The 230,686-nt window shown below is 58.4% G+C and carries 213 protein-coding genes, 4 tRNA genes, 4 pseudogenes and 1 riboswitch (2 of these 222 running past the window's edge); of the genes and pseudogenes, 100 read left to right on the forward strand and 121 right to left on the reverse strand.

Annotation, left to right across the window (positions count from 1 at the left end):
- Both hisF and TM5383_RS04515 read left to right on the forward strand, forming a co-directional pair.
- Window positions 1-146 carry the end of an imidazole glycerol phosphate synthase subunit HisF gene (gene hisF / locus TM5383_RS04510; protein WP_058317852.1) on the forward strand. Its footprint begins 655 nt before the window's first position, so only the last 146 of its 801 coding nucleotides appear in the window; the start codon falls outside the window, past its left edge; it ends in the stop codon at window positions 144-146.
- Complete coding sequence (locus TM5383_RS04515; RefSeq protein WP_058317853.1) at window positions 143-454, forward strand: phosphoribosyl-ATP diphosphatase; 312 nt, start codon at window positions 143-145, stop codon at window positions 452-454. Before hisF ends, TM5383_RS04515 begins: the two co-directional genes overlap by 4 nt.
- Before the next feature lie 36 nt (window positions 455-490).
- Here the strand turns inward: TM5383_RS04515 and TM5383_RS04520 are convergent, their stop codons facing one another.
- The 3 genes from TM5383_RS04520 to rlmB all read right to left on the reverse strand — a co-directional run bounded on the left by TM5383_RS04520 (window position 491) and on the right by rlmB (window position 2,277).
- Window positions 491-922, reverse strand: a complete 432-nt coding sequence (locus TM5383_RS04520) for a CoA-binding protein (RefSeq protein WP_058317854.1) — start codon at window positions 920-922, stop codon at window positions 491-493.
- A 185-nt stretch (window positions 923-1,107) separates the two neighbouring features.
- On the reverse strand, window positions 1,108-1,446 hold the full coding sequence (locus tag TM5383_RS04525) for a hypothetical protein (RefSeq protein ID WP_058317855.1): 339 nt from the start codon (window positions 1,444-1,446) through the stop codon (window positions 1,108-1,110).
- A 54-nt stretch (window positions 1,447-1,500) separates the two neighbouring features.
- Window positions 1,501-2,277, reverse strand: a complete 777-nt coding sequence (rlmB, locus tag TM5383_RS04530) for a 23S rRNA (guanosine(2251)-2'-O)-methyltransferase RlmB (RefSeq protein ID WP_058317856.1) — start codon at window positions 2,275-2,277, stop codon at window positions 1,501-1,503.
- Between the two features lie 136 nt (window positions 2,278-2,413).
- Here rlmB and TM5383_RS16695 point away from each other — a divergent pair.
- Window positions 2,414-2,497: transfer RNA gene (locus TM5383_RS16695), tRNA-Tyr, on the forward strand.
- Window positions 2,498-2,821: 324 nt separating this feature from the next.
- On the opposite strand, the gene TM5383_RS04535 is transcribed toward TM5383_RS16695, so the two are convergent.
- Window positions 2,822-4,471 (reverse strand): methyl-accepting chemotaxis protein, encoded by a 1,650-nt coding sequence (locus TM5383_RS04535; protein WP_058317857.1) that lies wholly within the window; start codon window positions 4,469-4,471, stop codon window positions 2,822-2,824.
- A gap of 331 nt (window positions 4,472-4,802) precedes the next feature.
- Here TM5383_RS04535 and TM5383_RS04540 point away from each other — a divergent pair, with 331 nt between their 5' ends.
- Window positions 4,803-5,819, forward strand: coding sequence for a GT-B fold glycosyltransferase domain-containing protein (locus TM5383_RS04540; protein WP_058317858.1), 1,017 nt, complete (start codon window positions 4,803-4,805; stop codon window positions 5,817-5,819).
- 212 nt (window positions 5,820-6,031) lie between these two features.
- Window positions 6,032-7,321, forward strand: a complete 1,290-nt coding sequence (locus tag TM5383_RS04545) for an O-acetylhomoserine aminocarboxypropyltransferase/cysteine synthase family protein (protein ID WP_058317859.1) — start codon at window positions 6,032-6,034, stop codon at window positions 7,319-7,321.
- An 88-nt stretch (window positions 7,322-7,409) separates the two neighbouring features.
- On the opposite strand, the gene TM5383_RS04550 is transcribed toward TM5383_RS04545, so the two are convergent.
- Complete coding sequence (locus TM5383_RS04550; protein ID WP_058317860.1) at window positions 7,410-8,099, reverse strand: SIMPL domain-containing protein; 690 nt, start codon at window positions 8,097-8,099, stop codon at window positions 7,410-7,412.
- Between the two features lie 160 nt (window positions 8,100-8,259).
- On the opposite strand from TM5383_RS04550, the gene TM5383_RS04555 reads away from it, so the two are divergent.
- Both TM5383_RS04555 and TM5383_RS04560 read left to right on the forward strand, forming a co-directional pair.
- On the forward strand, window positions 8,260-11,049 hold the full coding sequence (locus TM5383_RS04555) for a hypothetical protein (RefSeq protein WP_058317861.1): 2,790 nt from the start codon (window positions 8,260-8,262) through the stop codon (window positions 11,047-11,049).
- A 218-nt stretch (window positions 11,050-11,267) separates the two neighbouring features.
- Window positions 11,268-13,163 carry a monovalent cation:proton antiporter-2 (CPA2) family protein gene (locus TM5383_RS04560; protein WP_058317862.1) on the forward strand — a complete coding sequence of 632 codons (1,896 nt, stop codon included), beginning with the start codon at window positions 11,268-11,270 and terminating at the stop codon, window positions 13,161-13,163.
- Window positions 13,164-13,225: 62 nt separating this feature from the next.
- Here the strand turns inward: TM5383_RS04560 and cobT are convergent, their stop codons facing one another.
- Entirely contained in the window at window positions 13,226-14,239 is a 1,014-nt protein-coding gene (cobT, locus tag TM5383_RS04565; RefSeq protein ID WP_058317863.1) for a nicotinate-nucleotide--dimethylbenzimidazole phosphoribosyltransferase, read from the reverse strand.
- Window positions 14,240-14,346: 107 nt separating this feature from the next.
- On the opposite strand from cobT, the gene cobS reads away from it, so the two are divergent.
- Window positions 14,347-15,078 (forward strand): adenosylcobinamide-GDP ribazoletransferase, encoded by a 732-nt coding sequence (cobS, locus tag TM5383_RS04570; protein WP_231725033.1) that lies wholly within the window; start codon window positions 14,347-14,349, stop codon window positions 15,076-15,078.
- 86 nt (window positions 15,079-15,164) lie between these two features.
- On the opposite strand, the gene TM5383_RS04575 is transcribed toward cobS, so the two are convergent.
- From TM5383_RS04575 to TM5383_RS04595, 5 genes are all read right to left on the reverse strand, one after another.
- On the reverse strand, window positions 15,165-15,674 hold the full coding sequence (locus tag TM5383_RS04575; RefSeq protein ID WP_058317865.1) for a CarD family transcriptional regulator: 510 nt from the start codon (window positions 15,672-15,674) through the stop codon (window positions 15,165-15,167).
- 297 nt (window positions 15,675-15,971) lie between these two features.
- Window positions 15,972-16,310 (reverse strand): ferredoxin FdxA, encoded by a 339-nt coding sequence (gene fdxA, locus TM5383_RS04580; RefSeq protein WP_058317866.1) that lies wholly within the window; start codon window positions 16,308-16,310, stop codon window positions 15,972-15,974.
- A gap of 39 nt (window positions 16,311-16,349) precedes the next feature.
- Window positions 16,350-16,751 carry an RNA-binding S4 domain-containing protein gene (locus TM5383_RS04585; protein WP_058317867.1) on the reverse strand — a complete coding sequence of 134 codons (402 nt, stop codon included), beginning with the start codon at window positions 16,749-16,751 and terminating at the stop codon, window positions 16,350-16,352.
- A gap of 46 nt (window positions 16,752-16,797) precedes the next feature.
- The gene (locus TM5383_RS04590) at window positions 16,798-19,611 is read right to left on the reverse strand and encodes a helicase-related protein (protein ID WP_058317868.1); all 2,814 of its coding nucleotides are present in this window, start codon (window positions 19,609-19,611) and stop codon (window positions 16,798-16,800) included.
- 30 nt (window positions 19,612-19,641) lie between these two features.
- Entirely contained in the window at window positions 19,642-20,214 is a 573-nt protein-coding gene (locus tag TM5383_RS04595; protein ID WP_231725035.1) for a tetratricopeptide repeat protein, read from the reverse strand.
- Window positions 20,215-20,321: 107 nt separating this feature from the next.
- Between TM5383_RS04595 and TM5383_RS04600 the strand changes: the two genes are divergently transcribed.
- The 5 genes from TM5383_RS04600 (at window position 20,322) to TM5383_RS04620 (ending at window position 25,539) form a co-directional block, all read left to right on the forward strand.
- Complete coding sequence (locus TM5383_RS04600; protein WP_058317869.1) at window positions 20,322-20,612, forward strand: SCP2 sterol-binding domain-containing protein; 291 nt, start codon at window positions 20,322-20,324, stop codon at window positions 20,610-20,612.
- 24 nt (window positions 20,613-20,636) lie between these two features.
- Window positions 20,637-21,632, forward strand: a complete 996-nt coding sequence (locus tag TM5383_RS04605; RefSeq protein ID WP_058317870.1) for an alpha/beta hydrolase — start codon at window positions 20,637-20,639, stop codon at window positions 21,630-21,632.
- A gap of 69 nt (window positions 21,633-21,701) precedes the next feature.
- Window positions 21,702-23,522, forward strand: coding sequence for a M3 family oligoendopeptidase (locus TM5383_RS04610; protein ID WP_058317871.1), 1,821 nt, complete (start codon window positions 21,702-21,704; stop codon window positions 23,520-23,522).
- Window positions 23,523-23,731: 209 nt separating this feature from the next.
- On the forward strand, window positions 23,732-24,199 hold the full coding sequence (locus tag TM5383_RS04615) for a YHS domain-containing (seleno)protein (protein WP_058317872.1): 468 nt from the start codon (window positions 23,732-23,734) through the stop codon (window positions 24,197-24,199).
- 161 nt (window positions 24,200-24,360) lie between these two features.
- Window positions 24,361-25,539, forward strand: a complete 1,179-nt coding sequence (locus TM5383_RS04620; protein WP_058317873.1) for a dipeptidase — start codon at window positions 24,361-24,363, stop codon at window positions 25,537-25,539.
- Between the two features lie 111 nt (window positions 25,540-25,650).
- Here the strand turns inward: TM5383_RS04620 and TM5383_RS04625 are convergent, their stop codons facing one another.
- The 3 genes from TM5383_RS04625 to TM5383_RS04635 form a co-directional block, all read right to left on the reverse strand.
- Window positions 25,651-26,547, reverse strand: a complete 897-nt coding sequence (locus TM5383_RS04625) for a capsular polysaccharide export protein, LipB/KpsS family (RefSeq protein WP_058317874.1) — start codon at window positions 26,545-26,547, stop codon at window positions 25,651-25,653.
- A 389-nt stretch (window positions 26,548-26,936) separates the two neighbouring features.
- Window positions 26,937-27,833 (reverse strand): RNA polymerase sigma factor RpoH, encoded by an 897-nt coding sequence (rpoH, locus tag TM5383_RS04630; RefSeq protein ID WP_058317875.1) that lies wholly within the window; start codon window positions 27,831-27,833, stop codon window positions 26,937-26,939.
- Between the two features lie 227 nt (window positions 27,834-28,060).
- Window positions 28,061-29,098: an RluA family pseudouridine synthase gene (locus TM5383_RS04635; RefSeq protein ID WP_058317876.1), complete on the reverse strand. Its 1,038-nt coding sequence runs from the start codon at window positions 29,096-29,098 to the stop codon at window positions 28,061-28,063.
- On the opposite strand from TM5383_RS04635, the gene TM5383_RS04640 reads away from it, so the two are divergent.
- Window positions 29,097-29,426, forward strand: coding sequence for a DUF6476 family protein (locus tag TM5383_RS04640; protein WP_058317877.1), 330 nt, complete (start codon window positions 29,097-29,099; stop codon window positions 29,424-29,426). The genes TM5383_RS04635 and TM5383_RS04640 overlap by 2 nt on opposite strands.
- Before the next feature lie 248 nt (window positions 29,427-29,674).
- On the opposite strand, the gene TM5383_RS04645 is transcribed toward TM5383_RS04640, so the two are convergent.
- The gene (locus TM5383_RS04645) at window positions 29,675-31,276 is read right to left on the reverse strand and encodes an FMN-binding glutamate synthase family protein (RefSeq protein ID WP_058317878.1); all 1,602 of its coding nucleotides are present in this window, start codon (window positions 31,274-31,276) and stop codon (window positions 29,675-29,677) included.
- A 312-nt stretch (window positions 31,277-31,588) separates the two neighbouring features.
- Window positions 31,589-33,148, reverse strand: coding sequence for an ABC transporter permease (locus tag TM5383_RS04650; protein WP_231725067.1), 1,560 nt, complete (start codon window positions 33,146-33,148; stop codon window positions 31,589-31,591).
- A 220-nt stretch (window positions 33,149-33,368) separates the two neighbouring features.
- Between TM5383_RS04650 and TM5383_RS04655 the strand changes: the two genes are divergently transcribed.
- Window positions 33,369-34,247 carry a hypothetical protein gene (locus TM5383_RS04655; protein WP_058317880.1) on the forward strand — a complete coding sequence of 293 codons (879 nt, stop codon included), beginning with the start codon at window positions 33,369-33,371 and terminating at the stop codon, window positions 34,245-34,247.
- Window positions 34,248-34,271: 24 nt separating this feature from the next.
- Here TM5383_RS04655 and TM5383_RS04660 read toward each other — a convergent pair whose 3' ends face one another.
- From TM5383_RS04660 to TM5383_RS16700, 8 genes and pseudogenes are all read right to left on the reverse strand, one after another.
- A complete protein-coding gene (locus TM5383_RS04660) occupies window positions 34,272-35,093 on the reverse strand; it encodes an IclR family transcriptional regulator (protein WP_058317881.1) in 822 nt (273 codons plus the stop codon).
- Between the two features lie 102 nt (window positions 35,094-35,195).
- Window positions 35,196-36,155 carry a substrate-binding domain-containing protein gene (locus tag TM5383_RS04665; RefSeq protein ID WP_058317882.1) on the reverse strand — a complete coding sequence of 320 codons (960 nt, stop codon included), beginning with the start codon at window positions 36,153-36,155 and terminating at the stop codon, window positions 35,196-35,198.
- A gap of 83 nt (window positions 36,156-36,238) precedes the next feature.
- Complete coding sequence (locus tag TM5383_RS04670; protein ID WP_058317883.1) at window positions 36,239-37,522, reverse strand: ABC transporter permease; 1,284 nt, start codon at window positions 37,520-37,522, stop codon at window positions 36,239-36,241.
- Window positions 37,523-37,534: 12 nt separating this feature from the next.
- Window positions 37,535-39,094, reverse strand: a complete 1,560-nt coding sequence (locus TM5383_RS04675; protein ID WP_076399951.1) for a sugar ABC transporter ATP-binding protein — start codon at window positions 39,092-39,094, stop codon at window positions 37,535-37,537.
- A gap of 141 nt (window positions 39,095-39,235) precedes the next feature.
- On the reverse strand, window positions 39,236-40,183 hold the full coding sequence (locus TM5383_RS04680) for an ABC transporter substrate-binding protein (RefSeq protein WP_058317884.1): 948 nt from the start codon (window positions 40,181-40,183) through the stop codon (window positions 39,236-39,238).
- A gap of 98 nt (window positions 40,184-40,281) precedes the next feature.
- Window positions 40,282-41,289 (reverse strand): ABC transporter permease, encoded by a 1,008-nt coding sequence (locus TM5383_RS04685; RefSeq protein ID WP_058317885.1) that lies wholly within the window; start codon window positions 41,287-41,289, stop codon window positions 40,282-40,284.
- Complete coding sequence (locus TM5383_RS04690; protein WP_058317886.1) at window positions 41,286-42,809, reverse strand: sugar ABC transporter ATP-binding protein; 1,524 nt, start codon at window positions 42,807-42,809, stop codon at window positions 41,286-41,288. Before TM5383_RS04690 ends, TM5383_RS04685 begins: the two co-directional genes overlap by 4 nt.
- A 48-nt stretch (window positions 42,810-42,857) precedes the next feature.
- Window positions 42,858-43,010: pseudogene (locus TM5383_RS16700) on the reverse strand (altronate dehydratase); the annotation flags it as partial.
- A 40-nt stretch (window positions 43,011-43,050) separates the two neighbouring features.
- On the opposite strand from TM5383_RS16700, the gene TM5383_RS04695 reads away from it, so the two are divergent.
- Genes TM5383_RS04695 through TM5383_RS04725 form a run of 7 tightly spaced genes read left to right on the forward strand, consistent with a single transcriptional unit; the run spans window position 43,051 to window position 49,223 of the window.
- Window positions 43,051-43,737: an aldo/keto reductase gene (locus tag TM5383_RS04695; RefSeq protein ID WP_231725068.1), complete on the forward strand. Its 687-nt coding sequence runs from the start codon at window positions 43,051-43,053 to the stop codon at window positions 43,735-43,737.
- Entirely contained in the window at window positions 43,727-44,167 is a 441-nt protein-coding gene (locus TM5383_RS04700) for an RbsD/FucU family protein (RefSeq protein WP_058317887.1), read from the forward strand. The genes TM5383_RS04695 and TM5383_RS04700 overlap by 11 nt, the downstream gene beginning before the upstream one ends.
- The gene (locus TM5383_RS04705) at window positions 44,164-44,994 is read left to right on the forward strand and encodes an amidohydrolase family protein (protein WP_058317888.1); all 831 of its coding nucleotides are present in this window, start codon (window positions 44,164-44,166) and stop codon (window positions 44,992-44,994) included. The genes TM5383_RS04700 and TM5383_RS04705 overlap by 4 nt, the downstream gene beginning before the upstream one ends.
- Window positions 44,995-44,998: 4 nt before the next feature.
- Window positions 44,999-46,105: a fumarylacetoacetate hydrolase family protein gene (locus TM5383_RS04710; RefSeq protein ID WP_058317889.1), complete on the forward strand. Its 1,107-nt coding sequence runs from the start codon at window positions 44,999-45,001 to the stop codon at window positions 46,103-46,105.
- A gap of 12 nt (window positions 46,106-46,117) precedes the next feature.
- Window positions 46,118-47,620: an aldehyde dehydrogenase (NADP(+)) gene (locus tag TM5383_RS04715; RefSeq protein WP_058317890.1), complete on the forward strand. Its 1,503-nt coding sequence runs from the start codon at window positions 46,118-46,120 to the stop codon at window positions 47,618-47,620.
- Window position 47,621: 1 nt separating this feature from the next.
- Window positions 47,622-48,362 carry an SDR family oxidoreductase gene (locus tag TM5383_RS04720; protein ID WP_058317891.1) on the forward strand — a complete coding sequence of 247 codons (741 nt, stop codon included), beginning with the start codon at window positions 47,622-47,624 and terminating at the stop codon, window positions 48,360-48,362.
- Window positions 48,363-48,380: 18 nt separating this feature from the next.
- Entirely contained in the window at window positions 48,381-49,223 is an 843-nt protein-coding gene (locus tag TM5383_RS04725) for a fumarylacetoacetate hydrolase family protein (RefSeq protein ID WP_058317892.1), read from the forward strand.
- A gap of 66 nt (window positions 49,224-49,289) precedes the next feature.
- Here TM5383_RS04725 and TM5383_RS04730 read toward each other — a convergent pair whose 3' ends face one another.
- Entirely contained in the window at window positions 49,290-49,886 is a 597-nt protein-coding gene (locus TM5383_RS04730; protein ID WP_058317893.1) for a 3'-5' exonuclease, read from the reverse strand.
- Window positions 49,887-50,027: 141 nt separating this feature from the next.
- On the opposite strand from TM5383_RS04730, the gene TM5383_RS04735 reads away from it, so the two are divergent.
- Entirely contained in the window at window positions 50,028-50,405 is a 378-nt protein-coding gene (locus tag TM5383_RS04735) for a hypothetical protein (protein WP_058317894.1), read from the forward strand.
- 4 nt (window positions 50,406-50,409) lie between these two features.
- Here TM5383_RS04735 and TM5383_RS04740 read toward each other — a convergent pair whose 3' ends face one another.
- Entirely contained in the window at window positions 50,410-51,009 is a 600-nt protein-coding gene (locus TM5383_RS04740; protein ID WP_058317895.1) for a TetR/AcrR family transcriptional regulator, read from the reverse strand.
- Window positions 51,010-51,132: 123 nt separating this feature from the next.
- Between TM5383_RS04740 and TM5383_RS04745 the strand changes: the two genes are divergently transcribed.
- The gene (locus TM5383_RS04745) at window positions 51,133-52,011 is read left to right on the forward strand and encodes a haloalkane dehalogenase (RefSeq protein WP_058317896.1); all 879 of its coding nucleotides are present in this window, start codon (window positions 51,133-51,135) and stop codon (window positions 52,009-52,011) included.
- Between the two features lie 60 nt (window positions 52,012-52,071).
- Here TM5383_RS04745 and TM5383_RS04750 read toward each other — a convergent pair whose 3' ends face one another.
- Entirely contained in the window at window positions 52,072-52,596 is a 525-nt protein-coding gene (locus tag TM5383_RS04750; RefSeq protein WP_058317897.1) for a TetR/AcrR family transcriptional regulator, read from the reverse strand.
- Window positions 52,597-52,717: 121 nt separating this feature from the next.
- Here TM5383_RS04750 and TM5383_RS04755 point away from each other — a divergent pair, with 121 nt between their 5' ends.
- Window positions 52,718-53,398, forward strand: a complete 681-nt coding sequence (locus TM5383_RS04755) for a methyltransferase family protein (RefSeq protein WP_058317898.1) — start codon at window positions 52,718-52,720, stop codon at window positions 53,396-53,398.
- 77 nt (window positions 53,399-53,475) lie between these two features.
- On the opposite strand, the gene TM5383_RS04760 is transcribed toward TM5383_RS04755, so the two are convergent.
- Window positions 53,476-53,763, reverse strand: a complete 288-nt coding sequence (locus TM5383_RS04760) for a DUF2312 domain-containing protein (protein ID WP_231725037.1) — start codon at window positions 53,761-53,763, stop codon at window positions 53,476-53,478.
- A 151-nt stretch (window positions 53,764-53,914) separates the two neighbouring features.
- Here TM5383_RS04760 and TM5383_RS04765 point away from each other — a divergent pair, with 151 nt between their 5' ends.
- Window positions 53,915-54,130 carry a hypothetical protein gene (locus TM5383_RS04765; RefSeq protein WP_058317899.1) on the forward strand — a complete coding sequence of 72 codons (216 nt, stop codon included), beginning with the start codon at window positions 53,915-53,917 and terminating at the stop codon, window positions 54,128-54,130.
- Window positions 54,131-54,156: 26 nt separating this feature from the next.
- On the opposite strand, the gene TM5383_RS04770 is transcribed toward TM5383_RS04765, so the two are convergent.
- Together TM5383_RS04770 and TM5383_RS04775 are read right to left on the reverse strand one after the other, a co-directional pair.
- Complete coding sequence (locus TM5383_RS04770) at window positions 54,157-54,417, reverse strand: hypothetical protein (RefSeq protein ID WP_058317900.1); 261 nt, start codon at window positions 54,415-54,417, stop codon at window positions 54,157-54,159.
- A 102-nt stretch (window positions 54,418-54,519) separates the two neighbouring features.
- Window positions 54,520-54,843 (reverse strand): TraR/DksA family transcriptional regulator, encoded by a 324-nt coding sequence (locus tag TM5383_RS04775; RefSeq protein WP_058317901.1) that lies wholly within the window; start codon window positions 54,841-54,843, stop codon window positions 54,520-54,522.
- Between the two features lie 222 nt (window positions 54,844-55,065).
- Here TM5383_RS04775 and TM5383_RS04780 point away from each other — a divergent pair, with 222 nt between their 5' ends.
- From TM5383_RS04780 to TM5383_RS04795, 4 genes are all read left to right on the forward strand, one after another.
- Window positions 55,066-55,929, forward strand: a complete 864-nt coding sequence (locus TM5383_RS04780) for an MBL fold metallo-hydrolase (RefSeq protein ID WP_058317902.1) — start codon at window positions 55,066-55,068, stop codon at window positions 55,927-55,929.
- Between the two features lie 140 nt (window positions 55,930-56,069).
- Window positions 56,070-56,495, forward strand: coding sequence for a YeeE/YedE family protein (locus TM5383_RS04785; protein ID WP_143570223.1), 426 nt, complete (start codon window positions 56,070-56,072; stop codon window positions 56,493-56,495).
- On the forward strand, window positions 56,495-56,926 hold the full coding sequence (locus TM5383_RS04790; protein ID WP_058317904.1) for a DUF6691 family protein: 432 nt from the start codon (window positions 56,495-56,497) through the stop codon (window positions 56,924-56,926). The genes TM5383_RS04785 and TM5383_RS04790 overlap by 1 nt, the downstream gene beginning before the upstream one ends.
- Before the next feature lie 10 nt (window positions 56,927-56,936).
- On the forward strand, window positions 56,937-57,353 hold the full coding sequence (locus TM5383_RS04795; RefSeq protein ID WP_058317905.1) for a protein tyrosine phosphatase family protein: 417 nt from the start codon (window positions 56,937-56,939) through the stop codon (window positions 57,351-57,353).
- Window positions 57,354-57,628: 275 nt separating this feature from the next.
- On the opposite strand, the gene TM5383_RS04800 is transcribed toward TM5383_RS04795, so the two are convergent.
- The 5 genes from TM5383_RS04800 to TM5383_RS17160 form a co-directional block, all read right to left on the reverse strand.
- On the reverse strand, window positions 57,629-60,355 hold the full coding sequence (locus TM5383_RS04800; RefSeq protein ID WP_058317906.1) for an ATP-binding protein: 2,727 nt from the start codon (window positions 60,353-60,355) through the stop codon (window positions 57,629-57,631).
- A gap of 1 nt (window position 60,356) precedes the next feature.
- Complete coding sequence (locus TM5383_RS04805) at window positions 60,357-60,683, reverse strand: hypothetical protein (protein WP_076399949.1); 327 nt, start codon at window positions 60,681-60,683, stop codon at window positions 60,357-60,359.
- On the reverse strand, window positions 60,680-61,048 hold the full coding sequence (locus tag TM5383_RS04810; RefSeq protein ID WP_058317907.1) for a response regulator transcription factor: 369 nt from the start codon (window positions 61,046-61,048) through the stop codon (window positions 60,680-60,682). The genes TM5383_RS04805 and TM5383_RS04810 overlap by 4 nt, the downstream gene beginning before the upstream one ends.
- A 106-nt stretch (window positions 61,049-61,154) precedes the next feature.
- On the reverse strand, window positions 61,155-61,712 hold the full coding sequence (locus TM5383_RS17155) for a short-chain fatty acyl-CoA regulator family protein (protein ID WP_370695958.1): 558 nt from the start codon (window positions 61,710-61,712) through the stop codon (window positions 61,155-61,157).
- Complete coding sequence (locus TM5383_RS17160; protein ID WP_370695959.1) at window positions 61,699-62,496, reverse strand: helix-turn-helix domain-containing protein; 798 nt, start codon at window positions 62,494-62,496, stop codon at window positions 61,699-61,701. The genes TM5383_RS17155 and TM5383_RS17160 overlap by 14 nt, the downstream gene beginning before the upstream one ends.
- A 263-nt stretch (window positions 62,497-62,759) precedes the next feature.
- Here TM5383_RS17160 and TM5383_RS04820 point away from each other — a divergent pair, with 263 nt between their 5' ends.
- From TM5383_RS04820 to aat, 11 genes are all read left to right on the forward strand, one after another.
- Window positions 62,760-64,097 carry a substrate-binding protein gene (locus TM5383_RS04820; protein ID WP_058317908.1) on the forward strand — a complete coding sequence of 446 codons (1,338 nt, stop codon included), beginning with the start codon at window positions 62,760-62,762 and terminating at the stop codon, window positions 64,095-64,097.
- A 107-nt stretch (window positions 64,098-64,204) separates the two neighbouring features.
- Window positions 64,205-65,236, forward strand: coding sequence for a branched-chain amino acid ABC transporter permease (locus TM5383_RS04825; protein ID WP_058317909.1), 1,032 nt, complete (start codon window positions 64,205-64,207; stop codon window positions 65,234-65,236).
- Window positions 65,237-65,239: 3 nt separating this feature from the next.
- A complete protein-coding gene (locus TM5383_RS04830; RefSeq protein WP_058317910.1) occupies window positions 65,240-66,460 on the forward strand; it encodes a branched-chain amino acid ABC transporter permease in 1,221 nt (406 codons plus the stop codon).
- Window positions 66,461-66,481: 21 nt separating this feature from the next.
- Window positions 66,482-67,237, forward strand: coding sequence for an ABC transporter ATP-binding protein (locus TM5383_RS04835; protein ID WP_058317911.1), 756 nt, complete (start codon window positions 66,482-66,484; stop codon window positions 67,235-67,237).
- A gap of 12 nt (window positions 67,238-67,249) precedes the next feature.
- Complete coding sequence (locus TM5383_RS04840; RefSeq protein ID WP_058317912.1) at window positions 67,250-68,005, forward strand: ABC transporter ATP-binding protein; 756 nt, start codon at window positions 67,250-67,252, stop codon at window positions 68,003-68,005.
- A gap of 104 nt (window positions 68,006-68,109) precedes the next feature.
- On the forward strand, window positions 68,110-70,056 hold the full coding sequence (acs, locus tag TM5383_RS04845; protein ID WP_058317913.1) for an acetate--CoA ligase: 1,947 nt from the start codon (window positions 68,110-68,112) through the stop codon (window positions 70,054-70,056).
- 162 nt (window positions 70,057-70,218) lie between these two features.
- Window positions 70,219-71,019: a phosphodiesterase gene (locus TM5383_RS04850; protein ID WP_058317914.1), complete on the forward strand. Its 801-nt coding sequence runs from the start codon at window positions 70,219-70,221 to the stop codon at window positions 71,017-71,019.
- Window positions 71,020-71,135: 116 nt separating this feature from the next.
- Window positions 71,136-71,678 (forward strand): LuxR C-terminal-related transcriptional regulator, encoded by a 543-nt coding sequence (locus TM5383_RS04855; RefSeq protein WP_197407363.1) that lies wholly within the window; start codon window positions 71,136-71,138, stop codon window positions 71,676-71,678.
- A gap of 222 nt (window positions 71,679-71,900) precedes the next feature.
- Window positions 71,901-72,401, forward strand: a complete 501-nt coding sequence (accB, locus tag TM5383_RS04860) for an acetyl-CoA carboxylase biotin carboxyl carrier protein (RefSeq protein WP_058318384.1) — start codon at window positions 71,901-71,903, stop codon at window positions 72,399-72,401.
- 9 nt (window positions 72,402-72,410) lie between these two features.
- The gene (accC, locus tag TM5383_RS04865) at window positions 72,411-73,757 is read left to right on the forward strand and encodes an acetyl-CoA carboxylase biotin carboxylase subunit (RefSeq protein ID WP_058317915.1); all 1,347 of its coding nucleotides are present in this window, start codon (window positions 72,411-72,413) and stop codon (window positions 73,755-73,757) included.
- 57 nt (window positions 73,758-73,814) lie between these two features.
- The gene (aat, locus tag TM5383_RS04870) at window positions 73,815-74,462 is read left to right on the forward strand and encodes a leucyl/phenylalanyl-tRNA--protein transferase (RefSeq protein ID WP_058317916.1); all 648 of its coding nucleotides are present in this window, start codon (window positions 73,815-73,817) and stop codon (window positions 74,460-74,462) included.
- Here aat and TM5383_RS04875 read toward each other — a convergent pair.
- The 6 genes from TM5383_RS04875 to TM5383_RS04900 all read right to left on the reverse strand — a co-directional run bounded on the left by TM5383_RS04875 (window position 74,417) and on the right by TM5383_RS04900 (window position 78,471).
- On the reverse strand, window positions 74,417-74,788 hold the full coding sequence (locus TM5383_RS04875) for a DUF2155 domain-containing protein (RefSeq protein ID WP_058317917.1): 372 nt from the start codon (window positions 74,786-74,788) through the stop codon (window positions 74,417-74,419). The genes aat and TM5383_RS04875 overlap by 46 nt on opposite strands.
- Window positions 74,785-75,231, reverse strand: coding sequence for an outer membrane lipid asymmetry maintenance protein MlaD (mlaD, locus tag TM5383_RS04880; RefSeq protein ID WP_058317918.1), 447 nt, complete (start codon window positions 75,229-75,231; stop codon window positions 74,785-74,787). The genes TM5383_RS04875 and mlaD overlap by 4 nt, the downstream gene beginning before the upstream one ends.
- A gap of 71 nt (window positions 75,232-75,302) precedes the next feature.
- On the reverse strand, window positions 75,303-75,686 hold the full coding sequence (locus TM5383_RS04885; RefSeq protein ID WP_058317919.1) for an NADH:ubiquinone oxidoreductase subunit NDUFA12: 384 nt from the start codon (window positions 75,684-75,686) through the stop codon (window positions 75,303-75,305).
- A 114-nt stretch (window positions 75,687-75,800) separates the two neighbouring features.
- On the reverse strand, window positions 75,801-76,160 hold the full coding sequence (locus TM5383_RS04890) for a RidA family protein (RefSeq protein ID WP_058317920.1): 360 nt from the start codon (window positions 76,158-76,160) through the stop codon (window positions 75,801-75,803).
- 241 nt (window positions 76,161-76,401) lie between these two features.
- A complete protein-coding gene (gene clpX, locus TM5383_RS04895; protein WP_058317921.1) occupies window positions 76,402-77,664 on the reverse strand; it encodes an ATP-dependent Clp protease ATP-binding subunit ClpX in 1,263 nt (420 codons plus the stop codon).
- Between the two features lie 171 nt (window positions 77,665-77,835).
- Window positions 77,836-78,471: an ATP-dependent Clp protease proteolytic subunit gene (locus TM5383_RS04900; protein WP_058317922.1), complete on the reverse strand. Its 636-nt coding sequence runs from the start codon at window positions 78,469-78,471 to the stop codon at window positions 77,836-77,838.
- 476 nt (window positions 78,472-78,947) lie between these two features.
- Between TM5383_RS04900 and TM5383_RS04905 the strand changes: the two genes are divergently transcribed.
- Window positions 78,948-79,955, forward strand: a complete 1,008-nt coding sequence (locus TM5383_RS04905) for a GlxA family transcriptional regulator (RefSeq protein WP_058317923.1) — start codon at window positions 78,948-78,950, stop codon at window positions 79,953-79,955.
- Between the two features lie 56 nt (window positions 79,956-80,011).
- On the opposite strand, the gene TM5383_RS04910 is transcribed toward TM5383_RS04905, so the two are convergent.
- The 3 genes from TM5383_RS04910 to TM5383_RS04920 form a co-directional block, all read right to left on the reverse strand.
- Window positions 80,012-81,241 carry an acyl-CoA dehydrogenase family protein gene (locus TM5383_RS04910; RefSeq protein ID WP_058317924.1) on the reverse strand — a complete coding sequence of 410 codons (1,230 nt, stop codon included), beginning with the start codon at window positions 81,239-81,241 and terminating at the stop codon, window positions 80,012-80,014.
- Window positions 81,242-81,425: 184 nt separating this feature from the next.
- Window positions 81,426-84,038, reverse strand: a complete 2,613-nt coding sequence (locus TM5383_RS04915; RefSeq protein ID WP_143570204.1) for a PAS domain-containing hybrid sensor histidine kinase/response regulator — start codon at window positions 84,036-84,038, stop codon at window positions 81,426-81,428.
- 120 nt (window positions 84,039-84,158) lie between these two features.
- The gene (locus tag TM5383_RS04920) at window positions 84,159-84,692 is read right to left on the reverse strand and encodes a putative pterin-binding protein (protein ID WP_231725039.1); all 534 of its coding nucleotides are present in this window, start codon (window positions 84,690-84,692) and stop codon (window positions 84,159-84,161) included.
- Between the two features lie 275 nt (window positions 84,693-84,967).
- Between TM5383_RS04920 and TM5383_RS04925 the strand changes: the two genes are divergently transcribed.
- Window positions 84,968-85,579 carry a response regulator gene (locus TM5383_RS04925; protein WP_058317926.1) on the forward strand — a complete coding sequence of 204 codons (612 nt, stop codon included), beginning with the start codon at window positions 84,968-84,970 and terminating at the stop codon, window positions 85,577-85,579.
- Window positions 85,580-85,667: 88 nt separating this feature from the next.
- Here the strand turns inward: TM5383_RS04925 and TM5383_RS04930 are convergent, their stop codons facing one another.
- The 9 genes from TM5383_RS04930 to TM5383_RS04970 form a co-directional block, all read right to left on the reverse strand.
- Window positions 85,668-88,286 carry a calcium-binding protein gene (locus tag TM5383_RS04930; RefSeq protein ID WP_058317927.1) on the reverse strand — a complete coding sequence of 873 codons (2,619 nt, stop codon included), beginning with the start codon at window positions 88,284-88,286 and terminating at the stop codon, window positions 85,668-85,670.
- An 84-nt stretch (window positions 88,287-88,370) separates the two neighbouring features.
- The gene (locus tag TM5383_RS04935) at window positions 88,371-89,831 is read right to left on the reverse strand and encodes a UDP-glucose dehydrogenase family protein (RefSeq protein ID WP_231725040.1); all 1,461 of its coding nucleotides are present in this window, start codon (window positions 89,829-89,831) and stop codon (window positions 88,371-88,373) included.
- 211 nt (window positions 89,832-90,042) lie between these two features.
- Window positions 90,043-91,470 carry a mannose-1-phosphate guanylyltransferase/mannose-6-phosphate isomerase gene (locus TM5383_RS04940; RefSeq protein WP_058317928.1) on the reverse strand — a complete coding sequence of 476 codons (1,428 nt, stop codon included), beginning with the start codon at window positions 91,468-91,470 and terminating at the stop codon, window positions 90,043-90,045.
- Window positions 91,471-91,611: 141 nt separating this feature from the next.
- Window positions 91,612-93,201: a glycosyltransferase gene (locus TM5383_RS04945; RefSeq protein WP_058317929.1), complete on the reverse strand. Its 1,590-nt coding sequence runs from the start codon at window positions 93,199-93,201 to the stop codon at window positions 91,612-91,614.
- On the reverse strand, window positions 93,194-94,600 hold the full coding sequence (locus tag TM5383_RS04950; RefSeq protein WP_058317930.1) for an HlyD family secretion protein: 1,407 nt from the start codon (window positions 94,598-94,600) through the stop codon (window positions 93,194-93,196). The genes TM5383_RS04945 and TM5383_RS04950 overlap by 8 nt, the downstream gene beginning before the upstream one ends.
- A gap of 281 nt (window positions 94,601-94,881) precedes the next feature.
- Window positions 94,882-95,961, reverse strand: a complete 1,080-nt coding sequence (locus TM5383_RS04955) for an alginate O-acetyltransferase AlgX-related protein (protein ID WP_058317931.1) — start codon at window positions 95,959-95,961, stop codon at window positions 94,882-94,884.
- A gap of 1 nt (window position 95,962) precedes the next feature.
- Window positions 95,963-97,048 carry an alginate O-acetyltransferase AlgX-related protein gene (locus TM5383_RS04960; protein WP_058317932.1) on the reverse strand — a complete coding sequence of 362 codons (1,086 nt, stop codon included), beginning with the start codon at window positions 97,046-97,048 and terminating at the stop codon, window positions 95,963-95,965.
- Window positions 97,049-97,061: 13 nt separating this feature from the next.
- Window positions 97,062-98,495, reverse strand: a complete 1,434-nt coding sequence (locus TM5383_RS04965; RefSeq protein WP_058317933.1) for an MBOAT family O-acyltransferase — start codon at window positions 98,493-98,495, stop codon at window positions 97,062-97,064.
- A 4-nt stretch (window positions 98,496-98,499) separates the two neighbouring features.
- A complete protein-coding gene (locus TM5383_RS04970) occupies window positions 98,500-99,111 on the reverse strand; it encodes a hypothetical protein (RefSeq protein ID WP_058317934.1) in 612 nt (203 codons plus the stop codon).
- A gap of 449 nt (window positions 99,112-99,560) precedes the next feature.
- On the opposite strand from TM5383_RS04970, the gene TM5383_RS04975 reads away from it, so the two are divergent.
- The 4 genes from TM5383_RS04975 to TM5383_RS04990 all read left to right on the forward strand — a co-directional run bounded on the left by TM5383_RS04975 (window position 99,561) and on the right by TM5383_RS04990 (window position 107,605).
- Window positions 99,561-102,614: an Ig-like domain-containing protein gene (locus TM5383_RS04975; protein ID WP_058317935.1), complete on the forward strand. Its 3,054-nt coding sequence runs from the start codon at window positions 99,561-99,563 to the stop codon at window positions 102,612-102,614.
- 67 nt (window positions 102,615-102,681) lie between these two features.
- Complete coding sequence (locus tag TM5383_RS04980) at window positions 102,682-104,034, forward strand: TolC family protein (protein WP_058317936.1); 1,353 nt, start codon at window positions 102,682-102,684, stop codon at window positions 104,032-104,034.
- A gap of 80 nt (window positions 104,035-104,114) precedes the next feature.
- Window positions 104,115-106,421: a type I secretion system permease/ATPase gene (locus TM5383_RS04985; protein ID WP_082645421.1), complete on the forward strand. Its 2,307-nt coding sequence runs from the start codon at window positions 104,115-104,117 to the stop codon at window positions 106,419-106,421.
- Window positions 106,422-106,474: 53 nt separating this feature from the next.
- On the forward strand, window positions 106,475-107,605 hold the full coding sequence (locus TM5383_RS04990; RefSeq protein WP_143570222.1) for an HlyD family type I secretion periplasmic adaptor subunit: 1,131 nt from the start codon (window positions 106,475-106,477) through the stop codon (window positions 107,603-107,605).
- 87 nt (window positions 107,606-107,692) lie between these two features.
- Here TM5383_RS04990 and TM5383_RS04995 read toward each other — a convergent pair whose 3' ends face one another.
- The 6 genes from TM5383_RS04995 to TM5383_RS05020 form a co-directional block, all read right to left on the reverse strand.
- Window positions 107,693-108,418, reverse strand: a complete 726-nt coding sequence (locus tag TM5383_RS04995; RefSeq protein ID WP_058317938.1) for a trypsin-like serine peptidase — start codon at window positions 108,416-108,418, stop codon at window positions 107,693-107,695.
- Between the two features lie 357 nt (window positions 108,419-108,775).
- Entirely contained in the window at window positions 108,776-109,789 is a 1,014-nt protein-coding gene (locus TM5383_RS05000; RefSeq protein ID WP_058317939.1) for an endonuclease/exonuclease/phosphatase family protein, read from the reverse strand.
- Window positions 109,786-110,829: a sn-glycerol-3-phosphate ABC transporter ATP-binding protein UgpC gene (ugpC, locus tag TM5383_RS05005; protein WP_058317940.1), complete on the reverse strand. Its 1,044-nt coding sequence runs from the start codon at window positions 110,827-110,829 to the stop codon at window positions 109,786-109,788. The genes TM5383_RS05000 and ugpC overlap by 4 nt, the downstream gene beginning before the upstream one ends.
- Before the next feature lie 12 nt (window positions 110,830-110,841).
- Window positions 110,842-111,738, reverse strand: coding sequence for an ABC transporter permease subunit (locus TM5383_RS05010; protein ID WP_058317941.1), 897 nt, complete (start codon window positions 111,736-111,738; stop codon window positions 110,842-110,844).
- 12 nt (window positions 111,739-111,750) lie between these two features.
- A complete protein-coding gene (locus tag TM5383_RS05015) occupies window positions 111,751-112,632 on the reverse strand; it encodes an ABC transporter permease subunit (protein ID WP_058317942.1) in 882 nt (293 codons plus the stop codon).
- A 76-nt stretch (window positions 112,633-112,708) separates the two neighbouring features.
- Complete coding sequence (locus TM5383_RS05020) at window positions 112,709-114,013, reverse strand: extracellular solute-binding protein (protein ID WP_058317943.1); 1,305 nt, start codon at window positions 114,011-114,013, stop codon at window positions 112,709-112,711.
- A 238-nt stretch (window positions 114,014-114,251) separates the two neighbouring features.
- On the opposite strand from TM5383_RS05020, the gene TM5383_RS05025 reads away from it, so the two are divergent.
- Complete coding sequence (locus TM5383_RS05025) at window positions 114,252-115,244, forward strand: LacI family DNA-binding transcriptional regulator (RefSeq protein WP_058317944.1); 993 nt, start codon at window positions 114,252-114,254, stop codon at window positions 115,242-115,244.
- A 50-nt stretch (window positions 115,245-115,294) separates the two neighbouring features.
- Here TM5383_RS05025 and TM5383_RS05030 read toward each other — a convergent pair.
- A tRNA-His gene (locus tag TM5383_RS05030) sits at window positions 115,295-115,371 on the reverse strand.
- Between the two features lie 216 nt (window positions 115,372-115,587).
- Here TM5383_RS05030 and TM5383_RS05035 point away from each other — a divergent pair.
- Window positions 115,588-115,773: a DUF6324 family protein gene (locus TM5383_RS05035; RefSeq protein ID WP_058317945.1), complete on the forward strand. Its 186-nt coding sequence runs from the start codon at window positions 115,588-115,590 to the stop codon at window positions 115,771-115,773.
- A gap of 33 nt (window positions 115,774-115,806) precedes the next feature.
- On the opposite strand, the gene TM5383_RS05040 is transcribed toward TM5383_RS05035, so the two are convergent.
- Together TM5383_RS05040 and TM5383_RS05045 are read right to left on the reverse strand one after the other, a co-directional pair.
- Complete coding sequence (locus TM5383_RS05040) at window positions 115,807-116,274, reverse strand: MmcB family DNA repair protein (protein WP_058317946.1); 468 nt, start codon at window positions 116,272-116,274, stop codon at window positions 115,807-115,809.
- 60 nt (window positions 116,275-116,334) lie between these two features.
- Window positions 116,335-117,531: a pyridoxal-phosphate-dependent aminotransferase family protein gene (locus TM5383_RS05045; RefSeq protein ID WP_058317947.1), complete on the reverse strand. Its 1,197-nt coding sequence runs from the start codon at window positions 117,529-117,531 to the stop codon at window positions 116,335-116,337.
- Between the two features lie 177 nt (window positions 117,532-117,708).
- On the opposite strand from TM5383_RS05045, the gene TM5383_RS05050 reads away from it, so the two are divergent.
- Complete coding sequence (locus tag TM5383_RS05050; RefSeq protein ID WP_058317948.1) at window positions 117,709-118,395, forward strand: tyrosine-protein phosphatase; 687 nt, start codon at window positions 117,709-117,711, stop codon at window positions 118,393-118,395.
- Entirely contained in the window at window positions 118,392-120,377 is a 1,986-nt protein-coding gene (locus tag TM5383_RS05055; protein ID WP_076399943.1) for an ABC transporter ATP-binding protein, read from the forward strand. Before TM5383_RS05050 ends, TM5383_RS05055 begins: the two co-directional genes overlap by 4 nt.
- Here the strand turns inward: TM5383_RS05055 and TM5383_RS16500 are convergent.
- A pseudogene (locus TM5383_RS16500) lies at window positions 120,313-120,927 on the reverse strand (TIGR04283 family arsenosugar biosynthesis glycosyltransferase); the annotation flags it as partial. The gene TM5383_RS05055 and the pseudogene TM5383_RS16500 overlap by 65 nt on opposite strands.
- A gap of 73 nt (window positions 120,928-121,000) precedes the next feature.
- On the opposite strand from TM5383_RS16500, the gene ygfZ reads away from it, so the two are divergent.
- Window positions 121,001-121,732 carry a CAF17-like 4Fe-4S cluster assembly/insertion protein YgfZ gene (ygfZ, locus tag TM5383_RS05060; protein WP_058318388.1) on the forward strand — a complete coding sequence of 244 codons (732 nt, stop codon included), beginning with the start codon at window positions 121,001-121,003 and terminating at the stop codon, window positions 121,730-121,732.
- A gap of 78 nt (window positions 121,733-121,810) precedes the next feature.
- Here the strand turns inward: ygfZ and efp are convergent, their stop codons facing one another.
- The gene (gene efp, locus TM5383_RS05065) at window positions 121,811-122,374 is read right to left on the reverse strand and encodes an elongation factor P (RefSeq protein ID WP_058317949.1); all 564 of its coding nucleotides are present in this window, start codon (window positions 122,372-122,374) and stop codon (window positions 121,811-121,813) included.
- Between the two features lie 219 nt (window positions 122,375-122,593).
- Between efp and TM5383_RS05070 the strand changes: the two genes are divergently transcribed.
- Window positions 122,594-122,914: a DUF6280 family protein gene (locus TM5383_RS05070; protein ID WP_058317950.1), complete on the forward strand. Its 321-nt coding sequence runs from the start codon at window positions 122,594-122,596 to the stop codon at window positions 122,912-122,914.
- 172 nt (window positions 122,915-123,086) lie between these two features.
- A complete protein-coding gene (locus TM5383_RS05075) occupies window positions 123,087-124,559 on the forward strand; it encodes a cobyric acid synthase (RefSeq protein ID WP_058317951.1) in 1,473 nt (490 codons plus the stop codon).
- 57 nt (window positions 124,560-124,616) lie between these two features.
- On the opposite strand, the gene TM5383_RS05080 is transcribed toward TM5383_RS05075, so the two are convergent.
- The 3 genes from TM5383_RS05080 to TM5383_RS05090 all read right to left on the reverse strand — a co-directional run bounded on the left by TM5383_RS05080 (window position 124,617) and on the right by TM5383_RS05090 (window position 127,739).
- Entirely contained in the window at window positions 124,617-125,429 is an 813-nt protein-coding gene (locus TM5383_RS05080; protein ID WP_058317952.1) for a hypothetical protein, read from the reverse strand.
- 71 nt (window positions 125,430-125,500) lie between these two features.
- A complete protein-coding gene (locus TM5383_RS05085) occupies window positions 125,501-126,955 on the reverse strand; it encodes a TolC family outer membrane protein (RefSeq protein WP_082645398.1) in 1,455 nt (484 codons plus the stop codon).
- A gap of 130 nt (window positions 126,956-127,085) precedes the next feature.
- The gene (locus TM5383_RS05090) at window positions 127,086-127,739 is read right to left on the reverse strand and encodes a protein-L-isoaspartate O-methyltransferase family protein (protein WP_058317953.1); all 654 of its coding nucleotides are present in this window, start codon (window positions 127,737-127,739) and stop codon (window positions 127,086-127,088) included.
- Between the two features lie 286 nt (window positions 127,740-128,025).
- On the opposite strand from TM5383_RS05090, the gene TM5383_RS05095 reads away from it, so the two are divergent.
- Window positions 128,026-128,099: transfer RNA gene (locus TM5383_RS05095), tRNA-Cys, on the forward strand.
- 136 nt (window positions 128,100-128,235) lie between these two features.
- Here the strand turns inward: TM5383_RS05095 and TM5383_RS16505 are convergent.
- The 7 genes and pseudogenes from TM5383_RS16505 to TM5383_RS05135 all read right to left on the reverse strand — a co-directional run.
- Window positions 128,236-129,232 (reverse strand): annotated as a pseudogene (locus TM5383_RS16505) (DDE-type integrase/transposase/recombinase); the annotation flags it as partial.
- Window positions 129,233-129,250: 18 nt separating this feature from the next.
- Window positions 129,251-129,659 (reverse strand): annotated as a pseudogene (locus TM5383_RS17165) (transposase family protein); the annotation flags it as partial.
- Window positions 129,660-129,762: 103 nt separating this feature from the next.
- Complete coding sequence (locus TM5383_RS05115) at window positions 129,763-131,226, reverse strand: aldehyde dehydrogenase (RefSeq protein ID WP_058318390.1); 1,464 nt, start codon at window positions 131,224-131,226, stop codon at window positions 129,763-129,765.
- A gap of 18 nt (window positions 131,227-131,244) precedes the next feature.
- Entirely contained in the window at window positions 131,245-132,282 is a 1,038-nt protein-coding gene (locus TM5383_RS05120) for an LLM class flavin-dependent oxidoreductase (protein ID WP_058317954.1), read from the reverse strand.
- Between the two features lie 3 nt (window positions 132,283-132,285).
- Window positions 132,286-133,203, reverse strand: coding sequence for a flavin reductase family protein (locus tag TM5383_RS05125; RefSeq protein WP_058317955.1), 918 nt, complete (start codon window positions 133,201-133,203; stop codon window positions 132,286-132,288).
- Window positions 133,196-134,038, reverse strand: a complete 843-nt coding sequence (locus TM5383_RS05130; RefSeq protein WP_058317956.1) for an alpha/beta fold hydrolase — start codon at window positions 134,036-134,038, stop codon at window positions 133,196-133,198. The genes TM5383_RS05125 and TM5383_RS05130 overlap by 8 nt, the downstream gene beginning before the upstream one ends.
- Window positions 134,010-134,612 carry an amino acid synthesis family protein gene (locus TM5383_RS05135; protein ID WP_058317957.1) on the reverse strand — a complete coding sequence of 201 codons (603 nt, stop codon included), beginning with the start codon at window positions 134,610-134,612 and terminating at the stop codon, window positions 134,010-134,012. The genes TM5383_RS05130 and TM5383_RS05135 overlap by 29 nt, the downstream gene beginning before the upstream one ends.
- 107 nt (window positions 134,613-134,719) lie before the next feature.
- Here TM5383_RS05135 and TM5383_RS05140 point away from each other — a divergent pair, with 107 nt between their 5' ends.
- Genes TM5383_RS05140 through TM5383_RS05150 form a run of 3 tightly spaced genes read left to right on the forward strand, consistent with a single transcriptional unit; the run spans window position 134,720 to window position 136,099 of the window.
- Window positions 134,720-135,403, forward strand: coding sequence for a GntR family transcriptional regulator (locus TM5383_RS05140; RefSeq protein ID WP_058317958.1), 684 nt, complete (start codon window positions 134,720-134,722; stop codon window positions 135,401-135,403).
- Window position 135,404: 1 nt separating this feature from the next.
- Window positions 135,405-135,692: a DUF1330 domain-containing protein gene (locus tag TM5383_RS05145; RefSeq protein ID WP_058317959.1), complete on the forward strand. Its 288-nt coding sequence runs from the start codon at window positions 135,405-135,407 to the stop codon at window positions 135,690-135,692.
- 11 nt (window positions 135,693-135,703) lie between these two features.
- Complete coding sequence (locus TM5383_RS05150; protein ID WP_058317960.1) at window positions 135,704-136,099, forward strand: carboxymuconolactone decarboxylase family protein; 396 nt, start codon at window positions 135,704-135,706, stop codon at window positions 136,097-136,099.
- On the opposite strand, the gene TM5383_RS16510 is transcribed toward TM5383_RS05150, so the two are convergent.
- A complete protein-coding gene (locus tag TM5383_RS16510) occupies window positions 136,100-136,237 on the reverse strand; it encodes a DUF2256 domain-containing protein (RefSeq protein WP_197407376.1) in 138 nt (45 codons plus the stop codon).
- A 50-nt stretch (window positions 136,238-136,287) separates the two neighbouring features.
- Window positions 136,288-137,817: a cryptochrome/deoxyribodipyrimidine photo-lyase family protein gene (locus TM5383_RS05155; RefSeq protein WP_058317961.1), complete on the reverse strand. Its 1,530-nt coding sequence runs from the start codon at window positions 137,815-137,817 to the stop codon at window positions 136,288-136,290.
- Window positions 137,818-138,005: 188 nt separating this feature from the next.
- Between TM5383_RS05155 and TM5383_RS05160 the strand changes: the two genes are divergently transcribed.
- From TM5383_RS05160 to TM5383_RS05215, 12 genes are all read left to right on the forward strand, one after another.
- Window positions 138,006-139,292 carry an FAD-binding domain-containing protein gene (locus TM5383_RS05160; protein WP_082645400.1) on the forward strand — a complete coding sequence of 429 codons (1,287 nt, stop codon included), beginning with the start codon at window positions 138,006-138,008 and terminating at the stop codon, window positions 139,290-139,292.
- A 240-nt stretch (window positions 139,293-139,532) separates the two neighbouring features.
- Window positions 139,533-139,997, forward strand: coding sequence for a hypothetical protein (locus TM5383_RS05165; RefSeq protein ID WP_231725042.1), 465 nt, complete (start codon window positions 139,533-139,535; stop codon window positions 139,995-139,997).
- Between the two features lie 77 nt (window positions 139,998-140,074).
- Window positions 140,075-141,385: an FAD-dependent oxidoreductase gene (locus tag TM5383_RS05170; protein ID WP_058317963.1), complete on the forward strand. Its 1,311-nt coding sequence runs from the start codon at window positions 140,075-140,077 to the stop codon at window positions 141,383-141,385.
- An 11-nt stretch (window positions 141,386-141,396) separates the two neighbouring features.
- Window positions 141,397-141,762: a DUF5368 domain-containing protein gene (locus TM5383_RS05175; protein ID WP_058317964.1), complete on the forward strand. Its 366-nt coding sequence runs from the start codon at window positions 141,397-141,399 to the stop codon at window positions 141,760-141,762.
- 123 nt (window positions 141,763-141,885) lie between these two features.
- The gene (locus tag TM5383_RS05180; RefSeq protein WP_058317965.1) at window positions 141,886-143,130 is read left to right on the forward strand and encodes an MHYT domain-containing protein; all 1,245 of its coding nucleotides are present in this window, start codon (window positions 141,886-141,888) and stop codon (window positions 143,128-143,130) included.
- 111 nt (window positions 143,131-143,241) lie between these two features.
- On the forward strand, window positions 143,242-144,096 hold the full coding sequence (locus TM5383_RS05185; protein ID WP_058317966.1) for an FAD binding domain-containing protein: 855 nt from the start codon (window positions 143,242-143,244) through the stop codon (window positions 144,094-144,096).
- A 53-nt stretch (window positions 144,097-144,149) separates the two neighbouring features.
- A complete protein-coding gene (locus TM5383_RS05190; RefSeq protein WP_058317967.1) occupies window positions 144,150-144,644 on the forward strand; it encodes a (2Fe-2S)-binding protein in 495 nt (164 codons plus the stop codon).
- Entirely contained in the window at window positions 144,641-147,076 is a 2,436-nt protein-coding gene (locus TM5383_RS05195) for an aerobic carbon-monoxide dehydrogenase large subunit (protein WP_058317968.1), read from the forward strand. The genes TM5383_RS05190 and TM5383_RS05195 overlap by 4 nt, the downstream gene beginning before the upstream one ends.
- Before the next feature lie 74 nt (window positions 147,077-147,150).
- Window positions 147,151-148,026 carry an AAA family ATPase gene (locus TM5383_RS05200; RefSeq protein ID WP_058317969.1) on the forward strand — a complete coding sequence of 292 codons (876 nt, stop codon included), beginning with the start codon at window positions 147,151-147,153 and terminating at the stop codon, window positions 148,024-148,026.
- A complete protein-coding gene (locus tag TM5383_RS05205) occupies window positions 148,023-149,207 on the forward strand; it encodes a vWA domain-containing protein (protein ID WP_058317970.1) in 1,185 nt (394 codons plus the stop codon). Before TM5383_RS05200 ends, TM5383_RS05205 begins: the two co-directional genes overlap by 4 nt.
- Window positions 149,204-150,007, forward strand: a complete 804-nt coding sequence (locus TM5383_RS05210; protein WP_058317971.1) for an XdhC family protein — start codon at window positions 149,204-149,206, stop codon at window positions 150,005-150,007. Before TM5383_RS05205 ends, TM5383_RS05210 begins: the two co-directional genes overlap by 4 nt.
- A gap of 104 nt (window positions 150,008-150,111) precedes the next feature.
- Window positions 150,112-150,570 (forward strand): SRPBCC family protein, encoded by a 459-nt coding sequence (locus tag TM5383_RS05215; protein ID WP_058317972.1) that lies wholly within the window; start codon window positions 150,112-150,114, stop codon window positions 150,568-150,570.
- Window positions 150,571-150,645: 75 nt separating this feature from the next.
- On the opposite strand, the gene TM5383_RS05220 is transcribed toward TM5383_RS05215, so the two are convergent.
- From TM5383_RS05220 to TM5383_RS05235, 4 genes are all read right to left on the reverse strand, one after another.
- The gene (locus TM5383_RS05220; RefSeq protein WP_058317973.1) at window positions 150,646-154,074 is read right to left on the reverse strand and encodes an error-prone DNA polymerase; all 3,429 of its coding nucleotides are present in this window, start codon (window positions 154,072-154,074) and stop codon (window positions 150,646-150,648) included.
- The gene (locus tag TM5383_RS05225) at window positions 154,071-155,570 is read right to left on the reverse strand and encodes a Y-family DNA polymerase (RefSeq protein ID WP_082645402.1); all 1,500 of its coding nucleotides are present in this window, start codon (window positions 155,568-155,570) and stop codon (window positions 154,071-154,073) included. The genes TM5383_RS05220 and TM5383_RS05225 overlap by 4 nt, the downstream gene beginning before the upstream one ends.
- Window positions 155,512-156,078, reverse strand: a complete 567-nt coding sequence (locus TM5383_RS05230) for an ImuA family protein (RefSeq protein ID WP_058317974.1) — start codon at window positions 156,076-156,078, stop codon at window positions 155,512-155,514. Before TM5383_RS05230 ends, TM5383_RS05225 begins: the two co-directional genes overlap by 59 nt.
- 141 nt (window positions 156,079-156,219) lie before the next feature.
- Window positions 156,220-157,422, reverse strand: a complete 1,203-nt coding sequence (locus tag TM5383_RS05235; RefSeq protein ID WP_058317975.1) for an autotransporter outer membrane beta-barrel domain-containing protein — start codon at window positions 157,420-157,422, stop codon at window positions 156,220-156,222.
- Here TM5383_RS05235 and TM5383_RS05240 point away from each other — a divergent pair.
- A complete protein-coding gene (locus tag TM5383_RS05240; protein ID WP_143570202.1) occupies window positions 157,422-159,113 on the forward strand; it encodes an MFS transporter in 1,692 nt (563 codons plus the stop codon). The genes TM5383_RS05235 and TM5383_RS05240 overlap by 1 nt on opposite strands.
- A 311-nt stretch (window positions 159,114-159,424) precedes the next feature.
- Window positions 159,425-160,789, forward strand: a complete 1,365-nt coding sequence (locus TM5383_RS05245) for a sensor histidine kinase (protein WP_159438555.1) — start codon at window positions 159,425-159,427, stop codon at window positions 160,787-160,789.
- Here TM5383_RS05245 and TM5383_RS05250 read toward each other — a convergent pair.
- Both TM5383_RS05250 and TM5383_RS05255 read right to left on the reverse strand, forming a co-directional pair.
- Window positions 160,759-161,433 (reverse strand): response regulator transcription factor, encoded by a 675-nt coding sequence (locus TM5383_RS05250; protein WP_058317978.1) that lies wholly within the window; start codon window positions 161,431-161,433, stop codon window positions 160,759-160,761. The two genes, TM5383_RS05245 and TM5383_RS05250, sit on opposite strands and share 31 nt — an antisense overlap.
- 258 nt (window positions 161,434-161,691) lie before the next feature.
- Window positions 161,692-161,778, reverse strand: a tRNA-Leu gene (locus TM5383_RS05255).
- Window positions 161,779-162,044: 266 nt separating this feature from the next.
- On the opposite strand from TM5383_RS05255, the gene lipB reads away from it, so the two are divergent.
- Window positions 162,045-162,704: a lipoyl(octanoyl) transferase LipB gene (gene lipB / locus TM5383_RS05260; RefSeq protein WP_058317979.1), complete on the forward strand. Its 660-nt coding sequence runs from the start codon at window positions 162,045-162,047 to the stop codon at window positions 162,702-162,704.
- Here the strand turns inward: lipB and TM5383_RS05265 are convergent.
- Complete coding sequence (locus tag TM5383_RS05265) at window positions 162,668-163,216, reverse strand: DUF2306 domain-containing protein (protein WP_058317980.1); 549 nt, start codon at window positions 163,214-163,216, stop codon at window positions 162,668-162,670. The genes lipB and TM5383_RS05265 overlap by 37 nt on opposite strands.
- A 92-nt stretch (window positions 163,217-163,308) precedes the next feature.
- Between TM5383_RS05265 and TM5383_RS05270 the strand changes: the two genes are divergently transcribed.
- The gene (locus TM5383_RS05270; RefSeq protein ID WP_143570201.1) at window positions 163,309-164,157 is read left to right on the forward strand and encodes a LytTR family DNA-binding domain-containing protein; all 849 of its coding nucleotides are present in this window, start codon (window positions 163,309-163,311) and stop codon (window positions 164,155-164,157) included.
- 20 nt (window positions 164,158-164,177) lie between these two features.
- On the opposite strand, the gene TM5383_RS05275 is transcribed toward TM5383_RS05270, so the two are convergent.
- Window positions 164,178-165,038, reverse strand: coding sequence for a helix-turn-helix transcriptional regulator (locus TM5383_RS05275; RefSeq protein WP_058317982.1), 861 nt, complete (start codon window positions 165,036-165,038; stop codon window positions 164,178-164,180).
- A gap of 157 nt (window positions 165,039-165,195) precedes the next feature.
- On the opposite strand from TM5383_RS05275, the gene TM5383_RS05280 reads away from it, so the two are divergent.
- Window positions 165,196-166,104 (forward strand): DMT family transporter, encoded by a 909-nt coding sequence (locus tag TM5383_RS05280; RefSeq protein WP_058317983.1) that lies wholly within the window; start codon window positions 165,196-165,198, stop codon window positions 166,102-166,104.
- A gap of 76 nt (window positions 166,105-166,180) precedes the next feature.
- On the opposite strand, the gene argC is transcribed toward TM5383_RS05280, so the two are convergent.
- Window positions 166,181-167,089, reverse strand: a complete 909-nt coding sequence (gene argC, locus TM5383_RS05285) for an N-acetyl-gamma-glutamyl-phosphate reductase (RefSeq protein ID WP_058317984.1) — start codon at window positions 167,087-167,089, stop codon at window positions 166,181-166,183.
- Between the two features lie 349 nt (window positions 167,090-167,438).
- On the opposite strand from argC, the gene TM5383_RS05290 reads away from it, so the two are divergent.
- The 4 genes from TM5383_RS05290 (at window position 167,439) to TM5383_RS05305 (ending at window position 171,386) form a co-directional block, all read left to right on the forward strand.
- The gene (locus tag TM5383_RS05290) at window positions 167,439-167,864 is read left to right on the forward strand and encodes a c-type cytochrome (RefSeq protein WP_058317985.1); all 426 of its coding nucleotides are present in this window, start codon (window positions 167,439-167,441) and stop codon (window positions 167,862-167,864) included.
- Window positions 167,865-168,140: 276 nt separating this feature from the next.
- Window positions 168,141-169,799 (forward strand): cytochrome c oxidase subunit I, encoded by a 1,659-nt coding sequence (gene ctaD, locus TM5383_RS05295; protein WP_058317986.1) that lies wholly within the window; start codon window positions 168,141-168,143, stop codon window positions 169,797-169,799.
- Window positions 169,800-169,896: 97 nt separating this feature from the next.
- Complete coding sequence (locus TM5383_RS05300) at window positions 169,897-170,409, forward strand: DUF2244 domain-containing protein (RefSeq protein ID WP_058317987.1); 513 nt, start codon at window positions 169,897-169,899, stop codon at window positions 170,407-170,409.
- An 83-nt stretch (window positions 170,410-170,492) separates the two neighbouring features.
- A complete protein-coding gene (locus tag TM5383_RS05305; protein ID WP_058317988.1) occupies window positions 170,493-171,386 on the forward strand; it encodes a hypothetical protein in 894 nt (297 codons plus the stop codon).
- 76 nt (window positions 171,387-171,462) lie between these two features.
- On the opposite strand, the gene TM5383_RS05310 is transcribed toward TM5383_RS05305, so the two are convergent.
- Window positions 171,463-171,924, reverse strand: a complete 462-nt coding sequence (locus tag TM5383_RS05310; RefSeq protein ID WP_058317989.1) for a GatB/YqeY domain-containing protein — start codon at window positions 171,922-171,924, stop codon at window positions 171,463-171,465.
- Between the two features lie 209 nt (window positions 171,925-172,133).
- Here TM5383_RS05310 and carA point away from each other — a divergent pair, with 209 nt between their 5' ends.
- Both carA and TM5383_RS05320 read left to right on the forward strand, forming a co-directional pair.
- Entirely contained in the window at window positions 172,134-173,288 is a 1,155-nt protein-coding gene (carA, locus tag TM5383_RS05315) for a glutamine-hydrolyzing carbamoyl-phosphate synthase small subunit (protein WP_058317990.1), read from the forward strand.
- Between the two features lie 82 nt (window positions 173,289-173,370).
- Window positions 173,371-175,383, forward strand: a complete 2,013-nt coding sequence (locus TM5383_RS05320) for a glycosyltransferase (protein ID WP_058317991.1) — start codon at window positions 173,371-173,373, stop codon at window positions 175,381-175,383.
- Here the strand turns inward: TM5383_RS05320 and TM5383_RS05325 are convergent.
- The gene (locus tag TM5383_RS05325) at window positions 175,357-176,007 is read right to left on the reverse strand and encodes a GntR family transcriptional regulator (RefSeq protein ID WP_058317992.1); all 651 of its coding nucleotides are present in this window, start codon (window positions 176,005-176,007) and stop codon (window positions 175,357-175,359) included. The two genes, TM5383_RS05320 and TM5383_RS05325, sit on opposite strands and share 27 nt — an antisense overlap.
- A 178-nt stretch (window positions 176,008-176,185) precedes the next feature.
- Between TM5383_RS05325 and TM5383_RS05330 the strand changes: the two genes are divergently transcribed.
- The 3 genes from TM5383_RS05330 (at window position 176,186) to TM5383_RS05340 (ending at window position 178,472) form a co-directional block, all read left to right on the forward strand.
- Window positions 176,186-176,836, forward strand: coding sequence for a pyrimidine 5'-nucleotidase (locus TM5383_RS05330; protein WP_058317993.1), 651 nt, complete (start codon window positions 176,186-176,188; stop codon window positions 176,834-176,836).
- Window positions 176,837-176,993: 157 nt separating this feature from the next.
- Window positions 176,994-177,206 (forward strand): hypothetical protein, encoded by a 213-nt coding sequence (locus TM5383_RS05335; protein ID WP_058317994.1) that lies wholly within the window; start codon window positions 176,994-176,996, stop codon window positions 177,204-177,206.
- A 63-nt stretch (window positions 177,207-177,269) separates the two neighbouring features.
- On the forward strand, window positions 177,270-178,472 hold the full coding sequence (locus tag TM5383_RS05340; protein WP_058317995.1) for a UbiH/UbiF family hydroxylase: 1,203 nt from the start codon (window positions 177,270-177,272) through the stop codon (window positions 178,470-178,472).
- Window positions 178,473-178,589: 117 nt separating this feature from the next.
- Here the strand turns inward: TM5383_RS05340 and TM5383_RS05345 are convergent, their stop codons facing one another.
- From TM5383_RS05345 to TM5383_RS05355, 3 genes are all read right to left on the reverse strand, one after another.
- Window positions 178,590-179,717: an aminotransferase class V-fold PLP-dependent enzyme gene (locus TM5383_RS05345; protein WP_058317996.1), complete on the reverse strand. Its 1,128-nt coding sequence runs from the start codon at window positions 179,715-179,717 to the stop codon at window positions 178,590-178,592.
- Between the two features lie 108 nt (window positions 179,718-179,825).
- Window positions 179,826-180,299: an Lrp/AsnC family transcriptional regulator gene (locus TM5383_RS05350; protein ID WP_058317997.1), complete on the reverse strand. Its 474-nt coding sequence runs from the start codon at window positions 180,297-180,299 to the stop codon at window positions 179,826-179,828.
- On the reverse strand, window positions 180,296-180,751 hold the full coding sequence (locus TM5383_RS05355; RefSeq protein WP_058317998.1) for an Lrp/AsnC family transcriptional regulator: 456 nt from the start codon (window positions 180,749-180,751) through the stop codon (window positions 180,296-180,298). The genes TM5383_RS05350 and TM5383_RS05355 overlap by 4 nt, the downstream gene beginning before the upstream one ends.
- A 145-nt stretch (window positions 180,752-180,896) precedes the next feature.
- Here TM5383_RS05355 and ilvC point away from each other — a divergent pair, with 145 nt between their 5' ends.
- From ilvC to TM5383_RS05380, 5 genes are all read left to right on the forward strand, one after another.
- Entirely contained in the window at window positions 180,897-181,919 is a 1,023-nt protein-coding gene (gene ilvC, locus TM5383_RS05360) for a ketol-acid reductoisomerase (protein WP_058317999.1), read from the forward strand.
- A gap of 91 nt (window positions 181,920-182,010) precedes the next feature.
- Window positions 182,011-182,928: a DMT family transporter gene (locus TM5383_RS05365; RefSeq protein WP_058318000.1), complete on the forward strand. Its 918-nt coding sequence runs from the start codon at window positions 182,011-182,013 to the stop codon at window positions 182,926-182,928.
- 24 nt (window positions 182,929-182,952) lie between these two features.
- A complete protein-coding gene (locus TM5383_RS05370) occupies window positions 182,953-183,405 on the forward strand; it encodes a hypothetical protein (protein WP_058318001.1) in 453 nt (150 codons plus the stop codon).
- 77 nt (window positions 183,406-183,482) lie between these two features.
- Window positions 183,483-184,049 (forward strand): hemerythrin domain-containing protein, encoded by a 567-nt coding sequence (locus tag TM5383_RS05375; RefSeq protein WP_058318002.1) that lies wholly within the window; start codon window positions 183,483-183,485, stop codon window positions 184,047-184,049.
- A gap of 102 nt (window positions 184,050-184,151) precedes the next feature.
- A complete protein-coding gene (locus tag TM5383_RS05380; protein WP_058318003.1) occupies window positions 184,152-185,060 on the forward strand; it encodes a DMT family transporter in 909 nt (302 codons plus the stop codon).
- Here the strand turns inward: TM5383_RS05380 and folP are convergent.
- From folP to TM5383_RS05415, 7 genes are all read right to left on the reverse strand, one after another.
- Window positions 185,050-186,051, reverse strand: coding sequence for a dihydropteroate synthase (folP, locus tag TM5383_RS05385; protein ID WP_058318004.1), 1,002 nt, complete (start codon window positions 186,049-186,051; stop codon window positions 185,050-185,052). The genes TM5383_RS05380 and folP overlap by 11 nt on opposite strands.
- A gap of 11 nt (window positions 186,052-186,062) precedes the next feature.
- Window positions 186,063-186,959, reverse strand: a complete 897-nt coding sequence (locus TM5383_RS05390; protein WP_058318005.1) for a dihydroneopterin aldolase — start codon at window positions 186,957-186,959, stop codon at window positions 186,063-186,065.
- Between the two features lie 86 nt (window positions 186,960-187,045).
- Entirely contained in the window at window positions 187,046-187,702 is a 657-nt protein-coding gene (locus TM5383_RS05395; RefSeq protein WP_082645405.1) for a cell wall hydrolase, read from the reverse strand.
- Window positions 187,703-187,888: 186 nt separating this feature from the next.
- Window positions 187,889-190,438: a pyruvate, phosphate dikinase gene (gene ppdK, locus TM5383_RS05400; RefSeq protein ID WP_058318006.1), complete on the reverse strand. Its 2,550-nt coding sequence runs from the start codon at window positions 190,436-190,438 to the stop codon at window positions 187,889-187,891.
- Between the two features lie 190 nt (window positions 190,439-190,628).
- On the reverse strand, window positions 190,629-192,689 hold the full coding sequence (gene glyS, locus TM5383_RS05405) for a glycine--tRNA ligase subunit beta (protein ID WP_058318007.1): 2,061 nt from the start codon (window positions 192,687-192,689) through the stop codon (window positions 190,629-190,631).
- A 1-nt stretch (window position 192,690) separates the two neighbouring features.
- The gene (locus TM5383_RS05410) at window positions 192,691-193,218 is read right to left on the reverse strand and encodes a DUF6446 family protein (RefSeq protein WP_058318008.1); all 528 of its coding nucleotides are present in this window, start codon (window positions 193,216-193,218) and stop codon (window positions 192,691-192,693) included.
- Window positions 193,218-194,165 (reverse strand): glycine--tRNA ligase subunit alpha, encoded by a 948-nt coding sequence (locus TM5383_RS05415; protein ID WP_058318009.1) that lies wholly within the window; start codon window positions 194,163-194,165, stop codon window positions 193,218-193,220. Before TM5383_RS05415 ends, TM5383_RS05410 begins: the two co-directional genes overlap by 1 nt.
- Before the next feature lie 228 nt (window positions 194,166-194,393).
- On the opposite strand from TM5383_RS05415, the gene TM5383_RS05420 reads away from it, so the two are divergent.
- Window positions 194,394-196,139 carry a trypsin-like peptidase domain-containing protein gene (locus tag TM5383_RS05420; protein WP_306345447.1) on the forward strand — a complete coding sequence of 582 codons (1,746 nt, stop codon included), beginning with the start codon at window positions 194,394-194,396 and terminating at the stop codon, window positions 196,137-196,139.
- A gap of 118 nt (window positions 196,140-196,257) precedes the next feature.
- Here TM5383_RS05420 and betI read toward each other — a convergent pair whose 3' ends face one another.
- On the reverse strand, window positions 196,258-196,845 hold the full coding sequence (gene betI, locus TM5383_RS05425; RefSeq protein ID WP_058318010.1) for a choline-binding transcriptional repressor BetI: 588 nt from the start codon (window positions 196,843-196,845) through the stop codon (window positions 196,258-196,260).
- Between the two features lie 161 nt (window positions 196,846-197,006).
- Between betI and TM5383_RS05430 the strand changes: the two genes are divergently transcribed.
- On the forward strand, window positions 197,007-198,215 hold the full coding sequence (locus TM5383_RS05430) for a BCCT family transporter (RefSeq protein WP_058318395.1): 1,209 nt from the start codon (window positions 197,007-197,009) through the stop codon (window positions 198,213-198,215).
- A gap of 127 nt (window positions 198,216-198,342) precedes the next feature.
- On the opposite strand, the gene TM5383_RS05435 is transcribed toward TM5383_RS05430, so the two are convergent.
- From TM5383_RS05435 to metZ, 4 genes are all read right to left on the reverse strand, one after another.
- Window positions 198,343-199,791 carry a TrkH family potassium uptake protein gene (locus TM5383_RS05435; protein ID WP_058318011.1) on the reverse strand — a complete coding sequence of 483 codons (1,449 nt, stop codon included), beginning with the start codon at window positions 199,789-199,791 and terminating at the stop codon, window positions 198,343-198,345.
- Window positions 199,792-199,949: 158 nt separating this feature from the next.
- Window positions 199,950-200,186: a DUF1127 domain-containing protein gene (locus TM5383_RS05440; protein WP_143570200.1), complete on the reverse strand. Its 237-nt coding sequence runs from the start codon at window positions 200,184-200,186 to the stop codon at window positions 199,950-199,952.
- Window positions 200,187-200,364: 178 nt separating this feature from the next.
- A complete protein-coding gene (folE2, locus tag TM5383_RS05445) occupies window positions 200,365-201,456 on the reverse strand; it encodes a GTP cyclohydrolase FolE2 (RefSeq protein WP_058318012.1) in 1,092 nt (363 codons plus the stop codon).
- Between the two features lie 185 nt (window positions 201,457-201,641).
- Entirely contained in the window at window positions 201,642-202,823 is a 1,182-nt protein-coding gene (metZ, locus tag TM5383_RS05450) for an O-succinylhomoserine sulfhydrylase (RefSeq protein WP_058318013.1), read from the reverse strand.
- A 59-nt stretch (window positions 202,824-202,882) separates the two neighbouring features.
- A riboswitch (SAM riboswitch) is annotated at window positions 202,883-202,960 on the reverse strand.
- A gap of 168 nt (window positions 202,961-203,128) precedes the next feature.
- Here metZ and TM5383_RS05455 point away from each other — a divergent pair.
- Window positions 203,129-203,836, forward strand: coding sequence for a glutathione S-transferase N-terminal domain-containing protein (locus TM5383_RS05455; protein ID WP_058318014.1), 708 nt, complete (start codon window positions 203,129-203,131; stop codon window positions 203,834-203,836).
- Window positions 203,837-203,872: 36 nt separating this feature from the next.
- On the opposite strand, the gene TM5383_RS05460 is transcribed toward TM5383_RS05455, so the two are convergent.
- The 5 genes from TM5383_RS05460 to TM5383_RS05480 form a co-directional block, all read right to left on the reverse strand.
- Window positions 203,873-204,520, reverse strand: coding sequence for an inner membrane-spanning protein YciB (locus TM5383_RS05460; protein ID WP_058318015.1), 648 nt, complete (start codon window positions 204,518-204,520; stop codon window positions 203,873-203,875).
- A 60-nt stretch (window positions 204,521-204,580) separates the two neighbouring features.
- A complete protein-coding gene (locus TM5383_RS05465; RefSeq protein WP_058318016.1) occupies window positions 204,581-205,483 on the reverse strand; it encodes an EamA family transporter in 903 nt (300 codons plus the stop codon).
- Window positions 205,484-205,514: 31 nt separating this feature from the next.
- The gene (locus tag TM5383_RS05470) at window positions 205,515-205,952 is read right to left on the reverse strand and encodes a hypothetical protein (protein ID WP_058318017.1); all 438 of its coding nucleotides are present in this window, start codon (window positions 205,950-205,952) and stop codon (window positions 205,515-205,517) included.
- Window positions 205,945-207,054: a signal recognition particle-docking protein FtsY gene (gene ftsY / locus TM5383_RS05475; RefSeq protein WP_058318018.1), complete on the reverse strand. Its 1,110-nt coding sequence runs from the start codon at window positions 207,052-207,054 to the stop codon at window positions 205,945-205,947. The genes TM5383_RS05470 and ftsY overlap by 8 nt, the downstream gene beginning before the upstream one ends.
- Before the next feature lie 116 nt (window positions 207,055-207,170).
- Window positions 207,171-207,761, reverse strand: a complete 591-nt coding sequence (locus TM5383_RS05480; RefSeq protein ID WP_159438554.1) for a lysoplasmalogenase family protein — start codon at window positions 207,759-207,761, stop codon at window positions 207,171-207,173.
- A 363-nt stretch (window positions 207,762-208,124) separates the two neighbouring features.
- On the opposite strand from TM5383_RS05480, the gene TM5383_RS05485 reads away from it, so the two are divergent.
- Window positions 208,125-209,126: an alkane 1-monooxygenase gene (locus TM5383_RS05485; protein ID WP_058318020.1), complete on the forward strand. Its 1,002-nt coding sequence runs from the start codon at window positions 208,125-208,127 to the stop codon at window positions 209,124-209,126.
- Window positions 209,127-209,207: 81 nt separating this feature from the next.
- On the opposite strand, the gene TM5383_RS05490 is transcribed toward TM5383_RS05485, so the two are convergent.
- From TM5383_RS05490 to xseA, 5 genes are all read right to left on the reverse strand, one after another.
- Window positions 209,208-210,911 carry an ABC transporter ATP-binding protein gene (locus TM5383_RS05490; RefSeq protein ID WP_058318021.1) on the reverse strand — a complete coding sequence of 568 codons (1,704 nt, stop codon included), beginning with the start codon at window positions 210,909-210,911 and terminating at the stop codon, window positions 209,208-209,210.
- Window positions 210,912-210,918: 7 nt separating this feature from the next.
- Window positions 210,919-211,866 (reverse strand): ABC transporter permease, encoded by a 948-nt coding sequence (locus tag TM5383_RS05495; RefSeq protein WP_058318022.1) that lies wholly within the window; start codon window positions 211,864-211,866, stop codon window positions 210,919-210,921.
- Window positions 211,867-211,875: 9 nt separating this feature from the next.
- The gene (locus TM5383_RS05500; protein WP_058318023.1) at window positions 211,876-212,838 is read right to left on the reverse strand and encodes an ABC transporter permease; all 963 of its coding nucleotides are present in this window, start codon (window positions 212,836-212,838) and stop codon (window positions 211,876-211,878) included.
- Window positions 212,839-213,224: 386 nt separating this feature from the next.
- Window positions 213,225-214,802, reverse strand: coding sequence for an ABC transporter substrate-binding protein (locus tag TM5383_RS05505; protein WP_058318024.1), 1,578 nt, complete (start codon window positions 214,800-214,802; stop codon window positions 213,225-213,227).
- 128 nt (window positions 214,803-214,930) lie between these two features.
- Entirely contained in the window at window positions 214,931-216,484 is a 1,554-nt protein-coding gene (gene xseA / locus TM5383_RS05510) for an exodeoxyribonuclease VII large subunit (RefSeq protein ID WP_058318025.1), read from the reverse strand.
- An 83-nt stretch (window positions 216,485-216,567) separates the two neighbouring features.
- Between xseA and purD the strand changes: the two genes are divergently transcribed.
- The 3 genes from purD to TM5383_RS05520 all read left to right on the forward strand — a co-directional run bounded on the left by purD (window position 216,568) and on the right by TM5383_RS05520 (window position 219,061).
- Window positions 216,568-217,830: a phosphoribosylamine--glycine ligase gene (gene purD, locus TM5383_RS05515; RefSeq protein ID WP_058318026.1), complete on the forward strand. Its 1,263-nt coding sequence runs from the start codon at window positions 216,568-216,570 to the stop codon at window positions 217,828-217,830.
- Window positions 217,831-218,248: 418 nt separating this feature from the next.
- A complete protein-coding gene (locus TM5383_RS16515) occupies window positions 218,249-218,506 on the forward strand; it encodes a YjhX family toxin (protein WP_076399937.1) in 258 nt (85 codons plus the stop codon).
- Between the two features lie 15 nt (window positions 218,507-218,521).
- The gene (locus TM5383_RS05520) at window positions 218,522-219,061 is read left to right on the forward strand and encodes a GNAT family N-acetyltransferase (protein WP_058318027.1); all 540 of its coding nucleotides are present in this window, start codon (window positions 218,522-218,524) and stop codon (window positions 219,059-219,061) included.
- Window positions 219,062-219,134: 73 nt separating this feature from the next.
- On the opposite strand, the gene TM5383_RS05525 is transcribed toward TM5383_RS05520, so the two are convergent.
- Window positions 219,135-219,800 carry an FG-GAP repeat domain-containing protein gene (locus TM5383_RS05525; protein ID WP_058318397.1) on the reverse strand — a complete coding sequence of 222 codons (666 nt, stop codon included), beginning with the start codon at window positions 219,798-219,800 and terminating at the stop codon, window positions 219,135-219,137.
- A gap of 47 nt (window positions 219,801-219,847) precedes the next feature.
- Window positions 219,848-220,171: a 2Fe-2S iron-sulfur cluster-binding protein gene (locus TM5383_RS05530; protein WP_058318028.1), complete on the reverse strand. Its 324-nt coding sequence runs from the start codon at window positions 220,169-220,171 to the stop codon at window positions 219,848-219,850.
- A 267-nt stretch (window positions 220,172-220,438) separates the two neighbouring features.
- Here TM5383_RS05530 and TM5383_RS05535 point away from each other — a divergent pair, with 267 nt between their 5' ends.
- Window positions 220,439-220,981 carry a peptidoglycan-binding domain-containing protein gene (locus tag TM5383_RS05535; RefSeq protein WP_058318029.1) on the forward strand — a complete coding sequence of 181 codons (543 nt, stop codon included), beginning with the start codon at window positions 220,439-220,441 and terminating at the stop codon, window positions 220,979-220,981.
- Between the two features lie 92 nt (window positions 220,982-221,073).
- Here the strand turns inward: TM5383_RS05535 and TM5383_RS05540 are convergent, their stop codons facing one another.
- The 5 genes from TM5383_RS05540 to gor form a co-directional block, all read right to left on the reverse strand.
- The gene (locus tag TM5383_RS05540; RefSeq protein ID WP_058318398.1) at window positions 221,074-222,495 is read right to left on the reverse strand and encodes a Do family serine endopeptidase; all 1,422 of its coding nucleotides are present in this window, start codon (window positions 222,493-222,495) and stop codon (window positions 221,074-221,076) included.
- Window positions 222,496-222,726: 231 nt separating this feature from the next.
- Entirely contained in the window at window positions 222,727-222,921 is a 195-nt protein-coding gene (locus TM5383_RS05545; RefSeq protein ID WP_058318030.1) for a DUF2065 domain-containing protein, read from the reverse strand.
- The gene (hflC, locus tag TM5383_RS05550; protein ID WP_058318031.1) at window positions 222,921-223,799 is read right to left on the reverse strand and encodes a protease modulator HflC; all 879 of its coding nucleotides are present in this window, start codon (window positions 223,797-223,799) and stop codon (window positions 222,921-222,923) included. Before hflC ends, TM5383_RS05545 begins: the two co-directional genes overlap by 1 nt.
- A 3-nt stretch (window positions 223,800-223,802) precedes the next feature.
- Window positions 223,803-224,948 (reverse strand): FtsH protease activity modulator HflK, encoded by a 1,146-nt coding sequence (gene hflK / locus TM5383_RS05555; protein WP_058318032.1) that lies wholly within the window; start codon window positions 224,946-224,948, stop codon window positions 223,803-223,805.
- 110 nt (window positions 224,949-225,058) lie between these two features.
- A complete protein-coding gene (gor, locus tag TM5383_RS05560) occupies window positions 225,059-226,423 on the reverse strand; it encodes a glutathione-disulfide reductase (protein WP_058318033.1) in 1,365 nt (454 codons plus the stop codon).
- A 270-nt stretch (window positions 226,424-226,693) separates the two neighbouring features.
- Between gor and TM5383_RS05565 the strand changes: the two genes are divergently transcribed.
- Window positions 226,694-227,299 carry a CatB-related O-acetyltransferase gene (locus tag TM5383_RS05565; protein ID WP_058318034.1) on the forward strand — a complete coding sequence of 202 codons (606 nt, stop codon included), beginning with the start codon at window positions 226,694-226,696 and terminating at the stop codon, window positions 227,297-227,299.
- A gap of 10 nt (window positions 227,300-227,309) precedes the next feature.
- On the opposite strand, the gene rpiA is transcribed toward TM5383_RS05565, so the two are convergent.
- Window positions 227,310-228,098: a ribose-5-phosphate isomerase RpiA gene (gene rpiA / locus TM5383_RS05570; RefSeq protein ID WP_058318035.1), complete on the reverse strand. Its 789-nt coding sequence runs from the start codon at window positions 228,096-228,098 to the stop codon at window positions 227,310-227,312.
- A gap of 168 nt (window positions 228,099-228,266) precedes the next feature.
- On the opposite strand from rpiA, the gene TM5383_RS05575 reads away from it, so the two are divergent.
- Window positions 228,267-228,968 carry a glutathione S-transferase family protein gene (locus tag TM5383_RS05575; protein ID WP_058318036.1) on the forward strand — a complete coding sequence of 234 codons (702 nt, stop codon included), beginning with the start codon at window positions 228,267-228,269 and terminating at the stop codon, window positions 228,966-228,968.
- Window position 228,969: 1 nt separating this feature from the next.
- Complete coding sequence (locus TM5383_RS05580) at window positions 228,970-230,343, forward strand: L-serine ammonia-lyase (RefSeq protein WP_058318037.1); 1,374 nt, start codon at window positions 228,970-228,972, stop codon at window positions 230,341-230,343.
- A gap of 90 nt (window positions 230,344-230,433) precedes the next feature.
- On the opposite strand, the gene TM5383_RS05585 is transcribed toward TM5383_RS05580, so the two are convergent.
- Window positions 230,434-230,686, reverse strand: the end of a protein-coding gene (locus tag TM5383_RS05585; RefSeq protein WP_156415724.1) for a hypothetical protein. 491 nt of this gene lie beyond the right edge of the window; only the last 253 of its 744 coding nucleotides appear in the window; its start codon lies off the right edge, out of view; it ends in the stop codon at window positions 230,434-230,436.

Here is a 230,686-nt window from a genome sequence, read left to right on the forward strand (position 1 = left end):
ATCTAGACCATCTGGTTGAGGGCGTGACCAAAGGCGGCGCAAGCGCGGTGCTGGCGGCGTCCATCTTCCACTTCGGCGATTACACCATCCGCGAGGCCAAGGAACACATGGCTGCAGCTGGCATCGAGATGAGGATTGAAGCATGACCCTCGACGACCTAGCCGCCGTAATCGCAGAGCGCGCCAAAGCCGACCCGGACAGCAGTTGGACCGCGAAACTCCTCGCCAAGGGCCCAGAAAAATGTGCCGAAAAGTTCGGTGAAGAGGCGGTAGAGGCCATCATCGAGGCGGTGAAGGACGATAAGGCTGGCCTGACATCTGAGGCGGCGGATGTGCTGTTTCACCTGCTGGTCATGCTGCAATCGCGCGGCGTGGCGCTGTCTGATGTGATGGCAGAGCTGGCGCGCCGTCAGGGCCAATCCGGCATTGCCGAAAAAGCATCGCGGCCCAAGTGACCTAAACAGCCACCTAACAGGCCTCCCTAGCTGCCCCTACCGCGCCAGCATCAAACGCGGGTGTTCGATCTTGGGGCAGCGGTTCATCACCACATCCACGCCACGGGCGCGCGCAAGTGCCGCGGCTTCGGCATTTTCCACGCCGATTTGCATCCAGACCGTTTGCAGATCCGGCAAACGCTCCAACGCATCTTCTACGATCGGCAAAACGTGTTCGGACCGGCGGAAAATGTCGATCATATCCACCGGCCCTTCGATATCGGCCAGTGATGCGACCACCTCTTGGCCAAACAACACCTTGCCCGCCTGCCCCGGGTTCACCGGGATCACGTCATAGCCCTGTTCGCTTAGATAACGGGCAACATAGTGACTGGGCCGTGCTGGATTGGCCGATACCCCAATGACCGCAACCCGTTTGGTGCGTTGCAGAATCGTTTTCAAAAAATCGTCGCTATAGTCTTCGCTCATGTCAGCAGTCCTAGGTGCAGGACAGATGTGCCTGCAAGAAAAAAGCGCCCAAACCAAGTTGGGCGCCAGTATGGAACGAGGGACAGTAGTTTGAGGCGGGGGGTTCCAGACCGCGCCTCCGTACATAACAGATAGGCGCTACTGAGAAATTTCAAATCCCTGCTCAAGACTATGTGAACACAACGTCAGTCGAAGATGTCCTCGACCACATCAATCACCTCTTTAAACAGACGTACGCCCCAAGGTTTCCGCTTCTTGGTTTTACGGCTGGGGTGAGGTTGGTATTTCGCCGGCCGTGCCTGTGCATAAGGATCGGCGTAAACCACCTTGTCTTTCTTGGGCTTTTTACCCTTTTTGTCCTTCTTACGCCCTTTGATCTGACCGCCCTCTACGGGCAGGCTTTTCATATGCTGCAAGGGCGCGCCGCAAGAAGCGCAGCTGAGAGAAATCGACAACTCCTCGATCAGCAGTTCGGAACGCAGGCCGCAATAGCAGCAAGTGGCGATTTTACGTGAATGACCCATGTGGGCAGATTTATGTCCTCTGCCCACAAACACAAGGTCTTAGCGTCGCTGAAATCAGGGTTTCGCCGCATAAAGCGCCACAGCCGCGGCGTTTGACACGTTCAGCGATCCGAAACCACGGGCAAAGTCGATCTTCACCAGCTTGTCGCAGGTTTCTTTGGTCTTCTGACGCAGACCGGGACCTTCGGCGCCCATGACCAGCGCGATGGGACGATCGCGGTTGCCCTCAACTGCCTGATCAATGGTTTCCTCGGCTTCGCCGTCCAGACCCAGAATCAGGTAGCCCATGTTGCGCAGCTCTTCCATGCCGTCGGCCAGATTGCGGATACGCAGATAGGGCTGACGTTCCAGCGCCCCGCTGGCAGTTTTCGCCAATGCCCCGGTTTCGGGCGCAGAATGGTGACGGGTGCCCACAACGGCACAGGCGCCAAACACCTCGGCGGAACGCAGAATCGCGCCGACGTTATGGGGATCAGTCACACGGTCCAGCATCACCACACGCGGCACCAGATCCGGTTCACCGGCGCAGACATGGTCCAGCTTGCCCCAATCCAGCGGTTTCACCTCCAACGCGGCACCCTGGTGCACGGATTGCGGATCAAGGGGGGCGTTGAATTTGCGTGGATCGACCACCTCTGGGGTGATTCCAGATTCGGCAATCGCATCCGCCAGTTTATCGCTGGCGTTTTTTGTCACCATCAGCCGCAATTTCTGCCGCGCCGGGTTTTGCAGCGCATCACGCACCGCATGCAGACCAAACAGCCAGACCGTTTCTGCCGCTGTTGCTTTCTTGGCCTGTTCTTTGGCGACCACCCATTTTGGCTTTTTCATGCCCCAAAACCTTTCCGTATTGGTTGCCGCGCTTAATGCGATGCAGAAGTGTCGGCTGCAAGATATTTTCTGGTTGACGCCCCCTTCGGACCACCGTAAACACCCCCTCACCGGACGGCAGCGCCGCACGGTAAGTGGGCGACAGGCCGCAAGGTGTGGCAGGGGACTGTAACTCCCTCGCGGAGACGCACGCTTGGTTCGATTCCAAGGTCGCCCACCATCTTCTCTCTTTGAATGATGGTAAGATCACAGCGCAAGGCGCTGTTTTCTTTGCGTTTTATCTTACCTGCATTGTTTGGACTTATTTCGCTTTTGACACGCTGGCGCATTGCCTAGCGGGCGAAAAACATAGCCCTTTGCAAACCACCACCCCACCAAGCAAAACCTGAACGGCAGACTGCGCTGGCCCAAACAGATGTGCTGCGCCGGCGAACTGATTGGTCGCGAATCTCTGCCATGTGATTTCGGCACACACGACAAAGAATCGGCGCACGAATCGAATCGTGCGCCGTCGTTCAAAGCTGGCACAAAAAGCAGATTCGCGTTACGCGGCCTGACGCCCAATGTCGTCAGATGTCAGCTCGGCCAGCGCTTCTTCATCGACCTGCGCAGCCACGGGCGTGGCGTCTACTTTCTGATCCGTTTCATGTGCCGGGGTCGTGGCCCCCTGCCCGTCAGCGGGCGCATCCTCTTCGGTACGGAAGAATGCAGTCGTGGCAAACAGATGTTCGGTTTGGTTTGTGAACTCTGCCGCAGCAACAGCCAGTTGTTCAGCTGCGGATTTATTTTCGTGGGTCACATGATCCAGCCGGTGTACCGCGTCGTTGATCTGGTTTGATCCGATGGTCAACTGGCGGGTGTTTGCGGAAATTTCGGTGATCAACTGCGATGTCTGTTCGATATCAGGCACCAACTGCTCCAATCGTTTACCCGCATCAAAGGCGGCACCGACTGTGTCCGCGGACAACGCGCTGATTTCAGCCGCAGCCTGCTGTGAACTTTCGGCGAGCTTGCGCACCTCTGCAGCAACCACGGCAAACCCCCGCCCGTTTTCACCAGCACGCGCAGCTTCCACCGCAGCGTTCAGCGCCAACAAATCTGTTTGACGGGCGATTTCCTGCAAAATGCCAATACGCTCTCCGATGGTTCTCACCGCTGTTGCTGTTTCAATCACGGCCTTGCTGGAATCGCGCGCATCTTCGGCTGCTTTGCGAGCGATCTGTTCGGTCTTATCCGCGCTGTCTGCATTTGCTTCGATGTTTGCCATCATCTCTTCGACAGCGGCAGACACCTCTTCGCTCGAAGCGGCCTGAATGCTGGCGCCGTTCGACAAGAGATCTGATGTCGTTGCCACCTCCGTCGAACCAGCCTTTAGATTCGCCGCTGCAGAACCGACGCTGCCGATGGTTTCGCGTAACTTCACCACCATATCATATTGGGCGCCCTGTAGCGCCGTGACTTCGCATTTGTCCTTCACCTTGACACACTGACTCAGATCACCGGACGCAATCCGATGCGTCAGATTGACCGCGTTTTTCATACGTAGGGACACGCTACGAGAAATGTAGATTGTGAAGGCCAACGAAATCACCAATGCAACGATTGAGGTCGCGATCAGTTTTTCGCTCGTCGCCTCATACTGCGCCTCGGATGCAACCAGAGAGGCCGACAGACTGGCCGCATAAAGCCCCTGCAGCTTGGTCGCCAGCCCCGCCGCTTCGTCAACGCTGGCTTTGACCTGCCCGTGATACATTGCGTTGGCCGCCGCGGGATCGCTTTCATGCGCCTTCACTGCCTCTTGGCTGTGGGCGGAAAACTGGGCAATCTTTTCTTCCAACTGCACCAGAATTTCAGCCTCGCTTGGCGTGGCAATCCCCTTCAGCTCTCCGGTGACGTAAGACACAAGAAAGGCTTGTTTTTCCAAATCATCTTTCAAGGCGGCGATGCGCTTGGCATCTTCATCCGCCGCGCCCGACCACTCGATCAGAATATCGGCCAGGTTCAGTCGCATCTGCTGCGTCGTGATCACCAGATCCTTGGTGAACAGATATTTGGACGAGTCGCTTTTGCCGATCTGCTGCGTCGTTTCATTGGACGTAAGCAGCGCAGTATTCGCGATGAACAGGCTGCCGCACAGGATTGCCAGCATGGTGGCAAAGGCGAGGTAGAGTTTGGTGACAAGCGTAATTAGCATTTAAGCCTCGGCTTTCTCGATAAAACTCGTGGGTACACACGCGCGAAATGGGATGATCGGGCTGCGGATAGCAGGGGCCCCCGTATGCGGGATACCGAGGCTTTGACGCTGCTGGCCGTCAACTCGACGCAGATGTCTTAAGGTAAACTACGGTATATTCCGTGATCCCTTTAGCAGGGCGGCCATTTTTCAACGCTACGGAGCCCAAGTTTCGCGACCATCGCCGCGCTGGCCGAGGTTGGAAAAAGTGTGAATCCACCCTGTCTTGGCGCGCGACCTGTGCCTATAGTGGCAAAAAACACGATCGGTATTGATTGAGGCAGTAAGAGATATGGCGAAATCCACAGCGCGCGCAGCGGTCGCGGACGACAGGTACAATCTGGTAATCGTCGCGCACGCCGGACGTCTACAATACGAAGCCGTTCTGTTCGCCGCCTCTTTCCATCACACCAATCCTGATTTTGCCGGTCGTTTCTTTGTCGCGGTCCCCGAAAACGGTCCGAAATGGCCACAGGATCCAATGATCGACGACCCGCGCATTATTGACCTGCTGGAAGGGTTCGGTGCGGAAATAGTCAGATTTCCTTCGGTGCATTTTGGGGCGGAATATCCTTACGGCAACAAGATCGAAGCGTTGATGGCCCTGCCCGAAGGCGAACCATTTGTGTTTTTCGACACTGATACGCTGATCACCGCTGATCTAAACCAAGTTCCGTTTGATTTCGACCACCCCGGCGCATCCGAGCGTGTCGAAGGCACATGGCCTGTGATCGAACTATATGGTCCAGGGTACACCGAAATCTGGCAATCGCTGTATGATCGGTTCGATTTAGATTTTGACAGTTCGCTGGATCTGGACCAGCCCGATGAATACTGGCGCCGTTACCTTTATTTCAACGCCGGTTACTTCTTTGGGCGTTGTCCGCATGAGTTTGGCACTCTCTACGCAGAATTTGCGACTTCGATCCGCAATGATCCCCCTGCACCCTTGGTCTGCCAAGCGCTGAACCCGTGGCTGGATCAAATCGTTCTGCCTTTGGTAATCCATGCCCTTGGCGGGGGACGCGGCGCGCTGCCAGAGGGGTTGTTGGATGGGACGGTCAGCTGCCACTACCGCTATATGGCGCTGCTCTATGCGCGTGAAAGCGACGAAGTCATTGATTTCGTGACTGAGATCGCTAGCCCCAATCAGGTCAAGCGGGTTCTGAAAGAGTATGACCCGATGAAACGGTTCATTTTCCAGAACAAGGGTAACAAGGCCCGTGGACTGTTCGATCAGAACAACCTGCCGACCAAAGAGATCAAGATCCGCAAGCGCCTGAAAAATCACAATCTGTGGGTTCGCTGATCCCCAATTGTCTGCAGACCGCCCTAAGGGGCAGTTGGTAATTTATGATGCCATGCAGCGCGAACCGCGGCGACTAGAATTTTGATCCTGAATTCCTTAGGAAAATAGATCATTTTCCGTATTTGCGGCGAATTGCCTCCGTTTTTATTGTCTGTTGTTCTTCCTTGGCCTATCCCAAGGGCAAAGTTGACGATTGTCCCAGGAGGAACCTCATGACCGACGCCCCCAACTACGGCTTCGACACGCTGCAAATTCACGCAGGCGCGCATCCCGATCCTGCCACTGGCGCCCGCCAGACGCCGATCTATCAAACCACCGCCTATGTTTTCCGCGATGCGGATCACGCGGCCAAATTGTTCAACCTGCAAGAGGTTGGCTATATCTATTCCCGCCTGACCAACCCCACCGTGGCCGTTCTGCAGGAACGCATTGCCACCCTTGAGGGCGGTGTTGGCGCGGTTTGCTGCTCTTCCGGTCACGCGGCGCAGATCATGGCGTTGTTCCCGCTGATGCAGCCCGGCAACAACGTGGTTGTATCCACCCGCCTCTACGGTGGGTCGATCACCCAGTTCAGCCAGACCATCAAGCGTTTCGGCTGGTCGGCGAAATTCGTCGATTTCGAAGATCAGGCCGCTGTTGAGGCCGCCGTGGATGAAGACACCCGCGCCATCTTCTGTGAATCGGTTGCCAACCCCGGCGGTTACGTCACCGACCTGCCCGGGATCGCTGCCATTGCTGACAAGGTTGGCCTGCCGCTGATCGTTGATAACACCTCGGCCACGCCGTACCTGTGTAACCCGATTGCCCACGGCGCCACGCTGGTTGTGCATTCGATGACCAAATACCTGACTGGCAACGGCTCCGTCACCGGTGGTGTTGTTGTGGATTCGGGCAAGTTCGACTGGGGTGCCAGCGGCAAGTTCCCGTCGCTGTCCGAGCCAGAGCCCGCATACCACGGCCTGAAGTTCCAAGAGACCTTCGGCCCGCTGGCCTTCACCTTCCACGGCATCGCCATTGGTCTGCGCGATCTGGGCATGACGCTGAACCCGCAGGCGGCTCACTACACGCTGATGGGCATCGAAACCCTGTCGCTGCGCATGGAGCGTCACTGCGAAAACGCATTGAAGATCGCGGGCTGGCTGGAAAGCAACGAACATGTAGAGCGCGTGACCTACGCGGGCCTCGACAGTTCGCCCTACAAAGCGCGCGCAGAACAGATCTGCCCCAAAGGCACCGGTGGCCTGTTCACCGTGGCGCTGAAAGGTGGCTATGACGCCTGCGTCAAGTTCGTGGATAGCCTGGCGCTGTTCAGCCACGTGGCAAACCTGGGCGATGCGCGGTCGCTGGTGATTCACCCGGCATCGACCACCCACCGTCAGCTGACCGAGGAACAACAGATCGCCGCCGGTGCAGGCCCGAACATTGTGCGCATCTCGATTGGGATCGAAACCGCAGACGACCTGATCGCCGATCTGGAACAGGCGCTGAACGCTTCGGCATAATCATCAGCGTCTGAACTGAACAAAAGAAAGGCCGGACAGATGTCCGGCCTTTTTACATTTACACGCTGATAGCAGATAGGTTTGCTGATCATTTCAACTCGATCACCAGCGTTACGGTCTGGGTCAATTCGACCTCACCCGCCTCTACCGGCATATCCGACATCGCGGCCATCTCCATTCGCATCATCGGCACAGGCGCACCCTGTTGTGTGATCGTCGAAATCGACAGCACATCGCCCAGCTCAGCGCCTGCTGCCTCGGCATAAAGGGCGGCTTTTGCCAGCGCATCCTTGACCGCTGCCTGACGCGCAGCATCCTGCGCAGGGCGCGGATTGGCCAAGGCGAACCGCAAACCGCGGAAATGATTGGCCCCGTCAGCGACCACTGCGGTTAGAACCGCCCCGACCTGATCCAGATCGCGGATCCGCACATTCAGGGTGTTGGCTGCTTCATAGCCTTCGACCCGGCGTTGGTTGTTCGACCCGTAGCTTTCCAAAACATTCAACGACAGGTTGGAGGTTTGCAAATCAGCCCCCGAAATCCCCATCTCTTTCAGACGCGCCACAACATTCTGGGCGGCGGCGGCGGTCTGCGCCATCGCATCCGCCGGGGTTTTGGCGCGTTTTTGGACCCCAATCTGTACTGTCGCCAAATCGGGCTCAGCGGCGATAACACCCTGACCCTGAACTGTAATCTGGCGCATCACCTCAGCCGTTACTGGTGTCATCGTCAGTGTGAAAGCCAGCGCTGTCGCACAAAATTTTGGAAGAAATTTCATCTTTTTCTCCTGCATGAAATTGGCTTCACCCTGCGCCTTATTCTCAGCAACGACAAGAGCATGGGCCGGTCCAGCCGCTGCCTCGGCAATAAGCTGCCCTCATGGATAAAATCCGGCAAAAACACTCCCGTCGCAGGCCATGAGGTGTTAAAGCGGGTATATGAAGCCGAATTTTGCATTATCGCTTTCGTTTGAAGGCATTGACCTGTTGCATCGCGCCCCGGATGGCTGGCGCGCAGTTGGCCATGTGTCTTTCGAAGATCCCAACCTAAGCAGCGCAATTACAGAGCTGCGTGAACAGTCTCAGACGCTTGCGCCCGAGGGGGTCACCAGCAAACTGATCCTGCCGCAAAATCAGGTTAAATTTCTCACCCTACCCCTGGGTGGAACACGCCCTGCGGGATACCGCGCGCTGGCCGAAAACGCACTGGAGGGCGCAACGCCTTATCCCCTGCAGGATCTGGCGATTGACTGGCGTGCGGACGGCGCGACGCTGCATGTGGCTGCGGTTGCCAAAGAAACCTTGGCCGAGGCCGAAGGTTTCGCGCAGGAACACGACTTCAATCCGGTGAGTTTCACCGCAGAGCCAACCAGCGATTTCCCCGGTGAGCCGTTTTTTGGCGCCACCGAAACCGCGACCGCACTGTTGTCAGGCCCTGTTACACCCGACGATGACGCCACCGCGGTCATCGGTCCGGCAATTTTTCCAAGCACAACGCCGGAACCGATCAGCGCGCCTGAAATTGCCGTCATGGACGCCCCCGAAGAGGCGGGGCCGGTTGTGGCAACTCCCTCTGCCAACGCAGACACTGCGCAGACTGATTACTCACAACTGGCCCTCGACATTGAGGACGAGTTGAGCCCAGCGATCCCCCTGTCCGAAGAAGAGTTGGAACTCATCAAGGCCGCAGAGGATACGAAAGAGGTAAATGCCAAAGATGGAGGCGATACGCTGGCGCCTTCGATCGATCTTTTCACGCAACAAGCTGCAGCGGGCGACGACACGACTGAGGGTGATGCGCCCCTGCCGGACGCCGCGGATCTGTTGGCAAAGCCCGATCTGACTGTTGAAGCGGCATCGGACGATGTCGCGGCGCAAGACACGATAGACGAGAACGCCCCAGCAGACATCGCACCAGATCAGGCAGACACAGCAGAACAAACCGAACAGCCAACTGGCGGTTTTTCCTTTGCCAGCGTGCGCGCCCGCCCTCTTGCGGCAACGAATGACGAAACACCCGGCGATGCGGCGCCAAAACTGGATGGCGCGCAACGCGGTGCCACCTTTGAAGGTGTGCGCAAGCTGACCTTGCGCCCCGACCGCGACGCAACTACCGGCTCTGCAACGACCCTACCCCCTGCCGCACCACCGACCGCCCCCGCGACCGGTGCGGAGGCCGCGAACGCCACTGCGCTGTTGAAAGTGGCAGACAGTCTTGGCCCGACAGACGAAGGCGCGTCGGACCAAACCGAACAATCCAAACCTGACACAGCTGAAAAGAGCGCGACAGAACAACCGCCTTCGATGGCGGTGTTTGGCACCCGCAGCGAAACGACCAAGGTTGGCGGCAAACCGCGTTACCTGGGCTTGATCCTGACCGCCGCGTTGCTGGTTGGCTTTGTCATTGCCTATGGCTGGGCGTCGTTGGGGGAACGTGGCACCGAGGGATCCTTCACCGACCTGGCGTCGCAACAGGCCGAGGCGCCCGCATCGGCTGAGGTCGCAACCAGCGCCATTCCTGCCCCCACCGAAGAGCGTCCCTTGCCCGCCGTCGAAGGTGCCACCCTACAAGCCGCCCCCGACACGGATGAGGTCGCCGACCTGCCACCAGAACTACAGTACGAACCAGAGGCCCCAGCTGAAGCAGAGACCGTCGAAGCCATCGACGGCGTCGCAGAAGACGACACCGCCGATCTGGCAGAGATCACCGATACCGCCGAACCTGCGCCAGAAGTGGTCGAGATCAGCACCGCTGAACGCTATGCGTCAAGTGGGATTTGGGATGCAGCGCCTACGCGCCCAAATACGCCTGATGCTGCCTCGCTTGAAGATCTGTATATCGCGTCGATTGACCCGGATGTGCCGGCATTTGATGCGGTTGCACTGCCGGATGCTGGCCGCGTGCGTTCAGACATCACACCACCTACCCAATCACTGCCCGCAGCGGCTGGCACGACATTCTCGTTTGATCAACGTGGTCTGGTCACGGCCACCCGCGAAGGTGCCCTCACCCCGGACGGTATCCTGATCTATCTGGGCAAACCGCCCGTCCGTCCTGCCAACTTGCCTGAACGCGCGCCCGCGGCTGACGCAACCGAAGCTGTCCCCGGAGAAATCAGCGCCGAAGAACTGGAGCGGCGGTCTAAGGTACGCCCACAGGCACGGCCTGAAAACCTGATCGAAACCAACGAGCGCAGCCAATTGGGCGGTCGTACCCGTAGCGAACTAGCAGGCCTGCGACCTAAACTGCGCCCCGAGGGGTTGGCCGAAGCGAATGAACAGAACCGCCTTGCCCTTTTGAACAGTGCTTCTGCCCCGCTCGTTGACCTAAGCGGCGAAACCCGTGATGCGATCAACGAAGCGGTGGCGCAGTCTGTCGTATCCACCTCGTTGAAACCCAAGGCACGCCCGCAAAACCTCGATACCTCTGTCTCGGGGTCTGTTCAGGTTGCCTCTGCCGTACGTTCACAGCCGCAACTGCCCTCTTCCGCTTCGGTTGCGCGTCAGGCGACTGTGAAAAACCAGCTGAACCTGCGCAAGGTCAGCCTGATCGGGATTTCTGGCAAGTCGGGCGCGCGAAATGCACTGGTGCGAATGAAAAACGGCCGCATAAAAAAGGTCAGCGTAGGTGATCGCCTTGACGGTGGGCGCGTAACAGCCATCAGTGACAGTGAGCTGCGCTATAAACGGTCGAGCCGCACGGTTGTGCTGAAAATGCCTCGCGGTTAACCGGCGCTTCGGCTGCCTTGGCATCCAAAACTGCACCGCGCAGCAGCATTCCACATCGTTTGTTCGTAAATCCGGCATAAACGCCCCCAGATGGTGCGTTTTTTGCTGAGCGACCTGTGCTATCGTCACATTTGCGAACATATGTGACACTCACAGGCGCGCCGTATCTTTCCGCAGCGCGTCAGGACACCCTTTTAACCGGACGCTGGCCGCACCTGATGCAAGATTTTCTCTTTTCCGCCTCTATCTACCTCATCGCTGCAGTGATTGCTGTGCCGCTGGCCGCGCGGCTCGGACTGGGATCCGTGCTGGGTTACCTCAGCGCTGGGATCATTATCGGGCCCGTTCTGGGACTTGTGGGGTCAGAAACTCAGGACCTCCAGACCTTTGCCGAATTTGGCGTGGTGATGATGCTGTTCATCATCGGTCTGGAACTGGACCCGCGCGCGCTATGGGCCATGCGACATCGTTTGATCGGCTTGGGCGGGTTGCAGATCACCCTGACGATGGCCGCCATGACTGCCCTGTCGATGGCGCTGGGGTTGGCGTGGCAGCCAGCACTGGCGGTTGGGATGATCTTTGCGCTGTCGTCTACAGCGATCGTGCTGCAAACCCTGTCTGAAAAGGGGTTGATGCAAACGGGCGGAGGGCGATCAGCATTTTCGGTGCTGCTAACGCAGGATATCGCCGTTATCCCGATGCTGGCATTGCTACCGCTGCTTGCGCTGTCACCCGGTGGGGATATCCCCGGTGCAGGCGGGGGAGGCCACGCAGGGGCGCCGGGCGGTGTTTCTTTGGTGGATGGTCTACCGGCCTGGGGCGTGACACTGGTGACGTTGGGCGCGGTTGCTTCGGTGGTGCTGGCAGGGATTTTCCTGACGCGCCCCGTGTTTGCATTTATCCACCACGCCCGCCTACGGGAGATGTATACCGCACTGGCATTGCTGATTGTCCTAGGAATTGCCGCGATCATGACGGCTGTAGGCCTGTCGCCTGCATTGGGAACCTTCCTTGCTGGGGTGGTTCTGGCCAACAGCGAGTTCCGTCATGAATTGGAAAGCGACATCGAACCATTCAAAGGTCTGTTGCTTGGGCTGTTCTTCATCACGGTCGGCGCAGGTATCGATTTCAACACCTTCTTTGATGCGCCACTTGATATTTTGGGCCTGACCCTGACCGTCCTGCTAATCAAGGGATCGATCCTCTATCTGCTGAGTCACCTGTTCAAAATTCGTGGTCGCGCGCGCTGGCTATTCACCCTATCGCTGGCCCAGGCCGGGGAATTCGGTTTTGTCCTGTTGTCCTTCTCGCGCCAACAAAACGTTTTGCCGAGCCCACTAGCAGACACACTGTCGTTGGTGGTCGCATTGTCGATGCTGGCGACGCCACTCCTCTTCATCATCTATGATCTTTTGTCGAAATCGATGAAAGAAGGCGAACACCACGAAGCGGATGAGATCAACGAGCAGGGTCCAGTCATTATCGCCGGAATTGGTCGATTTGGACAAATTGTTAACCGATTGGTACAATCAAGCGGCTTCAAAACGGTTGTTTTGGACAACAATATGGAAACCATCCAACTGATGCGCAACTTCGGTTTCAAGGGTTTCTTCGGTGACCCGACGCGTCCAGAACTTCTCCATGCTGCAGGTCTGAAAGAGGCCAGCGTGCTGGCTGTCACATTGGACGATCGCGCAGCGGCCACACGGCTGGTAACCTTTGCCCGCCGTGAACGCCCTGATCTGCACATCATCGCACGGGCCCGCGACCGCACCCACGTGTTCGAACTTTACCAAGCAGGCGCGAACGACATTGTACGTGAGACCTTTGACAGTGCTTTGCGTGCTGGACGCTATGCGTTGGAAAACATCGGTCTCAACGACTACGAAGCGGCAGAAGCCGAGCGCGTGTTTTACCAACACGACCGGATGGCAATCCGAGAACTGGCGCAACTTTGGCGCCCGGATGTTCGATCCGCCGAAAACGCGGCCTATATCAAGCGCGCGCTGGAGTTGGAAAAAGAGCTGGAGACAGCACTGCTCACACAACTGGAAGCGCAGCGCAGCGAAGATGGCGAAGCAGTCGACACCAGCCAAGACGACGGCAAAGCCTGACGCGAAAAACCAAAGGGGGGCCCACAAGCCCCCCTTTTCTATTCTGCAAACTGATAACAGGATCAGCTGTCGGAAACGCCTGCCTCGGCAAAGGTGGCCATGCCCGAATGGCAGGCAATCGCCCCCTGTAGAACACCAATTGCCAGCGCGGCACCGGATCCTTCACCCAGACGCAGCCCCAACGACAACAGCGGCTCTTTACCCAACAGCTCCAACAACTTGGGATGCGCACCTTCGGCACTGACGTGACCGGCCAGCGCGTGATCCAACGCCTTTGGGTTCACAGCCTGCAGGGTGGCAGCGGCAGCACAGCAAATAAAGCCGTCCAGCAACACTGGAATACGTTCGACACGCGCGCGCGCAATGGCACCCGCCATCGCTGCCAGTTCACGCCCACCCAGACGGCGCAGCATTTCCAGACCATCGCCTTGACCTGCATGATTGGCCAGACCTTCGGCAACAACACGGGTTTTATTGGCCAGCCCCGCATCATCGACACCAGTACCACGCCCCGTCCATTCATCCGCACCGCCCGAGAACAGCGCAGCACACAGCGCCGACGCAGGCGTCGTGTTGCCAATGCCCATTTCACCGGTCACCAGCAAATCTGCATTCTTGTTCACTGCATCCCATCCCGTTTGCAGCGCCTCCAGCAGTTCTTCCTCGCTCATGGCGGGGCCTTTGGTGAAATCGGCAGTCGGACGGTCCAACGACAGAGGGTGAACAGCCATCTGTGCGCCAAAGGTTTTGCACAGCTGGTTGATCGCGGCACCCCCGTGCTGGAAGTTCAGCACCATCTGTTCGGTGACTTCGGCCGGAAAGGCGGAAACCCCCTGCTCCATCACACCGTGATTGCCCGCAAAGATCAGAACCTGCGGGAATCGCAGACGCGGCTTGGAATCGCCCTGCCAACCCGCGAACCAGATCGCCACATCTTCCAGTCGCCCCAACGCACCAGGCGGTTTGGTCAGTTGACCATTGCGCGCCGCCGCCCCTGTTTGAGCGGTTTCGTCGGTTTCTGGCAAGGACGTCAAAATATCGCGAAATGCGTCAACAGATTGAAAAATATGACCCATAACTTCCCCAAGTCCTCTGCTAATATATGGTTCCCTGTTTACCTGAATGATAGGCTCCGGCAAGGCGCGGAATGAGACCCAGAATGAATGAAAACGACAAAAACCCCATGAATTTCAGGGATATTGCAGTGTCAATTGCGTTGCTGACAAGGCTGCCTATACGTTTGCATAGTGACAGTTTCGCGCGTGGCGCGCGTGCTGCTTGGGCATATCCTCTTGCGGGTGTCACGGTAGCGCTACTTTCAGCCGCACTGGCTTGGGTGATGCTACTTTGGGGTGCTGGTAGCGCCACCGTTGCCTTGTTGATTCTCGCCTTCGGTGTGGTGGTTACAGGCGCCATGCACGAAGATGGCTTGGCCGATTGTTCAGACGGGTTCTGGGGGGGCTGGACCCGCGAGCGACGGCTGGAGATTATGAAGGACAGCCAGATCGGCAGTTACGGCGTTCTTGCATTGGTGCTGGCGATGGCCGCCCGTTGGTGGGGGCTGTCCCTAATGATCGAAGCACGCGCACTCTTGACGTTGATCGCGATTGCCGCACTCAGCCGTGGCGCAATGGTCGTCGTGATGGCCGCTCTGCCTCATGCGCGCAGCAACGGCTTGAGCCACGCACAGGGCCGCCCAACCGCTTTGACGGCTGCGATGGCCGTTGGGATTGCCGCAATCGTGGCGGCGATCTCTTGTGGGGCGGCAGCTGTTCTGATGTTGGCAGTGTCTGCGCTGACAGCCCTGGGCGTCGCCATGATTGCCCGCGCCAAGATAGGCGGGCAGACGGGGGATGTTTTGGGCGCGACGCAGGTGATGGTCGAGATTGCGCTACTTCTGGTGCTGTTTGGCTGAGCCCAGCCAGAGGCACAAACACCCCCAATAGAAAAAACCGCGCCTGATGACAGGCGCGGTTTTTAATTGCAACGATAACGACCAGATCACGCGGCGCGCGATACCAGAACTTCATCCACCTTTTTGGCGGCCTGCACTTCGTCGCTGCCGGACACGGCGGCAACTTCGCGGGTCAGACGTTCCAGCGCCGCTTCGTACAGCTGACGCTCAGAATAACTCTGCTCGCGCTGATCGTCGGTGCGGTGCAGGTCACGAACCACCTCGGCAATCGCAATCAGATCGCCCGAGTTGATTTTCTGTTCATATTCCTGCGCGCGGCGCGACCACATGGCGCGTTTTACCTTTGCCTTGCCTTTCAGCGTGGTCATCGCTTGCGACACCACATCCGGGCTCGACAGCGAACGCATACCGATTTCGGTCGCTTTGTTGGTGGGAACCCGCAGGGTCATCTTGTCCTTTTCGAACGAGATCACGAACAGTTCCAGCGCGATGCCGGCGATTTCCTGTTCCTCGATCGAGACGATCTGGCCGACCCCATGCGCCGGATAAACGACGTAATCGTTGGGGCTGAATTCAGATTTCTTCGCTTTGCTCATGCAATCCTTCTCCGCAAGGATGCCTGAAATTTAGCGACAAAAAGTCCGCCGAGGTGCAACTGCACGCCCGCCAGTCAAACTGTATCGCAAAAAGTGGCCTCACCCAGCAGACACACGGGGTGATCGCCATCAGGCAGTCTTCGTCATGTAACAACAATATATCATATTTTAGGCCGCCTCGAAAGCGCCCCAAACGACCGGAACAGCGCATATCCCGCGGATATACGCATTGTTTCCAGCAGATTTCAGCAGTTTTACCCGAATCGCGACCAAGTCACGAATCGCGATTCGCTGCTATCAGCTGCCTTCGCCCGGCGCTTCGGAGAAGTATTTCTCCAGCTTGCCAGTTTCGCCATCGCGCTCTTCGTGGCCTGGCAGGGGATCTTTCTTCTCGATGATCACCGGCCACAGTTCCGCGTATTTGCGGTTGAACTCGACCCATTTTTCCATGTCCGGTTCGGTGTCAGGACGGATCGCATCCGCCGGACATTCCGGTTCACAGACACCACAGTCGATACATTCGTCGGGGTGAATCACAAGTGTGTTCTCACCCTCATAGAAACAATCCACCGGGCACACTTCTACGCAGTCGGTGTATTTGCAGGCGATGCAATTGTCGGTGACGACGTAAGTCATGGCTTTCTCTCTGGCTTTTGGCTTGTCGCACTAGCTAATTCACTGCGGCGTATCATTCAAGCCTCGCTGACGATCAAGGTCGATCATTCGCCGGTCACGTTTTGTTGGGCGCCCTTTGCCCTCAAATTTCGGGCTACGCGGAACGCTCTCCTTCGGTTCGGTCAAATCGGCGTACAGTGTTTGCGCTTCTGGGGCGGGTCCACGACGATCGCCGATCCCTTCGATCCGCACAACGCGAATCTGGTTCCCCTGCGGAAAGGTCAAAACATCGCCCGGTTTCACCGAATGGGCGGGTTTCGACACCTTGTCGGAATTCACCCGAACATGGCCAGCGGACACCATTTTCGAGGCCAACCCACGGGTTTTGTAAAACCGCGCGTGCCACAGCCATTTATCAAGGCGCTGCTTGGTGGCCGAAAGGTGAGAGGGGGCATCGCTCATGCGACGCCCCCACCCATGTGTTCGTTCTGGCAGATCGCCAAACCCATCAGCCTTTTTTCAGACCCATCAGGGCTGCGGCGAAGGGGTTATCGGGATCGATGGCCTTTTCTTTCTTCGGCGGGCGCGCCTCAAAGGATTTGGCGCCTTTCGGGGCACCGCGACCTTTGCCGTCGCCACGGGGCTTGCCGCCCTTGCCGCGCGGTTTGCCGCCACCTTTGCGTTCGCCACGGTCTGCGCCGCGATCACCGCCACGTTCGTTGCGGCCACGACCACGGTTGCCACCTTGATTGCGACGACCGCCCCAGGTGAAGGTAAAGAACACTTCGACCTCAGGCTCTGCCGCGTCTGCGGTTTCTGCAGGTGTTTCAACGGCTTCGGCAACCTCAGCTACGGCTTCAACAGACGCTTCTTCGGCGGGGGCTTCGGCTGTTTCCGCCGGTGCTTCCGCACCTTCGGCAACTGCTTCAGCAACCGGCGCAGCCTTAACCTTGGCACGTTCGCCACGTTCAGCGGCGTAGCCCAGACCCTGCATCAGGTCAGCGAACTGTTCCAGCGTCATGCCGGTGATCGACAGCATGTCTGCCTTGGCCTCAAAGCCGCCACGGCTGTCTTCGACGCGCAGCATATCGGCCAGACGTTCCAGCATGTCGATACGGATCGAGCGTTCTCCAGCAACGCGGTAACCCGACATGGTGTCGGCACCTTCGGGCGCACCTTTGTCGGTGGGCACGGTGACCAGACCGGGGGGCGGTGCTTCGGGGAAGACGTCCAGACCTTTGGCCAGCGCCCACAGAACCAGACGCAGACGGGTCGGCGCCGGTTTCAGCATCAGAGGCATAAAGATGGTGAACTGACCAAAACGAATGCCGTGTTTGCGCAGCGCGCCACGGGCGTCCTGATCCAGTGCCTTCACATCATCCGCAACCTGCGCACGCGGGATCACGCCGAGGTTTTCAACCATCTGGAAGGCGAAACCACGGGCCAGACCCGACAGTTCTTCATCACGGCCCAGCGCCAACAGCGGCTCAAACAGTGCGGCGATTTTGCGGTCGATGAAGTGCTGCAGGCGGCGTTCCACCTTCTGCGCCACATCAGCGCCCGCTTCGTCATCCACAAAGGCGGTGACAGTCGGCTTCAGCGGATCGCTACCGGCGACCAGTTTACCAACCGCCTCAGAGCCCCACATCAGGCCACCCTGTTCGGTGAAATCAATCTCGGTATCGGGGGCGTTGTAAAACCGGTCTGCGCGCAGCGAGAAATGCGGCGCAAGCGCCTGCAGGCTGGCCTGACGCAGTGTCTTTGCCTCCTGTCCGCTGGCGTCCTGATCCTGGCGGAAACGGAACCCTTCCAGACGACCGACGAATTCGCCTTCGACGGTCACTTCACCTTTATCGTTTACTTCGGCCAAAAGGGCCTCCTTCTGCTTGAGCCGGCGCAAAAGCACGGATGTGCGCCGGTCCACAAATCTTTGGGTCAGACGCTCGTGCAGCGCATCCGACAATCGGTCTTCTACAGCGCGCGTTTCGCCACGCCAATGACTTTCGTCATCTACCCAGCCGGATCTTTGCGCGACATAGGTCCACGTGCGGATAAATGAGAGACGTTTCGATAATGTGTCAATGTCACCATCAGTGCGATCAATGCGCTGAACCTGACGTGCCATCCAATCGTTGGGCACCCTGCCCTTTTCGTGCAGATAGCCATAAATCGTTTCCAACAGCTGGGCATGTTCGCTGTGACTGATGCCACGGAAATCAGGCACGCGGCATACGTCCCAGAGCAGCTTGACCGACGGGCCATCGCTGGCGCGTGCGGCCACCTCTGCCTCTGCCGATAGGGATTTCAACGCCAAGAGGTCATCGGCATCGCGGGACCGCACCAGCATCTCATGATCAGGTGCCGCCTCTAGTGACCGGATCAGCGCATCGGGGGTACCGAACTGCAAACGAGCGTTACGCCATTGGAGTTTGCGCACCGGCGCAAAGCGGTGATCCCTGATCGCCTGCGCCACACCTTCATCCAGCAACTCCGCCTCACCAGTCACGCCAAAGGTGCCATCAGACATGCCGCGCCCAGCACGACCGGCGATCTGCGCCAGTTCATTCGGCATCAGCATCCGCATCCGGCGGCCATCAAATTTCACCGTGGAGGAGAAGGCGACGTGGTTAATATCCAGGTTCAGCCCCATGCCGATGGCGTCCGTCGCCACCAGAAAATCCACATCGCCGTTTTGATAGAGTTCGACCTGCGCGTTGCGTGTGCGCGGGCTGAGCGCGCCCATAACAACGGCTGCCCCGCCCTTCTGGCGGCGGATCAATTCGGCGAACGCGTAAACATCATCGACCGAAAATCCGACCACAGCAGAACGCGGTTTCATACGCGAAATTTTACGCGAACCGGTGTATTCCAGCTGGCTCATCCGCTCGCGGCGCATGAAATTCACCCCGGGAACCAGCGCCGCAATCGCCGGACGCATCGAATCAGAGCCAAGGAAAACTGTTTCCTGCGTGCCGCGCGCGCGAAGCAGTCGATCGGTGAACACATGCCCACGTTCTGGGTCTGCGCAAAGCTGGATTTCATCCACCGCAAGGAAGTCGCAGCCCATACCCTCGGGCATAGCCTCAACCGTGCAGACCCAATATTGGGCGCGGTCAGGAACGATGCGTTCCTCCCCCGTCACCAGCGCCACAACCGATGGGCCACGGGCGGCAACGATTTTGTCATAGACCTCCCGTGCCAAAAGGCGCAGCGGCAGACCGATGATGCCGGTGCGATAGGCCAGCATGCGTTCGATCGCATAATGGGTCTTGCCGGTGTTGGTGGGGCCAAGGACCGCAGTAATCCGGGAATTTTGGGGCATGATCTGTCCCTGACGTTCTTTGAGGACGCTCTAGAGGCTCTCGCCCTGCACCAGCGGCGTCAGGCGACTAACAGCTTCTGTTGCTTCCTCGTACTGCGGGTGAATGTTCAACACAAGCCGATAGGCCCGCAAAGCCAGCTTGGGACGGTTCAGTTGCTCTAGCGTTACGCCGAGACCAAACAGTGCATGGAAATGATTCGGGTTAAGCGCCAGCACCTGTTGTAGATCAGACAACGCTAAACCAGGTTCGTCCAGATGATGCCAAGCGCGGGCGCGTAGGGCCCAGCCCTCGGCAAAATGGGGCGCATGATCGGTCAGTGCTGTTAGATGATCGACAGCAGCGCGATAATCACTGCGGTTCAATGCCGCTTCGCCTCTGTTTAGCAACAAGTTCATCGACGCAGAACCGGATTTGGACCATTCCAACTCTAGCGCGCGCGCAGCCTGACGCGAGGCCACAGGGTCGCCCTGTTCCAATTCCTGCAACAGTGCGCCTACATCGTCATTCGTCGCGGAATTTGACCCTTTGACGGGTGACGTAAACAGAAATAACGTCATGCTTGCCGCGACGATAACCTTGGGGCTGAAACCAACTATGCTCATAGTGTAGTCAGTTTAGAGCGCTGTGGGGAATAAACCAGCCCCGTACAGCAAAACACCACCCAACGATCCGGAGAGGAGACCGGATCGCAATCAAAGGATAATTCCCCATGAGCGATCAAGTAGAAGCAGCCGTCACAGCCCTGACCGAAAAAATGTCCGGTGCGGACTTCTCTGGTTCGGCCAAATTCGTTGTCGAAGGCGTTATGTCCATCGTCGTGGACGGCGAAGGCGTACGCGCCAGCGAAGAAGACGCAGATGTCACCATGACTGCAGACGCTGACACCTTTGAATCGATGATGAACGGCGACCTGAACCCGACCGCCGCATTCATGAGCGGCAAGCTGACCATCGACGGTGACATGGGTCAGGCAATGGCGCTGGCTTCGGCCTTCGCATAAGCCGCGACAGAAAGCACGATACAGATGCAAAAGGCCCCGTTCTTTGGCTCCATCATTGATGCGTTTCCTGCAGGGGAGGCGTGGTGGATAACTGCCGAAGACGGGGTGCGCATTCGTGTCGGCCTGTGGCGTCCCGATCCCCAGCAGGATCAATCCCCAGATCAACTCACGGGCACGGTCCTACTGTTCCCGGGGCGCACCGAATATATCGAGAAATATGCCCCCACAGCTGCAGATTTTGCTGCGCGAGGACTGACAACACTGGCCGTCGATTGGCGCGGCCAGGGTATTGCCGACCGCCTGCTAGACGATCCGCTGATCGGACACGTCGACCGGTTTTCAGATTTCCAACTAGATGTACAGGCCGCATTGAAAGCGGCGCGTGATCTGGATTTACCTGAACCTTATTTCCTGCACGGCCATTCGATGGGTGGCTGTATCGGGCTACGTGCAATGCACAATGGCCTGCCTGTTGTTGCCGCCAGCTTCAGCGGCCCGATGTGGGGCATCGAACTGGCCCCAGCGCTGCGCCCCTTTGCCTGGGCAACCAGTTGGCTCAGCCGTCATGTTGGTCTCTCTGGGAAAATGGCACCGAATACCTCGGCAACGCCTTATGTTCTGGATGCGCCCTTCGACGACAATACCCTGACGCTGGATCGCACAATGTGGGATCTGATGGGCGATCAGCTACGCGCCGAACCTGCCCTGTCGCTGGGTGGACCTAGCCTGAACTGGCTGTTTGAGGCCCTGCGCGAAATGCGGCAGCTGTCACGTATGCCGTCACCGTCGCAGCCCTGCCTGACCTATCTGGGCAGCAATGAACGCATCGTGTCACCCCAGCGCATCCGGGACCGAATGGCGAATTGGCCAAACGGCGATCTGGTGATCGTACCCAAGGGCGAGCATGAGGTTCTGATGGAGGGCGAAGCGATACGCAGCCCGATCACCCAGGCCATTATCGAACATTACCTGCTTGCCGCTGAAAACACAGCCCAGCGCCGCGATCACGCCGCACAATAATGTGCCCCCCTCTTGAGGCACCGCGTCCTGCGGCATATGTCTGGTGCAACAGACATCAAGAGGTTTCCCATGTTTCAACTTCCCTTCCCCCTACGTGACGTGACCGCCGACACCGGCGCCAAGGAACTGGGGGATCTGCCCGAATGGGATCTGAGCGACCTCTACCCCTCGCCCGACGCGCCAGAACTGCAGGCAGATCTAGACTGGCTCGCCGCAGAATGCGCCGCTTTTGCTGCCGATTATGAAGGCAAGCTGGCTGATCTGGACGCTGCGGGCCTGCTGGAATGCGTGCAGCGCAACGAAATGATCAGCACCAAAGCGGGCCGCGTTATGTCCTATGCGGGCCTGCGCTATTACCAGATGACCGTGGATGCCGACCGGGCCAAGTTCATGTCCGACTGTCAGGAAGCGATCACCAATTTCACCACGCCGCTGGTGTTTTATTCGCTGGAACTCAACCGCCTCGAAGACGATGCGCTGGAAGCGATGCTAGCCGAAAACGCTGATCTGGCCCGCTACCGCCCGGTCTTTGAACGCACCCGCGCGATGAAGCCCTATCAGCTGTCGGATGAGCTGGAAAAGTTCCTGCACGATCTGTCCGTCACGGGTGACGCCTGGGAAAAGCTGTTTGACGAAACCATCGCTGGCCTTGGCTTTGAGGTAGATGGCGAGCCGCACAATATCGAAGGCGCCTTGAACTATCTGACCGAACAGGACCGCAGCAAACGCGAAGCCGCCGCGCGCGAACTGGCCACTGTGTTCGGCGCCAACATCAAAACCTTTGCCCGTGTGCACAACACGCTGGCCAAAGAGAAAGAGATCGTCGACCGCTGGCGCAACATGCCCACGGCACAAACAGGCCGCCACCTGTCCAACCATGTGGAGCCCGAGGTGGTCGAAGCGCTGCGCAACGCCGTTGTCGAGGCCTACCCGAAACTCAGCCACCGTTACTATGAGCTGAAGCGCAAATGGCTGGGCCTTGATCGCATGCAGGTCTGGGACCGCAATGCACCGCTGCCGATGGAAAGCACCAAAGTGGTGGATTGGACCGCCGCCACCAACACGGTGATGGAGGCATACAATGCCTTTGATCCCCGCATGGGTGAGATTGCAGAACCGTTTTTCACCAAAGGCTGGATCGATGCAGGCGTGAAACCGGGCAAAGCGCCCGGCGCCTTTGCCCACCCCACCGTGACCGAGGTGCACCCGTATGTGATGCTGAACTACCTCGGCAAACCGCGTGACGTGATGACGCTGGCGCACGAACTGGGCCACGGCGTGCATCAGGTGCTGGCGGCGGAACAGGGTGAAATGCTGTCCTCCACCCCGCTGACGCTGGCAGAAACCGCGTCGGTGTTTGGGGAAATGCTGACCTTCCGCAAGATGCTGGACAAGGCAGAAACCAAAGAAGAGCGCAAGATCCTCTTGGCCGGCAAGGTCGAGGATATGATCAACACCGTGGTGCGCCAGATCGCATTTTATGACTTTGAATGCAAACTGCACGCCGCCCGTCGCGAAGGTGAATTGACCCCAGATGACATCAACGATCTGTGGATGTCGGTGCAGGCCGAAAGCCTTGGCGATGCGTTTGATTTCATGGAAGGCTATGAAACCTTCTGGGCCTACATCCCGCACTTCGTGCATTCGCCCTTCTACGTCTATGCCTATGCCTTTGGCGACGGTCTGGTGAACGCGCTGTATGCCGTTTACGAAGAAAACCCAGAAGGCTTCCAAGACAAGTATTTCGACATGCTGAAAGCAGGCGGATCGAAACACCACAAGGAACTGCTTGCACCTTTCGGCCTTGATGCCAGCGACCCGACCTTCTGGGACAAGGGGCTTAGCATGATTTCCGGCATGATTGATGAACTGGAGGCGATGGAGGACTAAGCGCCGACATCTGAAACAAAACAGGCCGCTGCGGGACACCGTGGCGGCCTTTTTCATATCTTGGCGGATGTAGCGCACACAAATGTGGGCGATTTCTGTAACACTGCACCCGATGCTCTGACGCTGTTTCACAGGCCCGTGAGGGCGCTAGCGCCAAGGCCTGCGGTCCTCCACATTGATGTCATAACACAGACCGGAGACCTGACATCATGACCCTGCCCCGCCGCGCTTTCCTCTTTGCCTTGCCCGCCGCCGCCGCTGTTGCCAGCTTTGGCCTGCCCACCGCAGCATTGGCCCGCACCCCTGAAATCTATACCGAAGACGGCATCGCCGTAGATGGTTCTGACGTGGTTGCCTATTTCACCGAAGGCAAACCCGTCATGGGCAGCAAAGACATTACCCACGACTGGAAAGGCGCCACTTGGCTGTTCTCCAGCGAGGCAAACCGTGATGCGTTCGCCGCCGATCCCGAAGCCTACGCACCGCAATTCGGCGGCTACTGCGCACTGGCGGTTGCTAATGGCGCCACCGCCCCCACCGTGCCCGAAGCCTGGCATATCGTTGATGGCAAACTGTACCTAAACTTCTCCACCTCGGTACGCCGCCGCTGGCTGAAAGATATCCCCGGCAACATCGCCAAGGCGCGCGCCAACTGGCCTGCAGTTCTGGATCGCTAAGGTTCCCCCCCAACCAGTCCCTGAATGGCGGCGCTGCTCCCTCCAGCGTCGCCATTTTTGTTGTCTGAGGACCTGCCTCACTCCACCCGTTCAATCACCCGACGTTAACCTTGGGGAAATGGCACGGCGCGCATAGGCTTCGCCTCAAACGGGAGGGACCAATGCTAAAATGGATCAAACGACTTTTTGCCGCCACTCTGGTGCTGGCAGTTGCAGGGGCGGCTGCGTTTTTCACCTTTGCGCCCAGCATCGTAGAAAAAAGCCGCAACACTGTTGAACCCCATGCCCCCTATCCGGTTTCGGATCAGGCCGCGGCACTACATGCGGATTTGCTGGTGGGCGATCTTCATGCCGACCCGCTGCTTTGGGATCGGGATCTGACGGAACGCGCGGACTATGGACATGTTGACCTGCCCCGCCTGCGCGAAGGCAATGTTGCGCTACAGGTCTTTACTGCTGTGACCAAATCACCGTCTGGTCAAAACTACCACGAAAACTCTGCCGACAGCTTTGACAACATTACCTTACTGGCAATCGGTCAGCTGTGGCCGGTCCGCACCTGGGACAGCCTGTTGCAACGCGCCCTGTACCAAGCCGAACGCCTACGCGGTTTCGAAGAAAAAGCCCCCGATCATCTGAAAATCATCCGCACCCGCGCAGATCTGGACACCCTGATGCAGATGCGCGCATCTGGCTCGAAAATCACTGGTGGCCTTTTGGGTATCGAAGGCGCCCACGCGCTGGAAGGTGACATCGCCAACATGGACGCGATTGAAGCGGCAGGCATCCGGCTGATTGGCCTGCACCACTTCTTTGACAACGAACTGGGCGGATCACTGCACGGGATCAGCAACGAAGGTTTGAACGATTTCGGAAAAGAGGTAGTCAGACAGGCCGCCGCACGGGGCATGGTGATTGATCTGGCCCACTCCAGCCCAGCGGTGGCGCGGGATGTATTGGCATTGGTCGACCAACCAGTTGTGGTTAGCCATTCCGGCCTGCATGGCCATTGTCCGGTCAAACGCAACTATCACGACGATCTAATGCAGATGATCGCCAAACGCGGCGGTGTGATCGGCATGGGTTATTGGGAAGGTGCTGCCTGTGACGACATCACGCCAGCAGGAATCGCCCGGATGATTGTCAAAGCGGTCGACACTCTTGGCGCCAACCACGTCGCACTGGGTTCGGATTTCGACGGGTCCGTCGGCACCGCCTTTGACACTTCGGAACTGGCTGCCCTGACGCATGCCCTGATCAACGAGGGCATGAGTGAAGCCGACATTCGCAAAGTCATGGGGGAAAACATGCTGCGTATCCTGCGCGCCAGCCTGCACTAAACGGCCAGTCACACGACATACATCGCCTAAAACAAAGAGGGTGGCCCACCGGGCCACCCTCCTACGGCGTCTGGACTGCGGACTGAACCGTACACAGGCCCTGGACGGGATTTAACAGCCCACCAGCACACCGCAGCCTTCCAGCACTGCTTCGATTTGCTTCTGTGCCTTATCCTTCCAACCCTTGCCGGAAATATCCAAACAGTTCTGTCGAAGGAGCCAGAACAGGTATTCCGCATCCGGGCGATCCTGCGTTGCGGCCTCTTCCAGTGCGGGGCGCAACGCTGCCACGTCAGACAGCGTGATTGCGTTATGGTGAAACAGCGTTCGCGCAAACACCACTGCGGGCACCCGGTACATCATCGCGTCGACGCTCACGGCGGCGGCGACGCTGATACAGGCCCGTACACCACGCAACATGTCGTGGACATTAGCGTCAACGATGTGTAGCTGCGCATCCTCGGCGGCCATAGCGGTCAGGGCCTGCACAGTTGTGTCATCACTGCCCGCCGGATGGGGTTTTACCAACACTTTGACATCCGGATATTGTCGGCGCAGTTCCTGAACAATTTCCGTCTCGGTCACCGTGCAGCCGGGATAATCACGTCCTGCCCCTTTCAAGAACACAGCAAAATGGCCGGTTCCAAAATCCTGCCGCACCTGCGGCTGAGGCAACTTGGACACCCCATCGCGCACGAAACGACGCTGGAGGCGCTCAAAGAAGGTTTGCACGCGTTCCCTTGGCAGCGCTTTCGGATCAAATTCCGCAGCCGCGATCGAACTGAACGCAGAAACCCCCATCGGATCCAGATACCAGAACTGGCGCAATGGCGCGGCCGCAGCATAGATTGCGTTCGGGTAGACACGCGGCATCGTTTTAACGCAGTTACGGGCGTGCAGGACGTGTAGCACATCAGGCTCCAGGTCTACGCCAGCCGCGACATCCAAGTTTGTATCAAACTCAGGCTCCAGACCGCAGCGGTGCAACACCTGACAAAGATCACCCACAACCCCCGGCGCTCTCGGATGCGCAAGGGCTGCCTTGTGTGGGGGCAGATGTACGATCGCCCGCCTCATAACACACCAACATGCGGCAGCATGCCCTCCCCTTTGTGGATGGTAAGGGCAAATTTCGACGTCGTAATCGCCTGCTGCTCTTGTTTTGGCGCGCTGGTTCTATTCGCATACAGCAAAATAATTCTCCAACTTATAACAACTAAAAATAGAGTAAGTGGGGAACACTAAAGCGCAAGATTTCAAAAGAATAGATAGGCGAAAGAGAAAAAGCACCTCGCCTTTGGGGGTAGAGGCCAAAATTTATTCAGCAAAAACAAAAAGAAAACTCCCACCCAACAGCGTGGGAGGGAGTCGATTTTGTTCGTTTATTCGTGAATATGTTAACGAATAGCGAGCATTCCGCGCTCAGACGCAAGATCACGCATACGTTTCTGCAGCTTCTCAAACGCGCGCACTTCGATCTGGCGGATACGTTCACGGCTGACGTCGTATTGCGTCGACAGATCCTCTAGCGTGACGGTTTCATCGGCCAGACGGCGCTGCACCAGAATGTCACGTTCACGCTCGTTAAGAACGTCCATCGCCTCTGACAGCAGTTCGCGGCGCGCTTCCAACTCGTCACGTTCAGCGTAGTCACCGGCCTGATCGGCGTCTTCGTCTTCCAGCCAGTCCTGCCACTGCATGCTGCCTTCGCCTTCGGCACCCACTTGGGCGTTCAGCGACGCATCGCCACCAGACATCCGGCGGTTCATCGACACAACTTCGTCCTCGCTCACCCCCAGATCATGGGCGATCTGAGCGACGTTTTCAGGACGCAGGTCGCCCTCTTCCAGCGCGCCAATACGTGCCTTGGCCTTGCGCAGGTTAAAGAACAGCTTCTTCTGTGCCGAGGTGGTGCCAAGTTTCACCAGCGACCAAGACCGCAGGATATATTCCTGGATCGAGGCACGGATCCACCACATGGCATAGGTCGCCAGACGGAAACCTTTTTCAGGGTCAAAACGTTTCACCGCCTGCATCAGACCGACATTCGCCTCAGAAATCACTTCGCCCTGCGGCAGGCCGTAGCCACGATAGCCCATCGCAATCTTCGCCGCGAGGCGCAGGTGCGACGTCACCATCTTGTGGGCCGAGGCGCTGTCCTGCTCCTCCACCCAGCGTTTTGCCAGCATGTACTCTTCCTCCGGCTCCAGCATGGGAAATTTGCGGATTTCCTGCATGTAGCGGTTCAGTCCACCTTCGGGGGACGGCGCCGGGAGGTTTGCGTAGTTGCTCATGATCCCTGTATCCAACTCGTTTATCGTTTGCGGGTTCGCTTAATGTTTATCAGCTTAACATCCAGTTATGTACGATGTTAGCGCCTTTCAAGACGCCTGCTGAAGGAATTCCAACTTGAATCCTGTATGAACGCACGATTCCCCAAAGGAAACCCCTACAAAAGTGCGTTCACGCGCATGTGCTGTTTGTGACAGCCGCTAACATAACCTGCAAAACTGACGAGGACTTAGCCCTTGGGCCCAGCGCGCATCGCCTCGATCAGTTTGGTCATGTCACTGGGCAGTGGTGCCTCAAAGCGCATTTCCTCACCCGTGACAGGATGCACAAAACCCAAAACAGCGGCATGCAGCGCCTGACGGGGGAAGTCCTTGGCCGCAGTGACACCGCGAATGCCCAGCGTCTTCTCAGACAGCTTGCGCCGCCCGCCATAAGTCTGATCGCCGATCAGCGAATGGCCTGCATGGGCCAGATGCACGCGAATTTGGTGGGTACGGCCAGTTTCCAGCCAACATTCGACCAATGCCGCGACCTCGGGATTGCCAAACGCCTCGACAATACGCACACGGGTCACGGCATGACGCCCGCCTTCAAAAAGCACTGCCTGACGCTGACGGTCGGTTTTATGCCGTGCCAGCTGCGTGGTGATTTTCATGATGTTGCCGGTTTCAAAGTTCACCCCTTTGACCCCGCGCACCCGTGGGTCATTGGCATCCGGCACGCCGTAGCAGACTGCCTGATAATAGCGTTCGACCGTGTGTTTTTCGAACTGTGTCGCCAGCCCGTGGTGGGCCTTGTCCGACTTTGCCACCACCAACAGACCGCTGGTATCCTTGTCGATGCGATGCACAATACCGGGGCGTTTCGATCCCCCCACACCGGACAGAGTGTCGCCGCAGTGATGCAGCAGCGCGTTGACCAGCGTGCCCGACGGCGTGCCGGGCGCGGGATGCACCACCATGCCGACGGGTTTGTTGATGACGATCAGATCGGCGTCCTCATAGATCACCTCCAGCGGGATGTCTTCGGGGCCGATGTGGCTATCCTCGGCCTGCGGGATCTGGATGTCGATCACGTCGCCTTCAGCCACGCGGCCTTTGGGATCGGTCAGCGCTTCACCGGCGCGGGTGACCATGCCGTCGGCCATCAGTTTCGCCAGACGGGTGCGCGACAGCGAAGCTTCGGCTGGCACATCACGCGAAAGCGCCTTATCAAGGCGTTTGGGCGGGTCCGCCTGAATGGTGACGGAAAGCTGCGTGAGCGACATGGAAAACTCCCAAGAGCCAGAAACGAATGAGACACCCGCAGCAGAGCTGCCCGCGGACCTGAAGTACCTGCGCCTGTTGGTGACAGGGTTAACAGGCACGATGATTGTCGGGCTTTTAGTGCTGATCGCGGTGATTGTCATCCGCTTCAACGATAAATCGCTGGATTTCCCCGAAACGCTGGTCCTGCCCGACGGTGTGCGGGCCGAGGCCTACACCCAGACCAAGCGTTGGCAGGCGGTGGTGACGACGGATGATCGCGTGCTGATCTATAGCCGGGATACCGGCAAGCTGAGCCAGGTGATCGAGCTACAACAGGGTAAAGACTAGCGCAGATCTCGCCGCAAGTGCTGCAAAAGAAGGTTGGTAGAGGCCCCGGATCAAGTCCGGGGCGGGTTGCACTCGGTCGCAGTCTGCGGATCAGACCGAGGCAGGCGGCATGGTGCGCGGTCGGGTGGGTGGCAACATCATCGCGCCCCGGACTTGATCCGGGGCCCCTTGCGCCCAAATAGCACTTACGCCAAATAAAAACGCCCACCAAGCGGCGGGCGTTCTAATCTCTGAACCTTGCAATATCCTTAGGGGATATAATCCACCGGCGCAAAGCTTTCGGCGCGGGCGCGTTCCCAGCGTTTCATGTAGCCGCCGCCCACATCTTCGTTGCGCAGCAGGAAACCTTCGGGCAGGTAGGGATAAACCTCATCCCCTGTTTTCATATCCGCATCCTTTTCGCGGATCAGCAGGTGGTGCGGTAGGAACTGGCTGGGGTGTTCCAGCCCCGCCGCACCGGTCATTTCCGCCAGCGCGTGCATAGTGTTCTTGTGGAAGCGATACACCCGTTCCGATTTCGTCGGCACGTTCAGCGCACGGGCACGCAGGGGATCCTGTGTCGCCACGCCCACCGGACAGTGGTTCGTGTGACAGGCCTGTGCCTGAATGCATCCGATAGAGAACATGTACCCACGGGCCGAGTTCGCCCAATCCGCCCCCAGCGCAATAATGCGGGCCAGATCAAAGGCCGACACAATCTTACCCGAAGCACCGATTTTCAACCGATCCCGCAGGCCAACCCCACGCAGGGTGTTGTGGGCAAACGTCAGACCCTCGGTCAGTGGCATGCCAAGGTGATCAGCAAATTCCACCGGCGCGGCACCAGTACCGCCCTCTTTGCCGTCGATCACAATGAAATCCGGCACGATGTCAGTTTCCAGCATTGCCTTGACCAGACACATGAATTCGCGACGGTGGCCAATGCACATCTTGAACCCGATCGGTTTGCCACCGGACAATTCACGCAGGCGGGCAATGAACTGGCACAGTTCAATCGGGGTTTCAAACTCTGGGTGGCGGGCGGGTGACACACAATCCTTGCCCATCGGCACATCGCGTGCCTCGGCAATTTCTGGGGTGATCTTGGCCGCCGGTAGAACGCCGCCGTGACCGGGTTTTGCGCCTTGGCTCAGCTTGATCTCAATCATCTTCACCTGCGGGTTGGCGGCAACCTTGGCGAATTTATCGGGGTCGAAACGCCCCTCTTCGGTGCGGCAGCCGAAATAGCCCGATCCGATCTGATAGATCAAATCGCCGCCACCCTCTTTGTGATAACGGCTGATACCGCCTTCACCAGTGGTATGGGCAAAACCGCCCTTCTTGGCACCAGTGTTCAACGCCAAAATGGCGTTCGGCGACAGTGCGCCAAAGCTCATACCGGAAATGTTATAGATCGACGCCTGATAGGGCTGCTTGCAGTCTGGACCGCCAACTGTGATGCGGAAATCCTCATCTTCGATCTCTTTGGGCGCGACCGAATGGGTGATCCACTGATAGCCTGAATCATAGACCCGCTGACGGGTGCCAAAGGCGCGCTTGTCCTCGACACCTTTGGCCCGTTGGTAAATCAGCGAACGGGCATCGCGGGAAAACGGTTCTTCGTCCTGATCGCTTTCGATCAGGTACTGGCGGATCTCAGGGCGGATACCTTCGAACAGGAACCGCATGTGACCAATCACCGGATAGTTGCGCAAAACCGCGTGACGCGCCTGCACCAAGTCATGCACACCAAGAATACTCAGGAAGCCAAAAAATAGGAACGGCAGCAAGAACCATACATTAAAGATCGCCGCCAAAAGCGACAGCGCAGTCAGCGCCACGACGATTGAAAAAACGAGAAAACGTCCCATTACGTTGTCCTTTGCTAGAGGCCCTGCACAAACACGCTTGCGGGGCACATTGCTGGGGAACTGCAACTAACGGGCCATGCAGCGCGACAAAGCGAGACAGGGCAGCGCCATTGCGCCGTTCCAAGCGACCATGAGTCGTAGAAATACGACCCTTAAGTGACGCAACGTAGCGCGACGGTCCGCGACAGGAAAGGCGCTAAACGCGGACCTTGCCTCTTTTCTGGGCACAAATTCGTGAGAGCATTCAACGGGGTTATCCCCCGATAAAGCCGCGCTATGGTCGCTAAGGTTTGCTAGCGCGAAACCGGCAGATTAGCGGTTGGCACGCGCCAGCATTGCCACTGCTGCCAGCCCGACCAGCACCACCAAAATGGCCGCCGGCGAGGCATCGCCAAGATTTTCCAGCGACGCCTGTTCATGCACCCGCGTCGCCAAGGTATCGAAGTTGAACGGGCGCAGCAGCAGAGTGGCAGGCAGTTCCTTCACCGCATCCACGAACACCAAAAGCAAGGCCGAGCCGACAGATCCGCGGATCAGCGGCGCATAGATCTGGCGCAGCACCTGCCCTTTGGTGCGACCCAGCGACCGCGCCGCCATCGGCAGGCTGGGGGACACCCGCCCCATCGCTGCATCCGCCGCCCCCTGCGCAATGGCAAAGAAGCGCACGCCATAGGCAAAGATCAGCGCCACCGCAGATCCTGTCAAAACCAGACCGATATCAACACCTGTCGCGGCCTCGATCATATCGGCCATCCAGTTGTCAAAGGTGGCCAGCGGGATCAGAATCCCAACGCCCAGCACCGCACCAGGGGCCGCATAGCCGATGGTGGTGATCGGCAACAGCAGACGCGGCAGGCTACGGCCCGACAGGCGCACGCCGTAAACCATGAACACCGCTGCCAGCACCGTCAGCACCGCCGCGATGCCCCCAACGTAAAGCGTATTCCACAGAGCGGTATACAGCGCGGGATCCTGCCAAACTTCGGCATTGCGCAGCGCATGGTGCAGGATCACACCGGCAGGCATCACAAATCCGATCAGGAACGGCAGCGCACAAATTACCATCGCACCCCATGCCCCGGCCCCATTGAGCGGCACGCGGGTCACAGCACGATGGCGGCCGGACATGGCAAAGAAACGGGTCTTGCGACGACTGACCTTTTCCATCGTGACGAGGAAGATCACCAGAACCAGAACCACCGACGCCAACTGCGCCGCGCCGCCTGCGTTGTTGCTTTCCAGCCAGACGGTGAAAATGCCGGTGGTCAGGGTCTGCACCGCAAAATAGTCAACGGTGCCAAAATCATTCACCGTCTCCATCATCGCAATCGCCATGCCAGCGGCAATGGCCGGACGCGCCAGCGGCAGGCCCACACGGAAAAACCGTCCCCACGCGTTCGAGCCGAGCGAGCGCGCAACCTCTTCGGTCGCGGCAGATTGCTCGCGGAACGCTTGCCGTGCCAACAGATAGACATAGGGGTAAAGCGCCGCGCCTAACACAATCACCGCCGCGCCAAAGCTGCGGATTTCAGGGAACCAGTAGTCGCGCGACGTCTTCCACCCCATCACCCCGCGCAGCCATGTCTGCACCGGACCTGCGTATTCCAACAGATCAACCAGCGCATAAGCCCCCACATAGGCCGGGATCGCCAATGGCAGCAGCAGCAGCCATTCCAGCCAGCCTGACAGCGGGAAACGATAGCGCGACACCAACCATGCTGTCACAGTTCCCATCACCCCGGCCAGCGTGCCAACACAAACCATCAGCAACAGTGTGGTGCGCATATAACGCGGCAGCGTGGTGGAAATCAGATGCGGCCAGATATTATCGGTCGGGTTAAATGCAATCCAAACCACCGCCACAATCGGCATCAACACCAATGCCGCAATCAACGCCGCGCCAATCGACCACGGGCTAAACGACCGCCAGAACGGTTTGCTTTTCGCGACCTGACGGGCGGAGGTGCTGGAAGAAGGGGCAGTGCTGTGGGTCATGCGCGCTTCCTTGCCTGAAACCAGTTTATCTGTCCAGAAAAGACCGTATAGTGCGGCAACTCACCGTCATTGCCTCTCAACACTTCTGAGGAAACCAATGCAAGTCATCCTGCACGCTGGTGCCCACAACACGGACGATGAACGACTTGTCCGCTGTCTTTTGAAAAACCGTGACGATTTCCTCAAAAGAGGCATCAGTGTTCCCCGCCCTACTGCCTATCGCCGTTTGATCCGTGACGTCTTGCACGCAATGGAACAAGGGCCGTTGGCGATGGATGCGCGCGAAACCATTCTAGAAGAGGTGCTGGATGGCGCTGATCATCCTGATCGGGTGCTCTTGTCCAACGAAAATTTCTTTTCGGTCCCCAAAGTGGCGATCAACAAAGGTGTGTTCTATCCCGGTGCCGAAGTGAAACTCGCACGGTTTTGTCAGCTTTTTGATCAGGACAATGTTGAACTGTATCTGGCCATCCGCAATCCAGCCACGTTCCTGCCAGCGGTATTCGATCAGGCGCCGACACCCGACTTTCTTGATTTCATGGGCGGGGCAGATCCGCGCCACCTCCGCTGGAGCGAATTGTTCACCCGCCTGCGGCAAGCGGTGCCCAACGTGCCAATCCATGTCTGGTGCAACGAAGACAGTCCGCTTCTCTGGGCCAATCTGGTGCGCGAGATGGCAGGCCTGGAACACAACGAAAAGATCACTGGCGGCTTTGACCTGCTGTCAGAAATCATGAGCAAAGACGGCATGCAGCGGTTCAGGGGGTATTTGAAGAAGCACCCCAACATGAACGAGATGCAGAAACGACGTGTCATCGCTGCGTTCCTCGATAAATTTGCGCTGGATGAAGAGCTGGAGCAAGAGGTTGACCTGCCCGGTTGGGACGATGCGATGATCGACTCGCTCAGTGATATCTACGACGAAGATGTATATGACATCTCACGCATCCCGGGCGTCACGTTAATCGAACCCTGAAGGTAACGCCCCCAGCGGGTGCACTTAGAATGTTGGTCCCGTCACCGGCGTCAGCAACGACAGACGCAGCCCCAGAGACTGCACCGCATGTCGCAGGGCGTCGCAGACGCGGGCGACATCGTTGTCTTGGGCGGATACCCCCAGCATTGGCACGGTAACTGCGGCAAGCACGCTACCACTGCTATTGGTACCGTCTGGCGCGCCCGTATCAATCCGAACAGGTGCCGAAACTTCCATCACACCGCGCGCTTGCAGGCTGGGCTGAACGCTGATCTGTTGCTTGGCACATGTCTCGACCTCTGGATCGAAAGCGCCATAAGCGTCGGCATCTACAAACTCGCCCAGATCATGCAGCATTTGCAGTCGCTGGGCAGGGTCAGGCTGACCGGACAGGAAGCAAGCCCCTGCAGAGGACTGGAACAGCGCGCCCTCTTCACCTTCCTTCAGAGACAGGCTGTAAGGCGCGGCACTGCCTGTGGAGAGCGCAACGCGCATCTTGCCGTCGGCAATAACCCACATGTGGTTGGAGTGTCCGGTTTCCTCGCTCAGCCGGGATAAAAACGGCTGGGCCACTTCGCGCAGACGCGCTTCGCTCCGCGGGGCGGTGAGGTTGGCGATTTTCGGCGTTAAGCAGAACAGGTCCTCTGCCCCGCGCTCGATATAGCCGCGCTCTTCGAGCACGACCATCATACGGAAAATTTCGTTCTTGGACCGCCCCAACCCTTTGGCGATATCTGCATGGCTCAGCGGGGTTTGCGCCTGCAAGGCCAGCAGTTCAAGGATATCCAACCCCTTTTCCAGCGCAGGCGCTGCATACTTCTGCAATCGGGTTGGTTTATCGGTCACGTCACGAGCCACCGTGGTTAAGATATGTAAACTGCGCAGGAGACTTAGGCCCCTGCGCAGCCATTGTCGACCCCACCGGGAGGTCGCAGGGCCGAACCCTGATTATTTCAGGCCGTTACGCTTCAAAATGTCGTCAGCGTTGTCAGCGGTCACCGCTTCGGTGCCCATCACAACCGACTTCTCCACTTCGGCGCCGCCCAGATAGGCCAGTGCCTGACGCAGACCTTCGGCACCCGGGGTCGGGTAGAGGAAGGTTGCAGCCAACTCACCATTGGCGACCCAGGTCACACCTTCGCCCGGCAGCGCGTCCACACCGATGAACATGATGTCATCCGCACGACCCGCATCCTTGGCCGCCAGGTAGGCGCCATAGGCCATCGGATCGTTGTGACCATAGACCATGGTGATGTCTTCGTAGTTGCGCAGGGCGGTGGACATGATGTCGTAGGCCTGATCCTGCTTCCAGTCGCCGGACTGCTGGTCCAAGAGGAAGCTCACGCCGGCCTCATTCTCAAACGCTTCGTGGAAGCCGTTGGCGCGGTCATGTGCCGCCTGCGTGCCAAGACCACCCCAGATTTCGACGATGGTGCCTTTGGCAGCGCCCATGCCACCCAGTTTTTCCAGCGCGAACTTACCTGCGGCGCGACCGATCAACTCGTTGTCACCACCAACCCACTGAACGTATTTGTCGGTGTCAACGTTACGGTCCAGCACAAAGACGGGAATGCCCGCGTCCGTTGCCTGTTCAACCACACCGGTCAGACCAGCGGATTCTTTCGGCGAAATCAGGATCGCGTCCACCTCTTGGCGGATGAAGTTTTCCACGTCCGCAACCTGCTTTTCGGTACGGTCGTTGGCGTCTGCCATCAGCAGCTCTACGTTTTCGTGCAGAGCAGCCTCAGCGCGCAGATCTTTATTGAACTGGACGCGCCAGGGTTCAACGGTGGTCACCTGCGAAAACCCGATCACGTAGTTCTTGTCTGCCGCCATCAGAGCGGATGCGCTGGTGGTCAGTGCCAGTGCCGCGACAAAAACACCCTTGCTGAAAGTACGTCGTTGCATATTCTTCTCCCTTGTCATGGATCAGCCTGTTGGCTGAGTGGCAAAACCCTGATCTCCGGTCCTCCAAAACTGTGAGGTCAGGGTTATTTCTCTCCGCGCATTTTCCGTTTTGCGGCAGAGAGGAATTCTTCGATGCGGCCTTCTTGCAGCAGCACCGCGGCGATGATGATCACACCTTTGAGGATCAGCTGCGTGTTGCTGTCGATATTGTTGAGCTGCAGAATGTTGCTGAGGAAACCAAAGATCAGCACCCCGACAAATGTTCCCAGGATCGCGCCACGTCCGCCCATCAGGCTGGTGCCGCCGATAACCACCGCTGCGATCGCGTCCAGTTCCAGACCCAGACCCGCATCCGGTTTACCCTGACGGAACTGCGCCACGTAAAGGATGCCGGCCAGCGCAGACAGACCGCCTGCAATCGCATAGGTGACGATGGTGTTGCGTTTGACGTTGATGCCCGCCAGACGCGCCGCCTCGGCATTGCCGCCAATGGCCAGCAGGTAGCTGCCAAAGGTGGTAAAGCGCGTCAGCACAAAGAACACCGCCAGCACCGCCAGAAAGAACAGACCGGGCACAGGCACCACGCCCCACAGCAGGCTGCGCAGAATGTCAAATTCCTGCACCGCGTTGCTGCCAGTGTAGACCGGATAGACCGCGGTATCCTGCCCCGCGATCACCCGCGCCAGACCCAGCGCACCCACCATCATCGCCAGTGTCACGATGAACGGCTGCAGGCGGCCATAGACGATCAGCGCACCGTTAAGGCTGCCCATCACAATGCCAACACAAGGCACAGCGATCAGTACGGCCATCACGCCAAACTTGCCCTCAACCTGGCCCATCATCCAGACCATCACCGCCAGTGACAGCCCTGCCGCCACCAATGCAGCAGGCAGTTTGGAAACGCTGGGCTTTTCATCGCCTTTGGATTTGCGCATTTGCACCTGCACAAAGTAGATCAGCGCGATCACTGCAATGAACAGCACCACACCCGTGGCTGGGATGGAAAAGACGCTGGCCGCCGTCCAACCCGCCTGTGTCAGCAGCATCGCGCAGATCACAGTGCCCAGTGCCATCACAGATCCCACCGATAGGTCGATGCCTGCGATAAAGATCACCAGCGTCATGCCGACAGCCACGATCCCCGTAACAGAAACCTGTCGCAGAATGTCTGTCAGGTTGCCCAGCGACAGAAAGATATTGTTGCCCTTCGAGGACAGCGGTGAGGTCAGTGCGCCAAAGACAATCAGCGTCACAAGGCCCCAGTAAAGCTTGGTTTTTCCCAGTGCCTGCAGAAACACGCTGCGGGCGGAGCGGGCCTCGCTCGTCTGCGGCGCGGCGGTGGTCGATGTTCTGGCGTCAGTCATGATCTGGCCCACTTAGAGTTGTTCAAATTGCATAGAGAGGTCTTTGATCGCATCCAGCGACATCTCCTCTCGGTTCAAGGTGCCGGCGACGCGGCCTTCGCATAGGACGACCATCCGGTCGCACACCGCCAGAAATTCAGGAATTTCCGAGCTGGCAAACAGCACCGACAGCCCCTGATCTGCCAGACGGCCAATCAGATCGTAGATCTCATCCTTGGCACCGATGTCGATGCCGCGGGTCGGCTCATCCAGCAGCAGCACGCTAGGTCCTGTAGCCAGCCATTTGCCCAGCACGACCTTTTGTTGATTGCCCCCACTCAGGCGGCCAACGGTGTGATCGACCCCTGTGGCTGCAACCCGCAGGCGTTCGATGACGCGCTGCGCCTCGTCGTCACGGGTTTGATTGGACAACACGCCGAAACGGGATTTGCGCGGTAACAGCGGCAGCACCACATTGTCCGCGATCGAGCGTTCCAGCAGCAGGCCGTTGCCTTTGCGATCCTCGGTGATCAGCGCCAGACCGTGATCCACCCCATCTGCGGGTGTGCGCAGATCAACCACCTGCCCTTCCAGCGTGATCTGGCCGGCATGACCGCCACCCCGGGCGCCGAAAATCGTTTCCAGCAGTTCGGTACGACCGGCCCCCAACAGACCGCCGATCCCCAGCACCTCACCCCGGCGCAGTTCGAACGAAACATCATCCAGAACCTTACGCCCCTGATGCTGTGCAGTCAGGCCTTCGACCTTTAGCACAACGTCTGGTGCGGCTGGGACGGTGCGCTGCACGGGTTTGATTTCGACCGCGCGTCCCACCATCATCTGAACCAATTCGCCCGGCGTTGTTTCGCTGGCCAAGGTGGTGCCGATCAGGTCGCCATCGCGCAGAACCGTCACCCGATCCGAGATTTCGAAAACCTCATCCATACGGTGAGAGATATAGACGATCGCTACACCCTGACGGGCCAGATCGCGTACCACCTCCATCAGGATATCCGCTTCGCTCTGCGACAGCGCAGAGGTGGGTTCATCCATGATCAGCAGTTTGGCATCCATAATCAGCGCGCGGGCGATTTCGACCAGCTGCTGTTCGCCAACGCGCAGATCGCGCACCAGGGTGTCTACATCCAGCGAAAATCCGAACTTGCGCAGCGCCTCACGGGCGGTTTCGCGCAGAGCTTTGTTGTCGACCCACAGGCCAGCAATCATCGGTTCCTGCCCCAACATCACGTTCTGCGCGACAGTCATGTCGGGCATCAGGCTAAGTTCCTGATGCATAATCACGATGCCTGAGTCATTCGCCGCTGCGGGGGTGTCGAACTGTACCGCTTGGCCGTCGATTTCGATGGTGCCTGTGCTGGGGGGCTGAACGCCACTGATGATCTTCACCAGGGTACTTTTGCCCGCGCCATTTTCACCCATCAGAGTGTGAATTTCGCCGCCCGAGATTTCTACGTCGACGCCGCGCAGTACATTCACACCAGAAAAGGATTTGCCAATCCCTGACAGCTGCATGGTAATTTTGCTATTCTGGGCACGATGATCTTCGCGCGCCAGGCTAGAAGCTGAAATCATCTTCCCCCTCCCAAGGTCGATGTCATTTCATATATAAAACCACTTCATATTTAAAACGTCAACGATTCTAGCGTTAAAAAATAGGCATTTTAGAAAAAAATGGCCCGCCAGGGGCGGGCCAGTTAGGGAAGTAAGTGGCTCTTAGTCGTAGAGAACCGCAGCAACCTTCGGATCGTCGATGTTGCTAGCGTCATAGTAGTAGAAACCAGTGTCGATCAGCGCTGGGACGGCCTCGCCCTTTTGCGCCATCACAGCCGCTTTCACGGTTTCATAACCAATGCCGACAGGGTTCTGAGTGATCGCGCCCGCCATCAGACCGCTGCGGATCGCATCTTTTTGCGCTTTGCCGCTGTCATAACCAATGATGACCAGTCCTTCGGTGCCCAGTTCCTGCACACCGTTAACAACACCAATGGCAGAACCTTCGTTGGTGCCGAAAATACCATTCAGATCAGGGTTCGCAGTGAGGATCGCTTTGGTCACCTCGGTGGATTTCAGGTGGTCACCCTGACCATACTGAACAGTCACAACTTCGATGCCGGGGTAGTTCGCCTCGATGCGGTTCACAAAACCATCGCGGCGGTCGATGCCGGTGCGGCTGGTCTGGTCGTGCGCGACAACGGCAACTTTACCTTTGCCACCGATCAGCTCGGCCATTTTGTCAGCAGCCATACCGGCAGCCAGTGCGTTATCGGTGGTGGCAGTGGCCAGTGGGATGTCGCTATCGACGCCGCTGTCAAACGCGATTACCGGAATGCCTTTTTCATTGGCCTGACGCAGCAGCGGAATTGCCGCCTGGCTATCCAGCGCAGCGAAACCGATGGCGGCCGGGTTGTTCGCCAGAGCGGCGGCCAACATGTCGATTTGACGGTCAACCATGGTTTCGTTGTCCGGACCTTCAAAGGTGATGCGCACACCAAATTCGTCAGCTGCCTGTTCGGCGCCGGATTTAACCGCCTGCCAGAACTGGTGCTGGAAACCTTTGGACACCAGCGGGATGTAAAGCTCGTCTGCGGCGGTAGCGACCGATGCAGGAACAGACAGGGCGGCGGCGCTCAGGGCCCCCAGAATGAAACGACGTGTAAACATGTTACTCCTCCTTAATGTTCGTTGTCGTAGGTTTGGTCTTGGTCGTTTTGGATCCCGGGCACTGCGACGCGCCCGGGGTCAGAACTTCGTTGCGGGGATCAGCCCGACTTCTTGCGGCGGACCATATCGGCGTAAACCGCAAGGATGATGATCGCGCCGGTCACGACGGTCTGCCATTCCTGTGCAACCGACAGAACCCGCAGGCCATTGGTCAACACAGCCATGATCAGCGCGCCGATGATGGTGCCAAGGATGGTGCCGCGACCGCCCGACAGCGAGGTGCCGCCAATCACAACCGCAGCAATCGCTTCCAGTTCATAGCCCAGACCCAGTGCAGGCTGTGCCGAGTTCAAACGCGAGGCGATCAGGATGCCACCGATGCCACAGATGCCGCCGGCCAGTGCATAGATACGCATTTTCCACACATCGGTGTTCACACCGGACAGGCGCACGGCTTCTTCGTTCGAACCCAGTGCAAAGGTGTAGCGGCCCAGCACGGTACGGCTCAGGATATAGGCGGCGGCGATAGCCACGATGAACAGGATCAGCACGCCATTGGGGATCGGCAGCGACGGGATCACCTTGCCAATCAGCGACCCACGCGAGATTTGGTCAAAGCCCGGCGTGTCGTTGAAATAGATCGGACGGGTACCCGAAATCACCAGCGACAGACCTTTCAGGATCAACATCATACCAAGGGTAGCGATGAACGGCGGGATCTTCATCTTGGCCACAAAAGTGCCAGATACCAGACCGCAGAGTGCGCCCGCGCCAATCGCTGCGGCAACACCCAGCAAGAGGGGCATGCCCATGTAGGTCAGAACCACACCGGCGATCACCGCACAGAAGGTCATCAGCGTTCCGACCGACAGATCGATACCGCCGGTGATGATAACCAATGTTGCCGCAACGGCCAGAACGCCGTTTACCGATGTCGCCTGCAAGATGGCGATCATGTTCGAGGTTTGCATAAAGTTCGGCGATGCGATGGAGAAACCAATCAGCAGCGCAATCAAGCTGGCGAAGGCCAATAGCTTTTGATAGGCGCCGGAGGACCCCATATTGGCCAGCGGCGATTTTTCGTTCACGTCTGTTACTGAGGTCATTGAACCGTCTCCACTACGCGCATGGCTGCCTCTCGTTGGGTTGCCAGCTGCATGATGTCTTCTTGGGTGGTGTCTTTGCCGCCGGGCAGAATGCCCGTCAGCCTGCCTTCGCACATGACCGCGATGCGGTGGCTCAGGCGCATGATTTCCGGCAGCTCCGAGGAAATGACGATGATCGTCTTGCCCTCGGCTGCCAGCTCTTCGAGCAATTTGTAGATCTCGGATTTTGCACCGATGTCGATCCCGCGGGTCGGCTCGTCAAAGATCAGGATATCGCAATCGCGCAGCAGCCATTTTGCGATGACCACCTTTTGCTGATTACCCCCTGACAACAGGCGCACTTCCTGCGTATCCGACGGCGTGCGGATGCCCAGACGGCGGATAAACTCCTGCGTCGTCGAGGCCATCGCCGCTTCGTCCAGCTGTCCGCCCTTGGAAAACAGATCCAACGAAGACAAAGCGATATTGTCACGCACGTTCATTCCGGTTGCGAGGCCAAAATGCTTGCGGTCCTCGGACAGATATCCAATGCCCGCCTTCACCGCATCGCTGGGGGTGCGAATGTTGACGCTTTGGCCATGCACTTCGATCACGCCGCCATCGCGCGCGTCCGCCCCGAAGATTGCGCGCGCCACTTCGGTGCGCCCTGCCCCCATAAGACCTGCAAATCCCAATATCTCACCGCGCTGCACCGAGAAGCTGACATTTTGAATGTCGCGCCCGCGATTTAGCCCCGTCACCTTGAGCGACACTTCGGCGTCACCCAGATCGGGCACTTCCAGCGGCTCTTCGTTGACTTCGCGCCCCACCATCATGGCAATGATCTGGCTGATCGGGGTTTCTGCCGCGCCAACGGTTCCGACATATTCGCCATCGCGCATTACAGTCACACGATCCGCGATCTGCTTGAGTTCGTCCATTTTGTGGCTGATGTAGACAATGCCGACACCTTCGGCCTTCAAGCCACGGATAATGACAAACAGTTCGGCGATTTCGGCATCATTCAATGCCGCGGTCGGTTCGTCCATGATCAGAACCTTGGACCGGAAAGACAGAGCTTTGGCGATCTCAACCATTTGCTGTTTGGCAATTGTCAGGCTGCCCACAGGCACGGTCGGATCCATATCCAGATTCATGGATTCAAAAATCTCGGCCGTTTGAGCGTTCAGCGCCGCTTCGTCCAGACGGCCGAAGCTTTTGCGCGGCTCACGCCCAATAAAGATGTTCTGCGCGGCGGTCAGATCATTCATCAGACTAAGCTCCTGATGGATGATGCCAATACCCAGATCCTGCGCCTCACCGGGGGTGGTCGGGCTGACCGATTGGCCATTGATCACCAGATCGCCGCCATCGCGTTGATAGATCCCCGAAAGGATTTTCATCAGCGTGGACTTGCCCGCACCATTTTCCCCCATGAGAGCATGCACCTCGCCCGGTGCAATATCGAACTGTACGTTTTTCAGCGCGTGAACGCCGGGGAAATATTTTTCAATTCCCGTCATTTCGACTAGCTTTGACATATCCCCTCCCTTGAATTGTCGTGTTTCTTGATAGTGCTGGTATCGGCGTTACATCACCGCGCCGATCTGCCAGGGGACAAACTCCACCCCGCCAAATCCCAGCTCTTCGCTTTTGGTTTGCTCGCCAGAGGCCACTCGGATGATCAGCTCCAGCAATTCCTCGCCTTTTTCCTCGATGCTGACGCCCTCGCTGACGATGTCGCAGAAACGCATCGTTTTTGACTACACCTATGACGGTGTCATGCGATCATATGAGGCCAGCCTGAAACGGCTGGGCGTAGATAATGTTGATGTGCTGTTGGTGCATGACGTCTGTGTTTTCAGCCAAGGCAGTCAGGAAGCATCCGACGCCAAGGTGCGCGAACTGTTCGACGGCGGCGGTTACCGTGCGCTGACGGATCTGCGCGACAGCGGTGACATTGCCGCAATTGGCGCAGGCGTCAATGAATGGCAGGTCTGTGAAAAACTGCTGGGACTGGGCGATTTTGACGGTTTCCTGCTGGCGGGCCGTTATACCCTGCTGGAGCAAGAGGCGCTAGATAGCTTCCTGCCGCTGTGTGAAAAACGGGATGTCGGCATCATTCTGGGCGGGCCTTACAATTCCGGCATTCTGGCAACCGGCGCGATTGAGGGCGCGAAATACAACTACGCTGATGCGCCGCCTGAAATCATGGACCGCGTGCGCCAGATCGAAGCGGTCTGCGCCGCCCATGACACCCCGCTGATCGCTGCCGCACTACAGTTTGTGCTGGGGCATCCTTGCGTCAAAACCGTTGTGCCCGGCGCTGTTTCGGCCAAAGAGGTAGAAGCAAACGCCGCGCTTATGGATCGGCAGATCCCCGCAGGTCTGTGGAGCGATCTGCGCAGCGAAGGATTGATCCGCCCCGATGCCCCCCTGCCTGGGGAGGACACAAACGATGCTGCGTAATATCGATCCCGTCCTGTCGCCAGAATTGCTGAAGATCCTGCGTGCCATGGGGCACGGGGATGAAATTGTCATCGCTGATGCGAATTTCCCCGCAGAAAGCACCGCCCGCGCCTCCGGCGCGGCCTGTGTGCGGGCGGATGGGTCTGATGCCAGTGAAATGCTGCGCGCGATCCTATCAGTGCTGCCGCTGGACAATTTCGTGCCGGATCCGGCGTTGAGCATGCAGGTGGTTGGCAACCCTGATGAGGTGCCCGCGGCAGTCGCTGATTATCAAACCATCATCAATGACGTGGCCGATCATCCCGCCCAGATCCAGAGCTTGGAACGCTTTGCCTTCTACGACCGTGCGGCGCAGGCCTATGCGGTGGTGCAAACAGGTGAACGGCGCCTTTACGGCAATATCATCCTGAAAAAAGGGGTGATCGGATGAGAATCGACGCACACCAACACTTCTGGGCGGTTGAACGGGGTGACTATGGCTGGCTGACGCCAGAACTGGCGCCGATTTACCGCGATTTCCTACCCGAAGATCTGGCCCCGATTTTGGAACGCCACGGTATCACTGGCACCGTTCTGGTACAGGCAGCTCCTACGGTTGCCGAAACCGAATTTATGCTGTCACTGGCGGCCAAATCGGCCTTCATCAAAGGTGTCGTCGGTTGGGTCGATTTCGAAAGCGACACGGCGGTGGACATGATCGCATCGCTGGCACAATCGGGCAAACTGGTCGGCATCCGCCCGATGATTCAGGATATCGAAGACACCGATTGGATGCTGCAGGATCGCTTCACGCCCGTGTTCGAAGCAATCATCGAAAACGATCTGGTCTTTGACGCCTTGACCCTGCCCCGCCATCTGCCCGCCCTGCGCAAACTTCTGGATCGTCACCCAGAGATGCGGGTGGTGATTGATCACGGGTCCAAGCCGTTGATCGCCGACGGCATCATGGCTGGCTGGGCCGAAGACATGGCCGCCCTCGCGGCGCGCGAAAACACCTGCTGCAAACTGTCAGGTCTGGTGACCGAAGCGGGCGAAGACTGGTCCGCAGTAGATCTGAAACCCTATGTTGATCACCTGCTGAACACCTTTGGGCCCGCACGCCTGATCTGGGGCAGCGACTGGCCGGTTTGCACACTGGCAGCCACTTACGACCACTGGGTCGCCACAACACAAGGGCTACTGGCCCATCTCACACAACAGGAAAGAGACGCGATCTGGGGGCTCAACGCCCAGCGTGTCTATAAACTCGGGGAGTAATCCGATGGAGCTGACCACTCTTGACCAAACCGGCCTTTGGCTGGGCCGTATCGAACGGCCCGGCGTTGGCCCCTGTGTCGTCACCCTGCGCGATGGCGTGCTGACGGACATCACCAGCAAAACCGCACCGACCGTGCGTGACATTATGGAACGCGCAGATACGGCGAACTATGTGGCACAGGCCACTGGCTCTGCCGTTGAAGGGGATGATTTCACATGGCTCGCCCCCTGCGACCTCCAATCGGTCAAGGCCTGTGGCGTGACCTTTGCCGGGTCGATGGTGGAACGTGTGATCGAAGAACAGGCCGCAGGTGATCCCGCCAAGGCCGACGCCATCCGCGCCCGTATCGGTGCGCGCATCGGTGACAGCCTGTCCAACATCACCCCCGGTTCTGCCGAGGCGGAGGAAGTGAAACAGGCCCTGATCGAAGAAGGCCTGTGGTCGCAGTATCTGGAAGTGGGCATTGGCCCCGATGCCGAGGTATTTTCCAAGGCGCAGGTGCTGTCCTCGGTCGGTGCCGGGGCCGAGATTGGCCTGCACCCGATTTCCACTTGGAACAACCCAGAACCCGAAGTGGTGCTGGCCGTGACCTCCAAGGGAGAGATCAAAGGCGCGACACTGGGCAACGACGTGAACCTGCGTGACGTCGAAGGACGCTCTGCCCTGCTGCTGAGCAAGGCAAAGGACAACAACGCCTCCTGCGCCATCGGTCCGATGATCCGTCTGTTTGACGCGCATTTCACCCTTGATGACGTGCGCGCCGCAGAGGTGTCGCTGACCGTGACGGGCGAGGATGGGTTCACCCTCGAAGGACATTCCTCCATGTCGCAGATCAGCCGCGATCCTGCCGATTTGGTGCGTCAGACCATCGGCCGCCATCACCAGTATCCCGACGGGTTGATGCTGTTCCTCGGCACGCTGTTCGCGCCGACGCAGGACCGCGACACCAAAGGGGGTGGCTTCACCCACAAGCTGGGGGATGTGGTCACCATCGCAAACCCCAAAATGGGCAGCCTGACCAACACGGTCCGCCTGTCAACGGAATGCCCTGAGTGGACCTTCGGGGCCTCTCATCTCATGCGTAATCTGGCCCAACGCGGCCTTCTTTAAGGAATACACACCATGATTACCGGAAAACACCTGATCGCTGGCGAATGGGTCAGCGGCGACGCCACCTTTGCTTCTGAAACCGCCCATGGCCCCAGCCGTGACTATAGCGTTGGCACCCCGCAGCATGTGGATGCCGCCGTCGAAGCTGCCGAAGAGGCCTTTTTGACCTTTGGCTGGTCCTCGCGTCAGAACCGCGCCACCCTGCTGCGTCGCATCGCGGATGAGATCGACGCCCGTGGCGAACAGATCACCGAGATCGGCACCCAGGAAACCGGCCTGCCCGCCGCCCGCCTTGAAGGTGAGCGTGGCCGCACCACCGGCCAGCTGCGCCTGTTTGCGGATCACATCGAAAAGGGCGACTATCTGGACCGCCGCTATGATGAGGCCCTGCCCGATCGCGCGCCCCTGCCCCGCCCCGAACTGCGCATGATCCAGCGCCCGCTGGGTCCAGTGGCTGTGTTCGGCGCCTCCAACTTCCCGCTGGCCTTTTCCACCGCAGGCGGTGACACCGCCGCAGCACTGGCAGCAGGCTGTCCGGTTGTGGTCAAAGGCCACTCCGCCCACCCGGGCACCGGTGAAATCGTGGCACAGGCCATTGATGCCGCGATCAAGGCGCTGGATGTGCACCCCGGTGTCTTCTCTATGGTGCAGGGTGGTAAACGTGATGTGGGCACCCGTCTGGTGCAGCACCCACTGATCCGCGCCGTTGGTTTCACCGGCTCGCTGGGCGGTGGTCGTGCGCTGTTTGATCTGTGTGCGCAGCGCGATGAGCCGATCCCCTTCTTTGGTGAACTGGGCTCTGTGAACCCGATGTTCCTGCTGCCGAACGCCGCCGCCAACCGTGCCGAGGCTCTGGGCACCGGCTGGGCCGCATCGCTGTCGATGGGCGCAGGCCAGTTCTGCACCAACCCCGGCATCGCCGTGGTGCTGGATGGCGACGACGCCGCAACCTTCCAAGCGTCCGCTTTGGCGGCACTGGGCGAAGTTGCGAACCAAACCATGCTGACCCCCGGCATTGCCGATGCCTACCGCAGCGGCACCCAGCGCATTGAGAACAGCACTGGCGTTGATATGCTGATGGGCACCGCCTGCCCGAACCGCGAAGCTGCACCGTACCTTTTTGCCGTGTCCGCTGACGACTGGCTGGCCGATGCCCACCTGCAAGAAGAGGTCTTTGGCCCCTTGGGCATCATTGTGCGCGCCAAGGATTTTGCCCAGATGCAGGACATCGCCCGCAAGATCGAAGGTCAGCTGACTTGCACCCTGCACTATGACGCAGAGGACAAGGCAGACGCTGCAGCACTGCTGCCGCTACTGGAGCGCAAGGCTGGTCGCCTGTTGGCGAACGGGTTCCCCACCGGGGTTGAGGTCAGCGATACCATGGTTCACGGTGGTCCCTACCCCGCCTCGACCAACTTCGGCGCGACCTCGGTCGGCACTTTGTCGATCCGTCGTTTCCTGCGTCCGGTCTGCTACCAGAACATCGCAGCCGACCTCCTGCCCGAAGAGGTATAAAATGTCGGGGCGGTTAACAGACAAAATCGCCCTAATCACCGCGGCGGGCCAAGGAATTGGCCTCGCCACGGTGGAACTATTCATCGCTGAAGGCGCGCAGGTGATCGCCTGTGACATCGACGATGAATCATTGGCGAAACTGGCCGGTATTGACGGTGTCACTCCGCTGAAGCTGGACGTGACAGATGCAAACGCCGTGGCCCGCGCCACCGCAGAATTGCCGCCGCTGGATATTCTGTTCAACTGTGCAGGTTATGTCGCTGGCGGCACGATCTTGGACTGTGCCGAGGACGACTGGGACTTCAGTTTCGATCTGAACGTCAAGGCAATGTACCGCCTGATCAAACTGACCCTACCAGCGATGTTGGCGAACGGCGGCGGCTCCATAATCAATATGTCATCGGTCGCCTCATCGATGAAGGGCGTTCCGAACAGGTTTGCCTACTGCGCATCCAAAGGCGCCGTAATCGGCTTGACCAAATCGGTGGCAGCGGATTTTGTCGCACAGGGCATCCGCTGCAATGCGATCTGCCCCGGCACCGTAGATAGTCCCAGCTTGCACGACCGTTTGCGCGCCACCGGCAACTATGAGCAGGCGATGGCAGATTTTATCGCCCGTCAGCCCATGGGCCGCATTGGCAGCGCGGATGAAATTGCCGAACTTGCCCTCTATCTGGCGAGCGACGCCAGCAAATATACCTCCGGCCAGCCCTTCGCCATTGATGGCGGCTGGACGATCTGAAAACAGGAAGGACACGAAATGAAACTGCTGCGTTATGGCGCCCCCGGTGCGGAAAAGCCCGCATTGTTGGATCAGGACGGTGTGATCCGTGATCTGTCTGGCGTAATCAGCGATGTTGCGGGCGCGGCCCTGTCGGATGAAACGCTCACCAAATTACGCGCGCTCGACACAGCCAGCCTGCCTGCCGTGGCTGACGATCCCCGCATCGGCCCCTGTGTGGGTCAGGTGGGCAAGTTTATCTGCATTGGCCTCAACTACGCCGACCATGCCGCCGAGGCAGGTATGGAACTGCCCGCCGAGCCTGTCGTCTTTTTCAAAGCGACCTCCGCCATCTGCGGCCCCAACGATGACGTGGAAATCCCGCGCACCTCGGTGAAAACCGACTGGGAAGTTGAACTGGGCGTGGTGATTGGCAAGCACGCCAAATACGTCACCAAGGAAGAGGCGCTGGATCACGTTGCAGGCTACTGTGTGGTCAACGACCTGTCCGAGCGTGACTTCCAGCTGCACCGCGCAGGCCAGTGGGTGAAAGGCAAATCCGCCGACACCTTCGGCCCCATCGGTCCGTGGCTGGTTACCCGTGATGAAGTGGCAGATCCGCAGAACCTGAGCATGTATCTGGATGTCAACGGTCACCGCTATCAGGACGGCAGCACCAAAACCATGCACTTTGACGTGGCCACCGTGATTTCGCACCTTAGCCAGTTCATGTCGCTGCACCCCGGTGACGTGATCACCACCGGCACCCCTCCGGGTGTGGGCATGGGCCAGAAGCCGGAAACCTACCTGAAGGCCGGTGACAAGATGGAACTGGGCATCGAGGGTCTGGGCGTGCAAACCCAAAATGTGATCGCAGGTTAAGCCGCGCCACTCACGGGCGCAGCGTGTCCAGATCAGGTGCCGCGAGGATTGGGGCGGATCATCCCGTCACAGATCAAGCGACATCTGCAAATGCGCGCTGCGTCCGGTGATCTGTTCTACAGATTGCTGCAAACGCTCTTCGGCAAGCAGCACCACCTCTGCCGCAGCGCGGGCATCTTCGCCTGCGTCGTGGTGATGGAACGACAGGCCCAGCGCCTCTTTCAAATGGGCCAGCCCGTGCCCGCCATTGCCGCGAAATTCAGGCCAAGCTTTGCGTGCGATTTTCACACTATCGGCCCAGATCAGTCGCGGCACTGGCAACCCTGCCTGTTCACTGGCCGCATTGATCGCTTTTTCATCAAACCCGCTGTGCTGGATGATCAATTGCCCACGCAAAAAAGGCAAAAGGCGGACCCACGCCTGCGCAAACACCGGCGCACCGCGCACGGTTTCAGCGTCAATGCCGGTCAGGTCGGTGTTGAAGGGGGCAAAATCCTCAGCCGGATCGATATAGGTGGCAAAGGTCTGCATCCCCCCATCCAGCCCCACACAGGCCAGACCAATCTGACTGATGCTGCCGCGATTGCAATTGGCAGTTTCCACGTCCAGTGCAATGAAGCGGAACGGGCCTTTGGGCAGCGGGTGATCAGGCAGGAAGGTCATAAGCGCAAGATGGGCAGAAGCCGCGGCGGGGGCAAGTCGAAAGCGCCTCGGCGGAAGAAGGCTGCGCCTAGATCCCCTCCTTTCTTCGAGGGCCAATGCACGCTACTCCTGCCCGCAGACACCAAGCCACATGGACCGCAGATGAAAGCCAAACCCCTGATCATAGCAGGCGCGACCCTACTGACCCTCGCAGGCCTTGTAGGATTTGAGGTGCAGCGCGCAGCACAGCCCGTCGTGCGCACAGCCGTGACGCAGTCCATCTACACCATCGGTGAACGGTCCAGCTATTCGCAAGCGCTCGCTGACGGCGCTCAAGTGCTGAAGTTCGGGCCGATGTTTCTAGGCCTCTACCCCGGCGGGATGGCGTTTGCCACGCCAGAGGCCGCGCAGGCCTATCTGCGCGACGGGGATTGGGACCTGCAACGCTGGTCGGTCTACCGCCTGTCTGGTGACTATGCCCTAGACACGCGGGCGGGATATATCACCGCCTCGCAACTGGTTCTGGTTGAGGTGAAGTAGCCCCCTACCCCAAAGCGCGTTCCAAATGATCCAGCAAGGCATCTGCGGCGGTGTGCAGCTCCTCCGCCCCGTCGGCAAAGCGGGCGTAGGTCCAGGTACCTTGCGCCGCCACCATGGTGTAATGGCCCAGCGCCGCCAGCGCCTCGGGCGTCAACCCAGCGCCACGCTGCGTATTCTCATGAGTCAGCGCCGCAGTGAACCCTGCGCTCAGCCGCGCAGCATGGGATTGCAGGCGGGCCACAACCTCCGCCTCGCCCACATCGACTTGCGTCCAACTGGTGCAAACCAAACAGCCTCGTAGCCCGCGTTCCGGCATCGCTTCGCCAACGATGGCGGCCCTCAGGTAGTCGCGGATCGCAGGCAACCCAGCGCCCGCCGCCTCCACCCGACCGAACAGCGGCGTCACCACCTGTGTCTGGTAATGATCCAGCACCGCGCAGAACAGCGCCTCTTTACCCGCATAGTCGCTATAAAGGCTGCTGCGGCTCACGCCCGTGTCGCGCACCAGATCCCCGACGGACACCCCGCGATAGCCGTGCCGCCAGAAGCTGACCATCGCCGAGGTCAGCAAATCCTGACGCGGTTGTGATTGTTGCCGTGCCATCGCTCTTACCTGCTCTCTTGTTTTGGCGCTTTTATTCTGGAATGATCATTCCAGTATTTTGCCACCCCCCACCCTGCGGCGCAACCGGAAACGCCCGTTCCCAATCATCGAAGGATCTGCCTCATGTCTACAGATTTCCGCAACCGCAAGAAATTCGCCACCGTGCATGGCAAACAAATGGCCTATATTGAGGAAGGCACTGGCGATCCCATCGTCTTCCTGCATGGCAATCCGACCTCATCCTATCTGTGGCGCAATGTGATGCCGCACCTTCGCGGGATGGGCCGCTTGATCGCGCCGGATCTGATCGGCATGGGCGATAGCGATAAACTCGATAACAGCGGGCCGGACAGCTACACCTTTGTGCAGCATCGCGACTACCTCTATGCGTTGCTTGATCAACTGGGCGTGCATGAAAACGTAACGCTTGTGATCCACGACTGGGGCTCTGCGCTTGGGTTTCGCTGGGCCCATACCTACCCCGACCGTGTGAAAGGTATCGCCTTTATGGAGGGGATCGTTGCACCTGTGCCCAGCTGGGATGCCTTCCCCGCTGCCGCGCGTCCGATCTTTGAGGCAATGCGGTCGCCCGCAGGTGAAGAGATGATCCTGGAAAACAACACCTTTGTAGAGGCGATCCTGCCCGGTTCCATCCTGCGCGATCTGACCGAGGAAGAGATGAACGAATACCGCCGTCCCTTCCTGAACAAGGGAGAGGACCGCCGCCCCACCCTGACATGGCCGCGTCAGATCCCGATCGAAGGCACGCCAGCGGATGTGGCAGAGATTGTCAGCGCCTACTCTGCATGGCTGCGCGAAACCCCGCTGCCCAAACTGTTCGTGAACGCCGAACCCGGCGCGCTGATCGCCGGTCCCGTGCGCGACTATGTGCGCAGCTTTCCCAACCTGTCTGAAGTAACCGTGGCCGGTAGCCACTTCATCCAAGAAGACAGCCCGGATGAGATCGGCACGGCGGTGAAGGACTGGTTGCAGGGGCTGTGACCCAAACCACCTGATCGCATGGACGCCCAGCCACGCGGCGGGCGTCCCGCAGGGGAGGTGTCACACCGCCTCCCCATTCTCTGGCCTTATCTCCGCCTCTAGCCCTGCTCCCGATCCTGACAGATAGGTCAGCAACAACCGCCCCAACAGACGTTGCAGTTCCTCTTCAGCCCTCTCCTCCCCCACGATCCCCGCGACAAGTGCGCGGTAGTTCGCAACGGCAAGCCCCATCGCCTCATCCGCTGCAATCGCTGCCGGTTCCTTGCCACGCAGATAGTCAAACACCAGTGACATCTCGCTGGCGAAGGTCGGCGCCATTGCGCTGTAGAGGCGGTCAAGGTTCTGCCCGTCGGATAGCGCCGGATCCAGCAGATCCGCCTCCTCCCCACTCATGATCATCTGCGTGCAGGCGAGGAACAGTGCCTCTTTGGTTGGGAAGTAATGGTAAAGCGCACTTTTCGACAGGCCAAGATGCGCCGCCACCTTGCGCATACTGGTCCCCGCATAGCCATGAGCAGAAAAATAACTGGCCGCCTGCACCGCCAATTGGCGGCTGTAGACGTCGTGATCAACAATCTTCGGCATCTTTTTCGTCCATTTGGTCCAGATAAAGCTTCTCATAGATTGAACCAATCGTCCAGCGTTCCTAAATCGTCCATGTGGACGAAAAAGAGACGCCTCTACGCAGGCAACTGGAGATTTCACTATGAGTACAAAATTCGGCGGTGTTGACCGCGCGCACCAGCGGTCTTTGGGACCAAAACTGACCTTCGCATTGCTGCACGGCAGTGTTGTCGCGACCTGCTTGTGGCTGGCGTTTGGACCGCTGAACTGGGCAGATCCAACCCGCGCGAAGCTGCTGGCGCTTGTCGCAGTCCTGTATTTCCTGCGTCATCTGGTGACGCTGTTTGTCCTGCTACAGCGCAAGGTGGACCTGTCCGAGGGGCTGGGCCTGACCCTGTTTATCGCCGTCTTTGAAATTGGGTTTCTGCTGCTTGGGGCCGGTCTATTGTCTGGTGAGGCAACGCCCTTTGGCCTCTGGGATGGTATCGGGCTGGGTCTGTTGGCGCTGGGATCCTACCTGAACACCGGATCTGAACTGCAACGGCGCGCGTGGAAGAAACGGCCAGGCTCCAAAGGCAAATGTTACACAGGTGGGCTCTTCGCCTATTCCATGCATATCAATTATCTGGGCGATAGTATCCTGTTCACCGGCTGGGCCATTTTGACCGCATCCCTCTGGGCCTTCGCAGTGCCGGCGCTGATGACCTATATGTTCATCTTCTATCACATCCCGCCGCTCGATACCTATCTGGCCGAACGCTATGGCGCCCCGTTCAAGGCCTATGCGGCAAAAACGGCCAAGTTCCTGCCCTTTGTCTATTGAGATGACGCGTGATCATCGCACAAAAAACCCGGCCTCAAAGGCCGGGTTCAATGCGTCTTGAAACCGCTCAGGCAGGTTTACACCATGCCCAGCGCTTCTTTGTACATTTCCATCACCGCTTCTTCTTCGGCGATGTCGTCCTTGTCGCGTTTGCGCAGGGCGATCAGCTTGCGCATCACCTTGGTGTCGTAACCACGGCCCTTGGCTTCGGCCATCACCTCTTTCTGGTGATCGGCGATGTCTTTCTTTTCCATCTCCAGACGCTCGAACCGTTCGATGAACTGGCGCAGTTCGTCGGCGGTGACGCGGTAGCTGGAGTCTTTGTCTTGTTTGTAGTCTTGTTCTTCCATGGCGCTCATCTCCATTTGCTTTGCCCTTCCCTAGCGCCCCTGTGTCGCCCCCGCAAGGGGCAGCGCAGCGCGGGCGGCCTGCGCGCGCAAAAATGCGCCACGTTGCCAAGCCCTGTGGGATCAGGTAGGCCGACGCCAGCATCTATTACGGGAAGGACCAGACATCATGGCTGTATTAACTTGGGGTGGTGCCGCGCTGGCGGTTGCAGGGTTGTTCGGTCTGTTCTGGTGCATCCTGAAAGTGGCCGGCGCCAAAAAGGCAGGTCTCAGTGATGAAGAGATGCGTGAGACGCTGAAAAAGATGGTGCCGCTGAACATGGCGGCCCTGCTGCTGTCTGTCTTTGGCCTGATGATGGTGGTGATGGGGATCTTCCTCGGCTAAGGCCGATCCCCGATCAGGCGGATGCCTCAAACCGGCATATTGTCGAAGTAATCCTCGACTTCAGCATCATCAGCGCCCCCCTCGATCACCGATAGGGCCCCATTGCGTGCGACCAATCCGGCCTCCAGCTGGGTGGCAAGTGCGCGCAGTTTCTTGACCAGCGCATGCACCTCATCTGGTGCCGTCGTTGCCAGAAAATCTGACAGATCCGCCTCACCCACATTTCTGATGACAGAAAGTGACTGTGAAAGCGCCGCCTGAGCGGTGGCAGTTTCTTTGGACTTCATGGTCTTCCTCCCTCGGTAAGGGCCGGCAAATCCGGCCCGAATGTCAACTTTTGGTTCCCCTCGCGCAAAGTGCGATCCTAGGCGCGACCCTAGGCGCGAGCCTTAATGGTTTGCGGCGCAGGACGCACAAAACGGAGTGTCCGGAAGAAGGTCCAGCCGCTCTTCCGCGATGTCTTCGCCGCATCGCACACAGGCGCCATACTCATCCTCGCGCATGCGCTGCAAAGCTGCCCGAATACGCCGGATTTCTTCCTGACCCGCATTGCCAAGCCCTTCAAGAACCTCTTCGCCTTCGCGTTCCACAGCGGCCTCTTCCCAGTCCTGAGAATGTGGGCTGTCCAAGGAGTCCTCAATTTTGTGCAGGCGGCTGTCCAGCTCTCCAAGACGGCGCAGCAACTGTTCACGACGATTTTTGAGCGGGGTCATAACGGCTTCCTTCTGCTATGGTGTATCTTGTTCACCCGTTAATATTATGGACGAACAGGGGGATTGATGCCTTGATACACATCAACAGACAGCGGCAGCACACATGCTATGGCACCACCCCGCACAGAGAATTCGACAACGAACACGCTGTGGGACTTGAAACATATTCACTAATTAATATATATTAATCCAACGGACACATACGCGCGAAGGAACACCGCCATGACACCTGCTGTCACCGCATTTTTTGACGACGCCACCAACACCATCTCTTATGTCGTGCGCGACCCTGCAGGCACTGCTGCAGCCGTCATCGATAGCGTATTGGACTTTGACTACGCCTCCGGTCGCACCGATACCGCATCCGCAGATGAGGTTATCGCATTTGTCGAGCGTGAAGGGCTGGACGTTCAGTGGCTGCTGGAAACCCACGTTCACGCCGACCACCTGAGCGCGGCGCCCTATTTGCAGGAACGACTGGGCGGCAAGATCGGCATCGGCGATCAGATCAAGATCGTTCAGGACACCTTCGGCAAGGTGTTCAACGAAGGCACCCAGTTCCAGCGCGATGGTAGCCAGTTTGACAAACTGTTCGTCGAAGGGGACAGCATCCACATCGGCCAAATGCGTCTGGATGTGCTGCACACACCCGGCCACACCCCCGCTTGCATGACCTATGTGGTCGGCGATGCAGCCTTTGTTGGTGACACGCTGTTCATGCCCGATTTCGGCACCGCGCGTTGCGATTTTCCCGGTGGCTCATCCGAAGTGTTGTTTCAGTCGATCCAGAAAATCCTCGCCCTGCCGGACGAAACCCGCATTTTCGTTGGCCACGACTATAAAGCACCTGGGCGTGAGGACTATGCCTGGGAAACCACTGTGGGCGAGCAGAAGGCGAAAAACATCCACGTCGGTGCAGGTGCCGCGCAGGAGGATTTCGTCAAAATGCGCGATGAACGGGATGCACAGCTGGCGATGCCCAAACTGATCATTCCCTCCCTGCAGGTGAACATGCGCGCCGGGCAGATGCCGGAACCGGACGAGCAGGGCGATGTGTTCCTGAAGGTACCGGTCAACAAACTCTGAGTGCAGCAACACTCCCTTAACGATTGGCCCAGCCTGACTGGGCTACCCTGCTCTCTAAGTGTGCGAACGGGCCGACCCCACAGGGCCAGGCGGCAGGGAGATATAGCGACATCAGGAAAGGAAACGCGATGTTGAGTTCAATTCCCACAGATTGGATCTGGGGGCTCATTGGCGGCATGCTGATCGGCCTCGGCGGTGCGGTCTACTTGCTAGCAAATGGCCGCATCATGGGCGCCAGTGGCATTATCGGCGGTCTGGTTGACCGTTCCGGCTGGTCCACAGGTGCCGAACGGCTGGTGTTTCTGGCTGGCGTTTTTGCCCTGCCGATTTTGCTGACACCCTTGGTCGGTGCAGTGGACACACATGTAACTGACAACTGGCCGGTGATCATCGCGGCGGGCCTGCTGGTTGGGATCGGCACCCGCCTGGCCAACGGCTGCACCTCAGGGCATGGGGTCTGCGGCATCTCGCGCCTGTCGCTGCGCGGTATGGTGGCGACTGTGTTCTACATCATGGCGGGCGGGCTGACCGTCATTGTGTTCCGTCACATTCTGGGAGTGATCTGATGCGCTTGATCTATGCGTTTATCGCAGGGGGCCTGTTTGGCACTGGCCTGTATCTGTCGGGCATGACCGACACCACCAAGGTGCAGGGCTGGCTGGACATCTTCGGCAATTGGGATCCCACGCTGGCTTTTGTCATGGGCGGGGCGATCCTGCCGATGGCCGTTGCCTGGCTACTGGTTCCGGGGCGCAAACCGCTGGCGGGCGGCACCTTCCCCACCCCGCCAGAGCCGAAACTGGGCCGCAACCTTGTCCTTGGATCTGTCCTATTTGGGGCAGGCTGGGGTCTGGCGGGTCTGTGCCCGGGACCAGCAATCGCATCACTGTCCTATGGCGGCGTAGGCGGCGTGATTTTTGTGCTGGCGATGATCGCGGGCATGGCCGTGGCGCCCCGCGTGCGTCAAACACTGGACAGCGCGGTTCCCGCAGAATAAGGCTGAGCACATGGATATTCGTCAAATCACCCCCCGCTATAGCGTATCGCCGCAGATCAACCCTTCCGACCTGCCCGCCATCAAGGCGGCTGGCTTTAGCAAGGTGATCTGCAACCGCCCTGACGCTGAAAACCCGCCCAGCCACCAGGCCGCCGCAATGGCCGAAGCGGCTGCAGCGGCAGGCATCGCGTTTGAGGTTCTGCCGCTGACCCACCAGACCATGACGCCTGAAAACGTCGCCAAACAGTTTGAAATGGTCGATGCCGCAGGCGAAGGTCCGGTTCTGGCCTACTGCGCTTCCGGCACCCGCTGCACGGTGGTCTGGGCGTTGAGCCAAGCTGGCAAGGCGTCTGCCGATGACATCCTCGGCACCGCGGCCGAGGCGGGCTATATGCTGGAACAGCTGCGCCCGCATCTTGAAGGCTGAACAAGTACCCCGCGAAATATAAGGTGCCGGACATGATTGTTCATGGTCCGGCATTTTCTATGCCTTACATGTTCGCCCTGCACTAAGAGCAGCGCCCGACCCTGGGTGGGCGCATCGGAACACTCATTCAGCCATGCAACGGTGTAATAAGCGTAACATATCCGTCTAGCGTATCGTTTCCAAAGCGCCCTCCCACTATATAACATCGGAGGGAGGGTCGGGCGCTGCTCGGGCTGACGCCCTCACAATCGCAATTCCTTACTGACTCGCCTCAATCACTCCGCCGCCTGACGCATCCGCATCGGCAACGTCACGCGGAACGACGCACCGCCCTGCCCCGGTAGATAGGTGATTGCCCCGCCAAGACGCGCCATGATCTCGCGGCAGATCGCCAGCCCCAGACCAGCACCGCCTGCTTTCTGGTCGCTGACACGGGCAAACTTTTCAAAGATCAGATCCTGTTTGTCACGCGGCACACCGGATCCGTTGTCGGTGAAATCTAGAACCAGATGATTGTCCCGCTGCGCCGCGCGGATGGTCAGCGCAGGACGCGGTGCGTCGCAGTATTTATGTGCGTTGGCAATCAGGTTGATAAACACCTGCGACAGACGATCCAGATCCGTTTCCAGCATCAGATCCAGTTCCAGCCCACGGGTGTGAATGCGCAGCCCCTTTGCCTCGACCCCAGTGCTGGCCAGCGCGTGATCTATCAGCGCCTGCAATGACCCGCTTTGTACGTTCAGGCTGACCTGCCCGTTTTCCAGCACCGACAGATCCAGCAGATCGTCCAGCAGGCGGGTCAGGCGGATCGCCTCTTGGTGGATGATGTTGGCATATTTACTGAGCTGTTCCTGCTCCAGCCCCTCACCGTCGCGCAGGATTTCAGAAAACGACCGGATGGAGGTCATAGGCGTGCGCAATTCGTGACTGATCTGGCTGAGGAAGGCGTCTTTTTGCACCGACAGTTGGGTCAGCTTGTCATTCGCTGCGCGCAGCTGACGGGCGGTGCGGGTCAGTTCGGCAGATTTTGCCTCCAGTTGCGACTGGTGCTCCATCATCTGCGCGGTTTCATCTGCCACCGCCAACAGATCCTCAACAGATACCGTGGCGCGGCCCATGATCTGACTGACCATTGCATGTGCCGTTGCCGCCCCCACAGAGCCAGACATTTCCCGTTCCAGCAATTGCAAAAACTCTGGTGTGGGATCAGGCAGATAACCTGCCAGCCCCTGTGCTGCGGCGGCGTTCTGGAACAGCATCTGCGCCTCTCGCGGGCCAAGAATACGCTGCGCCATGACCATCAGATCTTCGGACTGGGCAATGCCACCGGACCAGCCCTGCGGATTTCCGGTGTGCTGGAACACATTGACGAACTGCGCGCCCTGTAACCGCTCCAGCGGTTGCGGGAACGTCAGAAGCGATACCAGAACAAACACACCAGTGTTGAACGCGGCTGACCACAGCACCGAATGCACCACGGGATCCAATCCGGCGATACCGAACAAAGCCTGCGGACGCAGCCAACTGTATCCGAACAGGCCGTTTTCCATAATCGTGGCGGATAGCACCGCGTCAGGCCCAAAACTGGGCAAAAACAATGTGTAGGCCCAAATGATGAAACCAACAGACAGCCCTGCGATAGCCCCAACACGGTTGGCCCCGCGCCAAAAAACACCCCCCATCAATGCAGGCAGCACCTGTGCCACACCGGCAAAAGATACCAACCCGATGGAGGCCAGCGCGATACCGCCCCCAGATAGGTAGAAGTACAGATACCCAAGCCCCAGCACGCCACCGATGGACAGGCGGCGCGACAACAACACCACCTGACGCACATCACCCGAAATCATCGCGCCACCTTCTGCGACGCGGAGCCAGATCGGCATAACAATATGGTTCGATACCATCGTCGCCAGCGCCAAAGAGGCCACGATCACCATGGATGTGGCTGAGGAAAACCCACCGATAAACGACAGCATCGCCAATCCTTCGCGGCCTTGGCTCAGTGGAATGGTCAATACGAACTGATCGGGGTTTGCGTCCTGTGGCATCAGATCCAGCCCCAGCACAGCGATCGGCACCACAAACAGACTCATCAACATCAGATAGGTCGGGAAAGCCCAAGCCGCGGTGCGCAGGTGGCTTTCGTCTTCATTTTCGACCACCAGAACCTGAAACATCCGCGGCAGGGTCAAAAACGCCGCCGCTGACAACATGATCAGTGCGGCCCAGCGGCCATCCTGCGACTGCCATTGTCCAATGGGTGAGGCATCAATGCGTTCCAGCGTCGCGCTGACACCGCCGCCCAGCCCCCACACCACAAAGGCCCCAACAGCCAGCAATGCAAAAAGCTTCACCACGGCCTCTAGCGCGATGGCCATCACAACCCCGTGGTGCCGTTCATTAGCACCCAAATTGCGCGTCCCAAAAAGGATCGTAAACAGCGCCAGCCCCGCCGCCACCCACAACGCCGTCGCATTGTGATCAGCAAAAGCAACCGCACCCGGCACCGCGCCCGCGTTTACGGCGGCCTGCGCGGCCTCTTGTGTTACGTTGTCAGAAAAACTGGCAAACGACAAAACCACCGACTGCAGCTGCAACGCGATGTAAGGCGTTGTGCCCGCCACCGCGATCAACGTCACAAAAACCGCCAACAACGGCGATTTGCCATATCGCGATGACACAAGGTCCGCGATTGACGTGATGCGCTGGGTGCGCCCAATGCGCACCAATTTGCGCAGCCCCCACCACCAACCCAGCATCACCAGCGTTGGGCCGATGTAGATGGTCAGAAATTCCAACCCTGAGCGCGCGGCAAAACCTACGGCGCCATAAAATGTCCAACCGGTGCAATAGATCGAAAGCGATAGCGTATAGACCAGCGGCGAACGCAACCAACGAGCACGACCGCGCACCGCTTCGCGTTCAGCCCAGAATGCAACGACAAACAACAGCGCAACATAGCCCAGACAAACAGCCACAAGGGTGTTCAATGTTCCCATATTAGGCCTCACCGCCGTGCGAGGGGGGCTCTTGTGTGTCTAGGGTTGGCACAGGGGAAACAGGCGGCTGCGCCTCGCGCTCAACATTGGTCGTATCTTCTAAAAACAACGACAGGACCAACGTGACAACAACCAGCAGCACCCAGACGCCGAAAATATAAAAGATCGCGTTTGAACTGAGGATCGCGCCGTCTTCGCCCTGTGGCCATAGCATTGGCACCGCAAACAGCAGTGCCCCAAGGAATGGCAATAGCCGCGCCGCATCCACCAGACGACGCAAACGATAGCTGCGCCGTTCCAGAAACAGTGGCGAGGCTTTGCGCATCATGCGCTCACCAGTTCGCGCAGGGCCTCCAGAACTTCGGCGTTGGAAAAGGGCTTGGTCATGAACCGGCTGGCCCCCAAACGGGTTGCCAGATCACGATCCTTGTTCTGACCACGAGCAGTCAGCATCAGAACCGGCAGGTCCTTTGTTGCACCATCCGCGCGCAGTTCTGTCAGGATGTCATACCCTGACTTGCCCGGCAGCATCACATCAAGGATCAGCAAGTCCGGCTGTTTCGCCCGCACGACATCAACAGCATCATGGCCATTGGAATGCGTCGCGACAGCCCAGCCGTCACGCGATAAAATAAATGAAATCGCTTCGATGATGTTTGGTTCATCTTCGATGACAAGAACACTTTTGCCCACGAAACTGCACCTCTCCTTCCCCCCGGGGCGCCATTGCACAATGACGAAAGCGCCCTCTCCCGACGGACTTTATCGCGCGTTTAACGCGATGTGTCAAAACCCAAGCTTACACCCCCGCGAGGATTGATGGTTCACGCCGCGCGCTACAGTCGTTCAAGGGACAAATCCGGCAGCTAATCCCCAAAGCAGTCGCTGGCGCCGCCGTGGCAGCCGCAGATCGTTTGCGACCGGAACCTGCCACCGCATCCCAACCGTCCCGGGCCACCAATAACATATGTGCCTGATACAAAGGCGGCGTGTTAAAACTGGGGGCTTCGGCAGGTTCTGCGACCGCATAGGCATCAAAGACCGCCTCACCCCGCACATCCTGATGCACACTACGATGCAAGGGCATCATCGGTTGCGACAACGCCTGAAATAACGGCCACTTGGGGCAAGCGGCACCGAAACGCGGCAATGAAAATCCATCCAGCGGTTTGCGGAAAATCAGCGTCCCTGAGGCATCACAGCTGACCAACCCCATTTCGGGCACGTCATCCGCATCTGTTGGCAAATCCGCAAGGCGCCGCATGGCACGCGGCAAACTGACGCCGAAATTGCGCGCGACCAAGGCCGGATCCGGCCCGACATCGCGCAAACAACTCAACACATCAGCAAGGGGCATGTCGCGGGCGTCTTCGGCATAGCGCAACAAGTGCGATCGTACTGCCCCCCCGCCCTGCCGTGGTTTGCAACACGTCCGCACGCGCCACTATTTCCTCGATCCGTTCGGCCGCCTTGGGCGCTTTGAGGGGTGTCGCGCCGCGCGCAGTGGACGGACCCGTTTCTAGCGCAGCAATATGATACTTGGTGTCGCGCAGGAATGCCTCGACCTCTTCCTGCGGGGTGGTCAGACCACCATCGGAATCTCCGCCTTCGTCCAAATAGGCAACCAAGCCCTGCGCCCCATCCGCCAGACGCGCGGCATCTTCGTTCAGGTTACGATAAAATCGGTCCCGCCATTCGGGTTCCAATTCAGGGGTATCGGCCAGAATGCCTGCCGTGGACCGGATCGCAGTGACTGTCGACAACACCTCATGCAAGGCCGCTGCGAGAAACGGGTCATGGGTCAGGCGATCATTCAACACCTCGACCGTGCGTTCCAATTCCAAAACGCGACGATGACGACGCGTCAGCAACTCCGCCCATCCGGGGTATCGCCCAGCGAATGCTTCGGGAGTTTCCTCTTCGCGCGTTGCTTCAGGATCAGCGGCACGCGCCTCTCCGAGGGTGGCAATTAACGTCGCCTCTGCCCCTTCGGACAGTAGGGATGGCTCCACTTTCAACGCTTCGGCCAGAGAGAGCAGCAATTTGCCGCCGATTCTGCGCCTATTATGTTCAATCAAATTGAGATAGGAGGCGGAAATGCCCGCTTTTTGCGCCAATTCGGCCTGTCGCAGACCCTGCATGAGCCGCCGCTCACGAATACGCGTTCCGGTAAGTTGCCCTTGCGGCATTTTATTTTCCCACTGAAATCAAGCCACTTCTGCGTCGCAGAATAATTTCTTTACAAAGTATACTATGGTACCGTTCAAAAATTTACAAAAAAAATATTACGGAAATGCACGTTATTGCGTAATTTTCCAACCGCACCCGATAATGAATTTGCACGAATGTGCCCGTGGTGACGCAAGAGGAGGCGGCGCCACACTTCATAAAACGGGAGGAATATATGACCAAGACCAACATGTCTCGTCGTGGCGTGCTGAAGTCGGGGGCCGTTGCTGGCGCCGGGCTGGCGGTGCCAACCATTTTCACAGCGCAATCTGCTGCCGCCTACACCAACGAACCCACCGGTAGCACCGTGACGCTGGGCTTCAACGTACCTCAGTCCGGCCCCTATGCTGACGAAGGTGCAGACGAACTGCGCGCCTATGAGCTGGCGGTTGAGCACATCAACGGCGGCGGCGACGGTGGTATGCTGAACACCTTCTCGTCCAAGGCCTTGGACGGCACCGGTATTCTGGGCAAGAAGGTCGAATATGTGACCGGCGACACCCAGACCAAATCCGACGCTGCGCGTGCATCGGCCAAGTCGATGATCGAAAAAGACGGCGCGGTGATGATCACCGGCGGCTCAAGCTCGGGTGTGGCTGTTGCTGTACAGGCGCTCTGCCAAGAGGCAGGCGTGATCTTCATGGCGGGTCTGACCCACTCCAACGACACCACGGGTAAAGATAAGCGGGCCAATGGCTTCCGCCACTTCTTCAACTCCTACATGTCGGGTGCTGCACTGGCGCCGATCCTGGCCAACAACTACGGTAAAGACCGTAAGGCCTATCACCTGACCGCCGACTACAACTGGGGCTACACCACCGAAGAAGCGGTGCGTACCTCGACCGAAGCAATGGGCTGGGAAACTGTGGCTGCGGTGAAAACCCCGCTGACACAGACCGACTTCTCGTCCTACATTGCGCCGGTACTGCAGTCGGGTGCAGACGTTCTGGTTCTGAACCACTACGGCGGCAACATGGTGAACTCGCTCACCAATGCGGTTCAGTTCGGCCTGCGTGAAAAACAGGTGAACGGTCACAACTTCGAAATCGTTGTTCCGCTGTTCTCGCGTCTGATGGCGCGCGGTGCGGGTGCCAACATCAAAGGCATCTACGGTTCGGCAAACTGGCACTGGTCTCTGCAGGATGAGGGCACCAAAGCCTTCGTTAAATCCTTCGGCACCAAGTACGGCTTCCCGCCGAGCCAGGCTGCGCACACCTGCTACGTACAGACCCTGCTCTATGCAGACGCCTGTCAGCGTGCCGGCACCTTCAACCCCTGTGGCGTCGCTGCCGCACTGGAAGGCTTCGAGTTCGACGGTCTGGGCAACGGCAAGACGCTCTACCGCGCAGAAGACCACCAGTGCTTCAAAGACGTGCTGGTTGTGAAAGGTAAAGAGAACCCGACGTCCGAGTTTGACCTGCTGGAGATCGTTGAGATCACCCCGCGTGGTCAGGTTGAATACGACGCCTCGATCTTTGGTGGCAACCTCGGCGCCTGTAACGGCGGCGCCTAAACGGCCACAAAGGATGGGGGCCCTGCGCCCCCATCCTCCCCTTCTAAAATGACTGCCTGCCTCCCGCTGCGGAGGCTCTCTCCACACTCCGACACAAGGGTGGGACAATGGACGCTATAATCCTCCAAATCCTGAACGGGCTCGACAAAGGCTCGGCCTATGCGCTGATCGCGCTGGGACTTACACTTATCTTCGGCACGCTGGGCGTTGTGAACTTTGCGCATGGGGCGCTGTTCATGATCGGCGCGTTTTGTGCTGTGACCCTCAACAAGATCCTGACCCTGAGCCATACGGTCATCGATCCCACCAAGACCGACTTCCTGGGCAACCCAGCGAAAATTCAGGTTCCTTATGTCTATGACATCTTTGGCGAAAGCGCTGGTGCCTCGATCATTGACTGGTCGGTTCCCTTGGCAATCTTCTTTGCCATTCCGGTTATGATCGCCATCGGTTTCATCATGGAACGCGGTTTGATCAAGCATTTCTACAAGCGTCCGCATGCGGATCAGATTCTGGTGACCTTTGGTCTGGCGATCGTGCTGCAGGAAGTCATCAAGTACTACTACGGCGCCAACCCGATCCCGACCCCCGCACCTGCGGCCTTCAAAGGGTCCTTCGATTTCGGCGCGATGCTGGGTTTTGATCCCAACGTCATCATCTACCCCTACTGGCGTCTGGTCTACTTCTGCTTTGCAGCGCTGATCATCGGTGCCGTCTTTGCCTTCCTGCAATTCACCACTTTCGGCATGGTTGTCCGTGCGGGCATGGCGGATCGTGAAACCGTTGGCCTTCTGGGCATCGACATCGACAAGCGTTTCACCATCATGTTCGGCCTGGCGGCTGCAGTCGCCGGTCTGGCGGGGGTGATGTACGGGCCGATCAACGCGCCGAACTATCATATGGGCATGGACTTCCTCGTCCTGAGCTTCGTTGTGGTGGTTGTCGGCGGCATGGGCTCTCTGCCCGGTGCGGTTGCGGCAGGTTTCCTGCTGGGCATCCTCGAAAGCTTTGCCTCCATGCGTGAGGTCATCGCCTTCATCCCCGGTATTAACCAGGTCATCATCTACCTGGTCGCCATCATCATTCTGTTGACACGTCCCCGTGGCCTGATGGGTCGCAAAGGCGTGATGGAGGACTGATCTATGTTTGGCTTGAATAAACAAGACACCACCCTGCTGATAGTCGTCGCCATTCTGGCGCTGTTCGCACCCTTTATCCTGAACCCCTTCCCCGAAGGGTCCGCCATGGCGCAGTTCAACGCGGGGTATCCCGACCTGATGCAGCGTTTTGTGATCTTTGGCATCTTTGCCATTGGGTTCAACATCCTGTTCGGCCTCACCGGCTACCTGTCCTTTGGTCACGCGGCCTTCCTCGGTGTGGGATCCTACGCGGCGATCTGGATGATGAAACTGCTGACCATGAACGTCATTCCCGCGATCATCATTTCGGTCATCGTGGCGGGTCTGATCAGCTTCCTCGTGGGTTGGATTTCGCTGCGCCGCTCGGGCATCTACTTCTCGATCCTGACGCTGGCCTTTGCGATGATGATGTATCAGCTGGCCTATTCGGACCTGTTTGGCCAACTGTTCGGCGGCGTGCTGACCGGTGGTGAAACCGGCCTGCAGCCAAAAGTTAGCGATCCGCGTATTCTGGACGCCGCACTGGCAGAGGGCGCAACGCCCAAAGCACATTTGTTCGGTCTGGAAATGGGCGCCAGCCACAAGATGAACGTGGGCGCATGGTCCTTCACCTTCAACGCGGGCTACTACATTGCCGCAGCCGCGATGCTGGCCGCCTTCTACCTGTCGATCCGCATCTTCCGCTCGCCCTTTGGCATGATGCTGCGTTCGGTAAAATCGAACCAACACCGCCTGAACTACACCGGCCTGAACCCGAAACCCTACACTCTGGCCGCTTTCGTCATCTCTGGCATGTATGCTGGTCTGGCAGGTGGTCTGTTGGTTGCGATGGACACGCAGGTGGGCGCGGAACGTATGTTCTGGACCGCATCCGGTGAGGTAGTGATCATGACCATCCTTGGTGGCGCGGGCACGCTGATTGGTCCGGTGCTGGGATCCGGTCTGCTGAAGTACATGGAAAACATCCTGTCCAAGATCAACAAAAGCGTGCTGGAGAGCTGGTTCTCCTTCATGCCGGATGGGCTGTCGGACTTCTTCATCGCGATCACCAACCTGTTCGTGGGCAAACAGTGGCACATCACTACCGGCGTGATCTTCATGCTTGTGATCATCTTTGTGCCCGGCGGTCTTGTGGAACTGGGCAAGCGCATTGGCGCACGGTTCAGCCGCAAGAAAGAGCCTAACAACACCGATGGGTCGGCCAAAGCCGAACCTGCCGAATAAGCCTGAGAAGGAGATACAAACATGGGTATCCTAGAAGTCAAAGGCGTCAACAAACGTTTCGGCGGGTTGCAGGCGCTGGGGGATGTGAACCTGAGTGTGAAAGAAAACTCAGTTCACGCCATCATCGGCCCCAACGGCGCGGGCAAATCCACCCTGCTGAACTGTCTGGTGGGCAAGCTGATCCCCGACACCGGATCGGTGATGTTCAACGGTCAGTCGGTGCTGGGACGCAAACCCTATGAGATCAACCAGATGGGTATTTCCCGCGTGTTCCAGACCCCCGAAATCTTCGGTGATCTGACCGTGCGGGAAAACATGATGATCCCGATCTTTGCCAAACGGGACGGTGCGTTCCGCATGCATGCGATCAAGGACATGCTGAAGGAACGCGAAATCGTCGATGCCGCAGATCACATGCTGGAAGAGATGAACATGGCCGACAAGCACGGCATGCACGCCTCTTCAATGTCGCGGGGGGACAAACGCCGCCTTGAGATCGGTATGTGTCTGGCACAGGAGCCAAAGCTGCTCTTGCTGGACGAACCCACCGCCGGTATGGCGCGCGCCGACACCAACAACACCATTGATCTGCTCAAACAGATCTCAGACGAGCGTGACATCACCATCGCCATCATTGAACACGACATGCATGTTGTGTTCTCCCTCGCCAACCGGATCACCGTTCTGGCGCAGGGCACCCCGCTGGTCGAGGATGATCCCGAAAACATCAAAGGCAACCCCAAGGTGCGCGAAGCCTACCTGGGCGAAACCGCATAAGGAGGGCAGGATATGAACGTAAAACCCGACTTTTCCAAAGGTCACAACCTTGCCGAAACCGCCCCCGCCTTTCTGTCGGTCTGGGATCTGCACGCTTACTACGGCGAAAGCTACATCGTGCAGGGCGTTGATTTTAACGTACACGAAGGTGAAATCCTTGCGCTTCTGGGCCGTAACGGCGCGGGCAAGACATCGACCCTGCGTGCCATCGCCCGTCTGGATGATCCAGAGATCAAGCGCGGTGAGGTTTGGCTGGACCACCAGCCGCTGCACCTGATGAGTTCGCATGAGGCATCGCGCGCCGGTCTGGCATTGGTGCCCGAAGATCGCCGCATCATCCCCGGCCTGACGGTTGAGGAAAACCTGAAACTGGCACAGATCGCCCCGCCCATCGGCTGGTCGCTGGAACGCCTGTATGAGCTGTTCCCCCGCCTTGGCGAACGTCGCCAGCAGGAAGGTGTGACGCTTTCGGGTGGTGAACAGCAGATGCTTGCAATTGCGCGGGCCTTGGCGCGTGACATTAAGGTGCTGCTGCTGGATGAACCCTATGAAGGGCTGGCGCCGGTGATCGTGGACGAGATTGAACGCACCCTGCGCAAGATTAAGGAACAGGGCATTACAACCGTAATTGTGGAACAAAATGCGGTCCGTGCCCTTGAACTTGCCGACAGATCCGTGATCCTTGATACCGGAAATGTTGTGTTCGACGGATCGGCAGCAGAGGTACTGCAGAACAAAGAACTGCGGGAGGAATACCTCGCCATCTAATGGCCCCATCACCTAGGCCATCAAAGAACACCATACATCACGCATTTCGCCCGCCTCGTCAGAGGCGGGTCTATGCACTTAAGGGATCGAGGGAGGAGCCCACAATGTCAGACGCCGTCTATCCGGTGCCAGCCGATTTTGCAGCCAAGGCCCATATCAACGCTGAAAAATATCAGGAAATGTATGCCGCATCCGTAAACGACCCCGAAGCCTTCTGGGGGGAACACGGCAAGCGCATTGATTGGATCGAACCGTTCACCAAGGTAAAAGACACCAATTTCAAACTGGGTGAGGTGTCGATCAAATGGTTTGAGGATGGCGTTTTGAACGTCGCCGCCAACTGCATCGACCGCCACCTGCCGACCCGTGGCAACCAGACCGCGATCATCTGGGAACCCGATGATCCAAACGACCCTGCCCTGCACATCACCTATAATGAACTGTCCGAAAAGGTGAACCGGTTCGCCAACGTCCTGCTGTCACAGGGCGTGATGCGGGGCGACCGTGTGGTGATCTACCTGCCAATGATCCCCGAAGCGGCCTATGCGATGCTGGCCTGTGCCCGCATCGGCGCCATTCATTCCATCGTTTTTGCAGGCTTCAGCCCCGACGCGCTGGCCAACCGCATCAACGACAGTGAGGCAAAGCTGCTGATCACCGCCGACACCGCCCCGCGCGGTGGCCGTCGCACCGCGCTGAAATCCAACGCCGATCAGGCGCTGCTGCATTGTTCGGACAAGGTGCGCTGTCTGGTGGTCAAACACACTGGCGATCAGACCACTTGGGTGGATGGCCGTGATGTGGATGTAAAGGCGCTGATGGAAACCGCCAGCCCTGACTGCCCACCGCGTCCGATGAATGCCGAAGATCCGCTGTTCATCCTCTACACCTCCGGCTCCACCGGCAAACCCAAGGGGGTTGTGCATTCCTCCGGCGGGTATCTGGTCTATGCGGCGATGACCCATCAATACACCTTCGATTACCACGAAGGGGATGTGTACTGGTGTACCGCTGATGTGGGCTGGGTCACGGGGCACAGCTATATCGTCTATGGCCCCTTGGCCAATGGCGGCACCACGGTGATGTTCGAAGGTGTGCCCACCTACCCCGATGCGGGCCGGTTCTGGGCCGTATGTGAGAAACACAACGTCAATCAGTTCTACACCGCCCCCACCGCCATCCGTGCGCTGATGGGTCAGGGCAATGAGTTCGTCGAGAAATACGACCTCAGCGATCTGAAACTCTTGGGCACCGTGGGTGAGCCGATCAACCCCGAAGCATGGAACTGGTACAACGACGTGGTCGGCAAGGGCAGCCGTCCCATCGTCGATACATGGTGGCAGACCGAAACCGGCGGTCATATGTTGACCCCCCTGCCCGGTGCAACCGCCCTGAAACCGGGGTCCGCGACCAAGCCGTTCTTTGGCGTGCAGCCGGTGCTGCTGGAACCACAGACGGGTGAAGAAATCCACGACACCGCCGCCGAAGGCGTGCTGGCGATCAAGGACAGCTGGCCCGGTCAAATGCGATCCGTTTGGGGGGATCACGAACGGTTTGAGAAGACGTATTTTGCCGATTACCACGGCTACTACTTCTCCGGCGATGGTTGTCGCCGTGACGCCGATGGCGACTATTGGATCACCGGGCGTGTGGATGACGTGATCAACGTTTCTGGCCACCGGATGGGCACCGCTGAGGTGGAAAGCGCACTGGTCGCCCATGCCAAAGTGGCCGAGGCCGCGGTGGTCGGTTACCCCCACGACATCAAGGGCCAAGGCATCTATTGTTATGTCACCCTGATGAATGGCGAAGAACCCAGCGAAGAGCTGCGCAAAGAGCTGCGCACTTGGGTGCGGACCGAAATTGGCCCGATTGCCGCGCCGGATCTGATCCAATGGGCCCCTGGCCTGCCGAAGACCCGTTCTGGCAAGATCATGCGCCGCATCCTGCGCAAGATTGCCGAAGATGACTTCGGCGCGCTTGGCGATACCTCGACCTTGGCGGATCCGTCAGTGGTGGACGATCTGATCGAAAACCGGATGAACCGCTAAACACAGTACAATCCACAAAACGGCCCGCCCTTGCGCGGGCCGTTTGCTTTTGTAACGTAGCTGACACACAGTGCTGTCACTGGGCAATCACTGCGCTGTCATTCAGGCGGTTCACAAGAGCAGCCACTGCCAGCCGACATCTATCAAGTAATGGACACTCACATGTCGAAAATTTTGGTCATGACCGACCTGCACATCACTGTGCCGCCTGAAACCATCATTGATCTCAACCCTGTGGAACGCCTGCACGAAGGTCTGGCCCATGCGGCGCGCCTGCACCCTGATGCGGATCACCTGATGCTGACAGGCGACCTGACACACGAAGGTTCAGCTGCTCAATATCAAGCACTGAAACCGCTGCTGGCGGACCTGCCGTGGCCGGCGACGATGCTGATGGGCAATCATGACCTGCGGGGCCCGTTCTGCGCCACATTCCCTGATGCCCCCGTCACGGCGGATGGGTTTGTGCAATCGGTTGTCGATCTGCCCGATGTGCGCCTGATCAGCCTAGACACGCTGGATACAGAGGCCGCCGTTGAACATGCGGGGCGCCTGTGCCCTGCCCGCCTTAACTGGTTGGAACAGGTGTTGCGCGATGCGGGCGACAAACCCTGCCTACTGTTCCTGCACCACCCACCCTTTGACACAGGGTTCAACGGGATGGATGGCATCGGGCTGGTAAACGCCGATGAGCTGCTGGCGCTGACCGGACAGTACAATGTCCGCCACATCTTTGCCGGTCATATCCACCGCACCATCACCGCCACCGTTCAGAACCAGTCGATGACCGTATTCAAAAGCACCTGCCACCAGATGCCTATGATCCTTGGCCAAGAAGGTTTTGGCCATTCGGTCCCCGAACCCGGCGCCTATGGCATCATTCTGACAAACGGGCAGGACGTCGTTGTCCACACCGAAGATTTCACCCTGCCCGACATGCAATCGCGCGACTTCGAAGAGTGATCAACGCAACACCGGATCAAGCCACGATCTGATAGAAACACGGTGGGGCGCAGTTTGCAGATGCCTTTTGCTGCGCCCCTTGCTAAAACAGCCCCGAGTTGAGGGGGAGCGACAGCATGGATCTGGCAGAGCTAGGGTTTGAATTTGCACCTGTAGGCCTGTGCATGCTGGAAAACCGCATCATTCGCGGCTGCAATCGCCAATTTGCCGAAACCTTCGGCGGCGCGGTGGACAGTTTCGCCAATGAACCCTTCGCCAATTTCTACGCCAGCGCCGAAGACTACGAAGCGATCGGCGCCCGTGGTCTGGCGGCGATGCAGGAAACCGGTCGGTATTCCGATGAACGGGTGATGAAACGCCGTTCTGGCGAATTGTTCTGGTGCCGGGTGCGCGGTCAGTCCCTGACGCCCGATGATCCATTTCAACGCGGCATCTGGTCGGTGACCGATCTGTCCGATGAGCGCCCCATCGTCGAGTTGACACAGCGCGAACGCGAAGTAGCCATCCTGACGTGTCGAGGCCTGACCAGTAAGGAAATCGGGTTGGAGTTGAACCTGTCTTACCGCACGGTCGAAGTCTATCGCGCCCGCCTGCTGGAGAAGTTTCAGGCCCGTAAATTGGCAGAACTGGTCGCTAAACTGTCCGGCATGCCACTTTGACGCGACACATGTTTGTGATTCTGCCGTTACGTCGCAAACACGACCTCTATTTTCAAAGCTGAGGCATTTTTTTCGCAATTCCCCTCGAATTTTTTGCGTTAAACCCCCACTTTATCTCGCATATGGGCGCTTTCCGCTTCGTCAAGGATGGCTTATAAGGCGTCCAGATGGGGATTGGGCGCAACCGTATCGTCGCCCACCAAAAAACCGGTCGAGGGAACAATGACTAAGAAACACGACTCCGACGTCGCATTTATTCAGGCACTGGCTGAACTGCTGGCCGCAAACGATCTGACCGAGCTGGAAGTGATGCGCGAATACGGCGACAACGACAGCCTGAACGTCCGCGTTAGCCGCGCCACCGAGGCACCTGTTCATATCGCAGCGCCCGTTGCAGCCGCCCCCGTGGCCGCCGCGCCTGTTGCCGCAGCACCTGCCGCTGCCGCCCCCGCCGCAGCCCCTGCTGCCGCAGAGGATCCTGCCAGCCACCCCGGCGCCGTAACCTCGCCGATGGTTGGCACCGTGTATCTGCAGCCGGAACCTGGCGCACCGTCCTTTATCAGCGTTGGCGCACAGGTCAGCGAAGGCCAGACCCTGCTGATCATCGAAGCGATGAAAACCATGAACCAGATCCCGGCGCCGAAATCGGGCACCGTGAAACGTATTCTGGTCGAAGACGGCGGTGCCGTTGAATTTGGCGCCCCGCTGGTCATCATCGAGTAAGGCACAGAGATGTTTGAAAAAATCCTGATTGCGAACCGGGGTGAGATTGCGCTGCGCGTGATCCGCGCCTGCCGCGAGATGGGCATCAAATCGGTAGCGGTACATTCCACCGCAGATGCCGATGCCATGCACGTACGCATGGCTGATGAATCCGTCTGCATCGGCCCGCCCTCCGGCACTGAAAGCTACCTGTCGATCCCCGCGATTATCGCTGCCTGCGAAGTGACAGGCGCACAGGCGATCCACCCGGGCTATGGCTTCCTGTCCGAGAACGCGAACTTCGTACAAATTGTCGAAGATCACGGTCTAGCCTTTATCGGCCCGACCGCGGAACACATCCGCGTCATGGGTGACAAAATCACCGCCAAGGACACCATGAAAGAGCTGGGCGTTCCATGCGTTCCGGGTTCTGACGGTGGCGTGCCTGATCTGGCCGCAGCCAAGCGCATTGGTGAGGAAATCGGTTATCCGGTGATCATCAAGGCAACCGCTGGTGGCGGTGGCCGTGGCATGAAGGTGGCGCAAACCGCCGCTGACATGGAAGAGGCATTCATGACCGCCCGCGCCGAAGGCAAAGCCGCCTTTGGCAACGATGAGGTCTACATTGAAAAATACCTCACCACCCCACGCCACATCGAAATTCAGGTATTTGGCGACGGCAAGGGTAAGGCGGTTCACCTTGGTGAACGCGACTGTTCGCTGCAGCGCCGTCACCAGAAGGTGTTTGAAGAGGCCCCCGGCCCCTGCATCACCCCTGCAGAGCGCGCGGCCATCGGTAAGGTCTGTGCGGATGCGGTTGCCAAGATCAACTACATCGGCGCCGGCACGATCGAATTCCTCTATGAAAACGGCGAGTTTTATTTCATCGAAATGAACACCCGTTTGCAGGTGGAACACCCCGTGACCGAAGGCATCTTTGGTGTTGATCTGGTACGCGAACAGATCCGTGTCGCCGAAGGCCTGCCGATGTCGTTCAGCCAAGACGATCTGGAGATCAACGGTCACTCGATCGAGGTACGGATCAACGCGGAAAAGCTGCCGAACTTTGCCCCATGCCCGGGCAAAATCACTGCCTACCACGCCCCCGGTGGTCTGGGTGTGCGGATGGATTCGGCGCTTTATGACGGCTACTCGATCCCGCCGTACTACGACAGCCTGATCGGCAAGCTGATCGTGCATGGCCGCGACCGCGCCGAAGCGCTGGCGCGTCTGGACCGCGCACTGGGTGAGTTGATCATCGATGGTATCGACACCACCGTGCCGCTATTCGGTGCCCTGTTGCAGGAGGATGATATCCACACCGGCAACTACAACATCCACTGGCTAGAACAGTGGCTGGAAAAGAACATGGGCTAAGGCCCTGAGGGGCTGCGGTTCAAACCGCGGCCCCTTTTCGGATCAAAGGACAGGCGTATGAAGGACGAATTTACGCTCACCCCCCAGATCCTGCTGTCCGGCTATGCGCAGGGCATTTTTCCGATGTCAGAAAGCCGCGACGATCCCGACGTGTTCTGGGTCGACCCGCGCGAGCGCGGCATCTTCCCCCTGGATCAGTTCCACATCTCCCGCTCGCTGGCGCGGACCATTCGTCGTGGTGCCTATGAGATCCGCATCAACAGCGCCTTTGAGGCGGTTCTGCGTGGCTGTGCGGACCGCGAAGAGACTTGGATCAACCCGACAATCCACGCGCTGTACATGGCCCTACACCGCATGGGCCGCGCCCATTCCCTAGAGGTGTGGATGGACGGCAAACTGGCCGGTGGCGTCTATGGTGTCACACTGGGTCGTGCCTTCTTTGGCGAAAGCATGTTTTCCTATCGCCGCGATGCGTCAAAGATTGCGCTGGCCTATTTGGTCGATCATCTGGTGCAAACGGGGTTCACCCTGTTTGACACCCAATTCATCACCCCCCACCTTGCGTCGCTGGGGGCGATTGAAATCCCACGCGCGGACTACCAGCAGCTGCTAGGTGAAGCACTACGCGAAGGGGCATTTTTCGATGTAGAAGGCGTCGATCACTCTGCCGCGGGTGTCTTGCAGCGCAATGCCCAGACATCATAACGCGGGTGATCCAGCGCGTTCAGCGCCGGTGCGGAAGCCATCATCCAACCCTCGAACACTTGTTCCTGACTTGGCACTTTTTCAATGGTGACAAAGGCAAAGGCTTCCCCCGACGGGTTATCCGCCGGATAGCGACAACCGCCCAGTCGGACGCGCAGATCGCCAAAAATGGCCGACCCGCCGGTCGCAATATCCAGATCCTGCGTTTCGCCGTTGACCTTATCCAGACCACGCATCATTGCGCCATCGGCGCTGACATAGTCCTGCGCCGACACGGCAGTCCCGATCAGCGCGGACAGCGAAAACACAGCAGCGGCACGGATCATTCGTCGCCTCCGGACACGAACTTCATCAACAGCGATACCAAGGAAACCGCGCCCTGCGTATCCTCAACCTCGGCCCCGGGTTCGAAGTTGAATGGCGAACCGCCTGGAACGATTTCGACGTAGTTGCCACCCAAAAGTCCCTCGGAACTGATCACAATCGCGCTGTCATCGGGAATATCGATGCCGTTTTGGACGGTGATTTCCGTATCCGCACGGAAAGTCTGTGGGTTCAATGCCACATCGGTGACGGATCCCACTTTGACACCAGCGAGACGTACATCGGTGCCGACGCTGACCCCTTCCAATGACCGGAAAGACGCGGTCAAAGGGTAACCGCCCGTCGAAGAGCTAAAACCAGTCACCTGCCCCGCATAAGCGACAAAGCCAATGGCCGCAGCCAGAACCAGTGCGCCTACGGCTACTTCGGTCGGATTAGTGGACATTGCAGCCCTCGCTTCTCGCAAAACAGCGCAGGCTTGGCCCGCAGATTAAACAATCAGAACTGAATGGTGTGTTATTCCGGCGACCATGCTTCGTAGTCGCGGCGCTCGCTTGGTTCAACACGACGGATGGACCCCGCAGGCGCATAGGCCATGGCGGTGCCGGTCAGGTTTTCCAGATGCGGCTTTTCCCAGTCTTTGTGCGGCAGCGGCTTGTCGCTGGGCAGCTCATCAAAGGTGTGGTGCAGCCAACCGTGCCAATCGGGGCTGATGCGGCTTGCCTCAACTTCACCGTTGTAGATCACCCAGCGGCGCTTGCCGTCTTTGGAGGTGTAGAATTTATTGCCTTGGTCATCTTCACCAACTTTCACACCTTTACGGGCGGTATAAAGCTGGGTGTTCAGGGTCTGACCGTCCCACCAGGTGACGGCGCGCAGAAGAGTGTTCAGAATGCCCATGGCTACCTCGCGAATAACTTGAGAGAAGATATGGCCCATAAGGGCGCAAAGGTCCAGTGGTCAGCGCCACTGCAGGCCCTCTGCGCCCCTATAGCGCAGGATATTGCCGCGATGTTACGGCAACAGAGCGGTCAATTCGATCTCGATCCGGAATTTCGGGTCGATCAGATTACACTCTACCATCGTGGCGGCGGGCGGGTTGTCGCCAAAGGTGGCGGACAGAATCGGCCAGCAGGGTTCAAATTCCGCAGCATCCGGCAGATAGTAGTTCACACGCACCGCATGTTCAAAGCTGCTGCCAGCCTCTTTCAGCGCGTTTTCAATGGTGGCCAGCGCCGCTTTGCACTGCTCTTCGACGGTGTCGCCTGCACCCACGGTGCCAGCCACATGCACAAAGCCACCTGCAACAACCGCGCGGCAATAGCCGATCTTGGCCTCAAACTCGCTGCCGGTGGAAATACGTTTAATAGTCATGGTGTTGTCTCCTTCTCTTGGCTCCTCCGTTGCCCGAAAACGTGGTGTCGCGCAAGAGTAACGCTAACCGCGACTTTGAGTATTTGGGGAACATTGAAAGGCGCCTTCTCTGCTCCCAAAGTATCTCGGCGGATGAATTTGCGCAGCAAAGAAGGGGGCAGCGCCCCCTTGCCCACGATCGCACAAACGACAAGGGCCGGCACATGGCCGACCCTCATCACTTCTGTGAAACCTGAACGCTTTAGCTGGCGCTGGCTTCTTCTTTCTGTTCGCCGTGGATCATCAGCGGCTGTGCATCAGATGTGACCGCATCCTCGTTCACCACAACCTCAGTCACGCTGTCCTGACCGGGCAGGTCGAACATGGTGTCCAGCAGGATATCCTCAAGGATCGAACGCAAACCACGGGCACCGGTTTTCCGCTCGATCGCACGTTTGGCGATCGCTTGCAGCGCGTCATCGGTGAAGGTCAGCTGTGTGTCCTCCAGCTCAAACAGGCGCTGGTACTGTTTGATCAGCGCGTTCTTCGGCTGGGTCAGGATGGTGACCAGCGCGTCTTGATCCAGATCTTCCAGCGTTGCCAGAACCGGCAGACGGCCAACAAATTCCGGGATCAGGCCGAATTTCAGCAGGTCTTCGGGTTCCAGATCCTTGAACAACTCACCCACACCACGATCATCGTTTTCGCGCACATCAGCGCCAAAGCCCATTGCGGATCCTTTGCCGCGCTGACCGATGATCTTGTCCAGACCGGCGAATGCGCCGCCGCAAATGAACAGAATGTTGGTGGTGTCGACCTGCAGGAATTCCTGCTGCGGATGCTTGCGGCCACCTTGCGGCGGCACGGAGGCAACGGTGCCTTCCATCAGCTTCAGCAGGGCCTGCTGCACACCCTCACCCGATACGTCGCGGGTGATCGAGGGGTTTTCGGATTTGCGGGTGATTTTATCCACCTCGTCAATGTAGACGATACCGCGCTGCGCGCGTTCCACATTGTATTCCGAAGCCTGCAGCAGTTTCAGGATGATGTTTTCAACGTCTTCACCGACATAGCCCGCCTCGGTCAAGGTAGTTGCGTCGGCCATGGTGAAGGGCACATCCAGAATGCGCGCCAGCGTCTGCGCCAGCAGCGTTTTACCACAGCCGGTCGGGCCGATCAGCAGGATGTTGGATTTCGACAGTTCGATATCGCCGGATTTCTGTGCGTGGTTCAGACGTTTGTAGTGATTGTGAACCGCTACCGACAGCACCCGTTTGGCTGTCGCCTGACCGATCACGTAATCGTCCAGCACGTTGCAGATATCCATCGGGGTTGGCACCCCTTCGGAGGATTTCAGACCCGCGGATTTGGTCTCTTCGCGGATGATGTCCATGCAAAGCTCGACGCATTCATCACAGATGAAAACGGTCGGGCCGGCAATCAGCTTGCGCACCTCGTGCTGGCTCTTGCCGCAGAAAGAGCAATAGAGCGTATTTTTGCTGTCACCACCGGAATTGTTCGCCATTTCGTCCCTTTCAGGCCTGAAGTCTCAGGTTATTCAGCTGCTGCGCGGGCAGACCCGTCGGATCCTGCGCCTTGGCTGCTCCTCGTTCAGAGGTAGCTTAAGACAGCCCTCAGGCAGCTACAATGCAAAAACGTCACACGGGCGCGTTAACGCCCGTGTGCGACTGTTGTTTTAGCTGTCGCCTTCGTCGCCGGATTTGGCGCGGTTGGTCACGATCTCATCGATCAGGCCCCATTCCTTGGCCTCTTCGGGCGACATGAAGTTGTCACGCTCCAGACCAGCCTCAACCTCTTCGTAGGTGCGGCCGGTGTGCTTGACGTAGATTTCGTTCAGACGGGTTTTCAGCTTCTGGGTTTCCTGGGCGTGGATCATGATGTCCGTTGCCTGCCCCTGATAGCCACCGGAAGGCTGGTGCACCATTACACGGCTGTTCGGCAGCGAGAAACGCATGCCTGCATCACCAGCAGTCAGCAGCAGCGAGCCCATGGACGCCGCCTGACCAATCACCAGCGTCGATACCTTGGGTTTGATGTACTGCATGGTGTCGTAGATCGACAGGCCAGAGGTCACGACGCCACCGGGGCTGTTGATGTACATGCTGATTTCTTTGGACGGGTTTTCCGCCTCAAGGTGCAGCAGCTGCGCAACGATCAGCGACGACATACCGTCATGCACTGGACCGTTCAGGAAAATGATCCGCTCTTTCAGCAGACGCGAGAAAATATCATAGGCCCGCTCACCGCGGCTGGTCTGCTCTACCACCATCGGTACCAGGGTGTTCATGTAAGTATCAATCGGATCGTTCATAGTCGCCTGCCTGTTCCTATCTGAAGCACCCCTATCACAAAGGTACTAACTGAGTCTTAGTCCTGCCCCCTCTGGGCTGCAAGGGGACGCCTTAGAATTTAATACGCCTGTGAAGGGATCGCCTTCAGTGCTGTTATCTCTTGCCGCGATTTCGTGCCGCGTAAATCTAATATCCACGCAGACACCCGACGGACGTTTTCGATATTCAACATTCATGCCACGCGACCACATTCACAGATTGCATTCGCGACCTAGATGCGCGTGCGGCACGCCCTGAGTTTGGCGAATAGCGACCCCTTGTCGCAAAAATGCGCAGAAGACGTCGGAAACAGCTCGATCTTCCATCCAAGACGACAAAAACCCGCAAAAGGACGTCAGTGCGACAGTAAATAGTCGCAAATGATCAAGCCAAACTCCATACCGCAGGGTAAAGACAGTCAGCCCCTGCCCAAACCATCGTCGACAGCAGAAAGCCAATGCAGCAAGATCGTTTCATCCAGCGCGCCGCCTCCGCCAATTTTCCGATGGAATTTGATGGCCCGCCCGAAGACTTCTATTTTCTTTTGTTGCCCAAGGCGACGATGCTGGCTGTTGCCGCTGCGATCGAACCGCTGCGCATTGCCAACCAGCTGACCAAGCAGCAACTCTACCGCTGGTACACGATGAGCGAGGACGGCAGTACCATCACCTGTTCAAACGGGATGATGATCACCCCTGACATGGCCTTGGCCCCCCTGCCGCTGAATTCCTACGGGTTTGTTTGTTCCGGTGTCGAACCGCAGACCCAAATCGGGGACGCGACGCTGAACTGGCTCCGGCGCGAAGATCGTTTTGGCCGCCGTCTGGGCAGCATTTGCTCGGGTGCGTTTGCCTTGGCGCGCGCAGGCCTGCTGAAGGACCGCCGTTTCACCCTGCATTGGGAAAACCAGCTCGGCCTGATGGAAGAGTTTCCAGATCTGGAACCTACTAGTGCGCTCTATGAGGTGGACGGGCGCATCATGACCTGTGGTGGGGGCAATTCATCGCTGGATATGATGCTGACATTGATAGAACAGCGCCATGGTGCGGATCTGGCAATTATGGTGGCTGATATGTGCATCCACCTGCGATCAGGCGCCCAAACGGCACCGCAGCGATCGGCCAGCTCGGCCGCTATCGGTTGTCGCAATCGCAATCTCTTGGCCGCGATCCAGATCATGGAACAGGAAATCGAAGAGCCCCTGTCGATGGAAGAGATCGCTGATCGTTTGGGCGTGTCACGCCGTCAGGTGGAACGATTGTTCAAACGCTACCTGAACCAAAGCCCGATTTCCTACTACAACGACCTGCGCCTGTCGCGCGCCTATGGGATGCTGAACGAAACCGATCTGACAGTGACTGAGATTGCCGCTGCAACTGGCTTTCGCTCCTCCAGCCATATGGCGCGGGTGTTTCGGGAAAAATACGGTTCAAGCCCGAACGCACACCGCAAGTCTTGGTCCTAGGCCGCAGTAGAGAGGCGCGCCACCGCGCCCCTCCCCGGCCTAAGCAAAAGGCAGCGTTACACTTTTTCCTGTGTATGCTTGCGCAGTTCAGCGCGGGCGATTTGGCGGCGATGCACCGCGTCGGGGCCATCAGCCAGTCGCAGGGTCCGCACATGGGTCCACTTGATCGCCAGCGGGGTGTCCTGTGACACGCCCATACCGCCGAACAGTTGCACAGCCTCGTCAATCACCTTCAACGCCATGCGCGGGGCGACAGTTTTGATCATCGAAATCCACGGCGCAGCCGCCCGCGCATCGCCTTGATCCATATACCACGCGGCCTTGAGACATAGCAGACGCGCCTGTTCAATCTCCATCCGGGCTTCGGCGATGATGTCGTGGTTGGCGCCAAGGGCGGCCAGCTTCTTGCCAAAGGCCTCACGCTCCAGCGCGCGTTTGCACATCAGTTCCAGCGCCGCTTCACCGGCACCAATCGCGCGCATGCAGTGGTGGATACGGCCCGGCCCCAGACGGCCCTGACTGATCTCAAACCCGCGACCCTCACCCAATAAGATGTTCTCCGCAGGCACCCGCACATTGGTGAACCGGATGTGCATATGGCCGTGGGGCGCGTCATCGTGGCCGTAAACCGACATCGGGCGCAGCACCTCGATCCCCGGGGTAGCGGCGTCTACAACAATCATCGAATGGCGCTGGTGTTTGGGCGTCTCATCTGTGCCGGTGTTCACCATCACGATGTAGACCTTACAACGCGGATCACCGGCACCAGAGGCCCACCATTTTTCGCCGTTCAGCACATAGTCATCACCATCGCGCACGCAGGACATCGAAATGTTGGTCGCATCAGAGGAGGCCACATCCGGTTCCGTCATCAGATAGGCGGAGCGAATGTCGCCCGCCAGCAGCGGTTCCAGCCACTGCTGTTTCATCGCGTCGGTGCCGTATTTGTGGAACACCTCCATATTGCCGGTATCGGGGGCCGAGCAGTTGAACACCTCCGCCGCCAGACCGACACGGCCCATTTCCTCAGCAAAATAAGCATATTCCACGGTTGAGAGGCCCAAGCCCCCCTCTCCGTCGGTTAGCCAGAAATTCCACAGGCCGGCTGCCTTGGCCTTGGCTTTCAGGCCTTCCAAAATCTCTGCCTGGCGGTCGGTGTACTGCCAGCGATCGCCCTTAGCAATTTCTGCGTCAAACTCTTCCTGCAGGGGCGCGATCTCATCGTTGATCATCGCGATCACACGATCCAGCAGCTTGCGGTTCTCTGCCCGAATTCCAAAATCCATACCATCCTCCTTTGATGTTGGCGCCACGGCCCAAGGCATCGTGCGCAACAGGCGCCTCCCCGCGCCCATATCATCTGGGACAACTAGACCACCGCTCACCCCAGAGGGAAAGCACTACGGCAGGTGACGTTGGGGCCAATGGTAAAATCAACGGTAGAACTACGGCGCCGACGCTGATCAAGGATTACTGAATTGTTTTCGCCAAGACCGACACCTGTTGGCGCGCTTCTGCGGCCAATTCAGGTAGGATCAATGCCACCTCATCCGCTGGCGCGTTCTGCGGCAAATCCTCAATCCCCTTGAGCGCCTGCTGCAATCCATCTTCGCCCAAAAGGCCAGCCATACCCGCCAGATTGTGTGCGGTCTGAATTTGGTCCTCACTCAACCCAACCGCATCCTGCAACTGCACGAGCAATGCCTCTGTATCAGTGGCAAATTGACGGATCAGGGTGGCGAATTTGTCTTCGCCCATGCGATCAACAAAGTCGCTGCGTGTTTGGCGGCCCAACTGGTCAGCTTCGGTTTCGTAAACACGGGTACAGTCTGTCCCCTGCTGCACAGCATCAAGCGCGCGATGCAGCTGGGTCAGGCTGACGGGTTTGGTGACAATGCCACAGAAACCAGCCGCCAGAATACGTGCGTGATCTTCGGGCGACGCATGAGCCGTAACAGCCAATGCAATCTGCGTATTCCCCTGCGCACGCATGGCCGCCAACGCAGTGATCCCATCCATGCCGGGCATGGAAATGTCCATCAATATCACGTCCATCTGTTGCGTCGCCGCGGCCTTGATCCCGCTGGGACCATCATGAGCGGTCAGCACCTCTTGCCCCAGATCAACCAGCATGTCGGTCAAAATTTCACGGTTAATTTCGTTGTCTTCAACCACCAGCACCCGAGAGGGTTCCAACGTAGGAATATCCGACCGATCTGTCTGCGACAATGGACGCTCTTCCGATTGGGCCGCGGTCCGTTCCTGGACCGGTGGCGTCGTTACCGGCAAGGGCAGCACGATCTGGAATAGGCTGCCTTCGCCTTCGATGCTATCAACCGTGATATCGCCTTGCATCTGGTCGACCAAACGCTTGGTAATCGCCAAGCCCAACCCCGTCCCGTCTGAGCGCCGCCCAAAACTGGGATCAACGGTTACAAATTCCTGAAAGATACTGTCGATCTTGTCTTCGGGTATGCCGGTGCCTGTATCGCTAACGCGAATTTCCACCATGTCAGACCCATGCAGACGTTCCACCTCTACGGTAATCTCGCCCTGATCAGTGAACTTCACCGCATTGCCCACCAGATTAACCAAACAACGGTTTACACCTGCAGGATCACCGATCACAAAGTCTAACCCGTCCGTCAGCAAATTAACCTGCAACTGATTGCCCCGCGCCTTCGCTGGCGCGGACTGGCTGAGGATCAGCGTGTCGATCAACTGGCTCAGATCAAAGGGCACGGGCTCTGCAGCCTCGGCATGAAGCGCATCCAGACGTGATAGATCCAGTACATCATTTACATGGCTGAGCAGCAAATCACCCGAAAACTTGGCAGCGCGCAGATTGCGCGATTGCCGATCGGTCAAAGGATCGCGCTGCATCAACTCAAGTGACCCTAAAATGCCGTTGAGCGGCGTGCGCATTTCATGGCTCATCACAGTGAGCAGATCGGCCTTGGCCTTTTCGCCGGCCTGTGCTTCGTCGCGGGCGCGTTTCAGATCGGCTTCGACTTGCACCTGCGTGGTGATATCGCGCAGGAACGACACGAAAACCGTCTGGCGGCCGGCCTTGGCGGCGGTGATGGATAGTTCTACCGGAAACAACTCTCCGGATTTGCGCATTGCTTCCAGTCGAAGACGTCCGGCATCGATCACCCGTTTTTCCGCTGTACGCGCATAGCGCGCCATGCCTTCTGTGTGAGCGGCGCGCAAATGTTCCGGCACGATCAATTCGGCCATGTTCTGGCCCCTCACCTCATCCCGGCTGTAGCCAAATACCGCCTCGGCGGCCCCGTTGAATTCCAGAATGCGACCATGTCTGTCCACCACCAAAATAGCGTCCAGCGAAGAGGTTACCATCGCCTCGAACCGCGCTTGTGTGCGTTCATTCTGCGCCGCGATCAAACGCCCTTTGCGCAACAACCGCAGCAGCAGCAGTGCAAGCGCGACCAAAACAGCGATCAACATCAAAGAGGACACCGCCAGACGCATCAATGTCTGGGATAGATCTTGCCGCGCCATGTCAGAATTTTGCGCAAATCGCGCAACACCGCTCAGCAATAGACGTCGGACAGGTGCTTTTTGCGCCTCCGTCAGGGCCGAGAGTTCGGGCAAAGCGGCAATCAGACCGCTATTCGGCATATCAATCAATGCTGCCCCATCATCCAGATAGCCGCGCAACCCTGCCATGATTTGTTTGTTTTCGGCATCATTCCACAGCGGCAGATATAGCGGACCTGTTTCATAGGTGCGCACCCGACTGTAGAAAATATCAAACCGTACCCGCAGTAACCGCAGCGCAGTGGCCAGATCGGCGGCCTCACCTTCAGGCCCCCCCTCAGCGCCAGCTGCACGTTCTTGTCGCGCCAACAGCGTGCTCACCTGACTGATCTGCCCATCAAGGCGCAGCAGTTCCACCTCCAACTGGGCGATGTTCCATTGCAAGTTATCGGTGGATGCAGTGGACAGATCCTGCAAACGACCACGCACCTCGCCCATAAGAACACCCGTCAGGATGAACATCGCCAGCAACACCAGAACAAAAATCTGGCGGGCGGGGCGTATCGGAAAAAACCGGATCACGGGCACAAGATGTCCTTTTCCTATTCCAAGGCGACGCAGCACAGACAAATCCCCCCGCAGGCCGCGGGGGGCATAGGCCAGCACAGATGCGAACCGTTCGGTCGCAAGTTACGCGCCATGTTAGGAGGTAGGCTCGATCCGATGCAACTGCCAGATGCTGCGGGAATAGTACTGCTCGGATTGATAGTCGGTGTTGTCGTCAAACGGATAGATCACCCAAAGCGGCCCCTTATCACGCACAGACATCGGCGCGCCGTTCAAGGTATCAGCCACAATTGGCCCGCCCTCGACCGCATCATCCAACGGAATGGTCACCGCGTAATCGTTCAGGGCGATGAAGCTCATCGTTTCCGCCGTAAGCCCTGCTTGGTCGACTAAGGTCGCCAGCGAAACACCTTCAAACTCGACCACGCCTTCGGTCCAGATCGTGCTGGTGCGCACGGAGACGCGGGGCAGCGCCATTAGCGCATCGCGATCCAGTTCAACAACTGCGCCTCCATTTGCGGGAACGATCGTCAAAATGGTTTCAGCCTGCGCGGCAGTCGCAGACGCGCACAACGTAGCCGCAGCGGCAATTGCCATAACACGGCTAGATGCAGATTGAGCCGCCGCATGCAAACGGCTGCTGATGCTAGGGAAAACGGAATGAAACATCTGGTGACCTCTCTTGCTGTTGCCCTGATACTGCAAAAAATTTGCCGCTGTGTTTCGACGCAATGGGTTAGTGAACTAACCTTTGGGATAGTCGGGACATGCAATCGCCAAATGCGATGTCCTGATGGCGATCTGGTGGATAGCTATGCTCACCTTATGGTTGGTCAGGACGTATAGAGAATTTCGTGTTATGGTTCGGTCATTGGACAAAGGCACGATTATTGCTGGCAAGCCGTATTGGGCGCGGCCAGCGCATTATGTTGAGAGGGTTAAACATGCGCATTTTGATTGCAGACGATCATGAAATGGTTCGCGACACGCTGACCGTGTTCCTTCAAGCTGAAGGTCGCATTCAGGTCTTTGCCGCCGCCAGCCTGCCAGAAGCCCTGCAGGTCACGACCGCCAAAGGCCCATTTGATTTGGTTCTGCTGGATTACAAAATGCCCGGCATGAATGGGTTGCAAGGCTTGAAACAGGCCGTCGCGGCACATCCCGATCAACCTTTTGCCATTCTGAGCGGCACCGCCCCGAACTCTATCGCGCAAGAAGCTGTTGATGCCGGCGCGCTGGGCTACCTGCCCAAAACGATGGGCGCCAAAAGCATGGTCAACGCGATCCGCTTTATGGCGTTGGGCGAAACCTTTATTCCGGCGTCGGTGATGCAAGCCGGCAACGAAGCCGAAGATGCCTTTGACAACCAGCTCAGCCAACGCGAAACCGAAGTATTGAGTGGCTTGTGTGCCGGTCAATCGAACAAAGAGATCGCCCGCGATCTGGGCCTGCAGGAGGTCACGATCAAACTGCATGTGCCTACCCTTTGTAAAAAACTGGATGCACGCAATCGCACCCATGCCGCAGTGATCGCCAAAGAGGCAGGGTTCGCTTAAATCTCCCCTGCCCGCTGTTGGCATAGCACCCGGTGAAAAGGCTGATGAGGCAACGCAGGTTTGATCTGCACGCCCCATCAGCGACACCTCAAAACAGGAAACTGTCATAGAGGCCGTCTGCCTCGGTCAACAGATCCAGTCCGGTACCTGTCAACGCAACCGTTCCCGCACCAAGGTCCACAGTGATGGTACCATCAAGGGATTGCGTGACCGAGGTTGCAAACCAGGTGGCGCTATCCCCCAAATCGACACCGCGCAGATCTAGGTAGTCGCCTTCGGTGATGTCATAGTCACGGATTTCCACATCGGAGCCGTTCAGATCACGTTCTCGGAAAATGAAACGATCCGCGCCATCACCGCCCCAGGCGACGTCATCCCCTGCCCCGAGGAACAGATTGTCGCGTCCCGCACCGCCATCCAGCACATCCGCCCCACTGCCACCAGCCAGTGTGTCACGCCCTTCGCCGCCAGACAGAGTATCAGCACCGGAGCCGCCGTTCAGGCGATCCCGACCGGCACCACCATCCAGAACATCATCGCCGGAACTGCCCAGCAGCGTGTCATTATCAGCGCCGCCAGACAGGGCATCATTGCCGGAACCGCCTGACAGGCTGTCGGCGCCATCACCGCCGCGCAGGTCATCTGCGCCGCCGCTGCCTTCCAACGTGTCTTCGCCGATCCCACCAACAAGCAGGTCGTCGTGGCTGCCACCGCGCAAGACATCATCGCCAGCATCACCATAAAGGCTGTCATTGCCGGAACTGCCCAGCAACAGGTCATCGTCATCGCCCCCTTGCAACAGATCATCGCCTGTCCGCCCGTCGAGCGTATCAGCCCCCGATCCGCCTTCCAGCGTGTCGCGATCGCTGCCGCCGTTCAGGTCATCTGCGCCTTCACCCCCCATCAGGTGGTCAAACCCGGTGCCACCCTGCAGGGTGTCGGAACCTGTGCCACCGAGCAAGGTGTCATGCCCCGCAGATCCGGCGATCAGGTCATTGCCAATACCACCGGCCAACCAGTCATCGTTTTCCGGCAGCAAATTGCCCAGATGGTCATAGCGCAATCCGTCCGCGTCATAGGTTGACGCCGGGCCAGTCGCGACCGCGTCGAAACCAGCGCCGCCATGCAGGCTGTCATCACCCGACCCGCCCATCAGACTGTCGCCGATCGACCCGCCGGTCAGCAGATCGTCGCCAATGCCGCCCTCCATCGTGTCGGCACCGCCGCCGCCTTGCAGGTCATCGTCATAGCTCAGATCCCCCTCGGTGGTGGCCACCAGTTCCAGATCCCGCAACAGCATCGTCGCTTCCAGATCGATGGGATCAAAGGGATTTAGCGCGGTCGGGTCCGCCGCCCCATCGTTGGAATAAGACCGTGGCGCGTCGCTGACCAGAACCAAGGTGGCGCTACTGCCATCTGGTGCGATGTCCACGCGGTAGATCCCCCCTGCCGCGCGGGTGGCGTTGTTCATATCGTGATCGCCGGAATTGCCACCAACAAACAGCGTACCGTCGGTATCATAGATCGCCGCCCCGAATGTAATCGCGGGGGTTCCAGTCAGCAGTTGACCATCCACGATAGTATGCGTGACCGCGATAGAGGAAATCTGCGGACTATCGCCAGATATATCCACCGTCACCAGCGTGGCAGGCGCGCCCTCATAGGCGCCACGGGCCACCCCGCTGAAGCTTTGCGTTGCTGCGTCAAAGGACAGGTCATAGACGTTCAGCCCAAACAGCGCGTCATTCAGATCAATGCGGGTTTCCACCGGATTGCCATTCGCGTCAAAACTGTCCACGTCAATTTTGCTGAGGAAGTTGAGGCGCGAGTTGAAGATCCATAGGTTGCCCTGATCATCAAAATCCCCCGTCCAGCTGCGGAACGGTCCCTCGCCAATACGATAAACCGCGCCGGTGGCGTCAAACATCACCAGATCATCGCGCGATACCGCATTGCCCAGCGCATCAGTGCCATTGCCGACCGCGACACCGTAGATCAGGCTGTCCTCTTGGTTGAAGCCAATGGCGTTCACATTCACCGTGCCGGCCGCGCCGACGCGTTGATAGGTGGCGCTGTCGGTGTCAAAGACATGCAGCGTGCCGTTAAACACCTGGTAAAGGTTCGCCTGACCAGGGGCAAAGGCGGCCACTGTGACCTCTTGGCCACCGATGGTCATCTGGGCCTCGGTGCTGAACACCGCGCCTGACGTGTCGATTACTGGCCCGCCGCCTTCACCGGGAACAGCGCGCAGGGTGATATCCGTTGTACTGTCTGACGCCGTGAAGGTCAGGCTGTGGTCGGAAAACGCGCCGCTCTGGCTGTCGTAACTGGCGACGACCACGCCGTCTATTAGTACCTCCAACCCTGAATCCACATGCCCTGCGGCAAAGTTTGCCGCGAGTGACATCGACAAATTGTAGACGCCCTGCGCTTCGGTTGCGACGGTTTGGGTCATTTCCTGCAAACCGTTTTCCTGACTACTGACCTGCCAATTGCCGACACTGCCATAGTCGGCAAAGCTCAGCGCACCTGCGGCATTACCCAGCAGATTCTCTTCGGCGTAGTCGCCGTAAATCAGGTCGTTACCACTGTCACCGGCCAATGTGTCATTGCCTGCAAGGCCCACCATCGTGTCCTGCCCTGCGGCGCCAGACAGATCGTCTGCCACGCCAGTGCCAACAATCATATCGTTTGCGTTCGTCGGCATATTCCCCTCCATCATACTGTTTGAATTAAGAAAATGGCGCCACGCCCTGATCCGTTTCAGGGAGCGGCGCGTTTCATGCGCAAATTACCAACCGATGCCGTGCAGCGGTGCCGCGGTCGCTTCCGGCTCTGCAAACAGACCGACCAGATCAATCACCGCCCGCACATTGCTGCGGCGCGCCACCTCGCGGTAGGCATCAGACGGGTGGGTGATGACCAAAACCTCGGCACCATTCACCACTGCATCCAGATCATCGCGCAGCATATTCGGCAGTTTTTCCGCCAGATCCGCGCCCCCCTTGGAGCCATGGCGCACATAGGCCAGCTGGCCTTCCAGAGGGGTGTCGGCAGTGATCGCCTCATCATGGACGCGCAGCGCGGCACCTTCAGCGTGCAGGGCGGACATCACCTCGAGGATCGGGCTTTCGCGCAGATCATCGGTGCCGGGTTTGAACGCCAGACCCAGGATCCCCACACGGCGGGCGCCCGTGGCGCGGATCATGCGCAGTGCCTCGTTGATGTGTTCACGGTTCGAGCGTTCCAGATTGCCGATCATCGGCAGGTCAATGCCCGCGGCCTCGGCCATATGCTGAACGGCGCGCACCTCTTTCGGCAGGCAAGAGCCGCCGTAGGCGAAGCCAGGTTTCAGATAGTAGGCCGACAGGTTCAGCTTGTGATCCTGAACGAAGATATCCATCACCTCGCGGCTATCCACGCCCGAGGGTTTGCACAGGCGTCCAACCTCATTGGCAAAGCAGACCTTGGTCGCGTGCCAGACGTTGTCGACATATTTCACCATCTCTGCCGCCTCGATGGAGGTAAAGATCGGGTCCGCATCCACCGGCGCATAGATGTCGCGCATCACTTCGGCGCTGCGCATGTCGGTGGTGCCGATCACGGTTTTCGGCGGATTGTGGAAATCAGCAATCGCCACACCTTCGCGCAGAAATTCGGGGTTAAAACAGATGCCGAAATCTTCGCCCGCTGTTTTGCCCGACAGCTCCTCCAGGATCGGGGCCATCACCGACAGAGTGGTGCCCGGTGGGATAGAACAGCGCATAACGAAGACATGGAAACCGTCCTTCTCCGCCAGACCACGCGCCATGCTTTCGGCGGCGGCCTTGATGTAGCGATAGTCACAACCGCCATCTGCTGCGGTGGGCGTGCCAACAGACACAAATGTCACATCCGTATCACGCACCGCCTGTTCCAGATCGTCGGTGGCGCTGATCAAGCCGGCATCAACGCCGGACAGCAGGGTTTCGCCCAGATCCTTTTCATGGATCGGACTTTCACCTGCGCTGATCTGCGCCACCTTTCGCGCGTCCACATCGACACCCACACAGCGGTGGCCCAGCGCCGACAGGCAGGCCATCGAGACAGCGCCGACATAACCCAGGCCAACCACGCTGATCGCGGGTTTCAGTTTCTGTTGTTTTTGCGGGTTCAGAACAGGGTGCAGCGCAGGCGTCGGCACCGGGTTCATGACAGGTTTCGGCGCCTCTACAATCTCGGCGTTCTGGCGGTCAAACTTCAGCAGTTCCATAATGTACCCTCCGGTAAGATTGACCCCAACCTAGCGGTCCGAAAGTGGGTGCAGGGGCGGTAGAAAGGACAGGCAGAGCGCCAGAAGAACACACCTTATAAACTTTTGTTTACAAAAAATTTTTGAGAGAAATTTTAAACAAAAAATGGGCCCGCACGATCACTCGCGCGGGCCCTTTGCAGACGGGGCACCGAGGGTCAGAATGCGGCCGTCATGCAACCTCTTCCTCGGCATCACGGGCATAGATATCCTCATAGCGCGTGATGTCATCTTCGCCGAGGTAACACCCTGATTGCACCTCGATCAGCGCCAGTGGCAGCTTGCCGGGATTTTCCAGCCGATGCACCGCGCCCAAGGGGATGTAGGTACTTTCGTTTTCGGTGACGAGCTTCTCTTCCTCGCCCACGGTCACCAGTGCAGATCCCTCGACCACAATCCAGTGTTCAGCGCGGTGTACGTGGCTTTGCAGGGACAATTTCTGACCGGGATGCACCACGATGCGTTTTACCTGAAACCGGGCGCCCAGCGACAGGGTTTCATAGTAGCCCCATGGGCGATGGCAGCGCGGAAACTCTTCGGCCTGCGGGGCGCTGCGGGCATTCAGCACTTCAATCGCCTTGCCCACCTCTTCGCTGCGGCTGGCATCGGCAACCAGCACCGCATCATCGGTGGCAATCGCGACAATCCCATCAAGGCCAAGACCAACCAACGCCATATCGGGATTGGTGCTTTTCAGCAGGGAATTGCGGCATTCAATCGCTTCCACCTCACCCAGCAGCGCGTTACCGCCAGGGGTGTCCACCTGATGATCACGCAGCGCAGACCAGCTGCCAAGGTCGGCCCAGCCACAATCGAGCGACACGGCGGTGCATTTCGGCAGCTTCTCCATTACGGCGCGGTCAAAGGCAATGGCGCGGCAACGTTTGAAGGCATCACGGCTAAGACGATGGAAGCCCAGGTCTTCGCCCCCAAGGCTCAGTGCTGCCTCGCAGGGGGCCATCAGGTCCGGCGCATGGGTGCGGAAAGCGTTCAGTGCAGTGTCGACGCGCATCATGAACAAACCGGCGTTCCACAGCGAATGACCACGCCCCAACAATTCGGTTGCGGTGGCCAAGTCGGGTTTTTCCACAAACTCTGCCACTGTTTGCACACTGGCATCGCTGCCACGATCAACCTGCAGATAGCCATAGGCGGTACTGGGATGGGTGGGAATGACGCCGAAACACACAACCTCGCCTGCTTCGGCACGGGGCATTGCGACATCCAGTGCAGCCTCGAAGGCGGCGGTGTCGCGAATGACATGATCGGCCGGGCTGATCAGCATGACAGCGTCTGGCTGCGATTGATGGGCCAGTGCAGCAGTCAGAACAGCGGCGGCGGTGTTGCGCGACAGAGGTTCAACAATGTGACGCGCATCATGGATGCCCACGGCGCCCATCTGGTCACGCGCGATAAACCGGCACTCTTCGTTGCTGATGACGCAGGGCGCATCAAAACGTTCGCCGCTCAAGCGCATCAGCGTGTCCTGAAACAAGGTATTGCCCCCAAGGAGCGGTGCAAATTGTTTTGGCAGTGCGCGACGCGATGCAGGCCACATACGGGTGCCAGTGCCCCCAGCGATAATGACAGGAATAATCATAAGAACCCTCTTTCTTAATCCGTTTCTGTAACCTCAATGTGCCCGAAACATTCCGCGGCATGCGGCGGCGGAGGGTTAGGGTTTCGCGCAAAAGGATAGGAATTGGCCGGTGGGATAGTCGCCTTGGCCCGCCGGCGTGATTCAGATGCCAGGGATTTCCATCAAGCCAACATAGAGCATGATCAGCGTCACAAAGAGACACACGGCAGTTGTCAGTTGAAACAGCGCAAACCAATTACGCATCCGGTCGCGCAGGCTGGTCGCCTCACCCGCTGATTGGTTCCCGCGGTTGGACCATTTCTGTTTCGACAGGTGGAAAATCATGTAGATCTTTACCGAGGCGTTGATCACCTGATTGAGGTAGAGGATAAACGGCCAACTCATGTCTGCCTTGCGCGAATAGCCAAACAGGAACAGCGATAGGGTGACCCGCGAAAACACCACCCAGATCAGGCAGTTCCATATGTAACCCGGCGCGATAAAGTTGCCGAGGATGGCCATCACCGGCGACACCATCATCGTCCACATCGCGATGCGCTGATCGACAATGCACCACCAGATGAAAAACGGCATCCGGCGCGGGCCCAGTGCAATCGCCCGTGCCCCGTTGCGCAGCATATTGCCCGACCAACGGCGGAAGTTCTGGACCATACGGGACAGTCCGTTTTCCTTGATCACCTCGATCGTATAGACGGTGGCGTCCGGCACATAGGTCATTTTGACCCCGTTGCTCAGCAAGCGGTACCAGCTGGATTTGTCATCCCCTGACAGAAAGCGGAACCGTCCCCAAAGCCAATGGTCCAGATGGTCCGCCTCAATATTGCGGATGAAGGCGCGGGTCAGGATATGACTGGCGCGAAAGACGCTCATCCGTCCGGTCAGGGTCAACACGCGGCCAGCCAGTGCGTGACTCTGCATTGCCAGACGTCGCTGGGCAAATCGCATGTCCAGCCAACGCGCGATCCAGTCGGGGCCGTAGCAGATCACCTCTTCATCCGTTGTCAGCGCGCCCAGTTCAGGATCAGCGGCAAACATCGGCAGGCATTTCTGCAGGACATCACCGCCATAAAGTGCATCCCCATCCATGAAGATCACCAGATCATCCGGATCCACCTCTTCGCGGCACATCGCCCGCAGGATCATCCCGATCGCCATGCGTTTGCCCGGCTGGTTCTGACGCAGAAACACCAGTTTGGCCAGATCATCGGGAATGTCCTGAGCATAGGTTTCGATGAAGTCACGGATAATGTTTTCATCATAGGCGCTGCCGGTGCCGATGTAGATCGTCGTCGGGATGCGTTCACGTCGCACTTGGCCAAGGATCGACCCGATCACCCGTTTGGTGATCGAAGGCTCCTCGTAATAGGTGGTCATCTGGATGTGCAGACGCTTTGGGCGCCAGCCCTGCTGCCACAAATCATCCGCACGCGCCCGCATGCCGGGCCAGACCAGTTTGCCCCAATAGGCGGCGCGGACCGAATGGGTGAACCACCAACCAAAACGCCAGATGCCAAGAGTACCCAGCACCAGCGACAGGTGCAGCACCCTGGGGTCAAAATAGCGGTTCGGCAGGTTGAGCAGCAACCACTGCAGGGTCAGCGCGGTGACCGCCAGAATACAGATATGAGGCAGCCCCCAGCGACGCAGGTAGGGTTTGCGGGGCTTTTCAAATTCACGCAGGCGCTGCGCCAGATCTTTATCAAACCCATATTCATCTTCGGGACTATACATCGGTGCCCCCCCCAGAAATGCGCGCCCAAAGGGACGACAACCAACCGCGCGGCCCTGCAAGCATCTGACGATCAGCCAGAATGTTGACGGGCGCCCCTACCCGCAACTGCTGGCGCAAGTCGGCATTGCTGAAACCTTCGATCTGCACAGTCACCTCGATCCCAAATTCACCGGGGCGGTTGGGAATATCACCAGCGCGCACATCACTGATATGGCCCGTGACCTGGCGTGCCTCGCCGCTTGTGTTCACCCCGACAAAGGCAGGCATCCCCGGATAGAGATCCTCGGCATATTTTGCATCGACCCAGCCAACCACATGGCGGGGTGCATCATCCTCCATCTCGACCACTGGCTGACCGGACAGGATGTACTGGCCAGACTGCACCAAGACGGCCTGCACTACCCCATCGTAGGGCGCGATAACCTCGGCCGCTTTGATGCGGGCCTTCAAACCATCCCGCGCGCTGCGTTTTTGGCGCAGCTCTGTTTTCAGCTCTGTCAGGCGCGCGTTCAACAGACGCTCCGTGACCGCCAGCGGATCACGTGCAGCCGCGGTCTCAGGATCACTGAGGCGCAGGTCCTGCCAACGGTTGCGTAGGACATCAAACCCGCGCGGTCCAAAATGAGCTTCATAGACCAGCCCCACCTCAACCAGTCGCAGAACTTCGTCCTTGACGCCGCGCAGTTTCTCAAGGCGGCTGAGCGCGCGCTCTGTCTTGTCCAATTGATCACGGGTCGCCGCATAGTCGATGCGCGCAGTGTGCAGACGCGCCATCAAGTCCGGGTCTTCGACAACGGCCAACACATCGCCTGCCGAAACCGTACTGCCCGCCGTTACCGTCACCGCGCCGACCACGCCGGGGCGCAATGCTGACAACGCGGAAACCGGCGCGACAACACGGCCATATTGCACAGAAATACGGTTCACTGCGTTAAAGGCATTGGTGCCGATCGTCGTCATCACCCCCAAAAACAGCGCCACATAGATCACCACATGCACGAGGGTGCGGATCACCTCGGTGATTTTTTTGCGATTGCCAATCTTGGCTTCTGCCTCTGCTTCGGTTTCCTCGACCGGTACCAGATCAACGGGGGTATCCAGAGCGGTGATCACATCACCCGATGCGACCATCCTTCCTGACAGTAGTGCGCGATAGAAAAGTGCCAGCACCTCACGCTGCCGCCCCGTCAGATCCTTAAAGAACACCTCGCGCGTGTCAGGCGCAGGCTCCAGCTGCACGGGAAATCGTACATCGACCCCCTGAAATGGGACCGCAAGATAGCCATGTTCTGGACGATCGGGGGCATCCTCGGGCCATTTCAGTCCCTGAAGCGACCATTCACGGATCACCACATCATCGCCCTCAGGCGATTGAAACGACAGCGGAGCCCGAACCATATAGTCCAGGTCCGCGTGGGGAGATCTGTGTTCGACCCTCATCGAAACCTCCGGCAGCGGATACAACTGCGCTCAACCATAAGGGGCGAGAGCAATGCCATCGGCGGGCAGCAGAACAGTGTTGCGACCTGAAGGTCAGATTTCCTATCCTTTGGGTTATGGGCCGGGTCCACCCCGCACAGACAGCGTGCGAAGTTCATGCATGATAAGGGAGGGTAGGCGCACAATCGGGGCTGTCATGCTGCACATCACCGCCCCGCTTTTTGATGAAAACAATCCGATCAACCCTGGCTGGCAGCGCGCAGTGCCTTCAGAACCGCACCCAAACGTTTGGTAGAGTTTAGGTTTTGCGTATAGGGAAATTCCCAGACCAGCAGGTCATAATCCCCCCCCGCAAGACCACCGGATTTGACGAACCCCTGCATTCCACGATGCAACCCGCCACCAGAGACAGAATAGTTGTCCACATCCCGCCCAAAGGCGGCCGCCAAGGCATCTGCAACACGGTAGTGATCGCGCTTGTAGCGGTCAGAGAAGCTGGTGCCGACAAGGGCGATCCGCTTGCCACTCTGCCCCTCAGCGGGGCTATCTCCCAGCAAACCCTGCTCCACGCTCTCTGGTGTGGCGAATACGGCGGTTGGTGTCTTTTCCACTGGCAGCTTGATGTCGCAACTCTTGCGCACCAAATCAGCAAGTGATCCGCGCTCTTCAATACGGCCTTTCCAACCCACAATGGACGGCCCTTCTGCCATGACCAGTTCAGGCGCGGCATCAGAAACCTGTGTGGCCAGCAGTGCAGCACTTTCGGCGGCGCCCGTCGGGGTCCAATGCGTGTCACGACGGAAATAGAACCGACGGCGCAGATCAGGATCGCCCAGCGCAAGGGCGCTCAGATCCGGCACGATCGCCCCCGTCGCGCGCAAGTCAGCCAGCATATCCTGAAAACTGCGCAGGGCCTTTGCGGTGTCATAATCGGCTGCCGCCTCGCCCATGGTTTTGCGCAAAATTCCCTGCCCAGCCACCACCGGACGCGGCGGCGCCACAAGGATCGCAACCTTAACCCCCTGCCCTTCCAGTGTTGTCAGGATTTCCTCCAGCATTTCTTTTGGTTTGTCTTTGATCTTGAAACTCTGGCGCAGCTGATTGCTGGCGAAAATCCAACCGGTATCTGCACTGGCATAAACGGGTGCCAGACTGGCGTATTTTTCGGGCATCGCTTGTGGATCCAGCAGCCGATCACAGTAGGGCGCAGCAGCAGCAGCAGCGGCGACAGTTACAGCGGCACCAACACCGAACGCCGCATGACGGGCAGCAGTGAAGGTTGCGGGAAAACGACGGGCAAATTGGGTCACAAAGGTCATATCAAACTCCTTCGGGAATGCGGCTTGAACGAACAACGGAAAAAACAGACAGGTCATCTTGCGTTGAAACAGGGGCGATGTAGCGTTCGGGGATTTCCCAGATCACCACCTGTGGCGGTTGGTCACGCAGGTGGTCAGATGTCAGGAAATCACGCATGGGCTGAAATGGCCCCTGCCCCACCTGCGCCAGGTTCAGCACATCCATTTGCAGCGCCGATTTCAGAAACCCCTCGAAGTGAAACTCCTCTTTGGCGGAATAGGATGTGCCCAACAAAACAACGGGAATATCGACGTCGTCGAACAGGTCCATTGCCATTTGAGGGGCAGCCGCCGCGGATGCAGTGGCCAGATCGGTCCGATAGCGCGGCAGTTTTTCATGAGCTACGTCAAACCAGTGTTGAAACCTACCAGCATCGGCAAAAGCAGTCAGATCGCCCTTAAACACCTCGGCTGCGGTGCGACTGGTCACAAATGGCGTATCCCCCTGCCCCAGATCGGTCGCAACACGCGCAGCAACGGCGCGGGCCGCTTCTGGATGCCAATGGGTATCGGTGCGCATAAATCCGGCCTCTGCCATTGCAGCAAGCAAATCCAATGCGGGCATACCTGCCTGCGCCAGCTGCGCCAGAGCATGATCATAGCGCCCCTCAAGAGCAGCCGAGCGCTGCATTGGCAAATGATCCGCGTGCAGGCGCGCTTTGTCAGGCAGAATAACGGGCAACAACGTAACCCCGTGATCCGCCAAGGTGGCCTGAGCAGTGATGAGTGCAGGCAAAAGTGGTTCGGCACTTTGCGGCGGGATCATTTCCTCAGCCGTGAAGAGCCAGTTCCCTTTGCCAAGAACCGCGCCCTCTGCCACCTCATTCAAGAGCGACAAGCGCAGGGCAGCAAAGGCATCGATCGCCCAGCTGCGTGTGGGTAGGTTGGCGTCGAAGTGGCCTTCGTACTGGCGCTGATAGCTGCCTGTGGTAAGCGACTGCGCAGCGGTATCCTGCAGAGCAGTTTGATGAGCCAGCGCACCAGCCACCACAACAGAACCGCCCAGCAGCCCCAGGAAACAGGCGTTTTTCATGTGATCTGTCAACATTGTCAGCCCCCTCTCAGAACTGGAAATAAAGGAAAGGAGAGTCGCTGCGCGCCTGCATCACCAGCACCACAGCCAGCAACAGTGACAGCGTGGCCAGCCGCCCGGTGGCCGCAACCTGCGCGGTTGCAGCCATCGTGCTACGCGTCATTGGCTTGAATTTCGCAGCAACAGCCGGCGCCAAAGCCAACAGCGTTCCGATCATCAGGGCCAGCCATTCACTCGGCTTGCACAGCATGGCAACCTCACCGCGCAGCGCGGTGCCGCTTTGGCCGAACATTCCCGCATAGACACGAACCGCCGTGCCAAGATCCGGCGCACGAAACACCACCCAGCCCAGCATCACGACCACCAGCGTAAAAGCCCAGGCCCCGAAAGGCGTCAGCCTACGCGCCCAAACACCGCCCTGTTTGCTACCCAGCGCGCGTTCCAACGCCATCCAGCCGCCATGCCAGACACCCCAGACCACAAAGGTCCAATTGGCACCGTGCCAAATGCCCCCCAACACCATGGTCAGCAACAGATTGCGATAAGTCCGCAGCGCGCCGCCGCGATTGCCGCCCAGCGGGATGTAAAGATAATCGCGCAGCCAGGTGGAGAGGCTGATATGCCAACGCTGCCAAAACTCGGTCACTGATTGGCTGATGTATGGTGCGTTGAAGTTTTCGATGAAACGGAACCCAATCATCAACCCCAGCCCGATCGCCATTGCACTATAGCCGGCGAAATCGAAAAACAGTTGAATGGAATAGGCACCAGCAGCCAGCCACGCCTCAGCGAGGGTCGGCGCCGTCAGCGCGAACAGGCGATCCACCATTGGTGCAACACTGTCGGCAATCAGGATCTTCATCCCCAAGCCCAGGGCAAACCGACGCACGCCTGCCACGAACAGTGCCAGTGAATGCGTGCGCTGGCGAAACTGATCGGCCAAATCCTTGTAGCGCAGAACGGGCCCTGCGATCAGCTGCGGAAACAGCGTGGAAAAGGCCAGAAAATCCCAGATGTTGCGCGCGGGCGGTGCATCGCCACGGGCCACGTCAATGACATAGCTAATGCACTGGAACGTCAGAAACGACAGCCCAATGGGCAAGATAATGTCGGGGCTTGTGATCTCTCCGCGGCCCAGTGCTTGCCAGATGGCATCAGCATTGCCGAGGAGGAAATTGGTGTATTTAAAATAACCAAGCACCGCCAGATTACCGACCACCCCAAAGGTGACCCAGTAACGACGTTGCACCGCGCTTTGGGCGCGATGTGCGCCCTGCGCTGCAATGTAGCTGCCCAGTGCCATGCCAAGTACCAGCGCCAGAAAATCCATCCGCCACCAGCCATAGAACACAGCACTTGCCATCAGGATCACTGGTGAACGCAGACGCGCAGGCGCCAGATAATACAACAGCAGAAATGCAGGCAGGAACCCAAAGATAAAGATCGGCGTGGAGAAGATCATTGTCTTACTCCTCCAGCAGCGGGCCAATTGTGTTTTCGATCAAACGCACCGTCTGATCCGTGACCAGCACCGTTACATTTTGCCCCCGGCGCAGACGCACCGCCACTTCGCCCACCGCACTGCCATCATCCCCCACGACGACCAGTTTGGCGCTGACTGGGTTAACCAGACGACCGCCGCTCGCGAAAGCATCCGTTTGCTGAATAACCTCAGCCCCAGTGGCACCGTTTTGACCAGCAACCACCAACCGGACCGACTGACCAGAGGCGTTCAGCAATGTCAGATGGACCTTGGACTTGGGACCGCGCTCAGGCTCTTGGACGATTGCGACCGCACCATCCGGCGTCGGCAACACACTGTAGTAGCGCCCCGGCTCTGCCCCATCCAAATGTTGCGGGGCTAATGGGCGGAATGCCTCACCTGTTGGAGTATGCGCCAGTTTTAGCGCTTCAGGTGCCTGATCCGTACCGATCCACCGCAGAAATACCGCCCCCTTGGGCAGCGGCTTATCATAGAGTGCTGCCTCCTGCGCGGCGGCGGCAGGCAGCGACGCGCTGGCAATCATGGCAGAAACAACGAACGGCACTGTGGCCGAGATAGCGATAGATTTGAACATGGGTGACTCCTCTTTGGTCCAGTGTGGCCCCAAACGGCACCGGACGCAGAGGTGCAGAGGTTGTGTTTCCTACCCCATCGGATAGTTGGCTACGCCTTCAGGTCGGCCCCAATGAGAAGAAACAAAATGCGCGTTTCAGCCATAAATCCTTCACTCAGCTGCGCGTGAAGTGTCGCCAGAATGCGACACATTCGTCAAAGACCTGACACCTATAAATTGAATAAAACCGTTTGAAATTGCAGCACTCTATGGTGCCAGATCACCGTAATTGTCCCGAAATAAGCCATATTTTGACTGATTTTCGTCAAAAACTACTAGCCTTGGCGCCCACCACTATAGTATGCCTGAAGGCAATCTAGATAATGGGCAAAGCCCAATCCTTTGAGAGAGCAGTGATCTGATGAGTGCAGTGAATTTCTCCGTCCGGAGTTCGGGCGGCACCGTTTCCTATGGCAAAACCAGCCCCTGAGAACGGCAACTTTATTCCTTTCTATTCTGGCGCGCAAATTTCGCTCAACCTGGCGCCACAAGATGTGGCGGCCTACAAGGTGGACGGAGAAAATCTGGTGGTTGAATTGACCAACGGCCAGACCGTCACGCTGCAGGGCTATTTCTACGACGCGGATCGCGACCCCGAATTGTTTCTGTCGTCGCACGGAAACATTCACCACGTTGATCTGGGTGGACAGGTTGGCGATCAATACCTTGCCAGCTATGCCGAAATCGACACCAGCGGCAAATACAGTGCCTACGACCAGTTGGTTTTTCTGGATCTGGAACGGGTTGAACCGGTGGTCGCCCCGCTGGCAGCACCGCTGCTAGGTGGTCTGGGCGGCGTTGCTGCGGCAGGCGCAGCAGTTGTCGGCGGAGGTATCGTTGTAGATCGCGTCACCGGTGGCGGCGGGGGCGGCGTTGTACGCCCGACCGTCGACAACCCCGACGTAACCGTCGAAACAGGTGGCCCCACCCCGCCCAGCATCAGCATCACAGGCACCGGCGAACCCGGCGCCAGCGTAAGCGTCATCGTTGGCGGCATTGAACGCACCACCACCGTCGTCGAAGGCGGCACCTGGAGCGTAACCTACCTGCCCACCGATTTGCCCGGCGACGGTGTTTACACCTCGGTCGTGACCGTGGTGAATGAAGGCGGCGACACCTTCGTACTGGATGGCCCATCTGTCGATGTGGATTTCACCCCACCGAATGTTGTTGTCAACGAGGGCACAGTCTCTATCGGTGATATCGTCAACGCAGCCGAGCACCGCGCCGGTCACGTGATTGGCGGCAGCGGCGAAGCTGGTGCACAGATCACCGTTGAGATCAACGGTCACAGTCAAAGCACCGTAGTTGGTCAGGATGGCACTTGGTCGATCAACCTTGCGCGAGGCGTCTTGGCCGAAGGTGAATACACCATTGATGCCCGCATCACCGCTGTAGACGACCGGGGCAACACCACGATCGTGAATGAAAGCGTGCAGGTCGACACAGTGTCGCCCGCCATCAACATGCAAACCATTGAAGGTGACAACATCATCAACGCCGCCGAAGCGGCAGATGGTGTGACCCTGAATGGCGCAGGTGAGCCGGGTGCGACCCTGACGGTTGAATTTCAGGGCTACACAACCAACACTGTTGTCGGTGCAGATGGGAACTGGTCGCTGTATTTCAGCCCCGGTCAGATCGCCAGCGGCACCTATGACAGCGCCGTGCGTCTGACTGCGACCGATGCGGCAGGCAACTCGACCGTGTCGGATTACACCTTGCATGTAGACACAGAAGGCAACGTCACCCTGAACACGCCAATCGCTGGCGATGACCAGTTGAACGAAGCCGAAGCCCTGCAGGGTCTGACCCTCACGGGCACCGCCGATGCAGGATCTAGCGTTGATGTCACCTTTGAGGGCGTCACCCGCACTGTTCGTGCAGGGACTGATGGCAGCTGGAGTGCGATCTTCCTTCCCGGTGAAATCCGCTCTGGTGAATACGTTTCTGTGGTTGAGGCAACATCAACCGACAGCGTCGGCAACACCTCTACCGTACGTTCGCTGATGCGAGTGGACACCACCACCAACGTCACCATGCAAACCCCTGTCGCAGGCGACGACATAGTCAACGCCGCCGAAGCAAACGCGGGCGTCACCCTGAACGGCACGGCAGAGGTTGGATCGACCGTGGTTGTTGAACTGGCCGGTAGCACCAAAACCGTACAGGCAGGCCTGAACGGCCGCTGGAGCGCGACCTTCACCAATTCGGATATTCCCGCGGGCACCTACAACACGACGGCAACGGTTACGTCGACCGACCATGCTGGCAACACCGCAACTTCGACCAGCAACGTGCAGGTTGATACCGAAATCGGCATCGTCATGGACGCCCCGCAGGCCGGCGGTGATGACATCGTCACCCAAGCCGAAGTGGCCGCTGGTCTGGACATCACCGGCACAGGCGAAGCAGGCGCACAAGTGTCTGTAGTCATGGACGGCGTGACCAAGACCACAACCGTTGACGCAAGCGGCCGCTGGTCTGTTACCTACGGCACTGGCGACATCCGCGAGGCCGAATTTGACACCACCGTGGTGGCCACCATCACCGATGCGGCTGGCAACACCACAACGGCCAGCCACGACCTAACCGTTGACACCAAAGCGGCGGCAACCATTGCGGTGAACGATGTGACCATCGGTGGTGACGACTTTGTCAATGCCAGCGAAATGAACAACGGTCTGCTTCTGAACGGCACCGCAGATCCGGGCGCAACCGTCACCGTCGTGGTCGAGGGGGTATCTCGTACCGCCACCGCCGACAACAACGGCAACTGGTCGGTGACCTATGAGCCAGGCAGCCTGCCCCGCGGCGAATACAACACCACCGCGACCGTGACGACCACCGATGATGTCGGCAACACAGCGACCTCTTCGGTTGATTTCCGTGTCGACACCGAAGTGGCCAACCCGATCATCGAAAGCGTCACCTTTGCAGACGATGCTGTCAGCGCGGTCACAGTGCAGGAAGAAAGCTCGACCTTCTCGATTTCGACCCTGAACACCGATGGCAGCAGCAGCAACGTCAGCGCGCAAAGCATTGATCTGGGTAATGAAACCATGCTCAATTTCAACCCGAACGTGCCAGACGGAACCCATCTGGTGATCTCGTCGCGCGATCAGGCTGGCAATGACTCCGCCACTATGGTGGTGCTGGACGACAATGCCACCACGGCAACCACGCTGGGCCATGCGTCGGCAGGCAACTTCCAGATCGAAGCGATTGAACTGGATTACGCTGCCAATGCCGACCTCACGCTGACCGAAAGCCAGATCCGTGATCTGGCTAACGGTTCGGATACGCTGACGGTCCACGGCGGCAGTGACGATCGCGTCACACTGCGCGGTGCCACCCGTACCGGCAGCAGTCAGTCCATCGACGGCGAAGCCTATGATGTTTACACCATCGGTGATGACGGCGTGACCGTTGTGATCGACCAAGACATCAACGTGATCATCTAAGCGCTGATCAAACAAGTACACCGGGGCGGACCAGCCGCCCCGGATCAACACCTGCAGGAGTAGCCGGGTGGCCGCACGCAAGTACCTCTCCCTTTTCTGCGCAACCACGCTTCTGGCGGGCTGCATGGATGGCAACATGGGCGGGTTCAATTTTACCCCACCGCATCTGGCCGAAGATGGCACAGCCCCCGCAAGCGCCAGCGCTGCCGGATCCGCGCCTCAGACTCGCAGTGCGGCGGGCAATATCGATGTCGACACCCCTGCAGATGGCAGCGTGGTGAAAACGCTGGTGGCGCGCCGCAGCGTGCTGCCTGCTGGCAGCCCCTATGACAAGATCGGCCGTGCCGCCCTGGCCGCTGGCAGCCGCAGCGCCGAGAGCGAATTGCGCAGTGCCAAACTGCGCGCCGAGGCGGAAAACAAAAACTGGCTTCCCACAGTCACACCCAATATCTCACTGACCTCGCTGGGTGAAACACTGGCATCGCTGGTGGTTGATCAAGTTCTTTACGACAACGGCAAACGCAAGGCAGAACGCGCCTATGCAGCCGCCGATGTCGAAGTGGCGGCGGTCAGCCTGTCACAAGACCAAAACGACCGCGTCTTCAACGCCCTTAAACTCTATCTGACCGGCCTGCGAGGCGACGAAAAGTCAGCAACAAGCACCAAGGCCATCAAACAGATGCGTCATTTCAAACGCATTGTTGACGGTCGCGTCTCTGGCGGTGTGTCAGACAAAGGCGACCAGCGTATGGTCGAAGGCAAACTGCTGGACCTGAGTGCCGAACGCGATTTGGCACAAGAAGAGGCCGCCGTAGCGCGCGCAGAATTGCAGGCGATGCTGGGCGGATCTGCAGCCAAGGCCAAAGTCACCCCTCTGAAAACCTATGCCCCTTCCGGCCTGCAGTCCCTAAGCGTTCTGAAAGCCGAGGCCGAAGCCAAGCGCACCGTCGCGCAGGCGACTGCCGAACGCGCAGCGCAGCTGCCGGGCCTATCGGCCAGTGGCACGGTTAACAAAAACGGCACCAGCGCCGGGTTGAACGCAGGCACCACCTTGGGTCTGGGCTTTGGCACCAAAGCACGGCTGGACGCGATCGAAAACAGTAAGGAAACCGCCCGCGAAAACGTCGTAGAGGCGCGCGAGGCGGCGCGGCGCAATCAATCGCGTTTGGAACAGCGCCTGATCTCTTTGCAGCGGCAAGAGGCCGAAACGGCCAAACTGGTGCGCGAAAGCCGCCAGACCTTCAGCCTGTTTCAGTCGCAGTTCAAAGCGGGCCAGCGTTCTGTTCTCGAGGTCGTCAACATCTATGAACAGCTGACCCGTCGCGAAATGGAACGGTTGGATGCGAAGTACGACGTTATCCTGGTCCAATTGGAACTGGCGCGTGATCTGGGTGTGCTGGCCGATGGGGGTGAGATTTGACCAAGAAAGGTCCAGTCATCCTATCGATCAGCCCCACCGTGGCGAAACCTGCGCAGGCGGCGAACAGCCCGCAGGCAGGAATGCAGCAAGGGGTTAAGCCTGCGCCGCAACAGATTCAACAGGTGCAGGGACAGCAACCTCAGCCACAACAGGTACCACATCAGCAGGCGGCCCCGCAGCCGCGCCCCCTGCCCGCTTCTTTGCAGTCCCCCTTGCCGCCTGAGCCTACGGCCACAACTGAGCCCGCAGGCGCCGCGTCCGAAATCAAATCCCTGATCGAAGGCACCGCCAAACGCATCGAACACCGCGCTGCATTGGTGGCCACGCTGGCAGGCCTCAACGGGTCCGACGTGCCGTCGACTGATGTGGCCGAATACATGTGGGTGCAATCGCCCGGCGACGTCAGCCTGAAAGCCCTGTCCAAGGCGCTGGAACACGCGGGCATCACCCCGAGACTGGGCCACCGCATCGCGCCCAGCCCTGACAAATGGCCCGCCATTGCTGAAATGAGCAATGGTCAGTCCATCCTTGTCCTGTCGCAGGAAGGCGACGTGCTGACGATCTACGACACCACCTGCGCCGACAATCGGGCAGAGGTACCGCTGCGCGATTTTGCACCACATTTCACCGGCAACACGCTGGCCGCCAAAACCACCCTGCGCCAGATGGCCGAACGCCATGTGCCACAACTGACCCAAGGCCACTGGTTCTGGGGCGAGATGCCCAAATTCCGCGGTCATATCACCGAGATTATGGTGGGCTCTCTGGTTGCCAACATGCTGGCTGTGGCTGTCGCGCTGTTTTCGCTGCAGGTCTACGACCGTGTGATCCCACACCAGTCAGAGGCGACGCTGTGGGTTCTGGCGCTTGGCGCTGTGCTGGCCATCGGACTGGAAGGTCTGCTGAAACTGGCCCGCGCCCGCCTGTCGGATGCGGCGGGGCGTCGGATGGAGCTGTCGATCCAGAACATGCTAATGCGCCGCCTGCTGGGCATGCGGTCTGATCAAAAGGCGCTGCCACCGTCGGGCCTGTTTGCTGCGATGCGCGATTTCGGATCGGTGCGCGAATTCTTTACCTCCTCCACCATCGCGGTGTTGGCGGATATGCCGTTTATCGTGCTGTTCCTTGCTCTTGTGGCCTCCATCGCGGGCAATATGGTCTGGGTTCTGGTGTTGGGCGGCATCCTGATGGTAGCCCCTGCCTATGTGCTGCAAAAACGCATGATCGCCCTGACGCGCCAGACCCAAGGCGCATCGGCCAAGGCGGGCCGCCTGCTGCAAGAGGTGGTGAGCGAATTGGACACCGTCAAAACCCAACGCGGTGAAGATCGCATCCTGCGTCTGTGGGATGAGCTGAACGCCGTGTCCTCCCATGCCTCAGCCGAACAGCGCCGCCTGTCGTCGACTCTGACCTACTGGTCACAGGGCGTGCAGCAAACCACCTATATCGCCACCGTGGTGATCGGCACCTATCTGGTCTTTGCCGGTCAGTTTACTGTCGGCACCATCATCGCCACTGGCATCCTGACCAGCCGCACCCTTGCCCCGCTGACGCAGTTTGCCGGTACGCTGGCCCGGTGGAGCAATGTGAAAGCCGCGCTTGAAAGCCTAGACACCATCGCATCCGCCCCGCAGGAACGTGATAGCGAACGCAAATATCTGCGCCGTGAAACATTCCAAGGGCAGTTTGAACTGCGCGAAGTGAACTTTGGCTACGACGCCGACGGCCCCGCGACACTGGATGTGCCCGGTGTGGTGATCAAACCCGGTCAGCGCGTGACCATTCTGGGCGCCAACGGTTCGGGTAAATCCACCCTGCTGAAACTGCTGTCGGGCCTTTATGCGCCGACCAAAGGCACCGTGCTGTTGGATGGCAGCGACATGGCCCAGATCGACCCGCGCGACCTGCGCCGTGGCATCGGCTATCTGGGCCAAGACATCCGCCTGTTTGCCGGATCGCTGCGCGATAACCTGAACCTCAACCAGTTGGAACGTGATGATGACCGGCTGATGCAGGCGTTGGAGTTTGCAGGCCTTGGCCCCTTCCTGCGCGGACATCCGCAGGGTCTGGACCTGCAGATCCGCGATGGCGGCGAAGGTCTGTCCATCGGTCAGCGTCAGTCGATCGGCTGGGCGCGGCTGTGGTTGCAGAACCCGTCGATCGTGCTGCTGGATGAACCGACGGCCGCGCTGGATCAGACGCTGGAACGCACGCTGGTCAGCCGTCTGGAAAGCTGGCTACAGGGCCGCACGGCGATCATTGCCACCCACCGCACCCCTATTCTGGCGCTGTCGAACCGCACCCTGATTCTGCAAGCAGGTCGTCTGGTCGTCGATGGTCCACGTGAACAGGTTCTGGCCCATCTGGCAAGCGGGGAGCGTGGCTGATGCAAGCGTCAGGGGAAACACAGTTCGACGACAGTTTTGACGATCACAGCCGCATGTCACGGCTGACCATCCGGTTGGTTGGGTTGGCCGTTCTGGTCTTCCTCGGCTGGGCGGCGGTGGCTGTGGTGGATGAGATTGTGCGCGCTGAAGGCGAAGTTGTCTCCTCCTCCCGTTCGCAAATCGTACAGAACCTTGAGGGCGGTATTCTGTCGGATCTGGCCGTCAAACAGGGCGATCTGGTTGAGGCGGGACAAATCCTTGCCACGCTGCAAGATACCAAGTTCCGCACCGCCTTTGACGATCTACAGGATCAGATCGACGCGCTGGAAATCAAACGCCTGCGTCTTGAGGCGGAAATTGGCGGCGCCTATGAATTTGACGTGGACGAGGTACTGGCGACCCGCGCTAAAACCATTCTCGCGTCCGAGCGCGCCCTGCTGACTGCGCGCCAGACCGATCTGGATTCGCGGCGCGAAGGTGCGTTGGTGGTGCTGGAACAGGCGAAATCCGAACTGGCGAATATGGAGCGGCTCTACAAGCAGGAATTTGTCGCCCTGCTAGAGGTGAACAAAGCCCGCAAAGCCGCATCCGAGGCAGAGATCCGCTATACCGAGATCAACACCGCCGCCGAACTGGAGCAGGCCGAGGAATATTCGCAAACGCTGAAGGACATCACGTCGCTGCGTCAGGAAATGCGACTGGCGCAGGATCAGCTGAACCGCACAGTGATCACCGCCCCGATGCGCGGCATCGTGAACAATCTGGCCGTGACCACCATCGGCGGCGTTGTCCGCCCCGGTGAAGAGATTTTTGAGATCATCCCGTTGGGTGAAGAACTGTTTGTCGAGGCGCGGGTGCGTCCTGAAAACATCGCCTCCGTCGGGCGGGGCCAGGCAGCGTCGATCAAACTGACGGCCTATGACTACACCATCTACGGCACGCTGAAAGGTCAGGTTGATCTGATTTCGGCCGATACGTTCGAAGATGAGCGCGACCCGCGCGCGGAACCTTACTATCGCGTGTCCGTCAGCGTCGACAGCGCCGGTCTGACCGAACGCCAAAAGGCGATTGAGATCCGGCCCGGCATGCGGGCGCAGGTGGAATTGCACACCGGTGAAAAGACCGTGCTGCAATATCTGCTGAAGCCGCTCTATAAATCCCGCGAAGCCTTCCGCGAGCCATAATTCGGCATCCCGCAACGCCGATGCAAAAACACCCCGCAGCGTTTCTGCGGGGTGTTTCGTTTGCATAGTTCTGCGCACGATGTGTGATCAGCTTCGGTTGGCCAGCATTTGGATCACCGATGGGTCCAGCGACGTGCCGACAGACACATCCTGCCCTGCCATTTCTGCTTTGGCTGAAATGACGGAGACCAGATAGGGGCGTTGGCCGTTTTGCAGGGCAAAAACTGGCGCGCCAGAAGCGCCAAAATCCACTTCACAATTCAACACCAGTGTAGCGCGTTTGCGGGCCAGAACCTGACAGGGATAGGCCATGCGCGGATCCTGACGATTGCCCACGGTGTAGGCGACCACACTGAGGATATCACCTTTCTCCGGACGCCCTTGGAAGGCCAGAGGCGCAACTTCGGACCCAATGGGGGTATCTAGGGTTAGCAGAGCTAAATCGTGCCCTACCTGCGCATTGCCCCCCTTGTTGTGTCGATATTGAGGATGGGCGGTGGCGCTGACGACGCGGCGTTCGGCCACTGCACGACCTTCGGCCAAGCCTGCCTGAAAGGTAATTCGATTGGCGCGCACCTTGCGGCCTGTGGCGGGGTTGTAGAGACAATGCGCCGCTGTCAGAACCAGATTTGGCGCGACAAGAGCCCCCGTACACATCGTTGCACCTGAGATCGACAGTCGCCCAACAGCTTCCCAGCCATTGATATTTTCCACCGTGCGCCATGTTGCCGTACCCTCAGCGCTGACGGCTGTTGTTTTTGGGGCTGCGGCAAATGACAGGGCCAGCGCCAAACAGAATTTCGCTAAACGCATAGTACCTCCAAACTCGTTAACAACACTCAGCCCCACGGGTGAGGCCAGACTTGGGCACCAATCAGATCATTTGACGACTGGCACACCATCCAGCCGCAAACGCGCCGCGTTTCGTCACAATGACGCCCCCTTTGCCTTGATGCTGACACGGGGCAGAGAGTCTAACGACGCAAATCTACGCCATGTGACACAAAAGAATTCAATGTTTTCAATGGGTGGCAGATTTTCGTGGCAAATAATCCATGTTTACCAGTGAGAAATCCACCAGTTGGCACGCTGTTTGAAACGGGAAAGGCCGGTGAATTTTCCCAATCACACGGCGCCAAAAAGCAAACGTGGCAAAATCAAGCCACCCACTTAACGCTCGGCGCGCAGATCCAAGGTGCACAAAACCGCTTCATGATCCGAGAGTGGCGTGCCCTGTCCATCCAATGCAGGCATCACAGCCAAAGGCCGCGCCGTTAGATCGCGATGCGCAAACCAATCGAGTTTCATCGGCCCAAGAGGGTGCGGCGACAAGAGGCTAGCGCGCGTGGTCATACCCTCTGGCGTGCCTTCCCAGGAATACCCCTGTGCCTCTGCTTGGGCAAAAAGCGGTTCCTCTCGCCAATCGAAATCCGGCAATACCTTGCTGCCTGTGTTCAGATCACCGCCAATCAGCACCGGCAGGCAGGGGGCAAACAGATCAACAGCCGCCATCAACCGGTCAAATTGCTGCGCCCGGTAGAGAGGCTGAGCGTTGCTTTCCAGATGGGCGGATACGACACAGATTGGCCCTGCCTCTGTCACCAATTCCGCAAGGATAGCCATACGATCACCGATACGCGGCTCTTCCGGGTCGCCTGCGCTATCGGGTCCGATACGAAACCAATGGCCGTCGTTACTGAGACGCAACAAACAGGCACGCGAAATCGGCGCGCTGGAAAGAACCGCATTTCCATGAAAGCCAAGCTTATTGAAATCATCGCGGCAGCGCACGCGCTCTCGCCCCTTACCCAGCCCCAGTTCTAGGAATTCCACCCCATAGAGGTAGTGCATCCCCAGTTCAGCTGCGATATCCGCCGCAACGTGGCGCTGCCCCGTACGCGACATGCCGTTGTCCACCTCGCTCAGCAACAGCACAGAGGGTCCATGCGCGCGCAGCGCCGTGGCGATCCTGAACGGATCAATACCGCGTTCGACGTTCCACGCAGCAACATGAAAACGGTTCGGCAGCGCAGGCAGGGTTCCCTGCCCGCCCTGTTCCAACACCTGCATCGCTTCAATATCTTGCATCAGGCGATTGTGCGCCTCGGCAGTGCGCGGTGCGATGGTGATCTGTTGAAGCTGCGCCCCGCTGACGGGGCGCAGTTGATTTAAGATTCGCGTCACAGACGACGGCCTGTCGCTGCATCGAAAACATGAGGGACCGTTTTCAGGCGCAGTGATACAGCCCCCGTGCTGCAAGGTTGATCCTTGGGAACAGCCACCGAAATCTCCTGCCCGGCAATCTGACCGTGCATCAAACGGATTGCACCCAATTCTTCGATGATCTGAACGTCGATCTGCAAATCGCCTGTGTCGGCCAGTTCCAGATCTTCTGGACGGATGCCCAACAGCACATCTCCTGTGGCTCCTGCTGGCACTTCAACCGCCAAGCCACCCTCCACATGGGCGCGCCCTGCCCCGTCCACGCTGGCCTTCAGCAGGTTCATCGGCGGGGCGCCCATGAAACCAGCCACAAAGGTCGAGGCGGGGTTCTCGTAGATCTCTGTCGGGGTGCCGATCTGCTCGATCACGCCACCGTTCAGTACGATGATACGGTCAGCCATTGTCATCGCCTCGACCTGATCGTGGGTCACGTAGATCGCGGTGACGCCTAGACGGCGCTGTAGGGCGCGAATTTCGATCCGCATCTGGTTGCGCAGTTTGGCGTCCAGATTGGACAGGGGTTCGTCAAAGAGGAAAAGGTCAGGGTTGCGCACAATCGCGCGGCCCATCGCCACCCGCTGACGCTGACCGCCGGACAGCTGACTGGGACGACGATCCAGCAAGTGCGTCAGATCCAGCATCTCTGCCGCCTCTGCCACCTTGCGTTCAATCTCAACCTTGGAGGTGCCACGGTTTTTCAGCCCGTAGCCCATGTTTTTCGCCACCGTCATATGCGGGTAGAGCGCGTAGTTCTGAAACACCATCGCGATGTTGCGATCTGCGGGGTCTACATCATTGACCACACGGTCGCCGATGGACAGCGCGCCTTCGCTGATGTCCTCCAGCCCTGCGATCATTCGCAGGAGCGTCGATTTCCCACAGCCCGACGGGCCGACAAGGACGACAAATTCGCCGTCCGGAATGTCGAAAGAGCTGGGCTGCACCGCTTCAAACCCGTTCGGGTAGACCTTGCGGATGCTGTCTAGGGTTACTTGTGCCATTGATATTGGTCCTTACTTGTCGGATTCCGTCAGGCCCTTGACGAACCAGCTCTGGAAGAAAATCACGATGAAAACGGGGGGCAGGATGGCGATCAGCGCCAAGAGATTGGAGCGCCCATATTCCGGCAGGCTGGCGCCTTCTAGCACCTGAGTGATCTGCTTGATGCCGCGCACCAGCGTATACATGCCCTCATCGGTGGTGATCATGGTCGGCCACAGGTATTGGTTCCAGCCAAAGACGAACATGATGATGAACATCGCCGCAATCATGGTGCGCGACAGCGGCACCAGAATGTCGATGAAGAACCGAACCGGCCCTGCCCCGTCGATGCGTGCGGCCTCAACCAGCTCTTCCGGCACGGAGCGGAAAAACTGGCGGAAGAAGAAGGTTGCCGTGGCCGAGGCGACCAGCGGGATGATCAGACCCTGATAGGTATTCAGCATCCCCAGTTTCTGCACCACCTCATAGGACGGCAGAATGCGCACCTCCAGGGGCAGCAGCAGCGTGGTGAAGATCAGCCAGAACGCCGCCGTGGCGAACCTCAGGCGGAAGTAGACCAGCGCATAGGCGGCAATCATGCCCAGCGCGATCTTGCCCACCGCAAAGCCGATGCCAAGGATGAAAGAGTTCAGCAGCATCCGCACACCAGTGTTTTCGCCGGAAAACCCGCTCGCCTCAAACATCGCTTTGTTGAAGTTGTCGGGCAGCGCATTGCCAATTTTCAGCTGCGGCCCGTGCTTGATAATCTCTGCATCCGGCACGGTGGTGGTTTGCATCACGATCAGAAGCGGCACCAGCATGAACAGCGATCCAGCGATCAGCACCGCATGGTCCGCAATGCGGCCCCAGCGGATGCGTCGCTTGGGCGCCGTTGCTTGCGGGGCTGTGGTGAATGTTGTGTCAGTCATATCAATGTCCCCTCAGGTATAATGAATGCGGCGTTCAACCAGCCGGAACTGGAACACGGTCAGCGCCAGAACCAGCACCATCAGGATCACCGACTGCGCGGACGATCCGCCCAGATCATTGCCGCGGAAGCCATCGACATAGACCTTGTAAACAAGCGTCATCGGGTTGTTGCCCGGTTCGCCCTTCACCAGCGTGTCCACCACGCCAAAGGTATCAAACAGCGCATAGGTGATGTTGGTGATCAGCAGGAAGAAGCCCGTGGGCGCCAACAGCGGAAAGGTGATGTCCCAAAAACGGCTCATCCCCGAACGGTTGTCGATCAGCGCTGCTTCGCGCACGGAACGCGGAATGGATTGCAGACCGGATAGGAAGAAGATGAAGTTCACCGGCACCTGTTTCCAAACCGACACCAAAACCATCGCAAAGGCGGTGTCGTTGAAATTGACCCCCAGCACAAAATCCCAGCCAAACTGACCGAACAGACGCGTCAACGGACCAAAGGTCTGGTCAAACATGATCAACCCGATAAAGCCCGCAACCGGCGGCGCCACCGCGTAGACCCACATCAACAGCGTGCGGTAGGTCTTTGCGCCATGCAGCACATTGTCAGCTTTTACCGCCAGCAACAGCGCGATTGCCAGCGACAGGAAGGTAACCAGCAGGGTGAAGATCACGGTGAACCACGCCACCTTGCGATATTCCGCACTGCCAAACAGGTCAGCGTAGTTTTCCCAACCCACAAAGGTCGAGCCGAACCCAAAGGGATCCTGCAAATAGAACGAAGACTGCACCGCATGGGCGGCGGGCCAGTAGAAGAAGATGGCGATGATCAACAGCTGCGGCAACAGCAAGAGGATCGGCAGCCATTTCACGCTAAATCCAGCACGTTTCAAGGGGAGGCCTTTCAAGTAAAAACTGGCGGCTGCGAGGGTACGCAGCCACCAGCGTGTTTCGTTTCAAAACCGGCTATTAGCTTTGGGTTTTGGCGAAGCGGGCCAGCAGTTTGTTGGCTTCGGCTTCGATGTTCTTGAACGCGGTTTCTACGTCGGTTTCACCGGTCAGGATGCGGCCGTATTCACGGTTCATCACGTCACGGATCTGCACGTAGAAGCCCATGCGGTAACCTTTGGTGTTGTCACCGGCAGGCATCTGCAGCTGCTGGATGCCAACCTCAGCCGCGGGGAAGCGGGTGTAGTGACCGTCAGCTTTCGCTTTTTCATAGGCCGCTTCGGTGATCGGAACGTAGCCGGTCGCCTTGTGCCAGTAGTACTGGGTGTCAGCCGAGGTCAGGAAGCGGAAGAATTCTGCGGTTGCTTTGTTTTCTTCGGCGGATTTACCGGCCATTGCGAACAGCGACGCGCCACCGATAAAGGTTTGGGTCGGCTCTTTGGTCACGCCTTCCCAGTAGGGCAGGTAAGTGGCGGAAAATTCAAACGGCAGGTCTTTCTTCAGCAGGCCACCGAAAGAGCCGGAGGAGCCCAGCCACATGGCCACTTCGCCCTCTTCGAACTTCGACTGGTTGTCGCCCCAACCGGTGCCGAACCATTCAAAGAAGCCTTCTTTCTGCCACTCGGTTACGGCAGTGAAGTGCGCTTTGATCGCGTCGTTGTTCACCAGAATTTTGGTGTCGGTGCCGTTGTAGCCGTTGTCGTTGGTGGCAAACGGCAGGTTGTGGCGCGACATGAAGTTTTCGGTGAAGATCCACGGCAGGTGCGACTGTGCCAGTGCGGTGTAACCGGCGGCCTTCAGTGCAGGTGCGGTGGTGGTCTGGAATTCTTCCCAGGTCTTGGGCGCGGTCACACCGGCTTTTTCCAGCGCGTCTGCGTTGTAGTACATGATCGGGGTGGAGGAGTTGAACGGCATGCCGATCATCTTGCCCTCGGTGTCGGCGTAGAAGTAACGCACGCCCGCGATGTAGTCGTTGATGTCAAATGCAACGCCGTTGTCGGCCAGCAGGTCCTGAACCGGGATGGTTGCACCCTTGGCGCCGATCACGGTGGCCGCACCTGCGTCAAACACCTGCAGAACGTTCGGCTGTTCACCAGCGCGGAACGCGGCGATACCGGAGGTCAGGGTTTCTTCGTAGGTGCCTTTGAAGACGGGGGTGATTTTGTACTCATCCTGGCTGGCGTTAAAATCCGCCGCGATCTGGTTGACGGTGTCGCCCAGTGCGCCGCCCATTGCGTGCCACCAGGTAATTTCGGTTTCCGCGAATGCGACGCCAGCGGTCATGCTCAGCGCAACGCCCAGGCTTGCGGTTTTGTAGAAGCTCATCTCAGTCTCTCCAAGAAGGGGCTTTCCCCCAAGTGTCCTTTTGTCGGCGCACGCAGCGTGACACCAACCCCACACGGGCGGCCAATCCTTTGGCAGCGGCCCTGCGCACACGTGTTCACCTAAAGAGACTCGGCAACACTCCTGTGACGCAAATGTTGATTTTTTGTAACAAGCCAAAAAATCGAAGATTTTAAGCAAGGCATTGTATAGGTTCATCAAAACGAGAGGATAGCCCGACGTGCAACGCAATCGCAGAGTGACCGCAACCGATGTAGCAGAAGCCGCAGGCGTGTCACGTTCCGCAGTTTCGCGCGCCTTTGCCCCAAATGCCTATCTTGATGGTGAAAAACGCAAACTGATCCTGACCACAGCGCTGAAACTGGGCTATCGACCCAACGCGCTGGCCGCCAGCCTGCAGGGCAAACGCAGCAATCTGGTTGCTGTCGCGGCGGGCGGCATGAACAACCTTTATAATGCAGAGTTTACAGCGAAATTGGTGGCGCGCCTGAATGCAGCAGGCAAATGGCCGATCGTCATCGGCGGATCAGAGGCCGTGCTAGACGATGCGATTCTGCCTGCCCTCAGCTATCCGCTGGATGCGTTGATTGTGCGCGGCTCTTCTCTGTCAGCGCAGGTGTTTGAAGACTGTGCCAAACTGAACATCCCGCTGATCTTTGCCGGCCGCATCCTCAAAGGGGCGCAGGTTGACTGCGTTTCGTGCCACAACAGCAACGGCACCGCCGCGGCCGCCCGCCATCTGATCGCCCGCGGCCGACGCAAATTCGGATTCATCAGCGGCCCCGCAGGCCTGTCTTCGTCTTCAGATCGACTGGAAGGGATTCGATGCGCCCTGCGCGAGGCAGGTTTGTCGCTGATCGCGGAAGCCCCCTGCAACTACACCTACGAAGGCGGGCGGGATGCAGCCACATCGCTGCTAACACAATATGATATAGATGCATTGATCTGCGCGAATGATGCGTCGGCTTTGGGCGCCCTATCGGCCGCGCGCTACGAGCTGGACCGCGACGTTCCGAATGATTTGTCGATCGTTGGCTTTGACGACATCGCGCAGGCCAGCTGGCCAGAATACAATCTGACCACCCTACGCAATCCACTGGATCAAACGATGGATGAGATCCTGCGTCTTTTGCAGGCCAGATTGGATGATCCTGATCGCCCTGCGGAACAGGTGCTGATTGCGCCACAACTTATTACGCGCAAAACAGACTAAAAACTCTGTCGTTACAGTGTCATAGTCGCGGAATATTGTGTGGGAGGAGATGGTACCGCCTCCCCGGCTCGAACGGGGGACCTCTGGATCCACAATCCAGCGCTCTAACCAACTGAGCTAAGGCGGCACTGAGGGGCGATTTACAGTCACCAATCAGGGAATGCAAGCCCGTTTGGTGGATATTTCTGCGCTTTCTTCACCTTCTATTTGGCCCTTCGTTTCCTTCAACAGCACACGCCCTGAAAAACAAGGGCTTTGCACCACATTCGGGATCCAGCGGCGCAAATCTTGCCAAACAGCGCGCAAACCGCTAGCTGGGGTCGCAGACAAAGGAGAGCAGACAATGGGTATCAACACCGAACGCGATATCGAAGCCAACCTGCAAATCGGCCCCACCGATCACGGCATGGTGCGCCTGTTCATTGAGGCGGGTGACTTGGAAATTCCTATGGATTTTTCCCCCGAAGAAGCCGAAGAAATCGCCGAAGAAATCCGCGCCGCAGCGCAGGCCGCCCGCGCGGTAAAATAAGTGTCTGATCCGTGCCCTGTAACATCACAGCCTTCAGGGGCGCGGATCACGCAAAGATAATAGGCGGCGCGCGGCATCGCTGGCGAATTTATGCGTCAGCTTCTTACGCCGTGCCGCAGCCAGTTTGTCCTCTGGACCCATGCGGATGATTTCACCGCCATAGGCATCTGCGATCATCAGACCCGTTTCATCAGGCAACAGTTCAGTTGGAAAATCGGCGTCGACCGCCCAGAAATAACGATCGCAAAACTCAAGATAACCCTGCCATTTGTTATCCGACTGAAAATCGGCGCGGCTGGATTTGCATTCGATGATCCAGATTTCGCCCTTCGGCCCCAATCCCATTACATCGACGCGCAACCCGCGTGTTGGCACGAACTCCTCAATAGACACAAAACCATAGCCGCGCAGCGCACGGGAAACCCCGCGCGCCAGCAATTGACCAGGCTGCATTTGTTGCAGGGGAATCAGATCATCGATTGGCAGGTCATCATTGGGCATGGGGCAATCATGAACATTTAGCGAACATTTGCAAGCGCGCCGCGTTCACCCCTAGCCTGATTAGCCCGCTGCGATAACCGCACTTGCCGCTTCCAACGCGCCGGAGCCATGCGGGATCTCTTCTGCCTTGAAGGCCATATCGATCGCGCCCAGCGCCCCCATCACCATTTGCGGATTCAGATGCCCCATGTGGCCGATGCGGAAAAACCCCTGACCTTTGGGGTCGTCTTTTTCAAACATACCCAGCCCGATACCCAGCGTCACACCTGCATTCTGTTCGGTCCAGGTGCGCAATTTTGGGCCGTAGGGCAATCCAATGCGCAGGGACGTGACCGCGCGCGAACGATGCGCAGGATCCGCTACATTCAAAGTCAGCGGTCCACCCTGCCCCCATGCGTCACAGGCCACCCAGATCGCCCGCGCCAACAGATCGTGGCGCGCCCAGACATTTTCCATGCCTTCGTCCATCAGCATATCAACCGCAGCTCGCAGACCATACAGGTGATGCGTCGGTGCCGTGCCGGTGAAGTATTCATAAAGGTATTCCGGCGCCGCGCGTTTGGTCCAATCCCAATAGGCTGACACACGCGCCATTTTCCGACGCACCTCTGCCGCTTTGTCATTGAAGAACACAAAGGCCACACCGGGCGGGGTCATTAGCCCCTTCTGGCTGGCAGCAACCATGACGTCGACGCCCCATGCGTCCATTTCGAAACGGTCACAGCCAAGCGATGCAATACAATCCGCCATCAACAGCGCCGGGTGCCCGGTGGCATCCAGTGCCGCGCGCAACGCGGCCATATCGTTCAGAACACCGCTAGACGTGTCCACATGGGTCGCCAACACCGCTTTGATTTTATGCTCTGTGTCCTCTCGCAGAACCTGTTCCAACTGTGCAGGATCAAAGGGCGACTGACGTCCGAAATCGACCATTTGGGTTTTGACGCCCAAACTGCGGGCAATCTCCGCCCAGCCATGCCCGAACCGTCCAGTTGCGGGGACCAGAACGGTATCACCTTCACTTAGGACATTGGCCAAGGCCGCTTCCCAGACGCCGTGTCCATTGGCGATATAGATGGCGACGTGGTGCTGCGTACGTGCAACCTTGCGCAGGTCGGGGATCAAACTGTCGGTAAGGTCGACCAGTTCGCCTTCGTAAATGTTAGGCGCCGAACGATGCATCTCGCGCAGCACGGCCTCGGGCATGACCGAAGGTCCGGGAATAGCAAGATAGTGTTGTCCGTTGCGCAGGCTCATTGTGGTCTCCATATATCGTTGGGCAGACCCTAGCGGAGGAATATTCCGCGTCAATATCGTGGGAAACACATCTCGTGATGTGGCTGATCTACAGCGCTGATGTGATGCTTTCTGCGGCTTTGCTTGCCAGAGTGAAACCAGACCACTAAAAGTCCGCGGAACATAAGGACAGATCCAATGGGTATCATCAAAAAATTCAATGATTTTGAGCGCGGGCGCACCCTGCCCTCGCCCCTGGATCTGAACAATCCAGAGCATCGGAAAAAGGCGGAATATCACTTCCGCTGGGCAGATCATGCTGTGCTGCGCACGTATTGGACCAATTTTGCCGAAATCGCCCCAGGCGCATATCGCTCCAACCAGCCAGATCCGGCCCGTTGGGAAGAGTATGCCCAAATGGGCATCAAATCGGTAATTAACCTGCGCGGCGTGTCCGAAAAGGCACCACATTTTCTCTTCGAAGAGGAATGCACCAACCGGCTGGGCATGACGCGCTATGATCTGTCATTTGGCGCACGTGCAGCCCCCAAGGTACAGACCCTGCTGTCCCTGCTGGAGATTTTCCATAAGATCGAGAAGCCGTTCCTGCTGCACTGTAAATCCGGTGCAGACCGCGCAGGTCTGGCAAGCGCGATCTATCAACACGCTATCGCGGGCCGTCCGATTGAAGAGGCGCAAAAAATGCTGTCGTTTCGGTTCCTGCATTTGAAATTTACCAAGACAGGCATCCTGGACCTGTTTTTGGCCCAATACGCGGAACGCCACATCGAAACCGGCATCGAGTTTGAAGATTGGGTCCGCACAGAATACGATCCAAAGGCATTGCAAGACGCATTTTCAAAACGCCGGATCATCCCGCTATGAACGCCACCCCAGAAAACACAGCAGCACAGGACACACCCGTCGCCCAAAATGACGCTGCGCCGTTGCCTGCCGCGTCCGCGTCCGCGTCCGAGGAAAATGACGGTCTGGATGGGGCCAGCAGCCGCGTTTTGTTGCTGTGGCTTTGGCATGGGTACCTGAAGCAGTATATCGGCTGGCTGGTTCTGGCGATTGCACTGATGGCCATCGAAGGTGGTATGCTGGGCGCGATGAGCTGGATGATGCAGCCGATGTTCGATCAGGTCTTTGTCGCCGGCACCCCCGGTGCAATCTGGTGGGTTGGTGCGGCCTTCTTGGGCATTTTCACCCTGCGCGGTGTGTCCTCAATCGGGCAAAAGGCGCTGTTGGCCTACATCTCACAAAAATCGGCGGCCAAGCTGCGCACTGACATGCTGGCGCACCTGATGCGTCAGGACGGCGGTTTTCATCAGGCACATCCCCCGGGATTTCTGATCCAGCGCGTACAGGGCGATGTTGAGGCGATCAATCAGGTCTGGGGCGTAGTGATCACTGGCGCAGGTCGTGATCTGATGGCGTTGATTATTCTGTTGGGCGTGGCACTGGGCACTGATTGGCAATGGACGCTGGTGGCCTGTGTGGGCATCCCGCTTTTGGTTCTGCCCAGCCAGCTGGTGCAGGGTTTCGTGCGCCGCCGGTCACGTCAGGCACGCGATCTGTCGGCCAGGCTATCGACCCGTCTGGATGAGGTGTTTCACGGCATGGTTCCGGTAAAGCTGAACCGGCTGGAGGACTATCAGTCAGACCGCTACGGCAAACTGACCGATGATCTGGTCACCGCACAGGTCCGCGCCCGTATTGGTGAGGCCGCGATTCCCGGCCTGATCGATGTTATGGCGGGCATCGGCTTCCTTGGCGTGCTGGTGTTCGGCGGGGCCGAGATTGCATCGGGCGAAAAGACAGTGGGCCAGTTCATGACCTTCTTCACCGCGATCGGTTTTGCCTTTGAACCCCTGCGTCGTCTTGGCGGGATCAGCGCCACATGGCAATCCGCTGCCGCCGCGATTGAACGGATCAAGGAACTGCTGGACACGCAACCGCGCCTGACCTCCCCTGCCAAACCAGTTGCTGCGCCCAAAGGCATGCCCAATGTGGAGCTGGAGAATGTCCGCCTGTCTTATGGCGACACAGAGGTGCTGCGCGGCGCGACCCTGACCGCCCCTGCGGGCAAGACCACCGCCCTTGTCGGGGCATCCGGTGCGGGGAAATCCACCATCTTTAACCTGCTGACCCGTTTGGTTGATCCTAAAGCCGGCGCTGTAAAGGTCGGCGGTGTCAAAACGCAGGACATGACACTGTCCGACCTGCGCGGGTTGTTCAGCGTGGTAACACAGGACGCTGCCCTGTTTGACGAAACCCTGCGCGAAAACATCCTGCTGGGTCGCAACGATGTCAGCGATGCGGAACTAAAGCGCGCACTGGATGCGGCGCATGTCAGCGACTTCTTGGCAAAACTGCCGCAAGGACTGGACACACCCGTTGGCCCGCGCGGCTCTGCCCTGTCCGGTGGTCAGCGTCAGCGCGTTGCTATTGCCCGCGCGCTGCTGCGCAACAACCCCGTGCTGCTGCTGGATGAGGCAACCAGCGCGCTGGATGCACAATCTGAGAAAGTCGTTCAGGACGCGCTGGACCGTCTGGCCAGCAACCGCACCACGCTGGTCATCGCGCACCGTCTGTCCACCGTACGCAACGCCGATAAGATTGTGGTTATGGACAAGGGTCAGGTGGTGGACGAAGGCACCCATGACGAACTGCTAGGGCGCGGCGGCATCTATGCCGATCTGCACCAGCTGCAGTTCAAGACCGACGGGCCGACTGCCGATAAGATTGCGCAAGAGCGTGCGGGTCGGCGCCGCAAAAGTAGCGCAGCAAAATCCAAAGGTTCCGACGACCACGGCGAAACCACCCTTCTGTCACGTATTTCGCGCCGCTTGTTCGGACGCTAATGGAAAGGGCGCTTAGGCGCCCTTTCAACGCCCGCGCCATCGCCACATCCTCCATCAACGGCTGATCGGGGAAGCCACCCACCTGATCATATAGGGCACGGGAAATCAGCAGCGCCTGATCACCGTAAGGCAATCCAAACATACGCGACCGTAGGTTTGCCCAACCGGCAACCCATTTGGCCCGCAGACCACGTTCTGCAAAGGACAGACGGAAATAGGCGGCACGCTCCGGCGCCTCCTCAATATGGGCCAGCACATGATCGGACCAACCGGCAGGCAGTTCGGTGTCCGCGTGCAGAAACAACAGCCAGTCGCCCTCAGCCACCTCTGCCCCACGCCGCATTTGACCACCGCGTGAGGGCGCACCGGTGATCAGCTTCGCGCCCACCTCTTCGGCAATCCGTACGGTATCGTCCGTTGATCCGGCATCAGACACCACCAATTCGCGGATCACACCGGCCTGCAAGCCCTCCATCAACGGCGGCAAGCTCACAGCCAGACCGGCCGCCGCATTCCACGTCGGGATCACCACAGAAACCGCTGCCCGCATCTTTTCGCCCCTACCCTGTTGTCCTTGCCTGCCATCGCTATATTACAGAGAGACGCGCAACGGGAGCCAAGACGTGACAGACCGCAAAATTTTCCGCCTTTCCGGCGAAGACAGCCACAGTTTCCTGCAAGGGCTGGTGACCAACAATGTCGATAACGTCAAAGACGGGCTGGTCTATGCCGCGCTGCTGACGCCGCAGGGCAAGTATATGGCGGATTTCTTTATCGCCGCCGATGGTGACGACCTGCTGATTGATGTCGCCGCCGATCTGGCACCAATGCTGTTTCAGCGCCTCAGCATGTATAAACTGCGCGCCAAGGCAGCGCTGGAAGAAACCGACCTCCAGGTGCAACGCGGCACAGGCGATGCACCAGAAGGTGCACTTGCAGATCCACGTCACGCGGCGCTTGGCTGGCGGCTCTATGGCGCTGAGGGTGGTGATGACGGCACCGACTGGACCGCACTGCGCGTGGCACATTGCATCCCAGAAACGGGGGTAGAGCTGACGCCGGACACCTTCATCCTAGAGGCTGGGTTTGAGGCGCTGAACGGCGTTGATTTCCGCAAAGGCTGCTACGTGGGCCAAGAGGTCACCGCACGGATGAAACACAAAACCGAACTGCGCAAAGGTCTGGCGCGGGTCACTGTCACCGGCGAGGCTGCAACAGGGGACAAAATCCTGAACGGTGAGAAAGAGGCCGGAACGCTGCTGAGCCGCGCGGGCGACGAGGCCATCGCCTACCTGCGTTTTGACCGTGCGGAGGGTGAGATGCAGGCCGGTGATGCGGTGGTGCGCCGAATCTAACCGCCGCCACGAGGCACTGCACAAAACAAAAGGCCGCCCTAGACAGGACGGCCTTTCTCATTTCCCATAAACGGGCCATTAGGCGCGTTCGGAATATTCCATGGTTTCGGTGTTCACCACGATCATTTCGTCCTGTGCCACGAACGGCGGGACCATGACGCGCACGCCGTTGTCCAGAACCGCAGGCTTGAACGAGTTAGCAGCGGTTTGGCCCTTTACGACCGGCTCAGTCTCAACGATCTGGCAGGTCACTTTCTGCGGCAGGGTCACGTTCAGCGCCTCAACGTCGTAGTATTCGATCACGACAGTCATGCCATCCTGCAGGAACGGGCGGCGATCGCCTAGCAGATCCGCAGGCAGTTCGATCTGTTCAAACGTCTCGGTGTCCATGAACACCAGCATGCCGTCGTTTTCATAAAGGAACTGCTGATCTTTTTGTTCCAGACGCACGCGCTCTACCTTGTCGGCAGAGCGGAAGCGTTCGTTCAGCTTCGAGCCGTTGCGCAGGTTCTTCATCTCAACCTGAGCAAAAGCGCCGCCTTTACCGGGCTTTACGTGTTCCAGTTTTACGGCAACCCACAGGCCACCTTCGTGTTCCAGCACGTTGCCGGGGCGAATTTCATTTCCGTTGATCTTAGGCATGTAACAAAACCATGGCGAAAGGTTGAAGGGATTTTGGCAGCACCTATATCTTGCGTAGCGCCCCAAGGCAAGGAGACGGATTTTGGGGCAGGCATTCGCAAGCCATGCACCAGACGCATGGAAGCCATGCAATAGAAGCCTATCCGAATCAAACGCAATCGGTCATAAGGCCCCTCACGCCAGAAACACAAGACCAATAATAAAACAAGGACGATCCCAATGCAGGACTTCGTTGACGGCTCCGCCTTTAACAATGAACAAGGCAACCGAGCCCGCAAACTGTTTGCAGCCGTTGTGTTGGCTGCGCTGGACGATGCCATTTCTGATGACAAGAAATATGGCAACGGCCCTGAACAAATCGCCCGCTGGGCGCGCTCGCGCGATGGCCGCGAAGTGCTGTCCTGTGCCGGTATCGACCCCAACGAACGTGTTGTACAGGGTCTGATGGAATTTGTTGGCAAAGGCATCCGTACCTCTGTTGCGCTGTCGCGCGAAGAGAGCGAGCGCCGCAATGCCGCGCAACAGGCCGAAGCGGCCTGATCCAACTGCTGCCGCAGGCGTTTTACACGCACAGAAAAAACCTGTCTTCCTGGGGGAAGGCAGGTTTTTCTTTTGCCGGTTCCACAGTCTGAAATGCCCGCTGAGGCGGCGCATTTGCCCTCCCCTGCCTGCGCGCCAGTTGCTATAGCGGAGGAAAGGCAGGAGGCAGAGCATGGCACAGCAAAAACCCCGCGCGATCATGATCCAAGGTGCAGGATCCAACGTGGGCAAATCCATGGTGGTTGCGGGCATTACCCGCGCGCTGGTGAACCGTGGTCTGACCGTGCGCCCGTTCAAGCCGCAGAACATGTCGAACAACGCCGCCGTCACCAGTGATGGCGGGGAAATTGGCCGCGCGCAGGCGTTGCAGGCGCTGGCGGCCAAGGTGCCGGCACATACGGACATGAACCCGATCCTGCTGAAACCTGAAACCGACACCGGTGCACAGGTGATTGTGCAGGGCAAACGCTACGCCACCCTGCGCGCACGCGATTACGCCAAGGCGAAACCGGATCTGCTGCGTCCTGCGCTGGAAAGCTTTCACCGGCTCTGTGATCAGGCCGATATTGTGGTGATCGAAGGTGCAGGCAGCCCGGCAGAGGTGAACCTGCGCAAAGGCGACATTGCCAACATGGGCTTTGCCGAAGCGGCGGGCGTGCCGGTTGTCCTGCTTGGGGACATCGACCGTGGCGGCGTCATTGCGCAGCTGGTGGGCACGCAGGTCATCCTGCCCGATGCCGATGCTGACCGGATCAAAGCCTTTGCCGTCAATAAATTCCGTGGCGACGTCAGCCTGTTTGCAGATGGCGAACAGGCGATCGTGGACCAGACCGGCTGGACCAACCTTGGCACCCTACCGTGGTTTTCCGACGCATGGCGCCTGCCGGCAGAGGATGTGATGGACATCGCATCGAAAAAGGGAGGCAAGGTCAAAATCGCGGTGCCACGCCTGAACCGGATTGCGAATTTCGACGACCTCGACCCGCTGTCGGCTGAACCAGATGTGAGTGTCGAGATTATTGAGGCAGGCCGCCCCCTGCCCGGTGACGCGGATCTGGTGCTGATCCCCGGCTCGAAATCCACCATCGCCGATCTGGCCCACTTCCGCGCGCAAGGCTGGGACATCGACCTAAAGGCCCATGTGCGCCGCGGCGGTCGCGTGTTGGGCATTTGTGGCGGCTATCAAATGCTGGGGACAGAGATTGCGGATCCTGAAGGCATCGAAGGTGCGCCATGCACCGTCGCGGGCCTTGGCCTACTGGATGTAAAAACGGTGATGAAACCGCACAAGCGCCTTGCCCTCAGCAATGCGACCTACCGCGCCACGGGCGATGATGTGACAGGGTATGAAATCCACCTTGGCGTCACCGAAGGTGCAGATTGTGCCAACGCTTGGCTGGATCTGGACGGCCGCGCCGAGGGCGCCGCAACAGCGGACGGATTGATTAAGGGGTGCTACCTGCACGGGCTGTTCAGCTCGGACAAGTTCCGCGCCAGCTATATGGCTGATCTGGGGGCTGCCGCGCAGATCAGCTATGATGCGGATATGGAACAAGTACTGGACGCATTGGCGCAACATATCGAGGACCACATGGACGTGGACGCCCTGCTGGACATCGCGGCAACACCAACCGCCAAGGCATAAAGAAAAGGCCAGCACGAGGGGATCGCACTAGCCTTCACTTAATCTATATGTCGCGCGTCAGCTTAAATCGCGGCTGGTCAGGGCACGCTGAATTTCGCGGCGCACCAATTTGCGCACGTTGCGAGTGATACGCTCGCCCAGCGATCCCTGCAGTTCCTGGCGAACAATCTCTGCCACCAGATCGCGCAGCATCTCTTCGTCGATCAGGCCCTGCGGCAGCCCCAATTCCGTCAGATCATCCAACGCGGCGCTAGATTGCGCCTCTTCACTCGGCGCATCCTGCACATCGGGTTGCGCGTCAACCGTGATTGGCTCATCCTGTTTGACGTGTTCATGCGGCGCGTGAAGTGGCGTCACCTCTGCGTTCAGGTCTTCGTCGGCGTCATCGTCTTCCCAATACGGTGCCTCGACATCGACGCCAGCAAATGCGTCTTCCTCGTCGCCGTCAGGCTCCCATTGATCAGCGGTTTCAGCCACTGCTGCTTCCAGACCGGCAATGCGATCCTCTAGCGGGATTTCCTCGATCGGCTCAGGTTCCACGTCAGGAGCGGAGTCCGCGTTTTCCAATACCAGCGGCGCTGCCTCAGCCTCTTCGACAGCAGCATTCGACTCAGTGTCTGCTTCTGCTGGAACGGCATATTCTGCGCCCAACTGCATCGCAGCTGCAGTATTCTGGGAATTGTCCTTGGGGGCGGCAGTAGACAGGTCGCGGCCGTCAGCCACACGTAGAGAAGGCGTAAGAACCAGCTTGTCAGCCTTGGGCGCCTGCGGTTTGGACACCATATCAGACGACGCTGGTTCATCCGAAACGAGTCGACGGATTGAAGCCAAAACGTCCTCAATTTCAACGTTTGTCACTGGGTCTGACATTCACACTTCCACTCTTGCCTCTGGCTAAGTGTAGCCAAAGGCAGAGATTCTCACAACCGACGGGTCAAATTTTACTCTTTGCCGATCCGACGCAGCATTTTGTCCAGCTGGCGGCCTTGCGCGCTCACCGCGGCGGGCGCCTTGCCAACCTGTTTGTAATAGGCCGCGGGATCGTAGCGCGGCACATTCAAACGCAGGGTATCTGCTGTCAACAGACCCATATTTGCCAGCAGCGCGTAGGATGCCAGATATTCATTCGAAACAGCGTTGATCAGGTTCACCTTGGCGTTCAGGACCTCCTGCTCGGCGTTCAGAACCTCTAACGTGGTGCGTGCGCCTTCGGATGCTTCGGCGCGGACACCGTCAAAGGCAATTTGTGCAAACCGAACGCCACGTTCGCCCGCTTCGCGCGCGGCGCGCGCAACCTGCAGGTTGGCAAATCCGGTGCCAGCGTTTTGTGCGACCGACAGGTTTGCCAGATGCAGACCCGACCGCGCAGCATCACGGCGCTGAATAGACTGACGCACAACGGACGCGACGCGGCCGCCTGCATAAATCGGCCCCTCTGCCCCCAAGGTGATGGAGCCACCTCGGCGGAAGTTATTGGAATCAAACGTATCCGTGTAGCCGTAGTTGCCACGCAGGGTCACAGTGGGCTTGGTCGAGGCACGCGCAATTTCGACACCGATATCCGCCGCGGCAACCTGATGCTTGCTCGCCAGAATATCCGGGTGATTGCGTTGTGCGACCGCCTTGGCCTCAGCCACGGATTTTGCAGAAACGGGTGCGCGCGTCGGGGTTGCCAGACGTCCGGGTTTGCGCCCGACCGCAGCAATGAAATATTCACGCGCACTGGCAAGATCGCCGTTCGCCTGTGCCAAAGCGGCGCGAGCCTGCGCCAAACGTGCCTCGGCTTGGGCAACATCGGTGCGGGTGACATCCCCCTCTTCGAAACGGACCTTTGCGGCGCGCAACTCTTCGGTGATCACGCGCACGTTGTTCTGGCGCAAAGCCAATGCTTCGCTGGAGGTGCGCACCTGCGTGTATGCATCAACCGCCTGCAGCAGCACGTTCTGTTCAATCGCAATCAGTGTCTGGCGCGTGGCCAAAACGGTTTCCTTGGCCACATCCACCCGCATCTTGGTGGAACCACCATCCCACACCAGCTGAGTCAGCGACAAACCAACCGTGGCGCTTTGAGTGACAGAACCAACCACCTGACCAAGGGTCTGACTGCTGCGTGCTTCGCCAAATTCGCGCGTCGCGCTTGCAGCCCACCCCAGAACCGGACGCAGGGCGCTAACAGCCTGTGCCACATCTTCGTCCGCAGCACGCAACACTGCGCGGTTCTGCTCCAACAGGCCCGAATTTTTGTAAGCGTCCGCCAATGCATCCGCTAGCGTTTCCGCCGAAGCACTGCCTGCAGCCCCAAACCCAGCCCCAACAAGGGCGGTTGTCACCGTCAATGTACGCAGCCCGTTCGCAAACTTGGGGGCCAGCTTAGACTTGAACCATGCGCGTTTCATGTTCTGCTCCTTCGACAGCCGTAGGGCCGTTTGACCTGTTATGCGTTGGCCCTGCCCTCTCTCGTGGCATGGGCCTATGAGAATGCGGCGCCCTGCCTCCGGCGCCAAGCAATGTCGTTTATGGCTACCCTTAAAGGGTAAAGGCGCGATGACGTTCGAACCCCGGCAACACAGGCGCACCCGCGTTGAAAGCGTAACGCCAAGACATCGCACCATCAATTTTGTACCCGATCTTGACGGTGCCCAGCGCCCCCTCAACCATCAGCGCAGCGATACGGCCGCCCTCTTTCAGTTGATCAAGGATGGCATCAGGCACATGCTCGGCAGCCCCTTCCAGGACAATCACATCGTAGGGACCGTGCTGCGCAGCGCCTGACGCCAGCTCACCGGCTTGCAATGCGACATTGTCTGCACCAACGCGTGACAAGGCAGCCTGCGCGTCATCAATCCAGTCTTCGTTTTCTTCAACCGCGACGACCGCTTCGGCGATACGTGCGATCACGGCCGAAGAATAGCCGTAGCCACAGCCCAGATCCAAAACCAGTTCATCCGCCTGGATGTCCAGCGCATCCAGCATCTTTGCCAGTGTGCGCGGTTCCAACACCACACGCGCAGCGCCCAGATCAACATTTTCGCTGACATAGGCGGCCTGTTCTTTGTCGGCAGGCACAAAATATTCACGTGGAATGGCAAGCATTGCCTCGATGATCGGGAATTTTGTCACATCCGAAGGACGGATCTGCGTGTCGACCATCATGGTGCGGCGGGTGGCGAAGTCTGTCATTTACTAAACTCTTTCGTTCAGATTGCTGCCTACAGTGTGTCACATCGCCATTCAAGCGGCAACGCGTAACGGGCGGCAAAAACGCGCAGGATGACGTTATTTATTGCGCAACCGCCGTAATTCAACGCATGCGCCGCCGCCCCGCCCCACTGCCCCGCCACCAAGAGGATCAAATTCTCTGCGCCTCAGTCAAAAGAATGGATAAATTCCTCTGGACACTGCCGACCGAAACCTCTAATCCACCGCCACAGCCTACGCAGTACATCGCGCAGGCTACACCACGGATGGCGAGTTGGCGGAGTGGTGACGCAGCGGATTGCAAATCCGTGTACACCGGTTCGATTCCGGTACTCGCCTCCATTGACTGTCTTTCCGTTTTATCTCAATAAAGTAGGCACTTGGCGCATACCAAGGAGGATAAATCGGAGGATATTTGTGCCCGACTAGCCAGCCACTACACTGGTAAAAAACAAGAACAAGTACTACGTGCTTGTCACCGTTCCGTTTGGGCGACGAACCCTGGGCCGTTGTCGGAACGTATGAACGCCGGCACGCCGCGCAGGATAAACAGATCACTCAGGACGTCGATGACATTGTCTGAGTTCAGCTTGCGCTCCACACAGATGACCAAACATTCTCGGCTGTATTCATCAATGATGTTAAGGGTTCGGAAAGCCTTTCCGTCATCTGTTCGGCAAGGCACGAAGTCATAGGACCAAACATGACTGCGGTGTTTAGGCCGCAACCGAACGCACGTCCCATCATTGAGCCAGAGCCGTCCTTTCTTTGGTTGTTTCATTGCTACTTTCAGCCCCTCCCGCCGCCATAACCGTTCAATGCGCTTGTCATTCACATGCCAACCAGCATCTCTCAGAAGTGCAGCTATCCGACGATAGCCGTAGAGACCATATTGTCGCGCCAGCTCGATAATGGCCGCGACAAGGCTCTCCTCATCAGATCGCCCAACGGGCATTTTCGTTGCGTGGATCGGTGTTGCCTCGGAACGCGGCACGCGCGACGCTCCGAGACATTCAGCTCAGCACGAACACTATCAATGCAGGCGCGACGACGAGCGGGGCTTAGAAGGGCTTCGCGTTCAGGGCTACAAACCATCCACTGGATGGTTTGCTTGACGCCCTTCACCCTTCGTAGCTTCTGCCAAGATCAGCTTGTCCAAAGTCAGATCAGAAACGGCTTTACGCAAGCGCTCATTCTCGTTTTGCAGACGCTTCAGTTACTTCAATTGGTCCGTGCCCATTCCGCCGTACTTGTTTGGCGGAAAAACCGTCCACTGGACGCTTTTTTTTTTCGCCTTCACTCCAACGATAGAATGTCTGTTCAGTCACGCCAATCTGCCTGATCGCATCCAGACGTGGCATCCCTTGCCCCGTCAGAGCCTCAACCTGCCGCAACTTCATGACAATCTTCTCAGGCTTTGGCCGCTTGTTGGCAAGGTGCTTCCTCCGTTTTCCTAAACATAGCTGTAGGACCATCCAAGTGGGGGAGGATCAACCATAGCTAACAAGGCTGATACAGAACTGCCCTTGATACGAGACAGAGCGATCATATCGGTCCGTTGCCTTTGACAGGCGGAGCGACTGCGATAGGCGCGCAGGCCGCATTCGCGGACATCCAGAACCTAAAAAAGGCGGTTAATCCAAAATTTGCCGCGATGCTCTTCGATGAACCGGAACCTCATGACTTTTAGCTCGCAAAGAAGGCCGTGGCTTTTTCTAAAATATCCCTCTCCTCCTTCAGAATACGGTTCTCGCGCCTAAGCCGTTGGTGTTCAGGCGCAAGATCCAGGTCCTTGTCGGACAAAAAATCAATGTTGCGGTGCGCCGTAATCCATTTGTTCAGCATCAATAGGCCACCGCCCAAATCCGAAACCACCTGTTTGCGCGTCGGGCCGCTCCGCATCAGCCCTGCACTCGCACGTTAGTTTCAGTCCAATAGTCAGTCTCCTTTCCTACGCTAAATGCTATCAAAGGAGCGGCACCCAAACGCGATAGCTGCAATAGCGTCAGCGCATCACGAAAGGATCGGGAATGGGATCGTCGCTGGTGCGCAGCCAGACCGTTTTGATTTTTGTGTAATCCAGAACCGCCTGCAGCCCCCCTTCACGGCCATGCCCAGACAGGCCGTGCCCACCAAACGGGGCGATCGGGCTAACCGCGCGGTAGGTGTTCACCCAAACAATGCCAGAACGGATCCCACGGATCATACGATGTGCCCGGGTCAGGTTTTGGGTAAAGACGCCGGACGCCAGACCAAACTCCGTATCATTTGCCAGTCGGATCGCTTCTGCCTCATCCTTGAAGGTGACGACCGACAGCACTGGCCCGAAAAATTCGTTACTCAGACTTGGTGCATCGGGGGCATCAGAACAATCCAGAATGGTCGGCGGGAAGTAGAACCCGTCACGCGCAATCGCCTTGCCGCCCGTGATCAATTTCGCCCCCGCCGCAACAGAGTGCGCGATCAGATCTTCGGCATTGCTACGCTGCCGCAGTGTGCACAGCGGGCCAACCTCGGTCGCCATATCATCTGGCGCGCCGATAACCACGGCTTCGGCTTTTTCTTTCAGACGAGCCAGAAATTCATCCTTGATCGAAGCCTGCACCAACAGGCGCGATCCGGCCACACAGCTTTGGCCAGAGGCGGCAAAAATGCCGGACACCTGCGCATTCACCGCGCTGTCGATATCTGCGTCCTCAAACACGATGAACGGGGATTTCCCGCCAAGTTCCAGTGACGTTGACGCCAGATTTTCCGCCGAATTACGCACGATATGACGGGCTGTTTCGGGACCACCGGTGAAGGCAACATGAGCGACCTTCGGATGTGCAGTCAGGGCGGCGCCTGCATCCGGCCCGCCGGTGATCACGTTCAGCACCCCCTTGGGGAAACCCGCCAGATCAAAGATCTTGGCAAATTCCAGCATCGGCGCAGGCGCTTCCTCAGACGCTTTCAAAACCACGGTGCATCCCGCCGCCAAGGCCGGACCGATTTTGACCGCAGACAGAAACAACTGCGAATTCCACGGCACCACTGCGGCGATCACACCCACGGGTTCGCGGCACAGCCAGACTTCCATATCGGGTTTATCAATGGGCAGATGCGCGCCTTCGATCTTGTCGGCAAGGCCTGCGAAATAGCGGAAGTATTCGGCCACATAGGCAATCTGCGCGCTGGTTTCGCGGATGATCTTACCCGTGTCGCGCGTTTCAATTTCTGCCAGTCGCGGCGCATGTTCGGCCACCAGATCCGCCAGACGCGACAACAATTTGCCCCGCGCCGTGGCCGTCATATCCGCCCATTCAGGGGCAAAGAATGCAGCCTCCGCAGCATCAACAGCGGCGTTCACATCTGCCACTGACGCCTCGGCCATTTTGGCCCAAGGCGCGCCGGTGGCGGGATCCAGACTGTCAAACTGGGATGCACCATCCGAAAAAGCGCCGCCGATATACTGCTGGAAAATCTGCATTTCTACCTCCATCCGGCCTTATTGAAAGGCGGGCATAACGTCCCGAATAAAGCGCTCAAGCGAGGCTTTCTTGCGCTCAAACGACATAGAGCTGTCGATCCAGAACGCATATTCATCATAGCCCAGCGCTTCGTATTTTTTCAGCCGGTCGATCACGGTAGCCGCGGTGCCGATCACCAGATCACGTTCCATCGCTTCGGGCGTGTAGAACGGATGCGCGGCAATTTCTTCATCTGTCAGCGGTTCGATCAAACCGGCAGTTACGTCGCGCTTGTTCATGAACCACGCGCCGAAATAGCAGTAGAAGCGGTTCAATTCGACAGCGCCCAATTTGGCATCCTCGTCGCTGTCCGCCACATAGGTGTGCTGCAACAGCATGATTTTGGGGCGCGGCTGATCGGAAAACTTGGCACAGGCATCGTTAAACTTGCCCATCAGGTTCTCAATTTCACCATCGCCATTCCACAGCGGGGTGACCTGCACGTTGCAGCCGTTCGACACGGCAAATTCGTGGCTGTTGGGATCACGCGCGGCAATCCAAATCGGTGGGCCGTCTTCCTGCAGCGGCAGTGGCGAGGAAGTGGTTTTCGGGAAGGAATGGAATTCGCCCTCTTGTGCGTAGTCCCCCTGCCACAGCCCTTTCACGGCGGGCACCAGTTCGCGCATACGCTGACCTGCCTCCCAGGCGTCCATGCCGGGCATCAAGCGTTCGTATTCAAACGAATAAGCACCACGCGCAATGCCCAGTTCCAGACGGCCCTCGGTGATGATGTCAGTCATCGCCGCCTCACCGGCCAGACGGATCGGATGCCAGAACGGTGCGATCACAGTGCCGGTGCCCAGACGGACGTTTTTGGTATGGCGCGCCACATCCACAAGGTTCAGCATCGGGTTCGGGGCGATGGTGAAGTTCATCCCGTGGTGTTCACCCGTCCAAATCGCGTGCATTCCCCCCGCATCGGCGATTTTGCACAGTTCGATAAACTCATCATACAGCTGCTTCTGGTCCTGATCCGCCGAGATCCGTTCCATATGCGCGAAGAGCGAAAATTTCATCGGTTAGTCCCCTTTTGTCAGCGGGCGCACTTCGCCGCTCACCTGATTTCCGTAATATACGCCAAAGTCCCCCATCCGGCTTTCTTCTGCGAAGCGGGACAGCATGGTGCAAACTGCGGGGTCTGCCACACTCATTAATGTAGACTCCGACAGTTCGGTAAAGATACCGGATGACGGTGTGCCGCCGGATGCCTGGCACAAGAAGGTGATGTGCTGCGTTTCACAGGCGTCATCTTCGTAGACCGCATAAATGAACCCGGGTTCTGCGATCACACCGCTGGCGGCAATCAACTGTTTCAACGCAGCCGTTGCACCGCCTTTGCCCACTTTGACCTCTGGCAGGACCAGCTGCCCTTTGTCATCACCTGACAACAGCACCTTGCCTTCGTGAGCGATCAGCGCGGACACTTTCAGCGTGCTGCCACGGCTCAACGCCTCGGCCTCTGCGGCGGGGGTGACATAGGCGCCACGCGCATAGCCCAGACCGGGATGCGTCGCGTTTTCAAAGGCCTTCACCTCACCGATCAGGATCAGGTGGTCGCCCGCCTCGACGCGGTTGAACGTCGCGCAATCAAACCATGCCGACACGCCGTCAAACACCGGCGCGCCATGTGGCCCCTTTTGCCAGTTGACCGCTGCAAAGCGATCCTCAACCGGACGGGCGAAGGTGTTTGACACCTCTTTCTGATCCTCAGCCAAGACATTCACCGCAAAACCATCGGCCTGATAAAACGCATCATAGTTACGCGATGAATTGGCCAGACAGACCAGCACCAGCGGCGGGTCCAACGATACGGAAGTAAAGGAGTTCGCGGTAAACCCCAATGGATTGCCGTCCTGATCATGGGTCGTCACCACAGTCACGCCCGTCATGAAGGCACCAAACGCATTGCGCAGGGCGCGCGGATCAATCTCAGTCATTGTGTCCTCCGCTCAATGGGGTTTTCAACCAGTCACTCAAGGCCGCATTCACCTGTTCAGGGGCAGTCAGATTGACCATGTGACGGTGCCCCTCAATCACCACAGCGCGGCCATTCTGAACCGCATCCGCCATCGTACGCGACATTTCGGGGCTGGAATTCTGATCCCCATCCGCCGTCAATGCCAGAAACGGGCAAGAAATTGTGCAAAACCGATCGGCATAGGTCGCATCGCCGCGTGCAAAGGCATCATAGGCGGTGGCGTAGCCGTGAATATCAACGCTGGATAGCCAGTCCGACACCTGCGCCCGTGCAGCCTGATCCATAGCGCTACTGCCAAACCAGCGGGTCAGCGGGGTTTCCAGATCAAAACCGCCTTCGCCAATCTCCTCGGCACGCGCGATCACGGCGGCGCTGGCCGCCGCTGACCGGCGATAGACTCCGTTCAACAGGGCAACACGCGCTACGTCTTCCGGGTGTTCCGCCGCATAGCCAGCAGACACCAGCGCGCCCATCGAATGACCGGCCAAGTTGACCGGCCCCAGATCCAGCGTTGTCAACACCGCGTGTAGCCAGGCCACAAAATCGGGCAACTGTGCCCCTGTCGGCAGGGGCGCACTGCCCCCGTGGCCGGGCATGTCCAGCGCGATCACGCGGTGGGATTGCGCCAATGCCTGCACCTGCGGCGCCCATGCTGCCGATTGCATACCGACCCCGTGGATCAGCACCACAGGATCGCCAGCCCCCGCCATATGCACCGCCGCCGTGCCAAATGGCGCAGGCAAGTGCAGGTCAGACCGCTGCACTTCAGACCGCTGCAGGGTTGTCGACGTCATGGCCCAATTCCTTCAGATCCTGATAACGGTCACCGATCCGGTGATGGGGACGCCCCCCGATCGAAGCGCCCAGCGCAATCACGATCTCATCCGGTGCCGGGGCATCTGCGATTTGCGTCTGGATCGTCAGATAATGGCTACGACGGCCACCATCATGCTTGTCCATCAGCGGGATCTGCAAAGAAGCGTTTGCCGGACCACGGGTATTGGTGAACGACAGGTAGGATTTGGCCCCAACAGCGTTGCGATAGAAGTTTCCAAACTGCAGCGTATGGATCAGGGCAGAGCCATGCTCCACCTCACCATTCACGCCGACAATCGCGGCTTTGCCGTAGCCTTCGACCTTGTCGCCGCCGCCGCTGGCCTCAAGGATCATATCCGTCAGCAATGAGCCGAGGCCGGGCGCGCAATCACGAATGCCGGGTTTCAGATCCTCAACGAATCCCTGACCGGCCCACGGGTTCCTGATCACTGCCATTGCCGCAATCATCGTCAGCGGCGTTTCAGCGGCTTTGCCGCCTTCGATCAGGGTGTTTTCAACATGCAGCAGGGTTTTGCGGATTTCGGCGGGCATCTCAGGCACCTTCACAGTTTGGATTGGCTAATCGTCTTATGGTATACCATATGACCGTATGTCAATCCTACCTTGCCTCACCCCCTTCACACTGCTATCCCCAACCTATGGACAAGGCTGTACTTTCAAAGATCAAACACCCGCCCGCGACCCTGCGCGATATGGTTCAAGAGCGGATGCGCGAAGCCATCATTGAGGGGCATTTCAAACCCGGCGAACGTCTTGTCGAACGTCCGCTGTGTGAACAGCTGGGGGTCAGCCGTACCGTAATCCGCGAAACCATTCGCTATCTAGAAGCCGAAGGTCTGGTCGAGATTCTGCCCGGTCGCGGCCCGATTGTGGCGACGATGAACTGGCAGGATGCTCGCCAGATCTATGATATCCGCCGTATGCTGGAAACCGCCGCCGCCCGCACCTGCGCCGAACAGATCACACCGGATCGCGCTGAAGCTCTGCGCAACGCGCTGGTTCAGTTGCAACAGGGCTTTGCGGACAAAACACCCGGCACATTGTTCCGCGCCACAGCCGACTTTTACGCAGAAATCTTTGCGGGCGCCGGTCACCACATCGCATGGGGCATCGTCCAGCGCCTGAATGGCCGCATCAGCCGCCTGCGTATGCTAACACTCGCCACGAAGGATCGCGCCAAACCCGGCCCCGATCATATGCAGGCGATTTGCACCGCAATCGTGTCCGGCGATGCAGACGCCGCCGAAGCCGCAGTGCACAATCACCTGAACGACACAGCCACCATTGCAGAACGCGCACTGGCCGAAGAAGAAAGCAACTGACATGCCCAAAGCCTACTGGATCGCCAACGTCACGGTCACTGATCCCAACGCCTATCAGGGCTATCAGGCCATCGCCCCTGACGCCTTTGCCCAGTTCGGGGCACGTTTTCTGGCCCGTGGAGAGGCCGAAACACTGGAAGGCACACCTTGGCAGCGCCGCGTGATCATTGAGTTTGACAGCATCGAAGACGCCCGCGCCTGCTACAACTCACCCACCTACCGCGCTGCGCGCGAAAAACGTGCCGGGGCCTGCACCGCAGATATCGCGCTCATCGAAGCGCTGGACTGAAAGGACATTCCATGAGTGACAAGTTCGAGATCGGCCTTGCCAAACGAAAGGCAACCCTTGGCGCCGAATATGTGGAAAACAATCTGGCAGCCGCCGATGAATTCACCCGCCCCTTTCAGGAGGCGATGACCGAATGGTGCTGGGGATTTGGCTGGGGCGATGAAGCACTGGATGTCAAAACGCGCTCGCTGATGAACCTCTCAATGATCGGCGCGCTTGGCAAAATGCATGAATGGGAATTGCACCTGAACGGTGCCATCACCAATGGCTGCACGTTGGAGGAAATCCGCGCAGCGATCCATGTGATTGCGATTTACTGCGGCGTCCCTCAGGGCGTTGAATGTTTCCGCGTCGCCCGCAAGGTACTGACAGAGCGCGGCCTGATCAACGACGGGGATACCGTCTGATCAACCGCGGGCAGCACGGCGACAACGCTGCGAACAATAACGCACGTCATCCCAGACCTTGGCCCATTTGCGCCGCCATGTGAATGGCAGGCCGCAATGGGCGCAGGGTTTGCTGGGCAGATCCGATTTCTTGCGCATTTTCATGCCTGACCTCTTCTTCACCTCGGATAATGTGCGGCCTCGTGGCTTCAGAATTTGAAACTCATCTGACCTGATGGCGTGGCTTTTTTGCGCGATGACGCGCGGCGGCGTGGTGATGGTTTGCGGCTTGCGTGTTTGGCCACGATGTTGCCCGCCTCATCGCGAAACCCATCACTACGCCGCACAGCCCAGACCTGATCACGCGCATGACGGGCGGCCTCTTGCGGGTCGATGATCGGATGGGGATACACTTTCCCCAAAATGGCGGCTGCATTTTCCGCCATCCATGGTTCCTGCAGGTGATGATCCGCAATAGGTGCCAATTCCGGCAACCAACGACGGGTGAATGCGCCTGTCGGGTCCTGATCCCTACCCTGTTTGACGGGGTTATAAATCCGTATGGTGTTGATCCCGGTTGTTCCGGATTGCATCTGCACCTGTGACCAATGGATGCCCGGTTCATAGTCGGTAAAACGTCGTGCCAGAACCAACCCCGGTGCGCGCCAATCCAGCCACAGATGATAGGCCGCCACCGACATCACCATCGCCCGCATTCTAAAGTTCAGCCACCCCGTCGCCCGCAAACAGCGCATACAAGCGTCTACAAACGGCAAACCTGTTTCCCCCGCCGCCCAAGCCGCGAGCCGATCTGCATCCGGCGCCGATGGGCGTAGGCCATCATAGGCGCGATGCAGGTTCTGAAATTCGATTTCTGGCGCATCTTCGAGTTTCTGGATGAAATGACAATGCCAATGCAATCGCCCCACAAAGGAGGTCATGGATTTCGGCCACGATGGATCTGGGCGCGGTTCCATATCAGCCAATTGCCGCTGCCGCGCCCAAGTCGCCTGCGCTGCCTCTCGCATCGATAGCGCGCCAAGCGCCAGATGCGGCGACAACCGCGAGCAGGCCTGCGCCCCTTCCAGCGGCGAAGACATCGCCCAACGATAGGATCGTCCGCGACGTTGAAGGAACGACTGCAACACACCTTCTGCAACACGGCGTCCTGCCGGTTGACGATCCGGACACGGATCCGCACGCATGCCGAACTCATGCTGCAAGTCCCTTACACTCGGCAAAGGCCCAGCATCGACGTTCACCGGACCCAACGGCGGTGGCGTGACCGCCGGCATGGCCATCATTCGATCCCACCCATGCGCCCATCCGCTCCTTGACGACAGCCGCCGCCAAACACCGAACTGCTGCACCTCAGTCCAGCGAATACCGTGGTCACGACACCATCGGGCAACACGTCTGTCGCGCTGGTAGGTCCAATCGTTCCCGGTTTCCTCATGCGACCAAAGAGCAGTGAGTTTCCCGTCCCGCCGGAGCGTTTCCAGCACCTCGACCACATCCCCGATCTGCACCACCAACGGCTGCCCCAACGCGGCAAAGTCGCGGCGCAATTCAGCGAGTGTTTCGACCGTAAACGCCAGTTGACGCGCCGACGTATCCGGCAACCGCCAGTACTCCCGTTCCAAAACATAAAGCGGCAGAACGTCCCCCTCTGCTGCGGCACGCACCAAAGCCTGATGATCTTGGACCCTTAGGTCGCGTTTTAGCCAGAGAACCTGCACACCTTGCCCCAGTTTCTTTGATGTTTCGACGGTATATTGATCATGTTGAGGGGATTACGAACCATCGGGGCCAGCGGATGAAAATCGTACCATAGAAATAACTTGGGCGCCTTGAACTATCCACGCAACAGGTGATCCATGGACCGGGCGCGTGCGTATCTACCAACAGATACACAACTGAGGTTTCGATGACCGCCCCCACCAAAAATCCCACGCCGACGGTATCCGACACACACCCACCTGCCCTGCCAGTGGGAACCCGTAATGCCGGATTGCAGGGTTTGACGGAATTTGTCGAACACATGGGAACCGCCTACGCGCAGTCACGGAACTACGATCTGGGTCAGGGGCAACACCGGCATGTGTCAAAACTGTCCCCCTATCTACGACACCGTCTGTTAAGCGAAGAAGAGGTCGTGCGCGCCGCAATAAACGCCCACGGTCCCGCAGCCAGCGAGAAGTTTGTGCAAGAGGTGATATGGCGCAGCTATTTCAAGGGCTGGCTGGAACAACGCCCGCAGGTCTGGACGCAGTTTCGCTATGGACTGGAGCGGGATCTCGACACCGTCGCGTCTGATCCGGCTGTTTCCGCCCGCTTGAAGGCGGCAGAAAATGGGCGCACTGGCCTGCCGTATTTTAATGAATGGATCAGAGAGCTGCACACAACCGGCTACCTGCACAATCATGCACGGATGTGGTTTGCCTCTATCTGGATCTTCACTCTCGGGCTGCCTTGGCGATTGGGTGCGGACCTGTTTTTGCGGCAACTTCTGGATGGGGATGCCGCTTCGAACACATGCAGTTGGCGCTGGGTGGCGGGATTGCATACGCGGGGCAAGACCTATCAAGCCACAGCGCAGAACATTGCGACCTTTACCAACGGGCGATTTGCCCCTGCAGATGCCGATCTAGCCCAAACCGCCCCCGCCCTTGTGATCGAAGAGCCTGATGGCCTACCGCCTCTTGTCCCGCTGCGGCAGGTTGCAGCGCCAAAGGTCAATGTCCCTACTCTATTGCTGGCGACCGCAGATGACTGCCAGCTAGATGCGCGCAGCTTATCAACACTGAATATCACAGGGGTTGCGCGCCTGCCATCGGCGCACATGCGCTCCCCCCGTGCGGTGGCGGCCCATGTGCGCAGGTTCGAGGATCAAGCACTAACGGATGCCTGCGCAGATCTTGCCAAATCGCATGAGGTGGCAACAGTCACGACACCGGGTGATCTGGTCAAGATCGCCCAACTGAACGGGGCGCATCAAATCGTCCATCCATACGCCACCGTAGGTCCATTGCGCGACTGGCTGGACAGCGCACGGCCTACGCTCGATGCGAACAGCCTGCCCCTGTGTGAATGGCAGCGTGATTGGGATCGCGAAATCTGGCCTTTTTGCACTGCTGGTTTTTTCAAGGTCAAGAAACGCCTCCCACAGCTGCTGCAACAACTGGGCCTGACCAAAACAGTGGGCGATAACTAGAATCGCCCCCCCTGCCCGCGCCCATAATTCGCTACAAAATGATCGACGCTGTCCTATGCGCAGCGCGATTTCGCATGCGATGCGGAATATATTCCACATCTAAGATGTCACTTTTTGATCCAGATCACGTTTCACCACTGATCGGTGGTTTAAACAGATTCAAAATAATGAATGTAATGGTGGCGCCAAAACGCCGCCTTTGAAATTTTCGCGAACTGGATCTGACAAAGGACATTCCCAATGAGAAACCCAATGCTCAATGTAGCCGCGACCGTCGCTCTTTCAGCAGCGTTATCCGCAACACTGATCGCCAGTCCGGCGCTGGCAGCTGACAAGCCTGAAACGCTGGTGACCGTCCTCACAGCGCCTGAGCCACAGACTCAGCTGATGGCAATGGTGCTAGCAACCCAAGCCGCCAACCAAGGCGCCGCACCACACATCCTGCTTTGCGGCCCTGCTGGCGACATCGCCCTCAAGGAAGCACCAGAAAGCGCGACCAAACCGCAACCTCCTCTGGACCTGAGCCCACAGATGCTGCTGGGCAAAATCGCCGGAATGCCTGGCGCCAAAGTTGAGGTTTGCGCTCTCTACCTTCCGAGCAAGGGCATGACCGCCGAGATCCTCATGGACGGCGTGACCGTGGCAAAGCCACCCGCGATGGCCGCTGCCATGATCGCCCCCAATGCCCGTGTGGCCAGCTACTGATCCCAACGGCCTGCGCATCGCAACGATACGCGGGCTTTTTTCGCCCCAAAATTGAAAGTATACAAAGGCACACAATCATGCCCTTCACTTTGAACAGACGCCAGATGTTGTCTCTGGCTGCCGGCAGCGCCGCCCTTGCGGCGGCAGGTTCCCAAACCGCCACCGCCGCTGCGATCCCGACGCAGGCACGCATTGTGATCATCGGTGCAGGCGCAGGTGGTACTGCGCTGGCAAACCGGCTGGTCACCCGCTTGAAAGGTGCCCAGATCACCTTGATGGATCCGCGCGTCGAACACCTGTACCAACCCGGTCTTTCATTGGTGGCCGCAGGTCTAAAACCCGCAGACTATGTCGTGTCCAAAACCACGGACTGGCTGCCCGACGGTGTTACCCTAATTGCAGAGGCTGCGGCCGAAATTGATCCCGAAGCTAAATTCGTCGCCACAACAAGCGGCCAAAAAGTGGCCTATGACTTTCTTGTTGTCGCGCCCGGGCTGGTGCTGGATCACGATGCAATTGATGGCTTCGATCTGAACATGGTCGGCGAAAACGGCATCGGTGCGCTCTATGCAGGTCCGAAATATGCCGCAGCGACTTGGAAAGCCGCCTCAAAGTTTGCCGAAGAAGGCGGCGTTGGCCTGTTCACCCGCCCGGCAACAGAAATGAAATGTGCCGGAGCCCCGCTGAAACACACTTTCCTGATCGAAGATATCACCCGCGACAAAGGCAATCGCGGCAAGGCAGAATTCCACTATGCCGCCCCGCAGGGCAGCCTGTTCGGGGTGCCTATTGTCGCCGAAAAGGTGCGTATGTTGTTTGGCGACCGCGACATCAACGCCCACATGAAGCACACTCTGACCGCAATTGAGCCAGGGGCCAAACGCGCCTATATGGCGGGCGCTGAAGGCAGCACGATCGAGATGGATTATGACTACATCCACGTCATCCCCCCTCAACGTGCCCCAGATGTCATCCGCCAATCCGGTCTATCGTGGCCAGACAAATGGACCAATCAAGGTTGGGTGGAATGTGACAAAGGTACACTGCAGCACCTGCGTTACGATACCATCTGGGCGCTCGGCGACGTGGCTGGCGTACCCAAAGGCAAAACTGCTGCCTCGGTCAAATGGCAGGTGCCAGTGGTAGAGGACGGGTTGATCTCCGCGATCTCGGGACGCGCACCAACCGAAATCTATAACGGCTACACCTCTTGCCCGATGATCACCCGTGTCGGCCGCGCGATGCTGATCGAATTTGATTACAACAATAACCTCGTCCCCTCGTTCCCCGGTGTAATCGCCCCACTGGAAGAATTGTGGATCAGCTGGCTGATGAAAGAGGTCGCGCTGAAAGCGACCTATAACGCCATGCTGCGTGGCCGTGCCTAAGGAGAAGTGAAATGAAAGATATGACGTTTGGCACCATTCTGGCCGTATTCGAAGAGATCTTTGGCACCGGCATGTTCTGGTCAATGGTGGCCGCCGCGCTGATCGTGACGCTGGCCTATCTCTACGTTCTGATGCGCGATCACAGCATCGCGTGGCGCAAATTCCTGTTGGCACAGCTGTCGATGCCTGTCGGGGCTGTTCTGGGGGTGTGGTTTGTCCTGCTGATGACCAACTCCAGCCTAAACGACCTAGGCGGGCCTGTGGACATCATCGTGTTTCTTGCCATTGCAGCCGCAGGGGCAATCGGCATGGCCATTTTGGTGTACACGATCCAATCACTGATACGCCCTGCAGCCAAGGATCGCGGCGCGCAATAACCGGCGTTATTGCCATCGACATAAAAGCCAGGCGCCGTGCCCCGCGGCGCCTGGCAATCCGAACATCCAAAAAACCGCCACACGACATTTGCTTAATGACGTTTTTTTGGTCAGGTTGGCGCTATGGAATTCCTTAACGTTAGCCATAACACGTTCCTCGTTTTGATGTCCTGCCTCATTGCATTGGTTGCGGGGTTCACCGGTCTGTCACTGACCCGTTCTCTCGCCAGCAAGCCGATGTTTGAAAAAAAGGCATCAATCGCGCTTGCCTCGGTCGCTTTGGGCGGGGGCATTTGGGCGATGCATTTTGTTGCGATGCTGGGCCTGCAGATGCCAATCCTGTTTTACTATGATGCGGCAATCACGCTGGTATCCGCACTCACAGCGATCCTGATCGTCGGCGCCGCTCTGATCCTGTTGCATTTCGTTGAACGCACCCCTTTGACCATCGCACTGGCCGGGGGGATTGTGGGCCTTGGCATTTTGACCATGCACTATATCGGCATGGCCGGTCTGGAACTATGCCGCGCGGTCTACACGCCGTTTGGCGTTGTGCTGTCGTCCTTGGTGGCGATTGTTCTATGCGTTCTGGCCTTTGGCGTTGCCTATGGTCAGCGCACCAACCGCCATATCCTGCTGGGTACACTGTGTTTTGCGGCAGCAGTCACCGCGGTGCATTTTCTGGCGATGCTGGGAACCGAATTTGTCGCTGTGCCCAGTGGTCCAGAATTTGGCCCACTGATGAGCAACGAAACACTCGCCCTTGGGGTGATTGTCTTCAGCTTCATCATGTTCGGCGCCTGTTTGTGGGTCAGTATAACCTACTTGCCCGGTCCGGAAACACCTGCCGCGGACACCAGCGATGCAACAGCCAACAGCGCAGAACCTTCAGATCCGATCAAAACCCCACCAACCCCAAACGCTCCGCTGGCCAGCGCACAATCGTCAAAGCCCGCCGCTGGGCAGGCAGCGCCCCATACACGAACAGTGATCGCTACAAACGACAGCCTACCCTTTCTACAAATCCCGTGCGAACGCGACGGCGGCAAAGTGTTTATAGCCGCGCGTGACGTTTTGTTTGTGCGGGCAGATGGCCATTACACGCAGGTTTACACAGAACAAGATCGCCTGTTCTGCGCCTGGTCTGTAACCGAAGCCGCGAAACGGCTGCTGCCTGAAGGTTTTTTGCAAACGCATCGCAGCTATTTGGTCAATCCTCAGCATGTGGCCCGATTTGAACGCACCAAAGATAAGGGCACATGCTTGTTTGATGCCGAAGGTGTACCTCCGGCCCCTGTCAGTCGTTCCAAACTCAAGGCCACGCAGGATGCGCTTGCCGCGCAGGTTGGCGCACTTCGTGCTGACTAAGGCGCATTTCGTGCAAAACTGTTGTTTTTCATTGATTTTCTAAAGCGCTAACACGCGCCTTCCGGCCACGCTCTTCCCAGCCAGAACATTTGCTTGAAGGGAGGAGAGCCGATGATTCCAGCGGCATTTGAATACTACAGACCCAAGGATATGGACGGCGTCCTGTCCATCCTAGCCGAACATGGCGATGATGCGCGCGTGATGGCCGGTGGCCACAGCCTGATCCCGATGATGAAGCTACGCATGGCGGACGTCCCGCACTTGATCGACTTGCAAGACGTCGCAGGCCTGTCCGGGATTGAGGTCGACGGCGGCCAGATCCGGATTGGCGCGATGGTTACCCAGCATGACATTATCGATCACGCTGATCTAACCGCAGCAGCGCCCATCCTGCGCGAGGCGGCCCTGCAAATCGCTGACCCACAGGTGCGCTACATGGGCACCGTCGGCGGCAACGTCGCCAATGGTGATCCCGGTAACGACATGCCTGGATTGATGCAGTGCCTAGATGCGCAGTTCACTGTTGTCGGCACTGATGGCGAACGCACGATTGCGGCGCGCGACTTCTACGAAGCGGCCTACATGACCGCCCGCGAAGACGAAGAAGTGCTGACATCCGTGACGTTTGCAGCCCCCAAGGGCGGCTACGCCTATGAAAAGCAAAAGCGCAAAATTGGCGACTATGCCACCGCCGCAGCGGCGGTGCAGATCGTCCGCGACGGCGACATCTGCACTGAGGCCTCCATCGCGATGACCAACCTTAGCGACACCCCTATCTATTCCGAAGCAGCCGGCGCGGCGCTGATCGGCACCATGGTAGATGCGGCGGCGTTAACTGCAGCGGTCAACGCCATGCTGGGTGATATCGACCCAACCGAGGACAACCGCGGCCCCATCGCGTTCAAGAAACATGTGGCTGGCGTGATCCTGCGCCGCGCCATCGAACGTGCTTGGTCGCGCGCCTGATCAAATCACCGGCCGACCCGCCACACGGAGTCCGTCGGCAGAGAGGAAATCCAATGTCCAACAAACAACACTACAAATTGACCGTGAACGGCAAACAGGAAGAGTTTCTGGCGGAGCCGCGCGAGTTGTTGATCTATACCTTGCGCGAACGTCTGAATATCACCGGTCCGCACATCGGTTGTGAAACCTCCCATTGTGGTGCCTGTACCGTGACCATTGACGGGAAATCAGTCAAAGCCTGCACCATGTTCGTGGCTCAGGCCGATGGCAAAGACATCACCACCATCGAAGGTATCGGCAACCCTGACGCGCTGCATCCGCTGCAAACCGCGTTCAAGGAACACCACGGTCTGCAATGTGGGTACTGTACCCCCGGCATGATCACCCGCGCGACCAAGCTCCTCGAAGAGAACCCGACCCCCACCGAAGAAGACATCCGGTTTGGCATGGCGGGCAATATCTGCCGCTGCACCGGCTATCAGAACATCGTGAAATCCATTCAGGCCGCCGCGGCGGAAATGAATGCAGCCAAGGAGGCGGCAGAATGAAAGACGACGTAACCAGCCGCGAAGAACGTGTCGAAAACCTCAAAGGCATGGGGTGTTCGCGCAAGCGGGTTGAAGATGCCCGTTTCACCCAGGGCAAAGGCAACTATGTCGATGACATCAAACTGGATGGGATGCTGTTTGGCGACTTTGTCCGTTCGCCTTACGCCCATGCACGGATCAAAAACATCGACACCTCTGCCGCGCTTGAAGTTCCCGGCGTTCTGGCTGTCTTGACGGCCAAAGATCTGGAACCGCTGGGACTGCACTGGATGCCAACATTGGCCGGGGACAAACAGATGGTTCTGGCCGATGGCAAGGTCCTGTTCCAAGGACAAGAAGTTGCCTTCGTCGTTGCCGAAGACCGCTATGCTGCGGCCGACGGGATCGAAGCCGTCGAAGTAGACTATGAAGAACTGCCGGTCATCGTCGACCCGTTTGAAGCGCTGACATCAGATGTTGTCCTGCGCGAAGATCTGGTCGCAGAGGATGGATCGCTGCCCGATGGGGCGCATGGACCACGCAAACACCACAACCATATCTTCACCTGGGAAGCAGGGGATAAGGATCCGACCTTTGACACGATCGACGCAGCTGAGGTCGTCGCAGAGGAAACGATGTATTATCATCGTACCCACCCTTGTCCGCTGGAAACCTGTGGGTCTGTTGCCTCCATGGATAAGGTCAACGGCAAGCTGACCCTCTGGGGCACATTTCAGGCCCCCCATGCCATTCGAACGGTTGTATCACTGATCTCGGGGATCGAAGAACACAACATCCGCGTCATCAGCCCAGACATCGGGGGCGGCTTTGGCAACAAAGTAGGCGCCTACCCGGGATATGTCTGCACTGTTGTGGCCTCCATCGTGACCGGAAAACCGGTGAAATGGATCGAAGACCGGATGGACAACCTGATGACCACCGCCTTTGCCCGCGACTACTGGATGAAAGGCCGCATCAGCGCCACCAAAGACGGCAAGATCACTGGTCTGCATTGCCACGTCACCGCAGATCATGGCGGGTTTGACGCCTGTGCGGATCCGACCAAGTTTCCCGCTGGGTTTATGAATATCTGTACCGGCTCCTACGACATTCCCACCGCCTATCTGGAAGTGGACGGCGTCTACACCAACAAGGCACCGGGTGGGGTCAGTTACCGCTGTTCATTCCGCGTGACAGAAGCGGTCTATTTCATCGAACGCATGATCGAAGTGCTGGCGATCGAATTGAATATGGACGCCGCCGAGCTGCGCCGGATCAACTTTATCCGGAAGGAACAGTTCCCCTACACCGCTGCGTTGGGATGGGAATATGACAGCGGCGACTACCATACCGCCTGGGACAAGGCGCTCTCCACTGTTGACTACGATGGATTGCGTGCGGAACAAGCCGAGCGTGTGGAGGCCTTTAAGCGTGGTGAAACCCGATCACTGATGGGGATTGGTCTGTCGTTCTTTACCGAAATCGTCGGGGCAGGCCCCGTGAAAAACTGTGATATTCTGGGCCTTGGCATGTTTGACAGCTGCGAAATCCGCATCCACCCCACCGGATCGGCCATCGCGCGCCTCGGCACCATTTCACAAGGTCAGGGGCACGCAACCACATTTGCACAGATCCTTGCCTCGGAAATCGGCCTACCGGCAGACAGTATCACCATCGAAGAAGGCGACACCGACACAGCGCCTTATGGGCTGGGCACCTACGGGTCACGTTCGACCCCGGTGGCGGGCGCGGCAACAGCGATGGCCGGTCGTAAAATCCGTGCCAAAGCGCAGATGATCGCGGCCTATCTACTGGAAGTGCATGACGACGACGTCGAGTTTGACGTGGATCGATTTGTCGTCAAAGGCGCGCCAGAGCGGTTCAAGACAATGAAGGAAATCGCCTTTGCCGCCTACAATCAGGCCATTCCGGGAATAGAACCGGGGCTGGAAGCTGTCAGTTACTATGACCCGCCCAATATGACCTATCCCTTCGGCGCCTACGTCTGTGTGATGGACATTGACGTGGATACAGGTGTCACCGACATCCGCCGCTTCTACGCGCTGGATGATTGCGGCACCCGGATCAACCCGATGATCATCGAAGGACAGGTGCATGGTGGCCTGACCGAAGCGCTGGCCGTCGCACTGGGACAGGAAATTGCCTATGACGACATGGGCAACGTCAAGACCGGCACGCTTATGGACTTTTTCCTGCCTACCGCGTGGGAGGTGCCAAACTACGAAACCGACTACACAGTCACCCCGAGCCCCCATCATCCGATCGGCGCCAAGGGTGTGGGCGAAAGCCCCCATGTCGGCGGCGTGCCCTGTTTTTCCAATGCGGTTCAGGATGCATTCCGTGCATTTGGCCTGCGGCACACCAACATGCCCCACGATCATTGGCGGATCTGGAAAACCGCGAATGAACTGGGTCTGCATGACATGAGCTGATCCCCTGCCCCGTGTCACGGTTCCAATAGAGCCACACTGGCACGGGGCGGGTTTCCCAAGGACGCGGAGCACCAATGAGCTATACTGACCTGCAATCCGACCTGGCCGCACAGGGCTATATCGCTGCTGATGATCTGGCCGTTGCCTTGCATCTGGCGCTGGATCTTGGACGGCCTTTGCTGCTGGAAGGCGCCGCTGGAGTCGGCAAAACAGATGTCGCCCGCATGCTGGCACAGACCAAAGGGACACAGCTGATCCGGCTTCAATGCTACGAAGGTCTGGACGCAGCGCAGGCCATTTATGAATGGAACTACCAGCGCCAGCTGCTGACAATCCGCGCCTCTGCCGAGGCGGGGGAAACCGGCCAATCTGTAGAAGACCGCATTTTTTCCCGCGATTTCCTGCTCGAGCGTCCACTACTGGCTGCCATTTCACAACCTGAACCGCCCGTTTTGCTGATCGATGAAATAGACCGGGCGGATGAAGAGTTCGAAGCCTACCTGCTAGAGGTTCTGTCGGATTTTCAGGTCTCGATCCCTGAGCTGGGCACTATTGAGGCAACCTGCCGCCCGATTGTCATCCTAACCTCGAACGGCACCCGTGATCTATCCGACGCACTGCGTCGGCGGTGCCTTTATAGCTATGTGCCGTTTCCAGATCGCAATACGGAACTGGCAATTTTGCAATCACGATGCCCCACGATTGATCAGGAATTGGCGCAACAGGTGATCGGGTTTGTGCAAAAGCTGCGCGAAGAAGAACTGGAAAAGGTGCCCGGCATCGCAGAAATGCTGGACTTTGCCGCCGCGCTGATGGGCCTTGGGGTTGGGGATCTAACAGATCGACCCTCGGTCTTGCACGCGACGCTGTCGACGCTCTTGAAAACCCAAAGTGATCAGGCCCAGATCACCGCGGATGTTGCTGCGCGCATCGCCGGAAAAGCCGCATGAGCCGGGTCACCAAATTTGCCAGCCGCGATAGCGGACCCTCTGCACGTATGGTGGGGTTTGTGGCCCATCTGCGCGACAATGGATTACGCCTAGGCGTCGCTGAGGCAGAGTTGGCCTTGAGCGCGTTAACCTCGATCAAAGCCGCCACACCCAATGACTGTCGTCGCGCCCTGCGTGCGGTTTTTACCGGCTGCCAAGACGAAGCCGACAAATTTGATGCCCTCTTTGACAGCTACTGGATGGACGCTGGTCGCGTACGCCAGAAAGCAATCCCCAAAACATCAAACACTCTAAGCGACAGCACACATTCTTCCCGCGATGCGCAGTCTGAGGGTGCTGCATCCTCTGCGGGCAACATGACAGCACCCGACGGCGGCGAAGGTGATGCCGACAGCGACGGCACCGGCAAACTGATCGCCACCAGACAGCAAAACCTGGCGCGTAAGGATCTACGCGATCTGGTCCGCCCCGAAGACATTGCTGCCGCCCAAGAGGTGGCCCACCGTCTGGGCGCAGCGCTGCGAGACAAACGATCGCGCCGCCGCATTGCTGCGCAGCGTGGTGATCGGCTGCATTTTCGCAAGATCATCCGCCATAGCCTTGCGACTGGTGGAGAGCCTATCCGCCTGCTGCACAAGAAGCGCCCTGATCGTAGCCGTAAGGTGGTGGCGCTATGTGATGTTTCAGGGTCGATGAGTATTTATGCACAGGTTTTTCTGGCCTTTCTGGCGGGCCTGATGCGCGCGGACACAAAGGCCGACGCTTATCTGTTTCATACCCGTCTGGTCCGCATCACCGAAGGATTGCGCGACAAAGATGCAATGCGCGCCATCGGTCGCCTGTCCCTAATGGCAGACGGTTTCGGAGGGGGATCAAAAATCGGGGCGTCGCTGCAGCGGTTTTCCGACACCTATGCCAAACGGTTTGTCGACGGCCGCAGCGTGGTGCTGATCCTATCAGACGGTTACGACACCGCCCCCGCCAGCGACACCGTGAGCGCCCTGCAAAAACTGAAAAAGCGGGGGTGTAAAATCATCTGGCTGAACCCGCTCAAGGGCTGGAAGGATTATAGCCCGACCGCGGCCTGCATGGCTGCCGCATTGCCCCATCTGGACCTGTTTGAACCTGCCAATACGCTGGCCGATCTGGCCGCATTGGAACCTGAATTGGTGCGCCTATGATCCCTGCTGAACTCCTAGATACCGAACTGGCTGAAACCGCGCAAATGCTGCGTCAGCGACAAGAACCCTTTGCCTTTGCCACCATTGTGCGCACGGCTGGCCTGACTGCTGCCAAACCAGGGGCGAAGGCACTGCTCAGCGCGGATGGCACCATTGTACAGGGTTGGCTGGGGGGCGGCTGCACGCGCGGAGCGGTCAAACGTGCCGCACTAACCGCCCTGTCCGAAGGAACCCCGCAACTGGTTTCTGTTGCGCCCGAAGATCTGCTGGAACAACGCGGTGTCGCACCCGGCGATGAAGTGGACGGCACCCGATACGCCCGAAACGGCTGCCCGTCTCGGGGCACCGTGGATATCTTTATCGAACCCTGCCTGCCCGTGCCCGAATTGACGGTTCTGGGAACCTCTCCCGTGGCGCAGACCCTTGCCCGTCTGGCACCACAATTTCACTGGTCTGTTGGGTCTACGGTGCCCACAACGCATGCGGGCGCGCAGCAACGTGTCATCGTGATTGCCACACAGGGTCAAGGGGATCTGGATGCGTTGAAATCCGCACTGGACGCTACCCCCGACTATATCGCCTTTGTCGGCAGTCGGCTGAAGTTTGCGACACTTGCCGACAAGCTGATCGCTGCCGGGCACCCGCCCGACGATGTGGCAAACGTCCACGCGCCTGCGGGTCTGGATCTGGGTGCCGTCACACCAGAAGAAATCGCCCTATCCATTCTGGCCCAACTGGTGCGCGTCCGCCGCAAGCGCCCCACCCCATCACAATTATCGCAGCCTGAGGTCCGCACATGAGAACCCTCATCACCCGCCTAAACGCCCTGCGCAAAAAATGCCGGATGACGCCCGAACAGGCGGACAACATCCGTTTCCCCTGTTGCTAGAAGAGGAGCAAAGCAATGGAACTGAACGACGAAATCGTCATCAATGCCCCCCAAGATCGTGTTTACGCCGCCCTGAATGATCCAGAGGTTCTGAAACAGTGCATTCCCGGATGCGAGGAGCTGATCAAGCATTCCGACACCGAACTAGAGGCCAAGGTAGTGCTGAAAATTGGGCCGGTGAAGGCGCGTTTCAGTGGCAATGTGGTCCTGGACCAATCTGGCGCACCGGATACGTTTTCATTGACAGGTCAAGGCAATGGTGGCGCTGCCGGTCACGCCAAAGGTGGCGCAGATGTCAGCCTGATCGCTGATGGTGACACCACCGTATTGCGCTATGCTGCCAAGGCAGAGATCGGTGGCAAACTGGCCCAGCTGGGCAGCCGTCTGATCCAAAGCACAGCGAAAAAGCTGGCAGCTAAGTTTTTCAAGTCCTTCGCAGAAGTAGTAAACGAAGACGCCTCGGTTCAGGCTTAAGCCAACGTGACGCCATCTGTCGTGACCACCTTTGCCTGCCGGGTGGTCGCGACACGCCGCATCTGCTGTTCTGCATCAGTGAAAATCGCGACTGGGGAACAGACGCTTTGCCTGATCACGCGGGTGCATTGCACGGGCGGGATAACGGGATTTCTTCGGCGTTTCATCCGCACGTGGACCTTCGGTTGTCAACGCCTCGGGCTGCGGGTGGCCCAATTCAGACAGTTTATGCGATAGGTCTTCGACCTCTCGGGCGATCAGATGCACGACGATGCCTTCGCGTTGCAGATAACCGGTGATGCGCAGCAATCGCGCCCCCATGACCGAACGACGATTGGCCTCAAAGATCTTGGGCCAGACCACCACATTGCTGACACCAGTTTCATCCTCCAACGTCAGAAAGATCACACCTGAAGCAGTGCCAGGGCGTTGGCGCGTAATAACCAACCCACACACGCTATAACGTCCCAAGGCAATATCAGTCAGTGCCGCATGGGCCACCAAAGGCGCCGCGCGCCGCCCCTCTGCTGCTGCCAGCAATCCCGGCCGCAGCAATTCCATCGGGTGCGCGCGAAGTGTCAGGCGGGTAGAGACATAATCCTCCACCACTTCTTCACCCAGTTGCATAGAGGGCAAGATTACATCTGGCTCTGCAATCGCTTCGCCATCCAAGGGGTCATTGAACAGCGGCAGTGGTTTTGGGCTTTGGATTGCTTTCACCTGCCACAGCGCATCGCGCCGCGTCAGCCCCATATCGGCAAAGGCATCCGCCTCTGCCAAACGGGTCAACACATCAGGGCGCAACCCCGCGCGCAACCACAGTGCCTGCGGATCACGGTAGCCATTGCCCCGCGCCGCCATCAACCAATCCGCATCCTCACGCCGCAACCCCTTGATTTGGCGCAGTCCCAACCGCAGTGCCAGCGCCCCATCCGCCCGCCGTTCCAGCGTATTGTCCCAATCGGAATGGTTCACGCAGATGGGCCGCGTTTCCACGCCATGTTCGCGCACATCGCGCACGATCTGGGCTGGTGCGTAAAACCCCATCGGCTGTGCATTGAGCAGCGCGCAGGCAAAGATCGCCGGATGGTGACACTTCAACCACGCGGACACATAGGCCAGCATCGCAAAGGCTGCCGCGTGGCTTTCGGGGAAGCCATAATCCGCAAACCCCTCAATCTGGCCGAAACACCGTTCGGCCACCTCTTGGGAATAGCCGTTTTGCAGCATACCGGCGACGAACTTGTCGCGATGTTTGCCGATGGTGCCCATGCGCCGAAAGGTGGCGAGGGAGCGGCGCAGATGATCCGCCTCCTCCGCCGAAAAACCCGCGCCGACCATCGCGATCTGCAGGGCCTGTTCCTGAAACAGCGGCACGCCGAGGGTGCGGCGCGTCACCTCTTCCAATGCGGGGCCGAAGGGTTCCACCTTCTCTACCCCGCTGCGGCGGCGGATATAGGGCTGCACCATATCGCCCTGAATGGGACCCGGGCGCACAATCGCCACTTCGATCACCAGATCATAGAATTTCCGTGGTTTCATCCGCGGCAAGAAGTTCATCTGCGCCCGGCTTTCCACTTGAAACACCCCCACCGCATCAGCACGACACAGCATGTCATAGGTCGCCGGATCATCCTGTGGGATGGTGGCGATGCTGTGGGTGGTTTTCTCATGCTCTTGCAACAGATCAAACGACTTGTGCAGGCAGCTGAGCATCCCGAGCGATAGGATATCGATCTTCAAGATCCCCAGCGCGTCAATGTCATCCTTATCCCAGCAAATCACTGTGCGATCCTCCATCGCGGCGTTTTCGATCGGTGCCAGTTCATCCAGCCGTCCGGCAGTGATGACAAAGCCGCCCACATGTTGGGACAAATGGCGCGGAAAGCCGATCACCTCACCAATCAGGCGGATGGTCTGCATCAGGCGGCGATCCTCAGGGTCCAGCCCCAATTCCCGCATCCGGTCCAGATCCACGCCACCACTGCCGCTGCCCCAGATCTGACTGGACAGGCCCGCAGTGACATCCTCACTAAGCCCCATGACCTTACCTACCTCACGGATGGCAGCGCGGGTGCGGAAATGGATCACCGTGGCGCAAAGACCCGCGCGGTGGCGGCCGTAGGTTTCATAGATCCACTGGATCACCTCTTCGCGCCGCTCGTGTTCAAAATCCACGTCAATGTCAGGCGGTTCGCCCCTGTGTTTCGAGACAAACCGTTCAAACACCATCGCGATCATATCAGGGCTGACATCGGTGATCCCCAACAGATAACACAGGATCGAGTTGGCCGCCGATCCGCGCCCCTGACATAGGATCCCGCGTGATCGGGCAAACTGCACGATGTCATAGACAGTCAGGAAATAGGCGGGGAAGTTCAGCTCGGCCACCACGGCCAGCTCTTTTTCCATCAGATCCAGCGCCCGCTGCGGTGCGCCATCTGGATAGCGACGCGCAAGCCCCTCCTGTGCCAGACGTTCCAGCCGCGCCTGCGGGGTTTCACCCTCGCGGTCCTCATGCGGGTAGTCATAGGACAGCTCTGACAGGTCAAAACTACACTTATCGGCAATCTCCAGACTGCGGCGCAGGGCGGCGGGGTGGTGTCGAAACAGCCGCGCCATGTCATGCCCCGCTTTCAGGCGGCGTTCGCTATTGGGCAAGGCGCGGGTGCCGATCTGATCGATGGTGGTGTGTTCGCGCAGACAGGTCAGCACATCGGCCAGTTGGCGGCGACTGGCATGGTGCATCAACACATCCCCCACCGCGACCATCGGCGCTGAAACCTGCTGGGCCAGCGTGGCACAGGCGGTGAAATAGGCCTGATCGCTACCATCATAACGCGGTGCAGCACCCAGAAAGACATGATGTGGATAGTGCCGGCTCAAATTGCGGATATCTTCGCGCGCCGCACGCAAACTGTTCTGCGGTAAAGCGATCAGGATCATACCACGACAGCCCGCGATCAAATCCTGTGTGTACAGCAGGCACTGCCCTTTTTCGGCACGCCGTTTACCCAATGTTAGCAACCGCGAGAGGCGTTGATAGGCCGCCAGATCGCGCGGCAGCGCCAGCCAGTCCACCGAACTGTCGGCCAGAACCAGACGGCAGCCGGCAATCAGGCGCGGCAGCCCCGTTTCTGCCCCAGAAACAGTCAGCATCCCACCCGCGCCGATCGACTGACGGGAAGAGGAATCAATGCGCTGATGCGACCGGATCTGCACACTGGCCTGCCCTTGGGCCCGTTCTTGGGCCTGCTCTTCAGCCTGTTCCCGCAACTCCTCCCGCAGCTGTTTCAGCGCACTCCATGCGCGCACCACGCCAGCCAGCGAATTGCGATCGGTGATCGCGATAGCTGGTAAGCCCAATTCCGCCGCCCGCAGCATCAGCTCTTCGGGATGTGATGCGCCAGTAAGGAAGGTGAAATTGGTGGTCACGCATAACTCGGCGTAATCTAACGCGAAGTGGTCAGGTACCGGCAGAGAAATGGAATGCTGATTGCTCATGCGAATTCCCCCTGCACGAACCATCCTGGGTTTTGCGGGGTGTAAAACAGCCATAGCCGACGGCCCTCGCGCGTTTCAACCCGCCAGTAATCGCGCAAGCCACTGCGCCAGTTTTCATCTTCCAACCACCATTCAGGGGCGATCCGTTCGGGTCCGGATGCGCGTCCGGTGGTCAACGACATGCGCCGCCAACGAAACCGCTGAGGCGGTCGCGGACCAGTGCCTGCAATCGCTTCTGGGCGGAACAGAACCAGCGGACGCGGCTGATGACGCGCCCAGCCTCCTGCAGGTTGCGAATACGCTGCCGGCGCCAAAACAAAACTGCGGTCGGGGATGTGACTGTCTGCGGGCAGAAACCGCAATATATTGTCCAGCCCGATCCGCGTCCCCAACCGCGAGATCAAGTCATCCAACCTGTCCTGCCCACCATCTGACACATGGCTCAACTGTTCTACCGGCAACGGTTCCACCACCGTGGCCTCCAACCGCAGTTGATCTATGCCGAACCCCGCATCCATTTCCCCTAATCCCCGTTCGAACAGGGGCAAAATACGTCCCGCATCCCGCAGCGGGCGCGCCAGTCGCAGTTCAACTTGTTGCTGATCCTGATCGACTCGCCGCAGGGTTAAGCACAAAACGCGCGCGCCCATCTCCTGCGTCTTGAGCTTGCTGCACAGCTGACGCAACAGACGGTCCGTGCCAGCCATCACATCGGCCAACAGGCCAATGGGCTCTGGCAAGGTCATCCGCACACCGTAGTGTGGCGGATCTGTATGTGGTGAAATCTGCTCCGGTTGCTGCCCCAGCGCCTGATCCAGCCGCCGCAGCAATCCCGGCCCGAAACGGCGCGTCAGTGGCCCACGCGCAGCCCCTGCCAGATCCCTGATATAACGCAATCCCAACCGTTCCAGACCCAGCGCCACCTGCGGTTCAATCCGCAAGGCCGCCACCGGCAACGGCGCCAATGCCGCCAGCATCTGGCCCGCCTCGGCAATGCTGCAGTGACCATTTCGGCCCTGCTGCCCGTGACGTGCCAGCGCCCACGCCGCGCCACGGGTATCCGCCAAACCGATGCGCACCGACAGCCCTGCCCGCGCCAAACGCCTTTGCAGATCTTCCAGCATCATCGCCTCGCCACCAAACAGATGCGCCGATCCGGTGATATCCAACACCAGTCCATCGCGCCCTTCTAATCCGACCCAAGGACAATAGCGCGTCGCCCAGCGCCGCAGCGCCAGCAAAAACCGCTGATCTCCTTCGGGATCGGCGCCACGGCTTTGTAGATCGGGACAGAACGCCCGGGCATCGGTATAGGCCATGCCCACCTCCAGCCCCTGCGCTGATGCGGGGGGGTTTAGACAGTAGATCCGATTGGCATTCTGTTCTTTACGGGTCAGCACAAACGGCCCAGCAAGCGGCCACACCCGCAGAGCCCGGTCACTTGCCAGCCGGGGAAACCACAGAGAGACGACGCGACGCTGTATCCCATCGAACATGCCAAACACCCAATGTTCCCGATTTGTTCTTTATAAGATCCCACCGTTGAAGAGTCGAGTCACCACGCCCACCTTCGGCATCAAAAATGGGGGTTGCGCGCCAGCGTGTCTCGGTTGCGTTGCTACCCGCCCCATCTGCAATCAAAGCCAGCCCAGTTGCCGCACCGTCCCGCGCGGCCAGTTGCAGGCGGCGACCTTCGGTCAGGCCAATAGGTTTGCTGGGCGTCAGCACAACCAGAGACACCGCACCAGACCTCAGCGCCTCTTCGGCGACGGCCAACGTTTCCAGCGGGCCTTGGGTCAGCGACAAGGTCAGCCGCGCAGGATCCAAAAAGTCTGACACGCCGTGCGGATGAATCTGCTGCCCCTGCCAGCCCTCTTGCACCCACATCACATTTCCACCCACCCGCGCCGCATAGGCCAGCGCCAACATAGGCGCGCCTGCACCGCAGGCTTCGTGCATGCGGCCCCGCAACAAGAAAGTGGACTGTGGATCAACTGGTTTCATGGCCACTAACTGTAGGGGCGATGCGGGCAGATTTCAAATCCCGGGACACAGACCATGCCAAGCGATCAGCAAACGCGCCCCACTTCAAATGTAAATGGGCGCCCCGACAAGGGACGCCCAACATATTGTTTTTACATCCGATCAGAAGTTCCGGTTAAACCCGAAACTCACTGTCGTGGCGCGGGCTCCGTCAAAGATTTCGCCTCCATCCAGAGTAAGGTGGTACCCACCATTTGCGAAATCGCCAACAATCCCCAGGCCCAGGCTAGGCGCAACACTGTTCAATCTGGTTCCCCCATCTCTGAACCGCGTTGCATCCGCACCAATCCGTACAAACGGGCGCGCATTTCCGGTGCGGTTGAAGTCAAAACGCGCGCCGATCCGTGCGGTTTGGCTGGTCACAGTGCGGGCCCCACCGGGCGCAGCATCCGGTAGTTTTTCACTATAGGCATCCAATCCGGCATAACCTTCGAACAGAGTGTTCCCCAACACAATGTCGCCACGCAATGTCACAGAGCCAAGCACACGGTCAGATCTGTAGGAACTGCCACCGTTGGCATATTCCGGCCGTGCAAACGTCAGATAGGCGTCCAACTCTTTGTTGTTGTCAAAACGCGCACTTAGATAGGGCCCAACACTCCAGGCGGTGTTGTCAAAATTATTCCCGTCAGAGGTAATATCGTAGTCACCATAAGACACCAGAACGCCAGCAAACTTGTCCTGGCCGATCTGCCAATCCACACCGGCGGTCAACTCAAAGCCGTTGCCATCAAGGGATCCCGAAAAATCTGTTCCCTTAAGCTGTGTCCAGACATAGGTTCCCGCGTCACTTTTGCCGGTAAAATGCAGGCTATTTTGCGTCACCTGCGAACTGCCGCCACTGGATGAACGGCCGCTTTGTGCCCCGGCAAGGCCCTGTCGGATTGCTGTCCCAGACGCAGATCCCGCGGCGGCGGCGGCTCCGCTGTCGGCGGTTCCACCTGCCGAAGGTCGGCAGCTTACATTCATCGACCCGCCGATCGAGCTCGGGTCCAATTGAACCAGAATAGACGCGATTACGTCTTCGGGGACGACAAACTCATATTCATCGCAATTTGATCCGCTGCAAAATAGCTCAGTACCTTTCGAGCGGATACTAACAGCATCAAAACTTGATTCAGGGCCAAAATTTACCAAAAGCCTATCGCCCGCTTGAAGAGACAAGGTGAAAACCTCGGAGGTCCTAGAAGAATAAGTTTCGGAAAACCCTTCACAGGTGCGGAAGCTATCCGCCGCGACGGGCGATGCCGAATAGGCCAATAGGGACGCAACAGGCGCCAAAATTCCAAATGCTTTTTTGATCATTGCGCAAACTCCCCAATCGAACCAGCAGAAGGTTCACAGAAGGAAGACACCGCATCCTTTACATACGTCGCCACTGTTTCTGTGCGGCCCACGCCCGCATTGATTGTCTGCGCACACATGCCTTGTGTCGCAGTTTCTGCGGCGATCTGATCGCCCCAACTGTGCTGTCCCATGATAGTCCCTCAAGTCAATTCTGGCGCTCCACGCGCACCACTTTCCCCTGCATTTGCCCGCCTCACGAACTGAAGCCGCGCAAAACATGTGGATATTTAAGGAGCTATGGCGAAAGCCGACAATCACCCGAACGGGTGATTGCCAAAGACCACAATAGAAAGTGGTTTCTTAACAGACGCTTTGCGTCCAAGATGCCAACAGGGGACTTTGAGCGAGAAATGCAACCAACCAACCGCAACATGAACATTTGGCAGCTGATGTGTTTCAGCGCCCTAAGCGCACCACTTGCGATGGTTGGTTTTGCGGTCGTCAGTTTTGTTCCCACGTTTTACGCCATTGATATGGGCATAGGGTTAGGGCTGGTTGGCATGATCTTTATGTTCGGGCGGTTCTTTGACGTTTTTACGGACCCTCTGATCGGCGCCCTCAGTGACCAGACCAGAGGCAAATGGGGGCCACGCCTGCCCTGGATGGTCGTGGCCTTTCCGGGGGTAATACTGTTTGCCTGGTTGCTTTTGACGCCGCCGCAAAACGTGGGCCCTGTGTATCTGTTCTGCGTGATTTCGGGCTACCTTCTGTTTGTGACCGCCTTCGACGTTCCATATTCCAGCATCGGCCTTGAAATATCGCCCCATGTCCACGAACGGTCCGTCCTTGCCGGCACCAAGGCGGTTTTCCAGATTATAGGTGCGTTGGGCGCATCTGCGGTTCCCATACTTGTTGGCGTCGGCATGCAGGCATCCCTTGCAACGCTGGCTACCATATTTCTGGTGTCGTTCCCTGCGGCATTGGCCCTGTTTCTCCTTTGGTCCCCGCGCCATATTGGCGCGTCTCGTGGCGCACGGACAACGGCATGGGCCTCTTGGCGCAACTGCTTGAAACAGTCAGCATTTCGCCGCCTGATGTTCGTTTTTTTCACCGTGCAAGCCGCAAATGCGATGACCGTTGGTCTGCTGGTCCTGTTTGTGCGGCACGTCCTGCAGGCACCCGAAATGGTAGGTCAGATGTTCCTGATGCTGCTGTTAGCCACAGCGCTATTTGTGCCGCTTTGGGTGTTGTTGTCCAAACGCATCGGCAAACGCCACACCTGGGCGCTGGCGGTATTGTCCTGCACGGCCATTCTGCTGGCCAGCTACAGCATCGGCGCAAACGACGTGATGCTGATGCGCACAATCTGTTTGGGACTTGGTGCTTGCATGACTTGTGATGCGATCATGCCCACATCCATTCTTGCCGACATTGTCGCACAGGACGAACGCCGCGCAGGCCACCCAAGGGCGGCAAGTTATCTGGCATTGAAAAACGCGGCCTCGAAAATGGCGTTTGTCGCCCCAATGGGGATCGCCTTTCCTGTGCTGGGCTTGTTCGGATTTGACCAGGCGGGCGCTGGCAGTTCAGAACACCTTGGCGTGCTGCTGTTCTTTTTCGCCGGCTTACCCTGTGTTTTGCGCTTGGCGGTTGCGGGTTTCCTGCTGCGCAAGTCAGGGGATTTTACCATACATGCGCATTCGGCATGAGCCAGTCATTCACCCCACCAACACCCGACGAGTTGCGCGCCGAAGAAGCCCGCATGCTGCGCGAGCGCGCGATAGGCTCGGCGCGCTCTGTCTTTGTCCTGATCGGCGTCATCGCCATCAGCCTCGCATCGGTCGAACTATATAGAGAAGCAATCCTATGGACCTGCGCGACTTCTGCCATGGTCGTTATCACAATCCTATACGCCCGCTCTGGGATGCGCGGCGAACACACAGACCGACAGGTCGACCAATATCTGAGGGGGCATGTGGTGATCTCGGCCTGTACGGGCATCCTGTGGGCTGCTGGGGCATTGAAACTGGCCAGCCCAACATCCGAGTTGCAGACATTTCTGGCGGGCCTTTTCCTGACCTCAATCACTGCGGGTGGCGTCATGGCCGGAACAGTCTACCGTCCAGGGTATGTCGCTTTGGCGTTGGCAGCACTGACACCTTTCGGTGTGTACCTGATCGTCAGCATGGAGGGCGTTCAACGGATCTACGGTAGTTTTATCCTGCTTTATCTGGCCTTTGCCCTGACAACCAACAAAGCCGCAAGCCAGAAAACCCGTGACGTTATCGCCGCCAGAATAACCAGCCGCAAAACAGCGGCTGCCCTGGAAGAGTATCAGCACGCAGCAAAAGCCAATCGCGCCACCAAACGCTCTGTCGAGGCGATCCGGCACGACATGGCGCAACCGATGAAGGCTCTGAATAATTTTCTAGCCGAACTGGACCGTCAGGCGACATCACAACAACAGGCCATTCTGGTGCAGCAAATCCGTCTGGCCGTAGCCAGTCAAGAAACACTGATCCAAGAGCTTTCTCATGTGGAACGTTCCAATGTCAGACCAGAGTCTACCGAAATAGATGTTCCAGCACTTTTATCCCAGCTGGAGAATGAATACCGCCCACAATTCAAAGCCACGCATTGCGAATTTGCTGTCATTTCAGACACGCCCAGCGTCACCACCAATCAAGCCAGTCTTGAACGAATTCTACGAAATTTTCTGAGCAACGCGGTCAAATACGGCACTTCGGGCGGAAAGGTCACGTTATCGGTGCAAACCACCGAAGCAGAAAGCCTATGGCTGGTTTCGGATCAGGGCCCAGGCCTGACAGCCGAGCAGCTGCGCGACATTCGCCAGGGCCAGTCGCCGCTAGCATCTGCAGCAGGGAACGGATTGGGCATCGGCATTGCCCAGCAGCTGGCGCAGAATCTTGGCGGCACAGTGGCCGTGAATGCCAACATCCCACAAGGCGCCACTTTTTCACTGCATCTGCCCCATCTGGACCCTCCTCAGCCGCAAGAGCAGGCCTTTGTCTTGTGTATCGGCAACGATCAGGTGCCCGGCATCGGGGCATGGTCCGATGTTATTTCGTCGTGGGTCTGGAAATTTGCGCATGTTGAAACCGGAACAGAGGCGGCGCAGTTGCTGGAGGTTCTGGGACAGATCCCTGACCTAATCGTGCTTGATCCCATTAACGGAAAAAAACCACCCAAGGATGAATTGGATCTATTGAAGCAAGTCGCGCCTGTCGTTTATTTCCGACGGAACGCAAGCCAACCACCCTGCCCCATGGCGACAGTATCGACGCGCTTGCCCGAAGATGAGACAGATCTGCGCAATATTCTGGAGAGTGCCCTTCAGAACAACGCCAGCTCCCGCGCACGCTGAACTGCAGCTGCGCGACTGCCAACCGACAATTCCCGATATATGATTTTGGCGTGTGTCTTGACCGTATTCTCGCTGATCGACAAAGCCTTGACGATGTCCTTGTTGGTGCCACCATCAGCCATCATCGACAAAATCCGCCGCTGTTGCGGGCCAAGTTGCGGGCGAACAACCGTATCGGTGCCATCATGAGCAAACATGGTTCGACGGGCACCATTCTGGATCGAACGCCCCGCCAAAGGCCCTGCTTGAACAGCAGCCTGGATTGCCTCTAGCAGCACTTGTTCTTCGTCAGATTTATGAACAAAACAAAAGGCACCGATCATTTCTGCATTGGTGCGGGTCATCGCATCCTCGGACGCCGACAACACAATCACCTGCACCCCGATACTACGGGCCCGCAATGCCCCGATCAGCGCAATCCCATTAATCTGTTTCATGGCCAGATCGGTGATGACCACATCATAGGTGGAACCTTGATCAACGGCCTGCAGAAAATCCGTTGCCTGTGTGAACTTTTCAACATTCAGATTGAGAGGACAATTGTCGAAAACATAGGAAATGCCCTGCAGAAAAAGCAGGTGATCATCAATAATAGCCACCCGGATCAAACTGTCCGCGTCTGGCGATTTGACCAAATTCAGCATGTGCCCCTCTGTCCGTTTCAGAGCCCAATCACCGACGCCCAGCGCCAGAAATCTGGTAGGAAATACCTCCGAACCGTTTGATTAATGTCGATTTAATCAATTGATGTGTCAAGCATCCTAGGCGCACACACACCTAGAGTTGTTAAGCCCCATCGCAAGATGCGGCGACATCGAAACCGGAAAACAGACCCAATGCCCAAACGCAAAGGTATGACACCGTTTCAGTATATTTTGGGGGGATCACATCAAAATGTGAGATGGTGCGGTCGAGAAGACTCGAACTTCCACTCCGGTTAAGGAACAGCGACCTCAACGCTGCGCGTCTACCAATTCCGCCACGACCGCACGTGCTCAGATGAGTGGGGGGTGTTTAGAACAGCCTTGCGGGGATGTGAAGAGGCAAAAAACGCTTTGCCGCATATTTTTGGCTGCAGCGATTTGGCATAGCAATGCGACCCCGTGTCTATTGGTCGCTGTTCTCACCACCTCAGGTCTGAGGGCGGGGCATACTGGCTTATCGGCTTGGAAATCATGGTGCATTCTGTATGGTCGCGCGTACCGCCGCTGTTGCGCACAGTTCATCTACTCAGGCCTCATTAACGGAGATCCCAATGGTCGAATGGATCGTCAGCCAAGATCTTGTCCCCTATCAGGAGGCAGTCGATTTCATGGAGGCACGCGCCACCGCGATTGCTGCGGGTGAGGCCGAAGAATGTGTGTGGCTGCTGGAACATCCGCCCCTTTACACTGCGGGCACCTCGGCCAAGGCGCCTGATCTGACCGATCCCGACCGTTTTCCCGTGCATGTGACGAAACGGGGCGGGGAATACACCTATCACGGCCCCGGCCAGCGTGTGGTTTACGTGATGCTGAATGTCGGCCAGCGCGGCCACGATGTGCGCAAGTTCGTCAAACAGCTGGAACAATGGGTCATAGACACCCTGGATGAGTTCAACCTCAAAGGTGAAATCCGCGAAGGCCGCGTCGGCGTCTGGATCGAACGACCGGACAAACCCAAGACAATCACCGGAAAAACCGCCGAGGATAAAATTGCAGCCATCGGCATCCGTCTGCGGAAATGGGTCAGTTTCCACGGGATTTCGATCAACGTGGAACCGGATCTTGATCATTTCACCGGCATCGTGCCCTGCGGCATCACCGATTACGGCGTGACCAGTCTGGTGGATCTGGGTTTGCCCGTCACGATGGAAGATGTGGATGTCGCGCTGAAACGTCAGTTCGATAAGGTTTTCGGCGAACTGGTAGAATAACGGGGCTCCTCCGCCCCGCCGACATGGCGCCGACGCCCCCAAACTGCGCGCACGACCAGGCCCAACAAAACCAGCGCAATCAGGTAGATCCCGATCTGTCCCGCCTCCCCCAAGAGGGCGTTGTTGATCAGACGACCGGGTAGGAAATTGAACGCCCCAGCCAGGACCAATCCATACCAATAAAGGCTGCGCATTGCCCGCTGATGCGCTTCTATGCGGCCCTGCCGTGCCCACGCATACGACAGCACCAAAGTGCAAAGGGTCACGACCGACAATAAATGGATCGCGCTGAAACCGTCTTCCCCTGCTAATCCGTTGATCCAGAACGACGACAACGCCGTCAGGGCCATCATCAAAACCCAAGTATAACCAACCCAACGATGCCAGCGCCCCGCGGCCCCCGCCCCTTTGGGACCATAGAGCGCGAATGGGCCGATGCACTGGGCCACCAGCGCAGCGATCACGTGGAGCTGGATGACACCCGAGGCATCATAAAAAGGCGTAGGCGACATAGGCACACCCGGTTGGCAGTTGGATGTTATGATCGCTAGACAAGGCCATGCGCCCGTGCCATCACTCCTTCGCAAATTCATAGGTGGATTTCGTGACTGACCCGACCCCACAGCCCGCGCTGCGTGAATGGCGGCGTCATATGACACTACCGGAAACCATGACCATCTTGGCCAGTGTGTGGGGGGTGCTTGCACTGGTGGGGCCTTTTGGCACCATCGACATGCTGAACATAGCCGAGCGTTTGGGCTATTGGGGTGTCGTCAGTATTGCCAGCTATGGCTGGGGTAGTCTGATGGCAATCCTGTTTCGCCCAAAGTTGGAACAGCGGGGCCTGATCCTCCATATTCTTGCCAGCACAGTCGCAACTGGCGTGGGTATTTCTGCGCTTGTTCTGACGATGAACATGCTCACATTGGATTGGTCCCCAACGTCTGAGGAACTGAGCAGGCTGCTCCCCATCCTTTTCGGTATTTGTCTGATTGTCAGCGCAAGCGTCATCCATTTCAGCCACAAACGCCGCAAGGCAGCTGCGGCCGCTTTGCCAGCGTCCTCATCAACAGATGACGAAGTCACCAACACACCACCCATCGGAGAGAGCGTCACCCCGGCGGATGCAGACATAACGCCGCCGATTTGGGAACGACTGCCCTTTGACAAACGCGGCCCGTTGGTCGCGCTCAGCGTAGAAGATCACTATGTGCGCATCAAAACCCTGCAAGGCGAAGAAATGATTCTGATGCGCCTGTCCGATGCTATCCGCGAAGTCGGCTCTACCCCTGGCGCACAGGTACACAGATCCCACTGGGCTGCATTCGATCAGGTCAAATCCGTCCGCCGCGAAGGTGACCGTGCCATTCTGACAATGATCAACGGTGACGAAATCCCCGTTAGCCGCGCCAATATGCCCAAGATCAAAGAAGCCAGTTTACTGCCGCGCTGAACACAGCCGCAAACCGCAACTTACAAAAGGCGTCGATACGCCCCCGGCGTCAGCCCTGCGTGTGCCTTGAACGATCGGCTCAGGTGGCTCTGACTGGAAAATCCAGTTGCGCTGGCCACGTCAGCCAAAGGGGCACCTTTACGGATCATCTGCTTGGCTGCTTCGATCCTTTGCCGCAGCAACCAGTCGTTTGGACTGATGCCTAGGGTGGTACGGAAACTGCGTTGCAGGTGAAATTCCGACAGGTCGCACAGCCGTGCCAGATCATGCAGTGTCACCTTGCGCGACAGGTCGGCGCACACATAATCGCGGATCTGCCGCATCCGGTAGGGCGACAGTCCACCCGCCAGTTGCCGCCGCCGCTGCGTGACGCCGATCCCTTCGGCAAAGATCCCATGCACCAATTCACTTACGGCTTCTTCTGCTTGCACCGGATTGCCGCTGGCGGTGGCCTGTTGAATGGTCAGGAAATGCCCCGCCAACCATGGTGCATCGAAATAGGTTTCATCGCTAAGTTCCATCAAGCGACTGTCGCAATCAAACGTCTCGGCAAAGACGCGGCGCAGTTCCGCATCACTCATATAGAGATGAACGAAAGCAAAAGGATCGGTGATCTCCCACTCTGAATCCATACCATGCGGCAAAATACAAACCGCGCCAGCCCAACCGCTGATCGGCGCGCCGTCGACACGACGGGTGCCGCGCCCGCCTTGGGCGTAGAAGCTGAAGCAATGCCCCTCTGGCGCGACATAGCTGACGCGATCATCGCAATTGCGCCAGAGTGATGCCTGCCGCTGGAAACCAAGGTCAATATGCCCCTCTCGCCGCGCCTGAGGCGAGGCAGCCAGAAATCCGGCAACTGAAGGAGGGGTCGCGGTCATCTCATGTCACACAATTCAAATCTACAGCACGTTTTTAGGCATCAGACGGTTAGAGGGGAATGGTCAAAATCGCTGACCTGAATGATTACCGCAAGATTGTGCAATACACAGCCCAGCGCAGCCATTACCCCCACCCCGACTATTCGGAGGACCGTCCATGACGCTGTTGCTATTCATCACCACCGTCCTGATCTGGGGCACAACATGGATCGCTATCGCGCTACAGGTGGGCGATGTACCTGTACTGGTATCGGTCTTTTACCGGTTCGCATTGGCTGGGGTGGTGTTTGTTCTGGGGCTGGCGCTGCTGCGGCGACTGGAATGGCCCAACTGGCAGGCCCAACGGTGGATCTGGTTGCAGGCAATGTGCCTGTTCAGTTTCAACTTCCTCTGTTTTTACACAGCTGCAGGCTACCTGCCGTCTGGGGTAATCTCACTCATCTTTTCGCTGGCGACGGTGTTTAACGCGGTGAACGCGCGGTTGTTCTTTGGCGACCGGATCAGTGGACAGACCCTGTTGGCAGCGCTGCTGGGGCTTGGCGGGCTGGCGTTGATCTTTGCTGGCGATATTGCGGATGCGCGCGTCGGGGCGAATGCCTGGATAGGGATGGTGTTTGCGGGGATTGGCACCTTGTGCTTTTCGCTGGGCAATATGGTGTCGCGGCGCAATTCGGCACATGGGATCAGTCCGGTGACCGCGAACGCCTGGGGCATGAGTTATGGCGCGCTGATCCTGCTTGCACTGATCTGGCTGAGCGGCACGCCTGTCAGCCTGCCCCGCGATCCCATCTATCTGGGCGCGCTGGCTTATCTGTCGGTGATCGGCACCGTTGTGGGGTTCACCACCTATCTGATCATGGTGGCCCGCATCGGATCGGCCAAGGCCGCCTATGCCACAGTGATGTTCCCAATTGTCGCGCTGGCGATCTCTACCGTGGTTGAGGGATATAGCTGGGGGATCATGAATGCGGCGGGGTTGATGCTGGCGCTCAGTGGTAACCTAGTGATGTTTACGCCGGTCGACATGCTCCGGCGCCATTTGCACCGCTCGCGCCGTGCAATCTGATGCAAGGTACCCCCTTCAACGCCAAAGGCCCCGATGATTGCATCGGGGCCTTTGTGTATTCAGATAAGATCGTGCGTTAGGCGCTGATCATCAGGTCAAGGTTTTGCACCGCCGCACCCGATGCGCCCTTACCGAGGTTATCAAGAACCGCAACCAGCACCACCCGCCCGTCTTCGGCGTTGCCGCGGACATATACGGTCAGGTCATTGGTGTCGTTGTTAGCTGTCGGATCAATACGACTGTCCTGATCGGCAAGGTCCGCAACCTTTACATGCGCCGCGCCTGCGTAGGCCGCAGCCAGTGCCGCGTGAACGTCGCCCATGCTGACATCACCCGGCAGGTCCGCCAGATGCAGCGGGATCGATACCGCCATCCCTTGGGCAAAGTTGCCGACAGACGGCACAAAGATCGGTTTCGCTGTCAGACCGGTGAAATTCATGATCTCGGGCAGGTGTTTATGCGACATGCCTGTAGCGTAGAGGAACGCATCAGGCGCGCTGCCCTCTTCGTATTCACCAATCAGCCCCTTGCCACCGCCAGTATAGCCGGAAATCGCATTGATATTAACAGAGGCATCTGCTGGCAGCAGGCCCGCTTTGATCAGCGGCGCCAGCAGCACAATCGCGCCGGTCGCATAGCAACCGCAGTTGGCCACATAACGCGCCGATTTGATCTGCGCCTCTTGGTCAGCGGACAGTTCCGGCAGGCCATAGGCCCAGTCAGGGTTCACCCGATGCGCGGTCGAGGCATCAATGATGCGCACGTCCAGATCTTTGGACAATTCAACCGCTTCGATCGCGGCCTGATCGGGCAAGCACAGAATCGCCACATCTGCAGCAGCAAAGGCCGCCTTGCGCGCTTCCGCATCCTTACGCAGGGCTGGGTCGATCTGCACCAGTTCGATGTCATCGCGGCGGATCAGGCGGTCGCGGATCTGGAGCCCCGTCGTGCCTGCTTCGCCGTCGATGAAAACCTTGGTGGTCATGGATCTAACCCTTCGTGTTGAGTACAGTCAAAATTCAGTATGAAGCCGACCCCCAAGGGCCGACCGTGCCCCTATACACGCAAAGCTGCCAAAGCAGAAGAGCCCTTGGCAAAGCTACGCCTTTATAGTTTGCCAAGGGTAACCAACCTATAACGCCACAGTCCGCTGCCGTTTTGTTCATCACCAAACTGTGCACAAGAAGCTGCGCCAATCACCGCCCCGTCAGGATTGGCAAACATCTGCCTGCGACATTTCGGACCGTACACAAAACCGCGAAGACGGTTGTTATTCTAACGAGCCCATTATTTAGTGGCACCGACGCGAACCCATATCAAACACGAGGCACGCAATGAAAAAACTGCTGATCGCAACTGCTGCACTGGCCGCACTGACCGCCCCCGCTTTCGCTGAAGGCGACGCGGACAAAGGCAAGAAAGCCTTTAACAAGTGCAAATCCTGCCACATGCTGAAATCCGACGAAGGCGACGTGATCGTCAAAGGCGGCAAGACCGGCCCCAACCTCTACGGCATCATCGGCAAACAAGCCGGTAGCGTCGAAGGTTTCAAATACGGCGCCTCGATCGTTGCTGCCGGTGAAGGCGGCCTGATCTGGGACGAAACCACCCTGGCCGCATACGTCAAAGACCCCAAAGGCTACCTGAAAGAAGTCACTGGTGATTCCAAAGCGAAATCCAAAATGACCTTCAAACTGAAGAAAGGCGGCGAAGACGTCGCAGCTTATCTGGCGTCTGTGGCACCTGCCGCGACCGAATAAGGTTTTCAGGGGGCGTGCGTCCCCGGTTTTAGGTCGCAGATTTGCGGCCAATGCAGGCGCCTTGCGGGCGCCTGTTTTTATTTGCCCAAAAGCAGCGTTTTCTGGCATCAGTCACCCTGAAAAACAGGGCCCTGCAGGCAGGTGCGACAAATTAGTTTGATCTAAATCAAATTCACCAATTGCCCCGCTCGGCACACCAAACTAAAACAAGTCCTGATCACAGACGCGTGGGGGCTTTCCCCTTGCGCCTTTTAAACACACCAACAGGAGGCAAGAATGGCAGACGCAGCCATCCACGGCCACGATCATGAAGATGAGCGCAGCTTTTTCACGCGCTGGTTCATGTCGACCAACCACAAGGACATCGGTATCCTATACCTGATCACATCGGCAATCGTCGGTCTGATTTCGGTCTGTTTCACCGTTTACATGCGACTGGAGCTGATGGAGCCCGGCGTTCAATACATGTGCCTCGAAGGCTTCATGGCTGAACCCTGTACCCCCAACGGCCACCTGTGGAACGTCCTGATCACCTACCACGGTGTTCTGATGATGTTCTTTGTTGTTATTCCCGCACTGTTCGGCGGTTTTGGCAACTATTTCATGCCCTTGCAGATCGGCGCGCCGGACATGGCGTTCCCGCGCATGAACAACCTGTCCTACTGGATGTACTTCGCTGGTACCGCCCTGGGTGTCGCTTCGATGCTGAGCCCCGGTGGCAACGGGCAGCTGGGCTCCGGTGTTGGTTGGGTTCTGTATCCGCCGCTGTCCACCAACGAAGGCGGCATGTCGATGGATCTGGCGATCTTCGCGGTACACGTTTCCGGTGCCTCCTCGATCCTGGGTGCGATCAACATGATCACCACCTTCCTGAACATGCGTGCCCCCGGCATGACCCTGTTCAAGGTTCCGCTGTTCGCTTGGTCGATCTTCGTTACCTCGTGGCTGATTCTTCTGTCGCTGCCGGTTCTGGCGGGCGCGATCACCATGCTGCTGACCGACCGTAACTTCGGCACCACCTTCTTTGACCCTGCTGGCGGCGGCGACCCGATCCTGTACCAGCACATTCTGTGGTTCTTTGGTCACCCCGAAGTGTACATCGTGATTCTGCCCGGCTTCGGTCTGGTATCCCACGTGTTCGCAACCTTCGCCCGCAAGCCCGTTTTCGGCTACCTGCCGATGGTATGGGCGCTGATCGCCATTGGCGGTCTGGGCTTCGTTGTTTGGGCGCACCACATGTACACCGTTGGCATGTCGCTGACCCAGCAGTCCTACTTCATGCTGGCCACCATGGTCATCGCGGTTCCGACGGGTGTTAAGATCTTCTCGTGGATCGCAACCATGTGGGGCGGCTCGCTGGAATTCAAAGCGCCGATGCTGTTCGGTCTGGGCTTCCTCGTACTGTTCACCATCGGTGGTGTGACCGGCATCGTTCTGTCGCAGGCTGGCGTAGACCGCGCCTACCACGACACCTACTATGTTGTTGCACACTTCCACTACACCATGTCGATGGGTGCTGCGTTCACCATCTTTGCCGGTATCTACTTCTACTTCGGCAAGATGACGGGCCGTCACTACAATGAATTTGCCGCCAAGATCCACTTCTGGCTGTTCTTCATCGGTGTGAACGTAACCTTCTTCCCGCAGCACTTCCTGGGTCGTCAGGGCATGCCGCGTCGTTACATCGACTACCCAGAGGCATTCGCCTACTTCAACAAGATCAGCTCCGTTGGTGCCATGATCTCGTTTGCATCGTTCATCCTGTTCTTCGGCATCGTGATCCACGCTCTGCTGCGCGGCCGTAAGGTTGAAGAGAACAACTACTGGAACGAATACGCAGACACGCTGGAGTGGACCCTGCCCTGCCCGCCGCCGGAGCACACCTTTGAGACGCTCCCCAAGCAGGAAGACTGGGACAAGGCGCCCGCGCACTAAGCGCCTGAGCCACTGAAAACGCCAAGGCCCCGGAGTAACGCTCCGGGGCCTTTTCTTTAGCCCTTTCCTAAAGCGGGCCTCGCCCTACACTTGCCTCATGCCGCATCAATGGTCCCCCTCTCCTAGCGTTCCCGACAGTGCAGTTCCCGCACTGAGCCTGACACCATTCCGATCGCTGCCGCGACGCGGTTTTGCCTGGATGATCCTCTTGGCATTTGGGCTTAGTCTGATACCGCTCCTGGGGGTACTCGGGACGATGGCGCTATGGGGGCTACTGCCCTTTGTGCTGCTGATGGTGGCTGGCCTTTGGTGGGGACTGGAGCAGTCCTACAAATCCGGCGACATTCTAGAAGAGCTGCACCTGAGGGGCGACGAACTGTGCCTGACACACAAACCGGTCAAAGGCCCCACACAGGAATGGCGCTGTAACTGCTACTGGGCGCGGGTGGACATGCACGTTTCCGGCGGCAAGGTCCCGTTCTACATCACGCTGTCCGGCAACGGGCGACAGGTAGAAATCGGCAGTTTCCTGTCAGAGGATGAACGTAAGGTGCTGTTTGGCGAGTTGAAAGACTACCTGAAGGCCCTTCAGCAAGTACAAGCCCCCTGATCTGCCACGTCCGATTTTTCCCCGCGACATCAGCAGCTGTTTCAGCGATGCTGCCCCTGTTCTTTTAGGGAAAGATATACTCAATGACGGCACCTGCATTTTCACGCCTGAAACCGATCCTGATGGTGCTGGTGGCGCTTAGCTGCCTCGCCATTGGCATTGCTGGTCTAAACGGTCGCTCCGATGCGAACCCGTTGATCACCACGGCAGAACATCGCGCACAAGACGTGGCAACCGCGACCGTCGCTGTCTACATCTCGCTACGCGCCATCAACGCCGCCCTGTCCACCGCACAAGAGATTGAGATTGGCGCCTCTCTTGGTGGGCAGGCCAGCTTGCAGCCGCTCAAGGTTTTGGAACCCGTCGATGATACCGTAGAACGGGTCGCTGACGCCCTGTTCCTTGTCGCCGCCGCGGCGGCGTTGGCAACAGTGGGGTTGGGGCCGGTCGCCTCAATCGGATTGAGTCTTCTGGGTTTGGGCCTCCTCCTCCGCTCAATGCATACCCTACCGCAGCCGCTCAGCGCGCTAAGCGGCAAAGCCCAACGCTTTGGCCTGATCCTTGGGGTGGCAATGCCTTTGGTCTTCACCTGTGGCAGCACTTTCGGCACATGGGCGACCGAGGCACAGAGGACCGCCGCACAGGGCGAGATTGACCGCGTGGCACAGCAGGCGAACCTGCTGATTGGCAACGGCAAGGACGCGCAGCCTGTCGCCACCAACGTGGCGGAGGATGACGGCTGGTTTTCCTCCATCAGCAACACATGGAATGATGCCGCCGATGGCGTGCGGGGCGTGTTTGAGAGCAGCCGCCAGTATTTGGATGCAGCAAGCGTTTTTGTGAGTGAGGCGGATACAATCCTCCACGCCTCCCTCACCCTGATCGGCGTGTTTGTGCTGCGGATGATAGTCCTACCGCTGTTCCTGCTGTGGGGCGCCATTGCCCTTCTGCGGGGCGGGGGTGGGCGCAGCGCCTGACCTCAGCGAACAGATAAACCGCAAACACAAAAAAGGGGCCACCCGGCCCCTTCCCTTGTCACAGATCTGATCGCGCTTAGGCGCTCAGGCGGTCCTTAACCATCGGGCCGACGGCGCCGAAGTCCATCTGGCCGGTGTATTGGCCTTTCAGCACGCCCATCACCTTGCCCATATCGCGAATCGAGCTGCCGCCAACCTCGGCGATCGCAGCATCCACGGCATTGGCCACCTCATCGTCGTTCAACTGACGCGGCAGAAAGTCTTCGATCACAGCGATTTCCACCTGCTCACGCTCTGCCAGATCAAACCGGCTGGCCTCTTCGTATTGGCGGGCGCTTTCCTGGCGCTGTTTGACCATTTTGCCAAGGATCGCCAGCACATCCGCGTCGCTGACGCCTTCGTCACGGCCTTCGCCACGGGCGGCAATATCACGGTCTTTGATCGCGGCATTGATCAAACGCAGAGTCGATACACGGGTGGTGTTTTTGTCTTTCATAGCCTGTTTCATTTCGGCCATGACACGGTCACGCAATTCCATTTGGTCCCATCCCCAAGGGTTTCCGATAGCCGCTGACCCTAGCCGTAACCGTTGCCGGTGACAACCGTTGCCTTACGTTCACGGCAAGCGTGCGCGCCACTTGGGCGAAGTGATGCGTAAAACCTGCTCCGCTTGGCTCAAACAGCCTTGACCCCCGCCCCCTGCAGCCGTATTACCCGCGCAATTTGCCCACACCGGAGATGAGACACATGGCCCACGAGCCCGATACCCGCCCCACCGCATGTCTTGCCCTTGCTGATGGTACCGTTTTCTACGGTCGCGGATTTGGCGCCACCGGTGTGACGCAGGCGGAACTGTGCTTCAACACCGCAATGACCGGCTATCAGGAAATCATGACTGACCCCTCTTATGCGGGCCAGATCGTGACCTTTACCTTCCCGCACATCGGCAACACCGGCACCAACCCCGAAGATGACGAAACCGGCGATCCGGTTGCGGCTGGCATGGTGGTGAAATGGGATCCGACCGATCCCAGCAACTGGCGTAACGTCGAGGTGCTGGACGACTGGATGGCCAAACGCGGCCGCATCGCCATCGGCGGCATCGACACCCGCCGCCTGACCCGCGCAATCCGCCAACAAGGCGCACCGCATGTGGCACTGGCCCACGATCCCGAAGGCAACTTCGACGTTGAGGCGCTGGTTGCAAAAGCGCGTGACTTTGCCGGTCTGGAAGGCATGGATCTGGCCAAGGATGTGACCTGCGCCCAATCCTACAAGTGGGACGAAATGCGTTGGGCATGGCCCGATGGCTACCCGCGCCAAGAGGCGCCGAAGCACAAGGTGGTTGCCGTTGATTTCGGTGCCAAGCGCAACATCCTGCGCTGCTTGGCCTCGGCCGGTTGTGACGTGACCGTCCTGCCTGCCACCGCCACCGCAGAAGAGGTGCTGTCGCACAATCCCGATGGTGTGTTCCTGTCGAACGGTCCCGGCGATCCCGCGGCCACTGGCGAATACGCCGTGCCGATGATCAAAGGCGTTTTGGAAGCAGACCTGCCGGTCTTTGGCATTTGTCTGGGCCACCAGATGCTGGCGCTGGCACTGGGTGCCAAAACCATCAAGATGAGCCACGGCCACCACGGCGCCAACCACCCCGTGAAGGAACACGCGACCGGCAAGGTAGAGATCACCTCGATGAACCACGGCTTTGCAGTGGACGCGCAATCCCTGCCCGAAGGGGTCGAGGAAAGCCACGTGTCGCTGTTTGACGGGTCGAACTGTGGCATTCGCATCACCGACAAACCGGTCTTCTCCGTGCAGCATCACCCCGAGGCAAGCCCGGGTCCGCAGGATAGCTACTACCTGTTCGAGCGTTTTGCCGAAAACATGGCCGCACGCGGCTAAAAACGGGCATTGCCTGACACCGTTAACCTAATGTTAACGGCAATGAACAAAAATCGCTCCTGTCTGGTACAGGGGCGATTTTTTGGTTTCTACGCATTCACCCGATCTGCTGCGGCGCGTCAGCTCTGGCGCTGTGACCATCAACGGCTCAGGCCGCGGTGCATTCCAGGGTGCGGTGGACCGTCCGCAGCCGCCAAGTGTGGTGCCCAAAAACGCACCCACCGCCCTCGCGCCCCAATTCGGCCAGTATGTTCTGGATCACGGCCTTATCAAAGCCGCCGAGTTGCTCGCGGCGCAGCAGTTGGCATTGCGCCGTGGAATACCCCTGTTTGACAGCCTTTGCGCATTGCACCCAAACCACGAAGAGACGCTGGCGCGTTACCATGCCGACTGGTTGGGCCTGCCCTACTACATTGGCGACTGCAGCGACGTTGCACCCGATGTGCTGGCAGGGTTTGACCCACAACGGTGTCTGCGCTTGTCAGCGCTGCCGCTTTACCGACGGGCTGGAAAACTGCATCTGGCCGTGGCTAATCCGGCCGAATTTGAACCCAAAGCCTTGCGTGCTGATCTGGATTGGTCAGATTGCGCTTTGCAATACGCGCCGCGGTCCAGAATTCACGCGCAGGTGCAGGCCATGTGCGACACCCAGCTATCCCTTGCGGCCAGCGCGCGGGTCGATCTGCACGAAAGCTGCCGCACCTGGGGCCTACGGCCTAACCGGCGCACCATAACACTCGGGTCTGTACCAGTTGCTATGATCGTTTGCTTTGCCTTTTGGCCGCAGCCGACTTTTCTGGCACTGACACTTTGGGCATTGCTAACATTGGTGCTGGCAGCGACAATGAAAACACTCTCGCTCGCCTCTTTTCTGACAAGGCCGCGCACGTCCCACAGTGTAGCGCAGCACAGTCCGCTGCCCCATATCAGCGTTTTGGTTCCTCTTTACAAAGAGCCAGAGGTTCTCCCAAACCTATTGCGCCGCCTAAACAGGCTCGATTACCCAAATGCGCTGCTGGAGGTTCTGGTTCTGCTAGAAGAAAGCGACCAGATCACACGCACCGCAATGGAGCGTGCCGACCTACCAATGCATCTGCGTGTGATTATCGTGCCCGATGGCACCCCGCGTACCAAACCACGGGCGATGAATTACGCACTGGATTTCTGCCGTGGCGATATCATCGGAATTTATGACGCCGAAGATGCGCCAGAACCCGATCAACTGCGCAAAGTGGCCGCCGCCTTGCACGACGCGCCCGATGATCTGGCGGGCGTACAGGGTATCCTAGATTACTACAACCCACGCCAAAACTGGATCGCACGCTGTTTCACCATTGAATACGCCGCATGGTTTCGTGTGATGCTGCCTGGCATGCGCCGCTTGGGTTTTGCGATACCGCTCGGGGGCACCACCGTTTTCTGTCGCCGCGATGTCCTGCTCACCCTAGGGGGGTGGGATGCACATAACGTGACCGAGGATGCAGACTTGGGCATCCGCCTGGCGCGCCACGGCTACCGGATCGAAATGCTGGCCAGCACCACATTCGAAGAAGCAACCTGTCGCCCGCTATCGTGGGTGCGGCAACGATCACGCTGGTTAAAGGGGTATATCGCCACCTACTTGGTTCACATGCGGTCACCACGACAACTGCTGCACCAACTGGGCGTCTGGCAGTTTTGCGGCGTACAACTGCATTTCGTCACCGCCCTATCGCAGTTCTTTCTGGCACCATTGTTGTGGAGTTTCTGGATCCTGCCATTGGGGTTTGGCCACCCGCTGCAATCCGTGGCGCCCGCCCCGCTGCTACAGGCGGTGGTCGTTGGTTTTATCGTTGTCGAATGCCTGACGTTCGCGGTCGCCATCACCGCCTGCCATCCGCGTGAACGGCGGTATCTATTGCCGTGGGTGCCGACCCTGCACCTCTATTTTCCAATGGCTGTATTCGCCGCCTACAAGGCCTCGATAGAACTGATCATTGCCCCGTTCTACTGGGACAAAACGCAGCACGGACATGCGCAGGACACGGCTGATATGTCAGATCAAACGCCGATCCGCCTCCAAGCGGGATCAGCCCAGCCGGCTGATGTTACGTGAATCAAGCTTAAGGCGCGTGGTAAACGCCTTGGAAATGTGCTGTTTCAGCGCATCACCCGCGCGTTGCTCGTCACCCGCAGCGATCGCTGTGACAATTGCATCGTGCTCGGCCAACGCATCCACACCGCGCCCTTCGGCCGCCAGCGAGGTGGTCGCCATAAGGGCCATCGTCCGGTGAACCATATCCAACTGCTGCACCAGGTAGCGGTTGTGAGAGGCCAGATGGATCTGTTTATGGAACCGACGGTTTGCGCGACTCAGGGCGGAAGGATCATCTACCAACTGACGGTCTTCTTCGACCATGTCGCGCAGTACGCCCACCTCTTCTTTGGTGGCGTGCCGTGCGGCAAGGCGTGCGGCGAGTGCTTCCAGTTCGGCCCGTACAGCATAAAGTTCGCTTAGCTGGTTATGATCCAGCGATGCGACGATTAAGCTGCGCCCGTCACGCGCCAGCAAGGATTGCGTTTCCAAACGCTGAAGCGCCTCACGGATCGGCGTGCGCGATACACCGAAACGATCTGCCAACTCGCTTTCGACCAACCGATCACCGGGTCTGTAAATGCCGCTGTCGATCGCCTCCAAGATCAGGCGGTAGGCGTCTTTTTGCGGTTTGGTGTCTGTCATGGAGCCTCTCCGAAGTGGGCTATGGGGTTGGTTCAGTGGCAAGATGCGACATACAGTATCGGCGCACAGTAACGCCCCCGCGCGCAGGATCAAGGCAAACTGGCGGATGAAACCGACCTCTGTGCCGTGCCACAGTCCGCCCCTTGCCCACAGGGGGCCAAACGCCTAGGTTTCGCGCATGCCGAAACAAGATTTTGCACATGTGGATCAATGGGTCTTTGACCTTGATAACACGCTTTACCCGCCCCACGCCCGCCTCTTTGATCAGATCGAGGTGAAGATGACCAATTATGTCATGCAGACGCTTGGCGTCGATCAGGCACGGGCAGATTACCTGCGCAGCCACTATTGGGCCACCTATGGCACCACACTGGCGGGATTGATGCGCGAACATGATGTGGATCCTGGTCCCTATCTGACAGAGGTGCATGAAATCTCGCTGGATCATCTGGAACAGGATCACGATCTGGCCGCCCACATCCGCGACCTGCCGGGGCGCAAGATTGTCTACACCAACGGCTCCGCCCCATATGCGGAACGGGTGCTGGCGGCGCGCGGCCTGACCGGATTGTTTGATGCAATCTATGGCGTAGAACACGCAGATTTCCGCCCCAAACCTGAATTGGAAGCCTTTCAAATGGTCTTTGCCAAAGACGGGATCACGCCAGATCGCGCGGCAATGTTTGAAGATGATCCGCGCAATCTGGCCGTGCCGCATCAACTGGGCATGAAAACGGTGCATGTGGCCCCTGATCCGCATGATGGCGACCATATCCATCACCACACAGATGACCTGACGGCGTTCCTGCAACGCCTGACCGCGTCCTGACAAGAGCGATCAGCCCCCCTGACACCCCAGCGCGGCGCGTTGCCGCAGAGCAGCATTCACCACTGGGGTTCTGGCGGTTACGGGACTATGTGCTTGTCACAAACCGACAGCGGCCCGTAAAGCGCGCCTCTGCCTTACCCAAGATTGGAGACACGCCATGACCGCAACCGAAGCAAACCTGAACGTAGAAGCCCCTGCCAAAGCAGAGAAAAAGAACTCTGGCGAAATGATCGGCTTCCTGTTTGCACTGATCGCTGCGGTTCTGTGGGGCCTGTCGATCTACACCTTTGGTGTGCCCGGCCTTTACATCCCTGCGCTCTGCGCCGTTCCCGTCCTGTACATCATGCTGATCGTGATCAGCCGCGGGTGACAGGATGCCGCTTGGACTGCCTGACAGTTAGAGCTAAATTGCCGCTCAACAGGAGGCAGTCCAATGCAAACATATGACGTAGATATCCTAGTGTCCGGCGGTGGTGTCGCCGGCCTGACCGCTGCCGCGATGTTCGGTCAGGCGGGGTTTTCGGTGATCTGCGTGGATCCCACACCGCCTGTTACAGAACGCGATGTGCAGGGTTCGGACATGCGCACCACCGCGTTTTTGCAGCCCTCGCAAACCCTGCTGGAAGAAGCAGGCCTCTGGACGCGACTGGCAGATGAGGCTGCACCGCTGCAGATCATGCGCATCGTGGACGCAGGCGGCGCGGTAGCAGAACCGCGCATCGTCAAAGATTTCAACGCCTCCGACATTTCCGACAAACCCTTTGGCTGGAACCTGCCCAACTGGCTGCTGCGTCGTGAGTTGACCGCGCATCTGGACGCGATGGAAAACGTTACCTTCCGCCCCGGCACTGGCACGACGACGCTTTTTACCCGCACCTCGATGGCGAAGGTCGGCCTTAGCGATGGCAGCACTGTCACCTGCAAACTGGTTGTCGCCGCAGATGGGCGCAATTCCCCCATGCGCGAGGCGGCAGGGATCAAAGTGAAAACCACCCGCTACGGCCAAAAGGCGCTGGCCTTTGCCGTGACCCACCCGATTCCGCATGAAAATGTGTCGACGGAAATTCACCGTTCCGGCGGCCCCTTCACGCTGGTGCCACTGCCTGATTACAACGGGCTGCCCTCCTCGGCGATAGTGTGGATGGAACAGGGGCCGGAGGTCGCGCGGCTGGCCGACCTGCCTGAGGCAGAGTTTGAGACCGCGATGAACGAACGGTCCTGCCAGTTGTTTGGCCCGTTGAAGCTGGCATCGCGCCGCACGGTCTGGCCGATCATCAATCAAGTAGCTGAACGTATGGACGGCGAACGCATCGCGCTGGTGGCCGAGGCTGCGCATGTGGTGCCGCCCATTGGCGCACAGGGTCTGAACATGTCGCTGGGCGATATGCGTGTGCTGCGCGATCTGGCTGTGGCACGGCCCGAAGGTTTGGGCGATGCCAAAATGCTGGCAGAGTTCAACCGCCAACGCCACCGCGAGGTGCAGGTGCGCGCCGCAGGCATTGATGTGCTGAACCGTGCGTCGATGATGGCGGCGCAGCCATTGCGGGATCTGCGGGCAACGGGGCTGAACGCGATTTATTCCATGGCGCCAGTGCGCAAGCTGATGATGCAGATGGGATTGGGTGCGCGGGGATAAGCCACCGCGATTGAGGGCGCTGCCCTCTGCGTTCAAAATGAGATTTTGAACGCATTCACCCGGAGTATTTTTGAAACGATGAAAGGCCGCCGAGGTGAAATCGGCGGCCTTTTGGATTTAAAGAACCTTGTCCAGCGTGGTTTGCAAACGCGCCAGCGTGGCGTCCACGTCATAGAGTTTATCGAGACCAAAGAGGCCAAGGCGGAAGGTCATAAAGCCCTCAGGCTCATCACAGGCCAGCGGTACACCAGCGGCGATTTGCATACCCTCGGCCGCAAACTTGCTACCGTTCTGAATGGCCGGATCGCTTGTGTAGCTGACCACCACGCCGGGGGCGCCGAAACCTTCGGCGGCGACAGAGGTGATGCCCTTGTCTGCAAGCATGGCACGCACACCGTTGCCCAGCGCCCATTGCGCATCGCGCAGCTTGTCAAAACCATAGTCCTTGGTCTCAACCATCGTGTCGCGGAAGGCCCGCAGCGCATCGGTGGGCATGGTGGCGTGATAGGCGTGGCCACCGTTTTCATAGGCGACCATGATGTCGCGCCATTTTTTCAGATCAATGGCAAAGCTGTCAGAGGTGGTTGCGGCCAACCGTTCCTCAGCCCGCGCGGACAACATCACCAGACCTGCGGAGGGGGAAGCCGACCAGCCCTTTTGCGGTGCGGAAATCAGCACATCAACGCCGGTTTCCTTCATATCCACCCACGCACAGCCAGAGGCGATGCAATCCAGCACCATCAGCGCGCCAACCTCATGGGCGGCTGCGGCCAGCGCCTTGATATAATCATCCGGCAGGATCAACCCGGCAGAGGTTTCCACATGCGGGGCAAAGACCACATCGGGCTTGGCCTCTTGGATCGCAGCAACCACCTCTTCGATCGGGGCGGGTGCGAAAGGCTCGGCAATGCCGTTGCCGGTCTGGCGGGCCTTGAACACGGTGGTTTCAGCGGCGAAGTCGCCTGCATCGAAAATCTGGCTCCAGCGGTAGGAAAACCAGCCGTTACGCACGATCAACGCATGAGCATCGTGGCCGAACTGACGGGCCACCGCCTCCATCGCGTAGGATCCACCACCGGGCACCAAGGCGACGGCATCGGCATTGTAGACCTCTTTCAGCATCGAAGAAATATCGGTCATCACGCCCTGAAAGGCTGCCGACATGTGGTTAAGAGAGCGGTCAGTGAAGACGACCGAAAATTCCAACAGACCGTCAGGGTCAACGGTATCCAGCAGCGCAGCCATGGCACATCCTTTGTTTTCTGGGCGTATAGTGTGTTTTCCGTGCGACCTGTTTATGCGCCCCTGCGACAGGGTCCAAGGGCCAAGTTGCGCTCGGGTCGCCCAGATCGCTCACGATCCGGTGGGTAGGCCCAGTGGTCCGGGACGGCGTTCTTCGCTGAGCAGCACGTTTGCCTCTACATTACCGGCCCCCGGCAGGGTCATGATCCGGCGCCGCAGCACCCGTTCAAAGTCGGAAATGTCGCGCGCCGTGACACGCAGGCGATAGTCATACATGCCAAGGACGTGTTCGACCGTCTGCACCTCTGGGATCGCGGCGACGGCGCGCTCAAAATCCTCTAGGCTCACACGCCCCTTGGTCGCCAATTTGATCCCGAGGAAGACGGTCACGCCAAACCCCAGCTTTTCCTTATCCAGATCCAGCTTGCGGCCCGCGATGATGCCTGCATCCTGCAAACGTTTGATCCGCCGCCATGTGGCAGGCTGGCTGAGGCTGAACCGACGCCCAAGGGCCGACGCGCTTTGCGTCGCATCGCGTGACAGGGCCAAGAGGATCTGGCGGTCGATGTCATCCAGGTCGATCATATCGGCAGGCTTTCGTCTGATTTGATCCGCGCCACCTGCATCAAGGCCTCAATGTCATTGATATGAGGCAGCGTTAGGATCTGTTCGCGGTAGATATCCTGATAATGGGCCATATCGCGAGCGATCACCGACAGGCGCACGTCCACCTGCCCAAGAAAGGTTTGAATTTCCACCACCTCTGGGATCAAACGCGCCGCTTCGATAAATTCGTCAAAGGCGCGGGTCTGGGTTTTGTCCAGCGTGGTGCGCAGCGACACCTCAACCGCATATCCCAGCGCCTGCCAGTTGATCACCGCGCGGGTGCCAAGGATCACGCCGGTTTCGCGCAACTTATCCAGTCGCCGCGACAGACGCGATGCGGTCATGCCGATACGATCGGCCAGATCGGGGATGGATGTGTCAGGATCGCCCTGCATGTAGCGCAATATGCGCCGGTCCAGATCATCAAGCATGATTTAGTCGCTATTTGCTAAATTTACGAATAACTATCACATCAAGGCAGGCAATTCCATGCGTTTCTCTCTCGCACTCGTCGGTCCAATCCCTATGCTGGCCCCAGACGAAAGTTAACACACATCACAGTGAGAGGAGCGCCCGATGCGCGTTTACTACGATCGCGATTGCGACATTAACCTGATCAAAGACATGAACGTGGCCATCCTGGGCTACGGTTCGCAAGGCCACGCACACGCACTGAACCTGCGTGACTCGGGCGCGAAAAACGTTGTTGTTGCCCTGCGCGAAGGCTCCCCCTCGGCCAAGAAAGCCGAAGCCGAAGGCCTGAAAGTTATGGGTATCGCCGAAGCGGCCGCTTGGTGTGACGTGATCATGTTCACCATGCCCGACGAACTGCAGGCAGAAACCTACAAAAAATACGTTCACGACAACATCAAGCCCGGCGCAGCCATCGCGTTCGCCCACGGCCTGAACGTACACTTCGGCCTGATCGAGCCGAAAGAAGGCGTTGACGTGATCATGATGGCGCCCAAAGGCCCCGGTCACACCGTACGCGGCGAATACACCAAAGGCGGCGGCGTGCCTTGCCTGGTAGCCGTTGACACCGACGCAACCGGCAAAGCGCTGGAAATCGGCCTGTCCTACTGCTCCGCCATTGGTGGCGGCCGTTCGGGCATCATCGAAACCAACTTCCGCGAAGAGTGCGAAACCGACCTGTTCGGCGAGCAGGCCGTTCTGTGCGGCGGCATCGTAGAGCTGATCCGTTGCGGCTTTGAAACTCTGGTCGAAGCAGGCTACGCACCTGAAATGGCCTACTTCGAGTGTCTGCACGAAACCAAGCTGATCGTTGACCTGATCTATGAAGGCGGCATCGCCAACATGGACTACTCGATCTCCAACACTGCGGAATACGGCCAGTACGTCACCGGCCCGCGCATCCTGCCCTACGAGCAAACCAAGAAAGCGATGAAAGAATCGCTGCAGGACATCCAGTCCGGCAAGTTTGTTCGTGACTTCATGCTGGAAAACGCCGTTGGTCAGCCGACCATCAAAGCGTCGCGTCGTCACAACGACGAACACCAGATCGAAGTTGTTGGTCAGAAACTGCGCGACATGATGCCGTGGATCTCTGCCGGCAAAATGGTCGACAAAGCCAAGAACTAAGGGCTTGGCGGGCACGGCCCGCTGACCTAAATCCTTGGGGGCGCGCCACATTTAGGGTGCGCCCTTTTCATTTGAGAACAAAGACTTCGCCATGACAGAAACGCCCACCACTCCCGGCCTCACCAACTGGATCAAGCTGATCACCCTTGGCATTATCTGGGGTGCGTCATTTATGGCGGTCACGGTCGCGCTGGACGGGCTTGGCCCGATGACCATCGCCGCGACCCGAATCGTGATCGGTGCGTTGAGTCTGATGGCGCTGATCACCGCCATGGGCATTTCACTGCCCTCCTTTGCGACCAGACAGGGCCGCATCATCTGGGCCTGTGCGCTGGCGATGGGGCTGTTTTCAAACGCCCTGCCCTTTACCCTGCTCAGCTGGGGGCAAACCTATGTGGCCAGCGGATTTGCGGGCGTCTGCATGGCGATTGTGCCGCTGTTTGTTCTGCCGCTGGCGCATCTTTTGGTTCCCGGCGAACGGATGACCCTGCGCCGCAGCTTGGGATTTTCGGTGGGCTTCGTGGGCGTTGTGGTGCTGATCGGGCTGGACGCTTTCACCAGTGCCGGCAGTGATTATGAATCGCTGGCGCGGCTGGCCTGTCTGGCAGCGTCGCTGTGTTATGCGATCGGCGCGATTGTCACCCGCCTGTGCCCGCAGGTGAATATGCTGTCGCTTTCCGCTGCCGCGCTGTCCTGTGGCGCCGCTATGATCCTGCCCGTTGCCCTGTGGCAGGAGGGCGCGCCTGTGATGCCAGACACCAACCCCTTCCTCGCGATCCTATACCTTGGCCTGTTCCCCACGGCGGTTGCGCAGATCCTGCTGGTTCAGGTCGCCCGCTCTGCTGGTCCCGCGTTCCTGTCCACGGTGAACTATCAGGTGCCAGTCTGGTCGGTAATCTTTGGCGCAGCCCTGCTGTCCGAGGCCGTGCCGCCCCAGCTGTTCGCCGCCCTTGCACTGATCCTTGGTGGGCTACTGCTGTCACGCCAACCGAGCCGTCGCCACGCCTAAACTAACTATTGAAGCGAGAAACGAATGAAAGAGCGAGACACTGCTAAAGATTGGGCCAAAGCGATAGTAATCTGGGCCTTCCTTGGCATTTGGATATTCGCTTTCACCACGAGTCTCTATGCAGGGGGCTGCTACAAGGCCAAAAACACACCGGAAGAACGTCTCAGAATCTGCACCAATGCAAAACGCCTCAACGGATTTCTATACACAAAGCATCAAGAAGCGGGCCATAGCTTTGCAGTTGGGATGGCACTTGCCGATCTCGACAGAATGGAAGAGGCGACTGAAAGCTTCAAATTCTCCCTCTCGCACACCAATGCCGCTTATCGCATCCAAGGTCAGGCCTCTTTGCTACGCTACTTGAAAGACAATGCAAGAGGCATCAACGTGACTGACAACACCCGCACAGCGTTCTTTGCGGCTTTTGTTTCACTGCGTGGACAAACCGCCCTCGATGCTGTTCTCAGCAAACCCTAGCGCGTCGCACAGAACCGGTTCACCCCTGCACAGGCCGCCCTGTTGTACCGCGCATCGCGCATCCCCACCTGACAGTCATGACCCAATATGACATCACCGTCAGACAGGGTCTGCCCGAGGAAATGCAGACCCTGCTTCGGGAGTATCCGCGCGATGCTTGGCCGGATCACCCGAACTTCGCCGCCTCTATCGAACGTTGGATGGGGGCACACACCATGTTCCGACAGATCGCCGCAATTGTGGCCACCGACACCGAAGAGATGCTGGATAAGCAGCTGGACCCTGACTGGTACGCCATGCGGCTGGGCCATTTCGGCAACGCACTGGTGCGCAATCTGCATGGCCACCACACTTGGGAGGACCGAAAATTCTTCCCCGAGTTGATGGAGGCGGATGAGCGTTTTACCAATGGGCTAGAGATGCTGGAGGCAGATCATGACGCAATGGACGGTCTACTGGATGGGTTGGTGCAATCGTCGAACCGGTTCATCAAGCTGATGGACCTGTCACGGCAGGATGCGCCATCGGAACTGCCCGAGGTTCTCAATCAGGCGACGGGCATTCAGGCCTTCCTTGATCGTCACCTGACGGATGAGGAGGATCTGACTGTTCCGATCCTGCTGCACCACAAACTGCGTGGTTAACGCACTGCGCTGGCGGGGCCCGATGCGGCCCTGCCCTCCTAGCCCCTTGACCTTCAACGCTGAAACCTATCAGGTCGCGGCGAAGACAACGAAGGGCAACAGATGCAACCGGTGATCACCCGCGCCTCTTGGGCGATGATTTTGGGCCTTGGGCTGGTCTGGGGCGCAACCTTTATGGTGATGGAACTGGCCCTTCGCGGCATCACCCCGATTTGGCTGACCTTCGCCCGCCTCAGCTTTGCCGCGCTCTTGCTGACCCTTGTTTGGCAGATACGCGGCGGGCAGCTGTGGCTGAGTGAGGATCGCCCGTGGCACATTCTGTTGATCGCAGGCACCCTCAGCGCAGCGCTGCCCTTCATGCTGCTAAGCTGGGGGCTGCAATACGTCACCTCCGGCTTTGCCGGTGTGTCGATGGCGGCGATCCCATTGATTGTACTACCGCTGGCGCATTTCTTCTTGGTTGGGGAGCGGATGAGCCTTCGTCGCCTCATCGGGTTCATCACCGGATTTATCGGCGTCTTTATTCTGATTGGTGGACCGTCCGTGTTTCAGGCCAGCGGCACAGATGGCGAACTATGGGGCCGCATCGCCTGTGTCAGCGCCGCGATGTGCTATGGCGTCAATTCGATCATTACGCGCCGCCTGCCCGCGATTGATCCTGTGGGCCTATCCGCCTGCCTAATGCTGATCGGCAGCGTGATCATCCTGCCCGTTGCCCTGTGGGTTGAGGGCATTCCGCGCAACGTCAGTGCAGAAACCTTCGGCTATCTGGCCCTACTGGGGCTGGTGCCCACGGCGGCGGCGAACCTGCTGCGGGTGTTGGTGATCCGGTCGGCCGGATCCACCTTTATGTCGCTGACCAATTACATGGTGCCCGTCTGGTCAATCTTCCTCGGTGCTTGGGTGCTGGGGGAAGAGTTGCCAGACGGCATGCTCACCGCGCTGGCGCTGATCCTTGGCGGTGTGATGGTGTCGCAGCTGGGGGCGCTCAGACGGTTGTTTAACCGCTGACCGCCTGCCACATGTTCAATGCGGACCGCGTTTCAAACACGTCATGCACCCGCAGCACCTGCACCCCCTGCGCCACAGCGGCTAGGGCCACGGCAACAGATCCCGCCACACGGTCGCGCGGCTCTGGCGCATTGCCGAGCGTGCCGATGAATTTCTTGCGCGACACGCCCAGCAGGATCGGACAGCCGAGGCTGTGAAACAGCGAAATCCGTTTCAGCAGGGCAAGGTTGTGCTGCACTGTTTTACCAAACCCGATACCGGGATCGACCATGATCTGATCGCGCGCCACTCCAGCAGCGACCAGCGCCTCAACCTGCCCCTCGAGGAAGTCGTAGATGTCCAACAGGACCGCGTCGTAATTCGGATCGTCCTGCATGGTGGTCGGGTCGCCCAGACTGTGCATCACGCAGACCGGCAGTGTCTGATTGCCCACATAGGTCAGCAGATCGTCATCAAAGGTGAAGCCAGACACGTCGTTCACCAGATCGGCACCCGCGGCAATCGCCGCTGCGGCCACCACTTGTTTGCGGGTGTCGATGGAGATCGGCACGTTCATCTCTTCACGGATCGCCTTGATCACTGGGGCTGTGCGTTCGATTTCCGCCTGACGCTCCACCTCTTCCGCGCCGGGACGAGTGGATTCGCCGCCCACGTCGATCATATCGGCCCCCTGATCGCGCATCGCATGGGCATGACGCAGCGCCTGCGCAATCCCCTGATGTTCACCGCCATCGCTGAAACTGTCAGGCGTCACGTTGAGGATGCCCATGATCTGCGGCTGGCTAAGATCAAGACGGGCGATATCTGCACGCGGCGCGGTCAGCCGGTCGCGCATTTCCCCCGGCAGATCGAGGGCCGAAATGCGTTGCGGCGCGTCATGGCGGCTGAGGACTTCGACCTCAGCAAACCATGCCCAACCACCGGCCAGTGTCAGCGCATGGTCGGGTCGGGAGGGATCGGTTTGTACGATGGGACGATAGTAGGCTTGCATCTTATCCCCCCTCAGATCGCGATGGTCTTGCAGGGCAGGTCCAGCGCCGGCGCGTCCGCGCCAATCACCACCAGATCCAGTGCGTCCATCTCTGCGGCAAACCACGCCACCAGCGCCGCACCATCAACGGTTTCCGGCGGGGTGGTGGCATCCAGCACCATTTTGGCAGGGGCCCAAATGCTGACATGTCCCTGTTTCATCGCCCAGTCGAGTTCCGTGCGCGTGTTCGCCACGTTCAGGCGTTCGTCCCGCGCCATCAGGGTCCATGCGGCCTGATCAACCTGCAACAGATCAATATTCAGCTGCGCACGTGCATTCGCCACCGTATGATCACCAGCAATAGGGGGCTCCAGGCATAGGATCAGCGGAGCCTCCCCCGTCAGATCATCCAACCACTGCGGCAGAGCATTCGAAGATTGCGCTGCACGGCTGAGGTAGGCCAGACGAGGGCGCACATTCTGGTCTTCCGCGCGCCCTGCCACATCGGCACGGCTGCGCACGATTTCAACACCCAGTTTGAAAGGTCCCCGATCCAGCTTCTCAATCCGCAGAAACACCCGCATCGCCTGCGGTTCCGCCAAAATGCGGGCGGCAATGTTGTCGGCCAGCGTTTCCAAGAGGTTTAGACGTTCGGAGGCCAATTCAATGGCAATCGCCTCTGTCACCTTGTCGTAGGACAGGATGCGATCCACGTCATCCTCTAGCGGGGCATCAACCGGCGCCACCTCAACCGCGACGTCGAAGGACAGACGTTGGGTCAGGTCTCGTTCCACCTGAAAAGCGCCGATTTCCACCTCAACCACATGATCACGCACAGAAATCCGATCCAATGGCGCGGTGGCCATTGCAGCAGCACGCTCTTCGGGATGGGCGAAAGCCTGAGTGATTTCAGAAGCGGTGTCAGACATGGTCAGCCTCTCAGCATGTGCAAATAAAAAGGGGGCAATGCCCCCTTCCCTTCAGCTAGCCCAATTGTCGTGGTCCGACAAGAGCCTCACTTCATCGAAACTTCGGTCGGATGACGATAGAAATGATGCACACCGATCGTGGTGGTGCGGGCGAATTTACGCGACCAGCTGGGGCGTACCGCTTTGGTGTGGTAGTAGGTTGCGTTGTCCGTCAGTGTCCGCGGCGCACCGTTGATCATCAGCTGTGCAACCTTCGATACACGATCAAAGGCCTGTTGTTCATGCACAACCTCGGCATGACCGTCGCAGGTGTAGGTGAACTGGCACTGATATTTGCGCCCAGTCCCTTGATTGACCACACCGCAGATCGTGTCTGGGAAACGGGCAGAGTCCACACGGTTCAAGATCACTTCGGCCACTGCGAATTGGCCTTTGACACTTTCGCCGCGCGCCTCAAAATACAGTGCCTCAGAAAGGCAGGCCCATTCTTCGTCACCTTTAGCGGCGGGCAGGCCGTCCAGATAGGCGCGGGTATAGTTCACCTTCGCCGGCGCTTTTTGCGGATTGAACAGACGCTCCAGCAAACCCGGGCGCACGGATACCAAGCCACGGCGTTCCTGCTGCAATACATCCTGCACCTTTGCTTCGGCACTGGCGGTGCCTGCAAAGGGGGCAGCAACAGCCATTGACAGCGCCAGTGTCAGCGCCGCCCAACGAGCAGACTTCAGAACTTTGCGATCCATGACGATCTCCTGTTTCAGTTCTCGTAGAGCCCCCGCTCCTGCGAGTGAACGTGAATAAACAGGCGGCCAAATAGCTAAAATACCGCGAATAGTCCAGCAGATGAGAAAAACGGCGCGCACGATACGCAGACGCCTACTATTTCTCAAGTGAAATTTTCAGGAAACTTATGCAAAAACCACAAGGCTTTAGCTATTTCTAAGACCCACCTTTTCCATCACTGCAAATTGTGCGGCGGCCAACCGTGCTACGGGCACACGGAAGGGCGAACAGGACACATAGTTGAAACCTGCCGCGCGAGAAAAGGCGATTGATTCGGGGCTGCCCCCATGTTCACCGCAAATCGACAGAACCAGATCCGACCGCGCGCTGCGACCCCTTTCTGCGCCGATCTGCAAAAGTTCGCCGACGCCTTCGGTGTCGAGTTCGTGAAACGGATCTTCGGGGAACACGCCTTGCTGCACATAGGCCGACATGAAACGCCCCGCGTCATCGCGCGAAAGGCCATAGGTCATCTGCGTAAGGTCGTTGGTGCCAAACGACAGGAAGGATGCGTGCGGTGCAATCTCCCCCGCCTTCAACGCTGCGCGCGGTGTTTCCACCATCACACCCAGACGATAATCAAATTCCTGCCCCTGCTCGTTGCGCACGGCGGCCGCGACAGCATCGATACGGGTTTTCACCAGTTCCACCTCACGTTTGGCGGATACCAATGGGATCATGATCTCAGGTACGACAGCGTCACCGTCCTGACTGGCCTCGATCGTGGCCTCAAAGATCGCACGCGCCTGCATGTCGTAAATCTCTGGCACGGTGATACCCAACCGGACGCCACGCATACCCAGCATCGGGTTATATTCGCCCAATGCCTCAACTCGACGGGTCACATCGGACAAGGGCAGATCCAGCGCCTCTGCCAATTCACGATGGCCCGCACGATCAGACGGCAGAAATTCATGCAAAGGCGGATCAAACAGGCGGATGCAGACAGGCTTGCCCTGCATAATGCGGAACAGTTCGGAAAAGTCTGCCCGCTGCATCGGCAACAAACGATCGAGCGCCGCCGCGCGGTCCTGCGATGTATCTGCGAAAATCATCTCTCGCATCACGGTCAGACGATCAGCATCAAAGAACATGTGTTCGGTCCGGCACAGACCAATCCCTTCGGCAGCAAAGTTTTTGGCTGTTTGCGCATCTGCCGGCGTATCGGCATTGGCCCGAACGCCAATATCGCGCACCTCATCCGCCCATGCCATCAAACTGCGGAATGCGTCATCCTGTGCAGCTTCTAGCATTGGCGGTTCACCCCACAGAACTTCGCCATTGCTACCGTCAATGGTTACTGTATCGCCGGCGTGCAATTCGCGGCCATCTGGCGCGACCAGCATTTTCTTGCGAATGTGAAACTTGATATCCGATGCGCCGACTACACAGGGCAAACCAATACCGCGCGCAATCACCGCAGCGTGGCTGGTCATCCCGCCCCGTTCTGTCAGAACGGCGGCGGCGGCGTGCATGCCACGGATATCTTCGGGGTTGGTTTCGCGGCGTACCAGAACGCAGGCTTCTCCGCGGGCGGCACTGGCCTGTGCCTCATCAGCGGTGAACACAATGCGCCCAGTGGCAGCGCCAGGGCTGGCGGCAATGCCGGTGGCCAGTGTGTCACGCGGTGCAGCTGGATCAACCTGACGGTGCAGCAATTCGTTGATGGCGCGGGGATCAATACGGGTCAGCGCCTCTTCGCGCGGGATAATCCCATCCTCAGCCAGACTGACAGCGATCCGCACCGCCGCACGGGCGGAGCGCGCAACGCGCACACCGTCCAGAATATGCACGCGGCCGTTTTCGATAGTAAACTCTGCCTGCATTTCCTCACGCAGGCGCTCCCGCATCAGACGGGTATGTTCCAAGAGCTGTTCAAACGGTTCCGGCAGCACCGCTTGCAGCGACGGACCGCGATCGTCCTCCTCAAGAAACATCGAGGCAGAGCGGTTTAGAAGCGCATCGCGCCCCTGCGACTGGCACATGTAGCGGCCAGTGATCTGCGCTTCGCCGGTTTTGGAGTTGACCAGCTGGATTACACCAGACCCACACTCGCCCAGACCAAGTCCATGCGCCATTTCCTGCACTACAAGGCCAAGGCCCGCATCCGCAGGCGCGCCCTTTGCCTGCCGCAAGAGCCGCGCGGTCGTCCCCTCCCATGCGCGGGCCATTGATCGCAGCACCTCGGCCAGTTGCACGGCGGGATCTTGGGGAAATTCCTCTTCGGTTTCATCCTCATAGGCGCGCAAAGCTTCACTTAGGGCATCGGCGCTATCCGGCAGGATGTGGTCGAACATATCGGGGTCGAGGCGGGCAACGTGAATCGCATAGGCCTGCACAAAGCGCAGGTAGATCGAACTGGCCGCGTCACGTCCCAGCGTTTCGCACAGATCGACAAAACGCGCGTCATTCATGCCGATGTTCAGCACCGCACCGGGACCGCCCCAATCGGGATCCTCGGACGATGGGCGCACACAAAGCAGCGCATCTTCGCCAAAGGGGGCCAGCATTGCCGCCATATCCGGCATGTCCCCCGCCGCAATGCCATGCACCTCATCAAAGGATAGCGCGACGGTTTTCGGCACCGGCAGGTCCAGACGCACCAGACGCTGCAGGCATTTCGCCCGCCCACCATGGGTGTCGGTCGCCAGTTTGGCGGTTGGGGTGATGACGGTAATTTCTTGATCGTGCTGCACTGCCGCATCCTTTCTGCGTCACTGCAGCATAAACGGGATGGGCAGTAAGGCAAGGGAAGCTTCGGTGTGAAACGCGAGGGAATGAGCGCTGAATGACATCATTTTGCACAGCGATGCTACGCACGTTAGGAAACAAAAAGGCCGAGGGGATGAACCCTCGGCCTTCTGCAATTCAGTCAAAGCTGGGCGTTCAGCCCTCAACCCGCGTCAGGTCGGCCACACCACCACAGATCTGGCGGATACGGCTAAGGAGGTTCAGGCGGTTACGGCGCACGATCTCATTGTCGCTGTTGACCTGCACCCCTTCAAAAAAGGCGTCAATCGGCGCGCGCAGCGCGGCCATGGCAGACATCGCGGCCTCAAAATCCTCGCCCTGCATCGCGGGAGCAATCGCAGCGGCGGCTTGATCCAACGCAGCAAACAGCGCCTTTTCCTCATCGGTTTCAGCGAACTTCACGTCCGCGCCGAAGGAATATTCAACACCATCCTTATCCTCAGCCTGTGTCAGGATGTTGTTGGCGCGTTTGTAGCCCTGCAACAGGTTTTCACCATCATCAGTCTTCAGGAAAGCCCCCAGCGCACGGGCGCGTTTGACCAAGAGCGTCAGGTCATCATTGCCCGGCATCGACAGGCAAGCGTCAATCACGTCGTGGCGCAGGCCCTCATCCTTCAGGTAGACCTTCAGACGGTCATGGAAGAAGGACAGAAGGTCAGCGGCATCCGCACCCTCATAGCCCTTACCAAACACCTCAACCAAGCTGGCGCGCACACCGTTTTCCAGCACCAGACGGATCACACCCAGTGCGGCGCGGCGCAGGGCGTAGGGGTCTTTGGAACCGGTGGGCTTTTCATCAATCGCCCAGAAACCAGTGAGCGTGTCGATCTTATCCGCCAGCGCCACGGTGGCGGAAACCGGCGCGGTGGGCACATCATCGGACGGGCCGAGGGGGGAATAGTGTTCCTCACACGCGGCAGCGACATCAGACGGTAGGCCAGCAGCCTCAGCATAGTAGCGGCCCATCAGACCCTGCAATTCAGGGAATTCATAGACCATTTCCGAGCTGAGGTCCGCCTTGGCCACCCGTGCGGCCTGTTCGGCCAGATCGGCGTCGACACCCAGAACAGGTGCAATGTCACGCGACAGGGCGGTGATACGGTCAATCCGTGCGGCCTGCGTGCCCAGTTTGTTGTGGAAGGTCACATTGGACAGCTGATCGGTCCATGCCTCCATCCCCGATTTCGCGACGCGCAAGTCGTTGGTCCAGAAGAATTTGGCATCCGCCAGACGAGCGGATAGCACCTTTTGGTTGCCCGCCAGAATTGTTGCGCCCTGATCTTTGGTTTCACGGTTGGCAACCGTAATGAATTTCTCAATACGGCCCGTTTTGGGGTTCTTCACACTGAAGAATTTCTGGTGCTCTTTCATCGAGGTTTGCAGAACCTCGGCGGGCAATTCCAGAAACTCCTCATCAATGGCACCCATCAGAACGACGGGCCATTCGACCAGACCTGCGACCTCACGCAGCAGCCCCTGATCCTCAACCACTTCCAGACCAGAGGCAAAGGCCTGATTGGTCGCGTCCTGCCAGATGGCATCAGCACGTTCCGCAGGGTCCAGAACCACATGGTCGCGCTTCAGCTTCACCGCATAATCGTCAAACGAGGTGACAGCAAAACGGCCCGATCCCATGAAACGGTGGCCTTCGGTCGTGTTGCCAGATTTAATGCCGTCGATGTCCAGATCGACAACCTCTGCCTCGCCCGCCTCATTCGTCAGAATGCAGAGGATCGAGTGCAACGGACGCACCCAACGCAACGCGCCCGCGCCCCAGCGCATGGATTTCGGCCAGGGGAAGTTGCGAATGGTGGCTTCCAGCACTTCGGCGATGATCTCTGCCGCGGGGCGACCGGGCTTTTCGATGGTGGCGAAATAAACTGCGCCTTTGGGCGTGTCGCGCTCTTCGAGCTGGTCCATGGTCAGACCGGCGCCGCGCAGGAAGCCTTCGATGGCTTTTTCAGGCGCACCAACCTTCGGGCCCTTGCGCTCTTCACGCACAGTGGGGCTTTCGGCCAGCAGACCCTCCAGCGCCAGCGTCAGACGGCGGGGTGTGGAAAAGGCGGCGGCGCCAGCGTAGGTCAATCCGGCGTCTACCAGACCGTCAGTGATGCGTTTTTTCAGATCCTCGGCCGCTTTGCCTTGCATGCGGGCGGGGATTTCTTCGGAAAAGAGTTCGATCAGCAAATCGGGCATATCATTCACCTTCCGGGGGTGTAGGGCAGTCTGCGGGGGTGGGTTGACCGTCAAAGACAACCTCACCGCAATGGTTGATCTGGTGCCAGACATAGCCGCGTCCGTCGTCCATCACGGCGACAATGCGGTCGATGCCATAGCGGTGGTTTTCCTGCCCCATGAAGGCCAGCGCCTTGCCGCTTTCCAGCGCAGCGCCCACTTCCTTGGCATCAAAACAGTCAAACCAGCCGGGCGCCACCAGCGGGGCGGCACCTTCGTAAATTTCGTAGGTCTCGGTCATCATGGCCTGAGACATGGGGGTGGTGAAACAGGCACGGTAGCGGATGGGCGAGCTGTCAGAATCAATTGCCTGAAAATCCTCATATAGGATCGGCTCTGCCTGACCGGTTGCCAGCGACGTCATCACCACGTCATCCGTACCCGTGGCCTGCACCTCATCATAGTAGGCGTAGACCTGCAGGTAATACATCGCGATACCGGCGATGACAGAAATCACGATAAGTGCCCCCGCAATCAGCTTGCCTGCCATTACGCGCCCGCCTCGGCAGTGGCGTCATAGCCCCCTGCCGTCGTCAGCACAAAGGCATCCGCGCATTGTTTGGCCAGCGCACGCACACGACCGATGTAGGCCTGACGTTCGGTGACCGAGATCACACCACGCGCGTCCAAGAGGTTAAACAGGTGGCTGGCTTTGATGCACTGATCATAGGCGGGATGCGCCATAATGATGCGTTTGCCGGTTTTGGGATCCATATGCTCTTGCGCCAGGATCTTCTCACACTCGGCTTCGGCTTCTTCGAACTGTTTCAGCAGCACATCAGTGTTGGCCACGTCGAAGTTCCAGCGCGCGTATTCTTCTTCGGTCTGTTTAAACACATCACCGTAGGACAGCGCGATGGTTCCGTCGGGATCGTTGAACGGCATGTCCATCACATGATCGACGCCGAGGATATACATCGCCAGACGTTCCAGACCATAGGTCAGCTCACCAGACACCGGCGTACAGTCATGACCGCCAACCTGTTGGAAATAGGTGAACTGGCTCACTTCCATACCGTCACACCAAACCTCCCAGCCAAGGCCCCAAGCGCCCAGCGTCGGGCTTTCCCAGTCATCCTCAACAAAACGGATGTCGTGCATGTCCATGTCGATGCCGATCGCCGCGAGGGAGCCCAGATACAGCTCTTGCAGGTTCGGCGGCGACGGTTTGATCAGCACCTGATACTGGTAGTAGTGCTGCAAACGGTTGGGGTTTTCACCATAGCGGCCATCGGTCGGACGGCGCGACGGCTGCACATAGGCCGCAGCCCAAGGGCGCGAACCGAGAGAGCGCAGCGTGGTCGCCGGGTGGAAGGTGCCTGCGCCCACTTCCATGTCATAGGGCTGCATCACGGCGCAGCCTTTGCCTGCCCAGTAATTCTGAAGTCTCAGGATGATTTCCTGAAAACTGCGCGGCTTGCTGATCGTTTCTGTCATGGCTCCGTCCACACTGCCCTGTTCAAACCTTCGCTAAGGCCTTTGTACCACCGGAGCGCGGGTCAAAACGGCGCGAAATCAACAGTGGCAAAAGGTGCTGGCCCTACCTACGGGGGCAACAGCACGGGGTCAATTGCATCAGAGCGCATTATTTAAGTGCAGGACCCACTGAATTTGTTAAAAGGGCGCCCATACGTACAGACGCGACAGGTAAGGATACCCCTGATTATGATGCGAACATTAGTTTCTTTTGTTATTTCCATCCTGATGCTGGCCCGCATCGCCAGCGCACAGGAAGAACAAGTTTGGGTTCAGATCGAAGCCCAACCCAACCTCGCCGAAGCGCAAGCTCGCATTCGCGACTATTCCGTCGCACTGTCGGACCTAAACGGGTTCGCAATGTCGGGCGGCTGGTATGCTCTGGCGCTAGGCCCCTACAGCCGTGAGGATGCCGAACAGGTGCTGCGCGTTCTGCGCAGCGAAGGCCAAATCCCGCGCGACAGCTACATTGCCTTTGCCAGCGCCTATGGTCAGCAAATCTGGCCCATCGGCGTGACACAACAAACAGCCGAAGTTACCGCGCCCGTCACTGCCCCTGCCGCAGAAGAGGTCACCACCACCGAAGCGATCCCGTCCCAGCCGGTCATCCCTGATGAAACCGTTGCCGAGGCCCGCCGCTCAGAGGCGGCTCTGTCCCGCGAAGAGCGCAAGGAACTGCAAGCGATGCTGCAATGGGCAGGCTTTTATACGGCAGCCATTGATGGCGCGTTTGGCCGTGGCACCCGTGGGTCGATGGCCGCATGGCAGGCTGCAAACGGGTTCGACGACACAGGTGTTCTGACCACCCGTCAGCGCAACATCCTGAAACAGCAGTTCAATGCTGTTCTCGAAGGTCTTGACCTGCAACTGGTTGAAGACACGACTGCAGGTATCGCAATGAAACTGCCGCTGGGTGCCGTAAACTTTGAAAAATACGAAGCCCCCTACGCACAGTTCAACGCCACAGGCTTCGTGCCCGAAGCACGTGTACTGCTGATTTCGCAACCGGGCGATCAACAAACCTTGTTCGGTCTCTATGACATTATGCAGACGCTGGAAATCGTGCCGCTGGAAGGTGACCGTGAACGTGGCAAAGACAGCTTCCTGCTGACCGGCAGCAACGACAGCTTCATCTCTCACACGCAAGTGGCCCTGAAAAACGGAGAGCTGAAAGGCTTCACCTTGATCTGGCCGGCAGGCGACGAAGAGCGCCGCGCCCGTGTCTTGGGTGAAATGCAGGAAAGCTTCACCCGTCTTGACGGCGTGATGAGCGCCGCTGCTGGCAACAATGAGGCGCAGCGTATCGACCTGCTGTCTGGCCTGCAGATCCGCAAACCGCGTCTGTCGCGCTCTGGTTTCTTTGTTGATGGTCGCGGCACCGTCGTCACCACAATCGACGCGGTGGGCAGCTGTACCCGCGTCACGCTGGAAGACGGCATCGCCGCCGAGGTGGTCGGAACCGATGCGGCACTAGGTCTGGCTGCGCTGAAACCCGTTGACGATCTGGCACCCTCTGAGATTGCCGAACTGCAGCGCGCGACACCGCGCCTGCAATCGGATGTCGCGGTGTCGGGCTATTCCTACGGCGGCATTCTTGGGGCGCCGACCATGACCTTTGGTACACTGGCAGATGTGACCGGGCTGGCAGGCGAACAGGATCTGTCCCGCCTGGCACTGGCCGCCCTGCCCGGCGATACCGGCGGTCCGGTCTTTGACGCTGGTGGCGCGGTTATGGGTATGCTGCTGCCGCGCGCCACTGGTTCGCAACAGCTGCCCAAAGACGTCAGCTTTGCCGTCGATGCGGTCGCGATCGAGGGCTTCCTGACCAACCTCGGCATCACCCCAGCCGCGACAAACGCGCTGGCCAACATGGCGCCCGAGGATCTGACCAGCAAAGCATCGCAACTGACTGTGCTGGTAAACTGCTGGGACTGATCAAACCCGCCACATGACCAACAAAAGAAAAGGGCCGGAAACGGCCCTTTTTCTATGCTGAGATACCTCTGCCAAAATCACAGAAACGCATCAAACGCGCTGCTGGTGCTGCCCACCTTCACTTGCCACCCTGTGCAATGGTCTGATCCACAAATCGGCGCGCTTCTGATTGTAGCAATGGGAAATCCGGCGTCTGCGAGGATTGCGACAGCTGCACCCAGACACCATCCATATACCCCTGAATGGCGTTCACCTTGATGTTCAGATCCTGTTCCGGAACCAACTGACGCAAGGCGTGAATCAGGTTACTGCGCACCCGCGCACGATTCAGTCGCTGCAAACGGGCTAAGCGCGGATGGAACGGAGCAAAGGCCCAAAACTGTGTCCATACACGGCAGGTTTCCAGACTGAGGAAGCTCTGATCAAAGTTGGCCTGCACCACAGCATGCAAACGATCCTGCGGTGTGGTTGCGGTTGCAATATGTTGCTGGTAGGCCGCTTTCAACAGGCCCAGCAGATGCACCATCGTCGCCTCTAGCAAGGCCTCTTTGCCACCAAAGTAGTAATGAATACTGCCAGTTGACGCCTGAGCGTCCTGCGCAATCTGGGCGACGGTCAGATCCGCGAACCCGTGATCATGGATCGCAGTGATCGTTGCACGGATCAATTCTTCACGGCGGATAGAGCGAATTTTCTGCCGACCCACGGGCGCCTCCTGATGACTGGGTCAGACATGCCTGAAAGAAAAAAGTAGCACAAGTGTGCTAATTTTAATATCAACGACCAATAAAATTAACATGTCATCCAAATTGACAGACCAAAACACACGAAAGCTATGCCAACAGGGAGAGAGCAATGGCTTCAACTTTGACAATGATCATCACATTCGGAATTTTACTGGCGCTAGCGCTGGTAGCGTTCTGCGTGGTGAAGTGGTGGAACCTGCGCGCCGTTGGCGTGACACCGGTGCCGCTGTTCACCTTTATCGCGATCCTGTTCACCTCCGGCCTTGATGTCGGACTGATCATGTTTCCGCTAGGGGAATTTCCGACCTACGCAGATCCAGCCAATGCAGCTGACTATGGGTTCACCAATCCGCTGGCGATCGAGTTCGGTTTTTGGGGGTTTCTGATCTGGGGGTTCTATTTCCTGACCAGTTTCTACTTCTGTGTGGTTGAACCACGCGTGAAGTTCTTTGACATTCCGCTGGTGAAGCTGCTGAACAACATCGTGATCATCGGCACCTGTGCCTTCACCGCCAGCCTGTTTCTTGTTTACCTGCCATTCTACATTCCTGAAATCGGCGACGGCGAAACCGTGATCACCACTTTCTACGTGATCGTGTTCTGCGTCATTCTGGCCGCAGCCTATTCCAGCACCGACCTAAAATTTGTGCGCGTGCTGAGTGTTGGATCAACGCTGATGTTCCTGGGCCTGATCGTCTTTATGTTCGTATATGCGGGCATGGGGCTGGGCGCGATGACTAGCAACCTGACGGAGCTGACAACCGGCTATTTCGGCAACATCCACAAGTTCATCACCCCGATCAACGACTACCACGAATTCTACCTGTTCTGGTGGTTCGCATGGTCGATCATGATCGGTCAGTTCACCGCGCGTTTTGTTGGTGGTCTGCGCACGCAACACCTGCTGCTGGCGCTGTTGGTGGTTCCATCGATCCCGCTGGCGATCTGGTTCTCGGTCCTCTACTACTACCACACTGCGGGTATCGACACGACCGGTGTGCTGAACATCGCGATGGTCATTGTGGGCATCACCTTTGTGATCAACTCGCTCGACAGTCTGATCCGGCTGTACTCGGACAACCTGTCGATGACGCCTGACCGTCTGGGCCGCTGGGGCTACATTGCGGGCAACGTCGCGGTGCTGTTTGGTCTAACCCTCGCCTTCCAGAGTCAGTGGCTACAGATCCAGTGGATTGGCGCGTTTGTGGTCGGCATTTATCTGGCCTGTGTGTTCTACATCCTGCTGAAAAAGCGCAAAGATGTCATGGCGATCAAGGCATCGCCTGAAGAGAACATCCTCGACTTCCACAAGGTTGAAGCGGTCCACTAAGACCGCGCCACCTGAGAGAACAAAAACAAACCCGCCCCCGTTTTCAGGGGCGGGTATTTTTATTGCATCAACCGCGGCACAACAGCCCCAAGGGTAGTATGCAACCCAACATCACGATAGCGTACCCTCACGCCCGCCAGAAGGTCACCGTCAACATCGCGTAGACCGCCAAAAGTTCCAGCCGCCCGATCAGCATCGCAACAGACAGCAGCCACTTTGCCGGGTCATTAAGGCCCGCGAAATTGCCCGCGGGGCCAATTTCATCCCCCAGACCCGGCCCGATATTAGCCAGCGCCGATGCCGCACCAGACAGCGACGTGATGAAATCCAGCCCGGTCATTCCCAGCGCGACCGAAAGGATCCCCATGGTAACAAGGAAAAACACGAAGAAGGACATAACCGAGTTCAGAACATCGTCGTCAATCTTGCGCCCATCAAATCTGGGCGGCACCACGGCATTCGGGGAATGGGTCTTCATCAACTGCGATTTGATCGAGGCAAAGAGGATCTGATAGCGGAACACCTTGATCGAACACGCCGTCGATCCCGCGCAGCCACCAATCAAGCCAATGAAAAAGAACATCGCAATCAACAGATTGCCCCAGCCCATATAGTCGACCGACGCATATCCGGTGCCGGTCATGATAGAGGTCACGTTAAACACGACCTGCCGCAGGGATTGTTCCGCCTCGCGGTCTTGCATCAAAACCAAAACCGCGGTCGCAAAGGCAACCGTGATCACCAGCGCCAGCATGAAACCATAGACCTGACGGTCCACCAACAGCGCGCTATGGTGGCCGTTCAGCATCTGCACATAGCGCACGAATGGCAATGCGGACAGGATCATAAAGATCGAAGCCACATATTCCAACGGACCAGAGAACGCCCCGAACGAGGCATCATAAGTGGAAAAGCCGCCGGTTGAGATGGTGGTCAGCGCATGCACGCCAGCATCAAAGGCGTTCATGCCAAGGAACATATAGGATAGCGCGCAAACCGCGGTCAGCGCCACGTAGATAACGGAGATCTGGCTGGCAATCTCGGTCGCGCGGGGCAGGATCTTGCCCATGGTATCAAACCCTTCGGAGCGGAAGATTTGCATCCCCCCCACCCGCAGTTCGGGCAAAAACACCATTGCCACAACAATGATCCCGATGCCCCCCAGCCATTGCAGAATGCCGCGCCACAACAGCAGCCCCTTGGCCATATCGTCCAGCCCCGAAAACACCGTTGCGCCTGTGGTTGTCAGCCCTGACATCGCCTCAAAAAACGCATCCACTGGCGCGGCTTGCGTCTGACCGTAGTAAAACGGCAGCGCGGCAAAGATCGGCAGCGCCAGCCAGACGCCAGTTGTCAGGATAAAGGTCTGCTGGATGTTCAGCCCGTCCTGATTGCCGTTCTGACAGGCAAGCGACACGGTGCCGCCAATAAAGAAGGTCAGCAGCGCACTTTGGGCAAAGCTGCGCCAGTTGGGATCGCCATGCCACAGGTCCACCACCAGCGGCCCCAGCATGGTCAGCCCCAGCACAGCCACCAATAGGCCAATCACATATCCGACAGGTCTTAGATCCAACATAGTACTGCGATGGACCGCCCCGCCTTCCGTGTCAAGTCCACCACGAAGCCGCCCAGAATAGAACAAAGCCCACCGCGTCTGATCAACGGCAGCGGGCTTTCATCTTGGGCAGAAGAGACGGCGTTTTCGGGCCAGAAAATCTGCTGTATCCCAGCGGATCAGAGGTAAAACTGACCGCGCAGCGCGTGACGCACGATGTTGTCGCGCTTCAGGCCCATGCCTGCCAGTTCAGCGTCGCTCAGACGTTCCAGCGCTTGAATTTCACGGTAATGCGAACGCGCCTCGCCGTAGGCCATCATGCGCTGTGCAATTGCGGACAGTGCCTGCGAAAACCGTGCCGACAGGGCAGCAAACAGGTTGGTGGATTGAGTGTGTTGTTCGACGTGCGAAGCCATGAATTTGGAACCTTCTATTACTTTGGTTCCCCCCTGACACCCAAGATAGGGCAGCATCGCTGACCATACCAATGCCAAGACTGAATGGCAGCCCTGCGCATGCCGCAACGCAGCATGCGATCCACTTCACCCTCTACTAGCGCAAACGCCCCTGCCCCGCCGCGCGAGGGCAGCGCGATTATCCGGCGTGATGCAGGGTCGCAAACATTTTGGGATCGTAGCTTTCGGCGGCGAAAGTGTCGCCTTCGGTCAGGATCGACACGGCGTCATGGCTGTGCAGGCTTTCCTGATGGCTGGCCACAACGCGGAAATCACCAACCCGCGGGTCGTCTTCCAATGCTTTGGAAAACAGCCGCGCAGCATCTTCGACGAAAATGGGATTGGCGGCGTTCAGCTCGGCAAAGGCCTGTTCATCTTCGCGCTTCACCATGACCTGCGTTTCGGTCGGTACAGCATCACGGGCCAGTTCCAGCAGATCCTCAAACCACAGACGGTTGGGTCCCACCAGTTCCACCGAAATCCGCGCAACAGAACGCTGCGAATGCGGCGTCGCCAACTGGCCGCGCATTTCACGAGCGTGTTCACTCAGTTCCAGCGAACAGGGGCATGTCGACGAATAGACGTAATCCAGATGCATAATCTTCTTACGCACGCCGTTGGTTTCATTCAATTCCAACGCGATATCGTAATACTGATAACCCCAAAGGCCAGACCGCAGCGATTGCACCTTCACCGGATAGGAAAAGCGCATCTGAATGCGCGCATCAAAGCTTTCCAGATCGTTTTTGTAATCCTCCAGCGCGGCATTCACCACCTCAAAGCTGAAGGTCTTTTCCGCATGGCGGTAGAAGGAGCGCATAATGCGCGACATGTTGATGCCCTTCTTCTCCGCCTCAAGGCTCACGGTGCCGGTGACAGAGGTTTCAAGGGCAATGTCGCCGCCATCACGGGTATGGAACCGGATCGGCAGGCGGAAATTGGAAATACCGACATGCTGGATCGCCCGTTTGGCGCCACGGATCAGGCTAGAGGGACCGTTCTGTAGGTCCGGCAGCGTGTCCTTATAGGCCGCGTCCACGGTGAAATCGCTGGGATAATCGCGGCTAAACTCAGGATAGGCCTTGCCTGCCAGCAGGCCCGACAGATCTGCGCCGACCGCGGCCAGATCTGCTTCTGACGCGGTTTGCGCCCAAGCACGCAGACGGTTCAGCGCATCGCGCGCTTCCTCTGCCTGCATTTCGCGATCGATTTCTGAGGCATGAACGTTCATTGCAAGCGATCCCCAACCTGCTGTTGCCAAGGCAACCGATGAACCGACAATCTAATGCAGTTCCCGAAAATTGCCAAACTTAACCGTGAAGTAGTAGAGCCGTAGCAGTGGTGCAATGCCACTTACGGCAAAAGGAGGACGCAAAGCGTCCCTCTACTGTATTTTTACGCATGTCGGCAGGTGGTTCAGGCCTGATCCAGCGCCTGCACCAAATCCGCGATCAGATCATCCGCATCCTCAAGCCCGACGGAGAAGCGCACAAGCCCCGGGGTGATGCCCAGATCAACCTTCTGCTCTGCAGGCAGACGTTGGTGGGTGGTGGTTGCCGGATGGGTGGCGATGGATTTCGCGTCGCCCAAGTTGTTGGAAATCACTGCAATCTGGATCGCGTTCAGGAAACGGAAGCAGGCCTCTTGGCCGCCCTTCACCTCAATCGACAGGACGGTGCCGCCCTTTTCCATCTGTGCCACGGTCAGGTCATGCTGCGCGTGATCCTTGAGGCCCGGATAGATCACACGGTCCAGCTTGGGATGGCCTTGCAGCGCCTCGGCGATTTTCAGCGCGCTATCAGCCTGTGCCCGCACCCGCAGGTCAATGGTTTCCAGACCCTTCAGCATGATCCATGCGGAAAACGGGCTCATCGCGGCGCCGGTGTGTTTCAGGTAGGGTTCTACCGTGCCACGAATGAACTCTTTGCTGCCCAGAATCACACCGCCCAGCGCACGGCCTTGACCATCAATATGCTTGGTCGCAGAATATACGATCACATCCGCGCCCAGTTCAGCCGCACGGCTGAATACAGGGGTGGAAAAGACGTTATCAACCACCACCAGCGCGCCAACGGCGTGGGCCAGATCTGAAACCGCCTTGATGTCAATCACCTCTAGTGTCGGGTTCGAGACAGACTCAAAGAACACCAGCTTGGTATCTTCGCGGATCGCGTCGCGCCATTCGTCCAGATTGGTGCCGTCAACCAGCGTCACCTCAACGCCAAAGCGCACCAGGATATTTTCAAGGATATAGAGGCAAGAGCCAAACAGCGCTTTGGCGGCAACCACGTGATCGCCCGCCTTCAGCCCCGACATCAGCGCACCGTTGACTGCTGCCATGCCTGAAGCGGTGGCAAAGGCATCTTCGGTCCCTTCCAACGCTGCAATACGGTCTTCGAACATGGCCACAGTCGGGTTGCCATAACGGGCATAGATAAACTCATCCTCACCCGCCTTGAGGAACCGCTGTTCTGCTTGCTCGGCCGTGTCATACACAAAGCCCTGCGTGAGAAAGATCGCTTCGCTTACTTCGTTGTACTGCGAACGGCGCGTGCCGCCATGAACCAGTTTTGTGCGTTTGTTCCAGCTGTCGCTCATTTCCAAACCTCCGGGCCTGTGCCCAAAATAAAAAAGCCCCGTCGCGGTCAAGCGAAAGGGACTCTTTCCTCCTGACCTCTTTAGCGGCATGTTTAACGTGGCCCGCAATCCGGTAACAAATCGCCACGCCTGTCTGATACGCCCCTGCCCCCTGCCGGTCAAGCGCCCAGCCTCAGGCGCCGAGGCGTGCCGCAGCGATCACCTGTTCACATCTGTTTGATCGCACAGGCGATGTGCATTCCACCCCGCCCCCTTGCACGAATGGCCAAATAGGCCATCATTCCCCCATCACAGAGGAGCGTGACATGGCACAACCTATTGATCTTTATTATTGGCCGACCCCAAACGGATGGAAAATATCCATCGCGCTTGAAGAAATGGGCCTGCCTTACAATCTACATCTCGTCGACATCGGCGCAGGTGCGCAGTTTGAACCTGACTTTCTAAAAATCGCACCGAACAACCGGATGCCTGCGATTGTCGATCCAGACGGCCCCGATGGCGCACCGATCTCGCTGTTCGAAAGCGGTGCGATTCTGCAGTATCTGGCGCGCAAAACAGGCAAGTTCTATGGATCGAACGCCCGTGAACAGGCCGCGGTGGAACAGTGGCTGATGTGGCAAATGGGCGGCGTTGGCCCGATGGCCGGTCAGGCGCACCACTTCCTGAAATACGCGCCGGCAATGGATCCGCCGCATGATCTGCCCTACGCCAAGGACCGCTACCGCAATGAGGTCAGCCGCCTGTACCGTGTGCTGGACACCCAACTGGCGGACAACGAATTTGTGGCCGGTGATTTCTATTCCATCGCCGACATGGCGATCTGGCCCTGGGCGCGCCTGTGGGAAGGCCAGCAACAGGATCTCAGCGACAAGCCGAACCTGAAACGCTGGCTGGAGCAGCTAGAGGCGCGCGATGCGGTGAAAACCGGGTTCAAACTGGCCAAGGACCAGCGTTCCAAACTGGAAGACGACAAAGAAGCGCAAAAACTGCTGTTCAAACAGAAAGGCTAAGCGCCCTTAGGCGCTGCTAGCCACGTTGCGAAAAGATCAGGACGCTTCGGCGTCCTGATCCCCCTCTTCTTCCAGCGCGTAAGTCTGGAACAGGCGCGCCTGTGTCATGAAGAAGACGAAGATCGCCGCCGTCAGACCAAAGGTTTTGAAATAAACCCAGGTTTCTTCGCTGAAGCCGCGCCAAACCACCTCATTCAGCGCTGCCAAACCGAAGAAGAAGAACATCAAACGACGGGTCAGGATCATCCACCCTTCGGGTTTCAGCGACAAGGCCGCATCCATCAGCGTCGCCAGATAGCTGGTCCCGCGCAGCAACCCCACGCCCAGCGCAGAGCCGAAGAACAGGTAAAGAAGCGTTGGCTTCATCTTGAAGAAGCGGTCGTCATTCAGCCAAACCGTCAGCCCGCCGAAGAACACCACCAGAACCAGCGTGAAAATCTGCATTGTCGACAAATGGCCGGTCAACCGCCACAGGATCAGGGTCGAGGCGATCATCAACGGAATAAACCCAGCGGTGACCGCAATAAAGCCCTCATAGCTGTTACCGCCCACCATGAAGGTGTGATCCTTCAGCATAATATATGCCGCAAAAAACGCCGCAACGGGGCCGAATTCCAATGCGGATTTCACCATCGGGTTCACGGTCTTGGCGGCAGTATCGGTGGCCGGGGTCGGCTGGGTCATTTTCTATCCTTGCAGGTCGCTATGATGCGCGGGTTCGGGCATTCACTCCATATTGGCATTCTAACCGCCAAGTTCAACAATCACCGCCCCGAGCGCAATCAAAGCCATCAGTCCAATGCGGCGGGGACCAACGGTTTCTTTCAGAAACAGCCAGCCGATGAGGGCGGCAAAAACGGTGGATGTTTCGCGCAAAACCGCCGCCTCACCCACCTTGTCCAGACGGGTCGCCATCATCACAGAACCGAAGCTGGCAAAGGCCACAAGCCCCCCGATCACCCCACGCAGCATCAACGGGCCGGGCGCAGCTGGGTTGGGCAGATTGCGCCAGCGCAGGTAGGCAATCGGCGGCATCGCCAGCCCGTCGATTAGGAAAAACCATGCCAAAAATGTGAACGGATCTGCCGTCGCGCGAATGCCATAGGCGTCATAGGTGGTGTAAAGCGCCACAAACAGCCCCGTCGCCGCCGCCAGTGCCATCGCCACGCCCAATGTGTCGCGCGATGAGGTGAGGAAGATCATATTGTAGATCGCCAGCCCAAAGATCCCGCTGAGCAGCACACCAACACCGCCCCATTGAATCCAGCTGAACGTTTCACCAAAGACCAGATAGGCACCCACCACAGTGAACAGCGGCCCCATGCCGCGCACCACGGGGTAAACGACGGTAAAATCACCCTTGGTGTAGGCAAAGCTTTGCAGCAGCTTGTAGCCGACGTGGATCAGAAACGCGCCCGCAAAAATCGGCCACATATGCGGTTCCGGCCACGGCACCACGAACAGCGCAAAGGGCGCGGCCATCACGGCATAGCTGAAATCAATGGCCCCACGGGACAGCCACGGGTCATGGCGCCCCTTTTGCAGCGCCCCAAAGACGGCATGCAACAACGCCGCCGACAGTGCCAGCACCAAGGCCAGTTGGTGTCCTGCCTCTGTGCCCTCCAGCGATGTCAGCCATGCGCTCATATCAGGCACTCATATCCGTTAGATCAGGCGCTTAGATCACGCGGGGCTCAAACTGCCCCATCTCGATATCGCGCAGACGCTCCAACCGTTCCGAGATATCCATCTCACGCCCGTCATGGCCCAGCACCACCGCACCACCATCGGCGTGTTTGGCGTATTCATCAATCAGCGCCGAGACGATGGTTTCGATGGTAAACGGGTTGCGATAGCGGCGCAGCAGGCACAGATCGGTGATCCGCGGCAGCGCATCCTCTTGCGCGGAATCCCAGATCAGGCGACCTGCGCCAATCAGGATGTCACCATGGGTCACCACCACCTCTGCGTAGAGGATGCGGTCAGAACCCCAGGTGTCATCGCCCGGAAACGGATAGCTCAACCGGCAGCCGTCCAGCAGTTCATCCACCGCTTCGTGCAGCGCCACGATGTCCCAGCCGTGTTCGTTTTTCAGTGTGTCATGAATCTCAAGCATCGTGACCCGTCAGCGCCTTTGCAAAGTCTTCGGGATCAAAGGCTTGCAGATCGTCGATCTGCTCACCCACACCAATGGCGTGGATCGGCAGGCCGAACCGGTCGGCCAAGGCCACCAGAACGCCGCCCTTTGCGGTCCCGTCCAGTTTCGTCATTACCAACCCGGACACGTCTGCCAACTCGCCAAAAGTGGCCACTTGGTTCAATGCGTTCTGTCCGGTGGTCGCGTCCAGCACCAACAGGGTGTTGTGCGGCGCGGTTTCATCTTTCTTGCGGATCACCCGCACGATCTTGGCCAGCTCTTCCATCAGGTCGGATCGGTTCTGCAACCGCCCTGCCGTGTCGATCAGCAACAGATCAGCGCCGTCCGCTTCGGCCCGCGTCATCGCATCAAAGGCAAGGCTTGCCGGATCCGACCCCTCAGGCGCGGTCAATACCGGCACGCCCGCGCGTTCGCCCCAGACCTGCAGTTGCTCTACCGCAGCGGCGCGGAAGGTATCACCGGCAGCGATGACCACCGATTTGCCCGCCGCGCGGAACTGGCTGGCCAGTTTGCCGATGGTCGTGGTCTTGCCCGACCCGTTCACGCCCACCACCAACACGACCTGCGGTTTCTTGGCGTAGATCGGCAGCGGTTTCGCAACATTTTCCATGATGCGTGCAACCTCAGCAGCCAAGAGGCCCTTGATCTCGTCTGTCGACAGCTTCTTGCCATAGCGGCCTTCGGCGATATTGGCAGTCACGCGGGTTGCGGTTTCCACCCCCATGTCAGAGGCGATCAGCAGCTCTTCGAGCTGTTCCAGCATGTCGTCATCAAGCACACGGCGGGTGACCTCACGCGCGGCGGGCGCTGTATCGGTCCGACCCATAAGACGGCCAAAGAAACCGGGTTTGGCCGCCTCAGCCTCAGGCTCAGGCGCCTTTTCAGCAGCCGCTGGCGCCGCTTCCTGCGCGGGGGGCGAGGCTGGTGTTTGCGGCGCTTCAACCTCTGCGGGCTCTGTCGCTTCGACCTCACCGCCATCTTCGACAATAGCATCCAGCCCATCCTCAATCCGAGAGGACGACTTGGTCAAACGTTGCTTCAATTTGCCGAAAAAAGACATCGGGGACTCCGCCAGTGTTTGAAATGACGTAGCCAGTTCCCGCCCACTATGGAAGGCCAAGCCCTTGTTTTCTTGGGGATTAGCCTGTGGAAAACCCTGTGAGACTCAATGTATTTTCACGCGATGAATCCATAAAAAATAAGCACTTGAGCGATGTAGTAAAAGAACCAGATCGCATAGGCAGCAAGGCGCGCGAAAACAGGGCGCATTTGGCGAAAAATATGCACGGAAAGGATCAAATCGGACGAAATGAACGCCAAAGCGCCCCAAAACACCGTTGTTTGGGGAATCGGTTGCTGTGTAGCGACACAGCCCATGATCACGATCAGCACCACATAGATCCGCACCGGCCACGCCAGTTCACCAGTGTAGGGCTGCAACCACCGTTCCGTCGACAAGGCGAGCAGAACCAAAAGTGCGGGGATCCAAAGGGTATGCACCGTAACTTCTGGCGCGAAATGCACAACAAACGCAGCCACATAGAGGATATGTCCCACCGCAAAGGCCGCAATGCCGCCCTGCAACATCCCCTGCCCGTCGCGAGACAGCAACAGATCCCCCAGCGCACAAAACCATAGCGCCAATAACGGCAGCGTGGGCGCTCCAACCAGTGATAGCCCGACCGCTGGCAGGGCCACCGCCCCTGTTTTCACTAACGTTTTCGCAACACTCGCCGGACGCCAGCAAAACCACAGCAGATACAGCAAGGACAGCCCCATCCCGACCACCACGGGTGCCAGCAGCTGTGGTTCTGTCAGTGCAACAGACATTGTAAACGCCTCCCTCATCTGTGGGGAGCCAAACGGCTTTCGCAGTAATCAGCAAGCGTCAGAGGCAGGAAAATCTGCATGACCTTTGGTTAACATCCACGCACGGCCCAGCTTATCGGTTGCCGAATAGCACCTTCGATCATGCTTTATGTTAAATTTTATCGGCTATGCTGGTCTAAAAGACTCCAATTCACAGGTTTATCCACATTCGTTGGGAAACCCCATATCGCAGCAGGTTTGCGCCCTTCATTCCAGACCGCTACAGTTTGTCGAATGCTTCAACGGCGGCAAGTTTTCATCATGTGGCTCTTTACCTTTGCAACTCTCCTGCCAACTGCGTTGTTGATCGCCGCGGCTATCTTTGGGGGCGCGTGGGTTGCGATCGCCTTGCTGACCATCACCGTCTTCACTTGGATGGTTGATAAACTCACTCCCAGCGCCGCTGATCCCGGAGCAGAGTTTCCGAGTGGCGATACCCTCTCTGCCACGCTGGCGCTGCTGCATTTGCCGATGCTGACGCTGGCAGTTTGGGCGATTGGCGGCGGCAGTGGCTTGGGCATCATAGAACGGCTGGGCCTGCTGATCAGCTATGGCCTGTTCTTTGGCCAAGTCGGCCATCCCAACGCGCATGAGCTGATCCACCGCCCAAACCGCTGGCTGCGGCGGTTGGGCAAGATGGTGTATGCGACGCTATTGATCGGCCATCACACCTCTGCCCATCCGCTGGTGCATCATGTGCATGTGGCCACAGAGCGTGACCCCAGCTCTGCCCCCCGCGGGCAAGGGTTCTGGCGATTCGCGCCGCAGTGTTGGCTGGGTGGCTTTCGTGCAGGGCTGGATGCCGAGAATAAGCGCTATGCCAACCGCAGCCAGCTGGCCCATCCTTACCTGCATTACACCTTGATCGCGCTGATAACGCTTGGCTGCGCTGGATTGATGGGGCTTGGGCCGCTGCTCGCCCTTCTTGCCGTCGCGGGATATGCGCAGATCCAGATCATGCTGGCGGACTATGTACAGCATTACGGATTGCGCCGTGAGGTTCTGGAGAATGGCCGCATCGAACCTGTCGGCCCCCAACACAGCTGGAACACGCCGCATCGCTATTCATCGGCAATGATGCTGAACGCGCCGCGCCATTCGGATCACCACCTGAACCCAACCCGCCCCTACCCCGGTCTGCGGCTGGATCATCAGATGCCCCTGTTGCCCTTTGCGCTGCCGACGATGGCGGTGATCGCCCTATGGCCGCGCCTGTGGCGGCGCATCATGGATCCACGGCTGGACGCATTGACGCAACAGTAGCGGCGGGCGAGGCGTTTTCTGCCCCAGAAAACGCAAACGGCGCCCCGTGGGGCGCCGTTCTAAACTGTCGAAACCTGTGGATCACGCCCCTTCCGGCGCATCCCCCAGATCCTCTAGCCGTGGCATCAGATCCAACAGCGATTTGGTGTAATCGGTCTTCGGCGCATTAAACAGCGCCTCAGTCTCTTGCAGTTCCACCAGTTGGCCCGCCTTCATCACTGCCACGCGGTCACACATCTGGCGCACCACCGGCAGGTCATGACTGATGAACAGCATGGTCAGGCCCAGATGTTCCTGCAAATCCTTGAGGATGTTGAGGATCTGCGCCTGAATGGACACATCCAGCGCCGATGTCGGTTCATCACAGATCAGGAAGCGCGGCTGGGTCGCCAGTGCCCGCGCAATCGCGATCCGCTGACGCTGACCACCAGAGAATTCATGCGGATACTTGAACGCAGCCTCTGCGCCTAGACCCACACGTTCCAGCAGCTCTGCCACCCGTTGATCAACGGCTTTGCCGTCCAGCAGGCGATGGTGACGGATCGGTTCAGCGACGATCTGATCCACACGCATGCGCGGGTTAAGCGACGAGTATGGATCCTGGAAGATCATCTGGATCTCTTTGCGATATGCGGCCTGGCGGGCCTTATCGCTCAGATCGCTGACCAGTTTGCCGTCAAAATCGACCGACCCGCCGTCCAGTTGGTAAAGGCCGGAAATCATCCGCGCGATGGTGGATTTGCCGGAACCGGATTCACCCACAACGCCGAACACCTCACCCGGACGGATGTCAAAGCTGACATTGTCCACCGCGGTGAAGTAATCGCGATCCCACGGCAGCAGCCCCTGACGTTTCACAAACGTCTTGGTCACGCCCTTCACCTCCAGCAGCGGACGCGAGGGATCATTTTCCACCTTCGGCCAAGAGCGCGCCAGATCCTCAATCGCAAAGCGTGTTTCACGGCCGCCATAGGACAGCTGCGGGAAACGGTGCAGGCGACGCTGCGGGCGCGGCACGGCGGCGATCAGGGATTGGGTGTATTCATGACGCGGCGCGCCAATCACCTGCGAGGTGTCGCCGGTTTCTACCACTTTACCGCCATACATCACCGTCACCTTGTCGGTGGTATCCGCAATCACGCCCATGTCATGCGTAATCAGGATCACGCCCACCTGACGTTCATTCGCCAATTCGCGGATCAGATCTAGGATCTGCGCCTGCACGGACACATCCAGCGCCGTGGTGGGCTCATCTGCAATGATCACCTCTGGCTCTGAACACAGGGCCAGTGCAATCACCACCCGCTGACGCATGCCGCCAGAAAACTGGTGCGGATACTGGTCCAAACGGCTGTCAGGATCGGGAATGCCCACGCGATCGATCAGATCGCGGGCGCGTTTGTTCGCCTCGGCCTCGGTCACGTCCAGATGGGCGCGGATGGTTTCCACCAACTGCTGCCGCACAGTGAACAGCGGGTTGAGAGAGGTCAAAGGATCTTGAAAGATCATTGAGATACGACGCCCGCGCAACGCACGCATCGCCGTCGCATCCAGACCGCTGATCGCATCGCCCTGCAGCTCAATCGCGCCTTGGGCAATGCGGCCGGGCCGTTCCAGCAGGCCCATGATCGCCGCACCGATAGTGGATTTACCCGCGCCGGATTCCCCGACGAGGCCGTGGATTTGCCCCGGCTCCACCGACAGGTCGGCAGCATCTACAGCGGTGAAGACACCGCGGCGGGTTGGAAACTCAACCGTGAGGTTTTTGATATTCAACAAGCTCATGATTTCATCACCGCAGTTTGGGGTTCAGCGCATCGCGCAGCCAGTCGCCCAGCAGGTTCACACTCAGGGCCAGTGCCAGAAGCGTGCAAGCAGGGAAGAACAAAATCCACCATTCCCCCGAGAAGAGGAAGCCCTGACCAACACGGATCAAGGTGCCAAGGCTCGGCTGCGTCGGCGGCGCGCCCACGCCAAGGAAGGACAGCGTTGCCTCTGCAATGATCGCCAGTGCCAGCGAAATGGTGGCGATCACCAGAACTGGCGACAGGACGTTGGGCAGGATGTGGCGGAACATGATCGGAATGCTGCCACGCCCGATCAGACGGGCGGCTTGGACGTATTCCTTGTTCTTTTCCACCATGGTGGCACCACGCACAACGCGGGCAAACTGCACCCAGTCGGACAGGCCAATCGCTAGGATCAGCACCCAGATCGCCATCTGATCGCGGTATTCCACCGGCGTCACACCCTTGGCGATACCGAAGATCAGCATGGCAACAAGGATCGACGGGAAGGTCAGCTGCACATCGGCGGTCCGCATGATCAGCGTATCGGTCCAACCACCGTAGTAGCCAGACACCAGACCCGCGATCACACCAAGCGTCAGGCCCAGCATCACAGCGGCAAAGCCAACGAAGAGCGAAATGCGCAGACCATAAAGAATGGTCGAAAACACATCGCGGCCCTGATCGTCGGTGCCCAACCAGAAGGTTTCACCGGTAAAGGCGTTCGGTTCATTCGGCGGGGTGAAACCGTTCATCAAGTTCAGCGTCGCCGGATCAAACGGATTGTAAGGCGCAATCAGCGGCGCAAAAACAGCCGCAAGGATCAGCGTCATCGCCACCGCGAGCGAGATCATCGCAACAGGCGAACGACGGAAGGCATAGGCCAGATCGCTGTCCCAGGCCCGTGCAAGACGGGACTTGGGGCGCGCATTTGAGGTTGTTGTCTCAGTCATCTCTTTTCCTTACCCGCGCAGACGTGGGTCAATCGCCACATAGAGCAGATCGACAATCAGGTTGATGCCCACGAACAGGACAGAAATCATCATCAGATAGGCGGCCATCACCGGCACATCGACAAACTGCACCGCGTTGATGAACAGCAGGCCAACGCCCGGCCACTGGAACACGGTTTCCGTGATGATCGCAAAGGCGATGATCGACCCCAGCTGCAGGCCGGTCACTGTGATCACAGGAACCATCGTGTTTTTCAGCGCATGGCGGAAGTTGATCAGCCGCTCCGACAACCCGCGCGCACGGGCAAAACGGACGTAGTCCTGACGCAGGACCTCCATCATTTCAGACCGTACAAGGCGCATGATCAGTGTCATCTGGTAAAGCCCCAGCGTGATCGCGGGCAGGATCAGTGCCTTCAGCCCGCTGGCGGTCAGGAAGCCAGTGGTCCAATTGCCCACCTGCACCACCTCACCGCGGCCAAAGGACGGCAGCAGGTCCAATTCGACCGAGAAGATGTAGATCAGCAGAATACCGATCAGGAACGTCGGCAGCGACACGCCCACCAGTGATACAGTCATCACCGTGTTGGTCAGCCAGCCATCGCGGCGGATCGCAGTCAGAACCCCCATCACAATGCCAAAGAACAGCGCAAGGAAGCCCGAAACCAGCGCCAGTTCCAGCGTTGCAGGCAGGCGTTCAGCGATGATGTCGGTAACGGGACGGCCCTGACGGTAGGACACGCCCATGTTGCCATCGGCGGCGTTCATCAGGAATTTCCAGTATTGCACCGGAAACGGCTGATCCAAACCCAGTTGAGCGCGCAGACGATCGATGTCCTCCTGCGTGCGCTCCTGACCCAGCATGTTGTCGATCGGATCACCGACGAAATTGAACATCGCAAAGGCCACAAGCCCAACGACGAATAGAACGATGACGGATTGCAGAACCCGTCTGACGATATAGGAAAACACGTTGTCCCCACTTTGATGATTTAGCCACACCCACGGACGGCACGGCGCTACATTTCGATTTCTTTGGTGCCAGACTAGATCGCCGGATCAACTTGGGGTCCTGAGATCAGTCAACACTGTCTTCTGTCGTCGTGCCCGCGGCCTTGCCACATGGATACACGACCAGTCCCCCTTCCCCTGCCGGATCATTTCCCTGCACGTGGCAGCGATAACATGATCCCGGTTGGTCCCTCCCGAGGGCGACTCATGAAGAGGGTTGAAACTATAGACCACCGCGAGGTGCAAGCCCTTTGTCAGGGCGAAACGCAGCGTACGCGGCTGGAGAGTTCACAAAAAAGTGCCCTAAAGGAAACCCCGGCGCCATTTCTGGCGCCGGGGGCAGTATCTTACTTCATGGTGAAGTATTTGACCTTCGGCTGGTCTTCGGCGTCAACGTCGATGCCAACGCCATCTGCCATCGCCCAGTTCAGAACCTGGTGGTGGATCGGGATGTAGAGCTGCTGCTCTTGCACTTCGGTCCAGATCGCAGCGATATCCGCGTTACGGGCTGCCAGATCGGTGTTGGCGGCCAGCGATTTGATCTTGGCGTCGATCGCGTCGTTGTCGTAACCGGTGCCGTTCCAGGTGCCGATGTCGGATTCACGACCGTGAACCAGGAAGTTGAAGATGTATTCCGAATCGTAGGTCGGAACGCCCCAACCCAGCATGTAGAAATCGGTCTTGCTGTCGGTGATCAGCGGGAAGTGCTGCGCCTTGGGCTTGGCATCCAGGTTCACCTTCACACCGATCTGCGCCAGCATGCCGACAGAGGCCTGACAGATCGCTTCATCGTTGATGTAACGGTCGTTCGGGCAGTCCAAACGGATCGAGAAACCGTCAGCGTAGCCTGCCTCAGCCATCAGCGCCTTGGCGCCTTCAATGTCGGTTTTGGACGACGCGTCCATGTCAGCGTTCCAGCCGTTCACGAACGGCGGCGAGATCATGCCAGCAGGCACCGACTGACCACGCATCACAACCTGACGGATTGCATCGCGGTTGATCGCCATCGACATCGCCTTGCGCACGCGCACGTCGGCCAGCGGGTTTTTACCCTCGACGTTGTCGGCCTCAATGTCGTCAGCGCCTTGGTTCATACCAAAGAAGATCACGCGGTTCTGCGGTGCTTGTTTCACACCGTAACCTGCGGCGCTATCAACGCGCTGCAAATCCTGAACCGGCATATCCTGAAGGAAGTTCACCTCACCCGACAGCAGGGCGGCCACACGGGTCGGCGCGTTCTGGATCGGGGTGTAGATGATTTCGGTTACTTCCATCGGGAACTGATCGATGCCCCAATAGTTTTCGTTCTTGGCCATGACGGTTTTCACGTCCTGCTCACGGCTGACCAGCGTGTAGGGGCCGGTGCCGTTCACATTGGTGGTGGCATAGGTAATCTCACCACCTTCAAAGTCCTGAACGTTGACGGTGTTGTTCGCCTCGGCCCAGCCTTTGTCCATCATGAACAGGTTGGTCAGGTTGTTGGGCAGGATCGGGTTCGGGCCTTCGGTGACCAGCTCAACGGTGTAATCATCCACCGCGCGTACTTCTTTGATCGAACCGATCAGTTCTTTCATGTCCGAGTTCGGCTGCTTCGCACGCTCAAAGCTGAACACCACGTCTTCGGCAGTGAAGTCCGCACCGTCGTGGAATTTCACGCCCTGACGCAGTTTGAACACCCAGACGTTCGGGTCAGATTCGCTGGGCGCCCATTCGGTCGCCAGCGCCGGTTCAAATGCGCCGGTCACGTCGCGGATGATCAGCGGTTCGTACATCTGGTGACGGATGGTGTGAGTCGGGCCCTCGTTCTGGGCGTGCGGATCCAATGTCAGTGCATCGCCAGCACGCGCCCAGCGCAGCGTTTCCGCCTGCGCCGCAATGGTGCCGCACATCAACGCAGCAGACAGACCGATAATACGGGTAATCATGTCATTCTCCCTCGAATGGAATTGTGGGGAGAGATGAACATGAGTACCCGCCGTGTGCAAGTTTTAGCGGTAACTTTTTTGACCAATGGGAAAAGCAACGTCGTAAAGACGGTGCAAATGACCATATTTTAGAACAGTTTGCCTTGTTCTGGTGGTGTCGATTTACTGCTGGCTTTCGGTTTGGATTTAGGCGCGGATTTGGCCACAGGCTGGGTCGTGGTATCAGCACTGACAGGCCCAGCGCCCCCTTCACCATTCCCACCCGCACCAACCGCTAGGCGGCCATCAGCAAACTGAATCTCCAAATGCGCAGCACTTGCGGCGGCGGCAAGCGTTGTCACCACATCGCCGTCGCCGCGCACCACCGCATAACCGCGTTCCAACGTTGCCTCATAGCCCAGCGTCTGGCGCAGGCGTTCCAATCCATCAAGGCGGGTGTGCCATCCCTCCACCTGACGCTGACCAGCATCCGACAGGCGTTTGGACAGGCGGTCCAGAGTCTCACGGTTCTGGCGAACCTCGCGGCCTAGCGCGTTGGTCATGCGTGCCGCGTACGGCGCGAGTTGACGGCGATCCCCTTCGATCCGCTGGCTCAGGCTGGCAGGACGCAACGCGCCAGCCGCTTCACTCAAGCGGATCTGGTGTTGCTGCACCGTTTTCGTCAACGCCCGTGGCAGTTTATCGCCCCACGTGTCCAAACGCTGGCGTGGCCCATCCAAGAGCGCCTCTGCCCGTGGCAAGGCACGCGACAGGTCACGCAGACGCTGGCCGCGTTGGCTGATCCCTTGGCTCAGCGCCGTGGACAAACGCGCGTTTTGCTGATCAACCCATGCCATCAGATCCATCCGCACCGGCACAGCCAGCTCTGCCGCCGCCGTGGGCGTCGGCGCGCGTTGATCGGACACGTAGTCGATCAAGGTCGTGTCCGTTTCATGCCCCACCGCCGAAATCAGCGGAATGTCTGAGGCTGCGGCGGCGCGCGCCACCACCTCTTCGTTAAAACCCCACAAATCCTCAACAGATCCACCGCCACGGGCCACAATCAACAGATCAGGGCGCGGCAACGCCCCGCCCGGTGTCAGCGCATTAAACCCACGGATCGCATTCGCTACCTCTGGCGCACAGCGTTCGCCCTGCACGGCAACTGGCCAGATCAGCACCTTGCGCGGGAAACGGTCCCGCAGGCGGTGCAAAATATCACGGATCACCGCACCAGAGGGCGAGGTGACAACACCAATGATGCCCGGCAGATAGGGGATGGGTTTCTTGCGCGCGGGATCAAACAACCCCTCGGCCTGCAGCATCGCCTTGCGCTTTTCCAGCATCGCCATCAGCGCGCCCATGCCCGCAGGTTTCAGATCCTCGATCACCAGCTGATATTTCGACTGCCCGGGGAAGGTGGTCAGACGGCCCGTCGCCACCACTTCCAGACCCTCTTCTGGGCGGGTTTGCACACGGGCAGCAACGCCTTTCCACATCACGGCGGCAATGACAGAACGATCATCCTTCAGGTCCAGATAAACGTGGCCTGAGCGCGGGAAAGATACACGGCCAATCTCGCCCTTGATGCGCACATGGGAAAATTCGCCCTCGATCATCTTCTTGATCGCGCCGGACAGCTCGCTAACGCTGAATTCCGGGGCGTTTTCGCCCTCTCTGGGATCATCAAAAAGGTCTGACATGCCTGTGTGCTGCTCTGTTCACTTGTTTCCTGTTGCCACCCACCTTAGAACGCCCCCAACAGAAGGCCAAGCGGAGAGAGCCGATGAATATCCTCATCCTCGGAAGTGGCGGACGCGAACATGCCCTAGCCTGGGCAGTGATGCAGAACCCGAAATGCGACAAGCTGATCGTCGCCCCCGGCAACGCAGGCATCGCGCAGATCGCCGATTGTGCCAGCCTAGACATCCTGAGCGGTGCGGCGGTGGTGAATTTCTGCGAAGAAAACGCCATTGATTTTGTCATCGTCGGCCCAGAGGCCCCGCTGGCCGAAGGTGTTGCTGACCGTCTGCGCGACGCGGGCGTTTTGGTCTTCGGCCCCTCCGCTGCAGCGGCAAAACTGGAAGCATCGAAAAGCTTCACCAAAGAGATCTGCGATGCGGCAAACGCCCCCACCGCAGGCTACGGCCATTTCACCGATGCCGAGGCCGCCAAGGCCCACATCCGCGCAAACGGCGCGCCCATCGTGGTCAAGGCCGACGGTCTGGCTGCGGGCAAGGGCGTGATCGTTGCGATGGACGAACAGACCGCGCTGGACGCCATTGACGACATGTTCGGCGGTGAGTTTGGCGACGCGGGCGCCGAGGTGGTGATCGAAGAGTTCATGGAAGGCGAAGAGGCCTCCTACTTCATTCTGGTGGATGGCGAAGACTGCCTGGCCATCGGCACCGCGCAGGACCACAAACGCGTGGGCGAAGGGGACACTGGCCTCAACACCGGCGGCATGGGCGCCTACTCCCCTGCCCCTGTCCTGTCGGATGCCATCGCTGAAAAGGCGATGAATGAAATCATCAAACCCACGATGAAGGTCATGGCCGACCGTGGCATGCCCTATCAGGGCGTCCTCTACGCTGGTCTGATGATCAAGGACCGCCAGCCGCGTCTGGTGGAATACAACGTTCGCTTTGGCGATCCTGAATGTCAGGTGCTGATGCTGCGTCTGGGTGCCCAAGCGCTGGACCTGATGCAGGCCTGCGCCGAAGGTCGTCTGGCAGAGGCACAGGTGAACTGGGCCGATGATCACGCGATGACCGTGGTCCTGGCTGCGAAAGGCTATCCGGGTGCCTATGAAAAGGGGTCTGTGATCAACGGTCTGGATGCGCTGCCGGAAACCAGTTCGGAAATGTGCTTCCACGCGGGCACGGGATCGAAGGACGGTCAGATCATCGCCACCGGTGGCCGCGTTCTGAACGTCACCGCCCGCGGCGCATCGCTGAAAGAGGCGCAGGAAGGTGCCTATGCGATGGTTGATCAGATCGACTGGCCCGAAGGATTCTGCCGCCGCGACATCGGTTGGCGCGCACTGTAAGCCACACAAATCACGCGCCCCGGACTTGATCCGGGGCCTCCCTCTCTGCCCCATACAGATTTAGGGGCCGAGGCCCCGGATCAGGTCCGGGACGGGTATTCGGTACATTCCTCGTTTCAAACGACCATGCGCCTGCGCCACCCTCAGCGCCGCAGCTTGCGCAGCCAAGCGACCCGTCTGCAACACCCTCTCCCGAAGTTCACTAGACCTGCCCACCCTGCCTTGCCTGTGCGGGATTGTAATCCTATGTCGAACCCACGCGCGCCGTACTTTCGCCGCGTGATGGAGATTTTATGCAAGAGACCCGGGCATAAGCCCGTCCCTGATCATCACTGATCAAGGGCAACGGAACCAAATGAACGCTCACGCGACGGCTGAGCGATCATTCCCTTGCGATCTCATAAAATCGAGACACCCATTGAATATCTCAAAGCACGAACAGCGTGTTTTGCATGAACTTGCCCTTGGTGGATCCATTCACCATGAACGTGGCGAGAACGGCAAAATCTACGCTGTCACCTGTTTCACCCGCGCGGGGCATGTCCTGGCGGACTGCACCCTCGACGTATTTCTACGGCTGCGTAAACGACGGCTGATCCGGTCCCAAAACGGCCAGCCCTATCGCGCCAGCGCAAAAGGCATCAAAGCCGTGCGCGCGCAGCTTAACCAACGATAAGAAGGGTCATATCTCATGAACTTCACCACGCAATACACAGACAGGCAGCAAGAGGTCATCGACCTCTTCGCCGCCACTTTCACCGCCTCCGAAGGCGCGGCAGAGGGCACATTGATCGGCAGTATGGTGACAACCATGCTGTCCAAAACGGCTGAGGAGGACTTGTTTGCCTTCCTTGCCGTCTCTGACACCGGCGTGCAGGCCGCCGCAATGTTCACGCGGATGACCTATGCAGACGACGCGCGATCCGTTTTCATCCTGTCGCCAATGGCAGTGTCGCCAGACCAACAGGGCAAGGGCGTTGGGCAGGAACTGCTGCGCTTTGCCCTGTCGCACCTGCGGGGCAACGGCGTTGATGTGGCGCTGACCTATGGCGATATCAACTTTTACAGCCGTGTTGGATTTGCACAGATTTATGAGGACACTGCCCGCGCCCCGCTACCGCTTAGCTATCCGCATGGCTGGCTGGGGCAAAACCTGCGCGGCGGTCCATTAGAACCGCTGAAAGGCGCAGCAAGTTGCGTCAGCGCTTTGCGTGATCCATCGCTGTGGTAGGTGCCGCCTAAAAAAAGCGGCATCCGCGCAATAGCCCGGATGCCGTTAAAATCTCTGCAAAGTCGACCAGCGCTCACTCACACTGTGTGGCGCGATCCAAACTCTCTGGCCCAGTGTAAGCGCCCAGATCACGGCTCATCAGCTGATCGCCCTCCAACCGTGTCGCCACGATCCGCGACCAGCGCGCATCAGCGGTGATCAGTTCCGGCATGTCATCACAGGCGCGCAGGCCACCGGCGATGAAATCCCAACCGATTTTGTGGTTGGTCAGGCCCTTGGCGCTGGCAATCTGGGTCAGATTGCCATCCGCGTAGCGCCAGACGCGCAGGGTTTTCGCCAGATGCGGCCGGTCGATATAGGCCAGTTCCACATAACCGTCCCCATCCAGATCCGCCGCACCAATCGGGGCAAGCCATCGGTTGGTCGTGCCAATATGAGGTGTCTCTGCCAGTTTGCCATCGGCGTTGTAAATCGCCAGCGCTGCACCACGGGCGGCGTCGGATTCGATCACCACCACCTCTGGCGCGCCATTGCCAGTCACATCGACCAGACGCGGCGCCAGATCTTCGAACACATGGTCCTGTGGCAGGGTAATCGTCACGCGCTGGCGTGCATCACCCTCGGCAACCTCCAGCACCAGTTGGCCATATTCTACCGCATCGCCCAAAACACCGTGAGCATAGCGCGTTGTCGGCCCATCAAAACGGGCCGACAGGATCAGCGGGTCCGCCGCAGCCATAGTCCCCGACAGGCACGTTAGCGCCGCTAAAAGACCCGCGCGCAGCATCAGATCTGCTTCTCTGGCATTTTGACAACCAGACCGTCCATCGCATCGGTCACTTTGATCTGGCAGGTCAGACGCGAGGTGGCTGGGTTTGGCTCAAACGCGAAGTCCAGCATGTCTTCTTCCATATCGTCCTTGGCCGGGATCTTTTCGACCCATGCCGGATCCACATACACATGGCAGGTCGAGCAGGCACAGGCACCACCGCAATCCCCTTCGATGCCAGGGATGTTGTTGTCGCGCGCGCCTTCCATCACGGTCATGCCATTGGCAACCTCGACCGTGTGTTCTGTCCCGTTATGCTCGACATAAGTAATCTTGGCCATGCGGCTACCTCCGATGTGATCGTTTTGCGTTTCATGTCTCTACCCGTCCTAGCGCTGCGCAAACCCTATTTCCAGCCCCATTCACGCCGCCCAACGCTTTCGCAGCGACAGCACACAAAAATGTCAGCAACCACTGGTCAAACCAGAGCAATAGAGCGGGAAAAAATCGCGGCACTTTATCGATGCCGGGTTTATCGCTATGCTGTAACGCAAAGATACGCCCACCGCAGATAAGCCAACAAAACCGGGCGACAAGAGGCAGAGCAGATGCGCGCAGAAATCTTTCCCACAGTGCTGGGCCTGCTTGGCAGTGCCATGATGCTGACCGCCTGTGTCGACAGCCTACCTGTGCCGCATCTGGGGATAACGCCAGAGGTTGCCCAACTGGTGGATGATGCGCCCCCGGGCGCGCCCGCTGGCAGCTGCTGGGGCAAGCGGATCCAACCCGGCATCTATGAAACGGTCACCGAACAAATCATGCTGCAACCCGCCGAAGTACTGGCAGATGGCACGGTCCTAAGCCCTGCGATCTACAAGACGGAAACCCGGCAGGCCGTCGTGAAGCATCGACAGGAAATCTGGTTCGAAGTGCCCTGTTCCAGCCTGATGACACCCAGTTTCATCGCATCGGTCCAGCGTGCGCTGCAGGCGCGCGATTTCTACCGTGGGCCTATCACTGGAGAGATGGACAATCGCACCCGGGCCGCGATCCGCCGCTACCAGCAACCCGAAGGGTTAGACAGCGGCATCCTGTCCCTCGCAGCGGCGCGGCGCTTGGGGCTGGCGGCCGTGCCACGAAACGGGATCTAAACCGGCTGTTTCAAACGGCAGCTTGACCAAACATCCGCCCAAAAGAAAAGCCGCCCCGAAGGGCGGCTTTATCGTTTGTCGATTTAGCGACATCACTCTTCGCTGACAGATAGCGCGACGAAGCGGGGTTCACCACCGCGGCGCACAAGCAGCAGCAGGGATTTGCGCCCACCTTCGCGGGCCTCATCCACACGGTCTTGCAGATCGCCAACGCGCGACAGTTGCTGCTGCCCCGCCTCAGTGATCAGATCACCACGACGTAGACCTTTTTCAAAGGCCTCAGAGGCTTCATCAATCTGCATCACGACCAGACCCTCGGCGCTGTCCGACAGTTCCAGTTCTGCAGCCAGTTCCGGAGTAACCGGCGACAACATCATGCCCAAGAGCGACTGAGGCTCTACCGGTGCGTTGTCTTCTTCATTGCCAGCGGCAGGGATCGCTTCGGCGTCTTCGCGACGGCCCAGTTTGATTTTCAAAGTGACCGTTTTACCCTCGCGGAAAACGACAACGCGAACGGTTTTGCCCACTTCGGTGTTGCCGACCTGACGGACCAGCGCGCCGGTGTTTTCAACGTCAACACCGTCAAAGGTCACAATCACATCGCCCTGCAACACACCTGCGTCCTTGGCCGGACCTTCGGGCACACCAGCGACAATCGCGCCTTTGGTGTTGTCCAGACCCAGCGCTTCGGCCACGTCTTCGTCCAGATCCTGAATGCGTACTCCCAGCCAACCACGACGGGTTTCGCCAAACTCACGCAGCTGATCAACCACACGCGTCACAACATTGGATGCCATCGAAAAGCCGATGCCAATCGACCCGCCATTGGGCGACAGGATCGCGGTATTCACACCGATCACTTCGCCATCCATGTTGAACAACGGGCCACCAGAGTTGCCACGGTTGATCGCAGCATCGGTCTGAATGTAGTCGTCATAGCTACCGGACAGGGCACGGTTTCGCGCCGACACGATACCTGCCGAAACAGAAAAACCCTGCCCCAGCGGGTTACCCATGGCCAACACCCAATCGCCTACACGCGCCATGTCGCTGTCACCGAAATTAACGTATTCTAGTGGTTTGTCTGCCTCGACCTTCAAGAGCGCAATATCCGTGCTGGGATCGGTGCCAACAACCTTGGCCTCAAGTTCTTCGCCCGAGAAGAATTCGATAAAGATCTCATCGGCGCGTTCGATGACGTGGTTATTGGTGACGATATACCCGTCTTCAGAAATCACGAAGCCAGACCCCAGCGCCGAGGTACGACGCGGGCGATCGCCGGGGCTGCGATCTTGAAATTCACGGAAGAAATCTTCGAAAGGGCTGCCTTCGGGAATGTTAAAGTTCGGCCCTTGATTGCCCGCCACCACGGTTGAGGTCGTGATGTTGACAACCGAATTACTGATTTCCTCGGCCAGATCCGCAAAGCTATCGGGACGGGCCTGTGACTGAATGGCCTGCAACAGGATCATTGCCGTTGCCAAAAGCCCCAGCCAGAACGCCCGGTGCGCCATATGCACCCGCTGCGGGAGGGTGGCGGCGACGACATTTGCACGTTTGTGGTTCACGCCCATAATCTCCTCTCTAAACATCCCGACGAAGATCGCCGGGTTTCTCAAGGTTAACATTGGCCGATCTGCGCCAATGTTCAACTCACTCGGACGAAAGAATTTTCAACTGCCCGTGAACAGGCAAAGCATCGCCGATGAAAACTGCCAGCCAAAAGGTCGCGCAGGATCAGGATGTTAGGCCCCCAATCCCTTGGCCAGCCAAACCAACGTCACCCCAAGAGCCAACGCCGCCAGTCCCATATTGCGGCGTGTCGCCTCTGGCAGAGAACGCAGCATTTCCAGCAGGTCCTCAATAAACGAAGGGGCCAGCGCATAGGCCAGCCCCTCCACAATCAACACCAGCCCAAGGGCCAGGATCACATGTTCCATCACTGAGCCACTTGATCGGATTTCAGATAATCAAAAAACTCGCTGTCAGGTGTCATCACCATGGACGAATTGTTGCCCTTCAGTGCTTTTTCATAGGCCTGCAGCGACCGGTAGAATGCAAAGAACTCAGGATCTGCACCAAACGCTTCGGCAAAGATAGCGTTCCGCTCTGCGTCCGCTTCACCGCGCACAACCTGAGCTTCACGCTCAGATTCCGACAGGGTTTCCACAACGGTACGATCCGCCTGCGCACGCACACGCTGCGCTGCTTCGTTACCGCGTGCCACCTCATCGGCCGCTTCACGTTCACGTTCGGCACGCATCCGTGCGAAGGTCGCGTTCAGGTTCTGCTCTGGCAGGTTGGTCTGCTTCAGACGCACATCCACAACATCCAGACCAAGGCTACGTGCTTCGGCGCGGGCCTGATCACGAATACGCACCATCAGCTGCGCACGGTTTTCCGACAGGATGGTGTCAGATGTGACCTGATCTGCACCCAGAACTTCACGGATTTTGGAGTTCAGGATCGAGGACAGACGGTCCTCGGCCAGACGTACACCACCGGCACCAACGGCCTGACGGAACTGCACTACATCACTGATCCGGTAGCGTGCAAACGCATCAACCACCAGACGGCGGTCATCGGAGGGTGTGACCTCGATGGTGTCTGTGTCCAGCGACAGGATGCGGTCGTCGTAACGCACCACTTCCTGAATGACCGGAATCTTGAAGCTCAGACCAGGTTCTTGCTTCACGGCCTTGATCTGACCGAACTGCAGCACCAGTGCTTTTTCACGTTCATCGACCACAAAAACCGACGACAGCACGCCCACAACCGCGATCACCGCGACAGGGATAAGGAAAGTCATCTTACGCATGGATCAGTTCCCCCCCGTTTTGCGCAGCTCGTTGAGCGGCAGATAAGGCACAACGCCCTGACCGCCATCGCTACCAGTCAAAGCACTGTCGAGGATGGTTTTGTCCACGCTGCCCAGCACTTTTTCCATAGTCTCAAGGTAAAGACGTTTGCGCGTCACTTCGGGTGCTTTTTCATATTCAGCACGCACGGCGGAGAAACGGCTGGCTTCACCCAACGCGTCGTTCACAACCTGCGCACGGTATGCTTCGGCTTCTTCTAGTTTCTGTGCTGCTTCACCACGGGCTTGCGCCAGAACACGGTTGGAATAGGCATCCGCCTCGCGCTGCAGACGGTCGCGTTCCTGTTCGGCGGCCTGCACTTCACGGAAGCTGTCGATTACCTCACGTGGCGGGTCCGCTTTTTCAAGGTTCACACGCACAATCGAGATACCGGATTCATACTCATCCAAAATGGCCTGAATACGTTCCTTGGCCCCATCCGCAATCACACCACGGTCACGGTTGAGGATCGGTGCCAGGGTCGATGCCGCGATAATCTCACGCATCACCGATTCCGACGCGGCCTGAACGGTCAGACGCGCATCACGAATGTTGAACAGCAGCTTGGCAGGGTCGTTGATATTCCAGACCACCTGAAAGTCGATGTCCACGATGTTGGCGTCCGTGGTCAACATCAGGCCAGTGTCCAGCGCACCGCGCGACAGACCGATGCTTTCAGTCCGTTCCGAGGTCACGTTAATCACCTCTGCGGTGACCAGCGGCCAAGGTGCAAAATTCAGACCCGGGTTGCCAGTTGCGGAATATTCGCCAAGGAACAATTCGACCGACTGTTCTTCGGGCTTAACGGTGTAGAAGCTGGAAAACGCCCAAAGCGCCACAGCCGCCAAACCACCAAGTACAAAGGCACCTTTGGGCAGACCCTGTGGGCCACCGGCACCACCGCCGCTACCGCGTTGATTACCGCCGCCATCGCGACCGCCCATCAACACTTTCAGCTGTTCCTGGCCTTTTTTGACCAGTTCATCCAGATCGGGGACCTGAGGACCTTCGTCCTGCGGGCCACGGCCACCGTTGTTGCGGCCCCCATCGTTGCGGCCGCCACCATTGTTTCCACCGCCGCCCCAAGGGCCGCCAGAATTGCCTGACATGGGCTATGTTACCTCTCTACGTTGACACCGAATGCACGGGTTATGACACAACCTGTGCAATCGGCGGAAAATTTCAAGCTCTTTGGCTTTTTTGACGCATTTAACGCGGCTTAACCAGCCGTGCGCGTGGGCGTCTTCATTGTCACCATTTCTTCGGACATCGTCGGGTGGACTGCTACAGTACGGTCGAAGTCCTCTTTGGTAGCGCCCATTTTAACCGCGATACCGGCCAATTGGATCATTTCACCTGCACCAGGCGCGACGATGTGACAGCCAAGAACCACACGGGTGTTGGCATCCACGATCAGCTTCATCATCACCTTGGCATCGCTGCCAGCAAAGAGCGACCGCATCGGACGGAAGCTGGTTGCATAGACCTCAATCGGACCTTTGGCAGCGGCTTCTTCCTCGCCCATGCCGACGGTGCCGATTTCAGGTTGGGTGAAGATCGCGGTCGGGATCAGTTCATGATCAACCTTGGTCGGCACGCCTTTGAACACGGTATCGACAAAGGCCATGCCTTCGCGGATCGCAACTGGGGTCAGGTTCACACGGTCGGTTACGTCACCAACAGCATAGATCGAAGGCACGTCGGTCTGGCTGTAGTCATCAACCACAACCTCACCCTTGCGGCCCAGTTTCACACCGGCCTCTTCCAGCCCCATGTCATCGGTGTTGGGGGAACGGCCAGTGGCGAACATCACCTGATCAAACAGATGCTCGGCGCCATTGGTATCCACTACGCGGATGGCACCAGATGCGTCACGTTCCAGCGACACGACGTTGGTATTCAGCTGCAGGTCGATACCGCCACGGATCATTTCATCCGCGACCAGATTGCGGGTTTCATTGTCAAAGCCGCGCAGGATCTGTTCACCGCGATAGAACTGGGTGGTTTTCACGCCCAGACCGTTCATCACACCGGCAAATTCACTGGCGATGTAACCACCGCCAACGATCAGCATAGAACCGGGCAGTTGATCCAGATGGAAAATATCGTTCGAGGTGATCGCCAATTCAGCGCCCGGAACATCCAGTTTGACAGGACGGCCGCCCATTGCCAGCAGGATGTGTTTGGCGGTTTTACGCTCACCCGTGGACAGCTCAACCGTATGGGCATCCACAACCTTGGCCCGCGCATCAAAGGTTTCGACGCCCGAATTGGCCAGCAGGCGGCGATAGATGCCTTCCAGACGGTCCAGTTCCGCGTGCAGCTTGCCCTTAAAGCTATCCCAGTTGAAATCACCGGTGGGCATGTCCCAACCATAGGCGCGTGCTTCGGCGGCCATTTCGGGGAACTCGCTGGCAAAAACCATCAACTTCTTCGGCACGCAGCCGCGAATAACGCAGGTGCCGCCATACCGGTCCTCTTCTGCCAAGGCCACCTTGGCACCAGTATCGCCAGCCGCAACGCGCGCTGCGCGCACACCGCCGGAACCACCACCAATTACGAAGAGGTCAAAGTCAAAGCTCATCAGGTCATTACCCTTATGTGAATCCCAAGTTTGCAGGCCAAACTAATGGCGTTTAGGTCCGGTTGTAACCCAGCCCACACAGATATGTGATCAGCCCAAATGCCAGCACCGCATGTCTGGCAACGACATTAACAGCAAAAGATGTAGATACCACTGCACATAGACGGCCCTATCCGATAAAAAGCTATTAAACTGCAGAAACCTCTCCTGCGTTTGGCAGGTCAATTCCTGCCCACCAGACACCCATCCTTAACGACTTTTTGTAACATCATGCGCAACATCATCGACGAAAGCGCCCATATCGGGCACCGCCCCCGTTTCGAAGCGCCCGTCAACATCGCCGCACAGGTTACAATTGGGTCCGACGTTACCATTGGCCGCTACAGCTATCTGCGCGATTTGACTGCGGTCGGAAAGGGTTGCGACATCGGCCGATTCTGCTCGATTGCGCGCGGCTGTGAAATCGGTGCGTTGGAACACCCTACCGACTACCTCTCCACCCATCCGTTCCAATTCGACACCCGCCATTTTCGCCGCACCAAAGGCTACAAAGATCTGCAACGTGTCGCCTTTCCAGACCCGCCAGCAACAAGAATTGGCCACGACGTTTGGATCGGCGCAAAGGCGGTGATCATGCGTGGTGTCACAATCGGACACGGCGCGATCGTGGCCGCAGGCGCGATCGTCACCAAGGACGTCGCGCCCTACACGATCGTCGCCGGGGTGCCTGCAAAACCGCTGCGCAGGCGTTTTACGCAGGATGTTATCGACCGTCTTTTGGCTGTCGCATGGTGGGATCGGGATATGGCAGATCTGGATGGCCTGCCCTTTGATGACATCGAAACCTGCCTGAAGATCTTGGAACAAACGGCTTAGAAAACGCCGCTTAGTCCCCCAAATCAGCAAACAGGTTGTCGCTTTCAACGAATTCCAGACGATCTTCACGAATGGAATTGTCGTTCAGGTCACGTAGCTGCACCCGGCCATCACCGTAGCCAACAACAACGGTATCGCAGATATCCACAAACAGCCCGTTTTCCACCACACCAGGGATCTGGTTCAGAACCATCGCCAACTGGCGCACATTGCCAATACGGTTGAGATGCAGATCGAGGATATGGTTACCTTCGTCGGTGAAGAGAGGCGCCGCACCGTTCATTCGTAGGCTGGTCGTACGCCCCATAACATCCAGACTATCCAGCATTTCTTCGACCAAGGCCTTTGTCGTTTGCCAACCAAAAGGGATCACCTCCAGTGGCAATGGAAACGCACCTAGCGTTTCCACCTCTTTCGAGGCGTCAGTAATCACAACCATTCGGTCGCTGGCAGTGGCGACGATCTTTTCCTGCAACAGGGCAGCGCCGCCGCCCTTGATCAGATTGAATTCGTGATCAACTTCATCCGCACCATCAATGGTCAGGTCAAGCCAGCGCGCCTCATCCAGAGAAATCACATCCAGCCCCACATCTCGCGCCAATGCTGCGGTACGGGCCGAAGTGGGGACCGCGCGGATGCGTAGACCTTCTTCGCGTACGACCTCGCCCAAGCAGCGCACCATCCACGCGGCGGTTGATCCAGTACCAAGCCCCACACGCATACCATCTTCGACAAATTCAACGGCCTTCTTCGCAGCTACGAATTTGGCTTTGTCGATCGGCGACAGCTCTCCGGTCATGGGCATCCTCTCAGGGCGACAGGGTGTTCAGTTTGCGACAGTTATACCGCTGTCATTGCCCACAAGCGAGAGGCAATTGGCGTCATTTTTACCCCCTGATTGCGCCTTTCAGGTTTTTTGCGTCGCATTCAGGCTGGCGGCGCCGCGCTGGCACAATAGCCTGAGGACATGGAACCGCGCTACATCCTTCACTATGCCCCCGACAACGCATCGGCGATCCTTCGGCTTGTGCTGGAGGAAATGAGCGTCACGTATCAAACCCAGCTGGTCGACCGTTCAGCGAACGCTCAGAACAGCGCCAGCTACAAGGCGCTGAATCCCTCCGGTAAAATTCCGACGCTGATCACCCCGCATGGCCCGATGTCCGAAGTGGGCGCCTGCCTGTTGTATCTGTCAGAACAGCACGCTGCCCTCGCGCCGACCAGCGATGATGCGGACCGCCCCGCGTTCCTGAAATGGTTGTTTTTCACCGCCAATACGCTGCACCCCGACCTGACCATGCACTTTTACCTGCATCGGTATGGTGATGACGCGGCGATGGGGTCAATGCGTCAGGCTGTGATTGATCGCCTAAGGAACCACCTGACACTGTTGGACAACCACATCAACGACGCGACCCCGACCTATCTGGGCGCAGCTGCCCCCAGCGTTCTGGACTACTACGTCGGCTACATGCTGCGTTGGTGCGCCCTTTATCCGCGCACCCAGTCAGGCTGGTTCCGGCTGTCGGACTACCCGCGTCTTGCGCAACTGGCGGCAACACTCGAAACCCGACCAGCAATGGTCACCGTACAAAACGCCGAGGGCCTTGGCCCGACCCCGCTTTCCGCACCACGTCTAGCCACCCCCCTTGAAGGAGTGACGATTTAATATGTTCCTGTCTGTCTTCGATATGTTCAAAGTGGGCGTTGGCCCTTCCTCGTCTCACACGATGGGACCGATGGTAGCAGCCGCGCGCTTCCTCGACCTGATGCGGGCCGCGCCATTTGAACCGCATGGGGTTAAGGCATCGCTGCATGGCTCGCTTGCTTTCACCGGCGTTGGTCACGCGACCGACCGTGCGACCATTCTGGGCCTCGCTGGTTTCCTGCCCGACACCTATGATCACGAGGCCGCAGAAGCCGCGCTGGAAGCGATCCACAAGGATCACCAAGTCCTGCCCGAAGGCCTGCCGCCCCTACATTTTGACCCCAAAGCAGACCTGAAGTTTGATTTCGGCCCCGCGCTGGAAGGTCACGCAAACGGCATGATCCTGATGGCCACCGACGCCCAAGGTGACGCCATCCTGCAAGAAACCTATTATTCCATCGGCGGCGGTTTCGTGATGACAGAGGCCGAGCTGAAGTCGGGCAAAAACACCGACGAAGGTGCCCCCGTCCCCTACCCGTTCAAAACGGCGGACGAGATGATGGAAATGGCCCGCGATTCCGGCAAGAGCATCGCGCACATGAAAAAGGCCAACGAAATCTCACGCGGTGGCGCGCAAAACCTGAAACAGGGCGTCGAACGCCTGTGGCAGGTGATGAACGACTGTATCGAACGCGGTTTGGTGAATGAGGGCGAACTGCCCGGCGGTCTGCAGGTGAAACGCCGCGCCAAGGGCATTCATGAGGCATTGCTGGCAGAACGCGGCATGAACCTGACCGCACCGCACACGATCAATGACTGGATCAGCACCTACGCCATGGCGGTGAACGAAGAAAACGCTGCTGGTGGTCAGGTGGTGACCGCGCCCACGAATGGCGCGGCGGGCGTTCTGCCTGCAGTGATGCGCTACTGGCTGGATCACGTTCCCGGCGCATCGCAAGGCAAGATCGAAGAGTTCCTGCTGACCGCCGCCGCCATCGGTGGGTTGATCAAACACAACGCCTCCATCTCCGGCGCCGAAGCGGGCTGTCAGGCAGAGGTGGGATCGGCCGCCGCCATGGCTGCCGCCGGTCTGTGCGCCGTGATGGGCGGCACGGTTGAACAGGTGGAAAACGCTGCAGAAATTGCGCTGGAACACCATTTGGGCATGACCTGCGATCCGGTCAAAGGTCTGGTTCAGGTGCCCTGCATCGAACGCAACGGTCTGGGCGCGATCAAGGCGGTTTCAGCGGCCTCGCTGGCGCTGCGCGGCACGGGCGACCACTTCGTGCCACTGGACGCAGCGATTGAAACCATGCGCCAGACGGGCCGTGACATGCACGAACACTACAAAGAAACCTCGCTGGGTGGTCTGGCCGTCAACGTGCCGAACTGCTGATCCGATTGAGCTTGGGGCAACGCAAAAAGCGCCGCTTTTTGCCAAGGGCAATCTGACGCCAGATTGCCCGCCCACGCCCGTTCATTGGCCTTAGCTAAATAGCGTTTTTCCCGCGCGCCAACAGGCCGCGCCCCCAAGCATCATGAGGAAAGCCGCGACTAAAGTCAGCGCAAAGCCCAATCCTGTCGCAGGTGTCACCAAGAGGTAAAGCACTGTCGTCAGCGTCATGAAGGTCCCGCCCGCAATCTGCAGTGCAGAGAGCACAATACGCCATACCGTGGCGCCCTCTCGTGCCCCGCGCCCTGCCAGCCATAGCACCAATCGGCTCAGCGGGCGAAGGCAC

It is taken from the genome of Thalassovita mediterranea (assembly GCF_001458435.1).
GTDB lineage: Bacteria > Pseudomonadota > Alphaproteobacteria > Rhodobacterales > Rhodobacteraceae > Thalassobius > Thalassobius mediterraneus.

Bases quoted from the DNA above. Each gene is read 5' to 3' on its own strand.
- TM5383_RS04975 (WP_058317935.1), top strand. From the start codon at position 99,561: ATGGCAAAACCAGCCCCTGAGAACGGCAACTTTATTCCTTTCTATTCT.
- TM5383_RS05135 (WP_058317957.1), bottom strand. From the start codon at position 134,612: ATGCCCGCCGAAATCCGCAAAACCCTGCTGCATGTTGAAAACACCCTG.
- TM5383_RS04770 (WP_058317900.1), bottom strand. From the start codon at position 54,417: ATGAAGTCCAAAGAAACTGCCACCGCTCAGGCGGCGCTTTCACAGTCA.
- TM5383_RS04615 (WP_058317872.1), top strand. From the start codon at position 23,732: ATGACCCTGCCCCGCCGCGCTTTCCTCTTTGCCTTGCCCGCCGCCGCC.
- TM5383_RS05080 (WP_058317952.1), bottom strand. From the start codon at position 125,429: ATGTCAGACCCAGTGACAAACGTTGAAATTGAGGACGTTTTGGCTTCA.
- TM5383_RS04800 (WP_058317906.1), bottom strand. From the start codon at position 60,355: ATGGGAACATTGAACACCCTTGTGGCTGTTTGTCTGGGCTATGTTGCG.
- TM5383_RS05290 (WP_058317985.1), top strand. From the start codon at position 167,439: ATGAAAAAACTGCTGATCGCAACTGCTGCACTGGCCGCACTGACCGCC.
- argC (WP_058317984.1), bottom strand. From the start codon at position 167,089: ATGACCACCAAGGTTTTCATCGACGGCGAAGCAGGCACGACGGGGCTC.
- TM5383_RS05115 (WP_058318390.1), bottom strand. From the start codon at position 131,226: ATGCAGATTTTCCAGCAGTATATCGGCGGCGCTTTTTCGGATGGTGCA.
- TM5383_RS04850 (WP_058317914.1), top strand. From the start codon at position 70,219: ATGTCGAAAATTTTGGTCATGACCGACCTGCACATCACTGTGCCGCCT.
- TM5383_RS04925 (WP_058317926.1), top strand. From the start codon at position 84,968: ATGCGCATTTTGATTGCAGACGATCATGAAATGGTTCGCGACACGCTG.
- TM5383_RS05265 (WP_058317980.1), bottom strand. From the start codon at position 163,216: ATGTCGCCTACGCCTTTTTATGATGCCTCGGGTGTCATCCAGCTCCAC.
- TM5383_RS04825 (WP_058317909.1), top strand. From the start codon at position 64,205: ATGGACGCTATAATCCTCCAAATCCTGAACGGGCTCGACAAAGGCTCG.
- TM5383_RS05075 (WP_058317951.1), top strand. From the start codon at position 123,087: ATGGCACAGCAAAAACCCCGCGCGATCATGATCCAAGGTGCAGGATCC.
- TM5383_RS05190 (WP_058317967.1), top strand. From the start codon at position 144,150: ATGTCCAACAAACAACACTACAAATTGACCGTGAACGGCAAACAGGAA.
- TM5383_RS05170 (WP_058317963.1), top strand. From the start codon at position 140,075: ATGCCCTTCACTTTGAACAGACGCCAGATGTTGTCTCTGGCTGCCGGC.
- TM5383_RS04715 (WP_058317890.1), top strand. From the start codon at position 46,118: ATGATTACCGGAAAACACCTGATCGCTGGCGAATGGGTCAGCGGCGAC.
- TM5383_RS04805 (WP_076399949.1), bottom strand. From the start codon at position 60,683: ATGATGCGCAAAGCCTCGCCACTGTTTCTGGAACGGCGCAGCTATCGT.
- TM5383_RS05215 (WP_058317972.1), top strand. From the start codon at position 150,112: ATGGAACTGAACGACGAAATCGTCATCAATGCCCCCCAAGATCGTGTT.
- TM5383_RS05040 (WP_058317946.1), bottom strand. From the start codon at position 116,274: ATGCCCAATGATGACCTGCCAATCGATGATCTGATTCCCCTGCAACAA.
- TM5383_RS04605 (WP_058317870.1), top strand. From the start codon at position 20,637: ATGCAAAAGGCCCCGTTCTTTGGCTCCATCATTGATGCGTTTCCTGCA.
- TM5383_RS05390 (WP_058318005.1), bottom strand. From the start codon at position 186,959: ATGTCTGACACCGCTTCTGAAATCACTCAGGCTTTCGCCCATCCCGAA.
- TM5383_RS05160 (WP_082645400.1), top strand. From the start codon at position 138,006: ATGACCGCCCCCACCAAAAATCCCACGCCGACGGTATCCGACACACAC.
- TM5383_RS04610 (WP_058317871.1), top strand. From the start codon at position 21,702: ATGTTTCAACTTCCCTTCCCCCTACGTGACGTGACCGCCGACACCGGC.
- TM5383_RS05145 (WP_058317959.1), top strand. From the start codon at position 135,405: ATGCCCAAAGCCTACTGGATCGCCAACGTCACGGTCACTGATCCCAAC.
- TM5383_RS05150 (WP_058317960.1), top strand. From the start codon at position 135,704: ATGAGTGACAAGTTCGAGATCGGCCTTGCCAAACGAAAGGCAACCCTT.
- TM5383_RS05195 (WP_058317968.1), top strand. From the start codon at position 144,641: ATGAAAGACGACGTAACCAGCCGCGAAGAACGTGTCGAAAACCTCAAA.
- TM5383_RS04955 (WP_058317931.1), bottom strand. From the start codon at position 95,961: ATGACCTTTGTGACCCAATTTGCCCGTCGTTTTCCCGCAACCTTCACT.
- lipB (WP_058317979.1), top strand. From the start codon at position 162,045: ATGGTCGAATGGATCGTCAGCCAAGATCTTGTCCCCTATCAGGAGGCA.
- TM5383_RS05380 (WP_058318003.1), top strand. From the start codon at position 184,152: ATGCAACCGGTGATCACCCGCGCCTCTTGGGCGATGATTTTGGGCCTT.
- TM5383_RS04910 (WP_058317924.1), bottom strand. From the start codon at position 81,241: ATGGATTTTGGAATTCGGGCAGAGAACCGCAAGCTGCTGGATCGTGTG.
- TM5383_RS05330 (WP_058317993.1), top strand. From the start codon at position 176,186: ATGCCGAAACAAGATTTTGCACATGTGGATCAATGGGTCTTTGACCTT.
- TM5383_RS04985 (WP_082645421.1), top strand. From the start codon at position 104,115: ATGCAGCAAGGGGTTAAGCCTGCGCCGCAACAGATTCAACAGGTGCAG.
- TM5383_RS04750 (WP_058317897.1), bottom strand. From the start codon at position 52,596: ATGCCGAAGATTGTTGATCACGACGTCTACAGCCGCCAATTGGCGGTG.
- TM5383_RS05140 (WP_058317958.1), top strand. From the start codon at position 134,720: ATGGACAAGGCTGTACTTTCAAAGATCAAACACCCGCCCGCGACCCTG.
- rpiA (WP_058318035.1), bottom strand. From the start codon at position 228,098: ATGACCGGAGAGCTGTCGCCGATCGACAAAGCCAAATTCGTAGCTGCG.
- TM5383_RS05495 (WP_058318022.1), bottom strand. From the start codon at position 211,866: ATGACTGAGACAACAACCTCAAATGCGCGCCCCAAGTCCCGTCTTGCA.
- TM5383_RS05180 (WP_058317965.1), top strand. From the start codon at position 141,886: ATGGAATTCCTTAACGTTAGCCATAACACGTTCCTCGTTTTGATGTCC.
- TM5383_RS05370 (WP_058318001.1), top strand. From the start codon at position 182,953: ATGAAAGAGCGAGACACTGCTAAAGATTGGGCCAAAGCGATAGTAATC.
- TM5383_RS05540 (WP_058318398.1), bottom strand. From the start codon at position 222,495: ATGGCGCACCGGGCGTTCTGGCTGGGGCTTTTGGCAACGGCAATGATC.
- TM5383_RS05130 (WP_058317956.1), bottom strand. From the start codon at position 134,038: ATGACGTCGACAACCCTGCAGCGGTCTGAAGTGCAGCGGTCTGACCTG.
- TM5383_RS04690 (WP_058317886.1), bottom strand. From the start codon at position 42,809: ATGTCAAAGCTAGTCGAAATGACGGGAATTGAAAAATATTTCCCCGGC.
- TM5383_RS16510 (WP_197407376.1), bottom strand. From the start codon at position 136,237: ATGCGCAAGAAATCGGATCTGCCCAGCAAACCCTGCGCCCATTGCGGC.
- TM5383_RS04705 (WP_058317888.1), top strand. From the start codon at position 44,164: ATGAGAATCGACGCACACCAACACTTCTGGGCGGTTGAACGGGGTGAC.
- TM5383_RS04945 (WP_058317929.1), bottom strand. From the start codon at position 93,201: ATGTATAGTCCCGAAGATGAATATGGGTTTGATAAAGATCTGGCGCAG.
- TM5383_RS05375 (WP_058318002.1), top strand. From the start codon at position 183,483: ATGACCCAATATGACATCACCGTCAGACAGGGTCTGCCCGAGGAAATG.
- glyS (WP_058318007.1), bottom strand. From the start codon at position 192,689: ATGCCCGATTTGCTGATCGAACTCTTTTCCGAAGAAATCCCCGCCCGC.
- TM5383_RS04775 (WP_058317901.1), bottom strand. From the start codon at position 54,843: ATGACCCCGCTCAAAAATCGTCGTGAACAGTTGCTGCGCCGTCTTGGA.
- TM5383_RS04575 (WP_058317865.1), bottom strand. From the start codon at position 15,674: ATGAGCAAAGCGAAGAAATCTGAATTCAGCCCCAACGATTACGTCGTT.
- TM5383_RS04560 (WP_058317862.1), top strand. From the start codon at position 11,268: ATGCAAGATTTTCTCTTTTCCGCCTCTATCTACCTCATCGCTGCAGTG.
- cobS (WP_231725033.1), top strand. From the start codon at position 14,347: ATGAATTTCAGGGATATTGCAGTGTCAATTGCGTTGCTGACAAGGCTG.
- rpoH (WP_058317875.1), bottom strand. From the start codon at position 27,833: ATGAGCAACTACGCAAACCTCCCGGCGCCGTCCCCCGAAGGTGGACTG.
- TM5383_RS05520 (WP_058318027.1), top strand. From the start codon at position 218,522: ATGAACTTCACCACGCAATACACAGACAGGCAGCAAGAGGTCATCGAC.
- TM5383_RS04990 (WP_143570222.1), top strand. From the start codon at position 106,475: ATGTCACGGCTGACCATCCGGTTGGTTGGGTTGGCCGTTCTGGTCTTC.
- TM5383_RS05355 (WP_058317998.1), bottom strand. From the start codon at position 180,751: ATGCTTGATGATCTGGACCGGCGCATATTGCGCTACATGCAGGGCGAT.
- TM5383_RS05090 (WP_058317953.1), bottom strand. From the start codon at position 127,739: ATGACAGACTTCGCCACCCGCCGCACCATGATGGTCGACACGCAGATC.
- TM5383_RS05545 (WP_058318030.1), bottom strand. From the start codon at position 222,921: ATGGAACATGTGATCCTGGCCCTTGGGCTGGTGTTGATTGTGGAGGGG.
- TM5383_RS04885 (WP_058317919.1), bottom strand. From the start codon at position 75,686: ATGGGCATTCTGAACACTCTTCTGCGCGCCGTCACCTGGTGGGACGGT.
- TM5383_RS05230 (WP_058317974.1), bottom strand. From the start codon at position 156,078: ATGAAACCAGTTGATCCACAGTCCACTTTCTTGTTGCGGGGCCGCATG.
- TM5383_RS04735 (WP_058317894.1), top strand. From the start codon at position 50,028: ATGAAAGCCAAACCCCTGATCATAGCAGGCGCGACCCTACTGACCCTC.
- TM5383_RS05535 (WP_058318029.1), top strand. From the start codon at position 220,439: ATGCGCGCAGAAATCTTTCCCACAGTGCTGGGCCTGCTTGGCAGTGCC.
- TM5383_RS04590 (WP_058317868.1), bottom strand. From the start codon at position 19,611: ATGCCCCAAAATTCCCGGATTACTGCGGTCCTTGGCCCCACCAACACC.
- TM5383_RS04890 (WP_058317920.1), bottom strand. From the start codon at position 76,160: ATGACTATTAAACGTATTTCCACCGGCAGCGAGTTTGAGGCCAAGATC.
- TM5383_RS05575 (WP_058318036.1), top strand. From the start codon at position 228,267: ATGGAACCGCGCTACATCCTTCACTATGCCCCCGACAACGCATCGGCG.
- hflC (WP_058318031.1), bottom strand. From the start codon at position 223,799: ATGCGTAAGATGACTTTCCTTATCCCTGTCGCGGTGATCGCGGTTGTG.
- TM5383_RS04540 (WP_058317858.1), top strand. From the start codon at position 4,803: ATGGCGAAATCCACAGCGCGCGCAGCGGTCGCGGACGACAGGTACAAT.
- hflK (WP_058318032.1), bottom strand. From the start codon at position 224,948: ATGTCAGGCAATTCTGGCGGCCCTTGGGGCGGCGGTGGAAACAATGGT.
- TM5383_RS05205 (WP_058317970.1), top strand. From the start codon at position 148,023: ATGAGCCGGGTCACCAAATTTGCCAGCCGCGATAGCGGACCCTCTGCA.
- TM5383_RS17155 (WP_370695958.1), bottom strand. From the start codon at position 61,712: ATGCCCCTTGCTGATGTGTTGAGTTGTTTGCGCGATGTCGGGCCGGAT.
- TM5383_RS04920 (WP_231725039.1), bottom strand. From the start codon at position 84,692: ATGTTTCATTCCGTTTTCCCTAGCATCAGCAGCCGTTTGCATGCGGCG.
- TM5383_RS05070 (WP_058317950.1), top strand. From the start codon at position 122,594: ATGCAGGACTTCGTTGACGGCTCCGCCTTTAACAATGAACAAGGCAAC.
- mlaD (WP_058317918.1), bottom strand. From the start codon at position 75,231: ATGTCCACTAATCCGACCGAAGTAGCCGTAGGCGCACTGGTTCTGGCT.
- TM5383_RS05505 (WP_058318024.1), bottom strand. From the start codon at position 214,802: ATGATTACCCGTATTATCGGTCTGTCTGCTGCGTTGATGTGCGGCACC.
- TM5383_RS05010 (WP_058317941.1), bottom strand. From the start codon at position 111,738: ATGACTGACACAACATTCACCACAGCCCCGCAAGCAACGGCGCCCAAG.
- TM5383_RS05120 (WP_058317954.1), bottom strand. From the start codon at position 132,282: ATGAAATTTTCGCTCTTCGCGCATATGGAACGGATCTCGGCGGATCAG.
- TM5383_RS05185 (WP_058317966.1), top strand. From the start codon at position 143,242: ATGATTCCAGCGGCATTTGAATACTACAGACCCAAGGATATGGACGGC.
- TM5383_RS05035 (WP_058317945.1), top strand. From the start codon at position 115,588: ATGGGTATCAACACCGAACGCGATATCGAAGCCAACCTGCAAATCGGC.
- TM5383_RS05280 (WP_058317983.1), top strand. From the start codon at position 165,196: ATGACGCTGTTGCTATTCATCACCACCGTCCTGATCTGGGGCACAACA.
- TM5383_RS04940 (WP_058317928.1), bottom strand. From the start codon at position 91,470: ATGATTATTCCTGTCATTATCGCTGGGGGCACTGGCACCCGTATGTGG.
- accC (WP_058317915.1), top strand. From the start codon at position 72,411: ATGTTTGAAAAAATCCTGATTGCGAACCGGGGTGAGATTGCGCTGCGC.
- ilvC (WP_058317999.1), top strand. From the start codon at position 180,897: ATGCGCGTTTACTACGATCGCGATTGCGACATTAACCTGATCAAAGAC.
- TM5383_RS04855 (WP_197407363.1), top strand. From the start codon at position 71,136: ATGGATCTGGCAGAGCTAGGGTTTGAATTTGCACCTGTAGGCCTGTGC.
- TM5383_RS05305 (WP_058317988.1), top strand. From the start codon at position 170,493: ATGACGGCACCTGCATTTTCACGCCTGAAACCGATCCTGATGGTGCTG.
- TM5383_RS04965 (WP_058317933.1), bottom strand. From the start codon at position 98,495: ATGATCTTCTCCACGCCGATCTTTATCTTTGGGTTCCTGCCTGCATTT.
- TM5383_RS04790 (WP_058317904.1), top strand. From the start codon at position 56,495: ATGCGCTTGATCTATGCGTTTATCGCAGGGGGCCTGTTTGGCACTGGC.
- TM5383_RS04970 (WP_058317934.1), bottom strand. From the start codon at position 99,111: ATGTTCAAATCTATCGCTATCTCGGCCACAGTGCCGTTCGTTGTTTCT.
- TM5383_RS04730 (WP_058317893.1), bottom strand. From the start codon at position 49,886: ATGACCTTCCTGCCTGATCACCCGCTGCCCAAAGGCCCGTTCCGCTTC.
- TM5383_RS05345 (WP_058317996.1), bottom strand. From the start codon at position 179,717: ATGGCTGCGCTGCTGGATACCGTTGACCCTGACGGTCTGTTGGAATTT.
- TM5383_RS04935 (WP_231725040.1), bottom strand. From the start codon at position 89,831: ATGGAACTGCTGAAGTTTGACCGCCAGAACGCCGAGATTGTAGAGGCG.
- TM5383_RS04525 (WP_058317855.1), bottom strand. From the start codon at position 1,446: ATGGGTCATTCACGTAAAATCGCCACTTGCTGCTATTGCGGCCTGCGT.
- TM5383_RS05250 (WP_058317978.1), bottom strand. From the start codon at position 161,433: ATGCTGAATTTGGTCAAATCGCCAGACGCGGACAGTTTGATCCGGGTG.
- TM5383_RS04640 (WP_058317877.1), top strand. From the start codon at position 29,097: ATGGAAAACTCCCAAGAGCCAGAAACGAATGAGACACCCGCAGCAGAG.
- TM5383_RS04585 (WP_058317867.1), bottom strand. From the start codon at position 16,751: ATGAGCGATGCCCCCTCTCACCTTTCGGCCACCAAGCAGCGCCTTGAT.
- TM5383_RS04795 (WP_058317905.1), top strand. From the start codon at position 56,937: ATGGATATTCGTCAAATCACCCCCCGCTATAGCGTATCGCCGCAGATC.
- TM5383_RS05020 (WP_058317943.1), bottom strand. From the start codon at position 114,013: ATGAGCTTCTACAAAACCGCAAGCCTGGGCGTTGCGCTGAGCATGACC.
- TM5383_RS05365 (WP_058318000.1), top strand. From the start codon at position 182,011: ATGACAGAAACGCCCACCACTCCCGGCCTCACCAACTGGATCAAGCTG.
- TM5383_RS04515 (WP_058317853.1), top strand. From the start codon at position 143: ATGACCCTCGACGACCTAGCCGCCGTAATCGCAGAGCGCGCCAAAGCC.
- efp (WP_058317949.1), bottom strand. From the start codon at position 122,374: ATGCCTAAGATCAACGGAAATGAAATTCGCCCCGGCAACGTGCTGGAA.
- TM5383_RS04725 (WP_058317892.1), top strand. From the start codon at position 48,381: ATGAAACTGCTGCGTTATGGCGCCCCCGGTGCGGAAAAGCCCGCATTG.
- TM5383_RS05415 (WP_058318009.1), bottom strand. From the start codon at position 194,165: ATGACAGAAACGATCAGCAAGCCGCGCAGTTTTCAGGAAATCATCCTG.
- xseA (WP_058318025.1), bottom strand. From the start codon at position 216,484: ATGTCAGACCTTTTTGATGATCCCAGAGAGGGCGAAAACGCCCCGGAA.
- TM5383_RS04520 (WP_058317854.1), bottom strand. From the start codon at position 922: ATGAGCGAAGACTATAGCGACGATTTTTTGAAAACGATTCTGCAACGC.
- TM5383_RS05235 (WP_058317975.1), bottom strand. From the start codon at position 157,422: ATGATCAAAAAAGCATTTGGAATTTTGGCGCCTGTTGCGTCCCTATTG.
- folE2 (WP_058318012.1), bottom strand. From the start codon at position 201,456: ATGAACGTTCATGCCTCAGAAATCGATCGCGAAATGCAGGCAGAGGAA.
- TM5383_RS05085 (WP_082645398.1), bottom strand. From the start codon at position 126,955: ATGAAACGCGCATGGTTCAAGTCTAAGCTGGCCCCCAAGTTTGCGAAC.
- TM5383_RS04685 (WP_058317885.1), bottom strand. From the start codon at position 41,289: ATGACCTCAGTAACAGACGTGAACGAAAAATCGCCGCTGGCCAATATG.
- TM5383_RS04700 (WP_058317887.1), top strand. From the start codon at position 43,727: ATGCTGCGTAATATCGATCCCGTCCTGTCGCCAGAATTGCTGAAGATC.
- purD (WP_058318026.1), top strand. From the start codon at position 216,568: ATGAATATCCTCATCCTCGGAAGTGGCGGACGCGAACATGCCCTAGCC.
- TM5383_RS04695 (WP_231725068.1), top strand. From the start codon at position 43,051: ATGCGATCATATGAGGCCAGCCTGAAACGGCTGGGCGTAGATAATGTT.
- gor (WP_058318033.1), bottom strand. From the start codon at position 226,423: ATGAGCTTTGACTTTGACCTCTTCGTAATTGGTGGTGGTTCCGGCGGT.
- TM5383_RS04875 (WP_058317917.1), bottom strand. From the start codon at position 74,788: ATGATCCGTGCCGCTGCTGTGTTTTCGCTGTCCGCGCTGATCGGGACT.
- TM5383_RS05340 (WP_058317995.1), top strand. From the start codon at position 177,270: ATGCAAACATATGACGTAGATATCCTAGTGTCCGGCGGTGGTGTCGCC.
- TM5383_RS04755 (WP_058317898.1), top strand. From the start codon at position 52,718: ATGAGTACAAAATTCGGCGGTGTTGACCGCGCGCACCAGCGGTCTTTG.
- metZ (WP_058318013.1), bottom strand. From the start codon at position 202,823: ATGAGCGACAGCTGGAACAAACGCACAAAACTGGTTCATGGCGGCACG.
- TM5383_RS04780 (WP_058317902.1), top strand. From the start codon at position 55,066: ATGACACCTGCTGTCACCGCATTTTTTGACGACGCCACCAACACCATC.
- folP (WP_058318004.1), bottom strand. From the start codon at position 186,051: ATGCAAGCCTACTATCGTCCCATCGTACAAACCGATCCCTCCCGACCC.
- TM5383_RS05435 (WP_058318011.1), bottom strand. From the start codon at position 199,791: ATGTTGGATCTAAGACCTGTCGGATATGTGATTGGCCTATTGGTGGCT.
- TM5383_RS05325 (WP_058317992.1), bottom strand. From the start codon at position 176,007: ATGACAGACACCAAACCGCAAAAAGACGCCTACCGCCTGATCTTGGAG.
- TM5383_RS04930 (WP_058317927.1), bottom strand. From the start codon at position 88,286: ATGCCGACGAACGCAAACGATATGATTGTTGGCACTGGCGTGGCAGAC.
- TM5383_RS04645 (WP_058317878.1), bottom strand. From the start codon at position 31,276: ATGGGACGTTTTCTCGTTTTTTCAATCGTCGTGGCGCTGACTGCGCTG.
- TM5383_RS05165 (WP_231725042.1), top strand. From the start codon at position 139,533: ATGAGAAACCCAATGCTCAATGTAGCCGCGACCGTCGCTCTTTCAGCA.
- acs (WP_058317913.1), top strand. From the start codon at position 68,110: ATGTCAGACGCCGTCTATCCGGTGCCAGCCGATTTTGCAGCCAAGGCC.
- TM5383_RS04710 (WP_058317889.1), top strand. From the start codon at position 44,999: ATGGAGCTGACCACTCTTGACCAAACCGGCCTTTGGCTGGGCCGTATC.
- cobT (WP_058317863.1), bottom strand. From the start codon at position 14,239: ATGGGTCATATTTTTCAATCTGTTGACGCATTTCGCGATATTTTGACG.
- TM5383_RS05055 (WP_076399943.1), top strand. From the start codon at position 118,392: ATGAACGCCACCCCAGAAAACACAGCAGCACAGGACACACCCGTCGCC.
- accB (WP_058318384.1), top strand. From the start codon at position 71,901: ATGACTAAGAAACACGACTCCGACGTCGCATTTATTCAGGCACTGGCT.
- TM5383_RS04900 (WP_058317922.1), bottom strand. From the start codon at position 78,471: ATGAACGATCCGATTGATACTTACATGAACACCCTGGTACCGATGGTG.
- TM5383_RS05580 (WP_058318037.1), top strand. From the start codon at position 228,970: ATGTTCCTGTCTGTCTTCGATATGTTCAAAGTGGGCGTTGGCCCTTCC.
- clpX (WP_058317921.1), bottom strand. From the start codon at position 77,664: ATGGCGAACAATTCCGGTGGTGACAGCAAAAATACGCTCTATTGCTCT.
- TM5383_RS04835 (WP_058317911.1), top strand. From the start codon at position 66,482: ATGGGTATCCTAGAAGTCAAAGGCGTCAACAAACGTTTCGGCGGGTTG.
- TM5383_RS04595 (WP_231725035.1), bottom strand. From the start codon at position 20,214: ATGAGCATAGTTGGTTTCAGCCCCAAGGTTATCGTCGCGGCAAGCATG.
- TM5383_RS04820 (WP_058317908.1), top strand. From the start codon at position 62,760: ATGACCAAGACCAACATGTCTCGTCGTGGCGTGCTGAAGTCGGGGGCC.
- TM5383_RS04635 (WP_058317876.1), bottom strand. From the start codon at position 29,098: ATGTCGCTCACGCAGCTTTCCGTCACCATTCAGGCGGACCCGCCCAAA.
- TM5383_RS05420 (WP_306345447.1), top strand. From the start codon at position 194,394: ATGATGCGAACATTAGTTTCTTTTGTTATTTCCATCCTGATGCTGGCC.
- TM5383_RS05350 (WP_058317997.1), bottom strand. From the start codon at position 180,299: ATGATCGACCTGGATGACATCGACCGCCAGATCCTCTTGGCCCTGTCA.
- TM5383_RS04830 (WP_058317910.1), top strand. From the start codon at position 65,240: ATGTTTGGCTTGAATAAACAAGACACCACCCTGCTGATAGTCGTCGCC.
- TM5383_RS04950 (WP_058317930.1), bottom strand. From the start codon at position 94,600: ATGGTTCGGGCTCCGCTGTCGTTTCAATCGCCTGAGGGCGATGATGTG.
- TM5383_RS05440 (WP_143570200.1), bottom strand. From the start codon at position 200,186: ATGGCTTCGCACGTCGAACAACACACTCAATCCACCAACCTGTTTGCT.
- TM5383_RS05050 (WP_058317948.1), top strand. From the start codon at position 117,709: ATGGGTATCATCAAAAAATTCAATGATTTTGAGCGCGGGCGCACCCTG.
- TM5383_RS05485 (WP_058318020.1), top strand. From the start codon at position 208,125: ATGTGGCTCTTTACCTTTGCAACTCTCCTGCCAACTGCGTTGTTGATC.
- TM5383_RS05460 (WP_058318015.1), bottom strand. From the start codon at position 204,520: ATGACCCAGCCGACCCCGGCCACCGATACTGCCGCCAAGACCGTGAAC.
- TM5383_RS05175 (WP_058317964.1), top strand. From the start codon at position 141,397: ATGAAAGATATGACGTTTGGCACCATTCTGGCCGTATTCGAAGAGATC.
- fdxA (WP_058317866.1), bottom strand. From the start codon at position 16,310: ATGACTTACGTCGTCACCGACAATTGCATCGCCTGCAAATACACCGAC.
- ugpC (WP_058317940.1), bottom strand. From the start codon at position 110,829: ATGGCACAAGTAACCCTAGACAGCATCCGCAAGGTCTACCCGAACGGG.
- TM5383_RS05220 (WP_058317973.1), bottom strand. From the start codon at position 154,074: ATGAGCAATCAGCATTCCATTTCTCTGCCGGTACCTGACCACTTCGCG.
- TM5383_RS05565 (WP_058318034.1), top strand. From the start codon at position 226,694: ATGCGCAACATCATCGACGAAAGCGCCCATATCGGGCACCGCCCCCGT.
- TM5383_RS04665 (WP_058317882.1), bottom strand. From the start codon at position 36,155: ATGCAACGACGTACTTTCAGCAAGGGTGTTTTTGTCGCGGCACTGGCA.
- TM5383_RS04670 (WP_058317883.1), bottom strand. From the start codon at position 37,522: ATGACTGACGCCAGAACATCGACCACCGCCGCGCCGCAGACGAGCGAG.
- aat (WP_058317916.1), top strand. From the start codon at position 73,815: ATGAAGGACGAATTTACGCTCACCCCCCAGATCCTGCTGTCCGGCTAT.
- TM5383_RS04720 (WP_058317891.1), top strand. From the start codon at position 47,622: ATGTCGGGGCGGTTAACAGACAAAATCGCCCTAATCACCGCGGCGGGC.
- TM5383_RS05125 (WP_058317955.1), bottom strand. From the start codon at position 133,203: ATGACTGAGATTGATCCGCGCGCCCTGCGCAATGCGTTTGGTGCCTTC.
- TM5383_RS05525 (WP_058318397.1), bottom strand. From the start codon at position 219,800: ATGGCTGCGGCGGACCCGCTGATCCTGTCGGCCCGTTTTGATGGGCCG.
- TM5383_RS05395 (WP_082645405.1), bottom strand. From the start codon at position 187,702: ATGGATCGCAAAGTTCTGAAGTCTGCTCGTTGGGCGGCGCTGACACTG.
- TM5383_RS04620 (WP_058317873.1), top strand. From the start codon at position 24,361: ATGCTAAAATGGATCAAACGACTTTTTGCCGCCACTCTGGTGCTGGCA.
- TM5383_RS04535 (WP_058317857.1), bottom strand. From the start codon at position 4,471: ATGCTAATTACGCTTGTCACCAAACTCTACCTCGCCTTTGCCACCATG.
- TM5383_RS04650 (WP_231725067.1), bottom strand. From the start codon at position 33,148: ATGCCGATTGTGGCGGTGGTTTGGATTGCATTTAACCCGACCGATAAT.
- TM5383_RS04765 (WP_058317899.1), top strand. From the start codon at position 53,915: ATGGCTGTATTAACTTGGGGTGGTGCCGCGCTGGCGGTTGCAGGGTTG.
- TM5383_RS04905 (WP_058317923.1), top strand. From the start codon at position 78,948: ATGCAGCAAGATCGTTTCATCCAGCGCGCCGCCTCCGCCAATTTTCCG.
- TM5383_RS04550 (WP_058317860.1), bottom strand. From the start codon at position 8,099: ATGAAATTTCTTCCAAAATTTTGTGCGACAGCGCTGGCTTTCACACTG.
- TM5383_RS04675 (WP_076399951.1), bottom strand. From the start codon at position 39,094: ATGATTTCAGCTTCTAGCCTGGCGCGCGAAGATCATCGTGCCCAGAAT.
- TM5383_RS05470 (WP_058318017.1), bottom strand. From the start codon at position 205,952: ATGCTTGAGATTCATGACACACTGAAAAACGAACACGGCTGGGACATC.
- TM5383_RS05225 (WP_082645402.1), bottom strand. From the start codon at position 155,570: ATGTTCGATGGGATACAGCGTCGCGTCGTCTCTCTGTGGTTTCCCCGG.
- TM5383_RS05490 (WP_058318021.1), bottom strand. From the start codon at position 210,911: ATGAGCTTGTTGAATATCAAAAACCTCACGGTTGAGTTTCCAACCCGC.
- TM5383_RS04995 (WP_058317938.1), bottom strand. From the start codon at position 108,418: ATGCGTTTAGCGAAATTCTGTTTGGCGCTGGCCCTGTCATTTGCCGCA.
- TM5383_RS04960 (WP_058317932.1), bottom strand. From the start codon at position 97,048: ATGTTGACAGATCACATGAAAAACGCCTGTTTCCTGGGGCTGCTGGGC.
- TM5383_RS05045 (WP_058317947.1), bottom strand. From the start codon at position 117,531: ATGAGCCTGCGCAACGGACAACACTATCTTGCTATTCCCGGACCTTCG.
- TM5383_RS05275 (WP_058317982.1), bottom strand. From the start codon at position 165,038: ATGACCGCGACCCCTCCTTCAGTTGCCGGATTTCTGGCTGCCTCGCCT.
- TM5383_RS04745 (WP_058317896.1), top strand. From the start codon at position 51,133: ATGTCTACAGATTTCCGCAACCGCAAGAAATTCGCCACCGTGCATGGC.
- TM5383_RS05200 (WP_058317969.1), top strand. From the start codon at position 147,151: ATGAGCTATACTGACCTGCAATCCGACCTGGCCGCACAGGGCTATATC.
- TM5383_RS05335 (WP_058317994.1), top strand. From the start codon at position 176,994: ATGACCGCAACCGAAGCAAACCTGAACGTAGAAGCCCCTGCCAAAGCA.
- TM5383_RS05455 (WP_058318014.1), top strand. From the start codon at position 203,129: ATGGCACAACCTATTGATCTTTATTATTGGCCGACCCCAAACGGATGG.
- TM5383_RS04680 (WP_058317884.1), bottom strand. From the start codon at position 40,183: ATGTTTACACGTCGTTTCATTCTGGGGGCCCTGAGCGCCGCCGCCCTG.
- ctaD (WP_058317986.1), top strand. From the start codon at position 168,141: ATGGCAGACGCAGCCATCCACGGCCACGATCATGAAGATGAGCGCAGC.
- TM5383_RS05300 (WP_058317987.1), top strand. From the start codon at position 169,897: ATGCCGCATCAATGGTCCCCCTCTCCTAGCGTTCCCGACAGTGCAGTT.
- rlmB (WP_058317856.1), bottom strand. From the start codon at position 2,277: ATGAAAAAGCCAAAATGGGTGGTCGCCAAAGAACAGGCCAAGAAAGCA.
- TM5383_RS04740 (WP_058317895.1), bottom strand. From the start codon at position 51,009: ATGGCACGGCAACAATCACAACCGCGTCAGGATTTGCTGACCTCGGCG.
- ftsY (WP_058318018.1), bottom strand. From the start codon at position 207,054: ATGTCTTTTTTCGGCAAATTGAAGCAACGTTTGACCAAGTCGTCCTCT.
- TM5383_RS04545 (WP_058317859.1), top strand. From the start codon at position 6,032: ATGACCGACGCCCCCAACTACGGCTTCGACACGCTGCAAATTCACGCA.
- carA (WP_058317990.1), top strand. From the start codon at position 172,134: ATGGCCCACGAGCCCGATACCCGCCCCACCGCATGTCTTGCCCTTGCT.
- TM5383_RS05530 (WP_058318028.1), bottom strand. From the start codon at position 220,171: ATGGCCAAGATTACTTATGTCGAGCATAACGGGACAGAACACACGGTC.
- TM5383_RS05410 (WP_058318008.1), bottom strand. From the start codon at position 193,218: ATGGCAGGCAAGCTGATTGCGGGGGCACTTATCGTGATTTCTGTCATC.
- TM5383_RS17160 (WP_370695959.1), bottom strand. From the start codon at position 62,496: ATGCAGGGTCTGCGACAGGCCGAATTGGCGCAAAAAGCGGGCATTTCC.
- TM5383_RS05310 (WP_058317989.1), bottom strand. From the start codon at position 171,924: ATGGAATTGCGTGACCGTGTCATGGCCGAAATGAAACAGGCTATGAAA.
- TM5383_RS04655 (WP_058317880.1), top strand. From the start codon at position 33,369: ATGCAAGTCATCCTGCACGCTGGTGCCCACAACACGGACGATGAACGA.
- TM5383_RS05210 (WP_058317971.1), top strand. From the start codon at position 149,204: ATGATCCCTGCTGAACTCCTAGATACCGAACTGGCTGAAACCGCGCAA.
- TM5383_RS04840 (WP_058317912.1), top strand. From the start codon at position 67,250: ATGAACGTAAAACCCGACTTTTCCAAAGGTCACAACCTTGCCGAAACC.
- TM5383_RS04555 (WP_058317861.1), top strand. From the start codon at position 8,260: ATGAAGCCGAATTTTGCATTATCGCTTTCGTTTGAAGGCATTGACCTG.
- TM5383_RS04600 (WP_058317869.1), top strand. From the start codon at position 20,322: ATGAGCGATCAAGTAGAAGCAGCCGTCACAGCCCTGACCGAAAAAATG.
- TM5383_RS05465 (WP_058318016.1), bottom strand. From the start codon at position 205,483: ATGAGCGCATGGCTGACATCGCTGGAGGGCACAGAGGCAGGACACCAA.
- TM5383_RS04760 (WP_231725037.1), bottom strand. From the start codon at position 53,763: ATGGAGATGAGCGCCATGGAAGAACAAGACTACAAACAAGACAAAGAC.